This window comes from Paractinoplanes hotanensis (assembly GCF_023717965.1).
In the GTDB taxonomy this organism is placed as follows: Bacteria; Actinomycetota; Actinomycetes; order Mycobacteriales; family Micromonosporaceae; genus Actinoplanes; species Actinoplanes polyasparticus.
The window spans coordinates 1-199056 of sequence record NZ_JAMQOL010000044.1; the positions used below are offsets into that span (position 1 = coordinate 1).

194 protein-coding genes, 5 tRNA genes, 6 pseudogenes and 2 riboswitches are annotated in these 199056 nt (G+C 70.0%); of the genes and pseudogenes, 86 read left to right on the forward strand and 119 right to left on the reverse strand.

Translation table 11 applies throughout. The features are described 5' to 3' along the window. Nucleotides 1–88 precede the first annotated feature (88 nt). Nucleotides 89–358, forward strand: coding sequence for a hypothetical protein (locus LXN57_RS30080; RefSeq protein WP_251801573.1), 270 nt, complete (start codon nucleotides 89–91; stop codon nucleotides 356–358). A gap of 16 nt (nucleotides 359–374) precedes the next feature. Further along, nucleotides 375–926, forward strand: a complete 552-nt coding sequence (locus LXN57_RS30085) for a Uma2 family endonuclease (RefSeq protein ID WP_251801574.1) — start codon at nucleotides 375–377, stop codon at nucleotides 924–926. Between the two features lie 560 nt (nucleotides 927–1486). On the opposite strand, the gene LXN57_RS30090 is transcribed toward LXN57_RS30085, so the two are convergent. Continuing rightward, nucleotides 1487–2110, reverse strand: a complete 624-nt coding sequence (locus tag LXN57_RS30090; RefSeq protein ID WP_251801575.1) for a site-specific integrase — start codon at nucleotides 2108–2110, stop codon at nucleotides 1487–1489. Nucleotides 2111–2137: 27 nt separating this feature from the next. Continuing rightward, a complete protein-coding gene (locus LXN57_RS30095; RefSeq protein ID WP_251801576.1) occupies nucleotides 2138–2902 on the reverse strand; it encodes a site-specific integrase in 765 nt (254 codons plus the stop codon). Nucleotides 2903–3113: 211 nt separating this feature from the next. Between LXN57_RS30095 and LXN57_RS30100 the strand changes: the two genes are divergently transcribed. The 11 genes from LXN57_RS30100 (at nucleotide 3114) to LXN57_RS30150 (ending at nucleotide 15615) form a co-directional block, all read left to right on the forward strand. Continuing rightward, entirely contained in the window at nucleotides 3114–5300 is a 2187-nt protein-coding gene (locus tag LXN57_RS30100; protein ID WP_251801731.1) for a heavy metal translocating P-type ATPase, read from the forward strand. Between the two features lie 192 nt (nucleotides 5301–5492). Next, the gene (locus LXN57_RS30105) at nucleotides 5493–6368 is read left to right on the forward strand and encodes a L,D-transpeptidase (protein WP_251801577.1); all 876 of its coding nucleotides are present in this window, start codon (nucleotides 5493–5495) and stop codon (nucleotides 6366–6368) included. A gap of 177 nt (nucleotides 6369–6545) precedes the next feature. Continuing rightward, entirely contained in the window at nucleotides 6546–6980 is a 435-nt protein-coding gene (locus LXN57_RS30110) for a DUF6153 family protein (protein WP_251801578.1), read from the forward strand. A gap of 86 nt (nucleotides 6981–7066) precedes the next feature. Further along, nucleotides 7067–7717 (forward strand): DUF305 domain-containing protein, encoded by a 651-nt coding sequence (locus LXN57_RS30115; protein WP_251801579.1) that lies wholly within the window; start codon nucleotides 7067–7069, stop codon nucleotides 7715–7717. Nucleotides 7718–7896: 179 nt separating this feature from the next. Further along, nucleotides 7897–8268, forward strand: a complete 372-nt coding sequence (locus LXN57_RS30120) for a hypothetical protein (protein ID WP_251801580.1) — start codon at nucleotides 7897–7899, stop codon at nucleotides 8266–8268. A 160-nt stretch (nucleotides 8269–8428) separates the two neighbouring features. Beyond that, complete coding sequence (locus tag LXN57_RS30125; protein WP_285904689.1) at nucleotides 8429–9532, forward strand: PLP-dependent cysteine synthase family protein; 1104 nt, start codon at nucleotides 8429–8431, stop codon at nucleotides 9530–9532. Continuing rightward, nucleotides 9529–10815 carry an MDR family MFS transporter gene (locus tag LXN57_RS30130; RefSeq protein WP_251801581.1) on the forward strand — a complete coding sequence of 429 codons (1287 nt, stop codon included), beginning with the start codon at nucleotides 9529–9531 and terminating at the stop codon, nucleotides 10813–10815. The genes LXN57_RS30125 and LXN57_RS30130 overlap by 4 nt, the downstream gene beginning before the upstream one ends. Before the next feature lie 262 nt (nucleotides 10816–11077). Further along, a complete protein-coding gene (locus LXN57_RS30135) occupies nucleotides 11078–11677 on the forward strand; it encodes a CueP family metal-binding protein (RefSeq protein WP_251801582.1) in 600 nt (199 codons plus the stop codon). 478 nt (nucleotides 11678–12155) lie between these two features. Continuing rightward, nucleotides 12156–12362 (forward strand): heavy-metal-associated domain-containing protein, encoded by a 207-nt coding sequence (locus LXN57_RS30140; protein WP_251801583.1) that lies wholly within the window; start codon nucleotides 12156–12158, stop codon nucleotides 12360–12362. 2 nt (nucleotides 12363–12364) lie between these two features. Beyond that, the gene (locus tag LXN57_RS30145; protein WP_251801584.1) at nucleotides 12365–13342 is read left to right on the forward strand and encodes a DUF8832 domain-containing protein; all 978 of its coding nucleotides are present in this window, start codon (nucleotides 12365–12367) and stop codon (nucleotides 13340–13342) included. A gap of 8 nt (nucleotides 13343–13350) precedes the next feature. Further along, nucleotides 13351–15615 (forward strand): heavy metal translocating P-type ATPase, encoded by a 2265-nt coding sequence (locus LXN57_RS30150; protein ID WP_251801585.1) that lies wholly within the window; start codon nucleotides 13351–13353, stop codon nucleotides 15613–15615. Nucleotides 15616–15712: 97 nt separating this feature from the next. Here the strand turns inward: LXN57_RS30150 and LXN57_RS30155 are convergent, their stop codons facing one another. Continuing rightward, nucleotides 15713–16285 carry a C40 family peptidase gene (locus LXN57_RS30155; protein WP_251801586.1) on the reverse strand — a complete coding sequence of 191 codons (573 nt, stop codon included), beginning with the start codon at nucleotides 16283–16285 and terminating at the stop codon, nucleotides 15713–15715. A 6-nt stretch (nucleotides 16286–16291) separates the two neighbouring features. After that, nucleotides 16292–16418: riboswitch (cyclic di-AMP (ydaO/yuaA leader) on the reverse strand. Between the two features lie 925 nt (nucleotides 16419–17343). Here LXN57_RS30155 and LXN57_RS30160 point away from each other — a divergent pair. Next, complete coding sequence (locus tag LXN57_RS30160; protein WP_251801587.1) at nucleotides 17344–18075, forward strand: flagellar M-ring protein FliF C-terminal domain-containing protein; 732 nt, start codon at nucleotides 17344–17346, stop codon at nucleotides 18073–18075. Between the two features lie 15 nt (nucleotides 18076–18090). Here the strand turns inward: LXN57_RS30160 and LXN57_RS30165 are convergent, their stop codons facing one another. After that, nucleotides 18091–18390 carry a metal-sensitive transcriptional regulator gene (locus LXN57_RS30165; protein ID WP_106330541.1) on the reverse strand — a complete coding sequence of 100 codons (300 nt, stop codon included), beginning with the start codon at nucleotides 18388–18390 and terminating at the stop codon, nucleotides 18091–18093. Nucleotides 18391–18509: 119 nt separating this feature from the next. Between LXN57_RS30165 and LXN57_RS30170 the strand changes: the two genes are divergently transcribed. Both LXN57_RS30170 and LXN57_RS30175 read left to right on the forward strand, forming a co-directional pair. Beyond that, nucleotides 18510–18914 (forward strand): hypothetical protein, encoded by a 405-nt coding sequence (locus LXN57_RS30170; protein ID WP_251801588.1) that lies wholly within the window; start codon nucleotides 18510–18512, stop codon nucleotides 18912–18914. A 238-nt stretch (nucleotides 18915–19152) separates the two neighbouring features. After that, nucleotides 19153–19869, forward strand: a complete 717-nt coding sequence (locus tag LXN57_RS30175) for an alpha/beta fold hydrolase (RefSeq protein WP_251801589.1) — start codon at nucleotides 19153–19155, stop codon at nucleotides 19867–19869. A 128-nt stretch (nucleotides 19870–19997) separates the two neighbouring features. On the opposite strand, the gene LXN57_RS30180 is transcribed toward LXN57_RS30175, so the two are convergent. Together LXN57_RS30180 and LXN57_RS30185 are read right to left on the reverse strand one after the other, a co-directional pair. Further along, nucleotides 19998–20276: a heavy-metal-associated domain-containing protein gene (locus LXN57_RS30180; protein ID WP_308206667.1), complete on the reverse strand. Its 279-nt coding sequence runs from the start codon at nucleotides 20274–20276 to the stop codon at nucleotides 19998–20000. Nucleotides 20277–20324: 48 nt separating this feature from the next. Next, nucleotides 20325–20609: a metal-sensitive transcriptional regulator gene (locus tag LXN57_RS30185; protein WP_251801590.1), complete on the reverse strand. Its 285-nt coding sequence runs from the start codon at nucleotides 20607–20609 to the stop codon at nucleotides 20325–20327. 177 nt (nucleotides 20610–20786) lie between these two features. On the opposite strand from LXN57_RS30185, the gene LXN57_RS30190 reads away from it, so the two are divergent. The 3 genes from LXN57_RS30190 (at nucleotide 20787) to LXN57_RS30200 (ending at nucleotide 23009) form a co-directional block, all read left to right on the forward strand. Beyond that, nucleotides 20787–22214 (forward strand): MFS transporter, encoded by a 1428-nt coding sequence (locus LXN57_RS30190; RefSeq protein ID WP_251801591.1) that lies wholly within the window; start codon nucleotides 20787–20789, stop codon nucleotides 22212–22214. A gap of 103 nt (nucleotides 22215–22317) precedes the next feature. After that, nucleotides 22318–22590, forward strand: coding sequence for a hypothetical protein (locus tag LXN57_RS30195; RefSeq protein WP_251801592.1), 273 nt, complete (start codon nucleotides 22318–22320; stop codon nucleotides 22588–22590). After that, complete coding sequence (locus tag LXN57_RS30200; protein WP_251801593.1) at nucleotides 22584–23009, forward strand: hypothetical protein; 426 nt, start codon at nucleotides 22584–22586, stop codon at nucleotides 23007–23009. The genes LXN57_RS30195 and LXN57_RS30200 overlap by 7 nt, the downstream gene beginning before the upstream one ends. 231 nt (nucleotides 23010–23240) lie before the next feature. Here the strand turns inward: LXN57_RS30200 and LXN57_RS30205 are convergent, their stop codons facing one another. Beyond that, a complete protein-coding gene (locus LXN57_RS30205) occupies nucleotides 23241–23630 on the reverse strand; it encodes an ArsR/SmtB family transcription factor (protein ID WP_251801594.1) in 390 nt (129 codons plus the stop codon). 80 nt (nucleotides 23631–23710) lie between these two features. On the opposite strand from LXN57_RS30205, the gene LXN57_RS30210 reads away from it, so the two are divergent. From LXN57_RS30210 to LXN57_RS30220, 3 genes are all read left to right on the forward strand, one after another. Next, nucleotides 23711–24118: a four-helix bundle copper-binding protein gene (locus LXN57_RS30210; protein ID WP_251801595.1), complete on the forward strand. Its 408-nt coding sequence runs from the start codon at nucleotides 23711–23713 to the stop codon at nucleotides 24116–24118. A gap of 337 nt (nucleotides 24119–24455) precedes the next feature. Further along, entirely contained in the window at nucleotides 24456–25046 is a 591-nt protein-coding gene (locus LXN57_RS30215; RefSeq protein ID WP_251801596.1) for a DUF305 domain-containing protein, read from the forward strand. A 437-nt stretch (nucleotides 25047–25483) separates the two neighbouring features. Next, a tRNA-Ser gene (locus LXN57_RS30220) sits at nucleotides 25484–25557 on the forward strand. 617 nt (nucleotides 25558–26174) lie between these two features. Here the strand turns inward: LXN57_RS30220 and LXN57_RS30225 are convergent. Both LXN57_RS30225 and LXN57_RS30230 read right to left on the reverse strand, forming a co-directional pair. Then, nucleotides 26175–26714: a DUF3558 family protein gene (locus LXN57_RS30225; RefSeq protein WP_251801597.1), complete on the reverse strand. Its 540-nt coding sequence runs from the start codon at nucleotides 26712–26714 to the stop codon at nucleotides 26175–26177. A gap of 31 nt (nucleotides 26715–26745) precedes the next feature. Next, complete coding sequence (locus LXN57_RS30230; protein WP_251801598.1) at nucleotides 26746–27222, reverse strand: cupin domain-containing protein; 477 nt, start codon at nucleotides 27220–27222, stop codon at nucleotides 26746–26748. A gap of 162 nt (nucleotides 27223–27384) precedes the next feature. Here LXN57_RS30230 and LXN57_RS30235 point away from each other — a divergent pair, with 162 nt between their 5' ends. Further along, complete coding sequence (locus LXN57_RS30235) at nucleotides 27385–28044, forward strand: TetR/AcrR family transcriptional regulator (RefSeq protein ID WP_251801599.1); 660 nt, start codon at nucleotides 27385–27387, stop codon at nucleotides 28042–28044. A gap of 200 nt (nucleotides 28045–28244) precedes the next feature. Then, complete coding sequence (locus LXN57_RS30240; protein WP_251801600.1) at nucleotides 28245–28421, forward strand: hypothetical protein; 177 nt, start codon at nucleotides 28245–28247, stop codon at nucleotides 28419–28421. Between the two features lie 141 nt (nucleotides 28422–28562). Here the strand turns inward: LXN57_RS30240 and LXN57_RS30245 are convergent, their stop codons facing one another. From LXN57_RS30245 to LXN57_RS30260, 4 genes are all read right to left on the reverse strand, one after another. Beyond that, nucleotides 28563–29105, reverse strand: coding sequence for a GNAT family N-acetyltransferase (locus tag LXN57_RS30245; RefSeq protein ID WP_251801601.1), 543 nt, complete (start codon nucleotides 29103–29105; stop codon nucleotides 28563–28565). A gap of 28 nt (nucleotides 29106–29133) precedes the next feature. Beyond that, a complete protein-coding gene (locus tag LXN57_RS30250; RefSeq protein ID WP_285904690.1) occupies nucleotides 29134–30246 on the reverse strand; it encodes an asparagine synthase-related protein in 1113 nt (370 codons plus the stop codon). Beyond that, nucleotides 30147–30623: a hypothetical protein gene (locus LXN57_RS30255; protein ID WP_251801603.1), complete on the reverse strand. Its 477-nt coding sequence runs from the start codon at nucleotides 30621–30623 to the stop codon at nucleotides 30147–30149. The genes LXN57_RS30250 and LXN57_RS30255 overlap by 100 nt, the downstream gene beginning before the upstream one ends. 130 nt (nucleotides 30624–30753) lie before the next feature. Next, nucleotides 30754–30909 carry a hypothetical protein gene (locus tag LXN57_RS30260; protein WP_251801604.1) on the reverse strand — a complete coding sequence of 52 codons (156 nt, stop codon included), beginning with the start codon at nucleotides 30907–30909 and terminating at the stop codon, nucleotides 30754–30756. Nucleotides 30910–31107: 198 nt separating this feature from the next. Here LXN57_RS30260 and LXN57_RS30265 point away from each other — a divergent pair, with 198 nt between their 5' ends. The 3 genes from LXN57_RS30265 (at nucleotide 31108) to LXN57_RS30275 (ending at nucleotide 33595) form a co-directional block, all read left to right on the forward strand. After that, nucleotides 31108–32463, forward strand: a complete 1356-nt coding sequence (locus LXN57_RS30265; RefSeq protein WP_251801605.1) for a helix-turn-helix domain-containing protein — start codon at nucleotides 31108–31110, stop codon at nucleotides 32461–32463. Nucleotides 32464–32737: 274 nt separating this feature from the next. Continuing rightward, complete coding sequence (locus LXN57_RS30270; RefSeq protein WP_251801606.1) at nucleotides 32738–33103, forward strand: hypothetical protein; 366 nt, start codon at nucleotides 32738–32740, stop codon at nucleotides 33101–33103. A gap of 39 nt (nucleotides 33104–33142) precedes the next feature. Continuing rightward, complete coding sequence (locus LXN57_RS30275; protein WP_251801607.1) at nucleotides 33143–33595, forward strand: NUDIX domain-containing protein; 453 nt, start codon at nucleotides 33143–33145, stop codon at nucleotides 33593–33595. An 85-nt stretch (nucleotides 33596–33680) separates the two neighbouring features. Here LXN57_RS30275 and LXN57_RS30280 read toward each other — a convergent pair whose 3' ends face one another. Further along, nucleotides 33681–36410 (reverse strand): cation-translocating P-type ATPase, encoded by a 2730-nt coding sequence (locus LXN57_RS30280; RefSeq protein ID WP_251801608.1) that lies wholly within the window; start codon nucleotides 36408–36410, stop codon nucleotides 33681–33683. A gap of 312 nt (nucleotides 36411–36722) precedes the next feature. Between LXN57_RS30280 and LXN57_RS30285 the strand changes: the two genes are divergently transcribed. The 3 genes from LXN57_RS30285 to LXN57_RS30295 all read left to right on the forward strand — a co-directional run bounded on the left by LXN57_RS30285 (nucleotide 36723) and on the right by LXN57_RS30295 (nucleotide 38587). Further along, on the forward strand, nucleotides 36723–37598 hold the full coding sequence (locus LXN57_RS30285; protein ID WP_438872933.1) for a universal stress protein: 876 nt from the start codon (nucleotides 36723–36725) through the stop codon (nucleotides 37596–37598). A 373-nt stretch (nucleotides 37599–37971) separates the two neighbouring features. Then, nucleotides 37972–38220, forward strand: coding sequence for a hypothetical protein (locus LXN57_RS30290; protein ID WP_251801610.1), 249 nt, complete (start codon nucleotides 37972–37974; stop codon nucleotides 38218–38220). Nucleotides 38221–38332: 112 nt separating this feature from the next. After that, complete coding sequence (locus LXN57_RS30295; protein ID WP_251801611.1) at nucleotides 38333–38587, forward strand: hypothetical protein; 255 nt, start codon at nucleotides 38333–38335, stop codon at nucleotides 38585–38587. A gap of 71 nt (nucleotides 38588–38658) precedes the next feature. Here the strand turns inward: LXN57_RS30295 and LXN57_RS30300 are convergent, their stop codons facing one another. After that, nucleotides 38659–39081 (reverse strand): EAL domain-containing protein, encoded by a 423-nt coding sequence (locus LXN57_RS30300; protein WP_251801612.1) that lies wholly within the window; start codon nucleotides 39079–39081, stop codon nucleotides 38659–38661. Nucleotides 39082–39140: 59 nt separating this feature from the next. Here LXN57_RS30300 and fxlM point away from each other — a divergent pair, with 59 nt between their 5' ends. The 6 genes from fxlM (at nucleotide 39141) to LXN57_RS30330 (ending at nucleotide 44048) form a co-directional block, all read left to right on the forward strand. Further along, nucleotides 39141–40379 (forward strand): methyltransferase, FxLD system, encoded by a 1239-nt coding sequence (gene fxlM, locus LXN57_RS30305; RefSeq protein WP_251801613.1) that lies wholly within the window; start codon nucleotides 39141–39143, stop codon nucleotides 40377–40379. Beyond that, nucleotides 40376–41005 (forward strand): AAA family ATPase, encoded by a 630-nt coding sequence (locus LXN57_RS30310; RefSeq protein ID WP_308206668.1) that lies wholly within the window; start codon nucleotides 40376–40378, stop codon nucleotides 41003–41005. The genes fxlM and LXN57_RS30310 overlap by 4 nt, the downstream gene beginning before the upstream one ends. A 490-nt stretch (nucleotides 41006–41495) precedes the next feature. Further along, nucleotides 41496–42020: a 3'-5' exonuclease gene (locus LXN57_RS30315; protein ID WP_251801614.1), complete on the forward strand. Its 525-nt coding sequence runs from the start codon at nucleotides 41496–41498 to the stop codon at nucleotides 42018–42020. Between the two features lie 230 nt (nucleotides 42021–42250). After that, entirely contained in the window at nucleotides 42251–42979 is a 729-nt protein-coding gene (locus tag LXN57_RS30320) for a nucleotidyltransferase domain-containing protein (protein WP_251801615.1), read from the forward strand. A gap of 92 nt (nucleotides 42980–43071) precedes the next feature. Then, complete coding sequence (locus tag LXN57_RS30325) at nucleotides 43072–43728, forward strand: ribonuclease FAU-1 family protein (RefSeq protein ID WP_251801616.1); 657 nt, start codon at nucleotides 43072–43074, stop codon at nucleotides 43726–43728. Between the two features lie 125 nt (nucleotides 43729–43853). Then, nucleotides 43854–44048, forward strand: a complete 195-nt coding sequence (locus tag LXN57_RS30330) for a hypothetical protein (RefSeq protein WP_251801617.1) — start codon at nucleotides 43854–43856, stop codon at nucleotides 44046–44048. A gap of 2 nt (nucleotides 44049–44050) precedes the next feature. Here LXN57_RS30330 and LXN57_RS30335 read toward each other — a convergent pair whose 3' ends face one another. Then, nucleotides 44051–44275: a hypothetical protein gene (locus LXN57_RS30335; protein WP_251801618.1), complete on the reverse strand. Its 225-nt coding sequence runs from the start codon at nucleotides 44273–44275 to the stop codon at nucleotides 44051–44053. A 454-nt stretch (nucleotides 44276–44729) separates the two neighbouring features. Further along, entirely contained in the window at nucleotides 44730–45122 is a 393-nt protein-coding gene (locus LXN57_RS30340) for a helix-turn-helix domain-containing protein (protein WP_251801619.1), read from the reverse strand. Between the two features lie 159 nt (nucleotides 45123–45281). Between LXN57_RS30340 and LXN57_RS30345 the strand changes: the two genes are divergently transcribed. The 3 genes from LXN57_RS30345 to LXN57_RS30355 all read left to right on the forward strand — a co-directional run bounded on the left by LXN57_RS30345 (nucleotide 45282) and on the right by LXN57_RS30355 (nucleotide 48800). Next, a complete protein-coding gene (locus LXN57_RS30345) occupies nucleotides 45282–46646 on the forward strand; it encodes a hemolysin family protein (protein ID WP_251801620.1) in 1365 nt (454 codons plus the stop codon). Next, nucleotides 46643–47719, forward strand: a complete 1077-nt coding sequence (locus LXN57_RS30350; protein WP_251801621.1) for a hemolysin family protein — start codon at nucleotides 46643–46645, stop codon at nucleotides 47717–47719. The genes LXN57_RS30345 and LXN57_RS30350 overlap by 4 nt, the downstream gene beginning before the upstream one ends. Nucleotides 47720–47795: 76 nt before the next feature. After that, on the forward strand, nucleotides 47796–48800 hold the full coding sequence (locus LXN57_RS30355; RefSeq protein ID WP_251801622.1) for a sporulation protein: 1005 nt from the start codon (nucleotides 47796–47798) through the stop codon (nucleotides 48798–48800). Between the two features lie 188 nt (nucleotides 48801–48988). On the opposite strand, the gene rpsQ is transcribed toward LXN57_RS30355, so the two are convergent. The 36 genes from rpsQ to LXN57_RS30535 form a co-directional block, all read right to left on the reverse strand. After that, a complete protein-coding gene (gene rpsQ / locus LXN57_RS30360; RefSeq protein ID WP_133873220.1) occupies nucleotides 48989–49264 on the reverse strand; it encodes a 30S ribosomal protein S17 in 276 nt (91 codons plus the stop codon). Next, complete coding sequence (gene rpmC, locus LXN57_RS30365; RefSeq protein WP_133873221.1) at nucleotides 49261–49494, reverse strand: 50S ribosomal protein L29; 234 nt, start codon at nucleotides 49492–49494, stop codon at nucleotides 49261–49263. The genes rpsQ and rpmC overlap by 4 nt, the downstream gene beginning before the upstream one ends. Further along, nucleotides 49494–49919, reverse strand: coding sequence for a 50S ribosomal protein L16 (gene rplP / locus LXN57_RS30370; RefSeq protein ID WP_097322770.1), 426 nt, complete (start codon nucleotides 49917–49919; stop codon nucleotides 49494–49496). Before rplP ends, rpmC begins: the two co-directional genes overlap by 1 nt. Nucleotides 49920–49922: 3 nt before the next feature. Continuing rightward, nucleotides 49923–50783, reverse strand: a complete 861-nt coding sequence (gene rpsC / locus LXN57_RS30375; RefSeq protein ID WP_221376857.1) for a 30S ribosomal protein S3 — start codon at nucleotides 50781–50783, stop codon at nucleotides 49923–49925. Then, nucleotides 50783–51247: a 50S ribosomal protein L22 gene (gene rplV / locus LXN57_RS30380; protein WP_221376858.1), complete on the reverse strand. Its 465-nt coding sequence runs from the start codon at nucleotides 51245–51247 to the stop codon at nucleotides 50783–50785. Before rplV ends, rpsC begins: the two co-directional genes overlap by 1 nt. A gap of 31 nt (nucleotides 51248–51278) precedes the next feature. Next, complete coding sequence (rpsS, locus tag LXN57_RS30385; RefSeq protein ID WP_097322773.1) at nucleotides 51279–51560, reverse strand: 30S ribosomal protein S19; 282 nt, start codon at nucleotides 51558–51560, stop codon at nucleotides 51279–51281. Nucleotides 51561–51573: 13 nt separating this feature from the next. After that, on the reverse strand, nucleotides 51574–52413 hold the full coding sequence (gene rplB, locus LXN57_RS30390; RefSeq protein WP_097322774.1) for a 50S ribosomal protein L2: 840 nt from the start codon (nucleotides 52411–52413) through the stop codon (nucleotides 51574–51576). Nucleotides 52414–52427: 14 nt separating this feature from the next. Continuing rightward, the gene (gene rplW / locus LXN57_RS30395; protein WP_221376859.1) at nucleotides 52428–52730 is read right to left on the reverse strand and encodes a 50S ribosomal protein L23; all 303 of its coding nucleotides are present in this window, start codon (nucleotides 52728–52730) and stop codon (nucleotides 52428–52430) included. After that, nucleotides 52727–53374 carry a 50S ribosomal protein L4 gene (gene rplD, locus LXN57_RS30400; RefSeq protein WP_221376860.1) on the reverse strand — a complete coding sequence of 216 codons (648 nt, stop codon included), beginning with the start codon at nucleotides 53372–53374 and terminating at the stop codon, nucleotides 52727–52729. Before rplD ends, rplW begins: the two co-directional genes overlap by 4 nt. Further along, nucleotides 53371–54021: a 50S ribosomal protein L3 gene (rplC, locus tag LXN57_RS30405; protein ID WP_221376861.1), complete on the reverse strand. Its 651-nt coding sequence runs from the start codon at nucleotides 54019–54021 to the stop codon at nucleotides 53371–53373. Before rplC ends, rplD begins: the two co-directional genes overlap by 4 nt. A 12-nt stretch (nucleotides 54022–54033) precedes the next feature. Further along, on the reverse strand, nucleotides 54034–54342 hold the full coding sequence (gene rpsJ, locus LXN57_RS30410; RefSeq protein WP_097322778.1) for a 30S ribosomal protein S10: 309 nt from the start codon (nucleotides 54340–54342) through the stop codon (nucleotides 54034–54036). Nucleotides 54343–54650: 308 nt separating this feature from the next. Continuing rightward, a complete protein-coding gene (gene tuf / locus LXN57_RS30415) occupies nucleotides 54651–55844 on the reverse strand; it encodes an elongation factor Tu (RefSeq protein WP_221376862.1) in 1194 nt (397 codons plus the stop codon). 119 nt (nucleotides 55845–55963) lie between these two features. Next, nucleotides 55964–58060, reverse strand: coding sequence for an elongation factor G (gene fusA, locus LXN57_RS30420; RefSeq protein ID WP_221376863.1), 2097 nt, complete (start codon nucleotides 58058–58060; stop codon nucleotides 55964–55966). Nucleotides 58061–58150: 90 nt separating this feature from the next. After that, complete coding sequence (rpsG, locus tag LXN57_RS30425) at nucleotides 58151–58621, reverse strand: 30S ribosomal protein S7 (protein WP_127499794.1); 471 nt, start codon at nucleotides 58619–58621, stop codon at nucleotides 58151–58153. Nucleotide 58622: 1 nt separating this feature from the next. Beyond that, a complete protein-coding gene (rpsL, locus tag LXN57_RS30430; protein ID WP_014440718.1) occupies nucleotides 58623–58997 on the reverse strand; it encodes a 30S ribosomal protein S12 in 375 nt (124 codons plus the stop codon). A 417-nt stretch (nucleotides 58998–59414) separates the two neighbouring features. Continuing rightward, nucleotides 59415–59885 carry a hypothetical protein gene (locus tag LXN57_RS30435; RefSeq protein WP_251801623.1) on the reverse strand — a complete coding sequence of 157 codons (471 nt, stop codon included), beginning with the start codon at nucleotides 59883–59885 and terminating at the stop codon, nucleotides 59415–59417. Between the two features lie 42 nt (nucleotides 59886–59927). Then, nucleotides 59928–60287 carry a hypothetical protein gene (locus LXN57_RS30440; RefSeq protein ID WP_221376865.1) on the reverse strand — a complete coding sequence of 120 codons (360 nt, stop codon included), beginning with the start codon at nucleotides 60285–60287 and terminating at the stop codon, nucleotides 59928–59930. 90 nt (nucleotides 60288–60377) lie between these two features. Next, a complete protein-coding gene (locus tag LXN57_RS30445) occupies nucleotides 60378–64268 on the reverse strand; it encodes a DNA-directed RNA polymerase subunit beta' (protein ID WP_251801624.1) in 3891 nt (1296 codons plus the stop codon). 91 nt (nucleotides 64269–64359) lie between these two features. Then, the gene (rpoB, locus tag LXN57_RS30450) at nucleotides 64360–67800 is read right to left on the reverse strand and encodes a DNA-directed RNA polymerase subunit beta (RefSeq protein ID WP_251801625.1); all 3441 of its coding nucleotides are present in this window, start codon (nucleotides 67798–67800) and stop codon (nucleotides 64360–64362) included. 603 nt (nucleotides 67801–68403) lie between these two features. Next, a complete protein-coding gene (gene rplL, locus LXN57_RS30455) occupies nucleotides 68404–68787 on the reverse strand; it encodes a 50S ribosomal protein L7/L12 (protein WP_251801626.1) in 384 nt (127 codons plus the stop codon). 54 nt (nucleotides 68788–68841) lie between these two features. Further along, nucleotides 68842–69387, reverse strand: a complete 546-nt coding sequence (rplJ, locus tag LXN57_RS30460; RefSeq protein ID WP_221376869.1) for a 50S ribosomal protein L10 — start codon at nucleotides 69385–69387, stop codon at nucleotides 68842–68844. A 294-nt stretch (nucleotides 69388–69681) separates the two neighbouring features. Further along, the gene (locus LXN57_RS30465; RefSeq protein WP_251801627.1) at nucleotides 69682–70368 is read right to left on the reverse strand and encodes a hypothetical protein; all 687 of its coding nucleotides are present in this window, start codon (nucleotides 70366–70368) and stop codon (nucleotides 69682–69684) included. Next, complete coding sequence (locus LXN57_RS30470) at nucleotides 70365–71192, reverse strand: ATP-binding cassette domain-containing protein (RefSeq protein WP_251801628.1); 828 nt, start codon at nucleotides 71190–71192, stop codon at nucleotides 70365–70367. Before LXN57_RS30470 ends, LXN57_RS30465 begins: the two co-directional genes overlap by 4 nt. 71 nt (nucleotides 71193–71263) lie before the next feature. Beyond that, the gene (gene rplA / locus LXN57_RS30475; RefSeq protein WP_251801629.1) at nucleotides 71264–71974 is read right to left on the reverse strand and encodes a 50S ribosomal protein L1; all 711 of its coding nucleotides are present in this window, start codon (nucleotides 71972–71974) and stop codon (nucleotides 71264–71266) included. A gap of 69 nt (nucleotides 71975–72043) precedes the next feature. Further along, nucleotides 72044–72802, reverse strand: coding sequence for a transcription termination/antitermination protein NusG (gene nusG, locus LXN57_RS30480; RefSeq protein ID WP_251801630.1), 759 nt, complete (start codon nucleotides 72800–72802; stop codon nucleotides 72044–72046). Nucleotides 72803–72841: 39 nt separating this feature from the next. Next, nucleotides 72842–73210 (reverse strand): preprotein translocase subunit SecE, encoded by a 369-nt coding sequence (secE, locus tag LXN57_RS30485; RefSeq protein WP_251801631.1) that lies wholly within the window; start codon nucleotides 73208–73210, stop codon nucleotides 72842–72844. A gap of 106 nt (nucleotides 73211–73316) precedes the next feature. Continuing rightward, nucleotides 73317–73389, reverse strand: a tRNA-Trp gene (locus LXN57_RS30490). Nucleotides 73390–73495: 106 nt separating this feature from the next. Then, nucleotides 73496–73891 (reverse strand): MaoC family dehydratase, encoded by a 396-nt coding sequence (locus LXN57_RS30495; protein ID WP_251801632.1) that lies wholly within the window; start codon nucleotides 73889–73891, stop codon nucleotides 73496–73498. Nucleotide 73892: 1 nt separating this feature from the next. After that, nucleotides 73893–74339, reverse strand: a complete 447-nt coding sequence (locus LXN57_RS30500) for a MaoC family dehydratase N-terminal domain-containing protein (protein WP_251801633.1) — start codon at nucleotides 74337–74339, stop codon at nucleotides 73893–73895. A gap of 84 nt (nucleotides 74340–74423) precedes the next feature. Beyond that, complete coding sequence (gene rpmG, locus LXN57_RS30505; protein ID WP_203803251.1) at nucleotides 74424–74591, reverse strand: 50S ribosomal protein L33; 168 nt, start codon at nucleotides 74589–74591, stop codon at nucleotides 74424–74426. A 106-nt stretch (nucleotides 74592–74697) separates the two neighbouring features. Then, nucleotides 74698–74770, reverse strand: a tRNA-Met gene (locus LXN57_RS30510). A 47-nt stretch (nucleotides 74771–74817) separates the two neighbouring features. Beyond that, a tRNA-Thr gene (locus LXN57_RS30515) sits at nucleotides 74818–74890 on the reverse strand. A 94-nt stretch (nucleotides 74891–74984) separates the two neighbouring features. Beyond that, nucleotides 74985–77519 carry a putative bifunctional diguanylate cyclase/phosphodiesterase gene (locus LXN57_RS30520; RefSeq protein ID WP_251801634.1) on the reverse strand — a complete coding sequence of 845 codons (2535 nt, stop codon included), beginning with the start codon at nucleotides 77517–77519 and terminating at the stop codon, nucleotides 74985–74987. Nucleotides 77520–77998: 479 nt separating this feature from the next. Continuing rightward, on the reverse strand, nucleotides 77999–78805 hold the full coding sequence (locus tag LXN57_RS30525) for a sulfurtransferase (RefSeq protein ID WP_251801635.1): 807 nt from the start codon (nucleotides 78803–78805) through the stop codon (nucleotides 77999–78001). 11 nt (nucleotides 78806–78816) lie between these two features. Then, nucleotides 78817–79119, reverse strand: coding sequence for a hypothetical protein (locus LXN57_RS30530; protein ID WP_251801636.1), 303 nt, complete (start codon nucleotides 79117–79119; stop codon nucleotides 78817–78819). A gap of 30 nt (nucleotides 79120–79149) precedes the next feature. Further along, the gene (locus tag LXN57_RS30535; RefSeq protein ID WP_221376880.1) at nucleotides 79150–79644 is read right to left on the reverse strand and encodes a YajQ family cyclic di-GMP-binding protein; all 495 of its coding nucleotides are present in this window, start codon (nucleotides 79642–79644) and stop codon (nucleotides 79150–79152) included. Nucleotides 79645–79794: 150 nt separating this feature from the next. Here LXN57_RS30535 and LXN57_RS30540 point away from each other — a divergent pair. Further along, nucleotides 79795–79875: transfer RNA gene (locus tag LXN57_RS30540), tRNA-Tyr, on the forward strand. A gap of 91 nt (nucleotides 79876–79966) precedes the next feature. After that, a complete protein-coding gene (locus tag LXN57_RS30545) occupies nucleotides 79967–80641 on the forward strand; it encodes a maleylpyruvate isomerase family mycothiol-dependent enzyme (protein WP_251801637.1) in 675 nt (224 codons plus the stop codon). A 44-nt stretch (nucleotides 80642–80685) separates the two neighbouring features. Here LXN57_RS30545 and LXN57_RS30550 read toward each other — a convergent pair whose 3' ends face one another. From LXN57_RS30550 to LXN57_RS30560, 3 genes are read right to left on the reverse strand one after another with little or no spacing between them, the layout of a single operon-like run. After that, nucleotides 80686–81354 (reverse strand): MOSC domain-containing protein, encoded by a 669-nt coding sequence (locus tag LXN57_RS30550; RefSeq protein WP_251801638.1) that lies wholly within the window; start codon nucleotides 81352–81354, stop codon nucleotides 80686–80688. After that, nucleotides 81351–82181, reverse strand: coding sequence for a GNAT family N-acetyltransferase (locus tag LXN57_RS30555; RefSeq protein ID WP_251801639.1), 831 nt, complete (start codon nucleotides 82179–82181; stop codon nucleotides 81351–81353). Before LXN57_RS30555 ends, LXN57_RS30550 begins: the two co-directional genes overlap by 4 nt. A gap of 39 nt (nucleotides 82182–82220) precedes the next feature. Continuing rightward, the gene (locus LXN57_RS30560; protein WP_251801640.1) at nucleotides 82221–83219 is read right to left on the reverse strand and encodes an LLM class flavin-dependent oxidoreductase; all 999 of its coding nucleotides are present in this window, start codon (nucleotides 83217–83219) and stop codon (nucleotides 82221–82223) included. Between the two features lie 42 nt (nucleotides 83220–83261). Between LXN57_RS30560 and LXN57_RS30565 the strand changes: the two genes are divergently transcribed. Then, nucleotides 83262–85394 carry an acyltransferase family protein gene (locus tag LXN57_RS30565; RefSeq protein ID WP_251801641.1) on the forward strand — a complete coding sequence of 711 codons (2133 nt, stop codon included), beginning with the start codon at nucleotides 83262–83264 and terminating at the stop codon, nucleotides 85392–85394. Between the two features lie 260 nt (nucleotides 85395–85654). On the opposite strand, the pseudogene LXN57_RS48645 reads toward LXN57_RS30565, so the two are convergent. Next, nucleotides 85655–85813: pseudogene (locus LXN57_RS48645) on the reverse strand (DUF1707 SHOCT-like domain-containing protein); the annotation flags it as partial. 108 nt (nucleotides 85814–85921) lie between these two features. On the opposite strand from LXN57_RS48645, the gene LXN57_RS30575 reads away from it, so the two are divergent. Next, nucleotides 85922–86572 (forward strand): class I SAM-dependent methyltransferase, encoded by a 651-nt coding sequence (locus LXN57_RS30575; RefSeq protein ID WP_251801642.1) that lies wholly within the window; start codon nucleotides 85922–85924, stop codon nucleotides 86570–86572. Nucleotides 86573–87028: 456 nt separating this feature from the next. On the opposite strand, the gene LXN57_RS30580 is transcribed toward LXN57_RS30575, so the two are convergent. Then, nucleotides 87029–87469 (reverse strand): PIN domain-containing protein, encoded by a 441-nt coding sequence (locus LXN57_RS30580; RefSeq protein WP_251801643.1) that lies wholly within the window; start codon nucleotides 87467–87469, stop codon nucleotides 87029–87031. Next, nucleotides 87466–88380 carry a hypothetical protein gene (locus LXN57_RS30585; RefSeq protein WP_251801644.1) on the reverse strand — a complete coding sequence of 305 codons (915 nt, stop codon included), beginning with the start codon at nucleotides 88378–88380 and terminating at the stop codon, nucleotides 87466–87468. The genes LXN57_RS30580 and LXN57_RS30585 overlap by 4 nt, the downstream gene beginning before the upstream one ends. A 243-nt stretch (nucleotides 88381–88623) precedes the next feature. Between LXN57_RS30585 and LXN57_RS30590 the strand changes: the two genes are divergently transcribed. After that, on the forward strand, nucleotides 88624–88893 hold the full coding sequence (locus LXN57_RS30590) for a winged helix-turn-helix domain-containing protein (RefSeq protein ID WP_438872932.1): 270 nt from the start codon (nucleotides 88624–88626) through the stop codon (nucleotides 88891–88893). A 67-nt stretch (nucleotides 88894–88960) separates the two neighbouring features. On the opposite strand, the gene LXN57_RS30595 is transcribed toward LXN57_RS30590, so the two are convergent. From LXN57_RS30595 to LXN57_RS30630, 8 genes and pseudogenes are all read right to left on the reverse strand, one after another. Further along, nucleotides 88961–90211: an MFS transporter gene (locus LXN57_RS30595; RefSeq protein WP_251801646.1), complete on the reverse strand. Its 1251-nt coding sequence runs from the start codon at nucleotides 90209–90211 to the stop codon at nucleotides 88961–88963. Nucleotides 90212–90353: 142 nt separating this feature from the next. Beyond that, nucleotides 90354–91226: a zinc metalloprotease HtpX gene (gene htpX, locus LXN57_RS30600; RefSeq protein WP_251801647.1), complete on the reverse strand. Its 873-nt coding sequence runs from the start codon at nucleotides 91224–91226 to the stop codon at nucleotides 90354–90356. Nucleotides 91227–91359: 133 nt separating this feature from the next. Next, nucleotides 91360–92823 carry an NADH-quinone oxidoreductase subunit N gene (locus tag LXN57_RS30605; RefSeq protein WP_251801648.1) on the reverse strand — a complete coding sequence of 488 codons (1464 nt, stop codon included), beginning with the start codon at nucleotides 92821–92823 and terminating at the stop codon, nucleotides 91360–91362. Beyond that, nucleotides 92820–94319 carry a complex I subunit 4 family protein gene (locus tag LXN57_RS30610; protein ID WP_251801649.1) on the reverse strand — a complete coding sequence of 500 codons (1500 nt, stop codon included), beginning with the start codon at nucleotides 94317–94319 and terminating at the stop codon, nucleotides 92820–92822. The genes LXN57_RS30605 and LXN57_RS30610 overlap by 4 nt, the downstream gene beginning before the upstream one ends. Beyond that, on the reverse strand, nucleotides 94316–96205 hold the full coding sequence (locus LXN57_RS30615; protein WP_251801650.1) for an NADH-quinone oxidoreductase subunit 5 family protein: 1890 nt from the start codon (nucleotides 96203–96205) through the stop codon (nucleotides 94316–94318). The genes LXN57_RS30610 and LXN57_RS30615 overlap by 4 nt, the downstream gene beginning before the upstream one ends. After that, nucleotides 96202–96573, reverse strand: coding sequence for an NADH-quinone oxidoreductase subunit NuoK (gene nuoK / locus LXN57_RS30620; protein ID WP_251801651.1), 372 nt, complete (start codon nucleotides 96571–96573; stop codon nucleotides 96202–96204). The genes LXN57_RS30615 and nuoK overlap by 4 nt, the downstream gene beginning before the upstream one ends. A 386-nt stretch (nucleotides 96574–96959) precedes the next feature. Continuing rightward, nucleotides 96960–97523, reverse strand: a pseudogene (locus LXN57_RS30625) (NADH-quinone oxidoreductase subunit J family protein); the annotation flags it as partial. Further along, on the reverse strand, nucleotides 97520–98161 hold the full coding sequence (locus tag LXN57_RS30630) for a NuoI/complex I 23 kDa subunit family protein (RefSeq protein WP_251801737.1): 642 nt from the start codon (nucleotides 98159–98161) through the stop codon (nucleotides 97520–97522). The pseudogene LXN57_RS30625 and the gene LXN57_RS30630, both read right to left, overlap by 4 nt. A gap of 108 nt (nucleotides 98162–98269) precedes the next feature. On the opposite strand from LXN57_RS30630, the gene LXN57_RS30635 reads away from it, so the two are divergent. Continuing rightward, nucleotides 98270–98827, forward strand: a complete 558-nt coding sequence (locus tag LXN57_RS30635; RefSeq protein WP_251801652.1) for a Uma2 family endonuclease — start codon at nucleotides 98270–98272, stop codon at nucleotides 98825–98827. Nucleotides 98828–98845: 18 nt separating this feature from the next. Here LXN57_RS30635 and LXN57_RS30640 read toward each other — a convergent pair whose 3' ends face one another. The 6 genes and pseudogenes from LXN57_RS30640 to LXN57_RS30665 all read right to left on the reverse strand — a co-directional run bounded on the left by LXN57_RS30640 (nucleotide 98846) and on the right by LXN57_RS30665 (nucleotide 105453). Next, nucleotides 98846–99805: a complex I subunit 1/NuoH family protein gene (locus LXN57_RS30640; RefSeq protein ID WP_251801653.1), complete on the reverse strand. Its 960-nt coding sequence runs from the start codon at nucleotides 99803–99805 to the stop codon at nucleotides 98846–98848. Next, nucleotides 99805–100500, reverse strand: a complete 696-nt coding sequence (locus LXN57_RS30645) for an NADH-quinone oxidoreductase subunit C (protein WP_251801654.1) — start codon at nucleotides 100498–100500, stop codon at nucleotides 99805–99807. Before LXN57_RS30645 ends, LXN57_RS30640 begins: the two co-directional genes overlap by 1 nt. Before the next feature lie 55 nt (nucleotides 100501–100555). Then, on the reverse strand, nucleotides 100556–101857 hold the full coding sequence (locus LXN57_RS30650; protein ID WP_251801655.1) for a DUF2252 domain-containing protein: 1302 nt from the start codon (nucleotides 101855–101857) through the stop codon (nucleotides 100556–100558). 10 nt (nucleotides 101858–101867) lie between these two features. Then, on the reverse strand, nucleotides 101868–102464 hold the full coding sequence (locus tag LXN57_RS30655; protein WP_221376914.1) for an NADH-quinone oxidoreductase subunit B: 597 nt from the start codon (nucleotides 102462–102464) through the stop codon (nucleotides 101868–101870). Nucleotides 102465–102593: 129 nt separating this feature from the next. Next, nucleotides 102594–104018 (reverse strand): annotated as a pseudogene (locus tag LXN57_RS30660) (pyridoxal phosphate-dependent decarboxylase family protein); the annotation flags it as partial. A 106-nt stretch (nucleotides 104019–104124) separates the two neighbouring features. Beyond that, the gene (locus LXN57_RS30665; RefSeq protein ID WP_251801656.1) at nucleotides 104125–105453 is read right to left on the reverse strand and encodes an MFS transporter; all 1329 of its coding nucleotides are present in this window, start codon (nucleotides 105451–105453) and stop codon (nucleotides 104125–104127) included. A 49-nt stretch (nucleotides 105454–105502) separates the two neighbouring features. On the opposite strand from LXN57_RS30665, the gene LXN57_RS30670 reads away from it, so the two are divergent. Next, on the forward strand, nucleotides 105503–106894 hold the full coding sequence (locus LXN57_RS30670) for a gamma-glutamyltransferase (protein ID WP_251801657.1): 1392 nt from the start codon (nucleotides 105503–105505) through the stop codon (nucleotides 106892–106894). A gap of 15 nt (nucleotides 106895–106909) precedes the next feature. Here LXN57_RS30670 and LXN57_RS30675 read toward each other — a convergent pair whose 3' ends face one another. After that, the gene (locus tag LXN57_RS30675; RefSeq protein WP_251801658.1) at nucleotides 106910–107839 is read right to left on the reverse strand and encodes an NAD-dependent epimerase/dehydratase family protein; all 930 of its coding nucleotides are present in this window, start codon (nucleotides 107837–107839) and stop codon (nucleotides 106910–106912) included. 101 nt (nucleotides 107840–107940) lie between these two features. Here LXN57_RS30675 and LXN57_RS30680 point away from each other — a divergent pair, with 101 nt between their 5' ends. Beyond that, the gene (locus LXN57_RS30680; protein ID WP_251801659.1) at nucleotides 107941–108618 is read left to right on the forward strand and encodes a TetR/AcrR family transcriptional regulator; all 678 of its coding nucleotides are present in this window, start codon (nucleotides 107941–107943) and stop codon (nucleotides 108616–108618) included. Nucleotides 108619–108700: 82 nt separating this feature from the next. Here the strand turns inward: LXN57_RS30680 and LXN57_RS30685 are convergent, their stop codons facing one another. Beyond that, on the reverse strand, nucleotides 108701–109012 hold the full coding sequence (locus LXN57_RS30685) for an MGMT family protein (RefSeq protein ID WP_251801660.1): 312 nt from the start codon (nucleotides 109010–109012) through the stop codon (nucleotides 108701–108703). 60 nt (nucleotides 109013–109072) lie between these two features. On the opposite strand from LXN57_RS30685, the gene proB reads away from it, so the two are divergent. After that, nucleotides 109073–110185 carry a glutamate 5-kinase gene (gene proB, locus LXN57_RS30690; protein WP_251801661.1) on the forward strand — a complete coding sequence of 371 codons (1113 nt, stop codon included), beginning with the start codon at nucleotides 109073–109075 and terminating at the stop codon, nucleotides 110183–110185. 24 nt (nucleotides 110186–110209) lie between these two features. Then, nucleotides 110210–111457: a glutamate-5-semialdehyde dehydrogenase gene (locus tag LXN57_RS30695; protein WP_251801662.1), complete on the forward strand. Its 1248-nt coding sequence runs from the start codon at nucleotides 110210–110212 to the stop codon at nucleotides 111455–111457. Nucleotides 111458–111508: 51 nt separating this feature from the next. Here LXN57_RS30695 and LXN57_RS30700 read toward each other — a convergent pair whose 3' ends face one another. The 5 genes from LXN57_RS30700 to LXN57_RS30720 form a co-directional block, all read right to left on the reverse strand. Further along, nucleotides 111509–112315: a prenyltransferase/squalene oxidase repeat-containing protein gene (locus tag LXN57_RS30700; protein ID WP_251801663.1), complete on the reverse strand. Its 807-nt coding sequence runs from the start codon at nucleotides 112313–112315 to the stop codon at nucleotides 111509–111511. Nucleotides 112316–112451: 136 nt separating this feature from the next. Beyond that, complete coding sequence (gene moeZ, locus LXN57_RS30705; protein WP_251801664.1) at nucleotides 112452–113633, reverse strand: adenylyltransferase/sulfurtransferase MoeZ; 1182 nt, start codon at nucleotides 113631–113633, stop codon at nucleotides 112452–112454. 117 nt (nucleotides 113634–113750) lie between these two features. Next, nucleotides 113751–114614 carry a DUF3152 domain-containing protein gene (locus LXN57_RS30710; protein WP_251801665.1) on the reverse strand — a complete coding sequence of 288 codons (864 nt, stop codon included), beginning with the start codon at nucleotides 114612–114614 and terminating at the stop codon, nucleotides 113751–113753. Between the two features lie 74 nt (nucleotides 114615–114688). Beyond that, complete coding sequence (locus LXN57_RS30715) at nucleotides 114689–115651, reverse strand: alpha/beta hydrolase (RefSeq protein ID WP_251801666.1); 963 nt, start codon at nucleotides 115649–115651, stop codon at nucleotides 114689–114691. Continuing rightward, the gene (locus LXN57_RS30720; protein WP_251801667.1) at nucleotides 115648–118059 is read right to left on the reverse strand and encodes a hypothetical protein; all 2412 of its coding nucleotides are present in this window, start codon (nucleotides 118057–118059) and stop codon (nucleotides 115648–115650) included. The genes LXN57_RS30715 and LXN57_RS30720 overlap by 4 nt, the downstream gene beginning before the upstream one ends. 154 nt (nucleotides 118060–118213) lie before the next feature. Here LXN57_RS30720 and LXN57_RS30725 point away from each other — a divergent pair, with 154 nt between their 5' ends. The 3 genes from LXN57_RS30725 to LXN57_RS30735 all read left to right on the forward strand — a co-directional run bounded on the left by LXN57_RS30725 (nucleotide 118214) and on the right by LXN57_RS30735 (nucleotide 121234). Beyond that, nucleotides 118214–118873 carry a TetR/AcrR family transcriptional regulator gene (locus LXN57_RS30725; protein WP_221376930.1) on the forward strand — a complete coding sequence of 220 codons (660 nt, stop codon included), beginning with the start codon at nucleotides 118214–118216 and terminating at the stop codon, nucleotides 118871–118873. Nucleotides 118874–118910: 37 nt separating this feature from the next. Then, a complete protein-coding gene (locus tag LXN57_RS30730) occupies nucleotides 118911–119135 on the forward strand; it encodes a DUF3107 domain-containing protein (RefSeq protein ID WP_221376931.1) in 225 nt (74 codons plus the stop codon). 257 nt (nucleotides 119136–119392) lie between these two features. Then, nucleotides 119393–121234 (forward strand): DEAD/DEAH box helicase, encoded by a 1842-nt coding sequence (locus tag LXN57_RS30735; RefSeq protein WP_251801668.1) that lies wholly within the window; start codon nucleotides 119393–119395, stop codon nucleotides 121232–121234. 123 nt (nucleotides 121235–121357) lie between these two features. Here LXN57_RS30735 and LXN57_RS30740 read toward each other — a convergent pair whose 3' ends face one another. Together LXN57_RS30740 and LXN57_RS30745 are read right to left on the reverse strand one after the other, a co-directional pair. Continuing rightward, nucleotides 121358–121657 carry a DUF2470 domain-containing protein gene (locus LXN57_RS30740; RefSeq protein WP_251801669.1) on the reverse strand — a complete coding sequence of 100 codons (300 nt, stop codon included), beginning with the start codon at nucleotides 121655–121657 and terminating at the stop codon, nucleotides 121358–121360. Beyond that, a complete protein-coding gene (locus LXN57_RS30745) occupies nucleotides 121654–122328 on the reverse strand; it encodes a biliverdin-producing heme oxygenase (protein ID WP_251801670.1) in 675 nt (224 codons plus the stop codon). The genes LXN57_RS30740 and LXN57_RS30745 overlap by 4 nt, the downstream gene beginning before the upstream one ends. A 133-nt stretch (nucleotides 122329–122461) precedes the next feature. Here LXN57_RS30745 and LXN57_RS30750 point away from each other — a divergent pair, with 133 nt between their 5' ends. Further along, nucleotides 122462–123604 (forward strand): class I SAM-dependent methyltransferase, encoded by a 1143-nt coding sequence (locus tag LXN57_RS30750; protein ID WP_251801671.1) that lies wholly within the window; start codon nucleotides 122462–122464, stop codon nucleotides 123602–123604. Here the strand turns inward: LXN57_RS30750 and LXN57_RS30755 are convergent. The 5 genes from LXN57_RS30755 to LXN57_RS30775 form a co-directional block, all read right to left on the reverse strand. Then, nucleotides 123601–124644, reverse strand: a complete 1044-nt coding sequence (locus LXN57_RS30755) for a DUF8832 domain-containing protein (RefSeq protein ID WP_251801672.1) — start codon at nucleotides 124642–124644, stop codon at nucleotides 123601–123603. The two genes, LXN57_RS30750 and LXN57_RS30755, sit on opposite strands and share 4 nt — an antisense overlap. Next, entirely contained in the window at nucleotides 124637–124849 is a 213-nt protein-coding gene (locus LXN57_RS30760) for a heavy-metal-associated domain-containing protein (RefSeq protein WP_251801673.1), read from the reverse strand. The genes LXN57_RS30755 and LXN57_RS30760 overlap by 8 nt, the downstream gene beginning before the upstream one ends. 42 nt (nucleotides 124850–124891) lie before the next feature. Then, nucleotides 124892–125197 carry a metal-sensitive transcriptional regulator gene (locus LXN57_RS30765; protein ID WP_221376937.1) on the reverse strand — a complete coding sequence of 102 codons (306 nt, stop codon included), beginning with the start codon at nucleotides 125195–125197 and terminating at the stop codon, nucleotides 124892–124894. Between the two features lie 42 nt (nucleotides 125198–125239). Continuing rightward, nucleotides 125240–127381 (reverse strand): RecQ family ATP-dependent DNA helicase, encoded by a 2142-nt coding sequence (locus LXN57_RS30770; RefSeq protein WP_251801739.1) that lies wholly within the window; start codon nucleotides 127379–127381, stop codon nucleotides 125240–125242. 118 nt (nucleotides 127382–127499) lie between these two features. Next, nucleotides 127500–128792, reverse strand: a complete 1293-nt coding sequence (locus LXN57_RS30775; protein ID WP_251801674.1) for an MFS transporter — start codon at nucleotides 128790–128792, stop codon at nucleotides 127500–127502. 263 nt (nucleotides 128793–129055) lie between these two features. On the opposite strand from LXN57_RS30775, the pseudogene LXN57_RS30780 reads away from it, so the two are divergent. Beyond that, a pseudogene (locus LXN57_RS30780) lies at nucleotides 129056–129919 on the forward strand (serine/threonine-protein kinase); the annotation flags it as partial. A 786-nt stretch (nucleotides 129920–130705) separates the two neighbouring features. On the opposite strand, the gene LXN57_RS30785 reads toward LXN57_RS30780, so the two are convergent. The 8 genes from LXN57_RS30785 to LXN57_RS30820 form a co-directional block, all read right to left on the reverse strand. Further along, complete coding sequence (locus tag LXN57_RS30785; protein WP_251801675.1) at nucleotides 130706–132205, reverse strand: fused MFS/spermidine synthase; 1500 nt, start codon at nucleotides 132203–132205, stop codon at nucleotides 130706–130708. A 47-nt stretch (nucleotides 132206–132252) separates the two neighbouring features. Beyond that, a complete protein-coding gene (locus LXN57_RS30790; protein WP_251801676.1) occupies nucleotides 132253–133254 on the reverse strand; it encodes a coiled-coil domain-containing protein in 1002 nt (333 codons plus the stop codon). A gap of 65 nt (nucleotides 133255–133319) precedes the next feature. Next, nucleotides 133320–134093, reverse strand: a complete 774-nt coding sequence (locus tag LXN57_RS30795) for an SDR family NAD(P)-dependent oxidoreductase (RefSeq protein ID WP_251801677.1) — start codon at nucleotides 134091–134093, stop codon at nucleotides 133320–133322. A 4-nt stretch (nucleotides 134094–134097) separates the two neighbouring features. Further along, on the reverse strand, nucleotides 134098–134907 hold the full coding sequence (locus LXN57_RS30800) for an inositol monophosphatase family protein (protein ID WP_251801678.1): 810 nt from the start codon (nucleotides 134905–134907) through the stop codon (nucleotides 134098–134100). After that, complete coding sequence (locus tag LXN57_RS30805; RefSeq protein WP_251801679.1) at nucleotides 134900–135355, reverse strand: response regulator; 456 nt, start codon at nucleotides 135353–135355, stop codon at nucleotides 134900–134902. The genes LXN57_RS30800 and LXN57_RS30805 overlap by 8 nt, the downstream gene beginning before the upstream one ends. Beyond that, nucleotides 135352–136959 carry a sensor histidine kinase gene (locus LXN57_RS30810; protein ID WP_251801680.1) on the reverse strand — a complete coding sequence of 536 codons (1608 nt, stop codon included), beginning with the start codon at nucleotides 136957–136959 and terminating at the stop codon, nucleotides 135352–135354. Before LXN57_RS30810 ends, LXN57_RS30805 begins: the two co-directional genes overlap by 4 nt. Next, entirely contained in the window at nucleotides 136956–138158 is a 1203-nt protein-coding gene (locus LXN57_RS30815) for a PP2C family protein-serine/threonine phosphatase (RefSeq protein WP_251801681.1), read from the reverse strand. Before LXN57_RS30815 ends, LXN57_RS30810 begins: the two co-directional genes overlap by 4 nt. 81 nt (nucleotides 138159–138239) lie before the next feature. After that, nucleotides 138240–138575, reverse strand: a complete 336-nt coding sequence (locus LXN57_RS30820) for a hypothetical protein (protein WP_251801682.1) — start codon at nucleotides 138573–138575, stop codon at nucleotides 138240–138242. Between the two features lie 75 nt (nucleotides 138576–138650). Between LXN57_RS30820 and LXN57_RS30825 the strand changes: the two genes are divergently transcribed. Next, nucleotides 138651–140996 (forward strand): M28 family peptidase, encoded by a 2346-nt coding sequence (locus tag LXN57_RS30825; protein WP_251801683.1) that lies wholly within the window; start codon nucleotides 138651–138653, stop codon nucleotides 140994–140996. Here the strand turns inward: LXN57_RS30825 and LXN57_RS30830 are convergent. Both LXN57_RS30830 and LXN57_RS30835 read right to left on the reverse strand, forming a co-directional pair. Next, nucleotides 140993–141277, reverse strand: coding sequence for a Smr/MutS family protein (locus tag LXN57_RS30830; protein WP_221376947.1), 285 nt, complete (start codon nucleotides 141275–141277; stop codon nucleotides 140993–140995). The genes LXN57_RS30825 and LXN57_RS30830 overlap by 4 nt on opposite strands. A 10-nt stretch (nucleotides 141278–141287) precedes the next feature. After that, a complete protein-coding gene (locus LXN57_RS30835) occupies nucleotides 141288–141659 on the reverse strand; it encodes a tetratricopeptide repeat protein (RefSeq protein ID WP_251801684.1) in 372 nt (123 codons plus the stop codon). A 130-nt stretch (nucleotides 141660–141789) separates the two neighbouring features. Here LXN57_RS30835 and LXN57_RS30840 point away from each other — a divergent pair, with 130 nt between their 5' ends. Continuing rightward, nucleotides 141790–143970, forward strand: a complete 2181-nt coding sequence (locus LXN57_RS30840; protein ID WP_251801685.1) for a hypothetical protein — start codon at nucleotides 141790–141792, stop codon at nucleotides 143968–143970. Here the strand turns inward: LXN57_RS30840 and LXN57_RS30845 are convergent. Continuing rightward, nucleotides 143912–144253, reverse strand: a complete 342-nt coding sequence (locus tag LXN57_RS30845) for an RCC1 domain-containing protein (protein WP_251801686.1) — start codon at nucleotides 144251–144253, stop codon at nucleotides 143912–143914. The genes LXN57_RS30840 and LXN57_RS30845 overlap by 59 nt on opposite strands. Nucleotides 144254–144413: 160 nt before the next feature. Between LXN57_RS30845 and LXN57_RS30850 the strand changes: the two genes are divergently transcribed. From LXN57_RS30850 to LXN57_RS30870, 5 genes are all read left to right on the forward strand, one after another. Then, a complete protein-coding gene (locus LXN57_RS30850; protein WP_251801687.1) occupies nucleotides 144414–145151 on the forward strand; it encodes a response regulator transcription factor in 738 nt (245 codons plus the stop codon). Then, on the forward strand, nucleotides 145129–146676 hold the full coding sequence (locus tag LXN57_RS30855; RefSeq protein WP_251801688.1) for a sensor histidine kinase: 1548 nt from the start codon (nucleotides 145129–145131) through the stop codon (nucleotides 146674–146676). Before LXN57_RS30850 ends, LXN57_RS30855 begins: the two co-directional genes overlap by 23 nt. Nucleotides 146677–146860: 184 nt before the next feature. After that, nucleotides 146861–147931 carry a 3-deoxy-7-phosphoheptulonate synthase gene (locus LXN57_RS30860; RefSeq protein ID WP_285904691.1) on the forward strand — a complete coding sequence of 357 codons (1071 nt, stop codon included), beginning with the start codon at nucleotides 146861–146863 and terminating at the stop codon, nucleotides 147929–147931. A gap of 154 nt (nucleotides 147932–148085) precedes the next feature. Further along, entirely contained in the window at nucleotides 148086–150266 is a 2181-nt protein-coding gene (locus tag LXN57_RS30865) for a glycosyltransferase family 39 protein (protein ID WP_251801689.1), read from the forward strand. A gap of 272 nt (nucleotides 150267–150538) precedes the next feature. Then, entirely contained in the window at nucleotides 150539–151777 is a 1239-nt protein-coding gene (locus tag LXN57_RS30870) for a bifunctional glycosyltransferase family 2/GtrA family protein (RefSeq protein ID WP_251801690.1), read from the forward strand. A gap of 413 nt (nucleotides 151778–152190) precedes the next feature. Here LXN57_RS30870 and LXN57_RS30875 read toward each other — a convergent pair whose 3' ends face one another. The 3 genes from LXN57_RS30875 to LXN57_RS30885 form a co-directional block, all read right to left on the reverse strand. Further along, entirely contained in the window at nucleotides 152191–152502 is a 312-nt protein-coding gene (locus LXN57_RS30875) for a DUF3040 domain-containing protein (RefSeq protein WP_251801691.1), read from the reverse strand. 191 nt (nucleotides 152503–152693) lie between these two features. Then, nucleotides 152694–153791 carry a DNA glycosylase AlkZ-like family protein gene (locus LXN57_RS30880; protein WP_251801692.1) on the reverse strand — a complete coding sequence of 366 codons (1098 nt, stop codon included), beginning with the start codon at nucleotides 153789–153791 and terminating at the stop codon, nucleotides 152694–152696. Between the two features lie 17 nt (nucleotides 153792–153808). Next, entirely contained in the window at nucleotides 153809–154417 is a 609-nt protein-coding gene (locus LXN57_RS30885; protein ID WP_251801693.1) for a GNAT family N-acetyltransferase, read from the reverse strand. 210 nt (nucleotides 154418–154627) lie between these two features. Here LXN57_RS30885 and LXN57_RS30890 point away from each other — a divergent pair, with 210 nt between their 5' ends. Continuing rightward, on the forward strand, nucleotides 154628–155266 hold the full coding sequence (locus LXN57_RS30890) for a TetR/AcrR family transcriptional regulator (protein WP_251801694.1): 639 nt from the start codon (nucleotides 154628–154630) through the stop codon (nucleotides 155264–155266). 74 nt (nucleotides 155267–155340) lie between these two features. On the opposite strand, the gene LXN57_RS30895 is transcribed toward LXN57_RS30890, so the two are convergent. Beyond that, on the reverse strand, nucleotides 155341–156579 hold the full coding sequence (locus tag LXN57_RS30895) for a saccharopine dehydrogenase family protein (RefSeq protein WP_251801695.1): 1239 nt from the start codon (nucleotides 156577–156579) through the stop codon (nucleotides 155341–155343). Between the two features lie 141 nt (nucleotides 156580–156720). Beyond that, nucleotides 156721–156866: riboswitch (cyclic di-AMP (ydaO/yuaA leader) on the forward strand. Nucleotides 156867–156910: 44 nt separating this feature from the next. On the opposite strand from LXN57_RS30895, the gene LXN57_RS30900 reads away from it, so the two are divergent. Continuing rightward, a complete protein-coding gene (locus LXN57_RS30900; RefSeq protein ID WP_251801696.1) occupies nucleotides 156911–157402 on the forward strand; it encodes a LysM peptidoglycan-binding domain-containing protein in 492 nt (163 codons plus the stop codon). A gap of 24 nt (nucleotides 157403–157426) precedes the next feature. Here LXN57_RS30900 and LXN57_RS30905 read toward each other — a convergent pair whose 3' ends face one another. The 3 genes from LXN57_RS30905 to LXN57_RS30915 form a co-directional block, all read right to left on the reverse strand. Further along, a complete protein-coding gene (locus tag LXN57_RS30905) occupies nucleotides 157427–158140 on the reverse strand; it encodes an FAD-binding oxidoreductase (protein WP_251801697.1) in 714 nt (237 codons plus the stop codon). Between the two features lie 150 nt (nucleotides 158141–158290). Then, nucleotides 158291–159295, reverse strand: coding sequence for a zinc-dependent alcohol dehydrogenase (locus LXN57_RS30910; protein WP_251801698.1), 1005 nt, complete (start codon nucleotides 159293–159295; stop codon nucleotides 158291–158293). A 73-nt stretch (nucleotides 159296–159368) separates the two neighbouring features. Then, on the reverse strand, nucleotides 159369–160601 hold the full coding sequence (locus LXN57_RS30915; protein ID WP_251801699.1) for an MFS transporter: 1233 nt from the start codon (nucleotides 160599–160601) through the stop codon (nucleotides 159369–159371). A gap of 212 nt (nucleotides 160602–160813) precedes the next feature. Here LXN57_RS30915 and LXN57_RS30920 point away from each other — a divergent pair, with 212 nt between their 5' ends. Together LXN57_RS30920 and LXN57_RS30925 are read left to right on the forward strand one after the other, a co-directional pair. Beyond that, the gene (locus LXN57_RS30920; RefSeq protein ID WP_251801700.1) at nucleotides 160814–161269 is read left to right on the forward strand and encodes an Hsp20/alpha crystallin family protein; all 456 of its coding nucleotides are present in this window, start codon (nucleotides 160814–160816) and stop codon (nucleotides 161267–161269) included. Between the two features lie 87 nt (nucleotides 161270–161356). Further along, nucleotides 161357–163282, forward strand: a complete 1926-nt coding sequence (locus LXN57_RS30925; RefSeq protein WP_251801701.1) for a WD40 repeat domain-containing protein — start codon at nucleotides 161357–161359, stop codon at nucleotides 163280–163282. Here the strand turns inward: LXN57_RS30925 and LXN57_RS30930 are convergent. After that, a complete protein-coding gene (locus LXN57_RS30930; RefSeq protein WP_251801702.1) occupies nucleotides 163272–163934 on the reverse strand; it encodes a TetR family transcriptional regulator in 663 nt (220 codons plus the stop codon). The genes LXN57_RS30925 and LXN57_RS30930 overlap by 11 nt on opposite strands. A gap of 90 nt (nucleotides 163935–164024) precedes the next feature. Between LXN57_RS30930 and LXN57_RS30935 the strand changes: the two genes are divergently transcribed. The 3 genes from LXN57_RS30935 (at nucleotide 164025) to LXN57_RS30945 (ending at nucleotide 166181) form a co-directional block, all read left to right on the forward strand. Continuing rightward, complete coding sequence (locus LXN57_RS30935) at nucleotides 164025–165440, forward strand: DHA2 family efflux MFS transporter permease subunit (protein ID WP_251801703.1); 1416 nt, start codon at nucleotides 164025–164027, stop codon at nucleotides 165438–165440. 85 nt (nucleotides 165441–165525) lie between these two features. Beyond that, nucleotides 165526–165828 (forward strand): Rdx family protein, encoded by a 303-nt coding sequence (locus LXN57_RS30940; protein WP_251801704.1) that lies wholly within the window; start codon nucleotides 165526–165528, stop codon nucleotides 165826–165828. Next, nucleotides 165825–166181, forward strand: coding sequence for a hypothetical protein (locus tag LXN57_RS30945; protein WP_251801705.1), 357 nt, complete (start codon nucleotides 165825–165827; stop codon nucleotides 166179–166181). Before LXN57_RS30940 ends, LXN57_RS30945 begins: the two co-directional genes overlap by 4 nt. On the opposite strand, the gene LXN57_RS30950 is transcribed toward LXN57_RS30945, so the two are convergent. The 7 genes from LXN57_RS30950 to LXN57_RS30980 all read right to left on the reverse strand — a co-directional run bounded on the left by LXN57_RS30950 (nucleotide 166142) and on the right by LXN57_RS30980 (nucleotide 173375). Beyond that, nucleotides 166142–166882, reverse strand: coding sequence for a DinB family protein (locus tag LXN57_RS30950; protein WP_251801706.1), 741 nt, complete (start codon nucleotides 166880–166882; stop codon nucleotides 166142–166144). The genes LXN57_RS30945 and LXN57_RS30950 overlap by 40 nt on opposite strands. Nucleotides 166883–166915: 33 nt before the next feature. Then, nucleotides 166916–167074, reverse strand: a complete 159-nt coding sequence (locus LXN57_RS30955) for a hypothetical protein (RefSeq protein ID WP_251801707.1) — start codon at nucleotides 167072–167074, stop codon at nucleotides 166916–166918. A gap of 56 nt (nucleotides 167075–167130) precedes the next feature. After that, nucleotides 167131–169299 carry an ABC transporter permease gene (locus tag LXN57_RS30960; protein WP_251801708.1) on the reverse strand — a complete coding sequence of 723 codons (2169 nt, stop codon included), beginning with the start codon at nucleotides 169297–169299 and terminating at the stop codon, nucleotides 167131–167133. 4 nt (nucleotides 169300–169303) lie between these two features. After that, nucleotides 169304–170029, reverse strand: coding sequence for an ABC transporter ATP-binding protein (locus LXN57_RS30965; RefSeq protein WP_251801741.1), 726 nt, complete (start codon nucleotides 170027–170029; stop codon nucleotides 169304–169306). A 118-nt stretch (nucleotides 170030–170147) separates the two neighbouring features. Continuing rightward, nucleotides 170148–170792: a response regulator transcription factor gene (locus tag LXN57_RS30970; protein ID WP_251801709.1), complete on the reverse strand. Its 645-nt coding sequence runs from the start codon at nucleotides 170790–170792 to the stop codon at nucleotides 170148–170150. Continuing rightward, on the reverse strand, nucleotides 170780–172006 hold the full coding sequence (locus LXN57_RS30975) for a sensor histidine kinase (protein ID WP_251801710.1): 1227 nt from the start codon (nucleotides 172004–172006) through the stop codon (nucleotides 170780–170782). Before LXN57_RS30975 ends, LXN57_RS30970 begins: the two co-directional genes overlap by 13 nt. Before the next feature lie 10 nt (nucleotides 172007–172016). Continuing rightward, entirely contained in the window at nucleotides 172017–173375 is a 1359-nt protein-coding gene (locus LXN57_RS30980; protein WP_251801742.1) for a DedA family protein, read from the reverse strand. 258 nt (nucleotides 173376–173633) lie between these two features. Between LXN57_RS30980 and LXN57_RS30985 the strand changes: the two genes are divergently transcribed. The 4 genes from LXN57_RS30985 (at nucleotide 173634) to LXN57_RS31000 (ending at nucleotide 176948) form a co-directional block, all read left to right on the forward strand. Further along, nucleotides 173634–174059, forward strand: a complete 426-nt coding sequence (locus LXN57_RS30985) for a hypothetical protein (RefSeq protein ID WP_251801711.1) — start codon at nucleotides 173634–173636, stop codon at nucleotides 174057–174059. 254 nt (nucleotides 174060–174313) lie between these two features. Next, nucleotides 174314–174931, forward strand: a complete 618-nt coding sequence (locus tag LXN57_RS30990) for a copper resistance CopC family protein (protein ID WP_251801712.1) — start codon at nucleotides 174314–174316, stop codon at nucleotides 174929–174931. A 1-nt stretch (nucleotide 174932) separates the two neighbouring features. Beyond that, entirely contained in the window at nucleotides 174933–176066 is a 1134-nt protein-coding gene (locus tag LXN57_RS30995; protein ID WP_251801713.1) for a Gfo/Idh/MocA family protein, read from the forward strand. A gap of 99 nt (nucleotides 176067–176165) precedes the next feature. Beyond that, nucleotides 176166–176948, forward strand: a complete 783-nt coding sequence (locus LXN57_RS31000) for a polysaccharide lyase family 7 protein (RefSeq protein WP_251801714.1) — start codon at nucleotides 176166–176168, stop codon at nucleotides 176946–176948. 26 nt (nucleotides 176949–176974) lie between these two features. On the opposite strand, the gene LXN57_RS31005 is transcribed toward LXN57_RS31000, so the two are convergent. Next, the gene (locus tag LXN57_RS31005; protein WP_251801715.1) at nucleotides 176975–177523 is read right to left on the reverse strand and encodes a TetR/AcrR family transcriptional regulator; all 549 of its coding nucleotides are present in this window, start codon (nucleotides 177521–177523) and stop codon (nucleotides 176975–176977) included. 61 nt (nucleotides 177524–177584) lie between these two features. Here LXN57_RS31005 and LXN57_RS31010 point away from each other — a divergent pair, with 61 nt between their 5' ends. From LXN57_RS31010 to LXN57_RS31020, 3 genes are all read left to right on the forward strand, one after another. Then, nucleotides 177585–179294 (forward strand): ABC transporter ATP-binding protein, encoded by a 1710-nt coding sequence (locus LXN57_RS31010; protein ID WP_251801716.1) that lies wholly within the window; start codon nucleotides 177585–177587, stop codon nucleotides 179292–179294. 76 nt (nucleotides 179295–179370) lie between these two features. Then, on the forward strand, nucleotides 179371–182130 hold the full coding sequence (locus tag LXN57_RS31015; RefSeq protein ID WP_251801717.1) for an FtsX-like permease family protein: 2760 nt from the start codon (nucleotides 179371–179373) through the stop codon (nucleotides 182128–182130). Continuing rightward, on the forward strand, nucleotides 182120–182956 hold the full coding sequence (locus tag LXN57_RS31020; RefSeq protein ID WP_251801718.1) for an ABC transporter ATP-binding protein: 837 nt from the start codon (nucleotides 182120–182122) through the stop codon (nucleotides 182954–182956). Before LXN57_RS31015 ends, LXN57_RS31020 begins: the two co-directional genes overlap by 11 nt. Before the next feature lie 91 nt (nucleotides 182957–183047). On the opposite strand, the gene LXN57_RS31025 is transcribed toward LXN57_RS31020, so the two are convergent. Both LXN57_RS31025 and LXN57_RS31030 read right to left on the reverse strand, forming a co-directional pair. Beyond that, nucleotides 183048–184076, reverse strand: a complete 1029-nt coding sequence (locus LXN57_RS31025; protein ID WP_251801719.1) for a glycosyltransferase family 2 protein — start codon at nucleotides 184074–184076, stop codon at nucleotides 183048–183050. Nucleotides 184077–184205: 129 nt separating this feature from the next. After that, complete coding sequence (locus LXN57_RS31030) at nucleotides 184206–185804, reverse strand: chitinase (RefSeq protein ID WP_251801720.1); 1599 nt, start codon at nucleotides 185802–185804, stop codon at nucleotides 184206–184208. Nucleotides 185805–186011: 207 nt separating this feature from the next. Here LXN57_RS31030 and LXN57_RS31035 point away from each other — a divergent pair, with 207 nt between their 5' ends. Further along, entirely contained in the window at nucleotides 186012–189026 is a 3015-nt protein-coding gene (locus LXN57_RS31035) for an EAL domain-containing protein (RefSeq protein WP_251801721.1), read from the forward strand. On the opposite strand, the gene LXN57_RS31040 is transcribed toward LXN57_RS31035, so the two are convergent. Beyond that, the gene (locus tag LXN57_RS31040; protein ID WP_251801722.1) at nucleotides 189003–189161 is read right to left on the reverse strand and encodes a hypothetical protein; all 159 of its coding nucleotides are present in this window, start codon (nucleotides 189159–189161) and stop codon (nucleotides 189003–189005) included. The two genes, LXN57_RS31035 and LXN57_RS31040, sit on opposite strands and share 24 nt — an antisense overlap. A gap of 158 nt (nucleotides 189162–189319) precedes the next feature. Between LXN57_RS31040 and LXN57_RS31045 the strand changes: the two genes are divergently transcribed. The 4 genes and pseudogenes from LXN57_RS31045 to LXN57_RS48650 form a co-directional block, all read left to right on the forward strand. Beyond that, a complete protein-coding gene (locus LXN57_RS31045) occupies nucleotides 189320–189718 on the forward strand; it encodes a hypothetical protein (RefSeq protein ID WP_251801723.1) in 399 nt (132 codons plus the stop codon). Next, nucleotides 189715–190170: a hypothetical protein gene (locus tag LXN57_RS31050; RefSeq protein ID WP_251801724.1), complete on the forward strand. Its 456-nt coding sequence runs from the start codon at nucleotides 189715–189717 to the stop codon at nucleotides 190168–190170. The genes LXN57_RS31045 and LXN57_RS31050 overlap by 4 nt, the downstream gene beginning before the upstream one ends. Before the next feature lie 28 nt (nucleotides 190171–190198). Further along, nucleotides 190199–190324 (forward strand): hypothetical protein, encoded by a 126-nt coding sequence (locus LXN57_RS48015; RefSeq protein ID WP_285904692.1) that lies wholly within the window; start codon nucleotides 190199–190201, stop codon nucleotides 190322–190324. 247 nt (nucleotides 190325–190571) lie between these two features. Next, a pseudogene (locus tag LXN57_RS48650) lies at nucleotides 190572–190783 on the forward strand (nucleotidyl transferase AbiEii/AbiGii toxin family protein); the annotation flags it as partial. Between the two features lie 138 nt (nucleotides 190784–190921). Here the strand turns inward: LXN57_RS48650 and LXN57_RS31055 are convergent. Further along, complete coding sequence (locus LXN57_RS31055) at nucleotides 190922–192196, reverse strand: ATP-binding protein (RefSeq protein WP_251801725.1); 1275 nt, start codon at nucleotides 192194–192196, stop codon at nucleotides 190922–190924. A 440-nt stretch (nucleotides 192197–192636) separates the two neighbouring features. Continuing rightward, nucleotides 192637–195867 (reverse strand): DEAD/DEAH box helicase, encoded by a 3231-nt coding sequence (locus tag LXN57_RS31060; RefSeq protein ID WP_251801726.1) that lies wholly within the window; start codon nucleotides 195865–195867, stop codon nucleotides 192637–192639. 346 nt (nucleotides 195868–196213) lie between these two features. Between LXN57_RS31060 and LXN57_RS48020 the strand changes: the two genes are divergently transcribed. The 6 genes and pseudogenes from LXN57_RS48020 (at nucleotide 196214) to LXN57_RS31080 (ending at nucleotide 198237) form a co-directional block, all read left to right on the forward strand. Next, nucleotides 196214–196348 (forward strand): hypothetical protein, encoded by a 135-nt coding sequence (locus LXN57_RS48020; protein WP_285904693.1) that lies wholly within the window; start codon nucleotides 196214–196216, stop codon nucleotides 196346–196348. Beyond that, nucleotides 196302–196448, forward strand: a pseudogene (locus LXN57_RS48385) (YbaB/EbfC family DNA-binding protein); the annotation flags it as partial. The gene LXN57_RS48020 and the pseudogene LXN57_RS48385, both read left to right, overlap by 47 nt. A gap of 3 nt (nucleotides 196449–196451) precedes the next feature. Beyond that, complete coding sequence (locus LXN57_RS31065) at nucleotides 196452–196610, forward strand: hypothetical protein (RefSeq protein WP_251801727.1); 159 nt, start codon at nucleotides 196452–196454, stop codon at nucleotides 196608–196610. Further along, nucleotides 196607–196915 (forward strand): type VII secretion target, encoded by a 309-nt coding sequence (locus LXN57_RS31070; RefSeq protein ID WP_251801728.1) that lies wholly within the window; start codon nucleotides 196607–196609, stop codon nucleotides 196913–196915. The genes LXN57_RS31065 and LXN57_RS31070 overlap by 4 nt, the downstream gene beginning before the upstream one ends. A 312-nt stretch (nucleotides 196916–197227) precedes the next feature. Next, a complete protein-coding gene (locus LXN57_RS31075; RefSeq protein ID WP_251801729.1) occupies nucleotides 197228–197581 on the forward strand; it encodes a hypothetical protein in 354 nt (117 codons plus the stop codon). Nucleotides 197582–197583: 2 nt separating this feature from the next. Further along, complete coding sequence (locus LXN57_RS31080; RefSeq protein ID WP_251801730.1) at nucleotides 197584–198237, forward strand: nucleotidyl transferase AbiEii/AbiGii toxin family protein; 654 nt, start codon at nucleotides 197584–197586, stop codon at nucleotides 198235–198237. The last annotated feature ends 819 nt before the right edge of the window (nucleotides 198238–199056 follow it).

A 199056-nucleotide genomic window follows, 5' to 3' on the forward strand; every position in this document is an offset into this window, starting at 1 on the left:
CCACACGAACCGTCCAGGGATCACCCAAGTGAGGAAGTTGATCTAGCAGAAGTGGGGAGTTTCAGGAAGCGCCATCAAGGTCACCGGCATGCTCCACGCCTTGACCGCCCTCGACCTGCCACACGGTTCACTGGTGGTCCCGGCGATCGGCCTCGATCCGGCGACCATGATCTCCTACGGCAGCGCCACCAACCCCAGCAACCAGGTGTCCCTCGGCTTCGACCGCGCCGACCACATCCACGTCAACCCCGACGAAGCCATCGAGTACGACGCGGTCGTCACCCGATCCGCTGATGTCGCGGCCGAACTCGTGGCTCGCCTCGTTGCCGAGCACCGTGCCGTCACCGGACTCCGATGACCTTCAGGAGAAAATGATGGGCGCCGAAGCCGTGGGCGCGGGAATGCCGCGGCAGATAAGCCTCGAGGATGTCGCGGCGATGGCGGCAGCCGACGAGAACCATCGCTACGAACTCAGCCCCGAGGGCGTCTTGTCGGTCACACCGGCAGCGGACCCCGGCCACGCGATGCTGGTGTCCAGGATCTTCGCCTGGCTTCTGTCTAACGGCTACGGCCCCGATCAAATGGCCGTCGACTGCGGCATCGACGTCGGCGGCGCCCGAGTTCCTGACCTGACCGTGTGGGCGAAGGGATCACCGCCGCGGTGCGGCAGCTCGAGCTACGCTGGCACCGCTGGACTGCTCCTCGTCGTTGAGGTGCTGTCCAGAGGATCTGAAGTCGTTGACCGGATCATCAAGAAGGCCGAGTACGCCGGAGCCCGGATTCCGCGTTACTGGATCGTCGAACGCGACAACGCCACCATGGTGCGCCAATACGTTTTGAGCGCCGACACTGGCGGCTATCAGCTCGGTCCGGCCGGAACGCGATCGCTTGATCACCTCCTGACCGTCGTGCCGGATATCTCCTGACCCGGCGAATACCTGGATGGACAGAGGCACGCGCCAGCGGTCGCGGGTCGATCGATAGGCGATCGAATGTTGCGCCGTGTCGTCCCCTTGGGTGATCGATCGAATGCCGTACCTGATTACGTTGGGCACCGTCTTACGCCTGGTCAGCCCGGCCCCGGCCCGGTCTGGACCGGCGCTGTAGCTGCCGACTTCGACGCAGAGTGACTTGATCACGTGGTGATCCGGTGGTGATCGGACGTCGGCGACCGTTTCAGCACGGGCGCGACTAAATTAGCACGGTCGAATGGACGACGCCGGCCTCAGCGGCCCATGAACCATGCACTCGGCGGGCACCTGCGGAAACTCAAACCTACTCTGACCTGGCACAACGCCTTCGGCGCGGCCTCGCAGGGCGGTGGTCACGGAGTGCACTCGCCCTACGGATCAGAAGGTTAGGGGTTCGAGTCCCTTCGGGCGCACAAGATTTAGACGGGTCTGAACTGCGGAAACGCGGGTCAGGCCCTTCTTGCTGTCTGGCCCTAGTAGACGGTGGGTGTCCGTTGGGTGCCACATGGGTGTCATCACTTTCCGTGACGAATCGGGTGGCGGCGACCGCGTGACCTGCGGCTGCGCTTCTTGGTGGTGGGCCGTTTCTCCGAAGGTGTTTGTTTTTCTTCGCGGCCGGCAGGCCGGTTCTTCGCCACCTTTTCCTTGATGCGTTTCCTGGTGTGCCGGGCCGCGGCCAGCACCAGGGCGGCGGTGGCGTCGGCGCAGCGGCGCTGGCTGTCGGGCAGGACGCTGGTGTAGGTGTCGGCGGTGACCACGATGCTCGAATGGCCTAGCAGATCCTGAAGGGTCTTCAGATCGGCTCCGGCCTCGTGCGCGAGGGACGCGGCGCCGTGCCGCAGGTCGTGCAGCCGCACCGGTGGCAGTCCGGCTCGTTCGGTGAGCTTCCGGAATCGAGTGGTGGCGTAGTTCGGGTTGATCGGCTGTCCGTCTTTGCGGGTGAACACGTACCCGGAGTCAATCCAGATCTTGCCGGCGGCGCGCCGCTGCTCGCCGACGTTCCGTTGCCGGCTGCGATGGGCGCGCAGGATGCTGACCGTGTGCTTGTCTAGGGCGACGGCCCTGCGGCCGGCGGCGGTCTTCGGGTCGCCTTCGACGACGGTGTAGCCCGCGGTGGTGCGTTGCCGCTCGACGAACAACAGCCCCCGGTCGAGGTCGACGGCCGCCTACCGCAGGCCGCAGAGCTCACCACGGCGCAGCCCGCGAAGGGCGGCGAGCCACCAGAACGCGAACAGCGAGTCCTCGACGTTGGCTTCCAGGAAGGTGGCGAGCTGTTTAGCCGTCCAGACCGCGACCGATGGGTGTTCGCCGGTGCGTTCCCAGGCTTCGACCCGGCCGTCGGTCCAGACCTGGGCGTGCGGGCGCCGGTAGCCGTGAATCTCGATGTGACGGGCCGGGTTCGACCCGATCAGCTCTTCCCGGACGGCCAGGTTCAGTGCGGCGCGCAGGGTGGTGCGCAGGTGGTTGAGCGCCGACGGTGACTGCGGAAGGCCCTTGGCGTTGGTGGTCTGCGCGATCCCGGCGAAGACGGCGCGCAGCCGTGGTCCGTCGAGGTCGGAGAGCCGGTATTGGCCGAGGCGGGGGATGAGGACCAGCTCGACGTCGCGGGTGTAGTGCAGCCGGGTCGTCGGCCGGATCCTCGTGCGGGTGTCGAGCCAGTGCCGCAGCCACCGTTCGAGCGTCCAGCCGTCACCGCAGCGCCGCGCGGCGCTGTCCGCGAGGCATTCCTCTCTCGCTGCGCGGGCGGCGGCCTGTGAGGCGAAACCACCTCGGCGGATGCGTTCGGAGCGGCCGAACAGGTTCGGCGCGGAGCAGTGGAAGTACCAGGAGCCGTGCCCGCGTTCGGGTAGCTGAGGGCAGCGCTGCTCCAACCGCTTCCCCTCTGCGTTGCGGCATCCGCATCGTTTGAAGGTCTTGCCTGTCGTGGTCATCGCTGCCTCCCGCCGTCGCACCGGATGAATCGAGCGTGATGGCTGGGGTCCTTGGATGGGAGTCCCTGCGAGAGGGATATGTCCGCAGCGGTACGCCAGTGTGCGGTGGCGATGTCTGCCGCAGGGCGGCGCCCAACGTGAGTATCGATGTGCCGGCCACCTCTTGCCATATACCCCCTGGGGGTATAACTTTGTATTGGAGGTGGTCGACATGCCGACCCGCAACGAACACGGCAACACCCACCAGCACGGCCGCGAGCACCACGCGGCTGCCGCGACCCTCGATCACGCGAGCGCCCACGAAAACGTCCATCACGCGACAGCCGGGCATGACCACCACGCCCGCGGCCCCAGTTCCGGGCATCACGGCGGTCACGGGCACGAGGGCCATGACAAGCACGCCGGGCACGACCCGGAGATCTTCCGCCGCAAGTTCTGGCTCAGCCTGGCTCTGACGGTCCCGATCGTGCTGACCAGCCACATGATCATGGACTGGTTTGGCTACCGCCTCGACTTTCCCGGTATGGCCTTGGTCGGCCCGGTCCTGGGCACCGTCGTGTTCTTCTACGGTGGCTGGCCGTTCCTGGCCGGTGCGCTTAGCGAGGTGCGGGACCGGGTGCCGGGCATGATGCTGCTGATCTCGATGGCGATCACGGTCGCCTACACGGCGTCGCTGGCGACCAGTCTCGGCCTGTTCGACCTGGACTTCTGGTGGGAGCTGGCGGCGCTGGTGACCATCATGCTGCTGGGGCACTGGCAGGAGATGAAGGCGATCGGCCAGGCTCAGGGGGCCCTGTCCGCGCTGGCGGCGCTGCTACCTGACGACGCCGAACGCCTCACGAACACTGGCGGTGTCGAGCGGGTACCGGTCGCCGACCTGGCCGTGGGGGACACCGTGCTGGTGCGTTCCGGCGCCCGGGTACCGGCGGACGGCCGGATCGTCGACGGCGCGGCCGAACTCGACGAGTCGATGATCACCGGCGAGTCGCGGCCGGTGCCGCGCGGTGCGGGCGATCGGGTGGTGGCCGGGACGGTCGCGACCGACTCGGCGATCCGCGTCGAGGTCGAGGCGGTGGGGGAGAACACCGCTCTGGCGGGCATCGGTCGGCTGGTCGCGCAGGCCCAGGCCGCCGGTGGCCGGGCGCAGGTGCTGGCCGACCGGTTCGCGGCGATGCTGTTCTACCTCGCCTCGGCGGCCGCGGCGGTGACGTTCGTGGCGTGGTGGCTGCTCGGCGATCTGGACCAGGCGGTGGTCCGGACGGTGACGGTGCTGGTGATCGCGTGCCCGCACGCGCTCGGCCTGGCGATCCCGCTGGTGATCGCTCTATCGACGGCGTTGTCGGCCAAGGCGGGCATCCTGGTCAAGGACCGGCTGGCGCTGGAGCGGATGCGCACCGTCGACACGGTGCTGTTCGACAAGACCGGCACCCTGACCAAAGGCGCGCACACCGTGACCGGCACCACGGCCGTTGAAGGGTTCACCGACGACGACGTGCTGCGCATCGCCGGCGCGGTCGAAGCCGACAGCGAACACCCCCTCGCCAGGGCGCTGACCGCCGTCGCCCACGAACGGGGCCTGCACGCCGACGCGACAGGATTCCGGTCGCTGACCGGCCGGGGTGTTCAGGCGAGCGTCGACGGACGCACATATGCCGTCGGTGGCCCGACTCTGCTGCGCGAACTCGGCCCCACCGTGCCGGAGGGCTTGCAGGAGACGGCCGGGCGGTGGTCGGCGCGGGGTGCCGCGGTGCTTCATCTGCTGCGCTTGCACGACGACAGTGGTTCGGCGGAGGTGATCGGCGCATTCGCGCTGGAGGACGAGGTGCGCCCGGAGGCCCGGCAGGCCATCGAGCAGCTGCGCCGCGCCGGTATCAGCAAGATCGTGATGATCACCGGGGATGCCCGGCCGGTGGCCGAGGCCGTCGCTGCCGACCTCGGCTTCCGGGCCGGCGTCGACGAGGTGTTCGCCGAGGTCCTGCCTGCCGACAAGGACCGTACGGTCGCGGAGCTGCAGGCCCGCGGCTTGCGGGTGGCGATGGTCGGTGACGGAGTCAACGACGCCCCGGCGCTGGCGCGCGCCGACGTCGGCCTGGCGATCGGGGCGGGCACGGACGTGGCGATCGAGTCGGCGGGTGTCGTGCTGGCCTCCTCCGACCCGCGGGCAGTGACCGGCGTGATCCGGCTGTCGAAGGCTTCCTACCGCAAGATGATCCAGAACCTGGCGTGGGCGGCCGGCTACAACATCGTCGCCATCCCGCTCGCTGCCGGGGTACTGGCATGGGCCGGGATCACGTTGAGCCCGGCGATCGGCGCGGTACTGATGAGCGCTTCGACGATTGTGGTCGCGCTCAACGCCCAGCTGCTGCGCCGGGTGAACCTGATCCCGCAGCGGCAGTAAGCAACGGTCAGGTGCCCCGGGTGAGTCGGCGTGGCCCTGGCAGCGATGCTGCCGGGGCCACGTTGCTACCTGCCTCCCGCGCGATGAATTTAGGCACATCGCACCACGACTGCTCCCCACCACCGCGAAGCCCGACGGGCAGGGCTGCCGATCTGGCGTCCGTCGTCGTCGTCGAAGGGAAGGGTTGTCAGGATGTCGGGTTCATCAGCGGCGGCGTATCTGCTGAGCGCGGCTGCGGTGCTCGGCCTGGCGGCCACGGCCGGCCCGGACATCGCCGGCCTGATCGGTTCCCCGGCACCGGCGGCTACAGCGACGGCCGCGCCATCAGGACAGAAGACGAACCCGGCGGGCAAGTCCTTCGTCACCGTGGTCCGCCACGAGCGGACCGCTCCCTCGGCCGGCGAACGCAAGAACGGCGCACCGGCGATGTCGAGCGCCGCCGCATCGCCGGCGACCGCCGTGGCGCCGTGCACGGGTGGCCGGTGGCAGCGCGCCATCGAAGAGGACCTTGCCCAGCTCGGTTCCTTCGGCGCGGTGAGCGTCGACGGGCGGCAGTCGCCGACGGACTGCGTGGCCATCCGCGGGTTCCAGCAGCGGTTCGGTATCGAGCCCGCCGCCGGGCAAGCCGATGCGACGACCGCGGATGTCGCCCGCCGGATCACCGCGAGCTCCACCCCGGCCAGCGTGCAGCGCTGCGACGCCGGGCCGGGCGTGACCGCCTGCGTCGATCTGACCCGGCAGACGGCATGGGTGATGCGTGACGGCGGCGTCGTGGCGGGGCCGACGGTCGTGCGGACCGGCTTCACCGGCCACGCCACCCCGGCCGGCGCCTTCCGGATCAACAAACGAACCGAGAAAGAGTGGTCGGACCCGTACGAGGTGTGGCTGCCGTACTGGCAGCGGTTCATCGGCGGCATCGGCTTCCACGAGACGACCACGTACCTGCACGACACCGCCCGCGGCTCGCACGGCTGCGTCAACCTGCTGCACCGCGACGCGGTGGCCATGTGGGACCACCTGCAGATGGGAACTCGCGTGCACACCTTCGGACGCCGGCCCGGCACCTGACGCGCCGCTCCGGCACCGGCCGGCCGGACCGGGCGTGGGATGCAGTGGATTCACCGCAGTGGCAGCAGCCCAGCCCAGGTGACCTCGAGCAGTCGCTCGCGGCTGTCGGCTTGCGGCAGCGGGAGCCTGAGTGGTCCTCGGCGGACGGCGGTCAGGTCGCGCGCTACCGTGGACGCCGTGACGAGGACAGCAGCAACCGCAGTGGGCCGCACGGCTCGCCTCGCGCTGCTACTGGTGACCGCCTTGGGGCTGGCGCTCATGCACACCCTCGGCCACACCGGCATCCGCACCGACCCGCACCCGGCGATGACCGGCATGAGCACGACTGCGGCGGGCGCCGCCGAGATGCTGTCCGCTGTCGTCACCGCGGCGCAGCCGTGCCCGGACGGGCACTGCGACGGCCACGGCGGGCACGGCTCCGGAGCCTGGAGCGCCTGCCTGGCGATCCTGACCGGCCTTGCCGTCGTGGTGATGCTGCTCTGGCTGCTGACCCTGGTTCAGGGTCGCCGCCTGCTTCCGGTGCCCGCGGTCCTGCGGGCGCCGTCCCCCCGGGCGCCACCGGATCGCCTCACCGGACTCACGCTCGCATCGGCAGCGGTACTGCGCATATAGCAACGCCACCTCGACGTCGACCGGCCAGCGGCCGTGTCGAGGCGTTCGCGCGTACCCGAAAATCTGCCGAAAGGTTACGACCCGCAATGATGCGTCATTCCCAGCTGCCCACCACCGTGCTGCGCCGCGGCCTGCTCGCCGGCGCCGCCGTCACCGCCACCCTCGTGCTGTCGGCCTGCGGCGGCAGCGACCACTCCTCGAGCGGCACCGGCATGAACCACGGCGCCACCACCGCCGCGTCGCCGGCCGCGTCGGCGGTCGGCACCTTCAACGACGCCGACGTCACCTTCGCCCAAGCGATGATCCCGCACCACCAGCAGGCGGTGCAGATGGCCGACATGGCCGACGGCCGCGCCGCCGACGCCGAGGTCAAGGAACTCGCCGGCAAGATCCAGGCCGCGCAGCAGCCCGAGATCGACACCATGACCGGCTGGCTGACCGCCTGGGGCAAGCCCGCGCCGGAGCCGCACACGAGCATGGGCTCCGGCATGGACCACGGCTCGATGCCCGGCATGATGACCGACGCCGACATGAAAAAGCTTATGGACGCCAAGGGTGCCGGGTTCGACAAACACTTCCTGACCATGATGATCAGCCACCACGAGGGCGCCATCGAGATGGCCCAGACCGAGGTGGCGCAGGGCTCCAACCCCGAGGCCAAGGCCCTCGCACAGAAGATCATCACCGATCAGCAGGCCGAGATCGCCACGATGAAGACCATCCTCGAACGCCTCTGACCCCGTAACGCGCACCGGGCGGTCACGCGCACCAGCGTGGCCGCCCGGCCCCGCATCGGGCACCACGCCGCACACCGGGTCCGGTGGCCGGCGTCGCATATCCGCGAAACCCTGCGCACCTAATCAGACCTTTGGTACTTTTGCCGCTCGGCTTGTCGGGATGCTGAGCGGGAAGGGCCATGCTCCAGCTGATCATGCGGATGATGACCGTGGCGCTGCTGCTGCTCTGCGGCGCCATGCTCGATCACGCGCCTCAGCACTCCCACCAGAGCCACCCCGCCGCAGCCGGGGCGTATCCGGGAACGTCGTCCTCGTGCGGCGGCGCCGAGCGTGTCGCAGGATCGGCCGATCAGGCGCACCCGGAGCATCCGTGCACACCAGCGGCGTTACCGCAGCAGCCCATCACCGGCGACGTCGACCTCTCTTCGGTCGCGGTCCCGCCCGCCGCCGACGACCACCTGATCGCTGCCGCCACCGCGGCTGACGCGGCACACCCGCCCGGCAGACACCATCACAGCGTGCTGTCGCAGACGAGCGTGTACCGGAGCTGACAGGTCCCGCCCGCCGCCACCTTTGAGACGCCCTGCTCGGCCGGGCATCCGGGACCGGCGACGTGCCTCCGTGACCTCTGCTCACCCCCGCAACCGACGCCACATGGTGGCGCCGGGCAGCGGGCCACGTCTGCGAAAGCGGCTACCCACGATGATCGACGTGACGTTTCCCCGGCTTCACCGCCGGCCACTTCCCGCCCAGCTCGTCTCCAGCTCCACCTGCCACCACCTCGACCAACTCGTCGGTAACACCCCGGTCCTGTGGACCCCGGACATCACCGCCACCACCGACCGCGGGTTCTGGGCCAAACTCGAGGGCCACAACCCCGGCGGCATCAAGGACCGGCCCGGCCTGCACCTGATCCAATGCGCCCGCGAACGCGGAGACCTTGCCGACGGCGCCCCGATCGTGGAGTCCACCTCCGGCACCCTCGGCCTCGGCCTCACCCTTGCCGGCCTCATCCACGGCCACCCGGTCACTCTGGTCACCGACCCGGGCATGGAGCCACCGCTGCGGAACCTGTTGACCGCCTACGGCGCTCGCATCGACCTGGTCGACACCCCGCACCCGACCGGCGGCTGGCAGCAGGCCCGCCGCGACCGCGTCAACCAGCTCCTGGACGACCAGTGCGGCTTCTGCCCGGACCAGTACAACAACCCCGACAACGTCGACGCCTACCAGAGCCTCGCCCTGGAACTCGCCGCGCAGCTCGGCCGCGTCGACGTGCTCGTGTGCAGCGTCGGCACCGGCGGGCACAGCGCCGGCACCGCCCGGGTGCTGCGCGAGTTCTTCCCCGACCTGCGCCTGGTCGGCGTCGACGCGTGCGGCTCCACCATCTTCGGCCAGCCGGCCCGAACCCGGCTCATGCGCGGCCTCGGCAGCAGCATCCACCCGCGCAACGTCGACTACCCGGCCTTCGACGAGGTCCACTGGGTCGCCGCCCCGGAGTCGGTGTGGGCCTGCCGCAGACTGGCCGCCGGTCACTACGTCAGCGGCGGCTGGAGCGTCGGCGCGGTCGCCCTGGTCGCCTCCTGGCTGTCGCGGACCCTGCCCGACGACACCCGCATCGCCGCGATCTTCCCGGACGGGCCGCACCGCTACGCCGAAACCGTCTACAGCGACGACTACTGCCGCCACCACGATCTGCTCGGCCCGCAACCGGCTGCCGACCCTGATGAGATCAGTCATCCCCGCGAGCGGGAGGTGCTGCGCTGGACGCGCTGCACCCGTGTCATCGGCCCCACCAGCGAGGACGCCCCGTGACCGGCACCCTGGCCCAGATCCGGTCCTTCAACCGGCCGGTGCAGCTACTGCTGGCCAACCAACTGACCATCAACATCGGCTTCTACATGCTCATGCCGTACCTGGCCGGCTACCTCACCGGCGACCTGGCCATGGCCGCCTGGGCGGTCGGCCTCATCCTCGGCGTACGCAACCTCAGCCAGCAGGGCATGTTCCTGCTCGGCGGCGCCCTCGCCGACCGGTACGGCTACAAACCGCTGATCCTGGCCGGGCTCGGGCTACGCGTCGCAGGGTTCGCCCTGCTCGGCTTCGCGGCGAGCCTGCCTGTGCTGATCGTCGCCTCGGTGCTGACCGGGCTGGCCGGAGCGCTGTTCAATCCGGCGGTCCGCGCCTATCTGGCCGCCGAATCAGGCGAGCGCAAGACCGAGGCGTTCGCCGTGTTCAACGTCTTCTACCAGGCCGGCATCCTCGCCGGGCCGCTGATCGGCCTCGCCCTGCTGACCGCATCCTTCCGATGGGTGTGCACGGTCGCCGCGGTGCTGTTCCTGCTGCTGCTGATCGCCCAGGCCCGCGCTCTGCCCGCCCGGCACGCCCCGGCCGACCCGGCTGACAGCAGCGCAACAGCGGACTGGCGGCAGGTGCTGCGGCACCGCGGTTTCCTGCTGTTCTCCACCGCGATGATCGGCTCCTACGTGCTGAACTTCCAGGTCTACCTCGGCCTGCCCATCGAGGTCCGGCGGGTGACCGGCTCGGAGACGGGAGTGGCGATCCTGTTCGCCGTCTCCGGGCTGCTCACCGTGGCCGGGCAGGTCCGCGTCACCGCCTGGGCCACACGCCGGTGGAGCCCACCGCAAGCCATCGTTCGTGGCCTGGCGCTGATGACCATCGCGTTCCTGCCGCTCGCCGCCACCGCCGGCATCAGCCCCGCGATCGGCGCGGGCCCGTGGCACACCGCGCTGGCGCTGACGCCAGTGTTGATCAGCACGGTGCTGCTGACAGTCGCGACGATGATCGTGTACCCGTTCGAGATGGCCACCATCGTCGCGTTCGCCGGACAACGACTGGTCGGCACCTACTACGGCCTCTACAACACCCTCGCCGGTGTCGGCATCGCCGCCGGGAACCTGCTGACAGGAGCGGCCATCGACACCGCCTCCCGGCACGGCTGGCCCGCCCTGCCCTGGCTGCTGTTGACCGCCACCGGGTTGGTCGGGACCGCGGCGGTCGGCTACCTGCACCGTGCTGGGCACCTGACCACCGCGCCCGGCCCGCCCCGCCGCCCGGCGCGACACGCCACCGCGTGACCCGCTGATCACCTCGGTCTCGGGCGGACTGTCATACCGGCGGCCCGCCCGAGACCAGGCAACCGCCGCTCGCGGGGGAAACACGTGCCGCTACCTCCGCAGCCCAGTGACGCCGCCTTCTCGCCCGCGCATCGCACCCACGGCAAGGCCAACAGCCGGGTGCCTGCCGGATTGCTTCACCGGGTGGGGAGGAAGGCCTGTTCTGTCCCGACCTGTGCGCCCGGCCAACCGGGTGACTGACTATCGATGGAGAATGGTGAGTATGAGACGGCTCTTTGTTGTGGCTGCGGTGTCGGTTTTGACGGTGGCCGGTTGCACCGGCACCGGCGGTGCTGCGCCAGTCGCTGGACCGGCCAGCGCGACCGTGGCGTCGTCGGCTGAGGCGCAGCCGCTGCTGGCCCGTTATGGCCTGGCCGGCAAGAGCACGGTGGAGGTCATCGACCAGCTCGACCGGTTGGATCTGCAGCAGCGACCGGCCGGGCTGAAGGCGTCCGTGCGGGCCGGTGAGCTGCTGATCTCCGACGGCGGACAGGAGCACAGCCTGCCCATCCCCGCCGACCGGTTCTACCTGTCGGTCGGCCCGTACCTGCAGCAGACCCATGACTGCTTCTTCCACGCGCCCACCGGCTGCAAGGGGGAATTGGCCGGCAAGCAGGTGCAGGTCAAGATCGTGAACGACGTCGACGGCACGGTCCTGGTGGACGAGCCCCGCACCACCTTCGCCAACGGCTTCGTCGGGTTCTGGCTGCCTCGCAACATCACCGGCACACTGCGGATCACCTCCGACGGCAAGACCGCCGAGTCGAAGATCAGCACCGGCACAGACGCGCCGACCTGCCTGACCACGCTCAGGCTGGCCTGACCACTACACGCGGCCCGGGGCCAGCCTCGGGCCGCGTGTGGCGGTCAGTAGCCCTCCCTCGCCAGCGCGCTTGTCGCTGACGCAGATGAACTGCCGTCCAGACGTTGACACCATCCGGATCCGGTCCTCGCGGCGTGCCCGTCGACCCGTCCGGCCAGCCGGGCATGGATCACCGACGTCTATGACGCCCACCGTCTCCGTGATCGACGCGCCTGTCCACACCATCGTGGCCGGCATGAAGGCCGCCAGCGCGGGCACGGCTGGCCATCGCGCCAACAACGGCGGAGAGCCCAGCGGTGCGCTACCGGTTAGCCGCCCTGTAGGCGGGCATCGCCATGACGTGTGGACTTCGCGGCGCTACCGGGGAGAGCGTGCAGCGCATCACCACCCCAACTGTTGATACCCCGGGGGGGTATGGGTATGGTTAGTTGTGGGCGGTGACGCCTCGCCGCTTACGTCCCACGGCAAGGAGATCTTGATGGCTACCCAGACCTACACCGTGACCGGCATGACCTGCTCGCACTGCGTCAACTCCGTCAGCGCCGAAGTCGGCGCGATCCCCGGTGTCACTGACGTCCAGGTCGACCTGGCCTCCGGCGCGGTCACCGTCACCAGTGACCAGCCCGTCGACGAGACCGCGGTGGCCGCGGCCGTCGACGAGGCCGGATACGAACTCGCGAGGTAGTCATGAACACCGCCATCAAGCTGGGCGGCTTCGGGATCGGGCTGGCGGCCGTGTTCACGGCCGCCCTCGGCCTCGGCAGCCTCTTCCCGGCAGCCGCACCCGCCACCCCGGCCGCCCACGACGGCGGCCACAACAGCACGCCACCCGAGCAGAAGGCCGCACCGGCAGCGGTGCTGCCGGCTGGGCTGCAGATCAGCCAGGACGGCTACCGGCTCATCCCGCTCACCGGCAGCCTGTCGACGGGCACACCGGAGCCGTTCCGGTTCCGGATCACCGGCCCGGACGACCGGCCGGTCACCGCATACACGACCAGCCACGACAAGGACCTGCACCTGATCGTGGTCCGCCGTGACCTGTCCGGCTTCCAGCACGTGCACCCCGAACTCGGCAGCGACGGCACCTGGTCCATCCCGCTCGCGGTCCCCGCCGCCGGGCAGTACCGCGTCTTCGCTGACTTCCAGCCCGCCGGTCACGACGGTCTCACCCTCGGCGCCGACGTTCCCGCACCCGGCGACTACCAGCCCACCCTGCTGCCCGCGACGGCCCGGACCGCGACGGTCGACGGCTACACGGTCACCCTCGCCGGCGACCTGATCCCCGGCGCCTCGTCGAAGCTGACCCTGTCGGTCAGCAGGGACGGCAAGCCGGTCACCGACCTTCAGCCCTATCTCGGCGCGTACGGCCACCTGGTCGCGCTGCGCGACGGCGACCTGGCGTATCTGCACGTGCACCCCGACGGTGAACCCGGCGACGGCCGCACCACGCCCGGTCCCGACGTCGCCTTCCACGCCGAAGTGCCATCCGCCGGCGCCTACCGGCTGTACCTGGACTTCCAGCACGAAGGGAAGGTCCGTACCGCCGAGTTCACTGCCGTCGCCGTCGCCGCAACCGCCACGCCGAGCAGCGCCCCGGCCCCGACCGAGATGCCCGGGGCGCCGAGCCCGTTCGGGCACGACGCCGACGGCCACACCCACGACTAGGAGGAAGCATGGCAACCGTCGCCGGGCCGCTGCCCGTGGCCCCGAACCAGATCGAGCTGGCGATCGGCGGCATGACCTGCGCCTCCTGCGCCGCGCGGATCGAGAAGAAACTCAACCGCATGGACGGCGTGATCGCGACCGTCAACTACGCCACCGAGAAGGCCAGCGTCGCCTACCCCGACGGCGTCACCGCCGACGACCTGATCGCCACGGTCGAGAAGACCGGCTACACCGCGAAGCTTCCGCCGCCCCCGCAACAGCCCGGTGACGACCCGGCCGAGCTCGCGCAGCCGGTCGACGAACTGCGTGGCTTGCGGACCCGGCTGTTCACGTCGATCGTGCTCAGCGTGCCGGTGGTGCTGCTGGCGATGGTGCCGGCCTGGCAGTTCACCTACTGGCAGTGGCTGTCGCTGACCCTGGCCGCCCCGGTCGTCGTCTGGGGCGGCCTGCCGTTCCACAAGGCCGCCTGGACCAACCTGCGCCACGGTGCCGCGACCATGGACACCCTCATCTCAATGGGCACGATCGCAGCGTTCGGCTGGTCGCTGTGGGCACTGTTCCTCGGCACCGCCGGTGTCCCGGGTATGACTCACCCGTTCAGCCTCGACATCGGCACCACCGACGGATCGGGCGCCATCTACCTGGAAGCCGCCGCCGGGGTCACCACCTTCATCCTCGCCGGCCGCTACTTCGAGGCCCGCTCCAAGCGCCGTGCCGGAGCCGCCATGCGGGCCCTGCTGGAGCTCGGCGCCAAGGACGTCGCGGTGCTGCGCGACGGCATCGAACGGCGGATCCCGGTCGGCGACCTGGCGGTGGGGGACCGGTTCGTGGTCCGGCCGGGCGAGAAGATCGCCACCGACGGCGTCATCGAGGACGGCACATCCGCGGTCGATGCGAGCATGCTGACCGGCGAATCCGTGCCGGTCGAAGTCGCTGCGGGCGACCCGGTGGTCGGCGCGACCGTCAACGCCGGTGGCCGGCTGATCGTACGTGCCACCCGGATCGGCGCCGACACCCAGCTCGCGCAGATGGCGAAGCTCGTCGAGCAGGCCCAGACCGGCAAAGCCGCCGTCCAGCGCCTCGCCGACCGGATCTCCGGCGTGTTCGTACCGATCGTGATCGCCCTCGCCGTCGCCACGCTCGGCTGGTGGGTCGGCACCGGCTCCGGCTGGACGGCCGCGTTCACCGCCGCCGTCGCCGTGCTGATCATCGCCTGCCCGTGCGCGCTCGGCCTCGCGACGCCGACGGCGCTGCTGGTCGGCACCGGCCGCGGCGCGCAGCTCGGGATCCTGATCAAAGGCCCCGAGGTCCTGGAGTCGACGCGGACCGTGGACACTGTCGTGCTGGACAAGACCGGCACCGTCACCACCGGCCGGATGAGCCTGGTCGACGTGGTTCCCGCCGCAGGCGTCGACCGCGATCAGGTGCTGCGCCTGGCCGGGGCGGTCGAGGCCGCCTCCGAGCACCCGATCGCCCAGGCGATCGCGTCGGCAGCCGCTGACATGGTGCCGCTGCCGCAGGTGACCGGGTTCGCCAGTACCGAGGGCCTCGGTGTCACCGGCACCGTCGACGGCCACATCGTGCACGTCGGCCGCCCCGCCTTGCTGCGCCAGGCCGGGCTGACGGTGCCCGCCGACGTCGAGCAGGCCGTCGCTACTGCCCACACCGCCGGGCAGACCGCCGTGGTCGCCGGGTGGGACGGTCAGGCCCGCGGCGTCCTCGCTGTCGCCGACACCGTCAAACCGACCAGCCGCGACGCCGTGGCCCAGCTGCGAGCGCTGGGCCTGTCGCCGGTGCTGCTCACCGGCGACAACGAGACCGTCGCCCGGGCGGTGGCCGCGCAGGTCGGCATCGATGAGGTGATCGCCGAGGTCCTGCCGGCCGACAAGGTCGACGTGGTCACACGGCTGCAGGAGCAGGGCAAGGTCGTGGCGATGGTCGGTGACGGCGTCAACGACGCCGCCGCCCTGGCCCAGGCCGACCTCGGGCTGGCCATGGGCACCGGCACCGACGCCGCGATCGAGGCTTCCGACCTGACCCTGGTCCGCGGTGACCTGATGACCGCCGCCGACGCTATCCGACTGTCGCGGCGCACCCTGCGCATCATCAAGAGCAACCTGTTCTGGGCCTTCGCCTACAACGTCGCGGCTCTGCCGCTGGCCGCGGCCGGGCTGCTCAACCCGATGATCGCCGGAGCGGCGATGGCGTTCAGCTCGGTGTTCGTCGTCGCCAACAGCCTGCGGCTGCGCCGCTTCGCCAGCATCACGAAGTAGGGCGTACGACAGCGCCGCCTGCACCCCCGCCAAGGACGGGTGCAGGCGGCGCTGTCGTACGCCCGAGCAAGACGCACGCGGGCATGCGCCTTCGTGGTCAGACCAGGCGCCGGACCACGTAGTTTTTGCTCCAGATCTTCTGCTTGGTGACCGTCTTGCCGGTCCGCGGCGCCGCCCACATCTTGCCGCCACCGGCGTAGATGCCGGCGTGCGTGCCCTTCGTGCCCTTACGGATGACGATCAGGTCACCGGGGCGGGCGTTGGACTTGGCGACGGCCTTGCCGTACCGCTGCTGCAGGTGGGCCTTGTGCGGCAGCTTCTTGCCCGCCGCCTTCTTGTAGACGTACATGGTGTAGCCGGAGCAGTCGAAGCGCTTGGGCCCGGCGGCGCCGAACTTGTACTTCTTGCCCTTGTGCTTCGCCGCTTCGGTCAGGACCCGGTTCGCGGCCGCTTTGGACTTGGCGGCCTTGGACGCCGCCGTCTTGACGGTGATGCCGGTCTGGCTGAACGCCACGCTGGTCTGCGAGGACACCTGTGTGGTGGCGACCGTCGCGGCGGAGGCTGACTGCGGTGTGCCGAGCCCGCCGGTCAGAAGACCGAGACCCACGGACAGGGCGAGAGCGCCGACTCCCAGGGTGCGGGCGGGCCGGCTCAGGGTGCTTACGCGCACGGTGAAGGAATCCCTCCGGCACGCCTGCGAGGTTAGCTGTCGGATTCGGGCGCGAAGGTTGCCCGGCCGCACGCTGGCGGCTTCACCCCAAGGTCCTCATGCCCCGGCCGCCGCAGTGCGGCGTGCCGGTCGAGGACCGCTCGTGGTTCCCCCGTCCCTGCCCCCGATTGCCTCATGACTCGTCATGCGGGTTGTGCCGACGGACCGGGGCAGGGCTCGGCGTGGTCCAGGTCGGCACGACCGGCGAGCCTGTGCCCGCCGCCCCTCCTTGATAGCCCAGTCGGCGCCGATCCCGGCTCTCAGAGATGATCACACTCCGTGATTGGCGTGCCGAGACGTGTCCGATTTGGAAGACCGGTGCGAGGTTTGTCGACACATTGTGCTCATACCTGATGAACCCAGGGTGATTTTGATCTGTGAAAGGGAACACTCGATCTCGTACGTGGTAGCTGTGGGTGGCCCCGGCAGTGTTCCCCGGTTTGTCGCGTCCGAGGCGACTGCCGGTCGGTTGATCGTGGCCGACCGTCCGGCGCTCGTCGCCCGAATCGATGGCCATCCCTTAATCGCGGGGTGACCGTGTGGGCGCCCGGGTGGTGTCCGTCGGGGCGACGACCGCACGCGAAGGCGGTCGCTGCGCCGATGCAACCGAGCCGCAACCACCGGACCTTTCAACCGGCCGTGCCGTTGAGCGATGAGACAGACCCGATCAACCGCATCGCCCGACGACGAAGTCTCACCCATCCGGGCGGTCCGTCGGCGTTCAAATCTGTGAAAGGCAGGCTGTGAGAAATCGCTTCGTCCCGTCTGCCCTGGGCACGGGCACGTCGCCCCGCGGCGGGCGTGCCGGGAGGCTGATCGTCGCGCTCGTGGCGCTGGCCCTTGCCGGAGGCGCGAGTTTCGGCGCCGCGCCCGCATACGCGGCCACACTGGCCCCGCGATAGGCGATCGCCGGTGGCTACACCGTTTCGCCGGCCACCGGCGGAGTCACCCGGGCGGCGCTCGCCGCTGATGCCACCACCGCGGCCTTCCAGGACCGCTTGGACGGCGCTTTGCAGCACATGCTGGACACCTTGCTCGGCCCCGGCCGCTCAACGGTCACCACCAACGTCGAACTCGACCTCGACCAGGTCGCGACATCCCGCACCACCTACCAGCAGGATCCGTCCGCCGGTGCCCTGTCCGAACGGATCAGCGAGCGCTCTTACATCGGCGACAACGGCGGCACCCGGTACGACAGCAGCAGCGCGTCGCGCGTCAACGCCCTCGACGAACTGTACGAGACCCGCCGGGAAGCCCCCGGCGACATCATCAGACTGAGCGTCGCCGTCCTCGTCGATGAAGCCGCCGTGGCGAACCTCGACCTGGCTCAGGTCCGTGAACTCATCGCCGTAGCCGCCGGTGTTGATGCTGGCCGCGGCGACCGGGTGACGGTTGCCGCCATGCCCATGCGCACCGCTACAGCCACTCCCACCGACAACGCCGTCGCGCAGCCCGGCACCGCATCCCCTGCCGCGCTAAGGACGGCACTCATCGCCGCGGTTCTGATCCTGGTGACCTGTGCCGCGCTGCTGGCCCTCCGGAAGCAACGGCGCCGGGCCGCGGCGGCCTCGGCGGCAGCCGACCGGCGAGAGCTGCTCCGTGCCCAACTGCACGTCCAGCGCACTCCGGTCCCGGCTGCGGCAATCGCTACTGCACTCGACGAGGACAGGCGACAGCAACGGGCGGTCGGGTCGGTCGACCCGGCGCAGGCCGCGCAGCAGCTGCGAGAATGGATCGGCTCCGGCCGGTAGGAACGGGCGGCCGGCTCAGGACTTCACGAGGCGGGCGATCGCCGCGCTCGCCTCCTTGATCTTCGCGTCCACGTCGCCCTCCGCCGCGGCGTGGACCACGCAGTGCTTCAGGTGATCTTCGAGCAGGCCGACGGCTACCGCGTGCAAGGCGCTCTTGGCGGCCGAGATCTGGGTCAGGATGTCGATGCAGTAGGTGTCCTCGTCGACCATCCGCTGCAATCCGCGGATCTGCCCCTCGACCCGCTTCAGCCGGGCCATCAGCGCCTGTTTCTCTGCCGAATACCCGTGCGGACCGGCCGGTTTCGCCTCACTCATGCCGTGCAAGATACCCGGCACCGGTATCAGCCGGTGCGGCTGCGGACGCGTCCCGGCAGTCGCCGCGCTCGCTGGAGTGGCCAGCGGTCACCGAGCCCGCGATGTCGTAACCTGGCCCGGTGAGCCGATCCCACCCGCCGGCAGCTCCGTGGCTGGTGCGCTGGCTGCTGGTCGTGATCACCCTGGCCGGTGTCGGGCTCGTGCAAAGCGCACACTGCGCCGACGGAGCGACCGGCGCACACGATGCGGGGCATTCGGTTACCGCGGGGCATCATCACGGCGTTTCGGATCACGGCGTTGTGGCGACTGGGCAGCACGTCACGGCAGGCCGGACGGCAGACACCACAGCCGGGCACTGCGAGGTCAGCGCCCCCGTCGCCGAACCCGCAGTGCGAGCCGGCGCCGTCGCGCTTCCGGCGATGACCGCCTGCGCCGACACCAGCGCACCCCACACGGCGGTGCTACAGATCGTGTCGGTTGCGCCCGCCGTCGCCCTGATCCAACTCGGTGTAAGCCGCATATAGGACACCGCGCACGCATACGCATACGCATCCCCGGATCTGCGCTCGTGCCTGCCCGGCGGCCCGGCATACGTGGCCGTCACGCCCCCGCCCGGCGGTGGTGTCCACCTGTTCCCTGCGCGGAAAGCCGAACTTTCGTGAACCTTCACGCCTTCCCCGCTGCCCTGCTCACCCATCAGCGCCAGTCCCAGCCGCATCGCTCGAGCGGCGGCCGCCACCTGCCGGACGCGGGGGCGCTGCCGTGACCGAGACCCTGCCGCCGCTGCGCACCACCCACCTGTTCGACGCTGCCGGTGGACGGTGGTGCTTCGACCTGTGGGACGGGATCGGCCGGCCGGTCGTCTTCATCCCCGCGGTGTTGTTCGACCGGACGTGCTGGTGGCCGACCGCGGCCGACCTGCGCGCGCACGCCACCGTCGTCGCCGTCGACCTGCCCGGACATGGCGGTTCGCCTGGCCGGGAATGTTACGAACTCGACGACCTCGTCGATGAGCTGGCCATGCTCGTCGACAGTCTGCAACTGCGGCGCGCACCGGTGATCGTCGGGCACGGCCCGTCAGCGACGCTGGCGGCCCTGTTCGCGGCACGCTACGCCACCCACGCTGTGGTAGCCGTCGACCCGATTCCCGTCGCGGGCCTGTGTGCCGACGTCGACACCTATCTGCGCGGCCTGCAGCTCACCGAACTCCCCGAGCAATATCGCGGCCTGGTGCGAACCTCGTATGACCCGCGCCTTTTGGCCGCCTACGCGACCGGTCTGCGGCACCGCCGCCCGGCGGCCGCCACGATCGGCGTCACCCCTACCCGGCTCGCCGTGCACAGTCGGCCACCGTCCGAGCCCGAGACGGATCCGCAAGCCGCCGACACGTGGCGACAGGAGGTCTACGACGTTCCGGGCCGGTTCGCGTCCCTCGCCGCAGACCGCAGGTTCATCACCGACCTGCGGACACTGCTGTGACGCGGCACTGGGTGGCATGCCGAGCTGGTCGCCTGCGCACAACGCCGCTGATCAGCGGAAATGAGGAAGTCCCTTGGCGGGAGAGCGGACGGCGTGCCCTCCCGCCAAGGCTGCACTGACGCCTTCGGTCAGCGCACCAGCTGATAGCCGGCTGCGGCGACGGCCGCAGCCACGCTGTCATCGTCGAGCGGCGCGGCGCTGGTCACCGTGACCGCGCCGGTGGCGACGTCGACGCTGACGTCACGCACGCCGGGAACATCGGTGAGTTGCTTACTGACCCGGCCGGCGCAGCCGCCGCCGGTCATCCCGGCGACCTGATACACCGTTCGGGTGCCGTCCGGCGTCGTCGCCGGCTCGGTGGCCGCGGTCGTGGTGGCGCAGGCGCAGGCGGTATCGCTGCCGCACATCGGCTTCTCCTTGCTGTCGTATGACCGGTGCTGAGCTGGGGGAGCAGGTCACGCCCGCACGAGGCGGGCGATGGCGTCGGAGGCTTCCTTCAGCTTCGCGTCGGCGTCGGGTCCGCCGTCGCGGGCCGCGTCGACGACGCAGTGCGCGAGGTGGTCGTCGAGCAGCCCGAGTGCCACGGTCTGCAGTGCCTTGGTCGCCGCGGACACCTGCGTGAGGATGTCGATGCAGTACGTCCCGTCGTCGACCATGCGCTGCAGGCCACGGATCTGGCCCTCGATCCGGCGCAGCCGCTTCAGGTAGTCGTCCTTGTCCGTGATGTAGCCGTGAGCCATGACCCGGCTCCCTCCAGCCGTCGCTACCGTACCCCCCTAGGGTATATCGGTAAAGCGGTACGTCCAACGCGGTGACGCGGAAGTCAATCGACGCACGCCCTTGACCACTTATACCCCCAGGGGGTAACAATGACGCTGAACACGGATACCCCCTGGGGGTACCAAGGAGGCTCGGTCATGTCCCGCAATCCGCACCGGTGGTGGGCGCTCGCGCTCATCGCCCTCGCCCAGTTCATGGTCATCATGGACACCTCGATCATCGGCGTCGCCCTGCCGAAGATGCAGAACGACCTCGGCTTCACCCCGAGCAATCTGTCCTGGGTCTTCAACGCCTACGTCGTCGCCTTCGGCGGCCTGCTGCTGCTCGGCGGCCGCCTGTCCGACCTGTACGGCGCCCGCCGCATCTTCGCCACCGGCTGGGCGGTCCTGCTCGCCGGGTCCGCTGCCGCCGGCCTGGCCGGCACTGTCGAGCTCGAGCTCGCCGCCCGCGCCGTCCAGGGCGTCGGTTCCGCCCTGATCGCCCCGTCCGCGCTGACCCTGCTGATGATGCTCTTCGGTAACCGGCCCGCCGAGCTCACCAGGGCCCTCGCCCTGTACGGAGCGGCCGCACCGGCCGGCGGCACCGCCGGAGTGTTCCTCGGCGGCGTCATCACCGAATACGTCAGCTGGCCCTGGGTGTTCTACCTCAACATCCCGATCGCCGTCCTCGCTTTGATCGCCACCCCGGCGCTCATGCCCGCCGGCGGCAACCGCCCCGGCAGCCTCGACCTGGCCGGCGCCCTCACCGTCACCGGCGGCCTGGCCGCCGCCGTCTACGCCATCGTCCGCGCCCCGGAAGCCGGCTGGAACACCGCCTCGACCTGGCTCACCCTCGCCGGACCCACGGTCCTGCTCGCCGCGTTCCTGACCATCCAGGCCCGCCGCCGGCAGCCGCTGATGCGGCTGGGCATCTTCACCAGCCGCAACCTCACGGCGGCGAACCTCGCCCAGCTGCTGCTCGGCGCAGCGTGGATCCCGATGTGGTTCTTCCTCAACCTCTACCTGCAGCAGGTCCTCGGTTTCAGCGCGTTCCCCAGCGGCGCCGCCCTGCTGCCGATGACCGTTCTCATCATGGTCGGCATGATCGTCCTCGCCCCGCGCGTCATCGGACGATTCGGCACCAAGACCACCCTGGTCGCGGGTCTCGCGGTGCTGGCCGCCGGTCTCGGCTGGCTCGCCCTGATCCGCCCGACCGGCAGCTACCTGACCGACGTGCTGCCCGCCTCCCTCGTCGCAGCCCTCGGCATGGCGCTGGCGTTCATCCCGTCGCTGGGAACCGCCCTGTCCAGCGCCCGCCCGGAGGAAGGCGGTCTCGCCTCCGGCATCGTCAACACCAGCTACCAGATCGGCTCCGCCCTCGGCCTGGCCGCCATGACCGCACTCGCCGCAGCCAACGGCGCAGACGCCCTCGGCGACCCGGCCGCACTCACCGACGGCTACTCGGCCGCCCTGCTCGGCGCCGCCGGCATCGCCCTGGCGGCCGCCGTCCTCGCCGCGATCACCCTCACCGGCCGCGACGGCAAGCCCGCCGCCACGCAACCCGAGAACTCGCCGGCCACCCGATGACCACCGGGTGCTGTCCCAGCGCTCCGCCGGAGCCCTCTCGGCTCCGGCGGGGCACCGGGCCCCTATCCCACCCGCTTACCCGTGACCAAGAGAGGCGATCGAGATGCCCACTCTCCTGACCGGCACCAGCACCGACCTGACCCACGCCACCGCGTCCAGCGGCAGGGCAAGGCGAGCCGCCCGCGCCGGACTATGGGCATTACCGTCCTACGGATTACTACTCGGTTTGAGTACCTGGACCCACCAGCCGTCGATCGACGACTTCGACGCCTACGCCCGCTATGTCACCACCGACGTGTTCTTGATCAGCCATCTCGGCGCCAGCATCTTCGGCGCTGCCTTGGCCGTCCTCGGCGCTGTCGCGTCACCGTGCTGATCGCGCACGGCCGCGCCGCCCGCACCGCCATCACCGGACTGGTCCTGACCACGATCACCAACGTGTTCCTGGCCTCGACCTTCGGCAGCGCCACCTTCGTCCAGCCCGGCATCGGCCGCGCCCACCTCGCCGGGACACCGGGCATGCCCGCCCTCAACGCCGACACCGCCTACGGCCCTGCGTTCTTCGCCGTCGCCCTGACCGCCACGTTCTTCCTGATCGTGTCCGCGATCATCCTCGGCACCGCCATCGCCCGCACCGACCGGCGACTGCGCTGGCACGGCATCGCCTACGCCGTCCTGCTCCCGGCCTTCGCGATCACGGGCTTCGCGCTGCAAGCCGCCCAGCCGTGGACCGGCTTCGCCCTCGCCACCGCAACCACCGCCCTGGCCGCACAGCTGAACCGGCTTGATCAATAGACCATTACGACCGCGCATCCCGGTAGAACCCGTCCGTATGCCACCCAGGCGTCGCGAAACCGGGGCGAACGGCGTCGGCCTGATCGGCGAACATGACCCGGCGTTACGCCGGTAGCTCATCGATGTCCTACGCGGCGTCGAAGCTGACGGGCGATGCTCGGCCTTACCCACTCGACTCCACGATCTACGGCACGCCACGGCATGCATCGGCTCGACCACCGACCTGCATAGCTACGGATCGGTGCGGTGGGTCAGCTCGATGAGGCGGCGCAGGCAATGCTCGCGTAACGGTTCAGGGAAGTCGGCGGCGAGCCGGTAGTAGATCACTCTGCCGGCGCGGCGGGTGGTGACCAAGCCGGCGCTGCGCAGCATCCGCAGTCCGTAACCGGTGGCGTCCATGCTGCTTTGCAGAGCGAGAGCGAGGTCACCCACGCACAGCTCCTCGACCGTGTCGAGGGCGTAGATGATCCGGGCACGGGTCGGGTCAGCCAGCATCCGCAGCAGGGCCGTCAGGCGCTGCGCGTCATCGTGGCTGATCAGCCGCGCCCGGGCGGCGGCCACCCGACCAGGGTCGACCGGATGGCTGTGCTCGGTAGCCGGCCGTTGTTCGGATGACGACATCAAAACCTCCCGCCTTCGGCGTTACCCGCGCACTCGTACGGGTATGCGGTCGAAGTCCCATCCCTGACGTGGAGGTCGTCATGACGAGCACCACCCTGCCCATGCTGGAGACCTACCCGCAGCCCATCAACCTGGACCGGCGCAAGCTGGCTGCCACCATCGATGCGCTGATCGCCTGCAGTGAGGCGTGCACCGCGTGCGCCGACGCCTGCCTGAGCGAAGGTATGGTCGCCGAGCTGACCAAGTGCATCCGTACCAACATGGACTGCGCCGACATCTGCGGTACGACCGCGCGGGTGCTCTCGCGGCACACCGGTTACGACGCCAACATCACTCGCACCCTGCTGGAAGCGTGCATCATGGCCTGCAAGTCCTGCGGCGACGAGTGCGCCAGCCACGCCGGCATGCACGAGCACTGCCGGATCTGTGCTGAGGCGTGCCGGTCCTGTGAGCAGGCCTGCCAGGACCTGCTCGCCACCATCGCCTGACCCGCTCGAACCGTCAGACCTTAGAGAGCTGGCACGTCAACCGGCTCGCCGGGGCGCGGTGACCCCTCACCGCCACGCTGATGCCCGCGGGCTACAGCGCTCCACCGTCGTGCCGGTCCCGCGCCTCGGTACCGATCATCGTCGCCCCGGCCGTGGCATTGGCCGTCACCGTGCCGGTCAACCGGGGCACCGGTCCGCCACAGCACGCCACTCGTCGATCGAATGGCTCGCCCGAGCGCCGGTTGACGACGATCAAGCCCGGGGCAACCGGAAACGGACCGCCTCGCCATACGGAGGCAAGTCAAGACCTCGCGACGAAGGAACGGAGCCCGAAGCGGTGATAGACACGCAGAACGCAGACAAAGCCGGCCACGGCGGCGGGAAGTCGCACGACAAGAAGATGTACCTGCGGTTCGGAGCGATGATCTTGACCGCCATGGTGGTCATGTACGCCACGATGTTCGTCAGCAGCTGGCAGTGGGGCCATATCCGGTTCAGCGAGAGCCGGGTGTTCATGGCGCTGACCATGGGCGGCACGATGGGCCTGATCATGCTCGGCTACATGCTCAACATGTACCGCAACACCAAGGCGAACCTGGGCGTCGTCGCGGTGAGCTTGCTCCTGCTCGGCGGGGGCGTGTTCCTCGACCGCAGCCAGACCACAGTGCAGGACAGCGGGTGGATGAACTCGATGATCCCGCACCACTCGATGGCCATCACCCGCTCCGAGTACGCCGAAATCTCCGACGTGCGGGTCTGCGAGCTCGCGAGGCAGATCAGCAAGGCTCAGCGCGAAGAGATCCTCGAGATGAAGTGGCTCGTGGAGGACATCGGACGCAACGGCGTGGCGGCGACCGCACAGGAGGCGCAGGCCCGGCCGGTCCCCGCTTTCGAGGAGTCCGCCGATCGCCAGTGCGCCACAGAGTGACACCTTCGGCGCGAACAACCAACCGGTCCGCAGTTGAAGACCGACCAAGTCCGCTGGATCGCTGACAGCAACGGGCTTCGGCGGGGCGTCCGGGCAATGGGCCGCGGCCGTGTCGAGGATGGTGATCCGCAGGTGATCGCGTGTCGCTACGGCGGGTGTCATGACGCTGTAGCCTCGGCAGCAGGAGCGTTGGTTGGTTCGCCTGAGCAGCGCTGATTGCCGCGGCTCCTACGCTGTGTGACGGTGCCGCGTGGTGATCCGGTGGTGATCGGATGTCGGCGACCGTTTCGGCACGGCCGCGACTAAATCAGCACGCGCAGCTGGTGGTCATCGGTGCGTGAGGTGCCTGAAAAATGCACTCGGCCCCGACCTGCGGAAACGCATAGCGGCTCTGAGCTGGCGAATTGTCTTCAGTACGGCTTTGAGTACGAAGGGTAGCGGAGTGCACTCGTGTCCACTAGTCATCTGACTACGGATCAGAAGGTTAGGGGTTCGAGTCCCTTCGGGCGCACAAAAGATCAAGGCCGTGACCTGCGGAAACAGGGGTCACGGCCTTTCTTTTCCCATTTTCAGCGCAGATTTTCCCACCTGGTGGGAGCGTGGTGATCGGGTGGTGATCCTGTGTCGCCAGGCGTGTCATTCCATAGCGGAATGCTGGCGTGAGCTGGCTCTTTGTTGCGGGAACTCGGCCTCTCTCCGTCGGCATGACTGACTACTGTGTGTCATGGTGGGGCGCGAGAATGGCAGCCTCGTGGTTTCTCGGCATTGAGCGATGCGGAGTCTCGGGTCGCCGAGGTGCGCACAGTGCGCCGGGTCGTCGAGGGGTGACGATGCGGACCGATGCCCATCGCTCGGAGCGGTGCCGCTGCTGCGGGACGGGCGTCCTCCGAAGGCGTCTGCACAAGCTTCTCGGCCTCCGTCCGGTTCAGCAGGCCGCACGGGTCTGCCGCGGACGATGGCGGAGCGGCGGTGTCCGCCAAGCCGGCCGGCTCGGCTTCCCCCTCGATGCCCACGACCGCCGGTGCATCGGGTGGAGACGGTGCCGGGTCGGCCCGGTTCGTCCGCAGGCGGTCAATGCGAGCATCAGGATCGTCGCCACGCCGATCAGCGGTTGATGCCGTACCGTGTTCATCCGCCTGCTCCCGCGATGCGTTCGCGCACCAGCCCGGCGAGCCGGATCATGGCCGGGCGGTCGCTGTCATCGGTGACCGACGTGACGACCCGCAAGCTGCAGGCGCGGTCGCCGGCGGCGAATTCGGCCTCTCCGGTGACGAACCGGATCCCGTCCGGCCCCGGTGCAGGGTCGCCTACGATCGGGTCCGAGGCCGGAAGCTCGCCGCCTGCGGCTGTACCGGGGATCCCGACGGACAGGGTGACCGAGTGGGCGTTGGCGGGGTTCTCCCACACGCACCCGTCGGCTCCGGGGGAGCCGCCGTCGTGGTCTCCGATCTCAGCGGTGATCTCTGCGTCGGTCAGGAGTTCGCAGCCGTCCAGTTGCTGGTCCGCGCGTTCCGGCGCGGCACCGGTGGCCGGGGGCTGCTCGGCCGCGCCCGATGCGGGCGTGTCGGTGGATTGCCCACCGCAGCCGGCGAGGACCAGGGTCACGAACAGCGCCGCGGTGCCGGCCAGGCCGCGTCGGCTCCAGTTCTTGGTTGGCAGGTCCGACATGTCTTCTCCATGAGGTCGCTGGTGAGAGAGATCAGTGCTGCGGCGGTAGTCCGAGGATTTCGATGCCGTGCCGGCTCGCGGCATGGCCGAGGGCGGCGGGGTCGATCAGCGCCGGGCCGGGCAGTCGCCGTTCGAGGGCTGGAGATCCGGCTTCGGCGGCGAAGTCCTCGAAACCGGCCGGGGTCGTGATCTGAAGGGCTCGCAGAGGTTCGTCCGTACCCACCATGAAGGTGTGCGGGACGCCGACGGGGAGAAGTACGAAGTCACCGGGTCCGGCATGTAGTTCTTCGCCGGCGCACTGGAATCTGGCGGTTCCCGCGAGGATGTAGAACATCTCGTCCTCCACCTGGTGGCGGTGCAGCGGCGGTGCGAATCCGGGCGGGTTGACGAACTCGGCCACGGTCAACCGGCCACTGGTGTCGGTGCCGGCAGCTTTGACGGTGACGAGATTGCCCAGGAACCAGAACGCCTCGCCCTCGTTGGGGCGCCGCAGGTAAGGGTCGGTCACGACATCCTCCTCCAATTGTTGCGTTTACTGCCAGTACATTCAATATGCGGCGAACTTTTGAATATGTTGCCAGTATGGTGAAGTTGGTCGTGTAGTCAAGAGGGTCGCGCAATATTCGATATATCCTGGGTCTCGCTAATGGCTTGGTAGCATCGCGCTGTCATGGACGAGGTTGAAGACGCGAAGCCGGCACGGCAGTACCACTCACCGGTGCGGCAGGAGAACGCCCGCCGCACCCGGCAAGCTGTCGTGCGAGCCGCGAGCCACCTGTTCGTCGCGAACGGATACGGCAGAACCTCGCTCGCCCAGGTGGCCGTGGAAGCCGGCGTTGCCCGGCCCACCGTGTTCGCCGTCTTCGGATCCAAGGCGGCCCTGCTGCGGCAGGTCCTTGATGAGGCGCTGGCCGGTGATGACGAACCGGTGCCGGTCGCTCAGCGCCCCTGGTTCCGGCCGGTGCTGGAAGCGCCGGCGCCCGCCGGCGTCCTCGATGCGTATGCCGGCGTCTGCACCCTCATCGGCGGGCGGGCCGCCCAGGTCTTCGAGGTCGTGCGGCGGGCCGCCGACGAAAGTCCCGAGCTGACCGAGATCTGGGAAACTTTGCTACGCAACCGGCGCCTCGGCGCCCGCATGGTCGTCGAACGCCTCGCCGCCCTCGGCGCGACGCTCAGACAAGGCCCCGACCTGGAGCGCACCGTCGACGAACTCTGGTTCTACAACGACCCGGCCCACTACGGCACGCTGGTGCTGCACTGCGGCTGGACCAAGGGATCCTTCCAGGCCTGGCTCGCCGGGCGGATGCGCGACGGCTTGCTCACCAATTGACAGAGGTCAGACCGCCCACCCGGGCCGGCGACACGCTCAGACGAGACCTCCCGCAGAGCCCCGGCAAAGTCGTCAGCTGATGCTGAGTAGCGCCAGCGGGTGGCTGCTGTCACGGGCGTGATGGCGGTCGGCGGCGGCGATGTTGGTGACGCCCCATTTTTTGCTCCGATCTTCCCACCAAGTGGGACCGTGGTGATCGGATGGTGATCGCGTGTTTTCAGGACGCCAAGTCCATAGTGGATTTGGTCGTTGAGCTGGGCGTCTTCGGGCGAGAGTCAGCCGCGATCGCCGCCACGTTCGACTACGGTCCGTTACCGTGGGTGAGGGCGAATGCTGCCGCCGCGCTGGTCGATATCCACGATGTGCCTGCCCCCTGACGCCCCCATCCGTGATGGTGCCGCACGCGGCAGATCACGAAGCCCACGGGCTTGCGCCACCCCCAACTCGAACGCCTCCTGCGCGCCGGAAGCCTGGATCGTGACTTTGGAGACGTCTGATGAAACGGGCGGTGCTATGGGTTAGTAGGTGGATGTGACCGTCAGATCAGGCATCCGGGTGGCGGGCCGGGACAGGCCGGTGACCGTGGTTCCGTCACGATTGATTTCGCGTACGACGGTCCAGCCCTGGACGTCGCGGTAGTAGCGGACGAGCCCTGGTTCGATCGTGCCTCGTCGGACCGCGGTGTGCCCGGTGCTGGCCGCGTAGTCGAGCACCCACCAGGCGAGGTGGCAGCCGATGCGCTGGCCGGCGTATGCCGGGTCGGTGACGGTGGTGGCCATGAAGGTGGCCGGCTCGGCTCGTTCCTGTGCGGTCCACAGCGACGCCGGTGACTCCTCGTACAGGGTGGTACAGCCGATCACTTCGCTGGCGTTGGCGGTTAACACCCAGGTAGGTATGTCGGGGTCGGCGGCCTGGGCGGCGAGTTCGTCAGCGGCCGCGTGCCAGTCCGCCAGGCCGCGCGCTTGCAGCCAGTCGGAGCGGGCATGGATCAGCTCGGCGATCGGTTTCTCGTCGTCGGCGGTGGCGGGGCGCATGGTCAGAGTGCGCGGGCGCTGCAGCACCCGCCCACGGTAGATCGTGAGACGCCGGTCAGGCAGGCACCGGAGTGGGTGATTCGGCGTGCCCGAAGGAGCTCAACGCCGCCTCGAGGGCGATCACGTTGCAGACTGAGTTGTCGCCCGGCGCCGGTGTGCCGTCGGCGATGCGGGTGGCTGCGGCGGCCAGCTCGTCCGGGTTGAGGTAGCCGTCGTCGATCAGCGGGGATCCGCGGTCGAGCATCGCTCGGAGGAAGGCGGCGCCGTGCCGGTGCAGGGCTTCATCCATGACCGGTTCAAAGTTCTCCCGCAGGGGCGGGTCGACCAGGTAGGGGCCGCAGCCCACGCGTTCGAGGCGGGCCACGTGCAGCCTTTTCAGGTGCCGCCATGAGTACGGCAGCCATCCCCCGAACCGAATCAGGGCAGGGTCGGCAAGCGGGTGGATTGGCCACATGCCGGCCCGCAGGATCGGCGGGGCGACGCAGGCCGCGGCGAGCAGGGTCACCTCGTTGAAGATGGACGCCGGGGCGGTTCCGGTGTCGAAGCCGCCGCGCAGTTCGCGGCTGTGCGGGCCGGTCCAGGGCAGGTCGAGGGGGTCGGTGCCCAACGGTGCGCGGGACAGTTCAGCGGCGGTGAGCGCCATCATCTCGTCGCCGCCGGTGCCCGTGGCGACGGTGCGGACACCGCGTGAGCGCAGCAGTCCGAGCAAGGTGGTTTTGCCCTCGTCGTATAGCTCGTCGTAGGGGGTGATCAGGGCGCGGGAGGCGCGGCGTCCGCCGGGCCGCAGCGGCAGGTTGTCGGTCATGCTGGTGGTGACGTCCGGGCCGAGCCGGAACAGGTCGATCATCTGCCGCCGGCGGTCCTGCTGCTGGACACCGGCCGGTCCGACGATGATCATCGCGGCGGCGGTGATCTGGCCGGGGTGTGCGGCGCCGAGGCTCGCGGCGACGTTCGCGGAGTCCAAGCCGCCGGACAGTTCTACGGCGGTGCTGGCCGGGTCGTAGAAGCGCTGGTTCAAGGCCAGGTCGAGCAGATGTTCGTAGGCGGCGACTGGGTCGGCGCCGGGCGCTAGTTCACGTGGCCGGCCGGGAGTGGATAGCGCATGCCGAGGCCGTGCGCGCCGAACACGGCCTGGCTGCGTTCGGTGAGCCAGTGCAGGCCCTGCCACAGGGTGTCGTGGGTGTACCGGAAGGTGGTGGACAGCTGTCGTACCACTTCGTGCTCGTTGAGCGGCGTTTGCTGCAGCGATGGGGCGAGGCCAGCGACGTCCCACGAGCCGTGCAGGACGGTGTCGGTGACGATCAGGTACAGCGGGGCGACGCCGCGCACGCCGGCCTCGATCCACATCGTGCCGTTGCTGGGTTGGACGGTGATGAAGTCTCCGGGCCATCCGGTGTGGTGCGGCTGCCCGGTCATGGTGGGGCAGCGTTCGCGGATGATCATCGCGGGGCTGGTGTCGTCCGGGCCGAGGACTCCAGGGCCGGGTGGATGTACGGCTCGATCCAGGATGTGCCGGCCCGCCACTGCCGGCCGGTCCAGGTCCACGGGCCGTCGATGTCTCGGGGGTGGATTCGAAGCTTGATTATCGGTGCTCCGCTCGCATGCGCTGCTGGGCTTGGGGCGGTGCGGGCCGGGCGCCGCCGGCAAGCGGCATCCCGGCCCGGCGAGGGTGCGATCAGGTGACGATCTCGTCCTTGGTGTGGGCGGTGTCGGAGCTGCCCTTCTTCTTGTAGCTGGTCCTCTCCTCCAGGACGGGGACGGTCAGCGGTGCCGGACCGGTGAACAGTGCCGAGACGACGGCAGTGGCGTCAGTGTCGGGATCGGTGACCATGTGGTCCTCCTTCGTCGGGGTGCGACCGCGTCAGCAAAGAGAGTGGGGCGGTGCTGGGTGGCCGCGCCGTGGGTCTACATACATCAACGCCGATTGGTGACGCTGCGCGATAGAGTGCATGCAGACAGTGGCAGCGTTTTGCAGAGGTTGAAAATCCGCAGGCGTGCCACGATCACCACCAACCGGTACGGTCCCGGCATGGAGCACGCCCCGCTCGTCGCTTCCACCCACCCCGTGTGGACCTCTGCAGAGGTCGCCGCGGCCGCCCGCGCCGACCAGCCCGGCGCGGTCATTCGCCACGTCCGGCAGGCCACCGGCCTCACTCTTGACCAGCTCGGCAGCCTCTACGGCTGTTCCGCATCGACTCTTTCCCGCATCGAACGCGGGCAGCCGCCCGTCGACCAGATAGGCGTACGACGCCGCCTGGCCCACCTCCTCGGCATCCCGGACGAACTCGTCGGCCTGGCCCCCGCCCGACACGCTGCGCGCGTTCCGCAGCCGCCAGCACAAGCCGATACGCTGCCGGGAGGAGCACACGACGGCGATCGGAGCCCGATGAGACGACGCACCCTGCTCACCGGAGCTGGTGTTAGCGCAGCCGCTCTCGCCGGCCTCACCAGCAGCCTTGCCGCGGCAGCCGACCGGCAGCCGGCCAGCCTTGACCGGCTACTGCTGGCACCCACCCTGCCCGCCGCCGTCCTGCCCGCCGAACGGGCGGCCACCGCGGTGGCCGGCGCCGCGCAGGCATACCGCGACGCCCGATACAACACCCTGGCCGCCGCGCTGCCGCAGCTACTCGCATCCCTTCACACCAGCCGCGATGCGTCCGACGGCCACCGAAAGGAAGCGATGGCCGGACTGCTGTCGCGCGCCTACGCGGTCGCATCATCGCTGGCCACCAAGCAAGGCGACGACGCGATCGCGTTGACGATGGCAGACCGGGCGCGAGCCGAAGCGCTCACCGCCGGCGACCACGCCGCGCTGACCGCCGCCACCCACGTGCTGGCGATCACGATGCGCCGCGACGGGCACCACACCGGAGCGCTGAACCTGCTGCTCGGCACCGCCGCCCAACTTGACCCCGCCGACACAGACCCGGCCGCGCTCGCCGCTTACGGGACACTGCTGTGCACCGCGGCGTACACCAGTGCACAGGCCGGGCAGGCCGTCGACGCCGACACCTACCTGAGTGAGGCGGCCGCAGCCGCCGACCGGATCGGTGACCACCAGGGTGCCGGAGTGCACCCGTTCACGCCGACGACGGTGACCATGTACCGAATCAGCGTGCACACGACAATCGGTGACTCTGGCGCCGCGCTGCGGCCCGCCGCGAGCGTGGACCCGTCCCGGCTTCCGACCGCGGAACGCCACGGCCGCTACCTGGTCGACACCGCGCGGGCGTGGCATCGGCACGGCCGGCCCGACCGGGCCACGCACGCGCTGCTCGCCGCGGAACGGCACGCGCCGGAGGATGTGGCCGGGCCAGTGTCCGGGACCTGGTCACCACCCTGTTGTACGCGCCGACACCAACGCCGGCCGCACTCCGTGAACTAGCCAACCGGATCGGAGTCAGCTAGGCCAGCTGCTTGTGGGCCCGCGCGAAGAGCTGCGTCTCTCACAGGATGGCGTCTCGGATCTGCTGCCACACGCCGTTGTCGTCCCACTTCGGTAGCCATTCGAGTCCCTTCGGACGCACGAAAGATCGAGGCCGTGAACCGCGGAAACTAGGGTCACGGCCTTCTCCGCACGTCCGCCACCTCGATGAGGGAATTCCCCCACCTCACCGCTGCTCCGTATACCGTCCCACTGAGGAAAGGAAACACCGGTCGTGCACGACGAACTCGGCAGGCTGTTTCGAGACGCATGGATCGCGGGCGTCCGCAAGTACTTCCCCGGCGAGCCCAAACCCGGGTACGTCACCCCGTGGGAGCAAACGCCCGACTGGGAGCGATCCTGCGCCGCAGCCACCCAGGACCTCATCCAGGCGCTGGTACGCAGCAGCGAGAGCGCCGCGCTGAAGCTCGAACGTGAGCAGAAGGGCCAGTTCGTAGCGGCGTGCTGGAACGCCCAGATCTATCGGCACATCCCCGACCCGAAGCCCTCCTACGTCGCACCGTGGGAGGACCTCCCGCCGTGGCAGAAAGAGGTCGATGCCGACATCTTCGACGCCGTGGCAGACCAACTAGCCGGCTGATCAGCCAGCGCAGCCGATGCGGTACACCGAAGGATCTCGATGATCGAACGCGTTCGCGCCGTGCTGGTGACCCCACGCGACGAGCTGCTGTTCATCCGCCGGGAAAGACCGGATGCCCCCATCTACTGGGTCGCCTCCGGTGGCCATGTCGAGCCGACCGACGCCAGTCATGAGGATGCTCTCCGCCGTGAGGTTCGTGAGGAACTCGCCGGGACTCCTGACATCGCTAAGCTCATCCAGGTCATCGAGGGTGCCACCGATCGGCAGTACATCTACCTCGCCCGTATTGAGGCTTGGTCGTTTCCAGACCGGAGTGGTCCCGAATTGACTCAAGTCGGGCGTGGTGTCTACGCACTGGATGCCATCCCGATGAGGACCGCGGCCCTCGCCGGCATCACCCTTAAGCCCGATGCCTTGACCGCCTTCCTCAGTGCGGCGCTGGCCGAGTTGCCGAGCCTCTTTGCACTACCGGATCTGCGGCTCCCTTCCTGACTGGCGCGCTTACATCGCGCCGGAGCTGGCTGTCGGCACGATCCTGCCGTTGTGCAGGGTGCGCCCGGCGATTTGGCGTGCGTTGTCAGCCACGGCGGCGGGCACGCAGCACTATCTTGAGCAACTCGCCGGTGATCAGGATGGTGGAGGCGACGGCGGTGCAGGTGAGCCACTGCCCTGGGGTGAGGTCGGTGGTGGCGAACAGGTTGTGTGCGACATCGAGCTGCACGATGACGGCGAGCAGTGCCACGACGAGGCCGGTGGCGGCGAGCGCGGACCTATTGTGCAGAGTTTCAGGGCTGAACACGGTGCGGATGTCGGATCGGACGTTGAGCAGGTTGAAGGCCTGGAATAGCACGAAGGTGACGAACGCCATGGTGCCGGCGGCCGTCGCCCGGCCGAGTTCGGGCGCCGGCCCTGGCGCCCAGACGAGTACGGCCAGGGTGCCGCCAGCCATGACGGTGCTGGCGAGCAGGACCCGCAGCAGTCGTCGCCGGTTGAGGATGTGTTCGTCACGGCGGCGGGGCGGCTGGCGCATCGCGTCGGGGCTGACCGGGTCGACGCCGAGCGACATCGCGGGCGGCCCGTCCATGACCAGGTTGACGAAAAGGATCTGCAGCGCGGTGAACGGCGCGCCGCCGGCGATGCCGGTTAAAGACGCGATCAGGAAGGTCATGACGAATCCGAGCGCGGTGGAGACCTGGAAGCGGGTGAAGTTGACGATGTTGGCGTACACGCCGCGGCCTTCGCGCACGGCCGTCACGATGGTGGCGAAGTTGTCGTCCGTCAGGACCATGGTGGCGGCTTCCTTTGTCACCTCCGTCCCGGTCTTGCCCATTGCCACGCCGATGTCCGCCTTGCGCAGGGCGGGTGCGTCGTTGACGCCGTCGCCGGTCATCGCGGTCACCTCGCCGCCCTGCTGCAGTGCGCTTACGATCCGGATCTTGTGGCTGGGTGATACCCGGGCGACGACCCCGATGTCGTCGAGTTCACGGGCGAGGTCGGCGTCGTCGGTGATGGTGTCGAGGTCGCCGCCGGTCACTGCCCGGCCGGGGATGCCGATCTCGGCGGCGATCGCGGCGGCGGTGGCGGCGTGGTCGCCGGTGAGCATCCGGACCTTGATCCCGGCGTCACGGCATTGCTGGATGGCCTGTTCTGCTTCCGGGCGTGGCGGGTCGACGATGCCGGCGAGAGCAACCAGGACCAGTTGATCGAGGATGTCCTTGGGGTCCTGGGACGGTGTGAAGGTCTCGGCGGGGAAGTCTTGAACGGCGACGGCCATCACCCGCATGCCCTGCCCTGCGATGTCCGCGTTCGCTTGATCGTGGCGTTGTCGGGCGGCAGCGTCGAACGGCCGGACGTGGCCTGTGTCGCCTAGGTAGCCGCCGGCCCGGGCGGCGAGCACGTCCGGGGCTCCCTTGACGAAGCAGCGGATGACCCTGCGGCCTTGCTCGTCGGTCCAGTCGTGGAAAGTGGCCATGAATTTGTAGTCGGAGTCGAACGGGATGTCGAGCACGCGGGGGTGCTGTTTGCGTAGTGCGGTGACGTCGATGCCGCCTTTGGCGGCGAGCACGACCAGCGCGCCTTCGGTGGGGTCTCCTACGATGTCGCCGTCGCGAAGCACGGCGTCGCTGCACAGGGCCATCGGCACCAGCGCCGGGTCGAGAGGTCCGTGCGGCGAGCCGCCGTCGGCGTCGATGCGCCCGTCGGTGGTGTAGCCCTCGCCCGAGATCCGGTATCGGCGGCCGGACATCAGCAGTTCGCGGGCCGTCATCTGGTTGAGGGTCAGGGTGCCGGTCTTGTCGGTGCAGATCTGTGTGGTGCTGCCCAGGGTCTCCACCGACGCGAGCTTTTTGACGATAGCGCCGCGTTTGGCGAGCCGGCCCGTGCCCATCGCCAGGGTGAACGCCACCACCGCGGGCAGCCCTTCGGGGATGGCCGCGACCGCGAGGGAGACAGCGGTGATGAACAGGTCATCGAAGGGTTGCCCCCGGAGCAGGCCGAGGGCGAACACGACGACGATGACCCCGCCGGCGATGAATGCCAGCGTGCGGCTGAGTGCGTCGATCTGTTGCTGCAGCGGTGTCGAGGAGGGTTTCGCCTGGTGCAGCATGTCGGCGATCCGGCCGGTCTCGGTGCCCATTCCGGTCGCGGTGATCAGCACCTCGCCGTGGCCGCGAGTGACTGCGGTGTTCATGTAGACGGTGTTCACCCGGTCACCCAGCGGGGCGTCCTCTTCGACTGCGGCCGACGCCGACTTGGCCGACGGCTGGGCCTCACCGGTCAGCATCGATTCCTGGATCTCCAGTGAGGTCGCCGACAACAGCCGGCCATCTGCGGGCACCCGGTCACCGGCTTCCACGATCACCACGTCACCGGGCACCAGTTCGGTGGCGTCCAGCCGGACGACACGGCCGTCGCGGCGTACGGTCGCGGTGGTCACGCTCATCCGCCGCAACGCGTCGAGCGCGGCTTCTGCCTTCGACTCCTGCACGAACCCGATCGTCGCGTTGAGCAACACGACGAGCGTGATCGCGATCGGGGTCTCCCACTCCCGGCCCACCACCAGGGCCACCACCGCGGCGACCAGAAGGATGATGATCAGAAGATCCTGGAACTGCCGCAGGAACGCCCGCCATCGCGGCTGCTTCGGCACCTCGTCGAGCTGATTGCGGCCGAGCCGTTCCCGCCGATGCCGGGCCTCATCGGTGGCGAGGCCGTCCACCGAGTCTGCGTTCAGTTCTTCCAGAAGATCGGCGACCGGCCGCGCATGCCATCCGGTTGCGGTCGCCGGGGCAGGGGCTTCAGCGGGCATCTCGGCTCCGTTCAGACCATTCCAGAATGCCTGTCCGGGTGGCACTCCGGGCCGTGATCAACCGTACGGGTACGCCGCCGTGCCTGTACGCGAGCGAGGCGCCGCACCAGAGCAGCCCTGGCCAGGGCCACAGCAGGCGTGCTGATGGCATGTCACACCGGCACCCGCAAGCCTCCATGACGGATACCGACGGGTAAAATCATGACGCCCATGGTGACCCGCTCGCGACCGATTAGCCGCAGCGACAGCTCAGTGACACGAGTGACAACTGGCTACGGCGATATACGCGAAGCTGCGGAGAGGACGTGCGTCATGAACGGATCAGTCGTAACGAAGGCCGTGGTTGCCTACGACGGGTCCCCGGCCGCGAACGCCGCGATCGAGGCTGCGGCGCAAATGTTCCCGCGCGCGCACGCTCAGATCGCCTACCTGTGGACTCCGCCGTTTGCCAACGACGATCTCCGGCGCCGGCTGCGGGCGCGTAACAGCAACCTCAACGAGTTGGTCGCCGCGATCGAACGCGAAGGCGAACAGGAAGCCGCCCGTCTGGTCGCCACCGGTGTGATGCTTGCGCGCGCCGCCGGGTGGGACAGCGAGCCCGTCGTGCAGCGTGCCTACGGCGGAGAAGGCCTGCACCTGGCACAGATCGCTGACGAGGCGCAGTCGGACCTGCTGATCATGGGCTCCCGCGGGCTCGGTGCTGCCAAGGCGTTCCTCGGCAGCGTGTCCGACATGGCCGTGCACTACAGCACCCGCCCGGTCCTGGTGATCCCCCAGCCGCTGCTGGTCGACGAGTACGAGGCACTGCCGGACGGCCCGGTCGTCGTCGGCTGGGACGGCTCCGCCGGTGCTGACACCGCTTCCGCCACGGCCCGGAACCTGTTCCCGACGCGGGACCTGCACCTCGTTGCCGTCGGCGACGACATCACCCAGCCCGCACCGCAAGCCGGACCAGGCGATCAGGCGTTCACCGCAGTCCACTTGCAGAGCGGCCACGGTCACCAGGGCCGTGCCGTGGCCGACGCACTGACGGTCTACGCCCACGAGCAGAAAGCCGCCGCCATCGTGGTCGGCTCACGCGGCCGTTCGGCCTTGGCCGAAATCGTTCTCGGCAGCGTCGCCATGGCGACCCTGCATCACGCTCACCGTCCTGTACTCGTCATCCCTCCGCTCTCCCGCAAGATCTGAACAGGCCTAATCTCTCGAGCTGGCCTCTCCGGCCAGCGGGGCCCATTCGTCGATTGCCCGGTACACCTGGGCCACGTGCTGCTCATAGTTCGGGGGCGTGCGGATCGGGTTCGAGGAACGTCAGGGCGGTACCGGCGACGCTGAGCGCCGACAGGGACCAGTACTGTGGTGGGCCGTCGTCGAACGGACCCGCGACGATCTCCCGGCGGGCGACGCGATCGTGGCGACGACGACGATGCCTTGCATGCCCCGCTATGCGACAGTTGTCCATTCCGTAGGCGGTCGTCCTCTGTCGGCACCCATTTTGTGCTGGTGGCCATGGAGCGGTAGGGAGAGGTCATGATCCGCAACAGGCGTTACCACGGCGCTCGGCGTGACATCTACCTGGTCCACACCGAGAGCGGCTGGCAGGTCGTCGGCCGCATCGGCGGCTCCGACGGCCGAGAAGTCCACCCACTACTTCGACGACGAGCACGACGCTCGCGCGATGATCCAGCGAATGCGCATCGCAGCGCCGGCCGGGCGAAGACAACTGGGCGCTGATGCCGACGCGTCCGGCTCGATGACCGGCATGGGCCCGGGCGACCGTCACACCGATCACGCTCGCCGCACCACGCCGTAGACCAGTCGAGCGCTGACCGGCGGGCCGGCCGGACTGGTGTTCCACGCTTCTACCAAGACATCACCGCCGCCTGGCGGATCAGCCGCTTCGGCGACGTGGAGATCGCCGTCGCATGTGGGCTGGCCGAGGCGCCGTCCAGGTGGGCCGCCGCCTGCTGACCGAGATCGACACCTCCGCCGGGATCCGGCTGCTCGACGTCGGTGCCACCGCCCGGGCCGACTTCGTCCGAGACGAGCTGTTCGGGAGGCCGGGCGACGACGAGGCCACCGTCGCGCCAGCACTCTCGGCGCCGGTTGGCGAGGAACTTGCGTCCGCCGGCTGGCAGCCGGGCCAGGACGTGCGTTACGACGAGCGTGGCACGGGCTAGGTGTGGGGCAGCGGCCGGGGCCGCGTCACCCGTCGGCTTCGAGGGCCGGGCGACAGTACCGGGGTCGGTGTTCACCTTCCCGGTCCATGACTCGGCGTTGCATCCGGCTGATTCGCCGGATTGGATCGTGGGCTGGCTAGGTCGGCCGGGCGGGCGAGGTGGAATCCTTGGCCGTAGCTGAGGCCGAGTTCGGCGAGCCGGGAGCGTTCGGCGGCGGTTTCGATGCCTTCGGCGATGAGTTCGGCGTCGGTGTCGGCCGCGAAGCTGACCAGCGATCTGGCCAGGGCGGCGCGCAGGATCGGTGTCGATGCCGCGGACCAGAGAGATGTCGGGCTGATGATGTCGGGTTGTGCGCCCGCCTCGGGCGATCCCCTGGCGCAGTCAGGCAGCCATGAGGTCTCGATTACCCGCGAGACAACGCTCGACGCGTTCCACCGAGGGCCATGACAGGTCACCCGGCTACCCGCCCTGCTCGTGGCGTTGGCACCCTTCACCCGCCGCACTGCGCCGATTGCTCGATCTGATCGCCATCCTGAGAAACGAGGAGACCGTCGTGCCCACCAGTGAAGTCGTACACGAGCTGACCCCGGACGACGCCCGAGGCCGGCTGGTTGATCTGCTGACCGCTCGGGGCTGGATCACCCAGCCGCAGGTGGCGGCGGCGTTCGCGACCGTGCCACGGCATGTGTTCGCCCCAAAAGGCACGAGCGTCGACGAGGCGTATGCCGACGATGTGGTGGTCACTCGACGCGGTCCGGACGGCAAGACCACGAGCTCGATCTCGGCACCGTGGCTGCAGGCGTACATGATCGAGGCGGCCCGGTTGCAGCCCGGGTCGCGGGTCCTTGAGGTCGGTTCGGGTGGCTACAACGCGGCGCTGCTCGCCCAGGTTGTCGGCCCGTCCGGGACGGTGGTCAGTGTCGACATCGACCCGCAGGTCGTCGCCAACGCCCGGACCGCGCTCGAGGAGGCTGGGTATGGCCGGGTGCTGGTGGTGTGCGGTGACGGCGAGGACGGCTATGCGGCTGGTGGCCCGTATGACGCGGTGATCGTGACGGTCGAGACCAGCGACATCCCGCCCGCCTGGACGCAGCAGCTGGCGCCGGGCGGGGTGCTGGTGGCGCCGTTGCGGATGCGCGGGCACACCCGCTGCCTCACCCTGCAGCCAGGTGACGGGCATCTGGTGGCGTCGGCGTCGTTGCAGTGCGGGTTCGTGCCGATGCAGGGCCACGGCCGTGACCCGGTACGCCGGGTCCCGTTGCGCGGCGACGACGCGGTCCTGGTCTTGGACGACTCCAGGACGCAGGTCGACGCCGACGCCCTGCGCACGGCCCTGGACGGCCCGCGACTGGAACTGCGGTCGCCGGTCACCGCCGCCATAAGCGACGGTGAGGCGTTCGAGGCGATCCACCTGTGGCTAGCCTCCCAACCCCGCCCGTACGGGATCTTAAAGGTCGACCGGGAACGCACCGCAGGGCTCCTCGATCCACAGGACAGATTCTTCTGCCCGACCCTGCTGACCAGCGACAGCTTCGCCTACCTCACCCTGCGCCAGCACGACGAGACAACGTGGCAGTTCGGCGCGCAGGGCTTCGGACCCGCCGCCGGTGCGCTGACCGGCGACCTGATCGACCTGGTCACCGCCTGGGACCAGCACGAGCGGGCCGGGGGTGGGCCGCAGATCAGTGTGTACTCGGCCGGCACCCGGCTGCCGGACACCGGCAGACTGCGGCTGCTGGTGCCGCGCCGCCACACCCTGACCGCATTGACCTGGCCGCGGAGTAGCCGGTGACGGCGGTCGAGGCTATGCCCACGCTGGTGATCATTCGTGGTAACAGCGGATCCGGGAAATCGACGGTCGCGGCCGAGGTGCGGCGCCGGTACGGCCGCGGCTGTGCCCTGATCGAGCAGGACTACCTGCGTCGGGTGGTGCTGCGCGAGCACGGCAGCAACAGCACCCCGATCGTCGCGCCCGGCTTCATCACCACCATGACCCGGACCGCGTTGGCCGCCGGCTATCACGTCGTACTGGAAGGGATTTTGCACACCGGCCAGTACGAGACCTTGTTGCGGGAGCTGATCGCCGGGCATCCAGGACCGTCTGCGGTGTTCTGGATGGAGGTGTCGTTCGACGAGTCTTTGCGCCGCCACACCGGCCGGCCCGATCTTGCCCACATCGACGCGGCCACGCTGCGCTCCTGGTACACCCCGTCCGATCTGCTCGGCGTTGAAGGCGAACAGGTCATCGCCGAGGAATCCAGCCTCGAGGACACCGTGACCGCGATCCTGCACGACAGTGGCCTCGCCACCTCCGCCGCGCTCACCCCGTGCCCGCGGGTGTGCCGAGCCTGCGCCGGCAAACACCAACACGCTCCCGCCAGCGACAGCGTCGAGACCGTTTCCGGAAAACGCTCGTGAAGGCATTGCCCGATACGGTCATCCGAATGATCGCCGACCGTGTCGGCGAGTTTCATGTTGTCCCCGCCACAGCCGGGGACCACGCCGAGCTCGCCGCGACCGTCACCGGCACAGGCGGCACGGTGTTCGCCAAAGCAGCCCGCACCGAGGCCGGGATCCGCTCGCCGCGCTTCGAGCTGCAGGTCAGCCAGGCAGTCCGCGGACCTTGCTCGGCGGCCGTCGAGTGGTACTTCGAACAGGCCGGTTGGCTGGTCGTGGGTTTCGAACACTGCGCCGGCCGCCACCCCGACCTCTTCCCACACAGCACACACCTGGCCCTACTCGCCGAAGCGCTGCCGGTTCTCGGCGCGACATCGGCGCCCGAGGTGGCGTTGTTCAGCCCGGCCGCGCGGCTCGGGTTCGACCACCCCGCCATGCGCGGCGACACGCTCGTGCGTACCGACCGATCCTCGAGATCGCGGCCGTCCGGCTCCTGCACGGCCACCCGGACATGGCCACCGCCTACACCACCGGCATCGACCCCGGCCGGGCCATCCCCGCCCGGCCATGGATCTCCCCCGGCTTGGCTGGCACCGCCCTTAGCGGCCAGCCGACCCTCGACGGCATCCGACCCGCCCTGCACGCCCGGCTCACCGGCGCCTGGCTCGTCGGCCACAACATCAGCGTCGACTGGCGACTGTTACACCGGCACTTACCCGACCTGTCCATCGCCGGGCTCCTCGACACAATGCGCCTCGCGAAAGCCGCCAACCTCCCCAGCAGACTCGGCCTGACCAACCTGCTGGCCCACCTCAACCTGACCGCAGCCGTCACCGCGGCCGCACCTGGCAGCCGTCCCCGCCGCGCACTGTGGGACACCACCGCAACAGCCATGCTGCTCCCCGCACTGATCCGCCACCGGTTCATCTCAGATTCCACACTGCAGCAGGTGACCGCCGTCGCCGGAACTCCTATCGCACGACCAACGCCAGCAGCCGAAGCGGCCACAGATCCGCCACCGACCCTGTTCGAGTGAGCCCTGAATATGCGGAGGTCTGCGCGAAGCGAATCAGATGATCGACACCAGTGGCAACCAGGTCTTTCGTCATCGGCGCTGTCCCGCCAGTTCGGCGGCTCTGCACCGCACCATGCAATTCACCGACCCGGAACACACGGTCCCACCACGACGATCGGCGGCCCAGGATGAACGAACGCACCACCCCGGCCAGCGGCGGCTCCAGACCCGAACCGCACGAGCTGAAACACTTGACGACGGCCCGTGCAGCCTGGCTCGACGAAACGATCAGAACCCTGGCCCGCCACACCTGGGTGGGCGGAATCTGGCTGGTCGGATCACTCGGCCGGGGCGAGGCCGACGCCTACAGCGACGTGGACCTGGTCGTCGCGGTCGACCACACCGCCCCCACGACAGTATTCACCGACCCGGTCGCCGGTCTCGGGATCAGCGGCCACATCCTCTACCGACGCCCGAAACCGAGAAACGCGCCGAAGGACGGCGCGTACCTTGCCGTCGGGATCGATCTGGCCGGCCTCCCCGTGCTGGTCGACGTGTTCGTGTGGCCGGCTGCGACCGCCACCGTGTCCGCCGGTGCCACTGTGGTGTACGAACGCGACGTGCTGCCCCGCTCGACGCTGGGCTTCATCCCGCTGATGGACCAACATCGCAGTGACGACCGCCGCGGCTCAGACCCTGACGCCCCCGGCACCGTACTGATGCTCGTCCAGCTGGCCGGCAAGCATCTGGTCCGCGGCAACCAGCCGAAACTGGCCGGGATCTGCGACCAGCTCGCCATTCCCACCGATAGCTGCGAAGTCACCGCCCTGCGCACCGTCCTCGACCAGCGCATCGACACCGTCACCTACATGGACTCCACCGAGGGAGTACGCGCTGTGCACCGGCTCCTCGACCTCATCGAGCGGCATCTCGCCGGCACCCTCGGACCCGCCATCGAAAACTCACCGGACCAGCACTGACCGACTCGGAACGCATCCGCAACAGCTAGGACCCAGAGCGGGACGGCATCAACCCTTCACCGACAGATCTCTGCAGAACGGGGACTTCCGAGATGACCTTGCCACCATTCGCCTCCGGCGCCACGGTCGTGCGACGGGACCTGCTCAACGGCCGGGTATGGACCGCGGCGCCGCACCGCGTCCTGCACGATGACGGGACCACGCTGGTGCTGGCGACCTGGCCCGGCACCGTCGGATACACACCGGCCAACTGGATCAGATGGTTCACCACCGGCAACGAACAGGCACGCCAGCAGGCGGTCGCCGACCTCACCCGCGGCCAATGGGAAATCGGCCGGTGGGTCTGGCAGGACACGATCGTCCTGACCTGGGTCGGGCTCGACCCGGACTTCAACCTCCAGCTCTACCGGCCCGTCGACGGCAGCCCGGAGCACTGGAAAATCAACTTCGAGCGGCCAGTACGCCGCACCTCGATCGGCATCGACACCTTCGACCTGCTGCTGGATCTCGTCACCGATGCCACCGGGGCATGGCACTTCAAAGACCTCGAGGAGTACGACGAGATCCGCCGCCGAGGCCTTATTTCAGACGCCGAACACGAACGTGTGCAAGCGGCTACGCACCGCGCCCTTGCCTTCACCGAAGCAGGCATGAGGCCACTTGTCGAGGACTGGACTGGCTGGCGGGTGCCCGATGGCTGGCCGACACCGGAGCTACCGCCGGGGGCGTTGGACAATCCCGCGCGGTAGACGCCTCGGCCCCAGCCCCGGTGGTCGTGCTCGCTCGAAGCCCCATCGCTGTCGCGAGTTCATTCGTCCGCTCGAGCCTCTATCACCGATGGGGGTACGCCGACCGGTATCGGCAGATGATCACCATGACCGGTGCCGGACCGCATGCCGGGTTCAGCGCTCTGGTGCCCGACGATGATCCGGACGAGCTGACGGGGCTGGTCCGGATGATCGTGCTCAACACGGTGCTCCTCGACGGCACGGCGACGGGCCTTCGTGATGGCGTGCGAACGGCCGGCGCCGACGGCAACGCGAACGCGCCTCGGCACCGACCGTCCTGACGTTACTTGCTGGCGTCGGCCAGCGACGCGATCGCCACCGCGGCACGGATCTGCGGGCTTCGGCCCAGGTCGCCGATGGTCTTGATCCCGAATGCCTTGTCCAGAGCGTCGGCGTCGGCCTTGCTCACGCCGGCGAGAGCGTCGACCGGCGCGTCCGGCAGGGCATGCAGGTCCAGGTCCTCGAACTTCTTGTCGAGAAGCTTGTCGAGGTTGGCGCTGACCGTCATAGCTTTTCCTTCCATTGGGAGTTGCTCCGTTGTCGACCTCGACCGCTGCCAGCCGAGGAACTGGTGGCGCCCGTCATCCGCTTGCGGATGACGGGCGAGATGGGCGGCGTGAGGGTGCCGGTGCGTCCCGCCTTGGCCGGTACGGGTGAGGCGGGACGACGGATTCGGAGGACACGGCGCTGCCAGGCCCGGCGCGGGCGCCTGTCGAGGCCTTCGTCGCAGGACTGACCGCTGAAGGCGTGCTCCCGTCCGGCTTCGCCCAAGGGCCATCAACCACGTGATCGGACACGAAACGGACAGTAACACGTTTGACTGTATGGTTGGTGAGAGGTCACTCCACCGAGGACTCGTGGCTGGAGGCGCTGCTCCGAAGCTTGGCGCCGGCGGGCGGGCAAGCCGCCGACCACGGTCGCAGAACCCGTGGGGGCGGACCGGGTGACGCCACCCGTGGGCGTCAGACCAGCGGTGAATCGATGATCGCCAGGGCCAGATCGATGAGGGCGTGGGCGCGTCCACTGATCAACGTGAGTAGTGCTTGCGTGTGCGGGGCGGCCTCGGCCGCCTCCTGCAGTGCTCGGAGTCCAGTGGCCAGGTGGTCCAACTTCGAGGCGAGATCGGTGTCACCGGCGCCGTTGAGCGCGGTAGCTATCGTCTGCAGGCTCAGGCCGTGCTCTTCCAGCTGTTTGATGGTGGCGATGGTGTCGACGGCGGCCGGGTCGTAGAGGCGGAACCCGCCGCCGGTTCGTTCGGCGGTCTGCAGCAGCCCGAGCTGGGTGTAGTAGTCGACGGTGCGGGTGCTGACGCCGGCTTGGGTGGCGAGTTCGCCGATGCGTAGCAGGGTGCTCACCGCGTTGACCTCCCGGCGGATCGACTTTCAGCGACCATACAGTCGTGCGTGTTAGTTTGCGGAGGTGTCCAATAGTACGGCCGAAGGCTGTAGTACCTGGCCGGGAGTGACCCGGTCCCATATCCCACGCTGCGGATCCCGCGACGGCGGTGAGCCCCGGTGTTGATCACCATCGGCATTCTGGCGATCGTGTTGCTGACTGCGGCGACCGGTTACTTCGTGGCGCAGGAGTTCGCCTACGTCGCCGTCGATCGCGAGAAGCTGCGGGCCATGGCCGACGACGGCGACCAGGCCGCCGAACGCGCCCTGCGGGTGACGCAGCGGCTGTCGTTCGTGCTGTCCGGCGCCCAGGTCGGGATCACCGTGACCGCGCTGCTCGCCGGCTATGTCGCCGAACCCTATCTGGGCCGGGGCACCGCCGATCTGCTCGGGTTGACCGGCCTGTCCGAGACGGCCAGCACTTCCATTTCGATGGTGTTCGCGCTGTTGTTCGCGACCGTGGTGCAGATGGTGCTCGGTGAGTTGGCGCCGAAGAACCTCGCCATCGCCAAACCGGAGACCCTCGCCCGCGCCCTGTCCCGCTCGACCCTGATCTATCTGGCCGTGGCCGGCCCGATGATCCGCATGTTCGACGCCACCGCCAACCGGTTGCTACGCGCCATCGGCATCGAACCCATCGAAGAGCTCCCGCAGGGTGCCACCAGCGAAGACCTGGATCGGATCATCGCCAACGCCAGCAGCGAGGGCACCCTCGACGCCCGAGCCGCCCAACTACTCGATCACGGCCTGGACTTCCGGGTCCGGACCGCCGCCGAGGCGATGAGGCCGCGGGTGGACGTCACCACCATCGGCGCCGGCGAGCCGGCGTCGCGGGTTGTCGACCTGCTCGACACCGGGCACTCCCGGTTCCCGGTGACCGGAGACGGCGTCGACGACGTCATCGGCGTGGTGTCCATCGCCGACGTCGTCACCCTGGAGGCGGCCGCCCGGACCACCACCGCGGTCCGCGACCTGGCCACCGAGCCGGTGGTCCTGCCCGAGTCCGCGCCGTTGCCGGAAGTCCTGGACCGGCTCAAGCAGGCGCATCGGCAGATGGCGATCGTGGTCGACGAGTACGGCGGCTTCGCCGGCATCATCACCCTGGAAGACGTGGCCGAGGAGCTCGTCGGTGAGATCCACGACGAGGACGACCTGCCCGAACCGGTCATCGAGAAGACCAAGGACGAGTCCTGGCTGATTCCTGGCCGGGCCCGCGTGGACGAGATCGCCGAAGCGACCGGCATCCGGCTGCCCGACGACGACATGTACGACACGATCTCCGGCCTGATCCTGGCCCGCCTCGGTCACCTTCCCGCCGTCCGGGAACAGATCGAGATGCCGCTACCGCCGATGGTCGACGCCGACGGCAAGCCCGTGCCGCAGGGCGTGGCCAGGCTGACCGTGCTGGCCGTACGCCGGCACGTACCCGACCGGGTCGCCCTGACCGTCATCCACGACCACGCCGACGGGCAGGTGACAGCATGAGCACGACCTGGTCCCTGCTGATATCGGTGTTGCTGCTTGCGGCCAACGGGTTCTTCGTCGCCGCGGAGTTCGCCCTGGTCGCCGCGAAACGGCACCGCCTGGAAACCGCCGCTGCCGAAGGCTCCCGCGGTGCCCGGGCTGCCATGGCGGGCACTCGGCAGCTGTCGATGATGCTCGCCGGTGCTCAGCTCGGTATCACGCTGTGCACCCTCGGCCTGGGCGCGCTGGCCAAACCAGCCGTCGCGCACCTGCTCGAACCGGTATTCACCGCGGTGGGCCTGCCGGCGGGTGCGGCGTACGTGGTCGCGTTCATCCTGGCCGTCGCCCTGGTCGGGTTCCTGCACGTGGTCGTCGGGGAGATGGCGCCCAAGTCGTGGGCGATCAGTCACCCGGAGACCTCGGCGCAGCTACTGGCGATCCCGTTCGTCGGGTTCACCACCGTTTTTCGCCCCGTTCTGGTCGCCTTGAACGGGCTGGCCAACGCCTGCCTGCGGCTGTTCAAGGTGACTCCGCAGGACGAGCTGGCGCAGGTGCACAACGCCGAGCAGTTGCAGATGCTGCTCAAAACTTCCAAGGAGCACGGCACGATCGAGGACGCCGAACACGAGCTGCTCACCGCGATGCTGCGGGTGCAGTCGATGTCGGTACGCGAGGTGATGGTGCCGACCGCGCGGATCCTCGACGTCCCGGCGGACGCCGACGCCCGCGCTGTCGAGGTGCGCAGCACCGAGACCGGCCGGTCCCGGCTCCCGGTAACCGACCAGACCGGGACGATCGTCGGTGTCGTGCACGTCCGCGACGCCGCGAAAGCAACCAGCGGCAATCAGCCCGCTACGGCACGGGATCTGATGACCGCCGCCCTGCCGCTGCCGGCCGACACCAGTGTCCTGGACGCCATCGCGATGATGCGCAGCCGGCGCAGCCATCTCGCCCTGGTCGCTGACGGGACCATGGTGATCGGCCTGGTCACGCTGGAGGACCTTCTTGAGCAGGTGATCGGCCAGTTCGACGACGAGACCGATCCGGTCGTGGACGCTGCCCGCCGCGCCGGTCGCACCGCAACCTCTCGCTAGATGTCCGACCGGCCGGGGCACTCTGGCCTCGGCCGGCGGATGGTGGTCCACCCCGCTCTCATGGAGGAGAAAAGACGTGGTCTTCAAAAGGATGCTCGGCGCTCTCGGCGTCGGCGGCCCGAGCGTCGACACGGTGCTGTCGAACCCGAATGCCTACCCCGGCGGTCTGGTGACCGGGCAGGTCAACCTGACCGGCGGCAGTCACGACGCCGAGATCGAGCACATCACGCTGGGCCTGGTCACACGGATGGAGGTCGAAGGCGGCGACGGCGAAGGGGCGGCCACCGGCGAGTTCCACCGCGTCACGGTCAGCGGCCCGATCCGGCTGGCCGAAGGCCAGCACTTGACCGTGCCGTTCCAGCTGGAACTGCCGTGGGAGACCCCGATCACCGCCGTGTACGGCCAGCCGCTGCACGGCATGGTCATGGGGGTGCGCACCGAGGTGTCGATCGCCCGCGCCGTCGACAAGGGCGACCTCGACCCGATCCACGTCAATCCGCTGCCGGCGCAGCAGCGCATCCTCGACGCCTTCGCCCAGCTCGGCTTCCGGTTCAAAGGCGCCGACCTGGAGTACGGGCAGATCGCCGGCATGCCGCAGACCCTGCCGTTCTACCACGAGATCGAATACTTCGCCGCGCCTCACTACGCGCACGCGATCAACGAGGTCGAGCTGACGTTCGTGACCACCCCGTACACCGTGGAAGTGATTCTGGAGTTCGACAAGCGCGGCGGCATGTTCACCGGCGGCCACGACAACTTCGGCCGGTACACCGTCGACCATGCCTCCGCCGACACCATCGACTGGACCCAGCAGGTCGACGCCTGGATCCGCGAAGCCGTCGAACACCGGCAGAACCCCGGCGGATACAGCGCCCCCGGCTACGGGCAGTCGGGGTACGGGCACCCGCATGGCGGCCACCACAACGACGAGCACCACGGCGGTCACGGCAGCGGTATGGGCGGCGTCGCCATGGGCGTGGTCGGTGGACTCGCCGCCGGCTACGTCGCCGGTGAAGTCATCGACGAGGTCTTCGAAGACGACGAAGAAGAAGCGGAAGAAGAAGCGGAAGAAGAAGACTAGAACGTCGTGGGGGGGGGGGGGGGGGGGCCCCCCCCCCCCCCCCCCCCCCCCCCCCCCCCCCCCCCCCGCCCCCCCCCCCCACCCCCCCGCGCCCCCCCCCACCCCCCCCCCCCCCCCCCCCCCCCCCCCCCCCCCCCCCCCCCCCCCCCCCCCCCCCCCCCCCCCCGGCCGGGACCGGCCCCGCGCACTCACTTGGCCTTTTCGAGGATCTCCACGACACGCCACCGCTTGGTGGCCGACAGCGGGCGGGTCTCCATGAGCAGAACCCGGTCGCCGACACCGCACGCGTTCTGCTCGTCGTGCACCTTGAGCTTGCGGGTGCGCCGCAGAACCTTGCCGTAGAGGGCGTGCTTCACACGATCCTCGACCTCGACGACGACGGTCTTGTCCATCTTGTCGCTGACCACGAGCCCCTCGCGAACCTTGCGGTTCGCGCGGACAGTGGCCGTGCTCTCGTCACTCATGCTGTCACCTCATCCGGCGCAACCGAGAGCCCGAGCTCACGTTCACGCATGATCGTATAGATCTTCGCGATGTCCTTGCGGACGACCTGCAGCCGACGGTGATTGTCGAGCTGGCCGGTCGCGCCCTGCACGCGAAGGTTGAACAGCTCCGCCTTGGCCTCCCGCAGTCGCGAAACCAGCTCCTCACCGGAGAGTTCGCGCAGCTCAGAAGCCTTAACGCCCGCTGCCATCAGCTTTCACCCACTTCGCGTGTCACGATGCGGCACTTCATCGGGAGCTTGTGGATCGCGCGGCGCATCGCCTCGCGCGCGATCGTCTCGTTCGGGAACGACATCTCGAAGAGAATGCGTCCCGGCTTGACGTTCGCCACCCACCACTCGGGAGAACCCTTACCGGAACCCATGCGGGTCTCGGCCGGCTTCTTGGTCAGAGCGTTGTCGGGGAAGACCGAGATCCAGACCTTGCCACCACGCTTGATGTGACGGGTCATCGCGATACGGGCCGACTCGATCTGCCGGTTGGTCACGTACGCCGGCTCCAGAGCCTGGATACCGAACTCACCGAAGACAACCCGGTTGCCGCCCTTGGACGCGCCGTGGCGGTCCGGGTGGTGCGGCTTGCGGAAGCCCTTCGGGGGCTTACGCGGCATCAGCATGTGTCAGCCCTCCTGCTGCGTCTCGGCGACCGCCGGCGCCGCGGCGACCGCCGCGTCGTTGGCGTTGTCGCCGGTCGGGGTGTCGCCCTTGGCCTGGGCGGCGGCGGCAGCGCGGCCGGCCTCGGTCCCACCGGCGGTCGTGCCGGACGAACCGGAACGGCCACGGCGCGGACGCTCGGCCCGGTCGGCGCGGTCACGGCGCGGGCGGGCGGGCGCCTCGGGGGCAACCTCGCGACCCGGCACGGCGTCGCCCTTGTAGATCCAGACCTTCACACCGATGCGGCCGAACGTCGTACGGGCCTCGAAGAAGCCGTACTCGATGTTGGCACGCAGCGTGTGCAGCGGGACGCGACCCTCACGGTAGAACTCCGTGCGGCTCATCTCCGCGCCGCCGAGGCGACCGGAGACCTGCACCCGGATGCCCTTGCAGATCGGGTTCTTCATGGCCGACTGCATGGCCTTGCGCATCGCCCGGCGGAAGCTGACCCGGGAGGACAGCTGCTCGGCGACGCCCTGCGCCACCAGCTGAGCGTCCGACTCCGGGCTCTTCACCTCGAGGATGTTGAGCTGGACCTGCTTGCCGGTGAGCTTCTCGAGCTCGCCGCGGATCCGGTCGGCCTCCGCGCCCTTGCGGCCGATGACAATGCCCGGCCGGGCGGTGTGGATGTCGACCCGGACCCGGTCACGGGTCCGCTCGATGTCCACCTTGGAGATGCCGGCCCGCTCGAGGCCCTTGGACATCATGCGGCGGATCTTGACGTCCTCGCCGATGTAGTCCTTGTAGAGCTTGTCGGCGAACCACCGGGACTTCCAGTCGGTGGAGATACCGAGGCGGAATCCGGTGGGGTGAACTTTCTGGCCCATTACTCGGACTCCTCCGTCGTCTGGGGCGCGGCGGCCGGCTCAGCCTTCTTGGCCGGCGTCGCCTTCTTCGCCGCGGCGGCCTTCTTGGCCGGCCGGGCGACCTGGACCGCCTCGACGGCGATCGTGATGTGGCTGGTGCGCTTGCGGATCCGGTACGCCCGGCCCTGCGCCCGCGGACGGAACCGCTTGAGCGTCGGACCCTCGTCGACGAACGCCTCGCTCACGAGGAGCGCGTCCGGGTCGAGCCGCTCGTTGTTCTCCGCGTTCGCGATCGCGCTCGCCAGCACCTTGTAGACCTGCTCGCTCGCGGCCTGCGGCGCGAACTGCAGGACGGTCAGAGCCTCCTTCGCGGGCAGACCGCGGACGAGGTTGACCACACGGCGTGCCTTGTTCGGCGAGATGCGGACGTGCTTCGCAACCGCACGACTGCCCGGAAGCGCCGGTGCGTCGTTCTTTGTTGGCATCGCTGTGACCCCTTTCTTATCCGTGGACTGACTAGCGACGACGGCTCTTGCGGTCGTCCTTCTCGTGACCCTTGAACGTGCGGGTCAGAGCGAACTCGCCGAGCTTGTGACCGACCATGGCCTCGGTGATGAACACCGGGACGTGCTTGCGACCGTCGTGCACCGCGATCGTGTGCCCGAGCATGTCGGGGATGATCATCGAGCGCCGCGACCAGGTCTTGATGACGTTCTTCGAGTTCTTCTCGTTCTGGACTTCCACCTTCTTGAGCAGGTGGTCGTCGACGAACGGGCCCTTCTTCAGGCTGCGTGGCATCTTTTAACTCCCGTTACCCGCGCTTGCGGGTGGCGTAGCGGCGGCGAACGATCAGCTTGTCGCTCTCCTGGCCCTTGCGGCGGGTACGACCCTCGGGCTTACCAGCCGGATTGACCGGGTGGCGACCACCGGAGGTCTTACCCTCACCACCACCGTGCGGGTGGTCGATCGGGTTCATGGCGACACCGCGGACGGTCGGGCGCTTGCCCTTCCAGCGCATACGGCCGGCTTTGCCCCAGTTGATGTTCGACTGTTCGGCATTGCCGATCTCGCCGACCGTGGCCCGGCAACGGATGTCGACCCGGCGGATCTCACCGGAGGGCATACGCAACGTGGCGTACGCGCCTTCACGGCCGAGCAGCTGGATACCGACACCGGCCGAGCGGGCCAGCTTGGCGCCACCGCCGGGACGAAGCTCCACACCGTGGACCGTCGTACCGACCGGGATGTTGCGCAGGGGAAGGTTGTTCCCCGGCTTGATGTCCGCACCGGGGCCGGATTCGACCCGGTCGCCCTGCTTGAGGTCCTTCGGCGCGAGGATGTAGCGCTTCTCGCCGTCGGCGTAGTGCAGCAGCGCGATGCGCGACGTGCGGTTCGGGTCGTACTCGATGTGCGCGACCTTGGCCGGCACGCCGTCCTTGTCGACCCGCTTGAAGTCGATGAGCCGGTACTGCCGCTTGTGGCCGCCGCCCTGGTGCCGCGTGGTGATGCGGCCGTGGACGTTGCGTCCACCCTTCTTGGGCAGCGGGACCAGGAGCGACTTCTCCGGCGTGGACCGGGTCAGCTCGGCGAAGTCGGCGACGCTGGAGCCGCGACGGCCCGGCGTGGTCGGCTTGTACTTACGGATAGCCATTGTTTTACAACCCCTTAGCTGACCGGGCCGCCGAAGGCCTCGATACGGTCACCGTCAGCCAGCTTGACCATCGCGCGCTTCGTCGCCTTGCGCTGACCGAAGCCGGTCCGGGTGCGCTTGCGCTTGCCCTCGCGGTTCGCGGTGTTCACCGACAGCACGCGGACGTTGAAGATCTGCTGGATCGCGATCTTGATCTGGGTCTTGTTCGCGTCCGGGTGGACGAGGAACGTGTACCAGTTCTGGTCGAGAACGCTGTAGCTCTTCTCGGAGACAACCGGGCGGACGATGATGTCGCGCGGGTCGGCGATGGTGCTCACTTGTTCTCCCCCTCGGCGGTCGCCGGCGCGCCCAGGAACTCGTCGAGCGCGTCCTTGGTGAAGACCACCTCGTCGGCCACCAGCACGTCGTACGTGTTGAGCTGGCCCGCCTCGAGCAGGTGCACGGTCGCCTCGTTGCGCAGCGACAGCCAGTTCAGCTCGTCGGTGCTGCTCAGCACGACCAGGACCTTGGTGGACTCGGTGGCCTTGCGCAGCGTGGCGATCGCGGCCTTGGTCGACGGCTTGTCGCCGCTGACGAACGCCTCGACCACGTGCACGCGACCGTCGCGGGCCCGGTCGGAGAGGGCGCCACGCAGCGCGGCCGCCTTCATCTTCTTGGGGGTCCGCTGGCTGTAGTCGCGCGGCACGGGACCGTGCACGACGCCACCGCCGGTGAACTGCGGCGCGCGGATCGAGCCCTGACGGGCGCGACCGGTGCCCTTCTGCTTGTACGGCTTCTTGCCGCCACCGGCGACCTCGCCGCGCGTCTTGGCCTTCGCCGTGCCCTGGCGGGCGGCGGCGAGCTGGGCCACGACGACCTGGTGCATCAGCGGGATGTTCGCCTGCACGTCGAAGATCGCGTCCGGCAGCTCGACCGAGCCGGCCTTGTTGCCCTCGATGTTGATCACGTCAACCGAGCTCACTTGGCACCGCCCTTCTTAGCCGCTGTACGGACCAGGATGAGCGCGCCCTTGGGACCGGGCACCGCGCCCCTGATCAGGATCAGGTTGTTCTCGGTGTCCACCGCCTGCACGACCAGGTTCTGCACGGTGAAGCGCTTGTTGCCCATTCGACCGGCCATCCGCGTGCCCCTGAAGACGCGACCGGGGGTCGCGCAGGCGCCGATGGAACCGGGCGAGCGGTGCTTGCGCTCGACACCGTGGCTGGCCTTGAGGCCGTGGAAGCCGTGCCGCTTCATGACACCGGCGTAGCCCTTGCCCCGGGTCTTACCGGTGACGTCGATCGGCGAACCGACCGCGAACGCCTCGACGGTGACCTCCTGGCCGAGCTCGTACTCACCGGCATCGGTGGTGCGCAGCTCGACGACGTGACGCCGCGGCGACACACCGGCCTTCGCGAAGTGACCGCCCTCGGGCTTGTTCACCTTGCGCGGGTCGATCGCGCCGTACGCCAGCTGGACGGCCGCGTAGCCGTCCTTCTCATCTGTGCGGACCTGGGTCACGACGCAAGGGCCGGCCTGCACCACGGTCACCGGGACAACCTTGTTGTTGTCCCAGACCTGGGTCATGCCGAGCTTGGCGCCCAGGATCCCCTTCACTTGCCTGTCCATCAGTCGCGATCCCTACAGCTTGATCTCGATGTCGACGCCAGCCGGCAGGTCGAGGCGCATGAGCGAGTCGACCGTCTTCGGGGTCGGGTCGATGATGTCGATCAGCCGCTTGTGCGTGCGCATCTCGAAGTGCTCGCGCGAGTCCTTGTACTTGTGCGGCGAACGGATGACGCAGAAACGGTTGATCTCCGTGGGCAGCGGCACCGGGCCTGCGACCGACGCACCGGTACGCGTGACCGTCTCGACGATCTTGCGCGCCGAGGAGTCGACGACCTCGTGGTCATAGGCCTTGAGCCGGATGCGGATCTTCTGTCCCGCCATGGTGGCTTCTGTTTCCTTCTCTCGATGCCGCTACGTGCGAAAGCGGTGGCTCTCGCATGCCCGCAGGACCGTTGATCCTGCGTTGTCCGACCCCCGCGGTCGGGCGTGTCGCGCTGACTCTCAGAAAGCTGCGCACGGCAGCACTCCAGATCGCGGGGATCTTGAGGTGTCTTACGGATGGCCAACAAACACACCCAGACACCCGGCGAGGGTGGCCAGCTGCACAAGGCAGCTGACCACCCCGCTCGGACGCAACCTGACTAGTATGCCGGATTGAGGCCGGCAATGCTAATCGGGGTCACCCTTGCTCAGACGTTGATCTTCGTGACCGTGCCGGCGCCGACGGTGCGGCCACCCTCACGGATCGCGAACTTCAGGCCCTGCTCCATGGCGATCGGCTGGATCAGCTTGACCGACATGCTGGTGGAGTCGCCCGGCATGACCATCTCGGTGCCCTCGGGCAGCGTGACGACGCCGGTGACGTCCGTGGTGCGGAAGTAGAACTGCGGGCGGTAGTTCTGGAAGAACGGGGTGTGCCGGCCGCCCTCTTCCTTCGAGAGGATGTAGACCTGGCCCTCGAACTCCGTGTGCGGAGTCGTGGTGCCCGGCTTCACGACGACCATGCCGCGCTCGACGTCCTCGCGCTTGATGCCGCGGAGCAGCAGACCGACGTTCTCACCCGCGCGGGCCTCGTCGAGCAGCTTGCGGAACATCTCGATGCCGGTGCAGACGGTCTTCGTCGACTTCTCGCGGATGCCGACGATCTCGACCTCCTCGTTCGGCTTGAGGATGCCACGCTCGGCGCGACCGGTGACGACCGTTCCACGACCGGTGATCGTGAAGACGTCCTCGATCGGCATGAGGAACGGCTTCTCGACGTCACGCTCGGGCTGCGGGATCGCGGTGTCGACCGCGTTCATCAGCTCGAGGAGCTTGCCGGTCCACTCCTTGTCGCCCTCGAGCGCCTTGAGCGCCGAGACGCGCACGACCGGAAGGTCGTCGCCCGGGAACTCGTAGGTGCTGAGCAGCTCGCGGACCTCGAGCTCGACGAGCTCGAGGAGCTCCTCGTCGTCCACCATGTCGCTCTTGTTCAGGGCGACGACGATGTACGGAACGCCGACCTGGCGGGCCAGGAGCACGTGCTCCTTGGTCTGCGGCATCGGGCCGTCGGTCGCGGCGACCACCAGGATCGCGCCGTCCATCTGCGCGGCACCGGTGATCATGTTCTTGATGTAGTCGGCGTGGCCGGGGCAGTCCACGTGCGCGTAGTGACGCGTCGCGGTCTGGTACTCGACGTGCGCGATCGAGATCGTGATACCACGGGCCTTCTCTTCAGGCGCCTTGTCGATCTCGTCGAACGGGGTGTACGGGTTCAGGTCCGGGTATTCGTCGTGCAGGACCTTCGTGATGGCCGCAGTCAGCGTCGTCTTACCGTGGTCGATGTGACCAATGGTGCCGATGTTGACGTGCGGCTTAGTCCGCTCGAACTTCGCCTTCGCCACTGGTGTCCTCCTGTGGACTGTGGAATAACTTTTTCCCGGCACGCCCGATAAGGCGATGGGGACTCTGTCGACTGCTCGTGCGCGTGCGGTCCTCGACGAACCGCACGCGCCTCACCGCATCAGGCGCCGGTGGCCTTCGCGATGATCTCCTTCGCGACGCTCTGCGGAACCTCGGCGTAGGAGTCGAACTGCATGCTGTAGCTGGCCCGGCCGGCCGTCTTCGACCGCAGGTCGCCGACGTAGCCGAACATCTCCGAGAGCGGCACCAGAGCCTTGATGACGCGGGCGCCGGAGCGCTCCTCCATCGACTGGATGATGCCACGGCGGGAGTTGAGGTCGCCGATCACGTCGCCCATGTTGTCCTCGGGCGTGGTGACCTCGACGGACATCATCGGCTCGAGCAGCGCGGGGTCGGCCTTGCGGGCCGCCTCCTTCATCGCGATGGAGCCGGCGATCTTGAACGCCATCTCGGACGAGTCGACCTCGTGGTACTGACCGTCGACCAGCGTGAACTTCACGCCGACCAGCGGGTACCCGGCGAGAACGCCGTACTGCAGCGAGTCCTGCGCGCCCGCGTCCACCGAGGGGATGAACTCCTTGGGGATGCGACCACCGGTCACCGCGTTGACGAACTCGTACGTGGGGCCGTCCGCCTCGAGCGACAACGGCTCGACGCTGATGACGACCTTCGCGTACTGGCCCGAGCCACCGGTCTGCTTCTTGTGGACGTACGTGAGCTTCTCCACGGTGCCGCGGATCGTCTCGCGGTACGCCACCTGCGGCTTACCGATGTTGGCCTCGACGTTGAACTCGCGGCGCATGCGGTCCACCAGGATGTCCAGGTGGAGCTCGCCCATGCCGGCGATGATCGTCTGGCCGGTCTCCTCGTCGTTGAAGACGCGGAAGGTCGGGTCCTCCTCGGCCAGGCGCTGGATCGCGGTGCCCAGCTTCTCCTGGTCCGACTTGGTCTTCGGCTCGATGGCGACCTGGATGACCGGCTCCGGGAAGGTCATCGACTCCAGGATGACCGGGTTGGCCGGGTCGCTGAGCGTGTCACCGGTGGTGGTCTGCTTCAGACCCTGGACGGCGATGATGTCGCCGGCCTGCGCGGTGGCGCGCTCCTCACGCTTGTTCGCGTGCATCTGGTAGATCTTGCCGATCCGCTCCTTGCGGTCCTTGGTGGAGTTGACCACCTGGGAACCGGACTCGAGCGTGCCGGAGTAGACCCGGACGTACGTGAGCTTGCCGAGGTGCTTGTCCGTCTGGATCTTGAAGGCCAGGCCGGAGAAGGGCTCGGTGTTCGACGGCTTGCGCAGCAGCGGCGTCTCGCCGTCGGTCGCGGTGCCCTCGATGGCCGGGATGTCCAGCGGCGACGGCAGGAAGTCGATCACGGCGTCGAGCATGGGCTGAACGCCCTTGTTCTTGAACGCCGAGCCGCACAGCACCGGGTTGGCCTTGCTGGCGATCGTGGCACGCCGGATGGCGGCCTTGATCTCGTCCTGCGAGAGCTCCTCGCCCTCGAGGTACTTCTCCATGACAGCGTCGTCGACGTCGGCCAGGGTCTCGATCAGCTTCTCGCGCCACTCGGTCGCGGAGTCGACCAGGTCGGCCGGGATCTCCTCGATCGCGTAGTCGTCACCCTTCTGGGTCTCCCCACGCCAGGTGAGCGCGCGCATGCCGATCAGGTCGACGACACCGATGTGGTCGGCCTCGAGCCCGATCGGGATCTGCAGCACCAGCGGGGTGGCGTTGAGCCGGTCGATCATCATCTGAACGCAGCGGAAGAAGTCCGCGCCGGTCCGGTCGAGCTTGTTGACGAAGCACATCCGGGGAACGTGGTACTTGTCCGCCTGACGCCACACGTTCTCGGTCTGCGGCTCCACGCCGGCAACACCGTCGTAGACCGCAACCGCACCGTCCAGCACCCGCAGCGACCGCTCCACCTCGACCGTGAAGTCGACGTGGCCGGGCGTGTCGATGATCTGGATCGTGTGGCCCTTCCACTCGCACTTGGTGGCGGCGGAAGTGATCGTGATACCGCGCTCCTGCTCCTGCTCCATCCAGTCCATGACAGCGCCGCCGTCGTGAACCTCACCGATCTTGTACGTGATACCGGTGTAGAACAGGATTCGCTCAGTAGTCGTGGTCTTACCGGCATCGATGTGCGCCATGATGCCGATGTTGCGTACGTTGGCGAGCGCGTCTGCGGCGGCCACTTCAATCCCTACTTTTCTTCGTCGTCGTCTCGTGGACCGGTACGACTTGCGCTGTGGCCCGGCCGGAGCCGGGCCCACAGCAGCGGGGTCTTACCAGCGGTAGTGCGCGAAGGCCTTGTTGGACTCCGCCATCTTGTGGGTGTCCTCACGGCGCTTGACAGCAGCGCCGAGGCCGTTGCTGGCGTCGAGCAGCTCGTTCTGGAGGCGCTCGATCATGGTCTTCTCGCGGCGGGCCTTGGAGTACTGGACCAGCCAGCGCAGACCGAGGGTGGTCTGGCGCGGGGTACGGACCTCGACCGGAACCTGGTAGGTCGCGCCACCGACGCGGCGGCTGCGGACCTCGAGGGTCGGCTTGACGTTGTCCATCGCGCGCTTGAGGGTCACGACGGGGTCGGTGCCGCTCTTCTCACGGGCACCCTCGAGGGCGCCGTAGACGATGCGCTCAGCGAGCTGCCGCTTGCCGCCGATCAGGATCTTGTTGATCAGCTGGGTGACCAGCGGCGAGTTGTAAACCGGGTCCGCAACCACTGGGTGGCGCGGAGCGGGGCCTTTACGCGGCATATCAGCTCTTCTCCTTCTTCGCGCCGTAACGGCTGCGGGCCTGCTTGCGGTTGCGGACACCCTGGGTGTCCAGCGAACCACGGACGATCTTGTAGCGGACGCCGGGGAGGTCCTTCACACGGCCACCACGCACGAGCACGATCGAGTGCTCCTGCAGGTTGTGGCCGACACCCGGGATGTACGCCGTCACCTCGATCTGGCTGCTGAGCTTCACACGAGCGACCTTGCGCAGCGCAGAGTTCGGCTTCTTGGGGGTGGTGGTGTACACGCGCGTGCACACGCCGCGCCGCTGAGGACTACCTTTCAGCGCCGGCGTCTTGGTCTTGCTCGTCTTCGCCTGACGGCCCTTTCGGACCAGCTGCTGGATCGTGGGCACCGGGTTTCTCCGCTCCCTTCGGCCGCTTCCTAGGCGGCCGCACCGTCTTCAATAAGCCTGTGTGCACCGGTCCCTCCCCGATCCCGGGGAGTTGTCCGGCACCCGCGGTCGGGCGTGTCGTCCGGCTCACGGTCCCGCCGCGCGTTGGTCAACGCGCACCGGGTCTTGTCTTTGTCGACGCCCCTGATCTGGGGCGCCGGCTCGGCGTAGCGCCGCCTCGTCGTCAACTGCCGACTCGGGCGCACGCACGAGTTGCCCGGGCAAGCCCGGGCACGAGGGGAAAGCCTACCCACCGCGAGCACCCAGGTCAAAATGAACGCTGAAGCCACGCGACGGATATCTCCGATACAAGTGTACCGGGTGCCTGACGGTGGCAACGCCGCGGTGGCCGACTAGGTCTTGGGAGCCCCGTAGCCCTTACACCGAAATCTGCAACACCAGGGTCAACGCGAGGGACAGAAGAGCAATTCCCGCGCCGATGGACCCGCATACGATTCCTGCCATACCCAGCCCGGCGCCGGTGAACCGCACCTGGCCGGTCCGGCCCGAGCGGCGGATCTGCCGGCGCGACACCACACCGAGGGCGACCGCTCCCCCGCCGGCGGCCACGCTCAGCAGCGTGAAGGCGCCGGCCACCCAGCCGCCCCAGCCCTCGGACGCGCCGACCAGGCCGAAGCAGACCACGAGCAACGACACCAGGACCGAGCCGATGCCGGCCATGAGCGAGCCGATGGCCAGGCCCGACGTGATCGGCTCGACCCGCAGCTGCACCAGACCGAACTCGGTGCCGGGCATGGCATCGACCCGTTCCGGCCGCCACCGGCCCGAGGGCGGCGGCGGAGGCACAGCGGCGGGGAACGGCGCCGGTGGCGGGGGTGGGACGGTCATGAGAAGAGCATGTCACCCGTACGGGGCGAGCCGCACCCCGCCTCAGTCGGTGCCGGGTGCGAAGTCGGGCCCGCCGGGCGCTCCGGCCAGGTGCAACAGGCCGGCGATGGACGCGATGACCAGCGAGGTGAGGGCGAGGACGATGCCCGTCCAGGCCAGCCGGCGGCCCCGGCGGATCCAGGCCGAGCCGGTCAGATAGCCCTTCGAGTCGTACGCCTGCCGGGCCGTCTGACGGGCGAGCAGCAGGGCGACGGTGGCGGGAATCACACCGCCGATGAACGCGCCGGTCAGAAAGCCCACCAGACCCAGCGCGAAGACCGCCCGCGCCTTCGACGAGGGCGCCGGATCCGGGTCCATCGGGTGGCGGGTGGGAACTGCGGCCGGAAGCGTCACGAGAACCATTCTAGAAAGGCCGGAAGGCGGCCGCGCCATGCGCGACCGCCTTCCGGACCGATCTTGTTCGCAGTCGGCCCCGCGAACGGGGCGGACTGTTTAGCGGTACGACCCGAAGTCGAAGTCGTCCAGCGGCACAGCCTGCCCGCTGGCCGGCCCGAAGCCGTAGTCGGTCTCGGGGTACCCGGTCATCGAGTACACCTTGGCCTTGGCCTCCTCGGTCGGCTCGACCCGGATGTTGCGGTACTTGGAGATACCGGTACCGGCCGGGATGAGCTTACCGATGATCACGTTCTCCTTGAGGCCGACCAGCGAGTCGCTGCGCGAGTTGATCGCCGCGTCGGTCAGCACTCGGGTGGTCTCCTGGAAGGAGGCCGCCGAGAGCCAGGAATCCGTGGCCAGCGAGGCCTTGGTGATACCCATGAGCACGGGACGACCGGCGGCGGGCTCGCCACCCTCGCCGACGAGCCGGCGGTTCTCCGACTCGAAGAGCGCCCGGTCGACCAGCACGCCCGGCAGGAACTCGGCCGCGCCGGAGTCGATGACCGTCACCCGCTTGAGCATCTGGCGGATGATGATCTCGATGTGCTTGTCGTGGATGAGCACACCCTGCGAGCGGTAGACCTCCTGGACCTCGGAGGTCAGGTGGACCTGGACCGCCCGCGGACCCATGATCCGCAGAAGCTCGTGCGGGTCGATGGTGCCCTCGGTCAGCTTCTCGCCGACGCCGACGTGGTCGCCGTCGTGGGCCCGGAGCTTGACGCGCTTGGAGATCTTGTCGTACACGATCTCCTCGCTGCCGTCGTCCGGCACCACGATGATCTTCCGCGAGCGCTCGCCGTCCTCGATGCGGATGCGTCCCGGGGTGTCGGCGATGGGCGCCTTGCCCTTGGGCACGCGGGCCTCGAAGATCTCCTGCACACGGGGCAGACCCTGGGTGATGTCCTCACCCGCGACACCACCGGTGTGGAAGGTACGCATCGTCAGCTGCGTGCCCGGCTCACCGATGGACTGGGCGGCGATGATGCCGACCGCCTCGCCGATGTCGACGCCCTTGCCGGTCGGCAGCGAGCGGCCGTAGCAGGCCGCGCACACGCCGAGCTTCGACTCACAGGTCAGCACCGATCGCACCCGGACGTTCTCGACACCGGCCGCGACGAGCTTGTCGACCAGGATCGAGTTGAGGTCCGAGCCGCGGGCGACGACCAGGTTGCCGTTGGCGTCCTTGATGTCGTCGGCCAGCGTCCGCGCGTGCACACCGGTCTCGGCGTGCACGTGCACGACCAGCGTGCCGTCCGCCTCGCGCTCGCCCACCTGCATCGGGATCGCGCGGTCGGTGCCGCAGTCCTCCTCGCGGATGATGACGTCCTGCGAGACGTCCACCAGACGACGGGTCAGGTAACCCGAGTCGGCGGTACGCAGCGCGGTGTCGGCCAGACCCTTGCGAGCGCCGTGCGTGGAGATGAAGTACTCCAGCACGGTCAGACCCTCGCGGTACGACGAGGTGATCGGCCGCGGGATGATCTCACCCTTGGGGTTGGCCACCAGGCCGCGGATCGCGGCGATCTGCCGGAGCTGGAGGAGGTTGCCGCGAGCGCCGGAGTTGATCATCACCCAGAGCGGGTTCTCCTGCGGCAGCGCGCTCTCCATCTCCTTGGAGATCTCGTTGGTCGCCTTGGTCCAGATTTCGATCAGCTCGCCGCGACGCTCCTCGGCGGTCATCAGACCACGCTGGTACTGCTTGTCGATCCGGTCGGCCTCGGTCTGGTACTTGGCCAGGATCTCCGGCTTGCGCGGGGGACCGATGACGTCGCCCATGCCGATCGTCACGCCGGACCAGGTGGCCCAGTGGAAACCGGCCTCCTTGAGCGCGTCCAGGGTCGCCGCGAGGGCGACCTTGGGGAAGCGCTCGGCGAGGTCGTTGACGATCGCCGACAGCTGACCCTTGCGGATCTCGTAGTTCACGAAGCGGTAGCCCGGGGGCAGCGTCTCGTTGAACAGGACGCGGCCGAGCGTGGTCTCGACGAGCAGCGGGTCACCCTCGACCCACTCCTCCGGCGCGGTCCAGGCCGGGGCCTTGGCGCCGTTGTCGACACCGATGACCTCACGGAGCCGGATCTTGACCGGCGCCTGCAGGTGCAGCTCGCCGTTGTCGAAGGCCATCCGAGCCTCGGCGTCCGAGCTGAAGACCCGGCCCTCACCCTTGGCACCGGCAGTCTGGTGCGTCAGGTAGTAGAGACCGATGACCATGTCCTGGGTCGGCATGGTGACCGGCTTGCCGTCGGCCGGCTTGAGGATGTTGTTCGACGAGAGCATCAGGATCCGGGCCTCGGCCTGCGCCTCGGCCGACAGCGGCACGTGCACCGCCATCTGGTCACCGTCGAAGTCGGCGTTGAACGCCGTACACACGAGCGGGTGGATCTGGATCGCCTTGCCCTCGACCAGCTGCGGCTCGAAGGCCTGGATGCCCAGGCGGTGCAGGGTCGGCGCGCGGTTCAGCAGCACGGGGTGCTCGCTGATGACCTCTTCGAGGACGTCCCACACGACCGGCCGCTGACGCTCGACCATGCGCTTGGCCGACTTGATGTTCTGCGCGTGGTTCAGGTCGACCAGGCGCTTCATCACGAACGGCTTGAACAGCTCCAGCGCCATCTGCTTGGGCAGACCGCACTGGTGCAGCTTCAGGCGCGGGCCGACGACGATGACCGAACGGCCGGAGTAGTCGACGCGCTTGCCGAGCAGGTTCTGACGGAACCGGCCCTGCTTGCCCTTGAGCATGTCGGACAGCGACTTCAGCGGGCGGTTACCCGGACCGGTGACCGGCCGGCCGCGGCGGCCGTTGTCGAACAGCGCGTCGACGGCCTCCTGCAGCATCCGCTTCTCGTTGTTCACGATGATCTCGGGCGCGCCCAGGTCGATCAGGCGCTTCAACCGGTTGTTCCGGTTGATGACCCGGCGGTACAGGTCGTTCAGGTCGCTCGTCGCGAAGCGGCCACCGTCGAGCTGCACCATCGGGCGCAGGTCCGGCGGGATGACCGGGACGCAGTCGAGCACCATGCCGAGCGGCGAGTTGCGGGTGTTCAGGAACGCGGCGACGACCTTGAGGCGCTTGAGCGCACGGATCTTCCGCTGGCCCTTACCGGTGCGAATGATCTCGCGCAGGTTCTCGGCCTCGGCGTCCAGATCCATGTTCTGCAGCAGCGCCTTGATGGCCTCGGCGCCCATGCCACCGGTGAAGTACTCACCGAAGCGGTCCCGCAGCTCGCGGTAGAGCAGCTCGTCGGTGACCAGCTGCTTGGAGTCGAGCTTGCGGAAGGTGTCGAGCACCTCGTCGAGGCGGTCGATCTCGCGCTGGGCCTTGTCCCGGATCTGGCGCATCTCGCGCTCGCCGGCTTCCTTGACCTTGCGGCGCACGTCGGCCTTGGCACCCTCGGCCTCGAGCTCGGACAGGTCCTGCTCGAGCTTGGCAGCGCGCTTCTCGATCTCCGAGTCGCGGCTGTTCTCCGACTGGCGCTTCTCGGCGAAGATCTCGTTCTCGATGGTCGAGAGGTCGCGGTGCCGAGCCTCGGCGTCCACGCTCGTCACGACGTACGAGGCGAAGTAGATGATCTTCTCGAGGTCCTTGGGCGCCAGGTCGAGCAGGTAGCCCAGCCGGCTCGGCACACCCTTGAAGTACCAGATGTGCGTGACCGACGCGGCCAGCTCGATGTGACCCATGCGCTCACGGCGGACCTTGGACCGGGTCACCTCGACGCCGCAGCGCTCACAGATGATGCCCTTGAACCGGACCCGCTTGTACTTGCCGCAGTAGCACTCCCAGTCCCGCTGAGGACCGAAGATCTTCTCGCAGAAGAGTCCGTCCTTCTCGGGCTTGAGGGTGCGGTAGTTGATCGTCTCGGGCTTCTTGACCTCGCCGTGCGACCACTGCCGGATGTCGTCAGCGGTAGCAAGGCCGATGCGCAACTCGTCGAAGAAGTTGACGTCGAGCACTTGGACTATCCCTCGTGTTTCGTTGCTCGGGTGAATTCAAGGCCGGCGGGGGCGTCCCCGGTCTCAGTCGCCTGGACCGGGGACGCTTCCGTCAGATCTCTTCGACGCTGCTGACGCCCTCGTTCGGGCGGCGTGACAGGTCGATGCCGAGTTCCTCCGCGGCCCGGAAGACCTCGTCGTCCGTCTCGCGCATCTCGAGGGCCACACCGTCGCTGGAAAGCACCTCGACGTTCAGGCACAGCGACTGCAGCTCCTTGAGGAGCACCTTGAAGGACTCCGGGATTCCCGGCTCCGGGATGTTCTCGCCCTTGACGATGGCCTCGTAGACCTTCACGCGGCCCAGGACGTCATCGGACTTGATGGTGAGCAGTTCCTGCAGCGCGTAAGCCGCGCCGTAGGCCTGCATCGCCCAGCACTCCATCTCGCCGAACCGCTGGCCACCGAACTGCGCCTTACCACCCAGCGGCTGCTGCGTGATCATCGAGTACGGGCCGGTCGACCGAGCGTGAATCTTGTCGTCGACCAGGTGGTTCAGCTTGAGGATGTAGACGTACCCGACCGAGATCGGGTCCGGCAGCGGCTCGCCGGAGCGGCCGTCGAACAGCTGCGCCTTGCCGTCGCCGTTGACCAGCCGCTTACCGTCGCGGTTGACCAGCGTCGACTCGAGGAGGCCCTTGATCTCCTCCTCCTGCGCACCGTCGAAGACGGGGGTCGCGACGTTCGAGTCCGCGATGGACTCGTGCGCCTCGATCGCGCGCAGCTGGCGCTTCCACTCCTCGTCCTCGCCCTCGACCGACCAGCCGGTCTTGGCGATCCACCCGAGGTGGGTCTCCAGGACCTGGCCGATGTTCATGCGCGAGGGCACACCGAGCGGGTTGAGCACGATGTCGACGGGGGTGCCGTCCTCGAGGAACGGCATGTCCTCGACGGGCAGGATCTTGGAGATGACGCCCTTGTTGCCGTGGCGGCCCGCGAGCTTGTCACCGTCCTGGATCTTGCGCTTCTGGGCGACGTACACCCGGACCAGCTCGTTGACGCCCGGGGGCAGCTCGTCGCCGTCCTCACGCGAGAACGTGCGGACGCCGATGACCGTGCCGGTCTCACCGTGCGGCACCTTCAGCGAGGTGTCCCGGACCTCCCGGGCCTTCTCACCGAAGATCGCGCGGAGCAGCCGCTCCTCGGGGGTCAGCTCGGTCTCGCCCTTGGGCGTGACCTTGCCGACCAGGATGTCGCCGGGAACGACCTCGGCGCCGATCCGGATGATGCCGCGCTCGTCGAGGTCGGCGAGCATTTCCTCGCTGACGTTCGGGATGTCGCGGGTGATCTCTTCCGGGCCGAGCTTGGTGTCGCGGGCGTCGACCTCGTGCTCCTCGATGTGGATCGAGGTGAGGACGTCCTGCTGGACGAGGCGCTGCGACAGGATGATCGCGTCCTCGTAGTTGTGACCCTCCCAGCACATGAACGCGACGAGCAGGTTGCGGCCGAGGGCCATCTCCCCCTCGTCGGTGCACGGGCCGTCGGCGATGACCTGGCCGGCCTCGACCCGGTCACCCTCGAACACGACCGGCTTCTGGTTGACGCAGGAGCCGGCGTTGGAGCGGCGGAACTTGTGCAGCAGGTACGTACGGCGGTGACCGTCGTCCTGGTGCACCGTCACGTAGTCGGCACACAGGTCCTCGACCACGCCGCCGACCTCGGCGACGACCACGTCACCGGCGTCGACCGCGGCGCGGTACTCCATGCCGGTGCCGACCAGCGGCGCCTCGGCCTTGACCAGCGGCACGGCCTGACGCTGCATGTTCGCGCCCATGAGGGCACGGTTGGCGTCGTCGTGCTCGAGGAACGGGATCATCGCGGTCGCGACCGAGGTCATCTGACGCGGCGAGACGTCCATGTAGTCGACCTCGGTGCCGGGCACGTAGTCGACTTCACCGCCCTTACGCCGTACCAGGACCCGGTCTTCGGCGAAGGTGCCGTCGCTTCGCAGCACGGCGTTCGCCTGGGCCTTGATGTACCGGTCTTCCTCGTCCGCGGTCAGGTAGTTGACGTCGTCGGTGACGACGCCGTTCACGACCTTCCGGTACGGCGTCTCGATGAAGCCGAACGGGTTGACCCGGGCGAATGTCGACAGGGCGCCGATCAGGCCGATGTTCGGGCCTTCCGGCGTCTCGATCGGGCACATCCGGCCGTAGTGGGACGGGTGCACGTCACGGACCTCGAAGCCGGCCCGCTCACGGCTCAGACCACCGGGGCCGAGCGCGCTCAGCCGGCGCCGGTGGGTCAGGCCCGCCAGCGGGTTGGTCTGGTCCATGAACTGCGACAGCTGCGACGTGCCGAAGAACTCCTTGATCGCCGCCACGACGGGACGGATGTTGATCAGGGTCTGCGGCGTGATCGCCTCGACGTCCTGGGTCGTCATGCGCTCGCGGACGACGCGCTCCATCCGGGACAGGCCCACGCGGACCTGGTTCTGGATGAGCTCGCCGACCGTACGCAGACGGCGGTTGCCGAAGTGGTCGATGTCGTCGGCCTCGTAGCCCTCCTCACCGGCGTGCAGCCGGGCGAGGTAGTCCACGGTCTTGACGATGTCTTCCTCGGTCAGCGTGCCCCGGACGATCGGGACGTCGATCTCGAGCTTCTTGTTGAACTTGTATCGGCCGACCTTGGCTACGTCATACCGCTTCGGGTTGAAGAAGAGGTTGTCGAGCAGGGTCTGCGCGTTCTCCCGGGTCGGGGGCTCGCCAGGGCGGAGCTTGCGGTAGATGTCGAGCAGGGCCTCGTCCTGCCCGGCGATGTGGTCCTTCTCGAGCGTGGTCATGATGAGCTCGGACCAGCCGAACCGCTCACGGATCTGGTCGGCCGACCAGCCGATGGCCTTGAGCAGGACGGTGACGGCCTGCCGGCGCTTGCGGTCGATCCGGACACCCACGGTGTCGCGCTTGTCGATGTCGAACTCGAGCCAGGCGCCCCGGCTCGGGATGACCTTGACGCTGGAGAGGTCGCGGTCGGAGGTCTTGTCCGGCTCCTTGGTGAAGTACACGCCCGGCGAGCGGACGAGCTGACTCACCACGACGCGCTCCGTGCCGTTGATGACGAACGTCCCCTTGGGGGTCATCATCGGGAAGTCACCCATGAACACGGTCTGACTCTTGATCTCGCCAGTGGTGTTGTTGGTGAACTCCGCGGTCACGAACAGCGGGGCGCAGTAGGTCAGGTCCTTCTCCTTGCACTCCTCGATCGAGGCCTTGACCTCGTCGAATCGGGGAGACGAGAAGGACAGCGACATAGTGCCGGAGAAGTCCTCAATGGGACTGATCTCTTCGAGGATCTCTGCGAGGCCCGAGTGGGCGTGCGGGTCGTCCGTCGACCGGGCCTGCCAAGCCTCGTTCCCGACCAGCCAGTCGAAGGACTCCGTCTGGAGGGCGAGGAGGTTGGGGACCTCAAGTTGCTCGGTGATCCTGCCGAAAGAGACACGGCGGGGTGCGTAAGCGCTCGACGTACGGCTGGTCTTCGCAGGGCGGGAAGCTGCCAAGATGCGTCCTTCCGAGGACCGGTGCTGCTGATGCGGCTGCAGCTGCGGTATGCAACTGTCTGCGTGCACTCCAACGAGCCCCCAGGAAGTCATCCGAATGGATGTCCTGGCAGGGCTCAAGACAGAAGGCAGCGCAAACTAGCAGTGTAGCCGCTCGGCTAACCGCTGTCCAGCCCACACCTGAGGGTGCCTGCGGAACGTGCCCCCGCCGGCCTCTGACCTGCGCCTCGAAGGGCCAGGGCCTGTGGTGCGGGGCCGCTCGGAACGCGGCAACTCTCCCTCGGTGCCCCCGCCGCGGGGAACCGGTGACACCGGCTTACCCACGGAGCGGCTGTCGCAAGCGCGGAAACTTGCTGCTGTCAGCGTGCCTGTCAGCGGACACACAGTCAAGGGCTGCGAGGCGGGTCGGCCCCGCGCCGCCCGTTGCCCGGCGCGCCCTAGCGACCTTACTCCACGCCTTGCCCGATTGGACCCGCTTTGTGCGTCGGCCGTCCGACAGCGGGCCGGAACCATCTGACCAGGCACAACAGTGGGAATATACAAATGGCGAGGACCCGCACACGGGTCCTCGCCATTCGCAAGAGAATGCAGTGGAGCGTTAGATCACTTGAGGGTGACCTTGGCGCCCTCGCCCTCGAGCTTGGCCTTGGCGGCCTCGGCCTTCTCCTTGTTGACACCCTCGAGGATCGCCTTGGGGGCGGACTCGACGGCGTCCTTGGCCTCCTTGAGGCCCAGGCCGGTCAGCTCACGCACGACCTTGATGACCTGGATCTTCTTGCCGCCGTCGCCCTCGAGGACAACGTCGAAGGAGTCCTTCTCGGCCTCGGCCTCGGCCGGGGCAGCGCCACCGGGAGCGGCAGCGACGGCCACGGGGGCAGCCGCGGTGACCTCGAAGGTCTCCTCGAACTGCTTCACGAACTCCGACAGCTCGATGAGCGTCATTTCCTTGAACGCGCCGAGCAGCTCGTCGGTGCTGAGCTTCGCCATATCTGGCAACCTTTCCTAGCTTCTGATGAAAAAGTCGTGCTGGTGCGCGGTGGCTCAGGCCTCCGCGGGACCGTCCTTCTCGCGCTTCTCCTGAAGGGCGGCCGCGAGGCGCGCCACCTGCGAAAGCGGGGCCTGGAACAGACCCGCAGCCTTGGTCAGGTTGCCCTTCATGGCGCCGGCCAGCTTGGCCAGCAGAACCTCACGCGACTCGAGGTCAGCGATCTTGTTGACGTCGGCCGCCGAGATCGCCTTGCCCTCGAAAACGCCGCCCTTGATCTGCAGGGCGGGGTTGGCCTTGGCGAAAGCCCGCAGGCTCTTGGCCGCCTCGACCGGGTCGCCGTTGATGAAGGCGAGCGCGGTAGGACCGGTGAACAGCGTGTCGAGGCCTTCGATGCCCGCGTCGGTGGCTGCGCGCTTCGCCAGGGTGTTCTTCGACACCGCGTACTTGGTGTCGCCGCCCAGCGAACGCCGCAGCTCGGTGAGCTGCTTGACCGTGAGACCGCGGTACTCGGTCAGCACGGTGGCCGACGAGTTACGGAAGTTGTCGGTCAGCGCCGCGACGGCCGTGGCCTTGTCGGCCCGGACTGGCTTGTCCGCCATGTCCCTCCTCTCTCAGTGCTCGAACCACTGGTCGAGAGCGAAGGAGGGGCAGAATGCAAAACGCCCCGGCGCAGGGCGCACGGGGCGGAGCAGGAGCACGACTGATCGGCGGCCTGATCGCGAACCGTTCTTCCCTGCGCGGGTCGCCCGCATTTGCGGGACCTTCGGACGTGGCGCTCGTCTTGCGACGGCCCCACGACGACCAGCGGTCTGTGGGTGGAACTTCGAGAAGAAACTGTACGCGACCCGCTGGCGACCGCCAAATCAGGTGCGCGGCCCGCCGGCACCCGCAAATCAGGTGCGCGTGCGTCGCAGGTGGGCGTAGGCGCCGAAGGCGACGCCGCACCAGAGGACGGCCCAGACGACGAGCACGGCCACGGTGGCCACGGGCGGCGGCTCGACGCCGTTGAGGGCGCGGGCCGTGGCCATGACCGGCGGGACGAGCCACGGGGCGACCGAACCCTGCAGGCCCAGCACGACCGCCAGGACGGCCGCGGTAACCAGGACTGCGATGCCGTTGCGGACACCACGGGTGACAGCCCGGCTCGCCAGGGCGCCGAGAGCCACCGCGGGCGGGACGGCCAGCAGATGGGCCAGCACGCCCAGCAGCGTGCCGCTGACCACTGCCTTGCCGGTGTCGATGCCGTTGAAGACCCAGGGCGCGCCCATCGCCAGGGCGCAGACCAGCAGCGCGAGCAGGCCGGCGGCGAGCAGCCCGGCCAGGGCTTCGCGACGGCCACCCACGGCGACGCGGGCCAGCCGGCGTTGCGTGTCGGGTTCGGTGTCGAGCAGCAGCTTCGACTGCCACGCCAGCACCGGGAAGAGCGCGGCCGCCGAGTATCCGTACGCGGTGGCGGCCGGAGACGCTCCCCCGCCGTAGATGACCCCGAGCACGACCAGCACCGCGATGGCCGGCGCCAGAATCCGCCCACCCCGCAGAAACCCCGCCAGGCGCATCCGGACCAGCCGTTCCGTTCTCATGAGCCGCCGCCGGCCTGTCGGCCGATGGAAACACCTGGGGTGATAGTCAACCCAGGCCCGGAGCGGATCTGCTGCGGTTGTGCCGCGGCGACACCGCGTACCTCCAGGATTTGATGCCCTTCGGCCTTGAGCTTCGCCACCACCTGGGGTGACTCGGCCCGCCGGACCTTGACCTCGATGATCACCTCGTCGGGCGGAGCCGGCACCACAGCGTCCTCAGTGAGCGGCACCACGGTCACAGCAGCGTCAGACACCTGCCAATAGGCTGCATCCGCCAAACCCTCCACCTCGCCCCGGTGGTCGCTGACCAGAACCATGCCGCCGTCCGCGGTCACCTCGGCCACGATCTCGGGGATCAGCGTGCGGGCGACCGAGTCCAGCCCTTCCCAGGGCTCGTCGAGGATCAGCAGGCCGGGCCGCGCGATCAGCGCCTGGGCCAGGCCGACCTTCTGCGCGGTGCCCTTCGAGAGATCGGACAGGCGGGTGCCGCTGTGCTCGGTCAGCAGCAGCCGCTCGATCCACTTGTCGGCCTCAGCGGCCGTACGCCCGCGGAGGGACGCCATGCGGTGCAGATAGTCGCGAGCCGTGAACGGCTGGTCGGCCGGGAAACGCTCGGGGACCCACCCGACCACCGGCGGGCGGCCTCGAACGGAACCGCGAGAGGGACGCAGCACGCCCGCCGCGAGTTGCAGCAGAGTGGACTTGCCGGCGCCGTTGCGGCCCAGCACGACGACCGTCTGGCCCGCCTCGATGCCACGAGTCACCTCGCGCAGGGTCCAATCGGCCCGGCGGCCGTAGCGGAACCACACCCCGTCAAAACGCACGACGGAAGCCTGCCACAGAAAAGCCCCCGGGGATGTACCCCGGGGGCCGTTCGCAGTGCTCTGTCGAGGGCTCAGCTCTCGGCGCTGGTGAGGCCCTTGACCACGTTCGGGTCGATCGGCACGCCGGGGCCCATGGTGGTGGTGACGACGACCTTGCGGAGGTACTTGCCCTTGGCCGCGGACGGCTTGGACCGCAGCACCTCGTCGAGCACCGCCGCGTAGTTGTCCACCAGCTGCTCCTCGGAGAACGAGGCCTTGCCGATGATCAGGTGCAGGTTCGAGTGCTTGTCGACGCGGAAGGTGATCTTTCCGCCCTTGATCTCGTTGATGGCCTTGGTGACGTCCATGGTCACCGTGCCCGTCTTCGGGTTGGGCATGAGACCACGCGGGCCGAGGATGCGGGCGATCCGACCGATCTTGGCCATCTGGTCGGGGGTGGCGATCGCGGCGTCGAAGTCGAGCCAGCCGCCCTGGATGCGGGCCACGAGCTCGTCCGTGCCGACCTCGTCGGCACCGGCCGCGACGGCCTCCTCGGCCTTGGCGCCCTGGGCGAAGACGATCACGCGGGCCGTCTTGCCGGTGCCGTGGGGCAGGTTGACCGTGCCGCGGACCATCTGGTCGGCCTTGCGGGGGTCGACGCCCAGACGCATCGCGACCTCGACGGTCGCGTCGAACTTGGTGGGGCTGGCGTCCTTGGCGAGCTTGATCGCGTCGGCCGGCTCGTAGAGCTTGTTCTGGTCGATCTGCTCGGCGCCCTTGCGGTAGCCCTTGCTGCGCTGCATGTTCACTGACTCCTGTGGTAGATGGCGGGCCCCTTGCCGGGACCCTCCCACTGACTGCTGTGTTGCTTGTCAGATCTTGGTGACCTGGTTGAAGTTCAGCTCCACCGGCGTCTCACGGCCGAAGATGGAGACCAGAACCTTCAACTTCTGCTGGTCGGCATTAATTTCACTGATCGAGGCCGGCAGCGAGGCGAACGCGCCGTCGGTGACCGTGACCGAGTCGCCGACCTCGAAGTCGAGGACCTTGATCTCGGGCTTGGCCTTCTTCTCCTCCTGCTCGACGGCGGGAGCGAGCCACTTCAGCACCTCGTCGAGCGAGAGCGGGGCCGGACGGTCGACCCGGTCGGTCGCACCCACGAAGCCGGTCACCCCGGGGGTGTTGCGGACGCAGGAGTACGACTCGGGGCTCAGATCCATCCGGACCAGGATGTAGCCGGGGAAGACCTTGTTGTTGACCTGGAGACGCTTGCCGTTCTTGACCTCGACCTCTTCGCGGGTCGGGACCTCGACCTGGAAGATGAAATCCTCCATGTCGAGGCTGGTGATGCGCGTCTCGAGGTTGGTCTTGACCTTGTTCTCGTAGCCCGCGTAGGAGTGCACCACGTACCAGTCACCGGGGGCGTAGCGCAGCTTCTGCCGCAGCTCCTGCACCGGGTCGAAGTCCTCGTCGGGCTCGGCGGGAGCAGCAGCAGCCTCGGCCTCAACCTCGGGGGCCGCCTCGGGCGTGGTCTCGGGTGCCGCGGCCTCGACCGACTCGTCGGTTTCCGCCGTGGCCACGGACGACTGCTCGTCGACGGCCTGCGCGGTCTCGTCGTCGTACTCAGGCACGCTCGCTCACTTCCAGATCAGTCTTGCTCAGATGCGGGGTCAGCCGCCGAACGCCCAGAGGACGACCTTGCCCAGGCCGAGGTCGAGAAGGCCGACGATGGAGGTCATGACCACCACGAAGACGATCACGATCGTCGTGTAGGTCAGGAGCTCCTTGCGCGTCGGCCAGATGACCTTACGCAGCTCGCTGACGACCTCACGGAAGAACCCACCGATGCGGCCGAAGAAGCCGGTGCGGCGGACCTCGTTCTTGGGCTTCGCCGAACGCTCGGCAACGGCGGTGCCGCCGCGGCCTACCGGCTCGGCGTCATCGTCGGCGGCGTCCTTGTCGTTGTCGACGGCGTCGTCGTCGAACACCTCGTCGTCGGCCGGGTCGCCGGCGTCACCGGGTCGGTTCCTCTCGGCCATGGCGCCCTACTTCCGTCATCGGTGGTGATGGGTCCCCGTCGGCGCTCGGGACCGGGGCGCGGAGGTGGTGACCGCGCACCGGGCGGGCACGTCTAGGAGATTTGCGCAGGGGTGACAGGACTTGAACCTGCAGCCTGCGGTTTTGGAGACCGCTGCTCTGCCAATTGAGCTACACCCCTGTGCGAGGCCGTGAACTCCCCCGAGGCAGCGCGCCTCAGAGGGGTCATTGCCCCACGGCGCACCAGTGTACGGGTTCACACCGGCCTTGCCCAACCCGGGCTGACCCTAGCGCTTGCGGACGGTCGCCTGGGCGAGGGATAGCACCTTCTCGCCGTGACACGTGGCGGTCAGCACCAGCTTGGTCAGGCCCTCGTCGGTGGTCTCTTTCACCGTGGCGGTGACGACCACCTCGGTGCCCTCGTCGGTGTCGGGCACCGGCACCGGGCGGGAGAACCGCACGCTGTATTCCACCACCGCGTCGGCGGCGCCGGCCCAAGCGGTGACGGCCCGGCCGACCAGCGCCATGGTGAACATGCCGTGGGCGATCACGCCGGGCAGCCCGACACCGGTGGCGACGCGGTCGCTCCAGTGGATCGGGTTGAAGTCGCCCGAGGCGCCCGCGTAGCGCACCAGGTCGGCCCGGGTGACCCGGAACGTCTGGGGCTCGAGTGTGTCACCCATGTCAGTGCTCCCCTCGCTGCACGAGCTTGGACCAGACCGTCACGACCGGTTCGCCGGCCACGGTGGTGACCTCGGTGCGGGTGGTCAGGAAGTCGTGCCCGCCGCGCGAGGTGATCTCGTCGACCGAGTTGACGCAGACCAGTTCGTCGCCGGCCACGACCGGGCGCGAGTAGGCGAACCGCTGGTCGCCGTGCACGACGCGGCTGTAGTCGAGGCCGAGTGCCGGGTCCTCGACGATCTGCCGGCTGGCCGCCATCGTGATCACGACGGGGAAGGTCGGCGGGGCCACCACGTCGGCGTAGCCGAGGGCCCGGGCCGCGGCCGGATCGTGATATTCGACGTCGGTGGCGCCGATCGCGCGGGCGAACTCGCGGATCTTCTCGCGGCCGACCTGGTAGGGCTCGGTGGCCGGCCAGCTGCGGCCGATGAAGGACTGGTCGAGGGGCATGAGGTCAACCTACTGGAGCCGGGAACGACTCTGCGCCGCCCCGTCGTGACCGGGCGGCGCAGAGTGAAAGCTTGAAGGGTGTTGTCAGCGGGTCTCGCGGTGCAGCGTGTGACGGCCGTCGCGCGGGCAGAACTTCTTCAGTTCGACGCGGTCGGGGTCGTTACGACGGTTCTTCCGGGTGATGTAGTTCCGCTCCTTGCACTCCGTACAAGCCAGGGTGATCTTCGGACGGACGTCGGTCGCCTTGGCCACGACGGGTTGCCTTCCTGCTAACGGGAAATCTTAACGACGCTCCAGATTACGCCCTGGGAGCGTCGACATGCAAAGTGGGACCCCGGGTGGGATCCCTCGTTACCAGTAGCGGTGGCCGGACTTGAACCGGCGACACAGCGATTATGAGCCGCTTGCTCTGCCATCTGAGCTACACCGCCAGAGCCAGGCTCAAGTCCAGCGCCTGAGGCGGGAACGAACCCGGTAGAGCCCCCTTACGGAATCGAACCGTAGACCTTCTCCTTACCATGGAGACGCTCTGCCGACTGAGCTAAGGGGGCTTGCGCGCGATCTCTCGCTTGTTGCGCAGTCGAAAGCTTACACGGCCCGTTGCCGGGGGTGAAATCGACTCCCCCAAAGCCGTGTCGGGGCAGGTCAGATCACCGCTCGGAGCCTGCGGACCTCGCCCGTCTCGGTGGTGGCCGGCTCGGTCTGGGCGTTGAACCAGGCCTCCAGCCGCTCGTACGGAAGCGGGCGGCTGAACAGGTAGCCCTGGCCGATCTCGCAGCCCATCTCTTCCAGCAGGTCGAGGGTGAGCTCGCTCTCGACGCCCTCGGCGACCACGGTGAGACCGAACTCACGGGCCAGGCTGATCACCGCGCGGACGATCGCCATGTCGCCGGTGTCGGTCGCCATGCCCTGCACGAAGCTGTCGTCGATCTTCACCTCGTGGACCGGCCACTGACGCAGGTAGGACAGCGAGGACGCGCCGGTGCCGAAATCGTCGACGCTGAGCCGCACCCCGAGGTCGCGCAGGCGGTAGAGGGTGGGGAGCACGCGTTCGATGTCGCCGAGCATGCCGGGCTCGGAGATCTCGAAGGTCACCTGGGCCGCGTTCACGCCGTAGTGCTCGAGCTGGGCGCTCACCTTGTCGGGGAAGCGGGAGTCGAGCAGTGTGCGCACCGACAGGTTGACCGCGATCGAGAGCGGGCGTTCCTGGTCGGCCCACTCGCGGCAGCGCCGCAGGCCCTCGGTGAGCACCACCTCGGTCAGGCGGGAGAGCTGGCCGGTGTGCTCGGCGACCGCGATGAAGTCCTCCGGCAGCACCTCGCCCTGGGCCGGGTGCTGCCAGCGGGCCAGGCACTCGACGCCGACCAGGTGGCGGTCGGTCAGCGTGACCTTGGGCTGGAAGTAGACGTCGAGGGCGCCGTTGTCGAGCGCCGTCCGCAGGTCGGCCGCGATGCCCAGCCGGCGCACGGCCCGGGACTCGAGTGCGGGATGGAAGAGCTGCACACCGTACGGAAGGACCTTGGCCGCGTTCGCCGCGAGCTCAGCCCGCTGCAGGAGCGTGTCGGGGTCGGCGCCGTGGTCGGGATAGACCGACACCCCCACCGCCGTGTCGACGTCGAGGGTGAGGGTGCCGACCGTCATCGAGCCCCGCAGCTGTTCGCGCATGTCGGTGGCCAGCTGGACGGTCGCGTCCGTGCTCTCGGCCCGCAGGGTGACCACGAACTCGTCGCCGCCGATGCGGCCGACCAGCGCGCCCGGGCCGGCGATGGCCCGCAGCCGGCCGGCCACCTCGGCCAGTAGTTTGTCGCCGGCGGCGTGGCCCATCGACTCGTTGACGTCGCGCTGGCCGTCGACGTCGAACAGCAGCACCACGACCACTTCGTCCTCGGCCCGCACCTTGACCGACTCGGCGAGCGCGTCGGTGATCCGCCGCCGGTTGGGCAGCGCGGTGAGGCGGTCGTGGTAGGCGTCGTGGCGCAGCCGGTCGACCAGGCGGCCGTTCTCGACCGCCGCCGCGGCGTGGGCGGCGATCGTCTCGAGCACCTGCACGTCGGCGAGCCGGAACGAGCGGGTGTCGCCGAGCCGGTTGACCACCTCGAGCGTGCCGATCGTCGTCTGGCCGGAGCGCAGCGGCACGATCAGGATGTCTTTGATCTTCGCGGTGCGCAGCGGCTTCCGCAGGTCGTGGGTGGCCGCGAAGCTCGGGCCGACGGCCAGCGTGCCACCCTCGGCGAGCGCGCGTTCGCGGATCACGGCCGGGGTGGGCGAGAGGTCGAGCAGGCCCTGGTTCTCAACCCGTGCGGTGAGCAGCAGCTCGGGATGACGGCCCTGCGGGGCGAGCCAGAGAGTCGCGTACTCGGAACGCATGAGGGTTTGTACCCGGCCCAGCAGCACGTCGGGCAGGCCCGAGTCGGCGCCGGCCTCGCGGACCGCCTTGGTGAGCTCGTAGACCTCGGCCAGCGTGCGGTGCTGACGCAGGAACTCGGCGAACGATCGCAGCATCTGGATCAGCGCGGCCACGAGCACGGCCAGCAGCACGGCCGACCACGCGGTGGCCTCGAGGGCGACCAGGAAGATCAGGCCGATGACCATGTTGATGCTGGCGAAGACCAGCGCCGAGACGCCGCCGCGCAGAACATCTTGCCCCGCACGGAAGCCCTGGACCGCGCTCATCACGCCGGCCAGGCTGGAGATGTCGGAGACGGTGTAAACCAGCAGGGCCGCGACGAGGATCAGCCACATGCGCGGGTCGAGCCCGTCGTAATGCGGCAGCCCGGCGATGACCAGCGACGCCAGCGCGATGCCGGCCGAGTTCTTGGCGACGTTGAACCACAGCTTGGACGGCGTGTAGACGGCCGACCGGATCAGCTGGCTGACCAGCGTGGCGATCGCGACGACGCAGATCACCATCGCCGGCGGCAGGTAATAGAGGACGAGGACGAAGGGGACCTCGACCATGACGACGCTGTAGGTGCTGCGCCGGATGACGACGTTGAAGACACCGACGTAAACCAGGCAGACACCGACCAGGGCCAGCAAGCCGGCTTTCCAGTCGTCGAACCACGTGCGGTCAGTGACCCAGAAGCCGGCGAAGCAGGAGAGCGTGAAAATGGCCAGCGGGCCGGTGATGAGCCATGCGTACTGCGCGGAGCGCGGCCGCACTCGTGGACGCTCGGCCATCACGCTCCTCGTCGGTCGGTTTCGCCGTCGACCTGCCGGTCAGCGGGAGGAAACCCCTAGTCCCAATCGAGACCGAGGCTGCTGGACTGCGCAGGACCCGAATGGTTGGTATGAGCGGCGGCCATGCTGTCACCCTCGGACGCGCTCGCCGAGACGGCAGAGACACCACCGAAAACGACGGCAAGCACAAAAACCAAGCCGGCGAAGCGGCCTAGCTTCCTTGCGGACATGTTGACTCCTGCGTTGTTTACGCGCTCCGGGGGGTCACATGATGGTGCCACACGCCTTGTGCGACTGGCAGTGTCCATCGGCGGGTCGAAACCGCGCATTCCGAAATCCTGACCGAACGGTTGAGTTCGCACCCCCACGCCCGAGCGGAAAATTGACGCCTTTATGCCCGAAATAATGTGAGAAGTGAGGTCAATTCACATGACGTCGAGCGTCTCAGCGATCTTCTCTCCGCTACAACGCGCGATGCGTCACGAAGTGGCGGCGGGCAGATCAGTGGCGCTGTACTGCGACCACGAGCCCGGATAGAGGCGGCCCGGAGCGAACCCGGCGCGCTCCAGGGCCAGCAGGTTGTGGCAGGCGGTGACGCCCGAGCCGCAATAGGAGACGACATCGGCGCCGTCGGTCACACCGGCCGCCTCGAACCGCTCGCACAACAGCTCGGCGGGCAGGAAGCGGCCGGTGGCGTCGACGTTCCCGCGGCACGGGACGTTGCGGGCGCCGGGAATGTGGCCGGCCCGCGGGTCGATCGGCTCGGACTCGCCCCGGAAACGCTCGGGCTGGCGCGCGTCGAGCACCACGGAACCGCCGGAGGTCGCATCGGTCAGGCCGGCCAGGCGCTCGGCGGGCCACGGCCGAGCGGTGAAAACAGCCGGGGCACGCTGCGGCGCGCCGGTCTCGCGTTCTTCCCCGTACGCGTCCAGGCCGCCGTCCAGCAGGGCAGCCGGCCGCCCGAGGGCGCGCAGCATCCAGACCAGGCGTGCGGCCATCACCCCGCCGGCGTCGTCATAGGCGATCACGGTCGCGTCGTCGCCCACGCCGAGCGCGGACATCCGCTCGGCGAAGCGCACCGGATCGGGCAACGGGTGCCGGCCGTCAGCGGCAGTGGGCGCCGCGGCGAGGTCCTCGTCCAGGTCGACGAAGACCGCCTCCGGCAGGTGGCCCGCGACGTACGTGTCCCGGCCCTTCCGCCCGTCGAGGTAGGCGCGGACGTCCGCGAGAATCACCCGGTCGTGGTGGGTCCGGACCCATTCGGCGTCGACGACCGGCTCGATCACTCGCGGAACTCCTATCTGTTGACCGGCCGGCGGCGGCCCCGCGGCCGGAACCGGACGAGCGCCACACCGGCCATGACGATCGCCAGCACGGTGATCGTGACGGCGACGATGCCCTGGTTGATGCCCGTGGCGATCACCACGAGACCCAGGGCCACGCCGAAGAGGAAGTGGTAGAAACCGGCGTCCCGTACCGAGCGGAAGGCCCGCGCGGTCGGCTCCGGCGCCCGGCCGGTCACCAGGATGACCAGTCCGTACAGCGCCAGCACGGCCCCGGCCACCCCACCCGCCAGCATGGTCCAGCTACTGGTGCTCATCGCCCCAGTCTGTGCCTCCGGCGGTGCTCGTCAGCGGTAATTCGTGAACTGGAGGGCGACTCCGAAGTCCTCGGCCTTGAGCAGGGCGATCACGGCCTGGAGGTCGTCGCGCTTCTTGCCGGTGACGCGCAGCTGATCGCCCTGGATCTGGGCCTGCACGCCCTTGGGCCCCTCGTCGCGGATCTTCTTGCTGATCGCCTTGGCCTTGTCGGTCTCGATGCCCTCGATGACCTTGCAGTCGATCTTGTAGGTCTTGCCGGACTGCCGTGGCTCCCCCGCGTCCAGGGCCTTCAGCGAGATGTTCCGCTTGACCAGCTTCTCCTTGAAGACGTCGAGCGCGGCGGTGGCCCGCTCCTCGGTCTCGGAGGTGATGGTGACCCCGTTGTCGCCCGACTTGGCGACGGTGGTGCCGGTGCCCCGGAAGTCGAACCGGGTGCCGAGCTCCTTTTCCGCCTGATGGAAGGCGTTGTCCACTTCCTGCTGGTCGACCTTGCTCACGATGTCGAAGGACGGGCTCGCTGCCATGATCAGAACTCCTGCGATGCTGGCTCTCGTCGATGGGGCGTCAGGCCACTGAAACGGCTCCGACATGCCGACCGTACCCGGTTGCAAAACCGGTCGGCGGTACGGTTAAGCTGTTCTCCGCTGCCACGGGAGACCGTGGTCGCGTGCCCAGGCGGGTTGCCCGAGCGGCCAATGGGAGCGGACTGTAAATCCGTCGCGAAAGCTACAGAGGTTCGAATCCTCTACCCGCCACAGGCAGTCAGAACGGCCCCGAGAGTCGCGGAAACGCGCTCCGGGGCCGTTCTCGTTGTGATCGGGAGCCCGCACGCGAGATCCTCGAGGCATGGCCCTTGACCATCTGGCGCTCCTCCAGGACGAGCTTGCCGCCTTTCAGGATTGTCTGACCGGCGACCTTTCCACACCCGTCGAGCACTGTGGCGACTGGACACTGCACGACCTGGTCGTCCACCTGGGTCAGGAGAACCTGTGGGCGGCCGCCGCAGTTCGTGAGCGCCGGGGCGATTACGTGGCGGAGCCGCCACCGGCGAACGTCGTGTCATGGTTCGCCGAGACGGCCCACACGCTCACCGCCACGCTCGCTGCGGACCCCGCAACCGAGGCTTGGACGTTCTTCCCGCCGCGCACGGTCGGCTTCTGGCGACGCCGCCGCTGCCTCGAGACGCTCGTGCACCGCTGGGACGCCGAGCAGGCCCTCAACCGACCGGGCACGCTGAATCCCGAGTTGAGCGGCGACGGTATCGCTGAGGTGGTCGACGGTTTCGTACCGAGACAGATCCGGCTCGGCCGGATGAGTCAGTTCCGGGCCGCGGTCCGGCTGACCGCCACCGATCTGCGAGCGTGCTGGTTGCTCGGGCACGGCGACCCGGTCGCCGAGCTGTCCGGAACCGCCGCGGAACTACTGCTGATGCTCTGGGGCCGACAGCCCGTCCCGTGGGACAGCCTGTCCGGCGATGAGGCGGCCGCTCGCGACGTGCTGCGCGGCCCACTCGTGCCCTGATCAGCTGCCGGACAACGTGCGAGCCGCCTATCCCAGACCCTCGTTCATCGGCGGGAGAGGCGGTGTTCCAGCTCCTCGCGCAGGCCGGTGGGGAGGGCTTCGGCCTCCAGGATGCGGGCCAGGTCTTCGGAGCGGTGCATGTAGATGTCGAAGGCCTCGGAGACGCCGATGCTGCGGGCCGGGCGGTGGACGACCTCGATCGGGTCACCGACCTGCAGCGGGCCGGGGGTCAGCACTCGCAGGTAGGCGCCGGTGCGGGCGGCCTCGGCGAAGCGCTTCAGCCACTTCTTCTCGCCCATCTTGGCCTGGAACGTCATGCACGGGACGCGACCGAACGTGGGCTGGAGTTCCAAGGTGTCGCCGATGCGCCAGATCTCGCCGATCCGGGTGGCGTTGAGGTCAAGGCCCTCGGTGGTGAGGTTCTCGCCGAACCAGCCGTTGGCCAGCGGGCGGCCCAGCACGGCTTCCCACCAGTCGTAGTCCTCGCGGGAGTAGGCGTACACGGCCTGGTCGTCGCCGCCGTGGTGCTTGACGTCGCCGATGGGGTCGCCGACCACGCCGCTGTGCAGGCCGGTGGTCTTGGGGCCGGGGGCGCGCACGTCGACCGCGTGCTCGACCGGGAGCTTGTCGATGCCGGTGTTGCCGCCGAAACGCTTGGCCGGGTTGGGCCGGGCCACGCCGACGTTCACCGAGAGCACCTTGCCGTCTGTCATGCCGTGAACTCCACGATCACTCGGTCCTCGACCGGGCGGAAGCCCAGCCGCTGATACAAAGCATTACTGGTCGGGTTGGCCAGGTCTGTGTTGAGCACCACGCTTTCGGCGCCGGATCCGAGGGCGGCCTGGGTCGCGGCGATGGTGACCGCGCCGGCGTAGCCGCGGCCGCGCTGCACGGGCGGCGTGTAGACGGCCTGGATCCGGACCGTGTCGACCGCGGGCTGGGACCGGATCGCCATCGACACGGGGCTCCGGCCGTCGTCCCAGAGCAAGATCCCGCCGTACGCGAGAAAGCGGTCCGGATCGTCCGAGCGGCGCTCCCCGATCTCGTCGTGGAAGGCCCGCAGCCAGCCCCGCAGCAGCTCACGGTCGTCCGGGCCGGCGTAGCGGGCACTTCCCGGCGGCGGCGTGGGCGGCAGCACGAGCGTGGCCAGGCGGTAGAGGCGGGTGCGCCGGACCACGTGGGCGCGCACCCGGGCCCGGCTGCGCCAGCCCGCCGAGAACCCGTCGACCGCGCTGGCGGGCAGGTTGGCGCCGGGCAGCGGGCGGCCGGACAGCGCGAGCACGGCTGCGGGCACGGCCGGGGTCGGCAGCTCGCTGAAGATCACCGGGTAGGGCGGGGTCTGCATCAACACTCCGGCGACCTGACCGGCGGGCGTGCTCCACCAGCCGAAGATCGGGGCTTCCGGGCCGTACGAACGCAGGTCGTGCCGCAGCGCCTCGACCATCGTGAGCAGATTCGTGTGCTCGATCGGGCGGGCGCGCAGGAAGCGGCCCGCGGTGGCGTGGAAGGTCTCGACATCCTCGGTCAGTTGCCATGCCATAGCGCGATCATGTCGTCGCTTTGCGTCAGGCGCGACCCCTTAAAGGCCCCACACCTTGGCTATGCGGGCGAGGGACTCCTGACGGGTGGCCGGGTCGTGGACCGTGCCGGCGAGCATCAGTTCCTGCACGCCGGTGCGCGCGACCAGCGCGTCGAGGTCGGCGACCACCTCTTCCGCGGTACCCGCGTACTGGGTGCCGGGGAAGGTCTCGTCGACGCCCATCGCGGCTGCCTGTTCCGGCGAGACGATGGGGCCCAGACGGCCCGTACGCAGGCTCTGGAGCATCACCCGGCTCGGCCCGGCCAGATAGTGGGCCTCCGCCGTGGTCTCGGCCGCGATCACCGAGGCGCTGACCATCGCGTGGGGCTGCGGGAAGCGCGGCGACGGCTGGAACCCGGCCCGGTAGAGCTGGAGAGCGGCGGCCACGTCGGTGCCGGTCGCGAAGTGATACGCGTAACAGAAGGGCAGGCCCAGGGCGGCCGCGACCTGAGCCCCGTACGTGGAGGAACCGAGCATCCAGACCTCGGGGTAGCTCTCGGCCACCGGGGTGGGGCGTAGCCGGGCGGCCGCCCCGACGTCGATCCGGTCGTCGCCGAGGAGCGCGAGCACCGTCCGCAGGTGGTCGGGGAACTGCTCGACGGTCAGATAGGGCGAGACCCCGCGCAGCGCGGCCGCCGTCGCCTGGTCGGTGCCGGGAGCGCGCCCGATGCCCAGATCGATGCGCCCGGGATGCAGCGCCTCGAGCAACGCGAACTGCTCGGCGACCACGAAAGGCATGTGGTTGGGCAGCATCACGCCACCCGATCCCACCCGAATCGTTGCAGTTTGTGCCGCCACCGATGCCATCAAAACGGGCGGCGCGGTCGAGGCGACCGCCGGCATGTTGTGGTGCTCGGCGACCCAGAAGCGCTGGTAGCCGAGCTCGTCGGCGGTGCGTGCGATGTCGATCGTGCCGCGCAGCGCATCGGCACTGGAGTGCCCCTCGCGGACCGTGGCCAGGTCGAGAACGGACAGGGGGACACGGTCGGGCGGCGTCACGACTCGACCCTAGCGCGCAGCTCGCCAGCACAGACGGAGACCATGAGCTACTCAGTCCACACCACCATCGTCGGCCAGCGCCGGCCGTCCCCGGGCCTCGACGGCAAGGGAGCCGCCGCGCGTCCCGCCGAGGGACCGCACATCGGCTTCCGGCCGGACATCGAGGGACTGCGGGCCATCGCGGTGATCCTGGTGGTGCTCAGCCACGCCGGGGTCGACTGGTTCGCCGGCGGGTACGTCGGGGTGGACGTCTTCTTCGTGATCTCGGGCTTCCTGATCACCACGCTGCTGGTCAAGGAGCTGGACCGGACGGGAACGGTCTCGTTGCGGGCCTTCTACGCGCGGCGGGCGATCCGGCTGCTGCCGGTCTCGACCGTGGTGCTGGTGACGACGGTCGTGGGGGCCTGGTTCTGGCTGCCGGCCACCCGGTTCGCGTCGATCTCGAGCGATGCCCTGTTCAGCACCTTCTACGGGATCAACTGGCGGCTCGCGTACGAGGGCACCGACTATCTCAACGCGACCGCGGCGCCCTCGCCGTTGCAGCACCTGTGGTCGCTCGCGGTCGAGGAGCAGTTCTATCTGGTCTGGCCGCTTCTGCTGCTGGCCTTCTGGGCCCGCCGCCGCGTGCTGGTCGCGCTGAGCGTCCTGGTCGTGGTGTCGCTGGCGATCAGCGTGCAGCAGACCGTGACCGCCGCGCCGTGGGCCTACTTCGGATCGCACACGCGCGCTTGGGAACTGGGCATCGGCGCGCTCGTGGCCATCGCCGGGGGCTTTCTGCGGCGTACGCCCAAGGGCGTGGCCGCCCTGCTCACGTGGGGCGGCTTACTGGCTGTGGTCGCGGCCGCCGTCACCTTCGACAAGTCGACGCCGTTCCCCGGCTACGCCGCCCTGCTGCCCGTCCTCGGCACCGCCGCGGTGATCGCCGGCGGCGCCTCCGGCGGCGGCTGGGGTGCGGGCCGCGTGATCGGGACCGGCCCGTTCCGGTTCGTCGGCAAGCTTTCGTACGGCTGGTACCTGTGGCACTGGCCGGTGCTGATGATCTGGCCGCTCGCCCTCGGGCGTGACCCGGGCGTCAAGTCCAACCTGGCCTTCGCCGCGGCCGCGCTCGGGCTGGCCTGGATCACCTACCACCTGGTCGAGAACCCGGTCCGGACGCGGCCGTGGCTGCGCCGCCGGGCCCGGCGGGGAGTGGCCCTGGGGCTGGCCCTGTCGGCCTCGACCGCCGTGCTCGCGCTGATCGCCGGCCAGTTCATCCCGGCCCTGCCGACCGGGCCCGCCGCGCCCGACGTACGGGCCGAGCTGGCCACCGCGTCCGAGCCGCAAGCCCGCCTCACCCAGCTGATCACCGCCTCGCTCGGCCGCACCCGGCTGCCGCGGAACCTCACGCCCCGGCTCGCCGACGCGCTGAGCCAGAGTCCGCGGATCTATTCGGACCAGTGCCACTCGAACTACACCCAGGCGCGGCCGAACCGGCCCTGCGTCTACGGCGACCCCGACGGCGCCCGGACGATGTACCTGATCGGCGACTCGCACGCCGCCCACTGGTTCCCGGCCGTCGAGGCGGCCGCCCGCAACCAAGGCTGGCGGCTGGTGGCGCTGACCAAGGCTGCCTGTCAGCTGCCCCAGGTGCTGACCTGGAACGAAGTGCTCAAGCGGCCCTACACCGAGTGCGTGACCTGGCGGAACCAGGTGGCGCAGCGGATCGTGCGGGACAAGCCCGACCTGATCGTGATGGCCTCCAACGACCTCGACAACGGCGGCCTGATCGGCCCCGGCGGCCGGACCGTGGCCCGCCCGGCCGACCCGCTCTGGGTGCGCGGCTGGCAGCAGACCTGGCACCTGTTCAGCGGCACGCCGATGGTGCTGCTGCAGGACACGCCGCTGCCGAAGGGCAACGCCCCCGAGTGCGCGGCGGTGAACGCGCGCCGGCTCGCGAGGTGCGCCCGCCCGATCGCGCGGGCGATCAGCGAGCGGCCCCGGCGCGACCTGGTCGCGGACGCCGCGCGCGCCTCGGGCCTGCGGGTGATCGACCCGACGCCGTGGCTGTGCGGCCAGGGCAAGTGCCCGGTCATCGTGGGCAACACGCTGGTCTACAAGGACAACAGCCACCTGACCGTCGCCTACGCCCAGGCGATCGCCCCGGTGGTCGAGCGGGCGATCTTCCCCCGCCGCTAGCGGCGCTGCTGGGCGCGGATGACCTGGACGCCGACGGTCACCGAGGCCAGGGCGGCGCCGGGCACGGCCAGCCACACCGGCCACGGGTAGATGTCGGTCTCGACGCTCACCGCGACCAGCGCGTAGACCACCAGGTTGACCACGGCCAGGGCGGCCCAGATGGTCCACAGCACGAGCATCGCGGTGGGCAGCCGGCGGGCGCGGCGACGCTGCTCGGACTCGTGCCGGGAGCGCACCTCGTGCGCGCTCAAGCCCGGACGGGGCAGGTCGGTGAGGAGCATCAGCAGCTCCTGGTAGGTCTTGGACGCGTACGCCCGACCGACCCGCTCGTCGTACTCGTGCAGGGTCAGGCGGCCCTCGTCGAGCGCGGTCTTCAACTGGTCGGCGACCTTCTGCCGATCCGTGTCGGCGGCGCGCATCGTCTCGATGTCAGCCCGGACATCTTTCGCCATCGGACGCTCCTTTACGCACCCCGTCGATCGCGTCAGGCTATCCGAGTCGCACGAGCGCCCGGCAGGGGGAAAACCATGAGATTGCGCCTCGAGAACCTTCTTCAGCACAGGTACGGCGATGTGGTCGAGCGCCACCGGACCGCATACGACCAGAGCGCCGCCGCCGAGCGCGACACGCGCACCAAGGACCACTGGAAGCTGGACGAGCGGGCGGCCTTCCTCGACCGGTTGCGCGCCGCCGACGCCCGAACCCTGCTCGAGGTGGGCTGCGGAACCGGCCAGGACAGCCTCTACTTCCAGCAGGAGGGCCTGGAAGTGCGGGCCGTCGACGTCTCCCCCGCGATGGTCGAGCGCACCCGGGCCAAAGGAATCGAGGCTTCCGTACGGGACGTTCTGGATCTCCGTTTCCCGGAGTCGACCTTCGACGCGGTCTACTCGCTCAACACCCTGCTGCACGTCCCGAACGCGGACCTCGACGCCGCGCTCCGGGCGATCCGCACGGTCCTCGTGCCGGGCGGGCTGTTCTACCTGGGCGTCTACGGCGGCGAGGAAGAGGAGGGCGTGGCCCCCGAGGACGTCCACGTGCCGCCGCGGTTCTTCTCGTTCCGCTCGGACAAGCAGTTGCTGACGTACGCCGAGCGCGCCTTCGAGATCCTCGACTTCCATATCTACGACGCCGGCGCCGACCTGCGTTTCCAGTCGCTGACCTTGGTCAAGGCGCTCTAGCTGTACGTCATGACCGATAACCGGCTCCGGCCCGAGTCCGTAACACCAATAGGGCGATCGACAACGCGACCATGGCACCGGATCCGCCCGACATAACGGGATACGCCGGACTGCCAAGCTGGTGGATCGGATAGCCAATCAGCGGAGACACGAAGGTGAATCCGGCCGACGCCCAGCACGACGGAACCATCACCGGGGCTGCCGTTGCAGCTCGTGTCGAACCCGATCTCAAATCACGTCAACCCGCTCATCGGAGGTCGTCACCCATGCCGTAGCCGTCAACGCCGACGGCTACCCCGGTCGAGTGATCAATGATGACCTTGCTCATTCTCCGATGGTCGGCGGCGGACGGGATGGCGGTGAAGGCAAGCGGGCGCGTTGGGCTTCCCTCCAGATTCCGAAAACCGCTCGCCAGAGACGACCGAGCCCGGCTGGACTCACTGGCTCGCAACGGGATCAGAGATCTGGATGAATTATCTTCAAGTCCGGGAAGTGGTCGGAGATAGCCTGAAAATCTCTGAGGTTGTTGGTAACGATAGGCAGATTGGGCGTGACTGCCAGTGCGCAAGCCGCAGTCCATAAATCATTGGTCCCTCCCTTATGGAGGTGTCCAGATAGTTTTGAATGCATGCGCGCCCATAACTCGACTACCTGAATGGAGTAGGGAACGACCACGAACGCTTTGAGTTGAGTCTGGAGCTGAGTAATTCGTTTTGCTCCCCACTGAAGGCGGTAAAAGTTGGCCAGCAACTCGCCCCAGGTAGCGAAGCTGACAGCCATCTCTCGATTTCGCGTGAGAGCCTTGAACGATTCGCCGTTACTGTGCCCCGTTACCCAATAACTGATGACGTCCGTGTCGACAAGAACCGGCCCAGGCGGGATGTCTTGTGCTCTCATTCGGCGAGTGCCACCAGGAATGCATCGCGCTCGGCGTCGGTAAGGTCGTCGATTGCAAGTTCATCCGGCTGCACGAACCCGGAGGTGTTCTGCTCCGCCCTTAGCGCGTCGAAGCTCAAGGGTTGCCAAAATGAATCAGCGTCGAATTCGAGCTGTACACTACGGACAATCGCACGCAGCTCCACGTTACGGGCCTGAGCCGTCCGCATGTCATAGTGAACGAGCCCCTCGACTCCGGTCTGCGACCGGAGCGCCTCCTGAATTTCGTCTGCGAGGTCCGCGGCAAAGCTGACGGTGACTACTCCGCCGCTGGCTAAGCGGAGCTTCGCGGTATTGCCCTCAAAGTCCGCCTCGAAGAGGACACCGACAAGGGTTTCGTCTCGGGCGGCCGGCGGCCGTTCACTGATTTGCTGCATTCGTGTGCGGACGGCGGCGTCGATCCTTGCGCGACGCGGCTCTCCGGCGACGAACGAGGTGCTATCAATCAGCGTGATCGCTGTGTTGCGATCGCCGATGCCAAGTTCGGAAGCCATTCGAGCCACGGCGGCGGCAAGCTGTGTATCCGTTTCTGGATCATCGCTGGTTATCACATCGAGAAGGCGACTGAAGGCCATAAAACTCAGGTCAGCGACGGGGATCGGAAGTTCCTCATCAGACGGTTCGGCTGAATCGGGAAGTCCGAGAAGCTCGACAAAGCTTCCAGCTTCCACGCCGATGAAGCGGAGCCGCGATGCGCTCTCGATCGCTTGGTTGTGTCGTCCCGTGGTGCCCCGTCGAGGGCGTCCCAGGACGAGGTACGCGGCTCTCGCGATCGCACGTTCGAGTCCGAGGATGATCCGAGCAACGTCGGCGGCCGCAACGCGGCCCGGCTCAGCGTCAGGGCCCTCAAGTTTGGCCCGTATCTCCCTCATGGTCCTAGGCTCCTACACGCGGTGTAGACGGGTCTAGCACTTCCTACGCTCTAACTGCTTCGTGAGCCAGGTTTGAGCGGCTTGAAACGTGCAGGTGCAGGTCCGGAGCGATGTAACTGCGGCGGACCTGCATCTTGACCACGGACGAACGTTATGTCGTCGCGCTGTCAGCCACTTCAGTATCGACCAAGGTGGTCTCATGACAACCTTCCATAGCTAGCTTTGGCTAGTCAATAGCTTGTCATGGGTGATCTACTCCGAACGCCGACCGAGGAGAGCACCGTGCCGCCGCGCTATCGATATGAAGAGATCGCTGATGATCTGCAGAAGCGGATCGAGGCTGGGGAATTTCGGCCAGGATCACGGTTGCCGAGCCGGCGGGAGCTCACGGCGCACTACGACGTGACTACGCCGGTGATCGACCGTGCGATGCAGATCCTGCGGGTCAAGGGGATCACCGAGACTCTTGCCGGCGTCGGCGTGTACGTCCGTGACACGTCCGGTGATTCCTAGAACAACAGTGTCCATGCCGGCAAAGGGGCGACACCCGCTCCACGCGTCGCCCCTTTGCCAGCATGAGCTACACCGGTTCTGCGGCCAGGGCTTCGCGCAGGCGGTCGGTGGCGCGCTCGTCGGCTCGGGCGATCGAGCCGTGGGGCACCGCGGCGACCACGGCGGCCACCGTCAGTACGCCTGCCACGAGGGCGAAGGCCCAGCTCAGGCCGCCCGGCTGGTCGACGATCGCGCCGGCCAGGGCACCGCCGGCGGCGCTGCCGGCCACCGAGACGGTGACGACCCAGGTGTAGGCCTCGTTGAGCATCGCGGGCGGGGACAGGCGGCCGACCAGGTTGGTTTCGACGGTCAGGGCGGGGGCGATCACGGCGCCGCCCAGGACCAGGGCCATGCCCAGCCAGAGGGGGCTGGGCATGAAGGCCAGCACCAGGAAGCTCAGCGCCACGCCGCCGAGCAGCCAGGCGAACTGTCGCGGCAAGGCCATCGCGGGGCGCCGGGTGCCGAACCAGATGCCGCCGAGGGCGCTGCCTACGCCCCAGATTCCGAGCAGTACGCCGCCCAGGCCGTCGCCACCGCCGTGCTGGCTCGCGTAGGCGGGGACGATGACGCCGGCCGCGCCGAAGCCGATGCCCAACGCGATGACGCAGACCAGCAGGGCCGGGAAGCCGGAGACCTTCAGCGGGCCGAGGCCGCGGGCCTCCATGGTGTGGGCGTGCCGGTGGTGGCGCCGCATGACCGGCAGCCGTGAGATCACCAGGGTGCCGATCAGGGTCGCCGCCGCGGCTCCCACCAGGGCGGCGGCGGGGCTGGCGACCACGACGAAGCCGGCCACCAGGATGGGGCCGAGCACGAAGACCAGTTCGAACAGCGAGGTCTCGGCGGCGATGGCGGCGCCGCGCAGGTGGTGCTGACCGCTGCCGGGCTCGGTCATGTCTGTCCACGCGCGACGGATCGCGGCGCTCAGGGGCGGGTAGGTGGCGCCGGCTACGGCGGCGGCCACGAAGATCGCGGACTGCGCGCTGATCAGCACCAGGGCGATGAGGGCGAGCGGGTGCAGCACAGCGGTGATGACGAGGATCGGTGCGGGGCCGATGCGGTCGGCCAGCCGGCCCGCGACCGGGCTGATCGCCGCGCCCGCGAGGGCGTAGAGGCCGCCGGCCAGGCCGGCCACGGCGTAACTGCCGGTGGCCTGCTCGACCAGCAACAGCAGCGCGAGCGGGGTCATGCCGATGCCGAGACGGGCCAAGATCCCGACGCTCAGAAGAACCCGTCCGCCCGGCAGATGCCAAACGCCCAGGTACTGACGCAGCGCGGTCACTTCACACTCTCCTCGGTAATGAGTCAACAGGCCTTCGGACCTTAACGCCGGGGCCGCGCGCAACACATCCGGAATACGGGGGGTGGTGTTCGGAAACACAGAGAGGGGCCGCCCTGTCGGACGGCCCCTCTCGGACGGAAGGTCAGCGGACGTACTGGATGGCGCCGGCCTGCTCGCGCAGGCGGGCGACGCGCTGCTCCATCGGCGGGTGGGTCGAGAACAGCTTCGAGATGCCGCCGGCCCGGAACGGGTTGGCGATCATCAGGTGCGCCGCGCTGGTCAGCTGGTTGTCGGCCGGCAGAGGCAGACGCTGGGCACCGTACTGAATCTTCTCGAGAGCACTGGCGAGAGCCAGCGGGTCACCGGTCAGCGTCGCGCCGTCGGCGTCCGCCTGGAACTCGCGGTTGCGGCTGATGGCCAGCTGGATGATGGTCGCGGCCAGCGGGCCGAGGATCAGCATCAGCAGCAGTGCCGCCGGGTTCGGGCTGTCGTCGTCGTCGGAACCACCGAGCGGCAGGAAGATCGCCAGGTGGGCCAGGCTGGTGACGATGCCGGCCAGGGCGCCGGCCACGCTCGAGATCAGGATGTCGCGGTTGTAGACGTGCGACAGCTCGTGCCCGATCACGGCGCGCAACTCACGCTGGCTGAGCAACTGGGTGATGCCGGTGGTCACGGCGACCGCCGCGTGCTCCGGGTTGCGGCCGGTCGCGAACGCGTTCGGCTGCATCGTCGGCGAGACGTACAGACGCGGCATCGGCTGCCCCGCACTGGTCGCCAGCTCGCGCACCGTCTGATGGAGCCAGGGCGCCTCGGCCTCGCTGACCGGCCGCGCGCGCATCGCCCGCAGAGCCAGCTTGTCCGAGAAGAAATAGGAGCCGGCGTTCATGGCCAGCGAGAGGAAAACCGCGAACACGAGACCGCCACTGCCGCCGAGCCAATAGCCGGCGCCCAGGATGATGGCCGTCAGCAGACCCAGCAGAGCGGCCGTTTTGAGACCGTTGTGATGGCTGTGCAACAGGAACTCCTTCGATCTGCGGCCCGGTAGGGCCACACATCCATGGAACGCCGCCGGCCTGCGGTTTCATCCGGGCTGCGCTGTGAGTTCGCTGTACGCGATCAGATGGTTACGTGCGATGTGGACAACGGCTCTAGGTGAGCGCGTTGAACAGGAGTTGCGGAGCGAAGCCGAGGGCGACGGCGGCGGCCGCTGCGGTGATCAGGGCCGCGGCCACCGGGCGGGTCACCGGCAGGCGCGGGTGCAGGGCCGCTTCCAGCAGGTCGGGGTCGGCCACGGAAACGCCCACCCTGGGTGGGGCGACGTAGAGCAGAGCTCCTACCCGTACGTAGTAGGCCAGGGCGATCACCGCGTTGAGGGCCACCGCCACGGCCAGCCAGGTCTGGTCGTTCTCGATCAGGGCGTCGACCACAGTGACCTTGGCGAAGAGGCCGGCCAGGCCGGGTGGCAGTCCGGCCAGACCGGCCAGGGCCAGCACCAGGGCCGCGCCCAGCCACGGGGAACGACGGCCGGCTCCGCGGTAGGCCGCGATCTCGCCGCCGTCGGCGCCGGGCGGGCGCAGCGCCGCGACCACGCCGAAGGCGATGAACTCGAGGACCACGAAGAAGACGGTGTACGCGGCCGCTGCCTCCAGGCCGTCGGCGCCCAGCGCCAAGGGGGCCAGGATGTATCCCGCCTGGGCGATCGACGACCAGGCCAGCAGGCGGACCATGCGGGTCTGGCGCAGGGCCACCAGGTTGCCGACGGTCATGGTCAGCAGGGCCAGGAAGGCGGTCAGGGCGGCCGCGTCGAGGCGGCTGACGATCGCGGCCAGGGCCAGGACGCCGCCCAGCTTGGAGGCGGTGGAGAGGTAGGCGGCGACCGGCAGCGGCGAACCCTCGTAGGTGGGCGGGGCCCAGGCGTGCAGGGGCACGGCCGCGACCTTGAAGGCCAGGCCGATGACCAGCAGGGCCACGCCGGCCGTGGCCACGGGGGCGGTCACACCGGCGCCCTCGATCAGGCGGTCGAAGTGCAGGGCTCCGGTGGCGGCGTAGTTCAGGGCCGCGCCCAGCAGGGCGATGGCCGTGGAGACGACGCTGATCAGGAAGAACGTGACCGAGGCGGAGGCGCCCGACGTCGTGACGCGTTCGCCGGGGGCGAAGCGGCGCAGGCCCACCAGCAGATAGAGCGGCAGGGTCAGCGTCTCCAGGCCGACGATCAGGGTGATCAGATCTCCGGCGTACGCGACCACGACGCCACCGGTCATCGAGGCGGCCAGCAGGAAGCAGAACTCGCCGACCGGCGCCGTGCCCAGGCGCAGCGACGGGGCCGAAAGGGCCAGCACCCCGACGGTGAGCAGGGCGAACACGACGGCCGAGGTGGCTGCCAGCGGGGTCGGCGCCCACGAGCAGGCGCTGCCGTTCGGATCGCAGAACGTGCCCGCCCGGGCGCCGGTGACGATCGCGGCGACCACGGTGGCCAGGCCGCCCGCGGTCAGGGCGCCGACGATGGCGGCGCGGCGGGCGATCAGCAGGTCGGCCAGCAGCACCAGCACGGCGGTGCCGGCCGCGGCGTACAGCGGCAGCAGCGAGATGTGGTCCACGGTCTGGGCCCTCATCGGAGCGCCTCCGTCAAGGCTCGTACGGGAGCGCTCGTCGCGGCCAGCACCAGGCCGGGCGCCACGCCCACGGCGAGCGTGAGGATCACGAGGGGTGACCAGGCCAGCCACTCCGCGCGGGTGACGGCGTACGGCTCCGCCACCGCCACCGCCGGGCCGTGCGTGACCTTGCGGAGCAGACGCAGGAAGTATGCCGCCGTCAGCGCGCCGCCGATCGCGGCCAACACGGCCAGCGTCACCCACAGGCCGCCGCCGCGCTGCACGGCCGCGACCACAGCGAACGCCTCGCCCCAGAAGCCGGCCAGGCCCGGCAGGCCCAGCGACGCGATGGCGGCGAAGCCGAGCAGGCCGGCCAGCCGCGGTGCGGTCTCGCGCAGGCCGCCGAGCTCGGCCAGTTCACCGGTGTGCGCCCTGTCCTTGATCGCGCCGGCCAGGAAGAACAGCAGGCCGGTGATCAGCCCGTGTGCCACGTTGCCGAGCAGCGCCGCCTGCAGGCCGGTCGCGTTGAGCGCGGCGATGCCCAGCAGCACGAAGCCCATGTGGCCGACGCTCGAGTAGGCGATCAGGCGCTTGAGCTCGGTCTGGCGCAGGCAGATCAGCGCACCGGCCAGGATCGCGGCCACGGCCAGGATGCCGAGCAGCGGCGCGGCCCACTCGGCGCCCAGCGGGGCGACGCCGACACCGACCCGGATCAGGCCGTACGTGCCCATCTTGAGCAGCACGCCGGCCAGGATCACCGAGCCGACCGTGGGGGCCTGGGTGTGGGCGTCGGGCAGCCAGGTGTGCAGCGGCCACAGCGGGGCCTTCACGGCGAACGCGAGGGCGAGCAGGGCGAACGCGGCGTACTGCGTCGAACGGCTGAGATCGGCGCCACCGGTGAGCCGGGCCAGGTCCCCGGTGCCGGCCGCGACGGTGACGGTGATGACGCCGAGCAGCAGCAACACCGAGCCGAACAGCGTGTAGAGCACGAACTTGCGCGCGGCCCGGCGTCTGTCCTCGCCGCCCCAGCCCGCGATCACCGCGTACATGGGCAGCAGCACGACCTCGAAGAACAGGAAGAACAGGAGCAGGTCGAGGGCCAGGAAGGTGCCGAGAATGCCGGCCTCGAGGACCAGCAGCAGGGCGACCAGCGTACGACCGGAGCCGCCGGCCGGGACCCGCCACATCGTGTACGCGCAGCAGAGCACCGTGAGCAGGCCGGTCAGCGCGACCAGGGGGTACGAGACGCCGTCGACGCCCAGGTGGAAGTCGAGGCGCAGCGCGGGGACCCAGGAGACGTCCAATTCGGCCCACGGCCGTACGGCGAGAGGGGTGGCCGAATAGGCCGGCCAGGCGTCGTCGCGGGCGAACGCCAGCAGCGCGATCGGGATCAGGGTGACCGCGGCGAAGATCGTGCCGGTGAGGCGGGCCGCGCGGTCGAGGCGTGCCGGGAGCAGCGCGAGCACACCCGCGCCGGCAGCCGGGACGAGCAGGACGGCGAGCAGGGCCACGGTCATGCGGCAGCTCCGAACAGAACGGCTACAGCGCCGAGGAGCAGGGCGCCGGCGAGGACGGCTGCCGCCGCGGCGGGCAGCGGAAGGCGGTGGGCGTAGGCGAGCGCGGCGCCGACGCGGGCGGTGGTGGTGCCGGTGCCCTCGACGGCGGCGTCCACCACCCGCGTGTCGACTGTGATGACCGCACGAGCGAGCGCCCTGACGGGTCGTACGAGAAAACGATTTTGAATGTCATCGAGGCGGAAACCGGCCGCCAGCAGGGGGCGGGCGCGGCCCAGGGCCATCGCGGGATCGACGCCGGGCACCGCGCGCCACAGCCACCAGGCGGCCGTCGCACCGGCCGCGAGCAGGATCAACGGCAGGACGACGGCCACGCTGAGGTGGGGTTCGTCCAGTTCCAGGGCCGTACGGAAGCCGGGGGCGTACGCGGCCAGGCCGAGCAGCACCGAAGGGATCGCCAGCAGCAGGATCGGCCATCGCATCGCGCCCGGCGGATCGTGCGGGGTCGCGGGCCGGGTGTAGCGGGCGTCGTCGAAGCCGACCTCCCAGTCCGGACCGTCGGCGCCATGCGCGCGGGAGCTGCCGAGGAACCCCCAGAGCAGCAGGCGGGTCGCGTACCAGGCGGTGATCGCGACGGCGAAGAGCGCGGCGATCCAGACCACCCAGCCGACCCAGACCGGCGCTGTCTCGCCGCCCTCGGTGGCGTGCGCAGCCGCGGTCAGCACGTTCTCCTTCGACCAGAAGCCGGCCAGCGGCGGGAGGCCGGCCAGCGCGCCCAGCCCGGCGACGAACGCCCAGAACGTGACCGGCATGTGCTCGCGCAGGCCGCCCATGCGCGAGAGGTAGTTGGTGCCGACCGCGTGGATGACCGCACCGGCCGCGAGGAAGAGCAGAGCCTTGAACGCCGCGTGCGTCAGCAGGTGGAACAGGGCGGCGGCAGGCGAGCCGACGGCGAGGGCGCCAGTCATGTACCCGATCTGACTGACCGTCGACCAGGCGAGAACACGCTTCAGGTCGTCCTGGGCCATCGCGCTGAACGCGCCGAGCAGGATCGTGATCGCGGCCATCACGCCGAGCACGGCCAGGGCGGCCGGGGACTGCTCGAAGAGCGGGTACAGGCGGAATACCACGTAGACGCCGGCCGCCACCATCGTGGCCGCGTGGATCAGGGCCGAGATCGGGGTGGGGCCGGCCATCGCGTCGGGCAGCCACGTGTGCAGGGGGAACTGGGCGCTCTTGCCGGCCACCCCGGCCAGGATCAGCAGCAGCGCGGCGGTGTGCGGCGGCTGGGCCAGGACGTCGGCCAGGCGGCTGCTGCCGGCGTCGACGATCAGGAAGGCCACGCCGAGCAGGAAACCGATGTCGCCGACGCGGGTGACCAGGAACGCCTTCACGGCCGCGGCGGGCGCCTCGGGCAGGCGGCGGTCGTGGCCGATGAGCAGGTAGGAGCAGGCGCCCATGATCTCCCAGCCGACGACCACGCCGATCAGGTCGCCGCTGGTCACCACCAGGAGCATGGCTCCGGTGAACAGGCTGATCTGCGCTGCGTACGGGGCGTAGCGCGGATCGTCGTGCAGGTAGGCCACCGAGTAGATCTGCACGAACAGAGCCACCGTGGCCACGGCCAGAGCGACGTAGAGGGCGGCGTGCCCGATCGAGATGCCGAGCGTGAGGTCGATGTCGCCGAGGCTGACCCAGTGTGCCGACAGCTCGACCGGCTTGGTCGCGAAGAGTAGAACGCCGAGAGTCACGAGCAGTGAGACGGCGGCGCCGGCGATACCGAGGGTCGCGGCGGGGCGGCGACGCTGTGTGTCGTCGCCGGGCGGCAGGAGCAGACCGGCCAGACCCAGAAGCAGCGGTACGGCGGGAATCAGGACGGCGGCGTTCACCCGGTCACCCGCTCGTGGTCGTGCTCGTGCAGCGCCACGTCGTCGAGCACCACGTCCCGGCGCAGGCGGTAGTACTGGAGGATGATCGCCAGGCCGACGCCGACCTCGGCCGCGGCCAGCACGATGATGAAGAGCGCGAAGATCGCGCCGGCCCTCGGCTCGGGGACCGGGTAGGCCCAGGCCTCGGGCTGGACGCCGGCGAGCGCGGACTTGATGGTGGCGTCGGCGGCGACCAGGATCAGGTTGACCGCGTTGAGCATGAGCTCGACGGCCATCAGGACGAGGATGGCGTTCCGCCGGCGCAGGACGCCGTAGACGCCGAGCGCGAAGAGCAGACCGGCGATGACGTACGGGATGACCGCGTGCATCAGGTCTCCTCGTCGTCCTGGGCGGGGGGCTTCGGCAGCGCCCTCGGCGACGGGCCGGGCAGGGCCCGGTCGTTGCCGCGCGGTAGCGCCCGGTCGCTGGCCGGTGGCAGCGCGCGGGTGGGGTTCTCGTGGCTGGTGCCCTCGATGACCCGCGGCCGGCCCTCTTCGGATATCTCCGGATTTCCCGGTGGGCCGCCCAGGGTGGGGCCGGCCTCGCGCGCGCGGAAGACGACGTCGTGGGCCTGCTCACGGAGGACGTCCTCGCGGGTCTTCACGCCGGCGGTCTCGGTCGGCGGGGCGCCGGCGGTCTCGGCCGCGCGCTGAGCCCGGAGCCGATCCTGCGCGGCGGCCTGGCGGGCGGCGATGCGCTCGAGCCGGGCCTTCACCTCGTCCGATTCGTCGACCGGGCCCGGCGGGGGCACGTCCGCGTCAGCCGGGGCGTTCGGGTCGGGACGGGCCCCGATGTCCGGGCGGGAGAGGACGATCGCGCCGACCAGGGCGGCCAGCAGCAGGATCGACAGCACCTCGAACGGCAGCACCCAGGCGCCGAAGATCTGCTCGCCGACGCGGCGGCCGGTGCCGGTCGGGGGCAGTTCGAACTCCGTCCAGCGGAACGCGTCGATCAGCAGGACGGTCAGGCCGAGCCCCACGCCGCCGCCGACCAGGGCGGCCGGCAGTGCGGGACGGTCGAGATCCGGGGACGGGCCGATCGGGGCCCGGGTCAGCATGACGGCGAACAGCAGCAGCACGACCACCGCGCCGACGTAGACCAGGATCTGCACCCAGGCGACCAGCTCGGCGCCCAGCACGAGGTAGAGGCCGGCGGTCGCGCCCAGGCTGACCACCAGATAGAAGCCGGCGCGGACCAGGTGCGCGCTGGTGACGACGAAGACGGCGGAACCGACCGCGATCGCGCCGAGAGCCAGCATCAGCGCGTCCGCTACGGTCACCGGCCCGTCTCCGGTTCGTCCTTCTCGACCGGCGCTGCCTTTTCAACCGGCGCTGCCTTTTCAACCGGCTCGGCTGCGGCTTGGGCGGCGGGGCGGCGTACGGGAGGCCTTGCTGTCTTGGCGGCCGTGGCCGCACCCGGACCGGCTGCCTTGCGTGCCGCCGTGGCCTCCTCCTTCGAGGGCTCACCGAGCACGTCGTGAGCCGGCGGCGGAGGCACGGTGCGCATCCACTCCCCCAGCCTGTCCTTGTCGTGCAGCAGGTCGAGGACGTCGGTCTCGGCGTACTCGAACTCGGGCGTCCAGTGCAGCGCGTCGAACGGGCAGACCTCGATGCAGATGCCGCAGTACATGCAGAGCGAGAAGTCGATGTCGAACCGGTCGAGCACATTGCGCTGCCGCGACCGCGCCGCGCCGGGGACGACGACTTCTTCCTTGTGCGAGTCGATGTAGATGCACCAGTCCGGGCACTCGCGGGCGCACAGCATGCAGACCGTGCAGTTCTCCTCGGAGAGGGCGATGACCCCACGGCTGCGCGGCGGCAACTCGGGTTCGACATCCGGGTACTGCTGGGTGGTCGACCGCTGCGTCATCGTCTTGAGCGTGACGGCGAGCCCTTGCACCAGCCCCTTGCCGGGCATGCCGCGCTCCCCGTCGTCACTCACAAACGCATATCCTGCCCCGTCACCCCATTTGATGCGAGCACACCCCCGTCAGATCTTCCGGTAGGTTTTCCGCGAGGGGGACCGATGAGCGCTGTCAGAAACGACTGGACCGCCGACGAACTCGACGCTTTCCCCGAGGACCATGTCCGGCGCGAGGTTCTCGACGGTGTCTTCCGGACGAGCCGCTCCCTCCCGAGCAGCCATCAAGCCCTCACCGCGCTTCTGGCCGTCGAACTCACCCGAAGCTGCCCCGAGCACCTGCTCGTGACCCATGCGAACGAACTCGTGCTGAGCCCTCGGCGCCGGATAACCTCCGACGTTCTGGCTGTGAACTTCTCGGCGGCCCAGCCCGACACCAACAAGTTCCACCCGGCCGACACAGCCCTCGTCGTCGAAGTCGTCTCGGACGGCTCGGAACACATCGACTCGGTCATCAAGCCTGCTTACTGCGCCGAGGCAGGGATCCCGTTCTACTGGCTGGTTGAGACCAAGGACGGGATCACCGTGAGCGTGTACGAGCTAAACAGGGACGAGAAGATCTACGAGCCGCTGGAGACGTTCAGCGGCGACGACACGATCGTCCTCGACCGTCCGTGGCGGATCGAGATCCCGCTCAGCAGCGTCCGGCCGCGCAACCTGTGACGGACCCGGTCACGCTGCTCACGTGATCACCTTGACGGCCGCCGTCAGCACGAGCTGCCCCAGCGCCACCGGCACCAGGACCAGCCAGCAGAGCCTTTGCAGCTGGTCCTCGCGCAGCCGGGGGTAGCTCACGCGGAACCAGATGATCACGAACGAGACGGCGAAGATCTTGACCAGCGTCCACAGCCAGCCGAGCTGGTCGGCGAACGGGCCGTGCCAGCCGCCCAGGAACAGCACGGTGGTCAGGGCGGCGATGACGACGATGCCCACGTACTCGGCGAGCAGGAAGAACGCGAACCGCAGCCCGGTGTACTCGGTCATGTAGCCGAAGACCAGCTCGGAGTCGGCGATCGGCATGTCGAACGGCGGGCGGCGGATCTCGGCCAGCCCGGCGATGAAGAAGACGATCGCGGCCGGGGCCTGCCAGAGCAGCCACCACGGGCGCCAGGCCTCGACGATGCCGGGCAGGCTCAGCGTCCCCGCCGCCATGGCGACACTGGCCGCGGCGAGCACGAGCGGAAGCTCGTACCCCAGCAGCTGAGCCGCCCCGCGCAGGCCGCCGAGCAGGCTGTACTTGTTGGCTGAGGCCCAGGCCGACATGAGCACGGCCAGCACGCCCACGCCGAGCACGGCCAGCACGAAGAAGAGCCCGACGTCGAGCGCCTGGGCGACGAGACCGTTCGGGCCGAGCGGAATGACCAGCAGAACCAGCAGGTACGGGAAGAGGGCGACGATCGGGGCCAGCCGGAAGACCCGCCGGTCGGCCTCCCCGGGCGCGACGTCCTCCTTCTGGACGAACTTCACCCCGTCGGCGACGAGCTGTGCCCAGCCGTGGAAGGCCCCCGCGTACATCGGGCCGAGCCGCCCCTGCATGTGGGCCATCACCTTGTGTTCGGCCTGCCCCACCACCAGCGGCAGCACCAGGAAGGCGGCCACCACGGCGACCACCCGCACGATGAGATCGAGCCAGACCGGCATCAGGCGTTGTCCCCGTCCTCTTCCGGCGGTGGAGTGGGCGTGCGCGGAGTCACGGGGCGTCGCGGGCGGGCCGGAGCGGGTGGCGCCTGCCCGGCCTTGGGGCCCCACTCGTTCGGGTCGGGGACGCCGGGTGGGCGCATGGGAGCGCGCTTCGCCGTGCCGGCCTCGGACTCGCCGGGCTCCTTGGCGCCGGGCCAGGCCTTGGCCACCCGGGAGGCGAGCACGAACTCCTTACGCAGCGGGTGGCCCTCGAACCCGGGTGGCAGCAGCAGCGGCCGCAGGTCGGGGTGGCGGGCGAACGTGATGCCGAACATCTCGTACGTCTCGCGCTCGTGCCACGCGGCCCCGGGAAACAGCTCGATCACCGACTCGATCACCGGGTTGTCGCGGGGAACGAGCGTGCGCAGCAGCAGGGCGTGCCGGCGCCGCGTGGAGTAGAGGTGTGCGACCACCCGGAAGCCCTCGTCGAGCTCGTCGACGGCCGAGAGCCAGTCGAAGTAGTCGCAGCCGAGAGCGCCGTTGTGCTTGGCCGTCCCCACGGTTTCCCACCATCGGGCGACCGGGACGTCGACCACCGCACGCTCGTGCCCGGGGCCGCCACCGGAGAGGCCGGCGACGATCTCGCCCGGCGGCGCGTCCGGGGAGTCGTCCGTCAGCAACGCCACCAGGCGCTCACCGACCTCTTCAGGCGTCATGGGCTCATCCTATGATCCGACCGGCCGCCCGCAGTCCCCGCTGCGGGGTGTGGGATCAGAGACCGGGCAGGCGGCCGTTGCGGAAGACGTCGACGAAGTCCTGGTGGTCCTCGCGGGCCTGGTCGCCGTAGCGGTGGGCGAACTCGACCAGGTGCCGCACGAAGCCGGGCTCGTCCTTGTCGATTTCGGCCACGATCGCCTCCTCGGTCGAGAAATCGACCAGGTCGTGGCTGGACTCGTCGTCGGCCACCGAGTGCATGCGGGCCACGGCCCGGCCCAGGTCGTTGATGACCCCGCGCAGCTCGTCGGGCTCGTTGACATCGGACCAGTCGAGGTCGGCCGCGTACGGGGAGACCTCGGCGACCAGCTGGCCGACACCCTCGAGAGTGGTGTAGCCGACCCACGGATCGGCGTGCGCCTGCAACGCGTGCTGCGACTCGGCGGTGCGGTGGCCCTGGTGCTTGAAGTACGACCGCACCCGGTCGTCGTCGACCCAGCGCGCGACCGCCGGCACCTGGGCCTGCTTCATGTAGATGACGACGTCGTTCTCGAGCGCCTGGGTGTGTCCCTCGAGCAGCAGGTTGTAGGACGGCAGGCCGGCCGAGCCGATGCCGACACCCTTGCGCAGCTTGATGTCCTTGATGTTGGTCGCCACCGGACGACCAGCGGCGGGCAGCGTCTCGAGATAGCGGTCGAAGGCCTCGCGCACCGCGGCGCCGGTCGTCTCGTCGACCTCGAACACGCCGTCGGCCAGGGCGAAGCGGCGCTCGTAGTCGTCGATCGTGGTCTGCGCGTCGAGCAGGTCGATGCGGGTGTTGAGCCGCGCCTGCTGGAGCACGCGGCGCAGCACGCCGGCCGCGGTGCCGAGGGTGATCGAGCCGATCGCGTCGTCGCCGCCGCGCGCGATGGCCCGCAGCTCGGTCAGGTAGGACTGGGCGAAGCCGGTGACCAGCTGCGAGATGTCGTCGTCGGAGAGGGCTTTCTGGTAGCCGATCAGCGCCAGGCTCGCCGAGAACCGCTTGAGATCCCACGAGAACGGCCCGACGTACGCCTCGTCGAAGTCGTTGACGTTGAACACGAGCTGGCCCGACGAGTTCATGTAGGTGCCGAAGTTCTCGGCGTGCAGGTCGCCGTGGATCCACACCCGGCTGGTCCGCTCGTCGAGGAAGCTCGAGTCCGCGTACGCGCCGGTGAGGTCGGCATAGAAGAGCGAGGCGCTGCCCCGGTAGAAGGCGAAGGGCGACGCGGCCATCTTGCGGAACTTGCGCCGGAAGGCGGCCGGATCGACGGCGATCAACTCGCCGAACTCCCTGGTCAGAACGTCGATGATGAAGTCGGCCCGCGACTGATCGCTCATAGTGCGGAGATTAGTCCCCACTTGCCGCCGGCGGGGCCACCATCGGGGCGGGCGGAGCAACCAACGGGGAGGTCAGCGCCGCCGCATCGCGGCCGGCACCAGCCGTTCGGCCCGCGGCAAGTGGGTCAGGCCGGGACACTCCGCCCGGACCGGACTGCTCGGCGGCGATCTTCTCTTGCAGGCGCAGGATGCCGTGCAGCAGCGCCTCGGGCCGCGGCGGGCAGCCCGGCACATAGACGTCGACCGGGATGATCTGGTCGACGCCCTTGGTCACCGAGTAGGAATCCCAGTAGGGGCCGCCGCAGTTCGCGCAGGAGCCGAACGAGATGACGTATTTCGGCTCGGGCATCTGGTCGTAGAGCCGCTTGATGGCGGGGGCCATCTTGTCGGTGACCGTGCCCGACACGACCATGAGGTCGGCCTGGCGCGGACCGTGCGCGAACGGGATGACCCCCATGCGCATGAAGTCGTGCCGGCTCATGCTGGACGCGATGAACTCGATCGCGCAGCACGCCAGCCCGAAGTTGAACACCCAGAGGGAGTAGCGCCGGCCCCAGTTCAGCACGAACTTGATGGGTTCCCCGAGCACTCCTGGCAGACCGGCCACGACGTCAACCTACTCCGCGGCCGCGGGCGGTGTGGTTGCGGAGCGCTGCCGGTGCAGCGGATGCCCGAAGAACGGGCTGCCCGAGGCGGGCGGAGGCTCGGCCGGCGGGCTGCCCGGCACAGGCGGCGCCGGGCGTTGCAGCAGGCTGAGGAAGCCGGTGAGCAGCGCCTCGCGCAGGGCGGGCGGGGCGACGTTGAGCAGCGAGTTGACCGCGGCCATGCGGGTGAAGTCGCCGGCGCCGAGCCCCAGGCCCTCGGCCAGGCCGCCGATCAGCTCGGGGGTGACCGTCTCGGGGGTGAGCACGGCCGCCGCTTCGAGCAGCTGCGCCGGGATGTCGGCCGGGCCGGAGGCCTGTGCCGCCGCCACCGCGGCGGCCAGGTCGGGGCCGAACTCGGCGGCGGTGGCGGCCACCGAGGCGGTCACCGTCAGGTGGATGGTGGCGGGCATCTTCTCGTAGGCCATCTGAGGCTGGGTGTGCCAGCCGCGGGCGGCCAGCTCGTCGGCCAGCACGAAGAGGTCGACACCCTCGGCGGCCAGGCAGACGACGCTGGTCTCGGGCGGGGCGAACAACCGCACGCCCTCAGTGGTGCGCACAGCCTCGGCCAGGACGGACACGGCCTCGCGGGTGCGGGCGGCGAGCTCGAGGTAACCCGCGTCGCCGATGTGTCGGAGGGTGGCCACGGCCGCGGCGATCGGACCGCCGGAGCGGGTGGAGGAGATGACCGGATTGATCATGGTGTAGCCGGGCCAGCCGGCGTACGCGAAGTACTGCGGCAGGCGCAACGCCTCGTCGCGGTGCAGCAGGATCGAGACGCCCTTGGGCGCGTACGCGTATTTGTGCAGGTCGACCGAGATGCTGGTGACCCCGGGGACGGCGAAGTCGAAGGGCGGCAGGTCGGCGCCGAGGCGGCGCAGATAGGGCAGCACCCAGCCGCCGAAGCAGGCGTCGACGTGGAAGCGCACGCCCCGCTCGGCCGCGGCCGCCGCGATCCCGGCGATCGGGTCGACCACGCCGTGGGCATAGGAGGGCGCGGACGCCGCCACCAGCACGGTGTCGGGGCTGATGGCCGCGGCCATCGCCCCCGGGTCGGCCCGCAGATCGTCGCCGACCGGAACCACGTCGAGCGCGACGCGTAGATAGTGGGCGGCCTTCGCGAACGCGGCGTGCGCGGTCGAGGGGATCACGAGGCGCGGTGTCGCGAGATCGGGCCGGGAGTCGCGGGCCGCCTTCACCGCGAGGATCAGCGACTCGGTGCCGCCGCTGGTGACGCTGCCGACCGTGTGCTCGTCGCCGCCGAGCAGCCGGGCCGCGGCGCCGACCAGGGCGTTTTCCATCGCCAGGAGCGACGGGAAGGCCGTCGGGTCGAGGCCGTTGACGTGGGCGGAGATGGCGTGGGCGGCGCGGGCCAGATCGTCGAGACCGTCGAGTGCGGGGTCGTAGACGTAGGCGAACAACCGGCCGCCGTGGGTGGGCAGGTCGGCGACTCGCAGCCCCCGCAGCTCGGCAAGGATCTGGTCACTCGGAACGCCCTCTGCGGGCAGCGCCTCGAACATGGCGAGAACGCTAGCTGACGCGGGCGGAGGGGATAAGCGTCTTCGGTCGGTGCTGGGCCCCGACGAAGGTACTGGGTCGCGCCCGGCTCGGGCGGTACCGAAGACGCTATCGGGAGACGTCCCGGTAGGCGCGTAATAGAACGACCGCGAAGCCGACCAGCACGGCCGGCAACACGGTGAAGCCGAGCAGCACGCCGAGCCGTGCGGTGTCGTCCTGCGGGGCGGCCTCGCCGCTCGACGACGAGACGTATCCGAAGACTTGGAGCACCAATGCGAACAGCCCCGGCCCGAGCGCGAGCCCCAGGGTCTCCCCCGCCGTCCACAACCCGGTGAAGACGCCGGCCTGGCGGCGGCCCGTGCGCTCGGTGTCGTAGGCGATGCAGTCGGGCAGCATCGCCATCGCGAAGACCTGCTGCCCCGCGTAACCGACGCCGACCACAGCCACCAGCAGATAGACGGCCAGGGCGGGCAGCGCCGGCGCGGCCAGCAGCGCGAAGGCGCCGGCGGCGAAGAGCAACGAGCCGGCGGCCAGCGAGCCGGGCTTGCCGATGCGTCCGCCGACCCGGCTCCACAACGGCATGACCAGCAGGGCCGGCCCCACGAAGGCCGCGAAGAGGAAGGTGGCGCCCGACTCCCGTCCGACGACGTGGTCGGCGAAGTACTGCACGCCGGCGAGCATCGTGCCGATGCCGATGGCCTGAATGATCCAGAGGAGCAGCAATGCCCGGAAGGGACCGTTGGCCATCGCGATCCGGATCTGCGTCCGCAGGTCGGGCTCCACCGCCTCGACCGAGCGCGAGTCGGCCGTGCGCGTGCCGAAGTAGACGCCGAGCGTGCCCACGACGATGAGCGCGCCGACGAAGACGCCGGACCATCGGTGGCCCGCCAGGCCGCCGCCGGTCTGCTCGACGACGAGCGGGGCGAGGGCGCCCGAGATGAGGATGGCCAACGCCAGCACGGCGACCCGCCAGGTCATCAGCCGCGTGCGCTCGGCGTATCCGTCGGTCAGCTCGGCCGGCATCGCCACATAGGGCACCTGGAAGAACGCGTACGCGGTGGCGGCGGCGAGGAAGGCGAGGGCGACGTACGCGCCGGCGCCGGCCCCGCTGCCCACCGGCCCGGCGAAGATCGCGGCGAAGAGCACCGCGAGCAGCAGACCCGCGACGAGAAGGAAGGGCCGTCGATCGCCACGGCGGTCCGAGATCCGGCCCGCGATCGGGTTGACCAGCACGTCCCACGCTTTCGGCAGCAGTACGAGCAGACCCGCCACGCCAGCCGCCACACCTAACGTATCGGTCAGATAGGGCAGCAGGAGCAATCCCGGCACGGTGCCGAAGGCCCCCGTGACCAGCGAACCCAGCGAATATCCCGCCAAAACACGACGTGGCAGGGCGGCCGCCGCCTGTACACCGGGAGTGGGATCAGCGGTCGTCATGACCGCGGATGGTAACCATGATCATGCGATGACGCCTACGCTTCGCCAGATGAAAAAGGTTGCGGCCGGGGTCGCGGCGAGCCACCCGGCCACGGCCGAGGCGGGGCTGCGGGTTCTGCGGGACGGGGGCACGGCGGCCGACGCGGCCGTGGCGGCGGTGCTGGCCTGCTGCGCCAGCGAGACGATCTACACCGGACTGGGCGGCGGCGGGTTCGCGACGTACTTCGACGCGAGCACCGGCCGGGCCACCTGCCTCGACTTCTTCGTCTCGGTGCCGGGCACCGACGGTGACCGGCAGGCAGGTCCCATGGTCGCCATCGATGTGTTCTTCGGCGGCATGCCGCAGGTCTACTCGATCGGCGGCGCCAGCGTCGCGGTCCCGGGCGTGCCGGCCGGCTGCGGCGAGGTGCACCGGCGTTGGGGCCGGCTGCCGTGGGCCGAGGTCGTGCAGCCGGCGGTCGAACTGGCGACCAGCGGCGTACCGGTGCCGGCAGCGCACGCGCTGACCCTCGACTCCTGCGCGCCGGCGCTGGCGTGGGGTGAGGGCGCTTCCGTCTACACGCCCCACGGCCGCCGGCTCCGGGGCGGCGACCTGCTGTTCCACGATGGACTGGGCCGGGCGATGACCACGCTGGCCGAGGCCGGGCCGCAGGTTTTCTACACCGGTGAGTACGCCGGGGTCATGGTCGACACGGTCCGTGCTGCCGGGGGCAGCCTGGGGCTGCGGGATCTGGCGGAATACCAGGTGCTCGACACGCCGGTCGACCACGCGACGCTGGCCGGACATCGGGTGCTCGCGCGCCACGACCTCAACCGCACTGTCGACACGATCGCGGGGCTGCCGGCCGACCTGTCCCGTCCCGGGCGGGCCGTGAAGGTCGCCGCGGCGCTGCGCGACCAGGGGCGGCAGAAGATCGGCGACACCACCAATGTGTCGGTGGTCGATTCGGACGGGAACGCCTGCGTGATCACCACGACGCTGGGGCTGGGCTCGGGGGTCTGGCTCCCGGGGCTCGGCATCAACCTCAACTCGATGCTGGGCGAGGGCGAGCTCGTGACCGATGACCTGGCGCCGGGCCGCCGGATGTCCTCGAACATGTGCCCGCTCGTAGTGATTTCCCCGGAGGGGGAACTCGCGGTGGCGGCGGGGTCGGCGGGAGCGAGCCGAATCCGCACCGCCCTGGTCGACACGTTGCTCGGGGTGCTGGTCGACGGGCTCGAGATGGCCGAGGCGACCGGGCGGCCGCGCTTCCACGTCGTCGACGACACCGTGCACGTCGAGCCGGGCTACCGGCGGGACGAACTGGGCGCGCTGGCCGCGGCCGGGTGGCGGATCAAGCAGTGGCCGGGGCTCAATCACTACTTCGGCGGGGTCACCGCGGTCGGCCGGGCCGGCGCGGCGGGCGATCCCCGCCGCGACGGCGTCGGTTTCCTTCTCTGAAAATCACCCGCGCGGTCACATCGTGCGGGTGGCGATGGTCTTGGCGTCCTCGACGGTCTCGCGGATGCCGACCTCGATGTCGGTGGGGCGCAGGCCGAAGGTCTGCTCGGTGAGCCCGCTGTCCAGGTGGAACGGGTTGTAGAACTGGTAGTCCATCTCGGCCAGCTCACGTGACATCGGGTGCACCAGGCCGGCCGCGCGCATCACGAAGCGCGGCAGCTTGTTGATCTTTACCCGCGGCCGGCCGGTCAGCGCGCAGTAGCGGTCGGCCAGGTTGCGGATGCTGATCGCGGGGGCGGTCGGCGTGTGCCAGGCCTTGCCCCAGGCGCGCTCGTCGTGCGACAGCTCGACCATCGTGCGGGCCTGATCACCCGTGTAGGTGAAGCTGTGCGGCTGGTGCGGGTCGCCGGGCGCCCAGGCGGCACGACCGGCGTTGATCGCGGGCAGCAGCACCGTAGAGAAGACGCCCACCGCCCCGGCGCCGAGGTAGTCCGAGCCTCGCACCTCGACCGTGCGCACGCCGCTGGCCAGCGCGTCCTGCCACATCTTGATGCGCACCCGGCCCTTGCGGCCGACCGCGGCCAGCGGGCTGTTCTCGGTCATGTGCCCGCCGGGCTGCGGGCCGTAGCCGTACAGGTTGCCGGTGATCACGTAGACCGCGCCGGCCGCCCTGGTCGCGGCGATCATGGCGTCGTTCAGGGGGAACCAGAGCTTCTCCCACTCCGTGTACTTCGGGTTCGCGCAGTTGTAGAGCGTCACGGCGTCCTGGGTGAGCTCGGTGAGGCGGCGGGCATCGGCGGCGTCCGCGGCGACCCGCTCGATCAGCGGATGGGCCGGGCCGCCACCGCTACGGGTGACCATGCGGACACGCTCGCCGCGCTCGGCGAGAAGACGGGCGACCGACGAACCGATCGGGCCGGAGCCGACGACAACGTGGTTCGACATGCTGTTCTCCCTTGTGAGCACTGCTCTCTTACAGGAGCAACGATGCCATGCGTACGAGGAGAAAGCAAGAGCACTGCTCTCGTTGTGGCACACTGGCCTGCATGAGCGCCTCCGGAGTACGGGCTCGCGTGCGGGCCGAGATGACCGAAGAGATCAAGGCCGTGGCCCGCCGGCACCTCGCCACTGACGGGGCGAACCTGTCGCTGCGCGCGGTCGCGCGGGACATGAGCATGGCCTCGTCGGCGGTCTACCGGTACTTCGCGAGCCGCGACGAGTTGCTGACCGCGCTGATCATCGATGCCTACAATTCCGTGGGCGAGGCCGCGGAACTGGCCACGACCGGGGGGAACGCACTCGAGCGCTTCCTGTCCCTGGCTCACGCCGTACGGGATTGGGCCCTCGCCGATCCGCACCAGTGGGCCCTGATCTACGGCAGCCCGGTCCCCGGCTACCAGGCCCCGCAGGACACGATCGGGCCGGCCACGCGGGTGATCCTGCTGATCGCGGACGTGGTCCGGAAGGCGTACGAGAACGGCGAGGTCGCCGACCGGCAGCCGATCACCGGCCGGTTCGCCGAGGAGTTCGCCGCAGTCGCCGAGCGGTTCACCCCGGGTGCGCCGCCACGACTGGTCGCCGCCTCCCTGTCGGCCTTCGTGCAGATGAGCGGCGCCATCAGCGCCGAGTTGTTCGGGCAGCTCAACAATTCGGTCGACGAGGACCGGCGCGGCTTCTTCGAGTATCAGATGCGCGGCGCGGCGTACCTCATCGGCTGGGAATAGCAGCCCGCAGCACGTGCCCGCCGGTGCGCCGCCCGATAGCGGGCCGCACTCATCGCCGTACGGCTGGGCTGACCCTTTTCCATCAGGACAGACCAGGCTGCCACGAGGCGAGAGCCATGTTCACGTGCTCGCCCTTCAGCGGAACGCCCTCGGACAGTAGCCGCTGGCGGGCCTCCTGTTCGTGCCCGGGTGGCATGCGACCCGCGCTGTTCACGACCCGGTGCCACGGGACCGCGCCCCCGTGCCGGGCCATGATCGAACCGACGAGGCGGGCGGAGTTGCGGCCCGAGCGGTCGGCCAGGGAATCGGCGACCGCCCCGTACGACATCACCCGGCCCTGCGGGATCCGCTCAACGAGTGAAAGCACCTCTTCGACGTACTCCTGCGGTGTCACCCGGGCCACGATATGGGATCTCAGGCCGGGTACGCGGGGACAGCCGAGCACAATTGGCCGGTGCGCGAACTGGTGACCGGTGCGCGGCGGATCGTCGTCAAGGTGGGTTCCTCCTCGCTGACCACGGCCGCCGGCGGAATCGACGAGCGGCGCGTCGACAGTCTTGTCGACGTGCTGGGCGGGCTCGCCTCGGGCGGGCGTGAGGTGGTGCTGGTGTCCAGCGGCGCGATCGCCGCCGGCCTGGCCCCGCTGAACCTGCCGCGCCGGCCGCGCGACCTGGCTACTCAGCAGGCAGCCGCGTCGGTGGGGCAGGGCCTGCTCATCGGGCGGTACGCGGCGGGCCTGGCCCGGCACGGCCTGACCGTCGGCCAGGTGCTGCTCACGGTCGACGACGTGACCCGCCGCGCGCACTACCGCAACGCGTACCGGACGCTGCGCAAGCTCCTCGACCTGGGCGCGCTGCCGATCGTCAACGAGAACGACACGGTCGCCACCGAGGAGATCCGGTTCGGCGACAACGACCGCCTCGCCGCCCTGGTGGCCGCGCTGGTGCAGGCCGACCTGCTCGTGCTGCTGTCCGACGTCGACGCGCTCTACACCGGTAACCCGTCCGACCCGTCGTCCCGCAAGATTCCGTACGTGGTGCACGACTCCGACCTGGAGGGCGTCAACATCGCCACGCCGAGCCGGTCCAAGGTCGGCACCGGCGGCATGGTCACCAAGGTCGAGGCGGCCCGCATCGCCACCGGCTTCGGCATCCCGGTCGTGCTCACGGCCGCTCCCCTGGCCGGTTCGGCGCTCGCCGGGGACGAGGTCGGCACCCTGTTCAGTCCGGCCGAGCACCGGCCGACGGCCCGGCTCTTCTGGCTCGCGCACGCGACCGCGCCGCGCGGCCGGCTGCATCTCGACCCGGGCGCGGTGGCCGCCGTCGTCGCGCGGCGCAAGTCGTTGCTGCCCGCGGGCATCACCGCGGTCGACGGCTCGTTCGCCGCCGGTGACCCGGTCGACCTGGTCGACGCCGGGTCGGGCGCGCCGGTCGCCCGGGGCCTGGTCAACTACGACGCGGTCGAACTGCCCGCGCTGCTGGGACGCTCCACCCCCGAGTTGGCCGCCGCTCTGGGCCCGGGATATGAACGAGAGGTCGTGCACCGCGACGACCTCGTCCTCCTGTAGAACCGAACCTTTCTGGGGTACGCCATGACGACCGTCCTGCAGCAGGCCGCCGACGCACGCGTGGCTGCCATCGACCTTGCCGCCGCCACCCGATCCGACAAAGACAGGACGCTGCTCCTGATGGCCGACCGCCTGGTCGAGCGCGCGCCCGACATCGTCGCGGCGAACGAGGTCGACGTGACCAACGGGCGCACCGGCGGCCTGTCCGAGGCGATGATCGACCGGCTCACGCTGACCCCGGCGCGGGTCGAGGCGATGGCCGAGGGACTGCGGGAACTGGCCGCGCTGCCCGACCCGGTGGGCGACGTGGTGCGGGGTTCGACCCTGGCCAACGGGCTCGAGTTGCGTCAGGTGCGGGTGCCGTTCGGCGTGGTCGGCATCATCTACGAGGGCCGGCCCAACGTGACCGCCGACGCCGCCGGCATCTGCCTCAAGTCGGGCAACGCGGTGCTGCTGCGCGGCTCGGGCTCGGCGCTCAGCTCCAACGCGGCGATCGTCTCGGTGCTGCGCAAGGCGGTGGCCGACAGCGGCCTGCCGGCCGACACGATCCAGTTGCTCGACGCGACCAGCCGGGACTCGGTCAAGGAGCTCATGCGGGCCCGTGGCCTGGTCGACGTGCTGATCCCACGCGGCGGGGCCTCGCTGATCAAGACGGTGGTCGAGGAGTCCACCGTGCCGGTGATCGAGACCGGTGTCGGCAACTGTCACGTCTATGTGGACGAGGCCGCCGACCTCGAGAAGGCGCTGGCGGTCTCGGTCAACTCGAAGACCCAGCGACTGTCCACCTGCAACACCGCCGAGTCGCTGCTCGTGCACGCGGCCATCGCCGACCGGTTCCTGCCGCTGGTGCTGCCCGAGCTGGCCGAGGCCGGGGTCACCGTGCACGGCGATCCGCGGGTGGCGGCGTACGACCCGGCGGTCGTGCCGGCCACCGAGGAGGACTGGGGCCGCGAGTACCTGTCGGCCGACCTGGCGGTGGCGATCGTCGACTCGCTCGACGACGCGGTCGACCACATCCGCCGCTACGGTTCGGGCCACACCGAGGCCATCGTGAGCGAGTCGGTGACGGCCACGCGGCACTTCACGGCCCGGGTCGACGCGGCCGCGGTGATGGTGAACGCGTCCACCCGGTTCACCGACGGCGGCGAGTTCGGGTTCGGCGCCGAGATCGGCATCAGCACTCAGAAGCTGCACGCCCGGGGGCCGATGGGGCTGCCCGAGCTCACCTCGACGAAGTACGTCGTGACGGGCAACGGCCACATTCGACGGTGACTCCGGTCCGTTCGACGACGGGCGCGCCGCGCGGATCACCATGAACGGGTGTCAGCGGCAGGCGCGCAGCACGGTCAGGGTGGTGTTCACGTCGAAGATCGGGCCCTCGGCGCTGTCCCAGCCGCCGTCGGTGCGCTGGGTCTCGCCGAGGCGCTTGCGGGCGCTCTGGAGCAGCCAGTCGTCGCCCAGGTTGACGCGGCGCAGGGCCGCCGCCATCGAGGCGACGTCGGCCGGGGCCATGTCGGGCAGCCGGTCGCCCAGCACGAGCTGCACCCGCGCCGACTCGTAGAAGTACTGCTGGCCGTAGAGCAGCCCGGCCGCGTGCCAGCCGGCGGCCAGGAACGAGGGCCAGGTGCCGTCGGGCCGGATCTGGTGGACGACCCAGGTGGCTGCGGCGCCCAGCGTGCGGCCGTGCCGGGCCGGCACGTCGAAGTGGGGGTGCGCCTCGTACTCGGCCAGCGTCATCCAGAAGCCGGCCAGGGTGGTGAGATAGAGAGTGGCCTCGGGATCGCCGGGCATCGCCCAGGCCGGGGCCTCGGCGGCGAGCTCCTCGGCCTCCTGCCAGGTGCCGTCCGGACGCTGCACAGCGGCCAGCCAGGCCAGCGCTCGGTCGACCGGCTCGCCGCGCAGGCCGCCGAGGTCGTCGAGCTCGTTGAGACGAAAGCAGGTGGCGTCGATCGAACTGACCGCGCCGTCGGTCGAGGCGGGCCAGCCGCCGGCCTCGGTCTGCCCCTCGACGATCCGGTCGATCACCTGGGGATCCGGGCGCTGACCGGTGCGCAGGTAGGAGAGACGCGCCCGTTCGACAGGGTCGCCGTGCGCGACGACATAACCAGTCGCAGCGTCGATGTCTACCACTCGGGTGACGCTACAACCCGTTGCCGCATTTCGCCGCGCCGTCCTGGCACATGCCCAATAGGTCCGTTCCGTCACTCACCCATCACGCTGAGAAGTCAGGCTCGCGACTTCTCAGCGTGATCGGGCGGTCACGGAATCAGTACGACGGCTGCGAAGGGTCGACCGTGTTGACCCAAGAGACGATGCCGCCCTGGACGTGCACGGCGTCCTTGAAACCGGCCGCCTTGAGAGCCGCCAGCGCCTCGGCCGAGCGCACACCCGACTTGCAGTGCAGCACGATCTGCCTGTCCTGCGGGAAGCGCGCCAGCGCATCGCCCGAAAGGATCTCGCCCTTGGGGATCAGCGTCGCGCCCGGGATGCGGTTGATCTCCCACTCGGCCGGCTCGCGGACGTCGACCAGGAACAGGTCCTTGCCCGAGTCCTGCCAGTCCTTCAGCTCGCGGGCCGTGATGGTCGCGTCGAGCGTGGCCTCTTCGGCCTCGGGCGACACCGCGCCGCAGAAGTCCTCGTAGTCTTCCAGCAGTTCGGTGACGGTGGGGTTCTCACCGCAGAGCGCGCAGTTCGGGTCCTTCCGAACCTTGATCTTGCGGTATTCCATCTCGAGGGCGTCGTAGACCATCAGCCGGCCCACCAGCGGCTCGCCGATGCCGGTCAGCAGCTTGATGGCCTCGTTGACCTGGATCGAGCCGATCGACGCGCACAGCACGCCGAGGACTCCGCCCTCGGCGCAGCTCGGCACCATGCCGGGCGGCGGGGGCTCGGGGTAGAGGCAGCGGTAGCAGGGACCGTGCTCCTCCCAGAAGACGGAGGCCTGGCCGTCGAAGCGGTAGATCGACCCCCAGACGTACGGCTTGCCGAGCAGCACGGCGGCGTCGTTGACCATGTAACGCGTCGCGAAGTTGTCGGTGCCGTCGACGATCAGGTCGTACTGGCTGAAGATCTCTTTGACGTTGTCGACGTCGAGCGCGGTGTTGTGGATGACCACGTTCACCAGCGGGTTGACCTCGCGGATGCTCGCGGCGGCGGACTCGGCCTTGGGCCGGCCGATGTCGGAGACGCCGTGAATGATCTGGCGCTGGAGGTTGGACTCGTCGACGGTGTCGAAGTCGACGATGCCCAGCGTGCCCACACCGGCGGCGGCGAGGTAGAGCAGCGCCGGCGAACCGAGGCCGCCCGCGCCGACGACCAGGACCTTCGAGTTCTTCAGCCGCTTCTGGCCGTCCATCCCGACATCCGGGATGATCAGGTGCCGCGAATAACGGCGGATCTCATCGACGGTCAGCTCTGCGGCCGGCTCGACGAGCGGGGGCAGTGCCACGTTAACTCCCCGGGTTGACGGTAAGGATCGCCCACCATTGTCACTCGCGACGGCCGCGATCGGCCATGACGTTACCCATAGGCCCGGCATGCGGGACGCGGGAATTTTCCCGGCCGTTCACAGCGAAGGGCCGGTCAGCGCCTTTCCCTTGAGGCGCGGCCACGCGTACGCGTGACAGCCGCGCAGCGTGAGGGTCTGCTGCACCATGACCGGGGCCGGGCCGCCGGCCCGCGGGCACCCCTGATGGCGGTGCCCCAGCTCGTGGCCGACCTCGTGGTTGATCACATATTGCCGATAGATCGAGAGGGGAACCTTCGCGGTCACGTACGGGGTCGCCGAGAGCCGCCACCGGTCGAGGTTGATGATCGCCTTCCCGGTGGTCCGGCACGACGTGTACGGGCGCCCGCCGACCCGGATGTTGGTGCCGCCCAGCAGGCACATCCGGCCGGCCGTTTCCCGCGTGGCGAGATACACCGTGAAGTCGGCCGGGTCGGCGCCGCCCACCTTCTGCAGGCGCCATTGCCCGCCGCCGGTCCAGCTGCGCGGGTCCCCGAGGGTGGCCGCGACCTGCCCGGCGAAGTCGGCCGCGTCCTCGTTGCTGCCCTTCTCGACGGCCACCCGGAACCGCCGGAGCTGGCCCTTGCCGCCCACGACGGGACCACGCCCGGCGGCGTACGCGAACTGGCCGGAACCGCGGGTGGGCACCGCGCCCGGCAGTTGCAGGACGGGCTTCGGCGGGGTTTTCGACGGCGAGGCCGAGGGTGGCGGCGACGACGGCGACAGCGATGGCGGCGACGACATGAACGGCGCGGCACTGGGCGGGACCGCCACCGGAGCCGGGTCCTGCTCGATACGCCGGCCCACCGCGAAACCGGCCCCGACGACGATGATCAGCGCGAAGGCGGCCAGCCACCATTTACGCCACCGGTCCGGGCCGGATGGCGGGCGAACGGCGGGCGGCGCAACGGCTTCGTCGATCATCGCCGCCAGCGTCGCATACCGGGCTGAACGGTGTCCGGCCCTGCTGGATCTTATGAGATCCGCGTCGCGCCGGACTATCGCCCGACCGGGGAGTTGATCTCGTCGAGCATGCCCACCACGGCCCGGGCCACCACGCGGGGGACCTCCATCTGGGCGACGTGGCCGACACCGGGCAGCATCAGCAGGCGGGAATCCGGGATCGCGCGGGCCACCTGCATCGGCACCCGCGGGTCGACCAGCTTGTCGTTCAGCCCGCCGACGACCAGCGTCGGCGCCTCGACCCGGGCCGCCAGCCGCCACTGCGAGTTCGCCCCCGGCAGGTAGGCACGCAGGAAGCTGGAGACCAGTCCGCGCAGCGTGCCGAGGTAGGCCTTGGGATAGTGCTCCACGGTGTAACGCAGCCTGATCTCTTCCATCGCCTCGGCGCGACGCTGCGGGGAGACCTTGCGGGTGTCGCCGAAACAGGCGGCCAGCACCTGCTCGGCCATCTCTTCGGCGGTCAGGCGCGAGAACGCCCACCCGAGCACGCGGTCGGCCCGCGGGAGCGCCAGCAACGGCAGCGCACGGGCCTGGGCCGTACGCCGGGGATCGAGAAACGGCATGGCCGGGGAAACCAGCGTCAGCGTACGCACGAGGTCGGGCCGCAGACCGGCCACGCGCACCGCGATCGAACCCCCGAGCGAGTTGCCGACCAGGTGGACCGGCCCCCGCCCGTCGTGCTCGAGATAGCTGATCAGCGTGCCCGCGAACGAGCCGATCGAGTACCGCGGGCTCGGGTCGCTGTAGCCGAAGCCCGGCAGGTCGACCGCCCGGGCGTCGAACCGGTCGGCGAGCAGGCCCGCGAAGTCGGTGAAGTTCTGCGACGACCCGCCCAGTCCGTGCACGTAGACGGCCGGTTCGGCCTCGGGCCGCGTGGCCGGGGTGTCGCGGACATGGAGCATCGCCCCGCCGACGGTGACCCGTCGCGCGGGCCAGGGATCCGGTGCTTCGCCCTCCGGCAGCAGCGAGCTGTCGGGGGCCAGGTTGGCGCCTCTCATCGAGACAAGAGTGCCTCAAGCCGGCGGTTGACCGCGGCCAGCGTGGCCCGGACCATGGCGTGCCGGTCGTCGCTGGTGACCACGGCCGAGCCTGCCAGCTGCTCGACCCAGCCGCCGCACGAGAGCAGCAGCACGACCACGGCGACCTGGGCGGCGCCGAACGGCACAGCGGCCGCGTGCTCGACGAAGCAGCGGGCCGGGCCGTCGGGGTGGTCGGACTCGGCCAGCAGTTCGTCGACCGCGCCGGCCGTCGCCATCGCGCACAGGCGCAGCAGGTAGCCGTCGACGGCGGGCCCGCTGGCCACGCCGGACGCGGTGCGGGCGCCGACGGTGAGCCGGACCTCGACCGTGGCGTCCGAACCGAACGTGTTGACGTGCACGTTCTCGATGACGATGCGCGGGCCGGGGTGTTCGCCGGGATAGAGCGGGCGGGGCGGCCCGAACTCGGAGCCGGTGGGAACGACCTCGGCCGCTTCCTCGGCCTCGGGGGCGAGGCGGGCCGCAGCCGCATGACGGTCGCGGGCCTCACGCTCGCGGGCCTCACGCTCCTTCGTCTCGCGCTCCCGGGTCTCACGGTCCCGGGTCTCACGCTCGCGGGTTTCGCGGTCGCGCGTCCGGGCCTCGAGCTCGCGGGCGGCACGCTCCCGGGCTTCCTGCTCGCGGGTCTCGCGCTCACGCTTCTCGCGGGCCTCGAGTTCCCGCTCGGCCGTCTCGCGTGCTTCCTGTTCACGGGCCTCGCGCTCGCGGGCCGCGGTCGCTTCCGCCCTGTCCTGGGCGGGGGTGTAGAGATCGGCGAGCGACGACCGCAGGGGCGGGGCCGAGATCGGGGGCGCCGGGGCGGGTTCGGCCGGACGGCTGCGGGGCACGAGGGCCGGCGGCGAAACCGGCGCGGAGGCGAGCGCGGCCGGAGCCTCGCCGGGCATCGCGGCGTCGAGGCCCATGCGGTCCTGCAGGAGGCGGGCCACCCGGCGGCTCACCTCGGCCGGGTCCGCGCCCTCGGAGAGATCCAGCCGCAGGCTGTGCGCGCCGGTCGGGGTCTGGCGCAGCGACGCGTCGCGCACCCCCTCGACCTCACGCACCGCGGCCAGGATCGCCTGCACGTCGAAACCTTCCTGCCTTTCCTGAACCGGCAGCACGTCGCCGCGGCGCAGATGGGTGGCGATGCGGGCGAGGGCGGGAGTCTCCGCGGTGGCTTCCACCAGCGGCGGCTCGGGGACGCCCTTGGGCACGTCGGGCTGGGCCGGGACTCGCTGGGGAAGGCCGAGGGTGCTCGGCTCGTCCGGGGGGTCGAGACGGGCGGTGCTCTCGCCGAAACCCGAGTAGGGCGCGGCCGGGTCGTACGGCTTGGGTTCGTACGGCCGGGCGGCGTCGAAGCTGGCCGGCGACTCGTAGGGCGCCGGCGGCTCGTACGCCAGACGGCGCGGAAAGCTGGACGGGTCGTAGGCCGGGCGGGCCGGGCCGGGCTCGTCGGAGGCCACCCGCGGAACGCCCTGCACGGGGGTGCCGCCGCTCAGCGCGTGGCGGGGCGGCTCGGTTGTGGAGTGCTCGGCCGTGCCCCAGTCGGCGCGCCGGCCGCCGGGCGTGGCCGGGCGCACCAGCGGGACAGCGGCCCGCTGGTGGACGACCGGGGAGGCCGGCTCGGGCGGCGCGTCGTCGAGGTCGCCCTCGTAGGGGTAGGGCGGGGCGCTGTTGGGCGTCGGGACGTCGTAGGCGCGCAGCGACGCCGGCCGGGTCGGCGGGATGTCATCACTGCCCGGGCCCGGCGTCACGCTGCCGCTGCCCAGGCCGGGCTCGCGACGGGAGCCCGTGGTCAGCCCGGATTCGCGGCGGGCGCCAGTGTTCAAACCGGGCTCGCGACGGGAGCCGGTGTTCAACCCCGGCTCGCGGCGGTCGCCCGTAGTCAACCCGGGTTCGCGCGGAGCGGCGGAGGACTGTGGGGGCGAGACAGCGGCGTCGGGCGCGGGGGCCGGCTCGGCCGGGCGCGGGGACGCGGGGTGGGGCTGCTCGCCCGGCTGCGTGGTCGGGTTGAGCAGCTCGGAGAAGCGGGACCTGTCCCAGCGGGAACCGCCCGCGGCGGATTCCACGGACGGGGGAATCTCGCCGCTTTTCCGGGCGTCGACAAAACCGGGCGGGGCCGGAGCCGGGGCGGGCGCCGGAATGCTGGAGGCGGGCAGCGCGGAGACCGGCACAGCCGAAGAGGGAAATGCCGGATTACGCGGAAACGAGCGCGTCTCGGCGCCCGGGCGACGCCAGGCCGGCACGTCGGCCTCGGTGTCGACCGTGGAGCCCGGGTAGGACCAGGGACTGTCCGAGGTCGCCCAACCGTTCACCCGAGCGCGCTCACGCGAATCGGCGCCGTTGCCGCTGTCTGCGGCTCCGGCGTCTCCGGAATGCCCTGATTCATCCACCGCGCGCTCCTCGCTTGCCCCCGCTGAGGCTACCGTGTGCTTGCAGTGGCGATAAGTTGCAGCGGCGCGACAATTGCCCATCGACAGCATCACGCGCCGATCCGGGCAATCCGCGCCGGCGAATGGGGTCCGACCCCCTGGAGGTTCGAGAGACATGACCGCTGCGTCCGGTGGAGCTCAGACGGCGCGTCCCACCCGTCTGCCTCGCTCCGCACGCCGTAAGCAGTTGCTCGCGGCGGCTCAGCAGATCTTCGTCGCGCACGGCTACCACGCGGCGGCGATGGATGACATCGCCGAGCGTGCCGGCGTCTCCAAGCCCGTGCTCTACCAGCACTTCCCGGGAAAGCTCGAGCTCTACCTGGCGCTGCTGGACACACACTGCGACGCGATAATCGCCAAGGTTCGCGACGCCATGCTGGCCACGGCCGACAACAAGGAACGGGTCAAGGGCGCCGTCCGGGCGTACTTCGACTTCATGGACCACGAGAGCGAGGCGTTCCGGCTCGTCTTCGAGAGCGACCTGCGCAACGATCCGCAGGTGCGCCAGCGCGTCGAACGGGTCGAGCAGGGCTGCATCGCCGCCGTCACCGACACCATCATCTCGGACACGAACCTGTCGGGCGACGCGGCGCGGTTGCTCGCGTCGGGCCTCGTCGGAGCGGCCGGGCAGTCGGCCCAGTTCTGGCTGGCGAGCGGGCGGCGTACGCCTAAAGCTGAAGCCGAAGCGCTCGTAGCTGCGCTTATCTGGCGGGGAATCGCCAGCTTCCCCCTCCAGGGCGGCGCATCGGGCGGCACCACGGCCGAAATCGGATAGCCTTGCCAGCGGTAGTACCGCGAGAAGGAGGGGCCCCGTGGAGGTCAAGATCGGCGTGCAGCACACGCCGCGTGAGCTGGTGCTCGAGAGCGCGCAGACCCCGGCGGAGGTCGAGCAGGCCGTGACCGAGGCGATGGCCAAGGACAGCGTGCTGTCGCTCACAGACGAAAAGGGCCGCAAGGTGATCATTCCGATCGCCAAGGTGGCCTACGTGGAGATCGCCGATTCGAACCCGCGTCCGTTCGGATTCACCACGCGCTGAGTTAGTCGCCGCAGTCGCGGAGGGCGTCCCCATCGGGGGCGCCCTCCGCGTGCTTTCCGGTCGAAAGTCCGCTCTGAGGTGCGCGATCCCCCGGTCGGGTAGACTAGGCCCGTTGCCGTCGACGTCGATCTCTACCGATCGCCGCGGCAACCCGCGCGTGCGGCCCGCTTTTTCCAGCGAGCGTGTGGCCCGCGCCCTATCCAGACCGCGCCCAAAGACTTCGACGGGCGCACCACGAGAGGCACCCGTAAAACTTCATGACCGACAACATCGAGATCACCGAACCCGCACTGGTACCAGTGACCAACCGCGCGCCGGTCCGCCCGGACAGCCCCACCTTTGCCGAGCTGGGTGTCCGCGCCGAGACCGTAGAAGCGCTGGCCAAGGCGGGGATCACCCACGCCTTCGCCATCCAGGAATACGCCCTTCCGATCGCCATGCGCGGCACCGACCTGATCGGCCAGGCCCCGACCGGCACCGGCAAGACCCTCGGCTTCGGCCTGCCGATGCTCGAGCGCGTGACCGCCCCCTCCGAGGGCGCCGACGGCCGCCCGCAGGCGCTCATCGTCGTCCCCACCCGTGAGCTCGGCCTCCAGGTGGCCCGCGACCTCGCCGCGGCCGGCAGCACCCGCGGCATCCGGGTCCTGCCGATCTACGGTGGCGTGGCCTACGAGCCGCAGGTCGACGTGCTCAAGAAGGGCGTCGAGATCCTGGTCGGCACGCCCGGCCGCCTGCTCGACCTGGCCAAGCAGAAGCAGCTCAAGCTCGACACGGTCCGGACGCTCGTGCTCGACGAGGCCGACCGAATGCTCGACCTGGGCTTCCTCGAGGACGTCGAGAAGATCCTGGCGATGATCCCGGGCGAGCGGCAGACCATGCTGTTCTCGGCGACCATGCCCGACCCGATCGTCGCCCTGTCGCGCCGCTTCCTGCGCCACCCGGTGACGATCCACGCCGGCCACACCACCGACAGCGGACCGTCGCCGCTGACCAAGCAGGTCGTCTACCGCACCCACCCGCTCAACAAGGTCGAGATGGTGGCCCGCATTCTGCAGGCGCGCGACCGCGGCCTCACGATGATCTTCACCCGTACCAAGCGGGCCGCCGACCGGCTGGCCGAGGATCTCGACTTCCGTGGTTTCGCGGTGGCCGCGGTGCACGGCGACCTCAACCAGGGCGCCCGCGAGCGGGCCCTGCGCGCGTTCCGCAGCGGCAAGATCGACGTGCTCGTCGCCACCGACGTCGCGGCCCGTGGCCTGGACGTCTCCGGCGTCACCCACGTGATCAACTACGACTGCCCGGAAGACCCCGAGACCTACACGCACCGCATCGGCCGCACCGGCCGGGCCGGCGCGACCGGCGTCGCGGTGACCTTCGTCGACTGGGAGGACATGCCGCGCTGGGTCCTCATCGACAAGTCGATGGGGCTGAGCATGCCGCAACCGCCCGAGACCTACCACACGAGCCCGGCGCTCTTCAGCGATCTGGACATCCCCACCGACGTGACGAGCACGCTGCCGACCGCCGACCGCAGCCGGGTCGGCCTGTCCGCCGAGATCGAGGAAGACCTGGGCGGCAGCAGCCGCCGCGGTCGCCGCGAGACCGGTAGCCGGCCCCGCAACGACCGCGGCGGCCGGTCCCGTGGCGGTTCCTCGCCCGCGTCCTCCGGTTCGTCCGGCCCCGCCGGATCCTCGCCCTCCGCCGACGACGAGGGCGGCGAGCGGCCCAAGCGCCAGCGGCGCCGTCGCCGGGTCGGCGAGGAGGCCCCGGCCGGCGCCGAGGGAACAGCTGTCGACGCTCCGGTCCGGTCCGAGGGCGAGACCGAGGGCGACGCCCCGGCGGCCGCTCCTCGGACGCGGTCCCGCCGTCGCGTGGTGACCCCGGAGTTCTCCGACGGCTCGGCGGAATCAGACGCACCGGAATCCGCGGACTCATCGGACTCGTCGGACGATTCGGACCCCACTGCCCCTCGCCGCCGGCGGCGTCGGGGCGGGCGCGGCAGCCGTGGTTCCGGCTCCGGTTCCGAGTCGGCCGGGGCCGAGGCGGCGCCGGCCGACATGAGCGGCGGATCGGAAGCCGGCGTCGGCACGACCGCCTGACGTTCGTACGGGAAAGCCCTTCAGCCCTGACGGGCTGGAGGGCTTTCTCAGCTCCGGATACGCCTGAAGGGCCTGTTCACAACTGGGCCTCGCCGCAGCCCCGGCGCCGTTATGGAACAGGCCTCAGTGGTGGGGCTCGACGCCCAGCTCGGCACAGGCTTCGCGGTACATGCGGACGGCCTCGGCGCGCACCTGGCGGCGCTCGGTGAGTCGCTCGGAGAAGGGGACACGCACCGGCACCTCGATGCCGTCGACCACCGCGTGGAACTCCATCGCGTCGGCGTCCAGGCCGGACATGCGGGCCGCGGTGGCCGACGGCATGCCACCGAGCGCACGCACGATCAGCACGTTGTCGTCGGCGTGGTCGTCGTTCATGTGCCGGGCGATCTGCTCGGCCACCTCGGGCGGGAACGGATCCGTCACTTCTGCGCTCCCTGGGACCAGCGGCTCTGGAGCTCACTCAGGACGCCGATGTTGAGCCGGTAGGCCTCGGTGACCTCGGCGATGAACTCGTCCTGCTCGGGGCGCGACCAGGGCACCGAATCGAGCAGGACGCGGTAGTGGTTCTTGAACGACATCGGGTCGACGCCGGCGAAGATGAAGAAGCGGTGGCCGTCGGTGGCGGGCAGACCGTAGGACCGGGCGATCGCCGGGCCCAGATACTGCCCGCCGGAGAGGTCGCCGATGTAGCGCGTGTACTGGTGCGCGACGAAACCGGTGGCCGCGCGGTGGGCCACGTCGCGCAGGCGCGTGCAGTAGGTCGTGGTGGCGGGCAGCGCGAACAGGTGGTCGGCCCATCGCGGCCCGTACAGAAACTGCAGGTCGGCTTCGAGGGACGGCAGCCGGCGCAGTTCGGGGAAGAGGAACGTGGCGACCACCGGGTCGTCGGCCATCGTGGTGGCGGCCGACTCGAGCGCCTCGTAGATGAACCAGTGCTGCGCGGTCAGGTCGGCGTACGCCTCCCACGGCAGCTGACCCGCGGCCAGCGAGTCGAGAAAGCCGCTGCGCTGGGCCGCGTCATGCGCACCGACTGTGTTGCGGCGCACACGAACGGAGAGCCGGTCGGTCCCCGGCGGATCGGCCATCAACGACATCGGTCAGGCACCTCTTTCCCGGCCCGGTCAGCCTATCCATGGATCCACCGGCCACCGACGGCACCTCACGCCGCGTGTGCGGCGGGATCTTACGCCGCGTGGGTTTCCGGAAAGCGCGCGGCAGAATGGAGACATGCCACAACAGCTCGCCGACGCCCTGTCCGAAGTCCGAGATCTGCTGCTGACGCCCGGATTGACCCGTGCCGTCGCGGCCGGCCGCCGCCGTGGTTTCACTCCTTCGGTGACCAGGGCCGAGATCAGGCCGGTGACGCTGAAGGGTGGACCCCGACTCCAGATCGTGACGGACGACGGCGCACGGCCCTTCACCCGTAACGTCACCGCGGGCGACGAGGCGGCCACCGCCGTCGATGAGCTGCTCGCCGAGCCGTTCGGCAACTGGCACGTCGAGACCGCGTCGGTCACGCTGCAACTGCGCGTAACCAAGAAGGGTGACGCTCAGGTACATCGGGCGGCCCCGTCGAGCCCCGCGGGCGTGCCGGTCGACGGCCACGACCGGCCGAAGCAGTGGCTGCTCGACCCGGGTGACCCGCTGTTCGAGGTGATCGGCGGCAACGCGGCCAAGCGGCGCCAGATCGACGCCTTCCTGCGAGCGCTGGCGGCCACGCTGCCCGACGAGCTGCCGTCGCCGCTACGCGTGGTCGACCTGGGCTGCGGCAACGCGTATCTGACGTTCGCCGCCTACCGCTATCTGGCCGGGCGCGGTGTGCCGGTCCAGGTCGTCGGGGTCGATGTGCGCGAAGACCAGCGCGTACGCAACACCGCCGTCGCCGCCTCGCTCGGCTGCGCCGACGACGTGACCTTCGTGGCCGGCACGATCGAAGAGGCCACGCTGCCGTTCGAGCCCGACCTGGTGCTCGCCCTGCACGCCTGCGACACCGCCACCGACCAGGCGCTGGCCCGGGCCGTGGAGTGGCAGGCGCAGTGGGTGCTGGCCGCGCCATGCTGCCACCACGACATCGCCGCCCAGCTCAAGGGCCACCCCGCGCCGGCCCCGTTCGGCGAGCTGACCCGGCACGCGATCATACGGGAGCGCTTCGCCGACGTGCTGACCGACTCGCTGCGGGCGGCGCTGCTACGCCTGAACGGCTACAAGGTCGAGGTGGTCGAGTTCATCGACTCGGCACACACCCCGCGCAACCTGCTCCTGCGGTCCCGGCGCACATCGACGCCGCCCACGGCCGCCCAGCAGGCCGAGTACGAGGCGCTGACCACCGAATGGGGCGTGACTCCCGCGCTTGAGAAGATGCTGCGTTAGTCGACCTTCAGCGACCATTCCGCGGTGTGGACCCGGCCGGCCACCTGGAAGTCGAAGAACATGCGGTAGCTGCCGCTGCTGGGGGCGGTGAGCCAGAACTTCACCTTGCCGTCGACGAGCGTGGCCTCGGGGTGGACGTGCACGTAGGCGAGATCGCCCTCGCGCATGACGACGAGGTGGCCGAACGCGCCCAGATAGGGGTCGAGCTCGGCGGTCTTGCCGTCGGCCCCGGTCACGGTCATCAGCAGCGGCTGCGTCGCCTCGGTGCCGGGCGTGCCCTCGTACGAGACGGTGAAGCCGTCCGGGTTGTCGCTGCGTGCCGGAGCGGGCAGCGGCCGCGGCGTGTAGTTCCCGGCCACAGTCAGGTCGCTGCCCAGGGTGGTCGCCACCTGCTGCCCGCCGACGATCGCGGTGAAGTCGGCGATCATCCGGTAGATCCCCGGTTCGGCCAGCGTGAGGTCTGTTTCCCAGGTGCCGTCGGCCGCCATGGTCGGGTGCAGGTGCTGGAACCCGGTCAGGTCCCGCCGCACGACGATCAGATGCAGGGGCTTGTCGTGCACCACCGCGTACGTCGTGACCGGCGCGCCCCCCGCCCCGGCCACCCGGAAGCGGAGCGGCTGCGCCCGCCCGGCCGAAAAGGTCGTCGCCTCGGGCGCCAGCGTGAGCCCGCCCGAGCTGAGCGAGAGCCCGCCGACGGCCGCCCCCATCGGCATCGCCGACCCTGCCCGCACCGAGCTGCCGTCCGCGTTGTGGGCGTGCGGCTGGTTCTCGTCGACCGCCGTGCTGGGCATGGCCATGCCCGGCATGGCGGCCCCGGTCTGCGTTCCCGCCGCCGGCGGCGCCGAGGCCGAGGTCGTCGAGTTGTTCAGCCGGCCCAGCCCGTAACCGGCGAAGAGCACCACGACCAGCACCGCCCCGAACGCGGCCAGCCGGAAACCGGCCTTGTCCCCCACCGGCGTCTCGCTTGGGGGGCCCTCGGCGGCGACGGCCTCGTCGACCGAGACCGCCGGACCCGCGTCGCTGGGGGAGGCGTCAGGCATTCGCAAGCTCGTAGCCGGCCTCGTCCACCGCCGCGCGCACCGCGTCGTCGGCGAGCGGGGCCTCGCTGGTCACGGTGACCGCGCCCGAGGCGAGATCGACCTGCACGTCGTCCACGCCGGGCAGGGCCGACAGTTCGCCGGTCACCGCTTGCACGCAGTGCCCGCAGGTCATCCCGGTCACGGTGTAGGTGCTGGTCACAGCCATGGTTATGCCTTTCAGAACGGGTTCTCGCCGACGGGCTCCGTCTCAGGAACGGACGAGCCGGGCAATCGCGTCCGACGCCTCTTTGACCTTGGCGGTCGGGTCGCCGGCCCGGGCCGCGTCGACGACGCAGTGGGCCAGGTGATCCTCGAGCAGCCCCACGGCCACCGCCTGAAGCGCGCTCTTGGCGGCCGAGATCTGGGTCAGGACGTCGATGCAGTACGTGTCCTCGTCGACCATGCGCTGGAGACCACGGATCTGCCCCTCGATGCGCCGGAGGCGGCCGAGCAGCGCAGCCTTGTCACCCGAATAGCCATGCGGACCGTGCTGCGGTGCGGACTCGTCGGACATGACGCCAGCATACCCCCTCCCCGTATGCGCCACCGGGTGACGTCAGCCCGCCACGGCCAGCGCCAGAGGTAGCACCCCCTCAGCACCCGCGCGGCGCAGGGCGCGACCGGCCAGCGTCATCGTCCAGCCGGAGTCGACCAGGTCGTCGACCAGCAGGACCGGGCCGGACACGGCGCGAAGTTCGGCGGCCACCTCGGGCGGGACCGTGAAAGCGTCGTGCAGGGCGCGGACACGCTGCGCGCTGTTGCCACGCGCGTCGGACCCGGCGGCATGGGTCACCGCGACCGCTCCGAGTAAGGGCAGCCGGCCCACCTTCGCGATATGGGCGGCCAGGCTGCTGATCAGCTCGGGGCGACGGGCGGAGGCGACTGCGACCACCGCGGCCGGGCGCTGCGCCCACGCGTCGTCGCCGTGGGCCCAGTCCTTCAGGATCTCGACCACGGCAGCGGCCAGCTCGTCGGGGATCGCAGCGTCGGGCGCCTCGGGGCTGACCAGGCTGCGCAGCCGATTGCCCCAGCCCAGGTCGGAGAGCCGGCCGACGGCGCGACCGGGCTCGATCTGCTCGCCGGCCGGGATCTTGCCCTTGAGCCCGACGCCGACGGCGGCCAGGCCGGTCGGCCACATCTTCTTGGGGGCGACCACGACGCCCGGGTGGCCCAGGAACGCATCGGCGGCGGCCAGCGCGCCGGCCGACACCTCGGCGTCGAACAGCGGGGTGGCGCAGTTGTCGCACCGGCCGCACGGCTTGGCCTCGGGATCGTCGAGGCGCCGGCGGAGGTATTCCATGCGGCAGGAATCCGTCGAGGCGTACTCGATCATGGTCTTCTGCTCGGCCGATCGGGCCTCGGCGACCCGGCGCAAGCGGGCCGAGTCGTACGTCCACGGCTCGCCGGTGGCCAGCCAGCCGCCACTTGCGCGACGGACGGCGCCGTCCACATCGAGCACCTTGAGCATCATCTCGAGGCGGTTGCGGCGCAGGTCGACCAGCGGCTCGAGGGCCTGGGTGGACATCGGCCGCTCGCCGGAGAGGCTGGCCAGCACGGCGCGCACCTGATCTTCCGGAGGGAAGGCCAGCGAGGCGAAGTAGCGCCAGATCGCCGCGTCCTCCGCGCCTGGCAGGAGCACCACCTCGGCGTGCTCGACGGCCCGGCCGGCCCGGCCGACCTGCTGGTAATACGCGATCGGTGAGGGCGGCGCGCCCAGGTGCACGACGAAGCCGAGGTCGGGCTTGTCGAAGCCCATGCCGAGCGCGGACGTCGCCACCAGCGCCTTGATCTTGTTGTCGAGCAGGTCCTGCTCGGCGGCGCGGCGCTCGGCGTCCTCGACCTGGCCCGTGTAGGACGCCACGGCGAAGCCGCGCGACCGCAGGAAGTCGGCCGTCTCGGTGGCGCCGGCGACCGTGAGCGTGTAGATGATGCCGGAGCCGGGCAGCCGGTCGAGATGGTCGGCCAGCCAGGCCAGCCGATGGGCCGGGTTGGGCAGGTCGAGCACGGCCAGCCGCAGGGAGTCGCGCTCGAGCGTGCCCCGCAGCACCAGCGCGTCGCCGAGCTGGTCGGCCACGTCGGCTGTCACCCGGGCGTTGGCCGTGGCGGTGGTGGCGAGCACCGGCGTGCGGCCGGGCAGCCCGGCCAGGAACGTGCGGAGACGCCGGTAGTCGGGGCGGAAATCGTGACCCCAGTCGGAGACGCAGTGCGCCTCGTCGACCACGAGCAGGCCGGTCTCGGCGGCGAGGCCGGGGAGCACGTTGTCGCGGAAGTCGGGGTTGTTGAGCCGCTCGGGACTGATCAGCAGCACGTCGACCTCGCCGGCGCGGATCTCGGCCTCGATCAGCGACCACTCGTCGAGGTTGGCCGAGTTGATCGTGCGGGCCGTGATGCCGGCCCGGGCCGCGGCCTCGACCTGGTTGCGCATGAGGGCGAGCAACGGGGACACGATGACCGTGGGGCCCGCGGGCGGGCCGTCGGCGGCGCCCTGGCGCAGCAGGGCTGTCGCCACGAAATAGACGGCGGACTTGCCCCACCCGGTGCGCTGCACGCAGAGCACACGACGACGGTCGACGGTGAGCGCCTCGATAGCGCGCCACTGATCCTCGCGGAGCACCGCGTGGTCGCCGGCGAGGCGGCGCAGCACCGCCTCGGCCCGCTCGCGCACGGCGGCTCGGTCGGCTGGGCTGGCGGCTGGCATCGTCTCGGTCACGGGGCCATGTCTATCAGGCCCGTCCGACAGAACGCGGAGTTGTCCACAGGTGGGCCCGTTGTCCACAGGCAGCGGAAATCCGGGCCCACCGGCGCGACGATGGCGGTCAGGGGCTGGTCGCTGCCTCCGGCTCCGGGGAACTGCCGAGTGTGGCGGCCCGGAGGCCACGCCAAGCGGCTGCGGCCACCAGCGCCATGGCCAGGGTGGCGAGCCAATAGGGCGCCACCAGGCCGTACGCGGTGGCCACCACCCCGCCCAGCAGCGAGCCCAGCGCCGCGCCGCCCAGTTCCAGGAACGAATGGACGCTCGCGACCCGGCCGTACATGGCGGGCGGGACGTCGCGCTGGCGGATCGTGGTGACCACGACGCCCCAGACCGTGGTGTGGATGCCGAAGACGACGATCATCGCGGCGACCGCCCACGGCTCGCGGCTCAGGGCCAGCGTCGCATGCAGGGCGCACTCGACGACCAGACCGGTTCGCAGCAGGAGCGAGGTGGCGACCCGGCGGATCAGGGCCGGTGCCACCAGCGTGCCGAGCAGACCACCGGCAGCGAAGGCCACGAGCAGCACGCCGTAGCCGACGTCGCTGAGGCCGAGAACACGCGTCGCGTAGAGAACGAAGACGGCGAAGGCGGCGCAGAACACCACGTTGCCGACCGCCATGGTGAACGCCAGCGTGCGCAGCAGGCGGTGCTTCAGCAGCCACCGCATGCCTTCGCCGATCTCGGACCACAGACCGGGCCGGCGCACACCGTCCGGCTCGGCCGCCGCAAGCGCGGCATCCGCGTCCACCGGCGACGGTCGGGAACGCGCCGGGGTGATGGCTCGGATGGTGGCGATGAGGGCGGCGGACACGGCGAACGTCAGGGCGTTGACGGCGAACGGCACAGCGGCCGCCACGATGAACAGCCAACCGCCCAGAGGCTTGGCGGCGAACTGGTTGAGAACGTTGAAACTGGCGAACAACAGGGAATTCGCCCGCGGTCGCTGCGGCTCGGCCACGATCGCCGGAACGAACGCCGCCGAGGCCGTGTCGGCCAGGGTCTCCCCCGTGCCGAGCAGGAAGAACACGGTCAGGATGAGCGGCACGGTGGCCACGTCGAAACCCACGGCCAGGGCCAGTACGGCCATGGCGCCGGCCCGCAGGGCATTGACCGACACGACCAGGCGGCGGCGGTCCAGGCGATCGGCCCAGGCCCCGCTGATCAGCGCGAACAGCAGCCATGGCAGCTGCTGGGCGAGGACCGCACCGGCGACGGCGGCCGGGTTGGTGGTGATCGAGGCGACGAGCAGGGGGCCCGCCACCATGGTGATGCCGTCACCGAGATTGGCGACGGCGGACGACGTCCAGAGCTTCCAGAAATCCGCACCCAGGGGTGCGGCGAAAGGGGCACGCAAAAGGAACTCCTCGAGCGAAGAAACGGTCGGAAGCGACCGCCCCGAGGCGAGGAGAAGCGTTTGAGCCCGCCGGCGAACTAGCAGGCCGAGAGACGCCCTCGCGTCGAGGCGAAGACCGTCACCGAGGTATGTTGCATGCGAACCCTCCGTCCGGCAGGGACTGATCGCGCCGAGACTAGCCGGAATCCGGCAATCAGGCACGAGCGGAACGGGTTTCGGCGGACCGGCATCGTGCGGCCCGTCCCTCGGGTCACAATCGGCACATGGGGCGGACGGAGCGAAACGGTCAGTTCGGCTCCCTTCGTATCGGTGGGCGGTACCGGCTCGTCGAGAAGCTCGGCACGGGCGGCATGTCCGAGGTGTGGCGCGGCTACGACGAGACGCTCGGGCGTTCCGTGGCGGTCAAGGTGCTCTCGCCCCGGCTGGCCGACGACCGGAGTTTCCGCGACCGGCTGCGCCAGGAGGCGCTCGCGGCCGCCCGGCTCTGCCACCCGCACATCACGGGGATCTTCGACTTCGGCGAGTCACCGCTCGACGATCGGCTGACCGTCCCGTACGTGGTGATGGAGCTGAACGACGGCGAGTCGGTGTCGGCCCGGATCATGCGGCAGGGACCGCTGCCGTGGCGGGACGCGGTCACGGTCGCCGTCGAGGTAGCCTCGGCCCTGGCCACGGCGCACGCCCGCGGGGTGGTGCACCGCGATGTCACCCCGGCCAACGTGATGCTCACCGGCGGCGGCGCCAAGGTGGTCGACTTCGGCATCTCGGCGATCGTCGGCCAGCGCGACGCCGCCCCCGACGGCAGCCTGCTCGGCACCCCGGCCTACCTGGCGCCGGAGCGGCTCGGCGGGTCGCAGGTGGCCACGGCCACCGACGTCTACGCGCTCGGGTTGCTGCTCTACCGCACCCTGTGCGGCCATCACCCGTGGCCGGCCGAGAACACCGCCGAGGCGCTGCGCGCCCATCTGTACGCCGACCCGGATCCGCTGCCCGCCATCCCCGGGCTGCCGCCGGCCGTCGCCGAGCTGTGCCTGCGCTGCCTGGCCAAGGACCCCGCTGATCGTCCCGGCGCCGCCGAGGTGGCCCGCGAGCTCGCAGCCACCGTCGGCGTCCAGCCGATCATCCCGACGGTGGTCGAGCGGGCCGCCGACGCTCCCGCATGCGTTCGGGGCTCGGCCGGGCCGCCGGCGGTGGCGCCGCGGCGACGCCCGGGAGTCGGTCGATCGCTGCTCACTTACCTGGGCTTACCAGGCGGTACGCCGGGGCCGCGGCCAGCCGTCCGGGTGCTGCGCCTGCGGGCCGGTCTGAAGGTCGGGGTGGCCCTGCGGCTACGCGGGGCGCGGCCACTGGGCGGCGGGCTGTTCGAGGGCGGGCACGTCGGCGGCGGCCTGCTCACCGGGGACACGCTGGGCTTCTTCCGCCGGCGGCACCGGGCCCAGGCCGCGCTGGTGACCCTGGCCGTGATGGCAGCGGCCGGCGTCGGTTGGGCGGTGAGCCGGGAAACTACGGAGGTGCCGGGAGCGCGGGCCGCGGGCAGCGCGGTGGTGGCCGATGGGCCGGGCGACGACAGCCGGTGCACGGTCCGCTATCAGCTGCGGCAGGATTCGGGGCGCCGCTACGAGGCCCAGCTGACGGTCGCGACCTCGGCGCCCGGCTCGTGGCGGGTGCAGTTCTCGTACCCGGGCACCCAGAAGCTCACCGGCACCTCGAAGTCGGTCACGCAGAAGGGCCGAAGGGTGACCGCAAAGGGTCAGGGCAAGCTCAAGTCCTTCACGTTGCGTGGCAAGTATCGCGACTACAACCCGTTGCCGCTCGCCTTCGCCCTCGATGGCATCGCATGCCGGGCCGAGGTCATGGCGAACATGCCGGCCAGCCGCCGGGACCGGCCCCGTGAGCCGGGTAGCGGCGCCGAACTATCCGGCCAGGAGCTGGTCGACCGGCGCGTAGTCGTCGGTCAGGACGCGGGCGTCGTCGATGAACTCGGCCAGAGGCTCACCGGTCAGCACCACCGCCGGGTCGGCGACCTTGGCCACGCGGCGGCTGACGTCGGCCTCGGGCAGCGGTGACTTCGACGCCATGATGACGAAGTTGGCGCCCACCTCGCCCGCCAGCGCCTCCGCACTGCTGATCACGGCCACGTGCGGAAACGCGGCCGCCACGGTCGCCAGCTCGGCCCGGATGAACCGGTCGGGCGGGTAGTCGATCACGTTCTGCACGTAGATGCCGCCGGGCCGGAGCACCCGCGCGATGTCGGTCGCCATCTCCTCCGTGGCCAGGTGCCACGGCACGGTCAGGTGACCGAACGCGTCACCGACCACAAAATCGAAGGATTCCGTCGCCTGCTCGGCCACGCCGACACGGGCGTCCCCCACCCGTACGCGAAGGTCGGGACCGGTCTGCAGGCCGAGCTTCGATCGGTCGAGGTCGACCAGTCCGCCATCCAGCTCGATCACCAGCTGATCGCTGCCGGGCCGGGTGGCCCGCAGATAGCCGGGCATCGTGAAACCCCCGCCGCCCAGGTGCAACGCGGCTACCGGCCCGGTCGGCAGCACGTCGGCCACCGCGCCGATCCACTGGATGTACGCGAATTCGAGGTTCCGCGGGTCGTCGAGGTCGACGTAGGAGTGCCGCGCCGAGTTCAGGATCAGATCGCGCCCGCCAGGCTCGGACTCATCGGTCCGCACCTGCGCGCAGTGGTAGGCCGTCTCGACGTCGCACGGGTTGGGCGACGCCACACCCAGACCGGCCCCGACCAGGCCGACCGAGGCCAGGACGGCTCGCGTCCGGGGTTTGCCCGGAAGAACCGCCCCCGTCCGGCGCAGCCACCACCCGAGCAGACCGCCCGCGACCGCGAGCAGCACCGCCAGCGAGATGATGATCCAGCTCGACGGCACCGCCGCCACGAAGATGAAGCCGGTGGCGAGCGTGGCCGTGATCGCGCCCAGGGTGCCGATGCTGGACAGCCGCCCCACCACCGAGCCCGTCCGGTTCAGGTCGCTCAGCTGGAGCTTGACCACCAGCGGCGTGATCGCCGACAGGATGAAGGCCGGCAGGAAGACGGCCAGGGCCGCCAGCAGCAACACCGCCGGGGCGGCCCCACCCCGCAGCACCTCACCGCCGAACCGCACCAGCGGCAGGGTCACGGCCGTGCCGATCGCGCCGAGCAGGAACGCCGGGGCGAGCAGCACCCGCGGGTCGTAGCGGTCGGCGAGCCGGCCGCCCAGCCAGGTGCCGTACGCGATGGCGGCCAGCGAGATGCCGATGACCGAGCTGCTCACCTGCAGCGTCACGCCGACGTAGGGCCCCACTAGTCGCAACGCGAGAATCTCGAGGACGAGCACGGCCCCGCTCGATCCGAAGACGAGGGCGGTGGCGAGGCCGGACGGCAGAGCGCGCGGCGGCGGATTTCCCATCCGCCGGATGCTAGCCGCCCGAACCTGGCAGTCCCCTGGGGCCCGTCCTACAGCATCGACACGTGGACGTGGTTGGTGTGCTCGGCCGACGCCCCGCCGCTGCCGCTGTAACTTCGCCACCCGTCGCCCGGGAACCAGATCTGCCGGAACCAGATCACGTACATCACGCCGAGCCGGCCGGCGTTCTTCACGAAGTAGTTGGCCAGCCGGTCGCCGTACGCTCTGTCCCCACCGGTGGCCGCCGAGTTCTTGAAGGTGCTCGCGTTGGACGACATGTCGCAGGCCCGCCCCTTGGGATGCTCACCGGAGTTCCGCTGGCTCCAGCAGACCGTGTAGCGGGTGAAGCCGTCCGCCTTGGCTTCCTTGTAGGCGTTGAGCGTGCGCGGCGTCAGGCAGCCCGAGCTGGTCGGGTCCTTGATCGTGCACCTCTCGTCGGGCCAGGAGCCGTCGGAGTTGCGTGGCGCCGGCTTGGCCAGCGGCGAGTTGCCCGAGACAAAACCGCCCGCGACCGCGCCCCCGCCCACACTGGCCAGGGCGAGCTCGGCCTCTTTCTTCTTCTTGGTGAGCGCCGTGACCTGCTTGCTCTGTTCGCGCACCTCTTTGTCGATGGCCGCCTTGGCCGCCTCGGCCTTGTCGAGGGTCTCGCGATAGCGGATCAGAACCTTGGAGTCGAACTGGGCCATCATGTCGAGTTGCTCGATGCGCTCGAGGAAGGCGTCGGGCGAGGTCGAGTCGAGCAGCATCGACATGGTGTTGGGCCGGCCCAGGCGGTACGAGCGGGTGGCGATCTCGGCCACCTGCTTCTCCATCGCCTTGGCCCCGGCCTGTGCCTGCTTGACCGTCGTCTGGAGTTGCACGGCCCGCTTCTTCGACGCGGCCAGTTTCTGGATCGCCGTCGCCTGGCCCTTGGCCGCGGACTCGAGCGCATTACGCAGCGTCTTGTCGTCGCCCTCGTCGGGGTCGGCGTGGGCGGCCACGGGGGCCACCAGCAGAAACGCCACGACCACCGCGAGCACGATGCTGAGCCGGCGCTGGAAAACCGCCGCCACGGAATACCTCCCCAGGTTGAGCGCGGGCAGACTCTACCGTGATACGTACGGGAAGGGCAGATCGATCAACTGGCCGAGTAACCGCCGTCGACGAAGAGTGTCTGGCCCGTGACGGCGACGGCTGCGTCGCCGGCCAGAAAGACAGCACACGCCCCGAAATCAGCGGGTACGCCGTTTCTGCCGATCATCGTGCGGGCCGCGTGTTTCGCGACAATGGCCGGATCCGCGAAGACGGGCGCGGTCAGCGGAGTGTGGACGACGCCGGGGGCGATCGCGTTGCAGCAGACGCCCCGGGCTGACCACGCCTCGGCCTGCGACCGGGTCAGCCCGACCAGGCCGGCCTTGGACGCGCCATAGGCGCCGCTGTTGCCGTACGCGCGGAAAGCCTGCTGCGAGACGACGTTGATGATCCGTCCCCAGCCGCGCTCGGCCATCCGCGGCCCGAAGGCCTGACCGAGCAGGAACGGGGCGGTCAGATTGGCCGCCATCGTCACGTCCCAGTCGTCCTCGGTGAGCTCGCCGAGGGGCGGACGCCGGTTGACCGCGGCCGAGTTGACCAGGATGTCCGGAGCCCCGTGCCGCTGCAGGGTCTGCTCGACGACGAGCGAAACGCCCGCCCGGTCGGCGAGGTCGCCCGGGATCGCGTGCCCCTCGGCGCCGAAGCCGCGCAGTTCCTCGATCACCTCGGCCATCAGCCCGGGACGGCGAGCGACCAGCACGACGCGCGCACCGGCCCGCCCGAGCGCGACGGCCATCGCCCGGCCGATGCCCGAGCTGCCGCCGGTCACCATCGCTGTCCGGCCGTGCAGACCGAAGACGCTTTCCAGGTACGACGCCACGGGGCTACAGGATCGAGGTGTCGGGGAAGAGGGTGTCGCGGACCGTACGCCAGATGTCGTCGTTCGCGGCGGCGAGCATGCCCCGCTCGCTGTCCGTCGGCCGGTAGGGCGTGCCGTCCAGGTGCAGCACCGTGCCACCGGCCTCGCGGACGATCAGGGAGCCCGGCACGTGGTCCCACGGCAGGATCCGCCAGAAGAGGGCGAACTGCTGCTCGTCGAGGGCGACGGCCGGGTACTCCCACCCCGCGCAGTGCCGCCCGTTGGTGACCTCGTGGAAGGCCGAGGTGTGGGCGAGCGCGACCGAGCGCAGGTGTTCCGGCAGGTATTTGCTGGCCACGGCGCCGCTCAGGACGGCCGCGCCGGGGTCGTCGGTGCGGGACTTGACCCGTACGCCGTCCCGGTAGGCCCCCGAGCCGCGCTCGGCCACGGTCAGGTTGTCGCCGACCACGTCGAGAATCCACGAGGCGGTCGGCTCACCGTCGTGCAGCAGCGCCACCATCACCGCGAACGGGGTCTTGCCGGCGGCGAAGTTGTTCGTGCCGTCGACCGGGTCGACGATCCAGACCGCCCCCGCGTCACCGACCCGCTCGAGCACGCGCGGGTCGGCCGCCACCGCCTCTTCGCCGACCACGGTGGAGCCGGGCAGCAAGGCGGTCAGGCCGCGGGTCAGCGCCTGTTCCGACTCCTTGTCGGCCACCGTGACCAGGTCACCGGGCGCCTTCTGGACGATCTCGTCCGATGCCAGACGCCGGAACCGGGGCAGCACGATCGTGGCCGCGACCTCCCGGATCAGCTCGCCGACCTGCTCAAGCACGCGGCGGCAACTTCACGACGCTGACGAAGAACTCGTCGATCTGCCGGATGACCGTGATGAACCGCTCGAAGTCGACCGGCTTGGTCACGTACGCGTTGGCGTGCAGTTGATAGCTGCGCAGGATGTCCTCGTCGGCGGCCGACGTGGTGAGCACGACGACCGGGATGCGGCCCAGCTCGTCGTCCTTCTTGATCTCTTCCAGCACCTCGCGGCCGTCCCGCTTGGGCAGGTTGAGGTCGAGCAGGATCAGGTCGGGGCGCACGGCGTCCGCGTACTCGCCCTCGCGCCGCAGGTAGGCCAGCGCCTCGGCCCCGTCGGAGACGACGTTGAGCCGGTTGCGGACCTTGTGCTCCTCGAACGCCTCCTGGGTCATCAGCACGTCGCCCGGGTCGTCCTCGACCAGCAACACCTCGATCGGCGTGCCGTCGGCCCGTGTCGGAGCCGTCATGCGGTGACCTCTTTTCTCGCCTCTTGTGCCGGCGCCACGGTCTCGTCGCCCGGAGCGCCCGGCAGCACCGGGAGGGTGAACCAGACGGACGTGCCGTCCTCGACGTCGAGGTCGAGCCAGATCCGTCCGCCATGATATTCGACGATCTTCTTGACGATGGCCAGACCGATTCCCGTGCCCTCGTAGGCGTCGCGGGCGTGCAGGCGCTGGAAGATCACGAAGACCTTGTCGGCGAACTCGGCCTCGATGCCGATGCCGTTGTCGCGCACGTTGATCCGCCACTCGCTGTCCTCGCGCTCGGCGCTCACCCGGATGACCGGGGCCACGTCCGGCCGGCGGAACTTCAGCGAGTTGCCGATCAGGTTGACGAAGAGCGTGGTGAGCAGCGGCTCCTCGCCCTCGACGACGGGCAGGCCGGCCCAACTGATCTCGGCGTCCTCGCCGGCCCGGGCCTCGAGCTGCGACCGGACCTCGGCCAGCACCCCGTTCAGGTCGACCTCGGTGAAGCCGGCCGTGAGCCGGCCGATCCGGGAGAAGGCCAGCAGGTCGTTGATCAGCCGCTGCATGCGCTGGGCGCCGTCGACGGCGAAGCCGATGTACTGGTCGGCGCGCTCGTCGAGCTGGCCGGAATAGCGGCGCTGGAGCAGCTGGCAGAAGCTCGCCACCTTGCGCAGCGGCTCCTGGAGGTCGTGCGACGCGACGTAGGCGAACTGCTCGAGATCGCGATTGGACCGGGTGAGCTCCTCGGCCTGCACCTTGAGCTGGTCGTTGACCCACTCGATCTGGCTGCGGGCCTCGCGCACCTCGGCCAGCTCGGTCGCGATCTTCCGCCGCATGCCGTCGACGTCCCCGGCCAGGGCGGCCAGCTCGGGCGAACCGGTGCTGCTGATGCGCTTGTCGTAGTCGCCGCCGGCCACCTCGCGGACCTGCTCGGCCAGCTCGGTCACGGGGCGGCTGACCATGCGGTCTAGCAGCAGCAACAGGGCCGAGCCGGCCAGGATGATGATCGCCGCGGCGGAGATCTGGATCGCCACCATCGTGCGGCTGCTCTGCTTCGCCGCGTCGGCCGAGCGCGTGCGAAGCACCTGGATGTCGTCCTGCATGTCGGCGATGGCCACGCGCAGGGCGTCGAACTGCTCGGTCGAGGTCGCCTTGAGCCTGTCCTGGCCGGCCTGGGTGCCCTCGGCCTTGACGACGGCGATCACCGGCTCGGCCACCTCGCGGCGCCAGTCTGTTGCCCGCGCCCGCACCTCGGCCAGCTCGGCGCGGATGCCGGTGTCCTCCGGGTGCAGCAGCTCTTCGAGACGGTTGACCAGCCGCTGCTCGTCGGCCAGACCCTGGGTGTACGGCCGGAGGTTGGCCTCGTCGCCGGTGATGGCGAAGCCGCGGATGCCGGTCTCCTGGTCGACGTACGCCGTGTTGAGCGCCTCGCCCGCGGCCCGCATCGGGCTGGCCCGGTTGAGCACGTCGTCGAGCTGGCGGTTGTTCTCGGCGGCGGTGATCGCGGCGAACACACCGAGGGCGCTGAGCACCACGCCGACCGTGATGCAGAGGGCGACGATCCGCCGGCGCAGGGTCCAGGAGCGGACGGAGAGGACGCTCACCGGCCGCTCCCGCGCGAGATGAGCAGCATCGCCACGTCGTCGGCGAGCGGGCCGCCGTTGGCCTGTTCGGCCCGGCCGACCAGCCAGGCGGGCAGCGCCGCGAGCGGCACCGAGCGGGCGGCGGGCTCGTCGAGCAGGCCGCACAGGCCATCGACGTCGAGCCGCTCGTTGCCCGCACCGGTGTGGCCCTCGATCAGGCCGTCGGTATACATCAGCAGAGACCAGTCATCCGTCGGGAAGTCGACCTCGGTGGCCGGGGTGGGGGTGGGCCGCACGCCGAGGACGATGCCCCGGCGCGCCTCGACCGGTGTGACCAGCCCGCCCTGGAGCAGCACCGGGGGCGGGTGCCCGGCCAGCCGGAAGACGGCTTTCTTGGTCGCCAGGTCGAGCACCACCGAGGCGACGGTCGCGAAGACCTCACGGGCCCGGCGCTCGCTCATCAGCACCTGCTCGAGCGAGCTGAGGATCCGGTCGTCGGGCACCCCGGCCAGCACCAGCGCCCGCCAGGCGACACGGAGCTCGACCCCGAGCGCGGCCTCGTCGACACCGTGACCGCAGACGTCGCCCACGATCACGTGCAGTTTGTCCGAGCCGACCTGGACGACGTCGAAGAAGTCGCCGCCGAGCAGGCCCAGGGCCCGGCCGGAGCGGTAGAACGTGTGCACCGCCACCCGTTCGGTGGACATGAGCGGCTGCGGCAGCAGACCTCGTTCGAGGCGGGCCGACTCGGCCTGGCGCAGCTCGACCTCGCGCAGCCGCTGGGCGTTCTCGTCGGCGCGCTTGCGTTCGACCGCGTAGCGCAGCGAACGGGTGAGCAGAACTCCGTCGACCTGACCCTTGACCAGGTAGTCCTGGGCGCCCTCGGCGACCGAGGCGACGCCCAGGTGCTCGTCGGAGCGGCCGGTGAGCACGCACACGGCGGCGCTACCGGCCACGGCGAGGAGCTTGCGCAGGCCATCGAGGCCCTCGGCGTCGGGCAGGCCGAGGTCGAGCAGGACGCAGTGGATGCCGGACAGCAGGCCGCGGGCCTCGCGAAGACTGGTCGCGACCCGCAGGTCGAACGGCGCGTCGGCCTCGTGCAGCAGTTCCCGGACCAGGAAGGCGTCGCCCTCGTCGTCCTCGACCAGCAGGACGCGCAGGCGTTCCTGATAGACCGGGGCGCCGGATCGGGCGCGCGGTGCGACCGAGCGCTCAGTCATGCCGACCCCCCACTCGTCCCACCCGGCGCTGACCCGCTGATAGTTCCCCACCCGGGGGCGGCGCACAACACCGGGCCGGTCTCACGGGACGTCCTCGGCGGCGACCCGGCGGGCATGCTGGGCGATGACCTCGCCGAGGATGCCGTGCAGCCGTCCGCATTCGTTGCAGTGCAGATTCTCGTCGAGGTGGCGGCCGCCGCACTGGACGCAGGTGCCCCTGTCCTCCGGGTCGCGGTAGGCCGCGAGGGCCTTGCACATGGCACGGATCACGTGGTCGCCCACCGCGAAGGTGGCCTCGCCGAGCGCGGTGCGCACGCCGATCAGCGCGACCGGGTCGGCGTCCGGACACGGGTCGTACGGCTCGACGGCGTCGATGAACGCCGCCATGACAGCGGCGGGGTCGATGGGCGTGCTCACCGGGACAACGCTAGGGCACGCCGGAAACGATCTTCCCACTACCCGGTGCCGTACCCAACCGCTTAGATGTCACCCATGCGCGCTCCTGCGATGACCGACCCGGCCCGCCGGGCCCCGGCTGCTCTCCTCGCCGTCGCGGCGCTCGCCCTGGCCGGGCTGGCCGGGCTGTGGGCCGTCGAGCCGCCGTCCGCGCGCCCCACCTCGGCGCCGGCCACCGAGTTCAGCGCCCAGCGCGCATTCCAGCAGGTCGAGGCGATCGCCACCCGGCCCCACCCGGTCGGCAGCCCCGCGCAGGATGCGGTGCGCGAACACCTGATCACCACCCTGCGCGGCCTGGGCCTGACGCCCGAGGTGCAGGACACGGTGTCGATCGAGGGCGCCGGACTCTCGGCCAGCGCGGGCGGCTCGAGCCTGGCCCGGGTCCGCAACGTGATCGCCACGATCCCGGGCGCCGGCTCCACCGGCCGCGTCTTCCTGGTCGCCCACTACGACTCGGTGCAGGTCGGGCCGGGCGGCAACGACGACGCGGCCGGCGCCTCGGCGATCCTCGAGACGGCCCGGGCCCTGCTCGCGGCCCCACGCCTGCGCAACGACGTGGTGCTGGTGCTGACCGACGGCGAGGAGGCCTGCCTCTGCGGGGCCAAGGCCTTCGTCGACCAGCATCCGCTGGCCCGCGACGGCGGGGTGGTGCTCAATCTCGAGGCGCGCGGCAGCAGCGGACCGGCGATCATGTTCGAGACGTCGGCCGGCAACGGGAAGCTGGTCGAGGCGTACAGCCACGCGGCCAAGCCGGTCGGCACGTCGTTCGCGGTCGAGATCTACCGGATCATGACGAACGACACCGACTTCACGGCGTTCCGCAAGTCCGGCTTCGCCGGGCTGAACGCGGCCTACATCGACGGCGCGGCGGTCTATCACGGGCCGACCGACCTGCCCTCGGCCATGGACCGCGACAGCCTGCAACACCACGGCGACAACACCCTCGCGGTGGTGCGCGAGCTGGGCGGGCGCGACATCGCCGCGCTGAAGGTCACCGGCGGCGAGGACGCCACCTACTTCCCCGCGCCCGGCCTGCTGGTGCGCTATCCGGGCTCGCTGGTCCGGCCGATCGCCGTCCTGGCGGTGCTCGCGGTCGCGGCGCTGGCCTGGCTGGCGCGCCGCCGGGGCCTGATCACCGCCCGGCGGGCGCTCGGCGCAGGCGCGCTGACCCTCGTGCCGATCGTGCTCGCCCCGGTGCTGGCCCAGGTGCTCTGGTTCCTGATCACGCTGATCCGGCCCGAGTACTCGGCGATGCCGATCGACCCGTACCGGCCGGGCTTCTACCGGCTGGCCGTCGTCCTGCTGGCCGCGGCGGTGGTGATCGTCTGGTTCGCACTGCTGCGCCGGCGCCTGGGCCCGGCCGCGCTGGCTGTCGCCGGGCTGGGCTGGCTCGCTGTGCTCGGCGCGGTGCTCGCCGCGTTCGTGCCCGGCGGTTCCTACCTGGCCGCCCTGCCCGCCTTGGCCGGCGCGGTGGCCGGGCTGATCGCGGTGGCCACCCGGGGCTGGCTGCCGGTGATCGCGGTGACCGCCGGCGGTGCGGTGGCGACCCTCGTTCTGGCGCCCACCATCCTCATGCTCTTTCCGGCGCTCGGCATGGGCCTGGGCGCGGCCGGCGCCTTCCTCACCGTGTTGCTCGGGCTCGCCCTGCTGCCGGTGATCGACCTGCTCCACCCGGTGGCGGCCGGCGGTCAGTTCGGCCTCGCGGCGCTGCGCGCCCGCCGGCTGGGCGCGTTGCCGTCGCTCGCTGCCGTCGTGGCGGTGCTGCTGTGTGCCGGCGCCGGCCTCGCCACCGACCGGTTCGACGACGACCGTCCCGCCCTGACCCAGTTGATGTACGCGATGGACGCCGACACCGGCGCCGCCCGCTGGATCAGCGACGAGACCGACGTCCAGCAGTGGACCGGGCAGTACGTCTCGGGCGACCCGCACCGGATCGACGACACGATGCCCGCCTTCGGTCCCGAGCAGGTGCGCACGGGCGACGCGCAGGCCGCCGACCTGCCCGCGCCCCAGCTCACCGTCGAGTCGGACTCCCGCTCGGGCGAGACCCGCAGCCTGACGCTCCGCCTGCGGCCGCAGCGTCAGGCCCGGCTGGTCACCCTGCACGTGCCGGGCGACGTCAAGGTCGAGTCGGCCACGGTCGAGGGCCGGCCGGTGCCGGTGCACACGCCCGGCTTCGGCTTCGCCTTCCACGCCCCACCGGCCGACGGCATCGAGGTCGAGCTGACCCTGCGCGAGGCCGGCCCGGTGCGATTCCGGGCCATGGACGCCAGCGACGGCCTGAGCGGGCTGCCCGGCTTCCGGCCCCGCCCGGCTGGCGTCGGCATCGTCGGCTCACACACCAGCGAGATGCTGGCGGTCGCCAAGAGTTACACCTTCTAGCGGCCTCGGCCGCGGCGGCCGGTCGACTCGTTGTGGCGGAAGTGGACGAAGAGCCGGCCCCAGTTGTCGCCGTCCTTCTCGACCCGGTGGTAGAGCTGCTTGATCTCCTTCTGGTCGAGGAAGCGCAGCACCTTCTTCTTCAGCGCGCCGCTGCCCTTGCCCGGGATGATCTCGACCATGCTGGCCTTCTTCTGCACCGCCTCGTCGATGATCCCGCGCAGCGCACGGTCGATCTCCTGGCCCCGGTTGAAGATGTCGTGCAGGTCAAGCTTCAGTTTCACGTCTTCGACCTTAAGCGTTCTCGGACTTGCCGAGCCATTCCTCGGCCCGCCGCAGGGCGTCCTGGTAGTCGGCCTGCTGGTTCATCGCTGCGGCCAGGCGCAGGTGGGGCAGCGCCTCGCGGAAGCGGCCGCCCCGCTCCAGGGTGCGGCCGAGCACGTGGTGCGCGTAGTGGTCGGAGGGGTCGTGCTCGACCAGGTGCCGGAGCTGTTCCTCGGCCTTGGTGAGCTGGGCCGAGTTGAAGTAGGCGCGGGCCAGCAACTGGCGCACGGCCGTGTTGTGCGGCTCGGCCTCGACTATCGGCTCGAGCAGGCGGGCGGCGCCCAGCGGATCCCCGGACTCGAAGAAGAAGGTGGCTCGGCGGTACTCCTCGAGAAGATCCACGTGCGCGCTCCTCACCTCGGCGGCCTCTCTAACGCTGGCACAACAACGCGCCGGCGGCGAGTGTTCCGATGATCCAAGCTTCCCGACAAAACGGCTCATACAGCAACCCAGCCAGCAGACAATGCCTGATGTGGGGGACTTTCCGAGCCATCTCGTGACCGCGCCGGCCCGTCCACGATCCGGGCGATTCAAGGCGACCGTGATCGGTGTCTTCGTGTTCGGTCTGTGCCTGCTGCTGGCCGGTGGCACGGCCGCGCCGGCGTTGACCTCGCCGGCGTTTCTGATCTCGGGGGTGCGGGAGATCCCGTCGCCGCCGCAGGGCACCTCGTGGGCGCCGTCGCCCCGCACAGCCGACGGGCTGCGGATGGTCGCCAGCACCGACGGCCAGGAGTTCCAGCTGCACACGGCCGGTGGCGACCGAACCTTCCTGCCCGGCGTCGACCTGGGCGACACCACGCCCGGCCACCTGCCCGGCAAGGGAGCGATCTCGGCCGCGCAGTACCGGGCCTGGTTCGCCGCGATGGGCTGGCTGGGCCTGCGCGTGGTGCGGATCTACGAGATCCACCCGCCCGCGTTCTACGAGCAGCTCGCCGCCTGGAACCAGGCCAACCCCGACCGCCCGCTCTACCTCGTCCAGGGTGTCCGGCTGCCCGACGAGACGTACGTCAAGAAGCGCAACCTGTTCGACAAGCCGTTCACCGACGCCTTCCGCCGCGAGCTGCGGGCGGCCGCGCAGGCGGTGACCGGCGAACTGACCCGGGACGCGACCTTCGGTCAGGTCGGCGGCGCCTGGACCACGGACGTCACGCCGTGGCTGGCCGGTTGGATCATCGGTCGCGAGATCGACCCGGGCGCGGCGGCCGCGTCCGACCGGCGCAACGCTTCGGTGCCGCGCTTCACCGGTCGCTACTTCCGGAACACGCCCAAGTCGACGCCGACCGAGCGCTGGCTGGCCGCGCGCATGAACGACCTGGCCGGGTACGTCGCCCGGCACGGTGTGAGCCAGCCGATCGCGTTCGTGAACTGGCCGACGACCGATCCGCTGCGCCACCCGCAGGAGCCGCTCCCGCAGGAGGATCTGCTGCCGATCGACGCCAACCACGTGCTGCCCACGGCGGACTGGCCGGCCGGGACGTTCGCGAGCTACCACGCGTACCCGTTCTATCCGGACTTCCTGCGGCACGAGCCGGACCTGCTCGATTACGAGTACGAGGGGCATGCCGACCCGTACGCCGGCTACCTGGCCGACCTGCGCCGGCATCACGCCACCATGCCCACGCTGATCACCGAGTTCGGTGTGCCGTCCTCGATCGGGTCGGCCCACAACGCGCCGCTCGGCCGCTCGCAGGGCGATCACAGCGAGCAGGCGGCGATGCGCATCAACGCCGACCTACTACGCATGATCAAGGATCAGGGCCTGGGCGGCGGGTTCGTCTTCAGCTGGACCGACGAGTGGCACCGCTACACCTGGAACACGGCCGGTCGGCAGGACTGGACCCGCCGGCAGCTCTGGCACGATCCGCTCACCAACGAGCAGTACTTCGGGCTGCTGGCGATGGACGCCGACGGCGCTCCCGACGCCGCTGATCAGCAGTTGCTCGACTCCGACGGCTGGCCGGCGCGCAAGGTCACGGCCCGGGTCGACGAGGAGTACCTGCACCTGGAGGCGGAGCTGGCCGACTCGGCGCCGGGCTCGATGATGGTCATGTTCGACGTTCTTCCGGCCGTGACCGGTACGCCCATGATCGGCAGCGGCGACCGGCGACCGGACGCTGTTTTCGCGCTCAACCTGATCGGGCACGACGGGCAGGCGTACCTACGGAGCCAGCTCGACCCGGTGAAGCTCGACTTCTCGGTCCCGGCCTCGAAGCGGGGTTCCGCCCCGGCCGGCTGGAACGTCTTCGAGCTGGTCGTCAACCGGGCGATCACGGTGCCACGGACGGGCGTAAGGCTGCCGGTCGAGCTGCAGAACGCCGGCCGGTTGATCCACGGCTCGTGGGATCCCGAGGATGACGAGGCGGACAGCCGGGCACTCTGGGAACTCGACGGCAACCACCTGGCCGTACGCGTGCCGTGGGCGATGCTCGGGTTCGCCGACCCGTCGGCGCACCGGGTGGGAGTTCCGAAGAACGGAAAGCTCACTACCCAGGTCAGCCCGGGTGTGACCGTGTCCTTCACCGCCTCGGGCACCGACCAGGTGGTCGGCCAGGTCCGATGGTCGAACTGGAACCGGCCGTACTACTCCGAACGGCTCAAGCAGGGGGCGGCGAATCTTCGGGACGCGGCGCTCGTGGCGACGGGCGGCGGCTGAGGCTCAGGATCGTCGTCCCGCCGGCGATCAGCAGTGCGCCCAGCGCGATCAGCATGACGGGACTCCGGCCCGGCCGGTACGGCTGCGGGTAGCCCGCGCCCCAGCAGAAGACCTCACCCGACTCGGTCAGCGCGCAGGTGCTGTCGCCGTCGGCCACCAGTTGCACGACCTTCTGGCCGAGGCCCACCTCGACGAGCCCGTCATCGGCCCGGGCCGGCGCGGCCACCAGGACCGACGTCACCACGACGGCCAAGATCGCCACTACCGGTCGCCTGATCGTCATGCAAGCATTATGGGCGTTTTATACGCTTTCGGGTCTTCGACACGCGCCCGCATCCGGCCGGCGGCTGTGCTGATTCTCAGCCCTTTCGGTGCGCGCCAGTCACAGCTGGTACACAGGGACGGGAAAGCAAGCACATAGCGTTGCCCGCGACAGTTGGGGCATGACGATGGCGAACTCAGATTCCGGCGCCGACCTCCGCCGGCCCGACGGGGGTCCCGTCCGGGTCCTCGTGGTCGACGACGAGCCGACGCTGGCCGAGCTGCTCTCGATGGCTTTGCGCTACGAGGGCTGGGACGTCAAGAGCGCGGGCGACGGGCAGACCGCCGTGCGCACCGCCCGCGACTTCCGCCCGGACGCCGTCGTCCTCGACATGATGCTGCCCGACATCGACGGTCTCGAGGTGCTGCGCCGGCTGCGCGGCGAGACGCCCGAGGTGCCCGTGCTCTTCCTGACGGCCAAGGACTCGGTGGAGGACCGGGTCGCCGGCCTGACCGCCGGCGGCGACGACTACGTCACCAAGCCGTTCAGCCTGGAGGAGGTGGTGGCCCGGCTACGCGGCCTGATGCGGCGGATGGGCCACTCCCCCCTGCGCACCGAGTCGGAGCTGATTGTCGGCGACCTCACCCTGGACGAGGACAGCCACGAGGTGCGCCGCGGCGGTGACCTGGTCACCCTCACCGCCACCGAGTTCGAGCTGCTGCGCTATCTGATGCGCAACCCGCGTCGGGTGCTGAGCAAGAGCCAGATCCTCGACCGGGTCTGGAACTACGACTTCGGCGGCCAGGCCAACGTGGTCGAGCTGTACATCTCGTACCTACGGAAGAAGATCGACGCGGGCCGCTCGCCTATGATCCACACGATGCGCGGAGCCGGCTATGTCCTCAAACCCGCGGACTGAGAGGCACCCGGCGCGCTGGCGCAGCCCGGCCGGCTGGCCGCTGCGCACCCGGATCGTGGCGATCATCATCGTCCTGCTCACGGTCCTCGGGCTCGCGGTCGGCGGCACGGCCTACTTCTTCCTGCGCAACACGCTCTACACGCAGCTCGACGCCAAGCTCGACCAGACCGGCAACCCGTTCCACAACCGCGGCAACGGTGGCCCGCCGCCGTCCTTCGACCGCGACAAGCCGTTCGGCGGCGCGGAACAGGGCTCGATCATCGTCACCTACTCCAACCCGGCGGACGTGCACGGCGGCCGGATCGTCACGATCGAGGACGACGGCTACGCCGAGATCGCGTACGAGGCCCTCAGCGACACCGCCGCGGCCGAGCTCACCGCCATCCCGCCCGACGGCACCAAAAACGACATCACCCTCGACGGCTACGGCTCGTACCGGGTCGTCGCACTGGCCACGTCGAGCGGCGACATCCGGGTGGTGGCGCTGTCGCTCAAGAACACCAACTTCACCTTGCTGCGCGTCGCGCTGGTCACCGGGGGCGCCGTGCTCATCGCGCTCGGGATCGCCGGCTGGGCCGGTGCGCTGATCGTCCGCCGTACGCTGGCCCCGCTGGATCGGGTGGCTGCCACCGCGACCAAGGTCTCCGAACTGCGGCTCGACCGCGGCGAGGTGCGGCTGGCCCAGCGCGTGCCCGAGCGCGACACCGACCCGCGCACCGAGGTGGGCCAGGTCGGCGTCGCGCTCAACCGGATGCTCGACCACGTCGGCAACGCGCTCGAGGCCCGGCACGCCAGCGAGATGCAGGTGCGCCAGTTCGTCGCCGACGCCAGCCACGAGCTCCGCACGCCCTTGGCCGCCATTCGCGGGTACGCCGAACTCAGCCGCCGCAGCCGGGTCCCGATCCCCGACGAGATCGCCCACGTGCTCGGCCGCGTCGAGTCCGAGGCCAGACGGATGACCGGGCTCGTCGAGGACCTGCTGCTGCTGGCCCGCCTCGACGCCGGCCGGCCGCTCGCGCACGACCCGGTCGACCTCAGCATGCTGGTCGTCGACACGGTCAGCGACGCGCACGCCACCGGCCCCCGCCACTACTGGCAGCTCGACCTGCCCGAGGAACCGGTCATCGTGATCGGCGACGGCGCCCGACTGCACCAGGTGCTGGCGAACCTGCTGGCCAACGCGCGCACGCACACCCCGGAGGGCACGACGGTCACGGTCGGGGTCGCCTCGACCGGCGGCGCGGCCGTGCTGCGGGTCACCGACGCCGGGCCCGGAATCCCCGCCGCGCTGCAACCGCACATCTTCGAGCGTTTCGCCCGCGGTGACAGCTCCCGATCCCGGGCCGCCGGCAGCACCGGGCTGGGCCTGTCGATCGTGCACGCGGTGGTCACCGCGCACGGCGGACGCGTCTCGGTCGAGAGCCGGCCCGGCCGTACGACCTTCACCGTCGAGCTGCCGTCGGGTCCCGCCGCCGGTGTCCCACCAGCTGAGCAGTTCGCCCAGATCGCTCCGCCGCCGAACTGAGGCGCTATGCTGACCGACATGTCTCGCTGGTATTCGTGGTTTAGTGGGCCGGCTCGCGCCGGTGCCTCAGCCATGACCTGAGACACCCCGCCAGAGCCGGCCCGGGCAGCGACATGACGTCGCTGCCTTTTTGTTTGCCGCCGGCTCTCACCGTGGGCGCCGGCGTCAGGAGTGGAGACCCACCGTGACTGCCCCCGAGGTTCAGCGCGTCCGCGACCAGCGCATCGAGAAAGTCGTGCCGCTGATGAGTCCGGCCCTGCTGCACCACGAGCTGCCGCTGACCAGCGAGTTGCACGACACCGTGCTCGACGGCCGGCGCCAGGTCGAAGACGTGCTCAACCACCGAGATCCGCGGCTGCTGGTCGTCGTCGGACCGTGCTCGGTGCACGACCCGGCCGCCGCCGGCGAGTACGCCTCGCTGCTGTCGTCCGCCGCCGAGCGCTTCGCGGACGACCTGCTGATCGTGATGCGGGTCTACTTCGAGAAGCCGCGCTCCACCGTCGGCTGGAAGGGCCTGATCAACGACCCCACGCTGGACGGCGCCGGCGACGTCGGCGCCGGCCTGCGCATCGCCCGCAAGCTGCTGCTCGAGATCGTCGGCCGCGGCCTGCCGACCGCCGTCGAGTTCCTCGATCCGATCACCCCGCAGTACATCGCGGACACCGTGGCCTGGGGTGCGATCGGCGCCCGGACGGTCGAGTCACAGGTCCACCGGCAGCTCGCGTCCGGCCTCTCGATGCCGATCGGTATGAAGAACCGCCCCGACGGCAGCATCGCCACCGCCATCGACGCCATCCAGGCGGCCGAGGTGCCGCACGTCTTCCCCGGCATCGACTACTCGGGCACCCCGGCCATCCTGCACACCGCCGGCAACCCCGACACCCACCTGGTGCTGCGCGGTGGCGGCGGCCGGCCCAACTACAGCGCGGCCGACGTGGCCGGCGCCCTCGACCTGCTGCGCCAGGCCGGCCTGCCGGAGCGGCTCGTGATCGACTGCTCGCACGGCAACAGCGGCAAGGACCACCTGCGCCAGCCCGTGGTCGCCGACGACGTCGCGGGCCAGATGGAAGCCGGTCAGCGCGGCATCAGCGGCGTCATGCTCGAGAGTTTCCTCGTGCCCGGACGGCAGAACCTGGGCGGCGAGCTCACGTACGGGCAGTCCGTGACCGACGCCTGCATGGGCTGGGACCCGACCGTCGAGGTGCTGGAGCGGCTCGCGACCGCCGCGGCCAAGCGGCGCGCTCTGCTCAGCTGAGCCGCGTCCCTTCGACGGCGCCTCCCTTTGACGGCGCCCCCCCCCTTTGACGGCGCCGGATTCACAGCCGGGGCACAGGGTCGGCATAACGGCGGGACAGGGCCGGCGTCGAATGTTGTCGAGGTAAAAGTCCGCTTTTCTGTGGAGAGCCTCGATGACGACGACGTTGCCCGTCCCGCCGCCGGTCGCGCCCGACCGGCCGGCGCCACCGCCGGCCCGGCGCGCGGCCGACCCCGCCTGGGTTCGCCCCGCTCTGCTGGCATTGCTGCTGGTCACCGGCGTGCTCTACATCTGGGGCCTGAACCGGAACGGCTGGGCCAACGCCTTCTACTCGGCCGCCGTGCAGGCCGGCTCGGAGAGCTGGAAGGCGTTCTTCTTCGGCTCGTCCGACGCCGCCAACTCGATCACGGTCGACAAGACGCCGGCCGCGCTGTGGGTGATGGCGCTGTCGGCCCGAATCTTCGGGGTCAACGCCTGGAGCATCCTGGTGCCGCAGGCGCTGATGGGCGTGGCCGGCGTGGGCCTGCTCTTCGCCACAGTGCGCCGCTGGTACGGCCCGGCCGCCGGCCTGATCGCGGGCGCGGTGCTCGCGCTGACCCCGATCGCCGTGCTGATGTTCCGGTTCAACAACCCGGACGCCCTGCTCGTGCTGCTCATGGTGGCGGGCGCCTACGCGACCGTACGGGCCGTCGAGAACGGCTCGACCAAGTGGATCATGTTGGCCGGCGTCTTCGTCGGCTTCGGCTTCCTGGCCAAGATGCTGCAGGCCCTGCTCGTGGTGCCGGCGTTCGCGCTGGCCTACCTGATCGCCGGGCCGCCCAAGCTGGGCAGGCGCATCGGGCAGTTGCTGCTCTCGGGCGTCGCGCTGGTCGTCTCGGCCGGCTGGTACATCGCGATCGTCGAACTGGTGCCCGCCTCGATGCGGCCCTACATCGGCGGCTCACAGAACAACAGCCTCCTCGAGCTCACGCTGGGCTACAACGGACTCGGCCGGCTCAACGGGGACGAGACCGGCAGCGTCGGCGGCGGCGGCACGGGCGGCGGCGGGATGTGGGGCTCGACCGGGCTGACCCGCATGTTCGACTCCTCGCAGGGTGGCCAGATCTCGTGGTTGCTGCCGGCAGCGCTGATCCTGCTGGTGGCCGGGCTGGTCGTCACGGCGCGGCGTGCGCGGACGGACCGGCAGCGGGCCGGGCTCGTGCTGTGGGGTGGCTGGCTGCTGATCACCGGGCTGGTGTTCAGCTTCATGCAGGGCATCTTCCACGCGTACTACACCGTTGCCCTGGCCCCGGCGATCGGCGCCGTGGCCGGCATGGGGGCGGCGCTGCTCTGGCGCAGCCGTTTCCTGGGCCGGGTGACGCTGGCGGTGGCCGTGGCGGTCACCGCGTGGTGGTCGTATCACCTGCTCGCGCGTAGTCCCGACTTCCTGCCGTGGCTGCGGTGGGTGGTGCTCATCGGCGGGCTGGTGGGCGCGGCGGCGCTGCTCGTCACCCTTCGCCTGCCGGCTCGGGTCGCTGCGCTGGCGGCGGGGGTCTCGCTGGCCGCGGTGCTTGCGGGTCCCACCGCGTACGCGGTGCAGACCGCGTCGGAGGCGCACACGGGTTCCATCCCCTCGGCCGGCCCAGCGGTGGCGGGCGGCTTCGGCGGCGGGCCCGGCCGCGGTGGTCGCGGTGGCTTCCCCGGGGGCGGCCAGGGCGGCTTCCCCGGCGGCAACGGCGGCTTCCCTGGCGGCTCGCCCGGCGGCGCCCAGAACGGCGGCGCCCAGAACGGCGGCGCCCAGAACGGCGGCGCCCAGAACGGCGGCGCCCAGAACGGCGGCGCTCAGAACGGCGGCGCTCAGAACGGCGGAGCCGGCAACGGAACCGGGCAAAACGGCGGGACCGGGCAGAACGGCATCGGTGGCACGCAGGGTGGCGGGTTCGGCGGCCGTGGCACCGGTGGTGGCGGCATGGGCGGTTTGCTCGACGCCGCGACGGTCAGCGACGAGATGAAGGCCCTGCTGGAGTCGAACGCCGACCAGTACACCTGGGTGGCGGCCGCAGTCGGTTCCCAGAGCGCGTCGGGCTACCAGTTGGCGACCGGCGACCCGGTGATGGCGGTCGGCGGCTTCAACGGCAGCGACCCCTCCCCCACGCTGACCCAGTTCCAACAGTACGTGGCCGAGGGCAAAATCCACTACTTCATCGGCGGCGGCGGTTTCGGCGGCGGCCGCGGCGACTCGGGCGGCAGCAGCGCCAGCTCCGAGATCGCGACCTGGGTCGCTGAGAACTTCACCGCCCAGACCGTAGGCGCCACCACGGTCTACGACCTGACCCAGCAAACAGGAACCGCCTGACCACCACCCACAGCGCATCCGGGGAGCCGGCCGCCTCATCGGTCGCACACCACCCCATGTGCATCACCGAATCGGCCGGCTTCCCCACGGGAGCCGGCCGATCGCTTCTGCCCCGACCCACTTTCGCCCTCGGACACGCCACCCGAACCTCATGCCGCCGCAAACCGCGTCCCCTCGCAGGTCGAGCCACACCTCCACCGCCCGCCGGGTTTCACAGGTGCGGGACAGGGTGGTCACAAAGCGCGCTTATCCCGCGAGATCACTGTTGGGGCATGAGCCTTTCGACGCAGCCGGCGCACGCCGCGGCCCCGATCCGATTCGACTCCCCGGTGCTCGACGTGGTCGTTCCGGTCTACAACGAAGAGGTCGACCTCGAGCCGTGCGTGCGGCGCCTGCATGCGTACCTGAGCGCCTCGTTCCCCTACCGCTTCCGCATCACGATCGCGGACAACGCCAGCACCGACTCGACGCCCGCGGTGGCCGGCCGGCTCACGTACGACCTACCCGAGGTGGCGTCGGTGCGCCTGACCGAGAAGGGCCGGGGCCGCGCCCTCAAATACGTGTGGACCCAGTCCGACGCGGCCGTGCTGGCCTACATGGACGTGGACCTGTCGACCGACCTGGGCGCGCTGCTCCCGCTGGTGGCGCCCCTGATCAGCGGCCACTCCGACCTGGCCATCGGCTCCCGCCTGGCCCGCGGATCCCGGGTCGTCCGAGGTGCGAAGCGCGAGTTCATCTCACGCGGCTACAACCTGATCCTGCGCGGCGCCCTGGCCGCCCGCTTCACCGACGCCCAGTGCGGTTTCAAGGCGATCCGCTCGGACGTGGCCGCCCGCCTGCTGCCGATGGTCGAGGACACCGGCTGGTTCTTCGACACCGAGATGCTGGTGCTGGCCGAGCGGGCCGGACTGCGCATCCACGAGGTCCCGGTCGACTGGGTGGACGACCCCGACAGCCGGGTCGACATCGTCGCCACCGCCGTGGCCGACCTCAAGGGGATCGTGCGGCTGTTGCGCGCCTTCGGCTCCGGGAGGCTGCCGCTGGCCGCCCTGCGCGACCAGTTGGGCCGCGACCCGCTCCCCATGGCCGGAGTGCCCGCCGGCCTGACCGGCCAGCTGATCCGCTTCGCCGCCGTGGGTGTCGCCAGCACCCTCGCCTACCTGGCTCTCTACGCCGCGCTGAGGCTGGGGCTCGGTCCACAATGGGCGAACTTCGTAGCCCTGCTGCTCACCGCGGTCGCCAACACCGCAGCCAACCGCCGCCTGACCTTCGGCGTACGAGGCAATGCCGGCGCCTGGCGTCACCAGACCCAGGGCCTGATCGTCTTCGGCGTGGGCCTCGCCCTGACCAGCGGAGCCCTGGCGATCCTGGACGCCCTGCACTCGGCCCCGGCCAAGCCGGTGGAACTGGCCGTCCTGGTGACAGCCAACCTACTGGCCACGGCAGTCCGCTTCCTGCTGCTCCGCATCTGGGTCTTCCGCTCACGCCACCCGGCCAAGAACCCGGCCTGAGCCGCACCATCGCGCCGCCGACGTCGAGCACCCCGACCGGGGGACTCGCCATGACCTGGTGCGCCGCGAAGAAGCAGCATCGCGTCGAACGGGCTCCGACCAGGGCCCGGTTACCGCCGAGGTCGCGCCCGCGACCGGGGGCATCCTCGGCACCGGCCCGCAGGAAAGAAGGCCACCGGCACCACGGGAACGGGCCACACCGCTGCCCAGGCACCGCGGACAGCAAAGCTCGCGACACCGCCCGCACCACGCGAACACGACGCCGATGGCCCAGCATCGTGGACGGCGACGCTTGCGGCTGATCACGCCGACCGAGCGACGCGGAGTCTCAGTGGGGCGGCCTCACAGCTCCGGCGGGAGCTGATCGGGCCGGGCCTGCCGCAGGGACGTGCCGATCGGCACGTGGAGCGGCCTCACAGCTCCGGCGGGAGCTGGTCGGGGGTTATGCGGCGGGGGCGGCCGGGTGGGCGGCGGAGGACGGCGGCCGCGACGACCACGGTGGCGAAGAAGGCGGCTGCGGCCGCTGCTATCCACCAGCCGAGGACGCCGAGGATCAGGGCGGCGATCCAGATGACGGCGGCGGTGAGGATCAGGGACAGGGATGGGCGTCTGGGACGCGGGGGCTCCAGGCGGCCGCTGGTCATGCGGGCGCAGAACTCGGGGTCGTCACGGCGGAGCTGGCGCTCGAGCTGCGCCAGGCGTCGGCTGTCTTCCCTGCTCAACATGTCGCCACCTCTGGTCGGGCCGCGGCCACACTCAATCGGACGACATGCCTCCGATCAATGCCATTGTTACTCACACGTTGCCTTCCGGATACCACCAGAATTCCGGGCCGCCCACTGGACGGGACAAACCCGCCCGGCCGTTCCCGACCAGCACCGCCCGATCCCACCTGGTGGACCGGGGAGCGGCGCGGCTATTCGAAGGTGACCGTGGCCTCGGGGACCTCTCGGGCACGGGCCACCTCAGCCGCTTCGTTTTCGATCTGTCTGCGGCGCGGGGCGGAAAGCGAGGCGAACGCCGTGACGGTCAGGGCGACCCGTTTACGGCCGGAGATCTTGGCTCGCCACACGCCCGCGATCTCGCCGTCGAGCAGGAGGGCGCCGGGATTGCCGAGGGTGCGCCAGACTTCTTTCTGCTGCGCGCGGTCGGGCACCAGGAGGTCGCGGTCGCGTGCTTGGAGCAGAGGGTCCATCGGCGGGACGAAACGTGCCCCGGCCTGCGGGGACGCCGACCTCAGAGCCTTGACCGCGCCGGCCGGGAGCCAGGCCCGGCGGCCCTCGACGGTGACCTCGGTCAACTGGTCGGCGGGCCAGACGGACTTCATCTCGGCGGTGGAGCTGCCCAGGTATTTTCCGACCTCGAGCGGGCCGGCCGGGCCCAGGAAGCGCAGGTACGTAAGGATCAACTCGGTGATGCCGACGTTGGCCGCCGGGCGCGGTGGCGCGTCGGGGATCGGGCCCAGCATCGCGTCGCGGCCGCGGGACTGGACCTCGACGCCGCCGGACAGGCCGGCATGCTGCCACACGTTGCCGGCGATGTGCCGGGCACCGCAGCTGCGGCAGTCGTAGGTCAGGGAGCGCGGCACCCGCTTGCTCACCTGGGTGCTCACCTCGCCGCGAGGCATCGACTCGTGCACGACCGCTCGGAACGCTTCGGCGGTGACGCGGAACGCCTCGATGCCGAGCTTCATGCCCTCGGGAATCTGGCCGCTCTTGATGCGCGCCGAGGCGTCGGCGTCGCTGATCGGCCACAGCTGTTTCACCAGGGCGGTCAGGTCGGCCCGGCGATGCCGATGGGGCGCGCCGCGGGCCGCCCAGACGGTGATCAGGCGATTGTCAGCCGTGTCGGCGCTGGTGCGCGCGGACAGCGCGACCTCGGCCGAGCCGGGCGTGTATTCCTGCACGCCGAGATCGAGAACCGGCAGGTCGGCCGGGCGGGCGGAACCGCGCTCGGCCAGGCCCAGCGCGGCCACCCGATAGGCCATTGCTTGCGCACGGTCGACGTTGACCACGGCACCCCCTCGAAGGCTTACGTGCGACGACCGTACCGCCGGGATGCGACATTCTTCTGCCGATCGCGGCGGCTGTCGGCCTGCCCCTCGACCAGTTCCCAGGTGTCCAGCCGGCTCGAACCGTGCGGGCCTTCCTGCAGGATCGGCGCCTCACCGGTGAGCCGGTAGCCGCAGCGCCGGGCCACGGCCGTGCTGCTCACGTTGCGCGGATCTATCCGCAGTAGAAGGCGGCCCAGGTGGAGGCTGTTCTGGGCGTACGCCGAAAGAAGTGACAAGGCGCCCGACGCGAGCCCGCGCCGCCGCTCCCGGACGTCGACCAGATAGCCCAGTTCGGCCTCCTTGAGGCCGAGGTCTACACCGAAGAGCAGGACCTCGCCGACCGGTCGCCCGCTGTCGGCGACGATCGCGAGCTGGATCCGCTGACCACTGACGCGATTCTGATAGCAGCGTTTCAAATAGGCGATCCCGGCCTCGACGTCGAACGGCGACGGCATCGGCGACCACCGGGCGATCTCGGGCTCGTCGAGCATGCGTACCAGGTCATCGAGGTCTTCGGACCGCCATTCGCGCAGGGTTATGCCATCCCCCGTCAGTGTGAGCGGGAAAGGGAGACGGCTTCCGGCCATCACTGAATCCTGCCCGTAAGGACCGGTTCCGGCCAGTAGCGCAGGATATGAAGCCGATGAGTGATTGGTCATGCCCGGAACGTCGGATACCCGCTACCCCGCGCGACGGATCCGCGAGATGATGCCCGCATCCCGCCCGGATCAACCGATCTCTGACCAATGTGGAGGGTGCGCGGATGGGTTGATCCGACTAGTCGTAACGTAGTTGCTGTGGAGGAACAAACCACGGCGGCGACCCGGCGGGGTGAGACCTATGCCGGGCGTTCACGCGAGCAACGAGCCAGCGAGCGGCGGGCTCGGATCTTGGCGTCGGCGGTGCACCTCTTCGGCACCCGCGACTACGAGGATGTCACCGTCGCCGACGTCTGCACCGGCGCCAAGGTGTCCAAACGGTACTTCTACGAACACTTCGACGACCGGGCCGACCTGCTGCTGAAGGTCAACCGCGAGCAGAACGAGTGGCTGCTCCGCGGTGTCGCGGCGTCCGTCCCCGAGAAGCCGGCGACCCTCGCGGAGCTGTTCCGGCCCGCCCTGCACACCCTGGTCACCATGCTGCGCAACCACCCGGAAAGCGCCCGCGTGATCTATGTGAACGCGCCCCGCATGGAGACCCGGCGACGCGGGGTGCTGCGCGAGGACGCCCAGTTCGTCGACGCCGTGCTGAGGCGGGCGGTGGGCACGCCCAAAGACCAGATCGGGTACGACCGGACGCTGCTGGCGCTGGTGGCCGGCCTCAGCGAAGTGCTGATCGACTGGATCTCGCACGACATGGCCGGCGACCCGGAGCACCTGGCCGAGCACCTCACCGGCATCGCCCTGGCCCTCACCGCCACCGCAGCCGACCTCTAGCGCCGACGCGGCCGGGCTCACCGACAAGCAACGGGCGAGCGAAGCCGACAAGCAACAGGCGAGCGAAGCCGACGTCAGAGTTTGCGCGCGGTGATCTCCATTCCGGCCGCCCGCAGGCGGTTGACCAGCGCGTCGCCCAGGGCCGTGGCCGGGGTCAGCACACCGCCCGGCGACGGCGGCAGCGACTCGCGGTCGTGGACCAGCACCAGCGCCGACTCGGCGAGCATGACGGCGGTGGCCGCGTAGCCCGGGTCGCCCTGGGCACGGAAACGTGCCGTGTAGTGGGCGCCGGTCGTCGTGGTGGTGAAGAAGTCGAAGGTGAAGTGGCCGTCACGCTGTGCCTGCGGGCTGGGGCCGCTGCCGGGCTTGGGGAGCACCCGGTCGAGCACGAACCTGGTCGGCGGCAGCATCATCCCGGCGACCAGCGCGCCGAGCCCGAGCTTGAGGCCGTTGGCGATCAGCGGCGAGAGCGGCGACCGGCCGACACTCATGGTCTCGCGGTAGCGGAAGCGCCGGCCGTACCGATGGTTGTGCAGGGCGTTGCTGCGGCGCACGACCCGCGTGTTGTAGGACGCCATCACGAAAGGCGCCAGCGTGCCGCGCAGCGAGGGGTGCACGTCGGAACCGCTGACCGTGGCCATGTCGCCCTGCCGGCCCAGGTCGGGTTCGCTGTCGCGGTCGGGGCTCAGCGAATAGGGGCTGGCAGCTACGCGCCGCAGGCGGCGATCGTTCTTGACCACGTCGAGCTGGTGGCGCAGCGTGTCGATGGTGCCGCCGCTGACCCCGCCCCGCAGGCTGGTCACGACCATGGTGGTGTCGGTGAGCTCCCCCGCGCCGTCCGCCGCCACCTGCTGAGCCAGCACGTGCACGCCGATGTCGGACGGGATCGAGTCGAAGCCGCACGAGTGCACGATCCGGGCCCCGGTCGTGCGGGCCCGGTCGTGGTTGGCGTCGATGCTCTGCCGGGCGAACACGACCTCGCCGGTCAGGTCGACGTAGTCGGCGCCGGCCTCGGCGCAGGCCCGGGTCAGCGCCGCGCCGTATTTCAGGTAGGGCCCCACGGTGCTGATCACGACCTGGGTCGAGGCGGCCAGCCGGGCGAGCGCGCCGGTGTCGGCGGCGTCGGCCACGAGGGTGGGCCAGTCGACGCCGAGTTGGTCGCGCACGGCTGCCAGCTTCGTCTCGGACCGCCCGGCCAGCGCGATCCGGGTGCCCGCCGGGGCGTGCTCGGCGAGGTAGCGGGCGGTCAAGGCGCCGACGAACCCGGAGGCGCCGTAGACGACGATTTCATGGTCCCGAACGCGGTCGCTCATGGTGGTGGATTCTCCATCAGCGCCCCCGAAGCCGCTCGGCGGGTTTAGTCTCGATCCGTTTGCAGTCGTACCCATTTGGCCGATGACCTGCACAGATGTGCGATCGGCCCCGCGGGCGGAACGCCGAGTCCAGCCGCCGCCCGCCGGACACCCAACTCACGGCATGGAACGGGGGACCCAGGTTCCTCGGCGCGCTCGTGCGCGCCTCGGGGTGAAGCCGCCATTTCGCGCGGCCGGGCACCTCAGCCCGAACCCGACAGCTGACCTCGTAGGCGTGGAGGGTCTTTCTGTCATGCCACAAATCCACAAGTCCGGCCCGCTCCGTCGCCTCGTGACGGTTCTCGCCGTGCTCACCGGCGCTCTGGTGGGAGCGCCCGCAACGGCGGCTCAGGCCGACGTCAACTGGGATGCCATCGCCCACTGTGAATCGCGGGGCAACTGGAGCATCAACACCGGCAACGGCTACTACGGCGGCCTCCAGTTCAGCCGCCGCACGTGGCGGGCCTACGGCGGATCGCGCTTCGCGGCCACCGCCGACCGGGCGACCCGCGCCGAGCAGATCCAGATCGCCGAACGGGTGCTGGACGGGCAGGGCATCGGCGCCTGGCCGACCTGCGGACGCAGAGCCCGCACTCCGGCGCCGCAGGCCCAGCTCGCCGCCCAGCCGGCCGGACGCTCCTATGTCGTACGCCCGGGCGACACACTCGCCGTGATCGCCGAGCGAACCGACATCGCCGGCGGCTGGCGCGCCCTCTACCGCCTCAACAGCGGCGCCCTGTCGAGCCCGCACCGGATCTTCCCCGGCCAGCGGCTCCGATTCTGAGCCCGGGCCCGCGCACGGGTTCCGTCAGCACAGGTTGAGGGCGTCGTAGCGGACGCGCGCAGTGGGTACCCGGCAGGATTCCAGGCGGCGGACGATCTCGGCGACCGTCGCGGGCGGGCCGCTGACGTAGAAGTCGTGGTCGGGCCACGGGCCGTGGGCGGTCACCAGGTCGGCCACATCGGCCTTGGCCCGCACGATGGTCAGCCACGGGTGACGCCCGGCGAGCAGGTCCAGCGCCCGGCGGTCATAGAAATCCCGGTCGTCGCGCTCGCCGCGGAAGAGGTGGATCCAGCGCGTCCGGTTGAAGCGGGACAACTCCTCGATCAGCGCCTTGGCCGGAGCCAGCCCTGTTCCCGCCGGGACAAAAACCAGATCACGACGCGAGTACGGATCCAGCGTCAGCGATCCCCGCGGTGCGCCCAGCCGCAGCGTGTCGCCCAGCTTGAGCCGATGGACCAGCGCGGCCGACACGCGAGGATCCGCCGGGCCGATGCGGCCGTCCGGACCCGGAAGAGGGCGGGCCGGTGCGCGCACGTGGAACTCGAGCACCTGGTCGAGACGCGGGGCGTTGGCTATCGAGTACGAGGCCGAGCGCCACGGCAGGTACGGGCACTCGATCGGCACATGCTGGCCGGCCCGGAACGGCAGGGGCTGGAACGTCCGGCATCGGAACACGGCGATGTCGGGGCTGCGGCGGTCGTGCTGCACCACCTCGGCCGGCCACCAGTCGGTCGACACCCCTTGCCCCCCGACGTCGGTTCATGGGAGTTCACGGCCAGCGTCGGCGATCTGCGGGATGCACGGCGGACAACGTGTGCGACAGGTTGCCGGGCTGCGCGAAGCGGGCCGCGAGCTCGACCCGGTCGCCGGCAGCAGGCGCTCCTGGCTTCACCCTCGGGGGTCGATGTGAATCTTGGGTGCTGATCCGCTGCGCCGGCCGGCCAGCACCTCGGCCGCCTGGCCGAGCCCGACCGTCTCGGCGACCAGCGGCCGCGGGTCGACAGCCCCGGAAGCGTACGCCTCGATGGTCGCCGCCAGGCCGCCGGATGCGCTCAGAATGCCCGTCACAGTGACGTCCTTCAGCACGGCCTGACGAGTGTCCACCAGGGACGGTTCGGGGGCGAGGCCGATGCAGACGACCCGCCCGCCGGGCTCGACGCGGTCGAGTGCGAACGCCGGCAGCGACACCGCGTTGGTGGCGTCGATGACCGCGTCGTACGGCACGGCCGGCAGTTCGTCGCGCGTCCAGGCGTGGCCGAAGCCGAGAGAGCGGGCGAACGTCAGCGACTCGGCCGTCGCGCCCAGCAGGTGCACGTCGGCCCCGCCGGCCCGGGCGAACATCGCGGCCAGCAGACCGATCGTGCCCGGCCCCATGACCAGCACCGTCCGGCCCGGCGCGGGCTGGGCCGCCCGGACCGCGCGCAGCGCGTTGCCGCCCGGCTCGACCAGCGCCCCCAGGGTGGCGTCGACCTCGCCCGGCAACGCGAACAGCGCCCTCGCCGGCACCGGCAACTGTTCCGCCAGCGCACCGGGCCAGCCCCGGCGGACCCCGATCTCGTAGCGGTCGGCGCAGAGGTGCTGGCGCCCGTTGGTGCAGCGGGCGCACTTGCCGCAGCCGAGCATGGTGTCGCCGGTGACCCGGCGGCCGAGCCACGACGGGTCGACCCCGGACCCGACCGCCGACACGGTGCCGCTCCACTCATGCCCGATACGCACCGGGTACGAGGCGTCGCCGCTGGCCAGATAGGCCATCTCACCGCCCATGAACTCCATGTCGGTGCCGCAGACGCCGGCCCGTTCCACATCCACGACCACTTCGCCGTCCCCGGCCACCGGCGGTTCGACGTCGACGACCTCGGACCGCCCGGGTCCGGTGATCACGAATGCGCGCATGCCTCACAGTCTGCCGCGCCGGCCGGGCCGGCGACCGTGATGCCGCCAACACCCGGGCGGGTCGGGCAGACGGTCAGGCCGGGCCGGGATCGGGTCGCAACAGAACCGCATCGGGCTGTGGCTCACCGGCCGGCTCGCCCGGGGCTGGTCGCGAACGCCGGCGGGTGGACAGGCGGGGCTCGGCCAGCACGACGAGCAGCGCCAGGACGGTCAGCAGGGCGCCGGCCAGAGCCAGGCTGCGCGGGCCGCTCGTGGTCAGCAGGGCGCTGCCCAGCAGGGCGCCACCGGTGATGCCGACGTTGAAGGACGTGGACGTGCCGGCCGAGGCCATGTCGGTCGCACCCGGTGCGACCTCGAGGACCCGGACGCCCAGGACGGAGGCGGCGCCGGCGAGGGCGAAACCGGCCAGGGCGGTGGCGGCGACCGCGGCCGCCTGACCGGTGCCGAAGACGAACAGGGCGCCCAGGGCCACGGCCTGGATCGCGGTGACGGCCAGCCAGCTCGGCCACCCCCACCGGCTCACGACCAGGCCGGCGGCCAGGACGCCGAGCAGCCCGGCCACACCGCGCAGCAGCAGGATCGGGCCCAGGGCCGTGGGTTCGAAGCCGCTCACCCGGGTCAGGAAGGGGTCGATGTAGGTGAAGGCTACGAACGCCCCGGCCACCATGATCGCGGTGGCCACGACCAGCGTGCGGTAGCGGCCTGCGTCGGGGGACGTGCCGCGGTCGGCATCGCCGGCGCCCGGCGGGGACTCGGGCAGCAGGGCCAGCACCACGACCAGGACGACGACGCCGAGCAGGCCCAGGGCCAGGAACGGCAGGCGCCAGCCGCCCTGCTGGCCCAGCCACGTGCCCAACGGCACGCCGACCAGGGGCGCGGTGGAGCTGCCGGCGAACACCATGGACAGAGCGCGGCCGCGCAGATGCCGGGGGAACAGGCCGGCCGCGGCCGGGGTGACGACCGCCCAGAACACGGACTGGCTGACGGCGACCGCCACCCGGGCCGCCAGCAGGGACGGATAGTTCACGGCCAGGGCCGACAGGGCGGTCGCGACGGCGAAGACGGCCAGGAGCACGACCAGCAGGCGACGGCGCGGCCAGGACGCGGTGAGCCGGGTCAGCGGGATCGTGACGACCACGACGACGAGGCCGTACGCCGTCACCAGCAGGCCGATCGACGACTCGCTGACGCCCAGGTCGGACGCCATCGCGGCGAGCAGGCCGATGGGCAGCGTCTCGACCGTGACGTAGAGGAAAGCGCCGAGCGACAACGCCGCCAGAGCGATCCAGGCCCGCGTACGACTCATGCCCCGACGCTATCGGCCGGGACCGACAAAAATCTTGTCGAAAGGGCTTGGCACTCCCTAGGCAGGAGTGCTAAAAAAATACTTGTCGCTGCTGCTCACCGCGGTGATGAGCCACCTCGGAACGAGCCGCACGACCTCGGCGCATTTGATCTGAGCCGAGCGCCACGTGCACCGCCGGAAAGGCCGGCGGGCCGTCAACAGGAGGTGGATCCGTGGTGCTGACTTTTGATCCGTTCCGTGAGTTCGACCGCCTGGCGGGACAGATGCTAGGCGCCTCCAGCGGTGGCGGCGTCGCCCCGATCGCCATGCCGATCGACCTCTACCGCTCCGGTGACCACTTCGTCCTGCACTGCGACCTCGCGGGCATCGACCCCGGCTCGGTCGACGTGGGCGTCGACGGCCGCACGCTGACGATCCGCGCCGAGCGGTCGCAGCGCACCGACACCGACGTGCAGTGGCTGCGCCGCGAGCGGGCGACCGGCACCTTCGAGCGCCGGCTGGCCCTGGGCGACGGCCTCGACCTCGACAACATCGCCGCCACCTGGCAGGACGGCGTGCTGACGCTGACCATCCCGGTGGCCGAGGCCGCCAAGCCGCGGCGCATCGCCATCACCACGGCCGACCGGCGTGACGAGCGGGTGCTCGAAAGCAACGCAGCAGCGGAGTAACAGCCGGGTAGCGGCTATCAAAGGGTGGCGGGCGTCGATCCGTTCGGCCGATCAACGCCCGCCGCCCGCGCCCGTACGATCCCCGACGTGCCTCATCGGATCACGCGAGCAGCGTTGTCGGCCGCCCTCGTCGCGGGCTCGACCGTGTTCGCCCTGAGCGCCCCCGGCCCGGCCTCGGCCGTCGACCTCAAGGCCGCCCTGCCCATCACCTCGTTCGGCGACATCCTCGTCGACGGCGCGAACAAACGGATCTACATCACCGACCCGGCGGCCGGGAAGGTGATCATCACCGGCTACGCGGGGCAGGTCCTGTCGACCGCCACCGGCCTGACCGGCGTGAGCGGGCTCCTGCTGGCCAAGGATGGTGACGTCTATGCCGCAGTCCCCGGGCTGAAGGCGATCACCGCCTTCAACGAGGTCGGCACCCGGATCGCGACCTACGAGGCGTCCACGGACGTGCGTCCCGTCACGCTCGCCGAGGCCGGCGGCAGACTGTGGTTCGGCGAGGCAGACGGCGGGCTGGGCCGGCTGCAACGCGGCGGCGACGACGAGCCCGACCTGATCCCGGACGTCACCACCACCACGTTCGACGAGGCGCCGGCGCTCTCCTCCGCCGGCACCCTGGTCGCCGCCGTCGACCCCTCGGTCACCACCGCCGACGTCACCGTCTTCGACGCCTCGACCACCACCCCGTCCGCCGTCGTCGCCAAGAGCCTCGGCCGCACGCGGGACCTGGTCTTCAACGCCGACGGCAGCCGCCTGCTGGTGGCCGGCCCGCAGAGCCTCGCCCGCGCGGTGAAGCCGGCCGACCTGACCACGGTCCAGAGCTACAGCGCCGGCGCCGACGGCAACGCCGTGGCCGTCAAGCCGGACGGCACCCTGGCCGTCGGCATCGGCGGCACGGCCGGCAAGGCCGTCTCGGTCTTCGCGCCCGGTTCGGCCACGCCCACCAAGCAGTTCACCGTGCAGGGCGGCGGCACGCTGCAGCCGGGTGGCCTGTCCTGGGAGCCCGGCGGCCCGCGCCTGTTCGGCGTCTCAGGCAGCGGCAGCAGCTACACACTGCAGATCTTCGGTGACCCGTCCAAGCTGGCCACCTCGGTGCAGCTGACCGTGCCGGCCAAGGTGGAACTGGGCAGAACGGCCACGATCACCGGCGTCTTCGGCGCGCCCGTTCCGGCTGGGCTGCCCGTGGTCATCACCCGCAAGGACTCGGCCGGCAGTCGCCGGGTCGGGCCACAGACCGTACCCGCGAACGGTCGCTTCTCGATCAGCGACAAGCCGACCCGCAGCGGCACGGTCAGCTACACGGTCGCGCTGGCCGGCAACGCGGACTACTCCCCGGCCAACGCCACGAAGTCCTTCCAGGTCGGCACGATCAAGGCGACGACGCTGACCCTGGACCGCAACGGCAGCACCTTCGCCGCCGGGTCGACGGTGACCTTCACGGCCAAGCTCGGCGCCACCTCGTCGAACCGCTCGGTTGAGATCTGGGCCGACCCGTACGGCTCCGACCAGCCGAACCGCCTGGTGCGCAAGGCCACCGCGAACAGCAAGGGCGTCGTGACGGCGGCGTTCAAGCTGACCCGCACCACGACCATGTCGGCGATCTTCCGCGGCGACAACTTCACCTCGGCCCGCACCGCCCGGTCGACGGTCGCCACCAAGGTCAGCGTCTCGGTGGCGCTCGACCGGCACTACGGCACCGGCAAACTCGGCTCGGTGTCGTACCACTTCCTGCGGTCGACGGTGGATCCCCGGTTCATCACGAGCATGTCGCCGTACCCGGGCCGGTCGGCCCTCCTCGAGATCCAGTACCACGACGGCAAGCAGTGGCGGCCGTGGAAGTCCGCGTGGTCCAAGCTCACCGACGGCAAGGCCTACAACGGCCTGACCGGCACCCACACGGTCGGGCTCAAATATCGCGTACGGGCGTCCTACGTGTACGGCAAGTCGGGCGACACGGTGAACACCACGACCTACGGCGCCTACAAGTACTTCACCTTCACGAGGTAGGCCGGGCCGACGCCTCGACCCCGTTGATCAGGAGCTCGATGCCGAACGCGTAGTAGCGCTCGACGTCGGGCTCCTCTGCGTAGGTGGCCCCGAACCGCACCATCATCGGGAACTTGTCGGCGGGCAGGCACTCGAGCGCGACCCGCCGCTGCCGCCGCCACTCCCGTCCCTCGGACGCGGGCATCGCCCCCGGCATCTCGGGCTGCGCGTCGACCAGGCCGATCGCGCCGTGCAACAGATAGCTGCCGATCCAGTAGGCCTCGCGCACGTCGAAGCCGGCCTCGGTGAGCAGCGCCAGCGCATCCTCGGTGGCCCGGGTGAAGCTGGCGACCTCGTCCTTGTTCACCGAGTGGAGCAGGTCGGGCAGCGCCGGGTGGCGGCGGCAGACGTCGACCAGCGCCTCGATCATGGCCCGGAGCTGTTTCTGCCACGGGTCACCGGCAGCGCGGTCGGCCCGGACGCCGGACAGCGCGTGGTCGAGGATGCCGAGCAGCAGCTCGTCCTTGTTCTTGAAATGCCAGTACAGGGCCATCGGGGTCACGCCGAGCTCCTGCGCGAGCCGGCGGATCGTCACCGCGTCGAGGCCCTCGTCGTCGCCCAGGCGCAGCGCCGCCTCGGCCACCGTCGCCCTGCTGAGTCTTTCTGCCGCCACTTGACAACCATACAACGTACAGGTCTCATGTACGAGGTACATGTACGGCGTACAGTGACGCCGTACAAGGACGCTGTACAGGGGGCCTCGATGGAGAAGAATCGCAGGTGGTGGGCGCTCGTCGCGGTAGCGCTGGGCACCTTCATGACCTATCTCGACAACAACGTCGTCAACGTGGCGCTGCCCTCGATCCAGCGCGACCTCGGGCTGAGCATCGAGGGCCTGGAGTGGATCGCCAGCTCCTACATCCTGGTCTTCGCGGGCCTGCTGCTGGCCGGCGGCCGCATCGCCGACGTGCTGGGGATGCGCCTCGCGTTCTTCTCCGGCCTGGCGGTCTTCACCGTGGCCTCGGCGGTCGCGGGTCTCGCCTCGAACCAGGAGATGCTGATCGGCGCCCGGGCCGTTCAGGGTGTGGGCGCAGCCCTGCTCACACCGGCCTCGCTGGCTCTCCTGCCGGCGCTGTTCCCCGATCCGCGCGAACGAGGCACCGCGATCGGCATCTGGGGCGGCGTGGGCGCGCTGGCCCTGGCCTTCGGCCCGCTCACCGGCGGGTGGCTCAGCGAGCACGTCTCCTGGGGCTGGATCTTCCTGATCAACGTGCCGATCGGCATCGCCACCGCCGTCCTCGCGGGCCTCAGCATCCCGGCCGGCCGGCGCGGCACGAGCCGGGGTCTCGACCTGCCCGGCCTGGCCGCGTCCTCGATCGCCCTCTTCGCCCTGACGTTCGCGCTGATCGAGGGGGAATCGCGCGGCTGGACGTCGGGCACCATCCTGGCCGGTTTCGCCGTCGCCGTGGCCGGCGCGCTGGCCTTCGTGGTCATCGAGGCCCGCTCGGCCAACCCGATGATCGATCTGAACTTCTTCCGCATGCGGGTCTTCAGCGGTGGCCTGCTGGCGATGGGCCTGTGGGCGTTCGGCGTGTTCGGCATCTACTTCTACACGGCCATCTACATGCAGAACGTGCTCGGCTTCTCGCCCACCGAAGCGGGCGCCGCGTTCGTGCCGATGGCACTGGTCATGGCCGTGCTGGCCACGCTCGCGCCCCGGCTCGAGGCGCGGTTCGGGGCGGCGCGCACGGTGGCGGCGGCGCTCGCGCTGATGGCCGTCTCGGTGGTGGGCATCGCGTCGTACGGCGAAGGAACCACCTATCTCGACCTGCTGCCCTGGTTCGTGGTCTACGGCGTCGGCGGCGGCCTGCTCGTGCCGTTGAACAACGTCGTGGTCGGCGCGCTGCCGCTCAACCGGGCCGGGATCGCCTCGGGCATGCTCAACGTCTCGCGCGAGGTGTTCGGCCTGCTCGGCATCACGATCCTGGGCGCCATCCTGACCAACCGCTCGAACGCGGCCACCGGCACCGAACTGCACCGTTACCTCGTCGGCTACCAGTTCTCGCTGGTGGTGGCGGGGGCGCTGGTCGCGGTGGGCATCCCCATCGCGCTCTGGTCGCTGCGCTCGGTGCGCCCGGCCAAGACCACACCGGACGAGAAGGTGCTCGAGCCGGCCTGAGCACCCGCGACCTGAAGCACCGTTTCGACCCGGCGAACACGTTCCGCATCAATCACAACATCGTCGCGGGGGATACTCGTGAACTGTGACGAGAACACCGCGGTTGGAGATCGAATACTGCACGCAGTGCCGCTGGCTGCTGCGAGCCGCGTGGACGGCGCAGGAACTGCTCACCACGTTCCAGAAGGAGCTGGGAGAGGTCGCCCTGGTACCCGGCACCGGCGGGGTGTTCGACGTCCGCCTCGACGACGAACTGCTCTGGTCCCGCAAAGAGAGCGGCCACCCGGAGCTGACCGAGCTGAAGCGGCTGGTGCGCGACCGGATCGCGCCCGGCCGCTCGCTCGGCCACTCCGACCGCCCCGGCCACTCCGACGCCGCCGCTGGTTGATAGCCACCGACATCCACCACGAGCATGTGCTGCTCGGCTCGATGCCGCACGTGCGCACCGAAGCGGGTGAACCCCGGCTCATCTACTCGTACCAGCACCGGGCGAGCGACTACCTCGCCGCGGCCCTGCCCCTCGGCCTCGAAGTGCGGGCGTGTGCCGAGCCTCGCAACGGGGGCACGGCCGGCAGCCGATTCCCGATCGGGGAGTGGGACACCTGGCCGTGGAGCCTGATCGGGCAGGCGCCCGAGGCCTACCAGGCGGCGTCGGCCACCTCGCCCGTGACGATCATGTGGCACTTCTTCAAAGAGCACGGTCAACGTGAGAAGAGCACGTCCAGGTCGCGCTCGGCATAGAGCCGGTGATGCCACTCTTCATTCAGGACGGTCAACAGGCATTCCCGTACGGGGAAAGCCTGCGGCGGCGGCCAGCCGGCCCCCTCGACCGGCGTCGTGTCGGCCGCCAGCGACTCGTCGGTCAGCTCGTCGATCACCCGGCGCACGGTGGCCATCCGGTTGTGCCGCAGCTCCAGGGCCTCGTCGAGCGACGGCCGCGCCGAACGGTCGCGGGGCACCCCGGGCGTATCCGGCATGCCGTCCCACGGCAGTGACAGCGGATGCCACGGCGCCGGATCGCCCAGGATGGCCCGGTTCACCCACGACTCGGTGGCGAAGGCCAGGTGCCGCAGTGTCTCGATGAACGACCACTCGCCGTCCACCGACACGTGCAACTGATCGGGCGGCAGCGTGCGGGCCCGCTCGACCGTGCCCGCCCACAGCCGCTCGACGATGTCCCACGCCTCGCGGAACCCCGCCGGGTCGGCCGGTCGCATCTTCGGCCGGTCCGGGTCGCGCCGGTCCAGCTCGGCCTCGATCAACGGCGCCACGTCGACGCCGTTGATCACCAGGTTCTCGACCTCGCCGTCGATGCTGACGTTGCCCAGGTAGACGCCCCGCAGCACCGAGTCGAAGAAGTCGGTGTCCCGGAAGACCGAACGGCGCAGGTCGACGTGGCTGAACCGGGATCCGCTCAGGTCCTCGCGATCGAAGTCAGGCATGCTCGAAGGCTAGGCCCTGTTCCGGACGTTCAACTACCGGAACCGGCGCGGTGGCGGCCGATCGGGACGATCATCGGCGTGCTGCCCTGACGGGAACTGCCGCAACGACGCGACGCCGGGGTGACGGTCCGCGATCCGCCGGAGCCCGGCGTGCAGGTCGTCGACCCCGGCGAAGGCCTTGTAGGCCGGCACGGTCTCGATCTCGGCGAGGAGCCAGGCGGGAAGGTTGTCCGCCCGGCCCTTCCCCGCTACTCCTTGGTGCCGGCCGCTCGCACCGGCGGAACTCGCAGCAGGCGGCCCACCGGAAGGATCGTGGTGACCAGGGCCAGCACGATGGTGCCGCCCAGCACGATCACCCAGCCCAGCGGCGGGATGTAGGGCAGGAACGTGCCGGTCAGCGCGTGCACCACGGCGACCAGGGTGGCCCCGGCGATCGCCGCGCCCAGGGTGAGCGCCGTTCCGAGCAGGCCGACCTGCTCCGCGTTGACCATCCGGCGCACCTGGCGACGGGTGACGCCGGCCAGCCGCAGCACCGCAAGCTCGCGGCCCCGGGCCAGCGCGGCCATGACCATCGTGTTGCCGGCGGCCAGGGCCGCGTAGGCGACCATGACGGTGATCAGGAGCTTGTTGAGCCAGGCGCTCACGGCCAGGTCCCGGCTGAGCTGACCGGTGAGCTGGTCGGCGGTGGTAACCGTGCCGAACGCGGCGAGCTGCCGGTCGGCGGCGCCCTGGGTGCGGACGAGCACCTCGTCGTACGTGCCGCCCTGCTGCGGCAGCAGAACGTCGCCGAAGCCGAGGCCGCGGTCGTAGATCGCGACCACCCGCGGCTGGACCGGGGTGCCGTCGGCCAGCCACATGTCGGCCGTGTCGCCGACCTTCCAACTGGACGACGACGCCTGCAGGGCCGAAACGGCGATCGTGCCGTCGGTGAGGCCGGCCAGGCTGCCCTCGCGCACCTTCAGGTCCATCGTGGACGCGAGCTGGGCCGGGTCGACCGCGCGGGCCACGGCCGGCTCGGCGCCGTCGAAGACGCGGACCACCACCGACGTACGCCGGACGCCCGTTGCCGCCTCGACCCCGGGGATCCGCCGCACCTTCGCCACGGCAGCCGGCGTCAGGCCGGTCGGCGCGGTCACCACCCGGTCGGCCAGCATGCCGTCACGGCTCTGGGCCACGGTCTGGCGCTCCAGATTGTCCTGCAGGAACCAGACCGAGCCGCCGAACCCGACCGACAGCACGAGCGCGCTCAGCACCGCCGACATCCCTCGCGCGTTGGCCCGCAGGTTGGCCGCCGCCAGATCGCCCGAGACACCCCACACCGTACGCAGAACCGGCGCCAGCACCCGGGCCGCGAACCCGTTGACCCACGGTGCGAGCAGCGCGACCGCCAGCACGAACAGGTACAGCATGCCGACCGCCGCCGCGAGCGCCGCGGTGCCCGACAGCCCGGCCGCGAAGAACAGCGACATCGTGGCGCCGGCCAGCGTGATCAGACCGAAGGCAAGGCGGATGCGTCCACCCCGGGCCGGCTCCACCGCAGCCTCACCCAGGGCCTCGGCCGGCCGGATGCGGGCGACCCGCCGGGCCGCGATCCGGGCCGACAGCACCGCGACCAACAGGGTCACCACGATGCCGAGGACGGCAGCCGGGGCTGGGTTGGCGATCGGGAAGTCGGCCGGCAGGAAGCCCCGGGTGACCAGTTGGTCGTGCACCCGGTGGGTGGACCAGAGGCCGGCCGGCACGCCGATCACGGCCGAGGCCAGGCCCACCACGACCGCCTCGGCGACCACCAGGCGGCGTACCTGGGCGGGAGTGGCGGCGATGGCCCGCAGCAGGGCCAGGTCGCGACGGCGGTGCCGGACGGACAGGCCGACCGTGCCGGCGACCACGAAGACGATCAACAGCACCACGTAACCGCCGAAGGCGGAGCCGGCCTCGACCAGCAGCGACCGAGCCTCGATCGAGGTGGACCGCTCGGCCCAGCCGCGTTCTTCACCGGCGTACGCCTCGACTCCGGCCTGCTCGGCGAGCTTCTCGATCGCCGCGTGCGCACCGGCCGGCGCCTTGACCGCGATGGCCCCGGCCCGGCCGTCCCGGACGTCCACGGCCTGCACGTCGGTGACGCCGGGCACCGTACGGATCCGGTCGGCCAGATCGGCCGGGACGGTGCCCTCGGGCAGCGGCACCTCACTCGTCGTCGTTTCGCCGTCGAACTCCTTCGTGGACACGGTGATGTGCCGGTGGGCGACCACGACGTCGGCCGCCGCGAACTGCTTCGGCTCGGGCTCGAACTGGAGGCCGGACTGCACGAACACGGCCAGGGACATCAGGATCATCACGCCGCCGGCCAGCGCCACCAGGGTGGCGATCGAGGTGCCGGGACGCTGGCGCAGCAGGCGCATCGCGAGCTTGAACATGGTCTCAGCCCTTCCACCGTGTCGCGAGGACCTCGGCGATCTTCTCGGCGCCGAGCTGGGGCAGGTCGCGCACGATCCGGCCGTCGGCCAGCACGAGCACCCGATCGGCGTAGGAGGCGGCGACCGGGTCGTGGGTCACCATCACCACGGTCTGGCCGAACTCGTCGACCGTCGAACGCAGCAGCGCGAGCACCTCGGCCGCGGTCTGAGTGTCGAGGGCGCCGGTCGGTTCGTCGGCGAAGACCACGTCGGGCCGCACGGCGAGCGCGCGGGCGATGGCGACCCGCTGCTGCTGACCGCCGGAGAGCTGGGCCGGCCGGTGGGTCAGCCGGTCGGCGAGGCCGACCCGCTCGATGACGCTGCCCAGCCAGTGCCGGTCCGGCCGCTCGCCCGAAAGCTTGGACGGCAGCAGGATGTTCTCCTCGACGGTGAGCGCGCCGATCAGGTTGAAGGACTGGAAGACGAAGCCGATGCGGTCGCGCCGCAACTCGGTCAGCTTGGTCTCGGACAGCTTCGACAGTTCGGTGTCGCCGATCCAGACCCGGCCCGACGAGGGGCGGTCGAGGCCGGCGGCGGTCTGCAGCAGCGTGCTCTTGCCGGAGCCGGACGGGCCCATCACCGCGGTGAACGTGCCGCGGGCGAAGGCCGCGTCCACCCCGGCCAGGGCCGCGACCTGCTGCCCGTCGGTGGCGTACGTCCGGGTGAGGCCCTCCACCCGGACCGCGAGCATGTCGTTCATCTCAGCGCCTCTCGTGTCGTTGACTGACACGGCAAACGCTATTTTTCTCAGTGGCCAAGATCGATGAAGCCAGCTGGCCTCTTCGGGGTACAGCCTGCTCTACCCGGCCCTATTTACGCAGGTAGCGCAGCACGGCGATGACCCGGCGATCGGCGCGGTCGTCCGGGGCCAGGTCGAGTTTGGCGAAGATGCTGCGGATGTGTTTGTGCACGGCGCCCTCGGTGACCACGAGCTTCTCGGCGATCGCGGTGTTGCCCAGTCCCTCGGCCATCAGCGCCAGCACGTCGTGCTCGCGCGGGCTGAGCCGGGCCAGCGCGTCGTCCGGCCGGTTGCGCGCGAGCAGCAGGCCGACCACCTCGGGGTCGATCGCCGTGCCACCGTCCGCCACCCGGTGCAGCGCCTCGAGGAACTCCTCGACCCGGCCCACCCGCTCCTTGAGCAGGTAGCCCAGGCCGGCGGCGCCACCGGCCAGCAGGTCGGTGGCGAAGGCCTGTTCCACGTACGCCGAGAGCACGAGCACGGCGAGGCCGGGCAACCGCCGGCGCGCCTCGACGGCCGCGACGATGCCCTCGTCGGTGTGCGTGGGCGGCATCCGCACGTCGACGATCGCCACGTCCGGCTTGTGCTCGTCGACGGCGGCCAGGAACGTGGCCGGATCCTCCGCTGTCGCCACCACGTCGAGCGACTCGGCGCGCAGCAGCAACGCCAGGCCCTCGCGCAGCAGCGGGTCGTCCTCGGCGATCACGATCCGCACGGCAGCTCCACTCGCAGGGTTGTCGGCCCGCCGGCCGGGCTGGTCAGGGTCAGGCTTCCGTCGTACGCCTCGACGCGCCGCCGGATGCCGGTGATCCCGGATCCGGCTTCCTCGTCGGCGCCGCCGCGGCCGTTGTCCTCGATGCTGATCTTCAACTGCTGATCCTCGATGCGCACGGTGATCCCGGCCGCCGTCGCGCCGCTGTGCTTGGTGATGTTCGTGAGCGCCTCGGCCACCACGAAGTAGGCGGTGGCCTCGACCGAGACGGCACACCGGCGAGGCAGCTCGACGTCGAGGCGGCAGGGCACGCCGCAGTCGGCGGCCAGACCGGCCAGCGCGCCGTCGAGGCCGCGGCCGTCGAGCACCGGCGGCAGGATGCCGCGGACGACCGTACGCAGCTCGGCCAGGGCCTGTTCGGCCGCGCCCTGGGCCCGTTCCAGCACTTCGACGGCCATGGCCGGGTCACGGGCGACCGCCCGCCGGGCCGCGCCGAGCAGCACGCTCACCGCGACCAGGCGGTTCTGCGCCCCGTCGTGCAGCGAGCGCTCGATGCGGCGCAGTTCGGCCGCGTGCGCGTCGAGGGCGGCGGCCCGGGTCGCGGTCAGCTCGACGATGCGCAGCGAGAGGTCGGTGCCGGGCGGCGGGGCGAGCAGACGGCGCCCGGGCCAGGCCTGGGCCCGGGCGAGCCACGGGCCCGCGAAGAAGCCGATGGCCAGCCAGGCCACGCCGTACAGGCCGACCGCCAGCGCGTCGAGCTGGGTGTGCACCGACCAGAACACCAGCCCGGGCGCCGAGTTGGCCGGCACCAGCCACCACCAGAACGGGTACGTCAGGTCCTGCACCGCCGAGAGCGGGATGGTCAGGCTGAGGATGCTGATCACGAACCCGAGCGTCGCGTGCTCGACCAGCCAGGCCACCTCGCGCCACACCGCCGGGTCGCTCCAGGCGCGCAGGCCCGGCGCCAGCGGCTCGGGACCGACGATCTCGGGACCCCAGCGCGAGAGGCGGGCCCTTTCCCGGTCGGCCACCGCGCGGACCGCCCGGGCGGCGGTCGGCGCGAACACCAGGCCGACGCCGGCCAGGCTGGTCACCGCCACGATGAACAGCCAGAACAGCAGGGCCAGCGCGAGCACCGCCGTGCCGAGCCCGCCGACGAGCCGTTCGAGGGCGTCGACCGCGGCGTGCGTGCGGCGCCGTAGCCCGTCGAGGGTCATAGCCCGCACCTTAAGGCACGGGTTCGAGCAACCGCGGCGCGGCGACCGGCTTGTGGGACGCCCAGACGGCGGCGTTCAGGACGGCCCAGGCCACACCGAGCAGCACGGCGGCGATCGTCTCACTCAGCGGACTCCAGCCCAGATAGACCCACGAGCCGGCGCTGACGGTGAGAACGGCGGCGGCCACCGTACCGGCCGTGGCGCGCCGCGGCCGGGTCAGACGCCTCGACAGCAGCCATGTCAGCAGGCCGATCGCTGCGGCCAGCTGCGCGGTCTGACCGGCAGCGAGGGAGGCCAGCGCCGGACCAGCCTCGCTTACCGGCAGCGGCCCCTCATATTCGGCGGCGGACGGGAAGAACACGTCGGGCGGCCCCTGCCACGAGGGCGGGTCGATGACGGCGAGGATCAGCGTGAGGACGGCCAGGGGCGCGATCGGCGCGAGGCTGTTGAGCAGGCTCCTGCGCCGCCACCAGGCATGAGCCAGCGCGACGACGGCTGCCGCGCCCAGCAGCATCTCCGGGTTGACCGAGGTGGCCAGGTCGAGCGCGAAGCGGTAGCCGTCGGACGTCCACTGTCCGCGCGCCCAGGCGGCGACGGCGTCGTCGGCCGCGGCGACCCCGCTGAGCTTGACGATCAGCGGGACGGCGACGACGAGGAAGGCGGCCAGCAGGACGAGGGCTCCGAGGCTGGCCAGCACGGGGACCACCCGTCCGCCGACCAGGGTTCTGATCCGCAGGGGCGCCGCGACCGATGCGAGCCGGCGCGTCAGCCCGGCGGGCACGCCCGGCGGGTGGTTACCCAGCCAACGGCCCGCGAGCGCGAGACCGACGAGCAGCACGGTCAGCACGGCCAGGGCGCCGCCGGCCCGGCCGGCGCGGGCGGCGAGCACGTCGTACGAGGCGCCGGCCAGATAGCTGCCCCCGACCAGCCACAGCGCCCAGCCCACCGCGGCCGGGCTGTGCCAGGTCGCGAACCTCCGGTACGACACCCCGTTCATCCCGGCCAGGCGGGGCACGAGCGTGCGCGCGCCGACCACCCACTGTCCGAAGAAGACGGCCCGCCCGCCGTGCTTGTCGAAGGTGCGCTCGGCCCGCCGCCAGTGCCGCTCCTTGACCCACCGGGCCCGCGGTCCCCGGCGCCGGCCGATGAAGTATCCGGCCGTGCCACCGAGGACCGCCGCCCCCGTTGCGACCAGCGCGGCGGGCCCGACGCCGACCACCCCCTCGTTGGCCAGCAGGCCCAGCGCGACGAGCGCGGTCGCCGACGGCAGCACCAGCCCGGCGAGCAGCGCCGCCTCCGCGGCCACGAGCGCAGCGACGACGATCAGCACCAGCCCCGCGGGCAGTCCCCCGATCAGATCGCCGACCATCTGCACGCAGGCAGCCTATGGACCCGCGCGCCTCAGGCGGATCGGTGAAATACCCCTAAGACGCGCTCGGCGCGGAGCGCCCGCGAATTCCTTATCCCGATTTCGCGGTGCCGAAACGTCTCATTACCCATCCTCTTTTCGGCCATCGACCTTCCGGGTTACCCGGCGTGTTGAATGGCGTGTTCCGGTGCTCGGAGATGCTTTCCTGATCATGCAACAAGGAATTGGCGATAAACCCTCCGGAAAAAGGAGTTGGACATGAACAAGGTGACACGGATCCTGACCACGGCCGGCCTCGGCCTGCTGGCCGGCGTGGCTTTCGGGGTCGGCCCGGCCCAGGCCGCCGATGTGTCGGCGACGAGCGCGGCCAAGTCCCAGACCGGCGCCAGCCAGGCCGACCGGTTCCGCGGCCGCGACGTGGTGGTCGGCTACTACCGTTCCTACCGGGCCTGTGACCTGGCCGGACGAATCGGTGAGCGGTTCGGCCGGTGGGACGACTACGACTGCGACTTCCAGCGCCGGGGCTTCCACCGCGGCAAGTTCGCCCTCGAGGTCGAGCGCGGCTGGGACTGGGGCCGGCCGGGCCACCACCGGTTCGGCGACCGGGACCGCTTCGGCGACCGTGACCGTGACCGTGACCGTTTCGGCGACCGTGGGCACCGCGGGCCGCACCGCCGCGGGTAATGCTTTCGTAAATACGTTCCCGGACGGGCCCGGACGCGTGCCCGAATAGAATTCCCGAAAGGAGGCGCCCCAGGAATAAATCACTTGTCACAACCCCACAGGTCCCCGGCCGGGGGGGGGGGGGGCGCCCCCCCCGGCCCCCCCCCCCCCCCCGCCGCTGTGTTCCCGGGAACTTCGGCGCGTCCGGGAGCGACCAACCCGGAGAACTACGATGGCGCCACGAACGCCCGCGACGGGAAGGACCCGCTCACCTCATGGACAAGCCCCGCCGCCCCGGCCCGATCCGCCTGCTCGTCGCGCTCGCCGCGATGCTGGCCGTGCTGCTGCCCGGCGCCCCGGCGTTCGCCCACAACGCGCTGGCTCAGGCCACCCCGGCCAAGGGCGCCACCGTCACCAAGGCCCCGACCAGCGTCAAGCTGAAGTTCCTGCAGAAGCTCAACCCCGACTACACGACGATCACCGTCACCGGCGCCGCCAAGGTCCAGACCTCCGAGCCCGAGGTCGAGGGGGCGACCGGAACGGTCACCTTCGACGCGCTGGCCAACGGCGCCTACACGGTCGCGTACCGCGTGGTCTCCAAGGACGGCCACACCGTCCAGGGTTCCTACAAGTTCACGGTGGCCGACCCGTCAGCCACCGCCGAACCCACCACCACCGAACCCACCACCGCCGCCCCCGCCACGCCGGCCGCCGACGAATCCCTGGTCGCCGTGCCGCCGCCGGCCAGCAGCGCCCCCGCCGCCACCACCGAACTGGCCTCCGATCAGGACGGCTCCGGCGGCACCGGCCTGCTGATCGCGCTGATCGTCGCAGGTCTGGCCGTCGTGGCTCTCGGCGTCTTCCTGGTCACCCGTCGCCGCAAGACGAGCTGACATGGCCGCCCTGGGCGTCGCCGTCATCGGTTTCGGCTGGATGGGCCGGGTACACACGCAGGCGTACGCCCGGGTGCCCCACCACTTCCCCACGGCGCCGACAGTGCGGTTGGTCTCGGTTGCCGACGACGTGCCCGGCCGAGCCGCCGAGGCTGCCCAGCGCTACGGCTTCGAGGAGTCGACCGCCGAGTGGCGGCACCTCGTCGGCGATCCGCGGGTCGCGGCGGTCAGCATCACCGCGCCCAACTTCCTGCACCGCGAGATGGGCAGCGCGTTCGCGGCGGCCGGCCAGCACATCTGGATCGAGAAGCCGGTGGGCCTGACGGCGGCCGACGCGCGCGCCATCGCCGGCGACGTGCAGGTCACCGTCGGGTTCAACTACCGGAACGCCCCGGCCGTCGAGAAGGCCCGGGCGATCATCGCCGCCGGCGAGATCGGCACGGTCACGCACGCCCGGTTCCGCTTCCTGAGCGACTACGCCGCCCACCCCGAAGGCGCGCTGAGCTGGCGGTTCGAGCGGACCCGGGGCGGCAACGGGGTGCTCGGCGACCTGGGCGCGCACGGCGTCGACCTGGTGCGCTTCCTGCTCGGCGAGATCGACGCGCTGGTGGCCGACACCGCGGTCTTCATCCCGGAGAGGCCGCGACCGGCCGCCGCCACCGCCGGCCACGAGCGGGGCAGCGGGCCGCCCGGTCCGGTCGAGAACGACGACTGGCTCGGCAGCCTGCTGCGGATGGCCTCGGGGGCCCGGGTGACGCTCGACTGCAGCCGGGTGGCCGTGGGCGAGCAGAACAGCTACGGCTTCGAGATCCACGGCACCGAGGGCGCGCTGTTCTGGGACTTCCGCCGGATGGGCGAGCTGGGCGTCGGCGCCGGGCCGTCCTATCAGGACGAGCCGGTGCGCACGGTTCACGTCGGTCCCCGCGACGGAGACTTCGGGGCGTTCCAGCCCGGCGCCGGCATCCCGATGGGCTACGACGACCTCAAGGTCATCGAGGCCGCGCGCTTCCTGCGGTCGGTGGCGGACGGCCGGCCGTACGGGCCGACGCTGGCCGACGCGATCCGGGCCGCCGAGGCCCTGGAGGCGATGGAGCAGTCCGCCGCCTCGGGCGGGTGGGTCACGGTGAGTCGCTGAGAACGTCACGGCTTGATTCAACTCTTGACCTGACATCGATATGCGTCTCTACTGTTAAGCCTCTTGCCAATTCCCCTCAACGGCAGACGAGGTATCCCCATGAAGAAGCGCACGCTGCTCGCCGCCGCGCTGTCCACGGCCGTCGTGGCCGGGCTCGGCGTCCTCGGCATCACCAACGCCAACGCGGCCGCCCTCAACCCCGCCGTCGCCCCGGGCGGCAACTTCAACCTCTCGATCTGGTCGCTGCAACTGCCCATCGGCTCCCCCGGCGCACCCCAGACCATCCAGCCGGCCCAGCTCAAGGGGGCCAACGGGTACTCCAACCCGGCGTACTTCTGGACCGACAAGAACGACGGGTCGATGACCTTCTGGGCGCCGGAGAAGGGCGTGACCACGCCCAACTCCAACTACGCCCGCTCCGAGCTGCGTGAGATGAACGCCAACGGCTCGGCCGCCAACTGGGCGCTGGCGGGCAACCACACGCTCAGCGCCGACCTGCGGATCGTCTCGGTGACCAAGAACGTCGCCGTCGGCCAGGTCAAGCTGGGCACCGGCGGGCCGTCGACCAAGCCGCTGCTCGAGCTCTACTACCGGGCCAACGGCGACATCTACCTCGGCCAGCAGCGCAGCCCGACCGACGGCCAGACGCTGCACAAGCTGGGCAACGTGGCGCTCGGCCAGCGGTGGACCTACGTGCTCAACGTGCGGGGCAACCAGGCGAGCGTGACCATCAACGGCAGCCGGACGAACTACACGATCCCGTCGTCGTTCAACCCGTACAAGCAGTACTTCAAGGCCGGCTCATACAACCAGTCGTCCTCCGAGAGCACCTCGAACGGCGCCAAGGTGAAGTTCTACAACCTCACGGTCAGCCACGCCTAGTCGCCGTTGAACCGGCCGCCGCCGGGCTAGCTCGGCGGCTGCCGCAACGCGTTCGACAGCGTGCGGGTGAGCAGGTCGAGCACGTGATGGCGGGACTCCTCGGGCCGCTGGGCGCGGTATTCCCAAGCCGCGTAGAGCTGGCTCCAGAGCAGGGTGATCACCCAGTCCGGCGGCAGCGCGGGGTCGATCGAGCCGTCGGCCCGGCCGCGTTCGATGACGCCGACCAGGAACTGCTCGTCCTGCGATTCCCAGCATTCCCCGGCCTGGCCGCTGAACATCAGCGACAGCAGCGAGCCGAGGTCGAAATACTCCCGGCAGAGCCGCAGCAGCGCCTCGGCCCCGGTGCCCCGGTTGAGGTCGGCGAGGGTGGCCGCCCGCCCGAGACGTTCGCCGCCCTCGGTGGCGACGGCCGCGAGAAGGTCGGCGCGCTCGCCGAAATAGCGGTGCAGTGTGGTCCGCCCGACCTGCGCCGCGGCGGCGATCTCGCCCAGCGAGCAGGCCGGATTGCCGGCCAGCAGCTGGATCGCGGCATCGATGATCGCCTGCCGCGTGCGGTTCTTGACTCCGGAGGTCACGGCAATACTGTACGGGAATTGTCATTGCCCGCGATGGAACAACTGTGTTCCACTACGAACCATGCAGATTCTGCTGCGCCTTCTCCGCCCGCACCTCCGGGTCCTCGTGCTGGGACTCGTCCTCGGCCTGATCTCCAACGCCGCCAACCTCGCGGCCCCGCTCGCCACCAAGCGGATCATCGACACGCTCGGCACCGGCGACGCGCTGACCGGTCCGATCACGCTGCTGCTGGTGCTCGTGGTGATCGGCGCGGTCATCGGCCTCTGGCAATGGATCCTGATGGGCACGCTGGCCGAGCAGGTCGTCCTGGACGCACGGCTCTCGGTGATCCAGCGCTACTTCCGGGCCAGGCTGGCCGAACTGACCGGCCGCCCCACCGGCGAACTGGTCACCCGGGTCACGGCCGACCCGGGCCTGCTGCACCAAGCCTCGTCCAGCATCGTCGGCCTGGTCAACGCCTCGCTGGCCTTCATCGCGACCCTGGTGCTGATGGGCACGCTCGACATCGTGCTGCTGCTGTGCACCCTGACCGCGGTGATCCTCGTCGGCGCCATCATGGCGGTGCTGCTGCCCACCATCAGCAAGAGCCAGAAGCTCGCCCAGGACGCGGTGGGCGAACTCGGCGGCGGGCTGGAGGGCACGCTGCGCGCGATGCGGACGGTCAAGGCCAGCCGCGCCGAGGCCCGCCAGGGCAGCCGCATCGAGGCCGACGCCCGCCGGGCCGCCGCGTACAACGTCCGCGCCGCCCGCCGCGCCGCCTGGGTCTGGACGGTCTCGTGGAGCGGAGTCTCCCTGGCCATCATCGCGGTGCTGGGCGTGGGCGCCTGGCGCGCCGACGCCGGCCTGCTCGAGGTCAGCAGCCTGATCGCCTTCCTGCTGTACGCGTTCCAGCTGATGGGCCCGATCGGCGAGCTCACCCAGAACGTGACCGCCCTGCAATCCGGCATCGCCGCGGCCCGCCGGATCAGCGAGGTCTACGCGATGGTCCCGGAGACGTCGGACCCGCGCCCCGGCGTCCAGGTTCCCGACGCTCCCGTTCTGGCCGTGCGCGACGTGACCCTGCGCTACGCGGACGACTCCCGCCCCGCCCTGGACGGGGTGACGCTGACCATTCCGTCCCGCGGCCACACCGCCATCGTCGGCCCGTCCGGCGCCGGCAAGACGTCGCTGTTCTCGCTGCTGCTGCGCTTCCTCGACCCGCAGTCGGGCGACCTCTACCTGCACGGCCGCCCGTACCGAGAGCTCAGCCCCGACGAGATCCGGTCCGAGCTGGCGTACGTCGAGCAGGAGGCCCCGGTCGTGCCGGGCACCATCCGCGACAACCTCCTGTTCAGCCGGCCCGACGCCACCGAGGCCGAACTGCACGCCGTACTCGAGCGCGTGCACCTGGCCGACAAGGTGGCGTCCCTCCCCGAGGGGCTCGACACACAGCTCTCCGGAGCCGAACTCTCCGGCGGCGAACGCCAGCGGATCGCCCTGGCCCGGGCCCTGGTCCGCACCCCGGCGGTGCTGCTGCTCGACGAGGCCACGGCTCAGGTCGACGCCCTGACCGAGGCGGCGCTCCAGGACTCCGTACGGGAAAGGGCCCGCTCCTCGGCCGTCGTGACCATCGCCCACCGCCTGTCCACAGTGGTCGAGGCCGACCGCATCATCGTGCTCGACAACGGCCGCGTCCGCGCCGTCGGCACCCACGAGGCCCTCCTCGAATCCGACGACCTCTACCGCGGCCTGGTCGAAGCCCTCCGCATCGCCGTCCCCGTCCCGCGGTAGTCAGCAGGTTGGGGCCTCGAAGAGGCAGCCCGGTGTTATAGCTTCTTCGGCGTAGGCCCGTGGCCGGAGGAGGACCATGCGCGACCGGCTCACTGTGGCCGCGGTGTTCGGTGGCGTGCGTCAGCGGGCGTGGTCGGTGCTCATCGTCACCGCGTTTCTGGTGCTGGGGGCGGCCGGCGCGGCGGGGCCGATGTTCGCCGAAGCGTCCGACAACGCGGCGTTCCAACTGCGGCGGGACGAGATCCCGGCGTCGGCCCGGCAGAACGACGCGGCCGTCGTGCGGGTGTCGGCTGACGTCGGGCCGCGCAGCGCCGACCAGCAGCCGGTCATGGACGACCTGCGCACGGTGCCCGGGCTGGGCGAACCCGACCTGACCGGGCAGTCCGTCGGTGCGGAGCTGGCCTCGCCGCAATACTGGGGCTTCACGGTCAGCGCCGGCGGCAAGCACGAGCGCGGGCGGTTCTTCACGGTTCAGGACCCGGCGGCCGAACTGGTTGCGCAGGGGCCCACGGGCCAGGACGGCCTCTGGCTTCCGGCGCCGGTGGCCGCCGAGCTCGGGGTGCGGACCGGCGACAAGATAAGCCTGTCGCTGCGGCAGGGCGCCCGGGGCACGCCGCGCAATGCGACGAGCACGGTCAGCGGCGTCTACGCGGTCGACGCGGGCGGACGGCTTCCGGCCGACGTGCCGGGCAGCCGCAAATGGTCGCTGCGACGAGGGGACACCCCGCCCGACACGGAGTACGAGACCCTGCCGGCGTACCTGCTGGTGGGTGACCTGCCGACGGTGGAACGGCTGGCGCAGTCGATCGACGATCCGCTGTTCTGGTCGGTCGAGGCCGCGCTGACGCCGGGTACGACGCTGGCCGACGCGCGGCGCACGGCGGCCGAGGTCGAGCTGCTGCGTCGCAGGTATGCCCAGGCCCAGCCGATGGTCGATGGGGAGGGTCCGCTCGCGTTGCGGTTCGCGACCGGCATCAGCCGGATCGTCGCCACCGCCCAGACCACGACCGAGGCCGTACGGCAGAGAACCCGCCCGGTCGAATGGGCGGCCATCACGATCGGGCTCGCTTCCGTGCTGGCCGTCGCGCTGCTGTCGGCCCGGCGCCGCGAGCGGGAGTTGCGCCACGCCGCCGCGGTGGGCATGTCACCGGTCCGCGTGGGTGGCCTGTGGCTGCTCGAACATCTGCTGCCGGCCGTGGCCGGCGCGGCGCTCGGCTGGCTCGTCGCCTGGCAACTGGTCGTCCGGCTGGGCCCGCCCGGCGCCGTCACGGAATCGCTGGTCCCGGCCGCCCGGTCGGGTGGCGCGGCCGTGCTGGCCGGCCTGGCCGCGGTGGCGGCGGTCGCGATGCTGGCGGCCTACCAGCGGGTACGCCCAGCCCCTCCGGCCACGGCCCGGCGCGCCCTGCCCTGGGGTTCGATGGTCGTGATCATCGCGCTGGTGGCCGCTGGGGGACTGATCGGCGCCGGCGGGCCCGCGGGCGGCGTCGACCTGCTCGTGCCGCTGCTCGTGCTGGCCGCGGTCGGGGTGGTCGCCGGCTGGTTGCCGAGCCGGCTGGCCGGCCGCCAGGGCCGGCTGCCGCGGTCACCCGCGCGTGCCGTGCTGTGGCTGGCCCGGCGCCGGCTGGGTTCGGGCGGCGCCGAACGCCGGTTGACCGTCGTGGTCGTGACGGCGGGCCTGGGCATGCTGCTCTTCGCGCTGTCGGCGGTGCAATCGACCGAGATCTCGGCCGACGACCGGGTTGCCGTGGCGGCCGGCGCCGAGGGGGTCGGCGTCCTCGAAGGCTCGTGGCAGCTCGACGAGGCGGCGCCGCTGGTACCGAAGCAAGACCCGCTCAACCCGCCGAGTTTCGATCCGGTGGCCGGCGTACGCGTGCCGCCGCTGCCGCCCGGCAACACGGTCGTCTGGCGGACCGATGTGCGGACGCTGCTCGACGACGATCAGAAGGACCTGCTGGTCATCGACCCCGCCCGCTTCGCGGAGGTCGCGTTGTGGGGCCGCGGCGCCGACCTGGCCGAGGCCCGCGCGGCGGTCGCGGCGCTGGCGGCCGAACCGGTCGACGCCATCGGCCGGCCGCGGGTGATCACCGTGGCCGATCCCGCCTCGGACGACGTCGACACGATCCGCATGGAGGTCGGCTTCGGCGACCAGTACTTCGAGGTCGCCGCCCGGGTGCGCGCGTTTCCCGGCCAGCGCGGACGACCGATGTACGTGGCCGCGGCCGACCCGACGCTGGGCAAGCTCGCCTTCGACGATCCCCGCCTGCGGCCACGCAACCAGTTCAGCAACTCGGTCTTCCCGCAGGTGTTCCTGTGGAGCTCCGGTGGCGCTGACGGGGTGCAGGCCGTCGTCGCGCCGCACGAGGACGTGCAACCCGAGCGCATCGACACCGCCGCCGCGCTGCGGCAGGGGTCGGACTACGTGGCGACCAGCCGTGCCCGCGGTTACCAGCTCGCGATCGCCGGTTATCTGGCGTTGCTGGCAATTCTGACGCTCTGCATCTACGCGCAGCGCACGGCCGCGCTGCGCCGCCCGGCCGACCTCATGCTGGCCCGGATCGGTCTGGGCCGCCGGCGCGTCGGGCGCGCGCGGGCGGTCGAATTCGTCCTGCTGGCCTCGATCTCCTTCGCCGCTTCGGTGGCGGGAGTGCTGGCCCTGGCGCCACTCGGCGCCCGTCTGCTCGACGACCAGCCCGGCCTGCTGCCCCGGTTGCTGTTTACCCTCTCCCCCACCGCCCTGGTGGTCACGGCGTGCGCGGCCGTCCTGGCCACCCTGCTGGCCGTGCTGGTCGCCCGGGATCGATCGTCCTCTGAGGAGGCGGCCTACCGTGACGAATGAGCCGATCCTGGAGGGCCGCGAGCTGCTTCAGTTGTACGCCGCCCGGACAGGCCCCACGCAGGCCCTGCGCGGCGTCGACGTGCGGGTGACCGGCGGCCGGGTCAGCGCGATCACCGGACCGTCCGGCAGCGGCAAATCCACCCTGCTGGCTGTGCTCGCCCTGCGCGAGCGCCCGGCCGGCGGCGAGCTGCGCCACCGTGGACGCCTGGTCTCGTCGCTCTCCCGTCGCGAGCTGCAACGGCTACGCCGCAACGAGATCGGCTGGGTCGCCCAACGACCGTCACACAGCCTGTTCCCTCAGCTGGACGCCCGTGGCCAGATCACTCAGATGGCCCGATTGCGCGGCGCACGGGTCGACGCCGACGCCGCGCTGGCCGAGGTGGAACTGACCTCACGCGCCACGGCCCGGCCGGACGCGCTCTCCGGCGGCGAGCAGCAACGCCTGGCCGTTGCCGCCGCCGGAGTCGGCGCCCCCGCTCTGCTGATCGCCGACGAGCCCACGGCCGAACTCGACGACACCTCGGCCGCCCTGGTGCTGCGCATGTTGCGCGCCCGCGCCGCAGAGGGCAGCGCCGTCGTCATGGCCACCCACGACGCGCGCGCCATGGACGCTGCCGACACTGTTCTGCGCATGCGGCACGGCGTGCTCTCCGGGGAGCATGAATCGGGCCAGACCCACACCGCGAACCTCGACGGGCTGGGCCGCCTGCAGCTCCCGGAGGAGGCGCTGACCCTCTTCCCCGACGGCCGGGTGATCGTCACCGTCGTCGACGGCCACGTGGAGCTGCACACACCCTCTTCAGTTGCCAAAGACCTCGCGCCCTGAGCGGGGCAGGACTCGACCCTACGGTCTCGGGCGAACAGGCTTCGGAGTTGTCCACAGGCCGGCCGAGTACGGACGGTAGTTATCCCCAGGGTCAGGCGATCGGCGCGCGTTCGCGGTCCAGCTCGGCCGCTTCGATCTCGGCCGTCAGCGGGCCGCCGGAGAGCGGGTGGGCTGTGTGCGGGGTGGGTGCTGCCGAATCGAAGGCCACCAGGAACGCCGGGCGGCCCTGGCTGGCCGCGTAGATGCGACCCACGTACTCGCCGAGCAGGCCCAGGCAGATCAGCTGCACTCCACCCAGCAGCAACACCGCGATGTAGAGCGACGTCCAGCCGGGAACGGTCGCGCCGGTGCCCCAGGCGACCAGCCCGGTCACGATCAGCGCGACGCAGAGCAGGAAGCTGAGCAGCCCGAGCCAGGTCGCGATCCTCAGCGGCGACGCCGAGAACCCGGTGATGCTGTCGAAGGTCAGCCGGATCATGCGGCTGAGCGGGTACTTCGTCTCGCCCGCGACCCGCTCCTCGCGTACGTAGCTCACCTCGGTGCTGGAGAACCCGAGCGACGGCACGACCAGGCGGTACACCGGCCGGGGTTCGGGCAGGTCGTTGAGCACGCCGACCACCGCGCGGCTCATCAGCCGGAAGTCGCCCGCCTGGTCGCTCACCCACGGCCCGACGAGCCGGCGCATCACCCAGTAGTAGAGGCCCGCGGTGTTGCGCTTGAACGCAGTGTCGGTGCTGCGGTCGCTGCGCACGCCGTAGACGACGTCGACCTTCTCGCGCCGGGCCGCGGCCAGCATCTCGCCGATCGTCTCGGGCGGGTCCTGCAGGTCGGCGTCGATGCTCACGACGTACTCGCCACGCGCGGCCTTCAGCCCCGCCCGCAGAGCCGTCTGGTGCCCCACGTTGCGCCGCAGGGCGACCACGCGCAGTTGCGGCCAGTCGACCCGCAACTGCATCAGCCGCGACACGGTGGCGTCCCGGCTGCCGTCGTCCACGGCGATGACCTCGTACGACTCCCCCAGCCCGTCGAGCGCGGGCCGCAGCCGCCCGACGAACTGGTCGACCGCCTCGCGCTCATTGAACATCGGCGTCACCACCGACAACGTCACCACCTGAGGCATGAGCGGAGTACTTCCCTTCAGCGTGACGGTCCGACGGCCAGCAAGGATAGCTGTGCATTGTGACCGAGATGTGGCCACCTTGTGCGACGGCGATTCCCCTCACTCGGACCGCCTGACTGAGCCGACCGTTCAGTTCGTGGCGGGCTCGCCCGGGACGTTGAAGAGGGGCTTCCAGGGGTCGTCGGCGTCGATGGGGAACTCCGTGGACGGGGTCTCGTCCTTGGTGGTCCACTTCGCCTCGTAGGGCAGGCCGTCGAACAGGACCCGGGCGCCGCGGCGGTAAACCGTGCCGGGGGTCCAGACCCTGGTCACTCCGGTGACTGCGGGTGTGGGACGAGGCGCCTTCTCGACCGGGCTGACCGGGCCGATCACCGACCACGCGCTCTGGGCGCCGGCGGCGGGGGCAGCGGCCGGGTCGGCGCCCGAATTAGCCCACTTGGCCTCGTAGACGACACCACGCCAGACGACCTTGTAGCCGCCGGCGTACTGGGCGGTCTGGCGCCAGATCGGGTACGGGCTGGTCTTCGGGTCGTCGACCGTCACCGCCCGGTCGGGGATCTCCACCGAGTCGTCGGGGCCGCTGCCCGCGGCCTTGCCGGGCAGGCCCGCGAAGACCTTCGAGAACGCCAGCGCGTCCTGGTCGACACCGCTGCACGTGTTGGAGTGCACGACGACGTTGGCGAACGTGCCCCGGCAGGCGGCGTCGCGGTTCAGCGACCACATCGAGACGCGGCCCAGGCCGTTGTCGACGGCGAACCGGGCCAGGCCCGCGGCGTCGTCCAGCGTGAAGCGCTCGGAGTCGATGTCGTTCTGGCCGATCATCGGGGTCGCCCCGATCCGCGACCACACCTGGGGCGACGTGAGCTTCTGGCCGAGCCGCAGGTACAGGTCGGTGAGCTGCTTGTGGGTGCCGTTGAGCGCGCTCGTGCCCAGCGCCAGCATGTCCGGTCGCGCGTCGCCGTTGTTGAAGTCCATCGTCATCACGTTGACGCCACGCAGGGCGACACCGCCCTCGAGCATGCCGCGGACGACGCCGACACCGTCATCGGTGAGGCCGGACGGCGCGACGGGGAGGGTGAGCCACACCGTGAGCGGTTTGCCGGCCTTCTCCCGTTCCTTCTGCACGGTGGCGACCGCTGTCACGCGACGCTCGAGCGACGCCCGGTCGGCGACGGCTGTGCCTTCGATGTCGAGGTCGAGCGTCCGCACGTCGTACCTTTTGACCAATTGACGGTACGCCGCGGTGAGCCGGGCCTGGTCGGTGCAGGCCACCGCCAACTCTGAGTTGTTGAGGCCGCCGAGACTCAGCGTGATGTCGCCGCCGGCCTGTCGCAGCTGGTTGATCCGCCGGTCGAGTTCGAGCGACGACGCCGCCTCGCCCAGCGTGTAGGCGCCGCCCCAGCTCGGGGCGCACGGGCTCTTGGGGTCGGCGACGACAAAGCCGAGAGCGACATCGTTGGCCGGGTTCGCCTCGGGGTCCTGGAACTGGAACGTCGGGGTCAGCGTGACGTCGACGTACGGCACGGCCCACGATTTCGCGGTCGGCCCGGCCGTGTTGAGCAGGTGCTTCACCTCGTACGTGCCGCCGGCGCCGACCAGGCCGAGCACGAGCACGAGAATGCCGAGCCTGGTCCACGACAGCCGTTTGCGGGGTTGTTCCGGTTCCTGCCAGTCGGGGTCGGCTAGCGGATCGTATTCCGGGCGCACGGCAGTGGCGCGGTCCGACATCAAAGGCCTTTCGTCGTACGAGTCGCCACACGCTGGCGTACACCGGTGGTCTTTGACGATCGGGCGAACGGGGGACGGCCGATGGGTCGCGGGCCCGGCACTTCCAATCTGGATCTAGGAGCGCCAAATCGCGATCCGGCCACGACAATTCCGCCGGGCACCGCCGTGCGGTGCGGACGTAATCCGGACCGAAAGGCTCCAAAACGCATGCCACGCACACCGGCGGACCACCACAAGCGGGACGCCCAGCGCCAATGGGGGGCCGACCGGCGGACGGAACCCCACCCGATCGTGCCGCCCCCGGTCTCCGAAGGCAGGATCACCCGCGGCCGCCTCGCGATCGTGGTGACCATCACGGTGTGGGCGTGCTACATCACGTACACGATCATCGAGCAGTTCATCGCGGGCCACGCGTCCAGCGTGCGGCTCGCGATCGAGGCCATCGTCTACATGCTCGTCGTCACCGGCCTGGCCGCGTCGGCGATCGCCTACCTGATCACGCGGATCGGCTACTTCTACCGCGCCCGCGGCCACCAGCGCGCGCCGCGGATCATGCTCGACGAGTTCATCGGCGGGAAGACGCCGTCCCTGACCGTTCTCGTGCCGTCGTATCAGGAAGATGAGCGTACGAACCGCACCACCCTGCTCTCGGCGGCGCTTCAGGAATACCCCGGGCTGCGGGTGACGCTGCTGATCGACGACCCGCGGGCGCCGAAGACGCGGGCCGCGCGGGACATGCTGCTGGCCGCCCGCGCGCTGCCCGGCCAGATCGAGGCCGAACTGAAGATGCCGTTCCACCGGGTGTCGAACGCGTACGCGCACTTCGACGAGCAGGTGCGTTTCCGGGGCGGCTATCTGGTGGTGCTCGAGGACATGCGCCGGCTCGCCGACGAATACCGTTTCGCCTCCGACTGGCTGTACGACCTCGGCGCGCGGCAGGAAATCGTCGACCACACCGACACGTTCTTCGTCGAGCACATCCTGCAACCCCTCGCCGTCGAACTGGGCCAGATCTCGGGTGCGCTCAACAAGGGCGCCGACGAGCAGGTGACGCTGCCAGTCGCACGGATGAACCAGTTGTACCGGCGGCTGCTCGGCATTTTCGACGCGCAGGTCACGAGCTTCGAGCGCAAGAAGTACGTGTCGTTGTCGCACGAGCCGAACAAGGCCATGAACCTGAACAGCTACATCGGGCTCATGGGCGGCGCCTATCAAGAGGTGAGTACGCCACTGGGCACCGCGCTCGTGACGGCCGGCCGCAACCGGGCCGATCTCGTCGTACCGAACCCGGATTACGTTCTGACCCTCGACGCCGACAGCGTTCTGCTTCCCGAGTACGCGCTACGCCTCGTCCACCTGCTCGAGCAGGGCGCCTACGCGCACCACGCGGTGGCCCAGACTCCGTACAGCTCGTATCCCGGTTCGGCGACGCGCATCGAGCGCATTTCGGGCGCCACGACCGACATCCAATACATCGTGCACCAGGGCATGACCCACTACGGCGCGACCTTCTGGGTGGGCGCCAACGCGGTGCTGCGGAAGAAGGCCCTGGACGAGATCTGCGAGGTCTCGTACGAGGGCGATTGGGAAATCAAGCGGTACATCCAGGACCGTACGGTCATCGAGGACACCGAGTCGACCATCGACCTGGGCGTACGGGGCTGGTTGCTGCACAACTATCCCGAGCGGCTGGCCTACAGCGCGACGCCGCCGGACTTCGGTTCGCTGTGCATTCAGCGGCAGCGCTGGGCCAACGGCGGGCTGCTCATTCTGAGCCGCTTGAAGGACCAGTTCCGGGCGAAGACGAAACGCGAGGACAAGAACCGCTTCGGCGAGTACTTCCTGCGGGTCAACTACATGGCGTCCATCTTCTGGAGCTCCGTGTGCCTGGTCGTCATGCTGGCGTACCCGTTCAACAGCCGCCTGCTCAACCCGATCCTGTTGCTCATCTCGGTGCCGTACTTCTTCATGATGGCCGCCGATCTGAAGCACCTGGGCTACAAGCGGTCGGACATGCTGAGGATCTACGGCTTCAACCTGATTCTGTTGCCGGTCAACCTGTCCGGCAGCATCGCCTCGCTGTTGCAGCTGCTGACCGGGGAGAAGAGTGCCTTCAAACGTACGCCGAAGGTCCGCAACCGCACCACGGCCGCCAGCAGCTACCTGATTCTGCCGCTGGCGCTGATCGCCCTCTGCGTTTACACGGTGTGGGTCGACATCGAGCACCACCTGTGGAACAACCTCGTTTTCGCGGTGCTGAACCTGACGCTTTCGCTGTACGCGATGATCGCCTTCGTCGGCCTCGGCAACACGGTCGTCGACCTCTTCACCCACCTGCGCGACTGGCTGATCCGCCCGGTGACGCCGCGCTCATCCCGCACCTCCCGCGCATCGCGTTCATCGCGCTCCTCGCGTCCCGTCACTCCCCAGCCCGCAGCCTTGGGCGACTGGGCGCAGGTGCTGCACTACCGCCATGAGCACGGCGCCACCGCCGGCCAGACGACCGTACGGCTGCAGCGCAATCAAGCCGGCACCTGGAAGTCCTCCTCCACCTCGTCCCAGGCGCACGCCTTCGAGGAGTTCAGCTTCTTCACGGTCTTCCAGCCCATCTACAACATGATCACGGGCCACGTGGCCGGCTACGAGGCTCTGACCCGCTTCGCCGACGGCAGCAACCCCCGCGACGCCCTCGCCGCAGCCGCCGACCGAGGCATGCACGTCGCCCTCGACGCCGCCCTGGTCCAGGCCGCCATCACCTCGGCCGCGTCCCTGCCCAACGGCACGTGGCTGTCCATCAACGTCTCCCAGGATCTGCTGCACCGCCCCCACGACCTGGCCCCGCTGCTGGCCGAGTCCCGCCGCCCGCTGGTGCTCGAGGTAGGCGAAACCACCGACCTGCCCCAGTTCGGAGTGCCGATCGCCGCCGACGACCGCGGCACCGGCTACGAAACCCTGTCCGTCATCGAGTCGCAGCGCCCGGCCTTCCTCAAACTGGGCCTCGACTCCCTGCACGGCATCGAACACGAGACGGCCCGCCAGGCCGCGATCCGTGCCCTGGTCCAGTTCGCCGAGCAGCACGGCTGCACCGTGATTGCCGAAGGCATCGAGACGGCCGCCCAACGAGACGCCTTGGTCGCCTGCGGCGTCCCGTTCGGCCAGGGCTTCTACCTGGGCAAGCCGGTTCCGGTAGAACGAGTCCTAGCCGGGGTCGGCGGCTGGTAGCCCTTTGCGGGCGTGCGTGAGGCTCTGGCGATACTCCAGGGCCTCGGGCAGCTCCTCGTACTGCAACAGGTTGCCGGCGCTGGTCGACCACAGCGGGAAGCGGTGGCGGCGGAGGCGGGCCTCCCCGACGCCCACCGTCCAGCGGAGGCCTCGGCGGCGACGACAGCGTCTCCGCGGCCCAACGCCGGATCGCCGAGGCCCTCCGACGGGGTCGGCCAGGCAACGCGGGCGCGTCGAGCGCCTCAGCACCCGGAGACGCGGAGCCGGTCAGGGGGCCGGCAGCGAAGATCCCGTTGAAGCCGCCCAACAGCCGCCACAATCTCAACAACATTCGGCCGAAGAGCCCTGCCAAGGACAGGAACACCGTCGTGCTCCCCGGCACGGACGTGGCGGCGGACCTGGAAGGCATCTCCGCAGGTCGAGGGACGTGGGTCGACGAGACCAGCCGCTATGAGATCAACGGCCGTACGTACGCTGTGGAATCGACCGGGACGGTCTTTCCGGTCTCGGGACCCGGCCTCGTGAATCTGTCGCGGTCCGAATACAAGGTACTCAAGCAGTTGATCGGCGCCGACGGCGACATCGGCGCGGCCCGAGATGCGTTACGCCGGGACCCGAGCATCAGAGACGCTGACTGGCCGACGGCACTTGAGGTCTTCAAGTACCACAAGAGCTACAAAGGTGAAGCATGACCTACGGAATCTACTTCGACCGCGAAACGCCCGCGGAAGCGCTGCGGCAGGCGCTGCACGCCATTTACAACGTGCCGTTGGCGTCGGTGTACGCCGGGCCGTACGAGAAGCTCAACGACCACCCGGGAGCTGACCCCGTAGCCGTGATCACCCCGGCGGACGGGCAGTTCGGACATGAATTCAGCGCAGGCGACAAGCTTCGCGAACTGACCAAGGCGAACGAACTCGAGCTCGCCCGGGCCATCTGCCGTTTCGCCCACACCCGGGCACTGCTGGACGACGGCAGCCCAGCCCCCGACTACTGGTTCCTCGTCGCCGCGGACGGCAGCTACGGACGCGTACAGACCGATCCCGACAGCGACGAATTGGCCGTCCTGTACGCCCTCGAACCGATAACCGGCGAGCCCGATCTGCCGGTCGTGCCTCCGCCGGACTGGGCTCGAACCTGGTGACACTCGGCGTTCACCGCGATGCAGATGTGTGGACAGCGTCGAAGCGAGCTTGAAAGCCACGGCCGTGGTGGCCGGGGCGGTGTTGGCGATGTGGTGTTTCATGGCGGTCCTGGCCGACACGCTCACCGCGCTGAAAGGGCCATCGGCGGCGTGATCACGTTGTCGCGCCACCTCGACTGGTCCGGCCATGCCGAATGTGACTGAGTCGGCCCGCACGTCTGTCCAGCATGTACAAGGCGGTGCTGGCGGAGGCCGGCAGCGTCGACGACTTGCACATGTGGCTCAACGGTGAACTGCTTTCCCGACTCTGGCCGACGATCTGGCTACCACCACAGCTCCGGCGGCGCCGGGAAGAACGTTTCCCAGAACTCGCAGCCGCCCACACGAACGCCGCGTAGCTGGTGGATCCCTTTCACGAACGGCTCGCTCGCACGGGGCTTGCGGCGCTGAGCGATACTGCTTCGCCCTTGCCGGCAGATACGCGGTCCAGGTAGCCAGCCTTCTTGAGCGGCCCAGCGAGGACATCGATCTGTTCACCGGCTGGAACCGCCGCGACGAGTTCAGCACAGCGGTCGCAGCAACTCGCCACCGTCTCGAATCGCGTGGGCGCACACCCGCGGCCCGCGCCTGCCCGATCGTGAAGGTCGACGGGAGCCCTGACAGCTCTCCCATGGATAGGGTCCATGACTTACCGACGCTGAATGACAAGTTATCTATACAAGGATCGTTCCGCTGGCCCATCCGCCGGTTGTCAGGGTTTGAGCAAGCAGAGCGGGATCACCGCGATTCCGTCAGTGCGGCGGTACGCCTCAGACCCCGTGGTGATGACCGCCGCATCGAGTAGGTCGTCGCCGAGTTGCCCGCGCAGCCAGGTGAGGTGACGGACATCGTCATCGCTCACCGACGGAGACAGCTTCACCTCGAGCGCCACGATTCGTTGATCGGCGCGCTGGATGATGAGATCCACTTCGTGCCGACTGTCCCAGGTGCGTAGGTGATGAACTGTGGCTTCGGCTGCCTGCGCGTAGGCCCGCACGCTGAGCGTCACCAGCGACTCGAACAAAGCTCCCAACAGGGGACCGGGCCGGCGTACGGCCGTGGCCGGTGCTGAATCGTCGAGCAGGGCGGGTACGTCTACACCGAGGAGCCGGGCGGCCAGTGCCGGATCGGCGAGGTGGTGCTTCGGTGCGGCGCCGAGTCTGCTGAAAGCGCTGCGGCTGGGCAGCCAGCCGGGCACAGGATCAAGCAGCCACAGTTGCGACAGCACATCGCGGTACACGGTCGTTGTCGTCTTGGCCGGCTTGTTGGTCTCGCCGGGTGTAGCCGCGTCCAGGATGGCGTTGTAGGAACTGGTAGTTGCCGTCGCAGCGGCGTACGCGGCCAGCCACCCGCGCAGGGTATCGGGGCGACGTACCAAGTGGCCTTGCTCGGGGAAGTCTCGTTCGACGATACGGTTCAGGTAGCCGTCGAGCTGTGCCCGGCGAGCGCGCGGCGGCAGTTGACGAATGGCAGGGAATCCGGAGCGCACGATCTCCTCGGCGTAGTCGACCAGGCTCAGCGCAGTGCCTCCGCCCACGGCCGGCCGCCGCCCGGTAAGCAACTCCCCCAGGCTGACCGTCGGCTCAGCCAGGGCCCGCTCGGCCAGGCTCATCGGTCGCATCCGGAGCTGGACGATGCGCCCGGCTCCGGAATGTGTCGGCGCAGACGTGGGAGTGGCGCTGCCGGTCAACAGGAACCGAGCCGGTGCGGGATTACGGTCGACGCTGCGCCGCACAAAATCCCAGACTGCCGGTTCGCGCTGCCACTCGTCGATGAGAACCGGCGCCGGGGCGCGGTCGAGGCGCTGCGGATCGGCCGCGAGCAGCTCCCGCTGCGTCGCGTCGTCCATGGCGAAGACGGTGGCAGCGCGCCGCTGGGCCGTCGCGGTCTTCCCGACACCCTTCGGCCCCTCAAGGCTGATTGCGGGCAAGCCGCCGAGAAGCTCATCCAGCTCCTGATCGACGGCCCGCAGCTGATACGGCAGCATGCTGCAAAGCTACCGCAGAAGCATCTCAAAGGCTACCGTTCACACATCTACCATGCTCCCATACAGGCGCAGCCGCGAGGCCCAAGACGCACCTTGGCCGAACTGCCATCGGCTTGGAGAGCGGGTCAGGATCGAGCCGAAAGGGCAAGACAGTAAGGGCTCGGTAGCTTCACGTGACGATCGGTCGGTTCAGGAGTCCGGGCGCTGGATGAGTCTAAGGAAGGCTTCGAGTTCACGGTCCGGCCGGACACGGCGGCGGTAGAGCGGGCGCGGTGGCGCCCGGCACCAGCGGCGTCAACACCGGTAGCAGGGTCTCCTCGTTGACCAACAGGATCAGTTGCTGAGGCCGCCACGGCAAGCAGGGTCGCGTACCACTCGCGGAGCAGGATGCCTGACGGATGGTGATCGCGAAGGCTGGGCCCAGTTCCCCACCTCGGCTCCTAACCGAGGAGCTCGCGAATGTCTGCCGCGGTAAGTCCGGCAGAGGAGAATTCCCCGCCGTCCATCACACCGGCGAACAGTTCGGCCTTGCGGGCCTGCAAGGCCATCACCTTCTCCTCGATGGTGTCCCGCGCTACCAGGCGATAGACCATCACGTTGCGGGTCTGCCCAATGCGGTGAGTCCGGTCCACCGCCTGCGCTTCCGTCGCGGGGTTCCACCACGGGTCGAGCAGGATGCAGTAGTCCGCCTCGGTCAGATTCAAGCCGAACCCGCCGGCCTTGAGGCTGATCAGGAAGACCGGCGCGGCGCCCGTCTTGAACTCCTGCACCACGCGCTTGCGGTCGCGGGTGGAGCCGTCCAGGTACGCGCAGGTGATGCCGGCCTGTTCCAACCGATCGCGAGCGCTGCCGAGGAAGCGAGTGAACTGGCTGAACACCAGAGTGCGGTGGCCCTCCGCGACGATGTCGGTGAGTTGCTCCACGAGCAGATCAAGCTTGGTCGAAGAAACGGTGCGGTGTCGTTCGTCAACCAGCGCCACGTCCAAGCTGGCCTGCCGCAACAAGGTCAGCGAGCGGAAGATCTCAAAGCGATTCTTCTCCAGGTCACCCAGCAAGCCGAGCACCTTCTGCCGCTCCCGCTGCAGGTAGCGCTGGTAAACCTTGCGATGACCGGGCGACAGGTCGACCTCGACCACCTGTTCCTGCTTGGCCGGCAGGTCGGCGGCCACCTCGCTCTTACGCCTGCGCAGCACCAGCGGGCGGATCCGGCGCCGTAACTGGGCCAGCCGGTCCTGGTCGCGGTCACGCTCGATCGGATGGCGGTAATACTCGGTGAACCGATCGAGCCGAGGGAACAGACCAGGGGCAGCGACCGAACACAGTGCCCACAGTTCGGCCAGATTGTTCTCCATCGGCGTGCCGGTAATGGCGATCTTGAAAGGCGCCGGCAGACGGCGAGCGCACTTGTATGCCTGCGACTGCGGGTTCTTCACGAACTGCGCTTCGTCGAGCACCAGGCCGGCCCAGTCCGATGCCGCGTAATCGTCGTACTCCAGGCGGAACAGCGTGTAGGACGTGACCACAACGTCGGCCTGCTCGATCGCCTCAGCGAGATCGACCCCTCGCCGGGCCGCAGTCGAGGTGATCGCCCGAACCTCGAGATCGGGAGTGAACCGGGCCGCCTCAGCCGCCCAGTTGTGAACGACGCTGGCCGGCGCCACGACCAGGAAGCGGCCGTGTTTGCGGGCATGACACAGCAGAGCAAGCGCCTGCAGTGTCTTACCGAGACCCATGTCGTCGGCGAGGATGCCGCCGAGCCCGTTGTCGTGCAACGCGGCCAGCCACCGGAAGCCCTCCTCCTGGTACGGGCGCAGCTCGGCGTGTACCTCGGTGGGCACCGGCTGGTCGAGGGCCACGCCCGAGTCAGTGAGCGCGGCCACCGTACGCTGCCAATCTGCGGCCTGACCGGCCAACTCGCCCAATTCGGCCAGCTCGTCCCAGACCCCGGCCTGGAACCGGCCGACCCGCAGCACTCCCGGCGGACTGTCGGTGAGCGCTCGCGATTCCGTGATCAGATCGCGCAGCTGCTGGAACGCCGGCCGATCCAAGCCGAAATAGGCGCCACTGGGCAGAATCAAGAACTCCTGGTCCCGGGCGAGGGCCACGAACAGCGCCTCGAAGTCGACCTGCTCGCCGCCCACCTCGACGCGAACTGACAGGTCGAACCAATCCTGCTCGCCGGCCTCGGCGGCGCCGGTGAACGTGATGATCGGCGCCGCCTCGGTTTCCTGCAGGTTCCAACCGTCGTCGGGCTCGATCACGGACACCCCGAGTTCGGCCAGCGCGGGGATCACCGTACTCAAGAAGCGGATCATCTCGTCACCGCCGAGCACTGACTCTGAGGCGAGCCGTGGACCCAGTGGGCCGGGTTCGAGCAGGCTGGGAACGACGAGATCGCCCACCCGCTGAAGCAGATCGGCGCCCTCGTCGGACAACGTCGGCGACCAGAGCGGCTCGCCATGCCGCACGCCTGCTACCTCGACCACCCACTCCCAGCGCAATCGCAGATGCTGCCGGCGTTCGGCACTCAATGCCGCGGTCAGGGTCGGAGCACCCACCTCGGGCAGAGTCACGGCGGGTCCGGCCGGCACGACCTCCACCTGCCGGACCAGGCCCGGAAAGAACTCGGCGAAGAACCGCTCCTCGTGGTCGCCCGGAATCCGGATACTCGGCGCCTTCAGAACCTTACGAGCCGAACTCGGAAGCGGACGGGCCAGCGGAGCCAGCCTCATGGCCCGACCAGCCGGATCCGCTTCACCGCGCACACCCCACGAGACGATGCCGTGCGCCGGCTCGCCGATGAACATCGCGCTCTCCAGGTCGACCGGCATGCCGTCGTCCTGCACCACGCTTTGCAAGTACAGGTCGCCGTCGACCCGGTCCACTCGCATCGACACTCGCGCCGGGCGGCGTGCCACGACCACCGGCCCGGCATTCTTGCCGTACTCCACCATCGGCAGGCCGGACTCCTGCGCCTCCGCCAACAAGTCCCAAATACGTCGACTGCCGAACTCGTCGATGAAGATGTTCGCGTTGCTGCCGCCGTAGTAGTGCGCATGGGAGCCGGACAACTTGACGATCTCGGTCAGCAGTTGGCGGTGGTGCTTCAGGTCCGGCGAACCGCCCCCGGCATAACCGAGCGAGTGCCAGCCGATCCCGGTACGCACCCAGCCCCTGCGGCCCGGCAGCACCGGGCGCATCGAGATCCGCTGCTGGGTCTTCCTGGTCCGCGAGACGTAGGCGTTCACCAGCTCAAATTGCAGCCCCAAACCGGGATCCGCAGGCTGCGGAACCGGCTGCGTCCCGGCGATGTCACGCACCCAGGCGGACACCTGGGACTCCCATTGGCTCGCCTTCGGTCGGCGCTGGGCCGGCGCTGCGGGCTTCTTCACCACGGCCTCCTGATGAGCGGCGATCAGCAATGCCACGACATGCACGCATCCCGCATCGGGACAGCTGCACGCACCTCTCAGCGTGGGCGTCACGCCCGGGACGACCTCGCCGGCCACTTCGCCGCCGTCGCGAACCTTGCCGACCGCCCGACCGGATCCATCAACGGCCGGGTCGACGATCTCCCCGTCGTTCAGCACTGCTCGGGCTTGAAGAAAGGTGCGGACCCCGACCAACTCGCAAAGCACCGCTTCTTCTGAAGAAAGGACCAGCTTCGCCATCGTCGCCCTTCGCGAGAGTCAGCAACCCACTCTAAACGCGCAGCAAGAGGCGCCGTACGCGACGTACTCAACGAGGAACCTCCCGGCCGCCGCCAGCGCGCTCATTGCGCCGAAGGCCCGGCTGCATACCTTCTCGCACACTCACAACGAATTCGTCAGCTCCTACGAACACCTAAGTTGGCTGGAGACTGCCGTACCGGCGGGCCGGACGAGGCACTCCCCGGCAAGTGCTGCTCGAGGTGCCCGGCGACGCCGAGCATGCTGCTGACCGAATGACCTCACGCGAGTCACGCAGCGTCATTGAAGAAACGCGGATGGTTTGCGTGGGCTCGCTAGCATGCGAGGAATGTTCGGCGACGACACGCTCAACAGCGCGCTGGAGCGGATTGGCGATTGGGAGCGGTCCATAGCCGACCGCGCCGAGCAAGCGCGCCTTGGCGCTGCGGGCATCGGCTCTGTCAGCGACCGCGCGAAGCCGTGACGGACTGGTTGAGGTCACCGTCTGCGCGGAGGGCCAGCTCGTTCGGCTGCGTCTCGACGAACGGACTCGGCAACAATCCTCGGCGGCGACCGCATCCGCCATCATGGAGACCCTGCAAGCGGCCAAGGACCACCTGCTCAGAAAGTTCGAGGAAGCCACGGTCGAGACAGTCGGCCTGGACAGCGAGACCGGTCGAGCCCTGGCCGAGGCACTGCGCCGACGACTCAGGCCGCCCACCGAACCAACCGGCGAGCACCAGTGAGTGGACCGGCGTTCCAGGTTGACTCGACCGCCCTTGGCGCGCATGCCAGGACGGTCGACTCCATCGGTGACGGGCTCACCACGGCAGCCGACGCCGGACGCACGGTCCAGACCGACACCGGGGCCCACGGGCAGTTGTGCCAGTTCGTGCCGACCCTGCTCAACCAGCTTCAGCAGGCGATGGCGGACGGCATGATCACCGCGGCCACCTCGGCGCACGAGACCGCCGACGCACTGCGGTCGGTCGCCGCCGCGTACGACAGCGCAGACCACGCCTCGGCCGACAGGCTTCGGCATACCCGATGAGCTCACTCCGCTGTAGCGGCTCTTGATCCACCCCATGCGCCGGAGGTCGGACTTCCAGCGGCCACGCAACACTCTTCGCACTTTGCGAGGCGCGCCTGAAGGAGCCGCACGGCACTGCGGCGGCTGTCGCTGCGCGGCCGCCGTAGCGGCGACAAGCCACGCGCCTGGCGCCTCGTGCGCGTGGTGCCCGGCGACGCTGCCGCGGGAGGCGCACCTCGCGGTTCCGGAGGCACGAACCATCGCGTGACCCCTCGCGGACATCAAAGTCGAACAGAACTTCTGGCCGTATCATCGGCTCAGGAGGTAAAGCAGATGGCGACGATCGACCGCCCGCCGCGCGGTTCGCGGTATGTGGACCAGCGGCATTACGTCGTGCCGTCGCGTCTTGCCGATCTACACGGGCCGACCGGCGGTCACGTCACTCTCGATCGATCGTTGGATTGGTCCGGTGACAGCACCTACGACCTCGATGATCCCGGCGACCTCCAGGTGATGTACCAGACCGTCCTGAACCAGGCGGCCAGCGCCGAGGACCTCAATCGCTGGCTCGATGCCGATATCCTGCGCCGGGTATGGCCGTCTCTGTGGCTTCCTGCCCGATTGCGGGCACTGTGGCAGGCCCGCTTCTCGGACCTGGCCGCGCCGCCGCAGGCGCTCGCCGGCTGACCATGGATCCAAGCCATCTGCGGCTCGCGGAGATCGGGCTCCGAGTAGCCGGGCGTTACGGCTTCGCACTGGCCGGCGGGTACGCAGTCCAAGCGCACGGCATCCTTGACCGCCCAAGCGAAGACATTGACCTTTTCACTGCCTGGGAACGCCGTGGTGAATTTGCCGCAGCGGTTGACGCCGTCATCGACGGCTACCGCGCGGCCGGATACGCCGTCGACATCGTTCGACAATTCGAAACCTTCGCCCAGCTCGCCGTCACCGAGCCCGCCGCACCTGAGCGGCCTTACAAGGTCGAGTTGGCCGCGAACTGGCGCTCCCTGCCGCCGGTGGTGATGGACATCGGTCCGGTACTTCACATGGACGACGTCGTCGCCGGGAAGATGTCTGCCCTGTTCACTCGGGCCGAGCCGCGTGATTTCCTCGATGTCGACGCCGCCATCATGACCGGCTATTACACCCGTGAACGGGTGCTCGAGCTGGCCGAGGAAGCTGATGCCGGGTTCGACCGGCAGATCTTCGCCGACCTCCTCGCCATGCTGCACCGCTACCCGGATCGACGCTTCACGGCCTACGAGGCACCCTCTGATCACATCGCCGCCATGCGGAAACGATTCGAGGAGTGGCGGGACCAGCTCGCCACCGATCCGACGTAGCGAACGAGCCACGCGCCGGGACACCTCGTGCGCGAGATGCCCGGCAACGCTGCCGCTGGAGGCGCACCCCGCGGTACCGGTGCTCGAACAATCGCCTGAACCCTCGGAAAGGTCAATTCGGCCAGCGAAGACGCTTCACCTGTTCAGAGTGCTCGGGATGTGCTCCGCGAGCGGGGTGACACCCCGAGACCAGCACCTGGCACCCGCGGTCATCGCCGGGCACGCCGGCCGCAGGTGCGCGAAATTTGCTCCGCATGTCCTCCGATGGTCGGTGCGATGTGGGCCGCAGGCCCTCGTAGCTCAGGGGAAAGAGCATCGGTTTCCTAATGTGGACGGACCCCGATTCGCCACGCGAACTAGCTGCAGAAGCACCCATCACGAGCCCTGCTGCTATCGAGCATTCGCTCGATTTGTACTCCGCGGGTCGAGCGACCGACGCCCATCGGGGAGCCGACTTCAGACACGCCCGGATCGTAGATCCAGGGCGGGACTCGAACTTGGGGGCCCGAACCAAGAGAATGCGAAACCCGTGGTAACGATGATCGATGATCCCCTGCCGGTGGGCGCGGCCAAGTCAACACGCCGGAGAACCGGCGGCGACGGTGGTCGCTGAGCAATGCCGCATCGCCGGGCGGGTGGCCGGCTTCCCCTGCGCCGGCTCCTAATTCTCACGGCGACAAGCTCGCTCACACCACGCAAAATATGATAATAGAGATGGATCGAACCGCGGTGGACCTCCCTGGGATCGAACCGCGGTGGACCTCCCTGGGATCGAACCGCGGTGGACCTCCCTGGGATCGAACCGCGGTGGACCTCCCT

What these genes read in the sequence shown, in the direction of transcription:
- LXN57_RS30080 (WP_251801573.1), top strand. Translation starts at nt 89, where the DNA reads ATGCTCCACGCCTTGACCGCCCTCGACCTGCCACACGGTTCACTGGTG.
- LXN57_RS30085 (WP_251801574.1), top strand. Translation starts at nt 375, where the DNA reads ATGGGCGCCGAAGCCGTGGGCGCGGGAATGCCGCGGCAGATAAGCCTC.
- LXN57_RS30095 (WP_251801576.1), bottom strand. Translation starts at nt 2,902, where the DNA reads ATGACCACGACAGGCAAGACCTTCAAACGATGCGGATGCCGCAACGCA.
- LXN57_RS30100 (WP_251801731.1), top strand. Translation starts at nt 3,114, where the DNA reads ATGCCGACCCGCAACGAACACGGCAACACCCACCAGCACGGCCGCGAG.
- LXN57_RS30105 (WP_251801577.1), top strand. Translation starts at nt 5,493, where the DNA reads ATGTCGGGTTCATCAGCGGCGGCGTATCTGCTGAGCGCGGCTGCGGTG.
- LXN57_RS30115 (WP_251801579.1), top strand. Translation starts at nt 7,067, where the DNA reads ATGATGCGTCATTCCCAGCTGCCCACCACCGTGCTGCGCCGCGGCCTG.
- LXN57_RS30120 (WP_251801580.1), top strand. Translation starts at nt 7,897, where the DNA reads ATGCTCCAGCTGATCATGCGGATGATGACCGTGGCGCTGCTGCTGCTC.
- LXN57_RS30135 (WP_251801582.1), top strand. Translation starts at nt 11,078, where the DNA reads ATGAGACGGCTCTTTGTTGTGGCTGCGGTGTCGGTTTTGACGGTGGCC.
- LXN57_RS30140 (WP_251801583.1), top strand. Translation starts at nt 12,156, where the DNA reads ATGGCTACCCAGACCTACACCGTGACCGGCATGACCTGCTCGCACTGC.
- LXN57_RS30145 (WP_251801584.1), top strand. Translation starts at nt 12,365, where the DNA reads ATGAACACCGCCATCAAGCTGGGCGGCTTCGGGATCGGGCTGGCGGCC.
- LXN57_RS30150 (WP_251801585.1), top strand. Translation starts at nt 13,351, where the DNA reads ATGGCAACCGTCGCCGGGCCGCTGCCCGTGGCCCCGAACCAGATCGAG.
- LXN57_RS30160 (WP_251801587.1), top strand. Translation starts at nt 17,344, where the DNA reads ATGCTGGACACCTTGCTCGGCCCCGGCCGCTCAACGGTCACCACCAAC.
- LXN57_RS30165 (WP_106330541.1), bottom strand. Translation starts at nt 18,390, where the DNA reads ATGAGTGAGGCGAAACCGGCCGGTCCGCACGGGTATTCGGCAGAGAAA.
- LXN57_RS30180 (WP_308206667.1), bottom strand. Translation starts at nt 20,276, where the DNA reads ATGTGCGGCAGCGATACCGCCTGCGCCTGCGCCACCACGACCGCGGCC.
- LXN57_RS30185 (WP_251801590.1), bottom strand. Translation starts at nt 20,609, where the DNA reads ATGGCTCACGGCTACATCACGGACAAGGACGACTACCTGAAGCGGCTG.
- LXN57_RS30190 (WP_251801591.1), top strand. Translation starts at nt 20,787, where the DNA reads ATGTCCCGCAATCCGCACCGGTGGTGGGCGCTCGCGCTCATCGCCCTC.
- LXN57_RS30195 (WP_251801592.1), top strand. Translation starts at nt 22,318, where the DNA reads ATGCCCACTCTCCTGACCGGCACCAGCACCGACCTGACCCACGCCACC.
- LXN57_RS30205 (WP_251801594.1), bottom strand. Translation starts at nt 23,630, where the DNA reads ATGTCGTCATCCGAACAACGGCCGGCTACCGAGCACAGCCATCCGGTC.
- LXN57_RS30210 (WP_251801595.1), top strand. Translation starts at nt 23,711, where the DNA reads ATGACGAGCACCACCCTGCCCATGCTGGAGACCTACCCGCAGCCCATC.
- LXN57_RS30225 (WP_251801597.1), bottom strand. Translation starts at nt 26,714, where the DNA reads ATGTCGGACCTGCCAACCAAGAACTGGAGCCGACGCGGCCTGGCCGGC.
- LXN57_RS30235 (WP_251801599.1), top strand. Translation starts at nt 27,385, where the DNA reads ATGGACGAGGTTGAAGACGCGAAGCCGGCACGGCAGTACCACTCACCG.
- LXN57_RS30240 (WP_251801600.1), top strand. Translation starts at nt 28,245, where the DNA reads ATGGTGATCGCGTGTTTTCAGGACGCCAAGTCCATAGTGGATTTGGTC.
- LXN57_RS30260 (WP_251801604.1), bottom strand. Translation starts at nt 30,909, where the DNA reads ATGGTCACCGATCCCGACACTGACGCCACTGCCGTCGTCTCGGCACTG.
- LXN57_RS30265 (WP_251801605.1), top strand. Translation starts at nt 31,108, where the DNA reads ATGGAGCACGCCCCGCTCGTCGCTTCCACCCACCCCGTGTGGACCTCT.
- LXN57_RS30275 (WP_251801607.1), top strand. Translation starts at nt 33,143, where the DNA reads ATGATCGAACGCGTTCGCGCCGTGCTGGTGACCCCACGCGACGAGCTG.
- LXN57_RS30280 (WP_251801608.1), bottom strand. Translation starts at nt 36,410, where the DNA reads ATGCCCGCTGAAGCCCCTGCCCCGGCGACCGCAACCGGATGGCATGCG.
- LXN57_RS30285 (WP_438872933.1), top strand. Translation starts at nt 36,723, where the DNA reads ATGAACGGATCAGTCGTAACGAAGGCCGTGGTTGCCTACGACGGGTCC.
- LXN57_RS30295 (WP_251801611.1), top strand. Translation starts at nt 38,333, where the DNA reads ATGTGGGCTGGCCGAGGCGCCGTCCAGGTGGGCCGCCGCCTGCTGACC.
- LXN57_RS30315 (WP_251801614.1), top strand. Translation starts at nt 41,496, where the DNA reads ATGGCCACCGCCTACACCACCGGCATCGACCCCGGCCGGGCCATCCCC.
- LXN57_RS30325 (WP_251801616.1), top strand. Translation starts at nt 43,072, where the DNA reads ATGACCTTGCCACCATTCGCCTCCGGCGCCACGGTCGTGCGACGGGAC.
- LXN57_RS30330 (WP_251801617.1), top strand. Translation starts at nt 43,854, where the DNA reads ATGACCGGTGCCGGACCGCATGCCGGGTTCAGCGCTCTGGTGCCCGAC.
- LXN57_RS30335 (WP_251801618.1), bottom strand. Translation starts at nt 44,275, where the DNA reads ATGACGGTCAGCGCCAACCTCGACAAGCTTCTCGACAAGAAGTTCGAG.
- LXN57_RS30350 (WP_251801621.1), top strand. Translation starts at nt 46,643, where the DNA reads ATGAGCACGACCTGGTCCCTGCTGATATCGGTGTTGCTGCTTGCGGCC.
- rpsQ (WP_133873220.1), bottom strand. Translation starts at nt 49,264, where the DNA reads ATGAGTGACGAGAGCACGGCCACTGTCCGCGCGAACCGCAAGGTTCGC.
- rpmC (WP_133873221.1), bottom strand. Translation starts at nt 49,494, where the DNA reads ATGGCAGCGGGCGTTAAGGCTTCTGAGCTGCGCGAACTCTCCGGTGAG.
- rplP (WP_097322770.1), bottom strand. Translation starts at nt 49,919, where the DNA reads ATGCTGATGCCGCGTAAGCCCCCGAAGGGCTTCCGCAAGCCGCACCAC.
- rpsC (WP_221376857.1), bottom strand. Translation starts at nt 50,783, where the DNA reads ATGGGCCAGAAAGTTCACCCCACCGGATTCCGCCTCGGTATCTCCACC.
- rplV (WP_221376858.1), bottom strand. Translation starts at nt 51,247, where the DNA reads ATGCCAACAAAGAACGACGCACCGGCGCTTCCGGGCAGTCGTGCGGTT.
- rpsS (WP_097322773.1), bottom strand. Translation starts at nt 51,560, where the DNA reads ATGCCACGCAGCCTGAAGAAGGGCCCGTTCGTCGACGACCACCTGCTC.
- rplB (WP_097322774.1), bottom strand. Translation starts at nt 52,413, where the DNA reads ATGGCTATCCGTAAGTACAAGCCGACCACGCCGGGCCGTCGCGGCTCC.
- rplC (WP_221376861.1), bottom strand. Translation starts at nt 54,021, where the DNA reads ATGGACAGGCAAGTGAAGGGGATCCTGGGCGCCAAGCTCGGCATGACC.
- rpsJ (WP_097322778.1), bottom strand. Translation starts at nt 54,342, where the DNA reads ATGGCGGGACAGAAGATCCGCATCCGGCTCAAGGCCTATGACCACGAG.
- rpsG (WP_127499794.1), bottom strand. Translation starts at nt 58,621, where the DNA reads ATGCCGCGTAAAGGCCCCGCTCCGCGCCACCCAGTGGTTGCGGACCCG.
- LXN57_RS30435 (WP_251801623.1), bottom strand. Translation starts at nt 59,885, where the DNA reads ATGACCGTCCCACCCCCGCCACCGGCGCCGTTCCCCGCCGCTGTGCCT.
- LXN57_RS30440 (WP_221376865.1), bottom strand. Translation starts at nt 60,287, where the DNA reads ATGGTTCTCGTGACGCTTCCGGCCGCAGTTCCCACCCGCCACCCGATG.
- rplL (WP_251801626.1), bottom strand. Translation starts at nt 68,787, where the DNA reads ATGGCGAAGCTCAGCACCGACGAGCTGCTCGGCGCGTTCAAGGAAATG.
- rplJ (WP_221376869.1), bottom strand. Translation starts at nt 69,387, where the DNA reads ATGGCGGACAAGCCAGTCCGGGCCGACAAGGCCACGGCCGTCGCGGCG.
- LXN57_RS30465 (WP_251801627.1), bottom strand. Translation starts at nt 70,368, where the DNA reads ATGAGAACGGAACGGCTGGTCCGGATGCGCCTGGCGGGGTTTCTGCGG.
- rplA (WP_251801629.1), bottom strand. Translation starts at nt 71,974, where the DNA reads ATGCAGCGCAGCAAGGGCTACCGCAAGGGCGCCGAGCAGATCGACCAG.
- secE (WP_251801631.1), bottom strand. Translation starts at nt 73,210, where the DNA reads ATGGCCGAGAGGAACCGACCCGGTGACGCCGGCGACCCGGCCGACGAC.
- LXN57_RS30495 (WP_251801632.1), bottom strand. Translation starts at nt 73,891, where the DNA reads ATGGGTGACACACTCGAGCCCCAGACGTTCCGGGTCACCCGGGCCGAC.
- LXN57_RS30500 (WP_251801633.1), bottom strand. Translation starts at nt 74,339, where the DNA reads ATGCCCCTCGACCAGTCCTTCATCGGCCGCAGCTGGCCGGCCACCGAG.
- LXN57_RS30520 (WP_251801634.1), bottom strand. Translation starts at nt 77,519, where the DNA reads ATGGCCGAGCGTCCACGAGTGCGGCCGCGCTCCGCGCAGTACGCATGG.
- LXN57_RS30530 (WP_251801636.1), bottom strand. Translation starts at nt 79,119, where the DNA reads ATGAGCACCAGTAGCTGGACCATGCTGGCGGGTGGGGTGGCCGGGGCC.
- LXN57_RS30535 (WP_221376880.1), bottom strand. Translation starts at nt 79,644, where the DNA reads ATGGCAGCGAGCCCGTCCTTCGACATCGTGAGCAAGGTCGACCAGCAG.
- LXN57_RS30545 (WP_251801637.1), top strand. Translation starts at nt 79,967, where the DNA reads ATGGCCCTTGACCATCTGGCGCTCCTCCAGGACGAGCTTGCCGCCTTT.
- LXN57_RS30550 (WP_251801638.1), bottom strand. Translation starts at nt 81,354, where the DNA reads ATGACAGACGGCAAGGTGCTCTCGGTGAACGTCGGCGTGGCCCGGCCC.
- LXN57_RS30555 (WP_251801639.1), bottom strand. Translation starts at nt 82,181, where the DNA reads ATGGCATGGCAACTGACCGAGGATGTCGAGACCTTCCACGCCACCGCG.
- LXN57_RS30565 (WP_251801641.1), top strand. Translation starts at nt 83,262, where the DNA reads ATGAGCTACTCAGTCCACACCACCATCGTCGGCCAGCGCCGGCCGTCC.
- LXN57_RS30575 (WP_251801642.1), top strand. Translation starts at nt 85,922, where the DNA reads ATGAGATTGCGCCTCGAGAACCTTCTTCAGCACAGGTACGGCGATGTG.
- LXN57_RS30580 (WP_251801643.1), bottom strand. Translation starts at nt 87,469, where the DNA reads ATGAGAGCACAAGACATCCCGCCTGGGCCGGTTCTTGTCGACACGGAC.
- LXN57_RS30585 (WP_251801644.1), bottom strand. Translation starts at nt 88,380, where the DNA reads ATGAGGGAGATACGGGCCAAACTTGAGGGCCCTGACGCTGAGCCGGGC.
- LXN57_RS30590 (WP_438872932.1), top strand. Translation starts at nt 88,624, where the DNA reads ATGGGTGATCTACTCCGAACGCCGACCGAGGAGAGCACCGTGCCGCCG.
- LXN57_RS30605 (WP_251801648.1), bottom strand. Translation starts at nt 92,823, where the DNA reads ATGAGGGCCCAGACCGTGGACCACATCTCGCTGCTGCCGCTGTACGCC.
- LXN57_RS30610 (WP_251801649.1), bottom strand. Translation starts at nt 94,319, where the DNA reads ATGACCGTGGCCCTGCTCGCCGTCCTGCTCGTCCCGGCTGCCGGCGCG.
- nuoK (WP_251801651.1), bottom strand. Translation starts at nt 96,573, where the DNA reads ATGCACGCGGTCATCCCGTACGTCATCGCCGGTCTGCTCTTCGCGCTC.
- LXN57_RS30630 (WP_251801737.1), bottom strand. Translation starts at nt 98,161, where the DNA reads ATGCCCGGCAAGGGGCTGGTGCAAGGGCTCGCCGTCACGCTCAAGACG.
- LXN57_RS30635 (WP_251801652.1), top strand. Translation starts at nt 98,270, where the DNA reads ATGAGCGCTGTCAGAAACGACTGGACCGCCGACGAACTCGACGCTTTC.
- LXN57_RS30640 (WP_251801653.1), bottom strand. Translation starts at nt 99,805, where the DNA reads ATGCCGGTCTGGCTCGATCTCATCGTGCGGGTGGTCGCCGTGGTGGCC.
- LXN57_RS30645 (WP_251801654.1), bottom strand. Translation starts at nt 100,500, where the DNA reads ATGACGCCTGAAGAGGTCGGTGAGCGCCTGGTGGCGTTGCTGACGGAC.
- LXN57_RS30650 (WP_251801655.1), bottom strand. Translation starts at nt 101,857, where the DNA reads ATGAGCGATCAGTCGCGGGCCGACTTCATCATCGACGTTCTGACCAGG.
- LXN57_RS30665 (WP_251801656.1), bottom strand. Translation starts at nt 105,453, where the DNA reads ATGACGACCGCTGATCCCACTCCCGGTGTACAGGCGGCGGCCGCCCTG.
- LXN57_RS30670 (WP_251801657.1), top strand. Translation starts at nt 105,503, where the DNA reads ATGAAAAAGGTTGCGGCCGGGGTCGCGGCGAGCCACCCGGCCACGGCC.
- LXN57_RS30675 (WP_251801658.1), bottom strand. Translation starts at nt 107,839, where the DNA reads ATGTCGAACCACGTTGTCGTCGGCTCCGGCCCGATCGGTTCGTCGGTC.
- LXN57_RS30680 (WP_251801659.1), top strand. Translation starts at nt 107,941, where the DNA reads ATGAGCGCCTCCGGAGTACGGGCTCGCGTGCGGGCCGAGATGACCGAA.
- LXN57_RS30695 (WP_251801662.1), top strand. Translation starts at nt 110,210, where the DNA reads ATGACGACCGTCCTGCAGCAGGCCGCCGACGCACGCGTGGCTGCCATC.
- LXN57_RS30710 (WP_251801665.1), bottom strand. Translation starts at nt 114,614, where the DNA reads ATGATCGACGAAGCCGTTGCGCCGCCCGCCGTTCGCCCGCCATCCGGC.
- LXN57_RS30715 (WP_251801666.1), bottom strand. Translation starts at nt 115,651, where the DNA reads ATGAGAGGCGCCAACCTGGCCCCCGACAGCTCGCTGCTGCCGGAGGGC.
- LXN57_RS30725 (WP_221376930.1), top strand. Translation starts at nt 118,214, where the DNA reads ATGACCGCTGCGTCCGGTGGAGCTCAGACGGCGCGTCCCACCCGTCTG.
- LXN57_RS30735 (WP_251801668.1), top strand. Translation starts at nt 119,393, where the DNA reads ATGACCGACAACATCGAGATCACCGAACCCGCACTGGTACCAGTGACC.
- LXN57_RS30745 (WP_251801670.1), bottom strand. Translation starts at nt 122,328, where the DNA reads ATGTCGTTGATGGCCGATCCGCCGGGGACCGACCGGCTCTCCGTTCGT.
- LXN57_RS30750 (WP_251801671.1), top strand. Translation starts at nt 122,462, where the DNA reads ATGCCACAACAGCTCGCCGACGCCCTGTCCGAAGTCCGAGATCTGCTG.
- LXN57_RS30755 (WP_251801672.1), bottom strand. Translation starts at nt 124,644, where the DNA reads ATGCCTGACGCCTCCCCCAGCGACGCGGGTCCGGCGGTCTCGGTCGAC.
- LXN57_RS30760 (WP_251801673.1), bottom strand. Translation starts at nt 124,849, where the DNA reads ATGGCTGTGACCAGCACCTACACCGTGACCGGGATGACCTGCGGGCAC.
- LXN57_RS30765 (WP_221376937.1), bottom strand. Translation starts at nt 125,197, where the DNA reads ATGTCCGACGAGTCCGCACCGCAGCACGGTCCGCATGGCTATTCGGGT.
- LXN57_RS30770 (WP_251801739.1), bottom strand. Translation starts at nt 127,381, where the DNA reads ATGCCAGCCGCCAGCCCAGCCGACCGAGCCGCCGTGCGCGAGCGGGCC.
- LXN57_RS30785 (WP_251801675.1), bottom strand. Translation starts at nt 132,205, where the DNA reads ATGGGAAATCCGCCGCCGCGCGCTCTGCCGTCCGGCCTCGCCACCGCC.
- LXN57_RS30805 (WP_251801679.1), bottom strand. Translation starts at nt 135,355, where the DNA reads ATGACGGCTCCGACACGGGCCGACGGCACGCCGATCGAGGTGTTGCTG.
- LXN57_RS30815 (WP_251801681.1), bottom strand. Translation starts at nt 138,158, where the DNA reads ATGACTGAGCGCTCGGTCGCACCGCGCGCCCGATCCGGCGCCCCGGTC.
- LXN57_RS30825 (WP_251801683.1), top strand. Translation starts at nt 138,651, where the DNA reads ATGCGCGCTCCTGCGATGACCGACCCGGCCCGCCGGGCCCCGGCTGCT.
- LXN57_RS30845 (WP_251801686.1), bottom strand. Translation starts at nt 144,253, where the DNA reads ATGACGATCAGGCGACCGGTAGTGGCGATCTTGGCCGTCGTGGTGACG.
- LXN57_RS30850 (WP_251801687.1), top strand. Translation starts at nt 144,414, where the DNA reads ATGACGATGGCGAACTCAGATTCCGGCGCCGACCTCCGCCGGCCCGAC.
- LXN57_RS30855 (WP_251801688.1), top strand. Translation starts at nt 145,129, where the DNA reads ATGTCCTCAAACCCGCGGACTGAGAGGCACCCGGCGCGCTGGCGCAGC.
- LXN57_RS30865 (WP_251801689.1), top strand. Translation starts at nt 148,086, where the DNA reads ATGACGACGACGTTGCCCGTCCCGCCGCCGGTCGCGCCCGACCGGCCG.
- LXN57_RS30870 (WP_251801690.1), top strand. Translation starts at nt 150,539, where the DNA reads ATGAGCCTTTCGACGCAGCCGGCGCACGCCGCGGCCCCGATCCGATTC.
- LXN57_RS30875 (WP_251801691.1), bottom strand. Translation starts at nt 152,502, where the DNA reads ATGTTGAGCAGGGAAGACAGCCGACGCCTGGCGCAGCTCGAGCGCCAG.
- LXN57_RS30885 (WP_251801693.1), bottom strand. Translation starts at nt 154,417, where the DNA reads ATGGCCGGAAGCCGTCTCCCTTTCCCGCTCACACTGACGGGGGATGGC.
- LXN57_RS30895 (WP_251801695.1), bottom strand. Translation starts at nt 156,579, where the DNA reads ATGAGCGACCGCGTTCGGGACCATGAAATCGTCGTCTACGGCGCCTCC.
- LXN57_RS30910 (WP_251801698.1), bottom strand. Translation starts at nt 159,295, where the DNA reads ATGCGCGCATTCGTGATCACCGGACCCGGGCGGTCCGAGGTCGTCGAC.
- LXN57_RS30915 (WP_251801699.1), bottom strand. Translation starts at nt 160,601, where the DNA reads ATGAGTCGTACGCGGGCCTGGATCGCTCTGGCGGCGTTGTCGCTCGGC.
- LXN57_RS30935 (WP_251801703.1), top strand. Translation starts at nt 164,025, where the DNA reads ATGGAGAAGAATCGCAGGTGGTGGGCGCTCGTCGCGGTAGCGCTGGGC.
- LXN57_RS30950 (WP_251801706.1), bottom strand. Translation starts at nt 166,882, where the DNA reads ATGCCTGACTTCGATCGCGAGGACCTGAGCGGATCCCGGTTCAGCCAC.
- LXN57_RS30960 (WP_251801708.1), bottom strand. Translation starts at nt 169,299, where the DNA reads ATGTTCAAGCTCGCGATGCGCCTGCTGCGCCAGCGTCCCGGCACCTCG.
- LXN57_RS30965 (WP_251801741.1), bottom strand. Translation starts at nt 170,029, where the DNA reads ATGCTCGCGGTCCGGGTGGAGGGCCTCACCCGGACGTACGCCACCGAC.
- LXN57_RS30975 (WP_251801710.1), bottom strand. Translation starts at nt 172,006, where the DNA reads ATGACCCTCGACGGGCTACGGCGCCGCACGCACGCCGCGGTCGACGCC.
- LXN57_RS30980 (WP_251801742.1), bottom strand. Translation starts at nt 173,375, where the DNA reads ATGGTCGGCGATCTGATCGGGGGACTGCCCGCGGGGCTGGTGCTGATC.
- LXN57_RS30985 (WP_251801711.1), top strand. Translation starts at nt 173,634, where the DNA reads ATGAACAAGGTGACACGGATCCTGACCACGGCCGGCCTCGGCCTGCTG.
- LXN57_RS30990 (WP_251801712.1), top strand. Translation starts at nt 174,314, where the DNA reads ATGGACAAGCCCCGCCGCCCCGGCCCGATCCGCCTGCTCGTCGCGCTC.
- LXN57_RS30995 (WP_251801713.1), top strand. Translation starts at nt 174,933, where the DNA reads ATGGCCGCCCTGGGCGTCGCCGTCATCGGTTTCGGCTGGATGGGCCGG.
- LXN57_RS31000 (WP_251801714.1), top strand. Translation starts at nt 176,166, where the DNA reads ATGAAGAAGCGCACGCTGCTCGCCGCCGCGCTGTCCACGGCCGTCGTG.
- LXN57_RS31010 (WP_251801716.1), top strand. Translation starts at nt 177,585, where the DNA reads ATGCAGATTCTGCTGCGCCTTCTCCGCCCGCACCTCCGGGTCCTCGTG.
- LXN57_RS31015 (WP_251801717.1), top strand. Translation starts at nt 179,371, where the DNA reads ATGCGCGACCGGCTCACTGTGGCCGCGGTGTTCGGTGGCGTGCGTCAG.
- LXN57_RS31025 (WP_251801719.1), bottom strand. Translation starts at nt 184,076, where the DNA reads ATGCCTCAGGTGGTGACGTTGTCGGTGGTGACGCCGATGTTCAATGAG.
- LXN57_RS31030 (WP_251801720.1), bottom strand. Translation starts at nt 185,804, where the DNA reads ATGTCGGACCGCGCCACTGCCGTGCGCCCGGAATACGATCCGCTAGCC.
- LXN57_RS31035 (WP_251801721.1), top strand. Translation starts at nt 186,012, where the DNA reads ATGCCACGCACACCGGCGGACCACCACAAGCGGGACGCCCAGCGCCAA.
- LXN57_RS31050 (WP_251801724.1), top strand. Translation starts at nt 189,715, where the DNA reads ATGACCTACGGAATCTACTTCGACCGCGAAACGCCCGCGGAAGCGCTG.
- LXN57_RS31055 (WP_251801725.1), bottom strand. Translation starts at nt 192,196, where the DNA reads ATGCTGCCGTATCAGCTGCGGGCCGTCGATCAGGAGCTGGATGAGCTT.
- LXN57_RS31060 (WP_251801726.1), bottom strand. Translation starts at nt 195,867, where the DNA reads ATGGCGAAGCTGGTCCTTTCTTCAGAAGAAGCGGTGCTTTGCGAGTTG.
- LXN57_RS48020 (WP_285904693.1), top strand. Translation starts at nt 196,214, where the DNA reads ATGTTCGGCGACGACACGCTCAACAGCGCGCTGGAGCGGATTGGCGAT.
- LXN57_RS31065 (WP_251801727.1), top strand. Translation starts at nt 196,452, where the DNA reads ATGGAGACCCTGCAAGCGGCCAAGGACCACCTGCTCAGAAAGTTCGAG.
- LXN57_RS31075 (WP_251801729.1), top strand. Translation starts at nt 197,228, where the DNA reads ATGGCGACGATCGACCGCCCGCCGCGCGGTTCGCGGTATGTGGACCAG.
- LXN57_RS31080 (WP_251801730.1), top strand. Translation starts at nt 197,584, where the DNA reads ATGGATCCAAGCCATCTGCGGCTCGCGGAGATCGGGCTCCGAGTAGCC.